Annotated in this window: 225 protein-coding genes, 2 tRNA genes, 7 pseudogenes and 1 riboswitch (2 of these 235 only partly in view); of the genes and pseudogenes, 161 read left to right on the forward strand and 73 right to left on the reverse strand. The window is 71.7% G+C overall.

Features of this window, described 5'->3' with window-relative positions; all coding sequences use genetic code 11:
- Both LJB74_RS12820 and LJB74_RS12825 read right to left on the reverse strand, forming a co-directional pair.
- On the reverse strand, positions 1-2401 hold the 5' portion of the coding sequence (locus LJB74_RS12820; protein ID WP_259308904.1) for an ABC transporter permease. The gene continues 155 nt to the left of window position 1, outside the view; 2401 of the gene's 2556 nt are visible here — the first part of the coding sequence; the start codon lies at positions 2399-2401; its stop codon lies off the left edge, out of view.
- Complete coding sequence (locus LJB74_RS12825) at positions 2401-3273, reverse strand: ABC transporter ATP-binding protein (RefSeq protein WP_259308905.1); 873 nt, start codon at positions 3271-3273, stop codon at positions 2401-2403. The genes LJB74_RS12820 and LJB74_RS12825 overlap by 1 nt, the downstream gene beginning before the upstream one ends.
- Positions 3274-3552: 279 nt before the next feature.
- Here LJB74_RS12825 and LJB74_RS12830 point away from each other — a divergent pair, with 279 nt between their 5' ends.
- Both LJB74_RS12830 and LJB74_RS12835 read left to right on the forward strand, forming a co-directional pair.
- Positions 3553-3744, forward strand: a complete 192-nt coding sequence (locus LJB74_RS12830; protein ID WP_259308906.1) for a hypothetical protein — start codon at positions 3553-3555, stop codon at positions 3742-3744.
- A gap of 181 nt (positions 3745-3925) precedes the next feature.
- Positions 3926-4129 (forward strand): cold-shock protein, encoded by a 204-nt coding sequence (locus tag LJB74_RS12835; protein WP_259308907.1) that lies wholly within the window; start codon positions 3926-3928, stop codon positions 4127-4129.
- 173 nt (positions 4130-4302) lie between these two features.
- On the opposite strand, the gene LJB74_RS12840 is transcribed toward LJB74_RS12835, so the two are convergent.
- Complete coding sequence (locus LJB74_RS12840; RefSeq protein ID WP_259308908.1) at positions 4303-4536, reverse strand: hypothetical protein; 234 nt, start codon at positions 4534-4536, stop codon at positions 4303-4305.
- A 211-nt stretch (positions 4537-4747) separates the two neighbouring features.
- Between LJB74_RS12840 and LJB74_RS12845 the strand changes: the two genes are divergently transcribed.
- From LJB74_RS12845 to LJB74_RS12855, 3 genes are all read left to right on the forward strand, one after another.
- Positions 4748-5236 (forward strand): RNA polymerase sigma factor, encoded by a 489-nt coding sequence (locus LJB74_RS12845; RefSeq protein WP_259308909.1) that lies wholly within the window; start codon positions 4748-4750, stop codon positions 5234-5236.
- Positions 5237-5520: 284 nt separating this feature from the next.
- Positions 5521-7068, forward strand: coding sequence for a hypothetical protein (locus LJB74_RS12850; RefSeq protein ID WP_259308910.1), 1548 nt, complete (start codon positions 5521-5523; stop codon positions 7066-7068).
- A 227-nt stretch (positions 7069-7295) separates the two neighbouring features.
- Positions 7296-7706 carry an ATP-binding protein gene (locus LJB74_RS12855; protein WP_259308911.1) on the forward strand — a complete coding sequence of 137 codons (411 nt, stop codon included), beginning with the start codon at positions 7296-7298 and terminating at the stop codon, positions 7704-7706.
- Positions 7707-7718: 12 nt separating this feature from the next.
- Here the strand turns inward: LJB74_RS12855 and LJB74_RS12860 are convergent, their stop codons facing one another.
- On the reverse strand, positions 7719-9767 hold the full coding sequence (locus LJB74_RS12860) for a beta-galactosidase (protein WP_259308912.1): 2049 nt from the start codon (positions 9765-9767) through the stop codon (positions 7719-7721).
- A 234-nt stretch (positions 9768-10001) separates the two neighbouring features.
- Here LJB74_RS12860 and LJB74_RS12865 point away from each other — a divergent pair, with 234 nt between their 5' ends.
- The 4 genes from LJB74_RS12865 to LJB74_RS12880 all read left to right on the forward strand — a co-directional run bounded on the left by LJB74_RS12865 (position 10002) and on the right by LJB74_RS12880 (position 14306).
- Positions 10002-11327, forward strand: coding sequence for an ABC transporter substrate-binding protein (locus LJB74_RS12865; protein WP_259308913.1), 1326 nt, complete (start codon positions 10002-10004; stop codon positions 11325-11327).
- A 75-nt stretch (positions 11328-11402) separates the two neighbouring features.
- Positions 11403-12341 carry a carbohydrate ABC transporter permease gene (locus LJB74_RS12870; RefSeq protein WP_259308914.1) on the forward strand — a complete coding sequence of 313 codons (939 nt, stop codon included), beginning with the start codon at positions 11403-11405 and terminating at the stop codon, positions 12339-12341.
- Positions 12342-12343: 2 nt separating this feature from the next.
- Complete coding sequence (locus LJB74_RS12875) at positions 12344-13270, forward strand: carbohydrate ABC transporter permease (RefSeq protein ID WP_259308915.1); 927 nt, start codon at positions 12344-12346, stop codon at positions 13268-13270.
- A 1-nt stretch (position 13271) separates the two neighbouring features.
- Positions 13272-14306, forward strand: coding sequence for a LacI family DNA-binding transcriptional regulator (locus LJB74_RS12880; protein ID WP_259308916.1), 1035 nt, complete (start codon positions 13272-13274; stop codon positions 14304-14306).
- A 51-nt stretch (positions 14307-14357) separates the two neighbouring features.
- Here the strand turns inward: LJB74_RS12880 and LJB74_RS12885 are convergent, their stop codons facing one another.
- Entirely contained in the window at positions 14358-15413 is a 1056-nt protein-coding gene (locus tag LJB74_RS12885) for a zinc-dependent alcohol dehydrogenase family protein (RefSeq protein ID WP_259308917.1), read from the reverse strand.
- A 166-nt stretch (positions 15414-15579) separates the two neighbouring features.
- Positions 15580-16074, reverse strand: a complete 495-nt coding sequence (locus tag LJB74_RS12890; protein ID WP_259308918.1) for a ribonuclease H — start codon at positions 16072-16074, stop codon at positions 15580-15582.
- A gap of 90 nt (positions 16075-16164) precedes the next feature.
- Between LJB74_RS12890 and LJB74_RS12895 the strand changes: the two genes are divergently transcribed.
- The 5 genes from LJB74_RS12895 to LJB74_RS12915 all read left to right on the forward strand — a co-directional run bounded on the left by LJB74_RS12895 (position 16165) and on the right by LJB74_RS12915 (position 22854).
- Positions 16165-17361 carry an AAA family ATPase gene (locus tag LJB74_RS12895; RefSeq protein ID WP_259308919.1) on the forward strand — a complete coding sequence of 399 codons (1197 nt, stop codon included), beginning with the start codon at positions 16165-16167 and terminating at the stop codon, positions 17359-17361.
- A gap of 137 nt (positions 17362-17498) precedes the next feature.
- A complete protein-coding gene (locus LJB74_RS12900; protein ID WP_259308920.1) occupies positions 17499-17936 on the forward strand; it encodes an OsmC family peroxiredoxin in 438 nt (145 codons plus the stop codon).
- Positions 17937-18034: 98 nt separating this feature from the next.
- Positions 18035-20989: an FAD-binding and (Fe-S)-binding domain-containing protein gene (locus LJB74_RS12905; protein WP_396125166.1), complete on the forward strand. Its 2955-nt coding sequence runs from the start codon at positions 18035-18037 to the stop codon at positions 20987-20989.
- A 33-nt stretch (positions 20990-21022) separates the two neighbouring features.
- Positions 21023-21319, forward strand: coding sequence for a thiamine-binding protein (locus LJB74_RS12910; RefSeq protein WP_259308921.1), 297 nt, complete (start codon positions 21023-21025; stop codon positions 21317-21319).
- Positions 21320-21555: 236 nt separating this feature from the next.
- Positions 21556-22854 (forward strand): hypothetical protein, encoded by a 1299-nt coding sequence (locus tag LJB74_RS12915; protein ID WP_259308922.1) that lies wholly within the window; start codon positions 21556-21558, stop codon positions 22852-22854.
- 4 nt (positions 22855-22858) lie between these two features.
- Here LJB74_RS12915 and LJB74_RS12920 read toward each other — a convergent pair whose 3' ends face one another.
- From LJB74_RS12920 to LJB74_RS12940, 5 genes are all read right to left on the reverse strand, one after another.
- On the reverse strand, positions 22859-23827 hold the full coding sequence (locus LJB74_RS12920; protein WP_259308923.1) for an alpha/beta hydrolase: 969 nt from the start codon (positions 23825-23827) through the stop codon (positions 22859-22861).
- Positions 23828-23912: 85 nt separating this feature from the next.
- Complete coding sequence (locus LJB74_RS12925) at positions 23913-24872, reverse strand: zinc-binding dehydrogenase (protein WP_259308924.1); 960 nt, start codon at positions 24870-24872, stop codon at positions 23913-23915.
- A 71-nt stretch (positions 24873-24943) separates the two neighbouring features.
- Entirely contained in the window at positions 24944-25645 is a 702-nt protein-coding gene (locus LJB74_RS12930) for a maleylpyruvate isomerase N-terminal domain-containing protein (RefSeq protein WP_259308925.1), read from the reverse strand.
- A 50-nt stretch (positions 25646-25695) separates the two neighbouring features.
- Entirely contained in the window at positions 25696-26946 is a 1251-nt protein-coding gene (locus LJB74_RS12935) for a homoserine O-acetyltransferase (RefSeq protein WP_396125167.1), read from the reverse strand.
- A 111-nt stretch (positions 26947-27057) separates the two neighbouring features.
- Positions 27058-28374, reverse strand: coding sequence for a bifunctional o-acetylhomoserine/o-acetylserine sulfhydrylase (locus LJB74_RS12940; RefSeq protein WP_259308927.1), 1317 nt, complete (start codon positions 28372-28374; stop codon positions 27058-27060).
- A 582-nt stretch (positions 28375-28956) separates the two neighbouring features.
- On the opposite strand from LJB74_RS12940, the gene LJB74_RS12945 reads away from it, so the two are divergent.
- On the forward strand, positions 28957-30360 hold the full coding sequence (locus LJB74_RS12945; RefSeq protein WP_259308928.1) for an NlpC/P60 family protein: 1404 nt from the start codon (positions 28957-28959) through the stop codon (positions 30358-30360).
- A 70-nt stretch (positions 30361-30430) separates the two neighbouring features.
- Here the strand turns inward: LJB74_RS12945 and LJB74_RS12950 are convergent, their stop codons facing one another.
- Complete coding sequence (locus LJB74_RS12950) at positions 30431-30931, reverse strand: inorganic diphosphatase (RefSeq protein WP_259308929.1); 501 nt, start codon at positions 30929-30931, stop codon at positions 30431-30433.
- 185 nt (positions 30932-31116) lie between these two features.
- Here LJB74_RS12950 and dacB point away from each other — a divergent pair, with 185 nt between their 5' ends.
- The 19 genes and pseudogenes from dacB to LJB74_RS13045 all read left to right on the forward strand — a co-directional run bounded on the left by dacB (position 31117) and on the right by LJB74_RS13045 (position 50274).
- Positions 31117-32529: a D-alanyl-D-alanine carboxypeptidase/D-alanyl-D-alanine-endopeptidase gene (gene dacB, locus LJB74_RS12955; protein ID WP_310650847.1), complete on the forward strand. Its 1413-nt coding sequence runs from the start codon at positions 31117-31119 to the stop codon at positions 32527-32529.
- Positions 32530-32621: 92 nt separating this feature from the next.
- The gene (locus LJB74_RS12960) at positions 32622-33737 is read left to right on the forward strand and encodes a zinc-dependent metalloprotease (protein ID WP_259308931.1); all 1116 of its coding nucleotides are present in this window, start codon (positions 32622-32624) and stop codon (positions 33735-33737) included.
- Positions 33738-33764: 27 nt separating this feature from the next.
- Complete coding sequence (tilS, locus tag LJB74_RS12965; RefSeq protein WP_259308932.1) at positions 33765-34865, forward strand: tRNA lysidine(34) synthetase TilS; 1101 nt, start codon at positions 33765-33767, stop codon at positions 34863-34865.
- 2 nt (positions 34866-34867) lie between these two features.
- A complete protein-coding gene (gene hpt / locus LJB74_RS12970) occupies positions 34868-35422 on the forward strand; it encodes a hypoxanthine phosphoribosyltransferase (RefSeq protein ID WP_259308933.1) in 555 nt (184 codons plus the stop codon).
- Positions 35423-35549: 127 nt separating this feature from the next.
- Complete coding sequence (gene ftsH, locus LJB74_RS12975) at positions 35550-37514, forward strand: ATP-dependent zinc metalloprotease FtsH (protein ID WP_259308934.1); 1965 nt, start codon at positions 35550-35552, stop codon at positions 37512-37514.
- Complete coding sequence (gene folE / locus LJB74_RS12980) at positions 37511-38101, forward strand: GTP cyclohydrolase I FolE (protein WP_396125230.1); 591 nt, start codon at positions 37511-37513, stop codon at positions 38099-38101. The genes ftsH and folE overlap by 4 nt, the downstream gene beginning before the upstream one ends.
- A 99-nt stretch (positions 38102-38200) precedes the next feature.
- A complete protein-coding gene (gene folP / locus LJB74_RS12985; protein WP_259310356.1) occupies positions 38201-39010 on the forward strand; it encodes a dihydropteroate synthase in 810 nt (269 codons plus the stop codon).
- 28 nt (positions 39011-39038) lie between these two features.
- On the forward strand, positions 39039-40412 hold the full coding sequence (gene folK, locus LJB74_RS12990; RefSeq protein ID WP_259308936.1) for a 2-amino-4-hydroxy-6-hydroxymethyldihydropteridine diphosphokinase: 1374 nt from the start codon (positions 39039-39041) through the stop codon (positions 40410-40412).
- A complete protein-coding gene (locus LJB74_RS12995) occupies positions 40412-40894 on the forward strand; it encodes a DUF3180 domain-containing protein (protein WP_259308937.1) in 483 nt (160 codons plus the stop codon). Before folK ends, LJB74_RS12995 begins: the two co-directional genes overlap by 1 nt.
- Positions 40895-40914: 20 nt before the next feature.
- Entirely contained in the window at positions 40915-41412 is a 498-nt protein-coding gene (locus LJB74_RS13000) for a PH domain-containing protein (protein ID WP_259308938.1), read from the forward strand.
- Positions 41409-42884 (forward strand): PH domain-containing protein, encoded by a 1476-nt coding sequence (locus LJB74_RS13005; RefSeq protein WP_259308939.1) that lies wholly within the window; start codon positions 41409-41411, stop codon positions 42882-42884. The genes LJB74_RS13000 and LJB74_RS13005 overlap by 4 nt, the downstream gene beginning before the upstream one ends.
- Positions 42877-43831 (forward strand): annotated as a pseudogene (locus LJB74_RS13010) (Rossmann-like and DUF2520 domain-containing protein). The gene LJB74_RS13005 and the pseudogene LJB74_RS13010 overlap by 8 nt, the downstream one beginning before the upstream one ends.
- The gene (gene panC / locus LJB74_RS13015; RefSeq protein WP_259308940.1) at positions 43828-44724 is read left to right on the forward strand and encodes a pantoate--beta-alanine ligase; all 897 of its coding nucleotides are present in this window, start codon (positions 43828-43830) and stop codon (positions 44722-44724) included. The pseudogene LJB74_RS13010 and the gene panC overlap by 4 nt, the downstream one beginning before the upstream one ends.
- A 70-nt stretch (positions 44725-44794) precedes the next feature.
- Positions 44795-45235 (forward strand): aspartate 1-decarboxylase, encoded by a 441-nt coding sequence (gene panD, locus LJB74_RS13020; protein WP_259308941.1) that lies wholly within the window; start codon positions 44795-44797, stop codon positions 45233-45235.
- Positions 45236-45303: 68 nt separating this feature from the next.
- The gene (locus tag LJB74_RS13025) at positions 45304-47019 is read left to right on the forward strand and encodes an L-aspartate oxidase (protein ID WP_259310357.1); all 1716 of its coding nucleotides are present in this window, start codon (positions 45304-45306) and stop codon (positions 47017-47019) included.
- 78 nt (positions 47020-47097) lie between these two features.
- Positions 47098-48081 carry a carboxylating nicotinate-nucleotide diphosphorylase gene (gene nadC, locus LJB74_RS13030; protein WP_259308942.1) on the forward strand — a complete coding sequence of 328 codons (984 nt, stop codon included), beginning with the start codon at positions 47098-47100 and terminating at the stop codon, positions 48079-48081.
- A 57-nt stretch (positions 48082-48138) separates the two neighbouring features.
- Positions 48139-49599, forward strand: a complete 1461-nt coding sequence (lysS, locus tag LJB74_RS13035) for a lysine--tRNA ligase (RefSeq protein ID WP_259310358.1) — start codon at positions 48139-48141, stop codon at positions 49597-49599.
- Between the two features lie 29 nt (positions 49600-49628).
- A complete protein-coding gene (locus LJB74_RS13040) occupies positions 49629-49808 on the forward strand; it encodes a hypothetical protein (protein WP_259308943.1) in 180 nt (59 codons plus the stop codon).
- Positions 49809-49935: 127 nt separating this feature from the next.
- Positions 49936-50274, forward strand: a complete 339-nt coding sequence (locus LJB74_RS13045) for an Lsr2 family protein (RefSeq protein ID WP_259308944.1) — start codon at positions 49936-49938, stop codon at positions 50272-50274.
- A 164-nt stretch (positions 50275-50438) separates the two neighbouring features.
- On the opposite strand, the gene xylB is transcribed toward LJB74_RS13045, so the two are convergent.
- Together xylB and xylA are read right to left on the reverse strand one after the other, a co-directional pair.
- Positions 50439-51872: a xylulokinase gene (xylB, locus tag LJB74_RS13050; RefSeq protein ID WP_259308945.1), complete on the reverse strand. Its 1434-nt coding sequence runs from the start codon at positions 51870-51872 to the stop codon at positions 50439-50441.
- A 121-nt stretch (positions 51873-51993) separates the two neighbouring features.
- Positions 51994-53181: a xylose isomerase gene (xylA, locus tag LJB74_RS13055; RefSeq protein ID WP_259308946.1), complete on the reverse strand. Its 1188-nt coding sequence runs from the start codon at positions 53179-53181 to the stop codon at positions 51994-51996.
- A 68-nt stretch (positions 53182-53249) separates the two neighbouring features.
- Between xylA and LJB74_RS13060 the strand changes: the two genes are divergently transcribed.
- From LJB74_RS13060 to LJB74_RS13095, 8 genes are all read left to right on the forward strand, one after another.
- A complete protein-coding gene (locus LJB74_RS13060; RefSeq protein ID WP_259308947.1) occupies positions 53250-54389 on the forward strand; it encodes an ROK family transcriptional regulator in 1140 nt (379 codons plus the stop codon).
- Positions 54386-54619: a hypothetical protein gene (locus LJB74_RS13065; protein WP_259308948.1), complete on the forward strand. Its 234-nt coding sequence runs from the start codon at positions 54386-54388 to the stop codon at positions 54617-54619. Before LJB74_RS13060 ends, LJB74_RS13065 begins: the two co-directional genes overlap by 4 nt.
- 213 nt (positions 54620-54832) lie before the next feature.
- A complete protein-coding gene (chvE, locus tag LJB74_RS13070) occupies positions 54833-55963 on the forward strand; it encodes a multiple monosaccharide ABC transporter substrate-binding protein (RefSeq protein WP_259308949.1) in 1131 nt (376 codons plus the stop codon).
- Positions 55964-56072: 109 nt separating this feature from the next.
- A complete protein-coding gene (mmsA, locus tag LJB74_RS13075; protein WP_259308950.1) occupies positions 56073-57623 on the forward strand; it encodes a multiple monosaccharide ABC transporter ATP-binding protein in 1551 nt (516 codons plus the stop codon).
- Positions 57620-58789, forward strand: a complete 1170-nt coding sequence (gene mmsB / locus LJB74_RS13080) for a multiple monosaccharide ABC transporter permease (protein WP_259308951.1) — start codon at positions 57620-57622, stop codon at positions 58787-58789. The genes mmsA and mmsB overlap by 4 nt, the downstream gene beginning before the upstream one ends.
- A gap of 74 nt (positions 58790-58863) precedes the next feature.
- Complete coding sequence (locus tag LJB74_RS13085) at positions 58864-60120, forward strand: lactonase family protein (protein WP_259308952.1); 1257 nt, start codon at positions 58864-58866, stop codon at positions 60118-60120.
- Between the two features lie 40 nt (positions 60121-60160).
- Positions 60161-61462, forward strand: coding sequence for a D-inositol-3-phosphate glycosyltransferase (gene mshA, locus LJB74_RS13090; RefSeq protein ID WP_259310359.1), 1302 nt, complete (start codon positions 60161-60163; stop codon positions 61460-61462).
- A 147-nt stretch (positions 61463-61609) separates the two neighbouring features.
- On the forward strand, positions 61610-62350 hold the full coding sequence (locus tag LJB74_RS13095; RefSeq protein WP_259308953.1) for a phosphoglyceromutase: 741 nt from the start codon (positions 61610-61612) through the stop codon (positions 62348-62350).
- Between the two features lie 96 nt (positions 62351-62446).
- Here the strand turns inward: LJB74_RS13095 and phoU are convergent, their stop codons facing one another.
- Positions 62447-63112: a phosphate signaling complex protein PhoU gene (phoU, locus tag LJB74_RS13100; RefSeq protein ID WP_259308954.1), complete on the reverse strand. Its 666-nt coding sequence runs from the start codon at positions 63110-63112 to the stop codon at positions 62447-62449.
- A 146-nt stretch (positions 63113-63258) separates the two neighbouring features.
- Here phoU and LJB74_RS13105 point away from each other — a divergent pair, with 146 nt between their 5' ends.
- From LJB74_RS13105 to pstB, 6 genes are all read left to right on the forward strand, one after another.
- On the forward strand, positions 63259-64503 hold the full coding sequence (locus LJB74_RS13105; RefSeq protein WP_259308955.1) for a cell wall metabolism sensor histidine kinase WalK: 1245 nt from the start codon (positions 63259-63261) through the stop codon (positions 64501-64503).
- Positions 64500-65237: a response regulator transcription factor gene (locus LJB74_RS13110; RefSeq protein ID WP_259308956.1), complete on the forward strand. Its 738-nt coding sequence runs from the start codon at positions 64500-64502 to the stop codon at positions 65235-65237. The genes LJB74_RS13105 and LJB74_RS13110 overlap by 4 nt, the downstream gene beginning before the upstream one ends.
- 230 nt (positions 65238-65467) lie before the next feature.
- Positions 65468-66607 (forward strand): phosphate ABC transporter substrate-binding protein PstS, encoded by a 1140-nt coding sequence (gene pstS, locus LJB74_RS13115; protein WP_259308957.1) that lies wholly within the window; start codon positions 65468-65470, stop codon positions 66605-66607.
- A 99-nt stretch (positions 66608-66706) separates the two neighbouring features.
- The gene (gene pstC, locus LJB74_RS13120; protein WP_259308958.1) at positions 66707-67654 is read left to right on the forward strand and encodes a phosphate ABC transporter permease subunit PstC; all 948 of its coding nucleotides are present in this window, start codon (positions 66707-66709) and stop codon (positions 67652-67654) included.
- Positions 67655-67658: 4 nt separating this feature from the next.
- Entirely contained in the window at positions 67659-68591 is a 933-nt protein-coding gene (gene pstA, locus LJB74_RS13125) for a phosphate ABC transporter permease PstA (protein ID WP_259308959.1), read from the forward strand.
- A 70-nt stretch (positions 68592-68661) separates the two neighbouring features.
- Positions 68662-69438 carry a phosphate ABC transporter ATP-binding protein PstB gene (gene pstB, locus LJB74_RS13130; RefSeq protein WP_259308960.1) on the forward strand — a complete coding sequence of 259 codons (777 nt, stop codon included), beginning with the start codon at positions 68662-68664 and terminating at the stop codon, positions 69436-69438.
- Positions 69439-69520: 82 nt separating this feature from the next.
- Here pstB and LJB74_RS13135 read toward each other — a convergent pair whose 3' ends face one another.
- The gene (locus LJB74_RS13135; protein ID WP_259308961.1) at positions 69521-70051 is read right to left on the reverse strand and encodes a hypothetical protein; all 531 of its coding nucleotides are present in this window, start codon (positions 70049-70051) and stop codon (positions 69521-69523) included.
- A gap of 283 nt (positions 70052-70334) precedes the next feature.
- Here LJB74_RS13135 and LJB74_RS13140 point away from each other — a divergent pair, with 283 nt between their 5' ends.
- From LJB74_RS13140 to ispF, 3 genes are read left to right on the forward strand one after another with little or no spacing between them, the layout of a single operon-like run.
- Positions 70335-70817 (forward strand): CarD family transcriptional regulator, encoded by a 483-nt coding sequence (locus LJB74_RS13140; RefSeq protein WP_055916922.1) that lies wholly within the window; start codon positions 70335-70337, stop codon positions 70815-70817.
- 28 nt (positions 70818-70845) lie between these two features.
- Positions 70846-71727: a 2-C-methyl-D-erythritol 4-phosphate cytidylyltransferase gene (ispD, locus tag LJB74_RS13145; RefSeq protein WP_310650848.1), complete on the forward strand. Its 882-nt coding sequence runs from the start codon at positions 70846-70848 to the stop codon at positions 71725-71727.
- Positions 71724-72209, forward strand: coding sequence for a 2-C-methyl-D-erythritol 2,4-cyclodiphosphate synthase (ispF, locus tag LJB74_RS13150; protein WP_259308962.1), 486 nt, complete (start codon positions 71724-71726; stop codon positions 72207-72209). Before ispD ends, ispF begins: the two co-directional genes overlap by 4 nt.
- Here the strand turns inward: ispF and LJB74_RS13155 are convergent.
- Positions 72112-73095: an EamA family transporter gene (locus LJB74_RS13155; protein ID WP_259308963.1), complete on the reverse strand. Its 984-nt coding sequence runs from the start codon at positions 73093-73095 to the stop codon at positions 72112-72114. The two genes, ispF and LJB74_RS13155, sit on opposite strands and share 98 nt — an antisense overlap.
- Positions 73096-73166: 71 nt before the next feature.
- On the opposite strand from LJB74_RS13155, the gene LJB74_RS13160 reads away from it, so the two are divergent.
- Positions 73167-74081, forward strand: coding sequence for a LysR family transcriptional regulator (locus tag LJB74_RS13160; protein ID WP_259308964.1), 915 nt, complete (start codon positions 73167-73169; stop codon positions 74079-74081).
- 48 nt (positions 74082-74129) lie between these two features.
- On the opposite strand, the gene LJB74_RS13165 is transcribed toward LJB74_RS13160, so the two are convergent.
- On the reverse strand, positions 74130-75086 hold the full coding sequence (locus tag LJB74_RS13165; RefSeq protein ID WP_259308965.1) for an NADP-dependent oxidoreductase: 957 nt from the start codon (positions 75084-75086) through the stop codon (positions 74130-74132).
- A 50-nt stretch (positions 75087-75136) separates the two neighbouring features.
- A complete protein-coding gene (locus LJB74_RS13170) occupies positions 75137-76480 on the reverse strand; it encodes a D-arabinono-1,4-lactone oxidase (protein WP_259308966.1) in 1344 nt (447 codons plus the stop codon).
- Between the two features lie 138 nt (positions 76481-76618).
- On the opposite strand from LJB74_RS13170, the gene LJB74_RS13175 reads away from it, so the two are divergent.
- From LJB74_RS13175 to rlmB, 5 genes are all read left to right on the forward strand, one after another.
- Positions 76619-77215 (forward strand): TetR/AcrR family transcriptional regulator, encoded by a 597-nt coding sequence (locus tag LJB74_RS13175; RefSeq protein ID WP_259308967.1) that lies wholly within the window; start codon positions 76619-76621, stop codon positions 77213-77215.
- Positions 77212-78438, forward strand: coding sequence for an MFS transporter (locus LJB74_RS13180; RefSeq protein ID WP_259308968.1), 1227 nt, complete (start codon positions 77212-77214; stop codon positions 78436-78438). The genes LJB74_RS13175 and LJB74_RS13180 overlap by 4 nt, the downstream gene beginning before the upstream one ends.
- Positions 78435-79634, forward strand: a complete 1200-nt coding sequence (locus LJB74_RS13185) for an amino acid deaminase/aldolase (RefSeq protein ID WP_259308969.1) — start codon at positions 78435-78437, stop codon at positions 79632-79634. The genes LJB74_RS13180 and LJB74_RS13185 overlap by 4 nt, the downstream gene beginning before the upstream one ends.
- A 67-nt stretch (positions 79635-79701) precedes the next feature.
- The gene (gene cysS, locus LJB74_RS13190; protein ID WP_259308970.1) at positions 79702-81165 is read left to right on the forward strand and encodes a cysteine--tRNA ligase; all 1464 of its coding nucleotides are present in this window, start codon (positions 79702-79704) and stop codon (positions 81163-81165) included.
- The gene (gene rlmB / locus LJB74_RS13195) at positions 81165-82223 is read left to right on the forward strand and encodes a 23S rRNA (guanosine(2251)-2'-O)-methyltransferase RlmB (protein ID WP_259308971.1); all 1059 of its coding nucleotides are present in this window, start codon (positions 81165-81167) and stop codon (positions 82221-82223) included. Before cysS ends, rlmB begins: the two co-directional genes overlap by 1 nt.
- 113 nt (positions 82224-82336) lie before the next feature.
- Here the strand turns inward: rlmB and LJB74_RS13200 are convergent, their stop codons facing one another.
- The 3 genes from LJB74_RS13200 to otsB all read right to left on the reverse strand — a co-directional run bounded on the left by LJB74_RS13200 (position 82337) and on the right by otsB (position 87251).
- Positions 82337-83581, reverse strand: a complete 1245-nt coding sequence (locus LJB74_RS13200; protein WP_259308972.1) for a DUF4032 domain-containing protein — start codon at positions 83579-83581, stop codon at positions 82337-82339.
- A 126-nt stretch (positions 83582-83707) separates the two neighbouring features.
- Entirely contained in the window at positions 83708-84841 is a 1134-nt protein-coding gene (locus tag LJB74_RS13205; RefSeq protein WP_259308973.1) for an ABC transporter ATP-binding protein, read from the reverse strand.
- A 166-nt stretch (positions 84842-85007) separates the two neighbouring features.
- A complete protein-coding gene (otsB, locus tag LJB74_RS13210; RefSeq protein ID WP_396125231.1) occupies positions 85008-87251 on the reverse strand; it encodes a trehalose-phosphatase in 2244 nt (747 codons plus the stop codon).
- A gap of 140 nt (positions 87252-87391) precedes the next feature.
- Between otsB and LJB74_RS13215 the strand changes: the two genes are divergently transcribed.
- On the forward strand, positions 87392-89161 hold the full coding sequence (locus LJB74_RS13215) for a serine/threonine-protein kinase (RefSeq protein WP_259308975.1): 1770 nt from the start codon (positions 87392-87394) through the stop codon (positions 89159-89161).
- A 58-nt stretch (positions 89162-89219) separates the two neighbouring features.
- The gene (locus tag LJB74_RS13220) at positions 89220-89723 is read left to right on the forward strand and encodes a hypothetical protein (protein ID WP_259308976.1); all 504 of its coding nucleotides are present in this window, start codon (positions 89220-89222) and stop codon (positions 89721-89723) included.
- Positions 89724-89735: 12 nt separating this feature from the next.
- On the opposite strand, the gene LJB74_RS13225 is transcribed toward LJB74_RS13220, so the two are convergent.
- Entirely contained in the window at positions 89736-90191 is a 456-nt protein-coding gene (locus LJB74_RS13225; RefSeq protein ID WP_259308977.1) for a hypothetical protein, read from the reverse strand.
- Here LJB74_RS13225 and LJB74_RS20880 point away from each other — a divergent pair.
- Both LJB74_RS20880 and LJB74_RS13230 read left to right on the forward strand, forming a co-directional pair.
- A pseudogene (locus LJB74_RS20880) lies at positions 90081-90419 on the forward strand (DsbA family protein); the annotation flags it as partial. The gene LJB74_RS13225 and the pseudogene LJB74_RS20880 sit on opposite strands and share 111 nt — an antisense overlap.
- Positions 90420-90660: 241 nt before the next feature.
- Positions 90661-90732: transfer RNA gene (locus tag LJB74_RS13230), tRNA-Thr, on the forward strand.
- A gap of 17 nt (positions 90733-90749) precedes the next feature.
- Here the strand turns inward: LJB74_RS13230 and LJB74_RS13235 are convergent.
- Both LJB74_RS13235 and LJB74_RS13240 read right to left on the reverse strand, forming a co-directional pair.
- Entirely contained in the window at positions 90750-91619 is an 870-nt protein-coding gene (locus LJB74_RS13235) for an SGNH/GDSL hydrolase family protein (RefSeq protein WP_259308978.1), read from the reverse strand.
- A gap of 31 nt (positions 91620-91650) precedes the next feature.
- The gene (locus LJB74_RS13240) at positions 91651-92301 is read right to left on the reverse strand and encodes a uracil-DNA glycosylase (RefSeq protein WP_396125232.1); all 651 of its coding nucleotides are present in this window, start codon (positions 92299-92301) and stop codon (positions 91651-91653) included.
- A gap of 228 nt (positions 92302-92529) precedes the next feature.
- Here LJB74_RS13240 and LJB74_RS13245 point away from each other — a divergent pair, with 228 nt between their 5' ends.
- The 6 genes from LJB74_RS13245 to groL all read left to right on the forward strand — a co-directional run bounded on the left by LJB74_RS13245 (position 92530) and on the right by groL (position 97177).
- Entirely contained in the window at positions 92530-92826 is a 297-nt protein-coding gene (locus LJB74_RS13245; RefSeq protein WP_259308979.1) for a DUF3263 domain-containing protein, read from the forward strand.
- A gap of 23 nt (positions 92827-92849) precedes the next feature.
- Positions 92850-93167 (forward strand): hypothetical protein, encoded by a 318-nt coding sequence (locus LJB74_RS13250; protein ID WP_259308980.1) that lies wholly within the window; start codon positions 92850-92852, stop codon positions 93165-93167.
- Between the two features lie 13 nt (positions 93168-93180).
- Positions 93181-93444: a LytR C-terminal domain-containing protein gene (locus LJB74_RS13255; protein WP_259308981.1), complete on the forward strand. Its 264-nt coding sequence runs from the start codon at positions 93181-93183 to the stop codon at positions 93442-93444.
- Between the two features lie 147 nt (positions 93445-93591).
- Complete coding sequence (locus LJB74_RS13260) at positions 93592-93795, forward strand: cold-shock protein (protein WP_259308982.1); 204 nt, start codon at positions 93592-93594, stop codon at positions 93793-93795.
- Between the two features lie 11 nt (positions 93796-93806).
- Positions 93807-95270, forward strand: a complete 1464-nt coding sequence (locus LJB74_RS13265; protein WP_259308983.1) for an NAD(P)/FAD-dependent oxidoreductase — start codon at positions 93807-93809, stop codon at positions 95268-95270.
- 281 nt (positions 95271-95551) lie between these two features.
- Positions 95552-97177 (forward strand): chaperonin GroEL, encoded by a 1626-nt coding sequence (gene groL / locus LJB74_RS13270; protein ID WP_259308984.1) that lies wholly within the window; start codon positions 95552-95554, stop codon positions 97175-97177.
- A gap of 153 nt (positions 97178-97330) precedes the next feature.
- Here the strand turns inward: groL and LJB74_RS13275 are convergent, their stop codons facing one another.
- The 7 genes from LJB74_RS13275 to LJB74_RS20645 all read right to left on the reverse strand — a co-directional run bounded on the left by LJB74_RS13275 (position 97331) and on the right by LJB74_RS20645 (position 104210).
- On the reverse strand, positions 97331-97594 hold the full coding sequence (locus tag LJB74_RS13275; RefSeq protein WP_259308985.1) for a DUF4031 domain-containing protein: 264 nt from the start codon (positions 97592-97594) through the stop codon (positions 97331-97333).
- Positions 97595-97635: 41 nt separating this feature from the next.
- Positions 97636-97926, reverse strand: a complete 291-nt coding sequence (locus tag LJB74_RS13280; RefSeq protein WP_259308986.1) for a WXG100 family type VII secretion target — start codon at positions 97924-97926, stop codon at positions 97636-97638.
- A gap of 80 nt (positions 97927-98006) precedes the next feature.
- Positions 98007-98843, reverse strand: coding sequence for a hypothetical protein (locus LJB74_RS13285; RefSeq protein ID WP_259308987.1), 837 nt, complete (start codon positions 98841-98843; stop codon positions 98007-98009).
- A 114-nt stretch (positions 98844-98957) separates the two neighbouring features.
- Positions 98958-100466 carry an ATP-binding protein gene (locus LJB74_RS13290; protein WP_259308988.1) on the reverse strand — a complete coding sequence of 503 codons (1509 nt, stop codon included), beginning with the start codon at positions 100464-100466 and terminating at the stop codon, positions 98958-98960.
- Positions 100463-101179 (reverse strand): response regulator transcription factor, encoded by a 717-nt coding sequence (locus LJB74_RS13295; RefSeq protein WP_259308989.1) that lies wholly within the window; start codon positions 101177-101179, stop codon positions 100463-100465. The genes LJB74_RS13290 and LJB74_RS13295 overlap by 4 nt, the downstream gene beginning before the upstream one ends.
- Positions 101180-101290: 111 nt before the next feature.
- Entirely contained in the window at positions 101291-102010 is a 720-nt protein-coding gene (locus LJB74_RS13300; protein ID WP_259308990.1) for a PspA/IM30 family protein, read from the reverse strand.
- 109 nt (positions 102011-102119) lie between these two features.
- A complete protein-coding gene (locus LJB74_RS20645) occupies positions 102120-104210 on the reverse strand; it encodes a TPM domain-containing protein (RefSeq protein ID WP_310650849.1) in 2091 nt (696 codons plus the stop codon).
- Between the two features lie 91 nt (positions 104211-104301).
- Between LJB74_RS20645 and LJB74_RS13310 the strand changes: the two genes are divergently transcribed.
- Positions 104302-105093 (forward strand): type 1 glutamine amidotransferase, encoded by a 792-nt coding sequence (locus LJB74_RS13310; protein WP_259308991.1) that lies wholly within the window; start codon positions 104302-104304, stop codon positions 105091-105093.
- A 102-nt stretch (positions 105094-105195) separates the two neighbouring features.
- Here LJB74_RS13310 and LJB74_RS20885 read toward each other — a convergent pair whose 3' ends face one another.
- The 4 genes and pseudogenes from LJB74_RS20885 to LJB74_RS13325 form a co-directional block, all read right to left on the reverse strand.
- On the reverse strand, positions 105196-105714 hold the full coding sequence (locus LJB74_RS20885) for a helicase-related protein (protein WP_396125169.1): 519 nt from the start codon (positions 105712-105714) through the stop codon (positions 105196-105198).
- Between the two features lie 205 nt (positions 105715-105919).
- Positions 105920-106859, reverse strand: a pseudogene (locus tag LJB74_RS20890) (helicase-associated domain-containing protein); the annotation flags it as partial.
- A 91-nt stretch (positions 106860-106950) separates the two neighbouring features.
- Positions 106951-108657, reverse strand: coding sequence for a helicase-associated domain-containing protein (locus tag LJB74_RS13320; RefSeq protein WP_259308992.1), 1707 nt, complete (start codon positions 108655-108657; stop codon positions 106951-106953).
- A gap of 10 nt (positions 108658-108667) precedes the next feature.
- Positions 108668-109378, reverse strand: coding sequence for a hypothetical protein (locus LJB74_RS13325; protein WP_259308993.1), 711 nt, complete (start codon positions 109376-109378; stop codon positions 108668-108670).
- Between the two features lie 174 nt (positions 109379-109552).
- Between LJB74_RS13325 and LJB74_RS13330 the strand changes: the two genes are divergently transcribed.
- The 5 genes from LJB74_RS13330 to LJB74_RS13350 are packed head-to-tail and all read left to right on the forward strand — an operon-like array spanning position 109553 to position 115428.
- Positions 109553-109936 (forward strand): cold-shock protein, encoded by a 384-nt coding sequence (locus LJB74_RS13330; RefSeq protein ID WP_259308994.1) that lies wholly within the window; start codon positions 109553-109555, stop codon positions 109934-109936.
- A gap of 3 nt (positions 109937-109939) precedes the next feature.
- The gene (locus tag LJB74_RS13335) at positions 109940-111013 is read left to right on the forward strand and encodes a DUF3027 domain-containing protein (protein ID WP_259308995.1); all 1074 of its coding nucleotides are present in this window, start codon (positions 109940-109942) and stop codon (positions 111011-111013) included.
- Positions 111010-114171 (forward strand): sacsin N-terminal ATP-binding-like domain-containing protein, encoded by a 3162-nt coding sequence (locus tag LJB74_RS13340; protein WP_259308996.1) that lies wholly within the window; start codon positions 111010-111012, stop codon positions 114169-114171. Before LJB74_RS13335 ends, LJB74_RS13340 begins: the two co-directional genes overlap by 4 nt.
- Positions 114158-115024, forward strand: a complete 867-nt coding sequence (locus LJB74_RS13345; RefSeq protein ID WP_259308997.1) for an MFS transporter — start codon at positions 114158-114160, stop codon at positions 115022-115024. Before LJB74_RS13340 ends, LJB74_RS13345 begins: the two co-directional genes overlap by 14 nt.
- Positions 114919-115428: an MFS transporter gene (locus LJB74_RS13350; RefSeq protein WP_259310361.1), complete on the forward strand. Its 510-nt coding sequence runs from the start codon at positions 114919-114921 to the stop codon at positions 115426-115428. Before LJB74_RS13345 ends, LJB74_RS13350 begins: the two co-directional genes overlap by 106 nt.
- Positions 115429-115522: 94 nt before the next feature.
- On the opposite strand, the gene LJB74_RS13355 is transcribed toward LJB74_RS13350, so the two are convergent.
- From LJB74_RS13355 to LJB74_RS13385, 8 genes and pseudogenes are all read right to left on the reverse strand, one after another.
- Positions 115523-116122, reverse strand: coding sequence for a DedA family protein (locus tag LJB74_RS13355; RefSeq protein WP_259308998.1), 600 nt, complete (start codon positions 116120-116122; stop codon positions 115523-115525).
- A 10-nt stretch (positions 116123-116132) separates the two neighbouring features.
- Positions 116133-116390: a DUF2530 domain-containing protein gene (locus tag LJB74_RS13360; RefSeq protein ID WP_259308999.1), complete on the reverse strand. Its 258-nt coding sequence runs from the start codon at positions 116388-116390 to the stop codon at positions 116133-116135.
- Positions 116391-116476: 86 nt separating this feature from the next.
- Positions 116477-117754, reverse strand: a complete 1278-nt coding sequence (locus LJB74_RS13365) for an EAL and HDOD domain-containing protein (protein WP_259309000.1) — start codon at positions 117752-117754, stop codon at positions 116477-116479.
- A gap of 67 nt (positions 117755-117821) precedes the next feature.
- The gene (locus LJB74_RS13370) at positions 117822-118244 is read right to left on the reverse strand and encodes a flagellar assembly protein FliW (protein ID WP_259309001.1); all 423 of its coding nucleotides are present in this window, start codon (positions 118242-118244) and stop codon (positions 117822-117824) included.
- Positions 118241-119203: a flagellar hook-associated protein FlgL gene (flgL, locus tag LJB74_RS13375; protein WP_259310362.1), complete on the reverse strand. Its 963-nt coding sequence runs from the start codon at positions 119201-119203 to the stop codon at positions 118241-118243. Before flgL ends, LJB74_RS13370 begins: the two co-directional genes overlap by 4 nt.
- A gap of 2 nt (positions 119204-119205) precedes the next feature.
- The gene (locus LJB74_RS13380) at positions 119206-120204 is read right to left on the reverse strand and encodes a flagellar hook-associated protein FlgK (protein WP_259309002.1); all 999 of its coding nucleotides are present in this window, start codon (positions 120202-120204) and stop codon (positions 119206-119208) included.
- 373 nt (positions 120205-120577) lie between these two features.
- Positions 120578-120646 (reverse strand): annotated as a pseudogene (locus LJB74_RS20895) (hypothetical protein); the annotation flags it as partial.
- Between the two features lie 16 nt (positions 120647-120662).
- The gene (locus LJB74_RS13385) at positions 120663-121136 is read right to left on the reverse strand and encodes a flagellar protein FlgN (RefSeq protein WP_259309003.1); all 474 of its coding nucleotides are present in this window, start codon (positions 121134-121136) and stop codon (positions 120663-120665) included.
- A gap of 306 nt (positions 121137-121442) precedes the next feature.
- On the opposite strand from LJB74_RS13385, the gene LJB74_RS13390 reads away from it, so the two are divergent.
- From LJB74_RS13390 to LJB74_RS13625, 48 genes and pseudogenes are all read left to right on the forward strand, one after another.
- Complete coding sequence (locus LJB74_RS13390) at positions 121443-122396, forward strand: sigma-70 family RNA polymerase sigma factor (RefSeq protein WP_259309004.1); 954 nt, start codon at positions 121443-121445, stop codon at positions 122394-122396.
- A 196-nt stretch (positions 122397-122592) separates the two neighbouring features.
- Positions 122593-123768 (forward strand): flagellin, encoded by a 1176-nt coding sequence (locus LJB74_RS13395; protein ID WP_259309005.1) that lies wholly within the window; start codon positions 122593-122595, stop codon positions 123766-123768.
- A gap of 160 nt (positions 123769-123928) precedes the next feature.
- The gene (gene fliD / locus LJB74_RS13400; protein WP_259309006.1) at positions 123929-125371 is read left to right on the forward strand and encodes a flagellar filament capping protein FliD; all 1443 of its coding nucleotides are present in this window, start codon (positions 123929-123931) and stop codon (positions 125369-125371) included.
- Positions 125372-125388: 17 nt separating this feature from the next.
- On the forward strand, positions 125389-125805 hold the full coding sequence (gene fliS, locus LJB74_RS13405; protein WP_259309007.1) for a flagellar export chaperone FliS: 417 nt from the start codon (positions 125389-125391) through the stop codon (positions 125803-125805).
- Positions 125795-126148 (forward strand): hypothetical protein, encoded by a 354-nt coding sequence (locus LJB74_RS13410; RefSeq protein ID WP_259309008.1) that lies wholly within the window; start codon positions 125795-125797, stop codon positions 126146-126148. The genes fliS and LJB74_RS13410 overlap by 11 nt, the downstream gene beginning before the upstream one ends.
- 212 nt (positions 126149-126360) lie before the next feature.
- Positions 126361-126705, forward strand: a complete 345-nt coding sequence (locus LJB74_RS13415; protein WP_259309009.1) for a flagellar basal body protein — start codon at positions 126361-126363, stop codon at positions 126703-126705.
- On the forward strand, positions 126702-127112 hold the full coding sequence (locus LJB74_RS13420) for a flagellar basal body rod protein FlgC (protein ID WP_259309010.1): 411 nt from the start codon (positions 126702-126704) through the stop codon (positions 127110-127112). The genes LJB74_RS13415 and LJB74_RS13420 overlap by 4 nt, the downstream gene beginning before the upstream one ends.
- Positions 127109-127432 (forward strand): flagellar hook-basal body complex protein FliE, encoded by a 324-nt coding sequence (gene fliE, locus LJB74_RS13425; protein WP_259309011.1) that lies wholly within the window; start codon positions 127109-127111, stop codon positions 127430-127432. Before LJB74_RS13420 ends, fliE begins: the two co-directional genes overlap by 4 nt.
- Positions 127383-129035 (forward strand): flagellar basal-body MS-ring/collar protein FliF, encoded by a 1653-nt coding sequence (gene fliF / locus LJB74_RS13430; protein ID WP_259309012.1) that lies wholly within the window; start codon positions 127383-127385, stop codon positions 129033-129035. The genes fliE and fliF overlap by 50 nt, the downstream gene beginning before the upstream one ends.
- Complete coding sequence (fliG, locus tag LJB74_RS13435; RefSeq protein WP_259309013.1) at positions 129035-130045, forward strand: flagellar motor switch protein FliG; 1011 nt, start codon at positions 129035-129037, stop codon at positions 130043-130045. Before fliF ends, fliG begins: the two co-directional genes overlap by 1 nt.
- Entirely contained in the window at positions 130035-130655 is a 621-nt protein-coding gene (locus tag LJB74_RS13440; RefSeq protein WP_259309014.1) for a FliH/SctL family protein, read from the forward strand. Before fliG ends, LJB74_RS13440 begins: the two co-directional genes overlap by 11 nt.
- Before the next feature lie 98 nt (positions 130656-130753).
- Entirely contained in the window at positions 130754-132034 is a 1281-nt protein-coding gene (locus LJB74_RS13445; protein ID WP_259310363.1) for a FliI/YscN family ATPase, read from the forward strand.
- Positions 132034-132510, forward strand: coding sequence for a flagellar FliJ family protein (locus LJB74_RS13450; RefSeq protein WP_259309015.1), 477 nt, complete (start codon positions 132034-132036; stop codon positions 132508-132510). Before LJB74_RS13445 ends, LJB74_RS13450 begins: the two co-directional genes overlap by 1 nt.
- Entirely contained in the window at positions 132507-133322 is an 816-nt protein-coding gene (locus tag LJB74_RS13455) for a C40 family peptidase (RefSeq protein ID WP_259309016.1), read from the forward strand. Before LJB74_RS13450 ends, LJB74_RS13455 begins: the two co-directional genes overlap by 4 nt.
- A complete protein-coding gene (locus tag LJB74_RS13460; protein WP_259309017.1) occupies positions 133319-134890 on the forward strand; it encodes a flagellar hook-length control protein FliK in 1572 nt (523 codons plus the stop codon). Before LJB74_RS13455 ends, LJB74_RS13460 begins: the two co-directional genes overlap by 4 nt.
- Positions 134891-134904: 14 nt before the next feature.
- A complete protein-coding gene (locus LJB74_RS13465; RefSeq protein WP_259309018.1) occupies positions 134905-135363 on the forward strand; it encodes a flagellar hook assembly protein FlgD in 459 nt (152 codons plus the stop codon).
- A gap of 39 nt (positions 135364-135402) precedes the next feature.
- A complete protein-coding gene (locus LJB74_RS13470; RefSeq protein WP_259309019.1) occupies positions 135403-136581 on the forward strand; it encodes a flagellar hook protein FlgE in 1179 nt (392 codons plus the stop codon).
- Between the two features lie 121 nt (positions 136582-136702).
- Positions 136703-137017 carry a flagellar FlbD family protein gene (locus tag LJB74_RS13475; RefSeq protein ID WP_259309020.1) on the forward strand — a complete coding sequence of 105 codons (315 nt, stop codon included), beginning with the start codon at positions 136703-136705 and terminating at the stop codon, positions 137015-137017.
- Complete coding sequence (locus LJB74_RS13480) at positions 137017-137790, forward strand: motility protein A (protein ID WP_259309021.1); 774 nt, start codon at positions 137017-137019, stop codon at positions 137788-137790. The genes LJB74_RS13475 and LJB74_RS13480 overlap by 1 nt, the downstream gene beginning before the upstream one ends.
- Entirely contained in the window at positions 137787-138704 is a 918-nt protein-coding gene (locus LJB74_RS13485) for a flagellar motor protein MotB (RefSeq protein ID WP_259309022.1), read from the forward strand. Before LJB74_RS13480 ends, LJB74_RS13485 begins: the two co-directional genes overlap by 4 nt.
- Before the next feature lie 4 nt (positions 138705-138708).
- Positions 138709-139227, forward strand: coding sequence for a flagellar basal body-associated protein FliL (gene fliL / locus LJB74_RS13490; RefSeq protein ID WP_259309023.1), 519 nt, complete (start codon positions 138709-138711; stop codon positions 139225-139227).
- A 173-nt stretch (positions 139228-139400) separates the two neighbouring features.
- The gene (locus LJB74_RS13495; protein ID WP_259309024.1) at positions 139401-140351 is read left to right on the forward strand and encodes a flagellar motor switch protein FliM; all 951 of its coding nucleotides are present in this window, start codon (positions 139401-139403) and stop codon (positions 140349-140351) included.
- On the forward strand, positions 140351-141055 hold the full coding sequence (fliN, locus tag LJB74_RS13500; RefSeq protein WP_259309025.1) for a flagellar motor switch protein FliN: 705 nt from the start codon (positions 140351-140353) through the stop codon (positions 141053-141055). Before LJB74_RS13495 ends, fliN begins: the two co-directional genes overlap by 1 nt.
- The gene (locus LJB74_RS13505) at positions 141055-141714 is read left to right on the forward strand and encodes a flagellar biosynthetic protein FliO (protein WP_259309026.1); all 660 of its coding nucleotides are present in this window, start codon (positions 141055-141057) and stop codon (positions 141712-141714) included. Before fliN ends, LJB74_RS13505 begins: the two co-directional genes overlap by 1 nt.
- Complete coding sequence (gene fliP / locus LJB74_RS13510; protein ID WP_259309027.1) at positions 141711-142592, forward strand: flagellar type III secretion system pore protein FliP; 882 nt, start codon at positions 141711-141713, stop codon at positions 142590-142592. Before LJB74_RS13505 ends, fliP begins: the two co-directional genes overlap by 4 nt.
- Before the next feature lie 7 nt (positions 142593-142599).
- Positions 142600-142875, forward strand: coding sequence for a flagellar biosynthesis protein FliQ (gene fliQ, locus LJB74_RS13515; protein WP_259309028.1), 276 nt, complete (start codon positions 142600-142602; stop codon positions 142873-142875).
- Positions 142876-142878: 3 nt separating this feature from the next.
- On the forward strand, positions 142879-143646 hold the full coding sequence (locus LJB74_RS13520; RefSeq protein ID WP_259309029.1) for a flagellar biosynthetic protein FliR: 768 nt from the start codon (positions 142879-142881) through the stop codon (positions 143644-143646).
- Positions 143643-144743 carry a flagellar biosynthesis protein FlhB gene (locus tag LJB74_RS13525; protein WP_259309030.1) on the forward strand — a complete coding sequence of 367 codons (1101 nt, stop codon included), beginning with the start codon at positions 143643-143645 and terminating at the stop codon, positions 144741-144743. Before LJB74_RS13520 ends, LJB74_RS13525 begins: the two co-directional genes overlap by 4 nt.
- 88 nt (positions 144744-144831) lie before the next feature.
- Positions 144832-146886: a flagellar biosynthesis protein FlhA gene (locus LJB74_RS13530; RefSeq protein WP_259309031.1), complete on the forward strand. Its 2055-nt coding sequence runs from the start codon at positions 144832-144834 to the stop codon at positions 146884-146886.
- Complete coding sequence (locus tag LJB74_RS13535) at positions 146864-148099, forward strand: hypothetical protein (protein ID WP_259309032.1); 1236 nt, start codon at positions 146864-146866, stop codon at positions 148097-148099. Before LJB74_RS13530 ends, LJB74_RS13535 begins: the two co-directional genes overlap by 23 nt.
- A gap of 47 nt (positions 148100-148146) precedes the next feature.
- Entirely contained in the window at positions 148147-148413 is a 267-nt protein-coding gene (csrA, locus tag LJB74_RS13540; protein ID WP_259309033.1) for a carbon storage regulator CsrA, read from the forward strand.
- Positions 148414-148508: 95 nt separating this feature from the next.
- On the forward strand, positions 148509-151121 hold the full coding sequence (locus LJB74_RS13545) for a chemotaxis protein CheA (protein WP_259309034.1): 2613 nt from the start codon (positions 148509-148511) through the stop codon (positions 151119-151121).
- Position 151122: 1 nt separating this feature from the next.
- Positions 151123-151539 (forward strand): chemotaxis protein CheW, encoded by a 417-nt coding sequence (locus tag LJB74_RS13550; RefSeq protein WP_259309035.1) that lies wholly within the window; start codon positions 151123-151125, stop codon positions 151537-151539.
- A 69-nt stretch (positions 151540-151608) separates the two neighbouring features.
- Positions 151609-153243, forward strand: coding sequence for a methyl-accepting chemotaxis protein (locus LJB74_RS13555; RefSeq protein WP_310650850.1), 1635 nt, complete (start codon positions 151609-151611; stop codon positions 153241-153243).
- Positions 153244-153443: 200 nt separating this feature from the next.
- The gene (locus LJB74_RS13560) at positions 153444-155330 is read left to right on the forward strand and encodes a methyl-accepting chemotaxis protein (protein WP_259309037.1); all 1887 of its coding nucleotides are present in this window, start codon (positions 153444-153446) and stop codon (positions 155328-155330) included.
- Positions 155331-155517: 187 nt separating this feature from the next.
- The gene (locus LJB74_RS13565; protein WP_259310364.1) at positions 155518-157128 is read left to right on the forward strand and encodes a methyl-accepting chemotaxis protein; all 1611 of its coding nucleotides are present in this window, start codon (positions 155518-155520) and stop codon (positions 157126-157128) included.
- A 100-nt stretch (positions 157129-157228) separates the two neighbouring features.
- The gene (locus LJB74_RS13570) at positions 157229-158857 is read left to right on the forward strand and encodes a methyl-accepting chemotaxis protein (RefSeq protein WP_259309038.1); all 1629 of its coding nucleotides are present in this window, start codon (positions 157229-157231) and stop codon (positions 158855-158857) included.
- A gap of 98 nt (positions 158858-158955) precedes the next feature.
- Positions 158956-159261: pseudogene (locus tag LJB74_RS13575) on the forward strand (response regulator); the annotation flags it as partial.
- Between the two features lie 46 nt (positions 159262-159307).
- Positions 159308-160216: a chemotaxis protein CheB gene (locus LJB74_RS13580; RefSeq protein WP_259309039.1), complete on the forward strand. Its 909-nt coding sequence runs from the start codon at positions 159308-159310 to the stop codon at positions 160214-160216.
- Entirely contained in the window at positions 160207-161034 is an 828-nt protein-coding gene (locus LJB74_RS13585) for a protein-glutamate O-methyltransferase CheR (protein ID WP_259309040.1), read from the forward strand. Before LJB74_RS13580 ends, LJB74_RS13585 begins: the two co-directional genes overlap by 10 nt.
- Complete coding sequence (locus LJB74_RS13590) at positions 161034-161417, forward strand: response regulator (protein ID WP_259309041.1); 384 nt, start codon at positions 161034-161036, stop codon at positions 161415-161417. The genes LJB74_RS13585 and LJB74_RS13590 overlap by 1 nt, the downstream gene beginning before the upstream one ends.
- Complete coding sequence (locus LJB74_RS13595; RefSeq protein WP_259309042.1) at positions 161414-161866, forward strand: chemotaxis protein CheX; 453 nt, start codon at positions 161414-161416, stop codon at positions 161864-161866. Before LJB74_RS13590 ends, LJB74_RS13595 begins: the two co-directional genes overlap by 4 nt.
- Before the next feature lie 86 nt (positions 161867-161952).
- Entirely contained in the window at positions 161953-162315 is a 363-nt protein-coding gene (locus LJB74_RS13600; protein ID WP_259309043.1) for a response regulator, read from the forward strand.
- Positions 162312-162797, forward strand: coding sequence for a hypothetical protein (locus LJB74_RS13605; protein ID WP_259309044.1), 486 nt, complete (start codon positions 162312-162314; stop codon positions 162795-162797). Before LJB74_RS13600 ends, LJB74_RS13605 begins: the two co-directional genes overlap by 4 nt.
- Positions 162798-162910: 113 nt before the next feature.
- A complete protein-coding gene (locus tag LJB74_RS13610) occupies positions 162911-164389 on the forward strand; it encodes an NCS2 family permease (RefSeq protein WP_259309045.1) in 1479 nt (492 codons plus the stop codon).
- Positions 164390-164528: 139 nt separating this feature from the next.
- Positions 164529-165836, forward strand: coding sequence for a UDP-glucose/GDP-mannose dehydrogenase family protein (locus LJB74_RS13615; RefSeq protein ID WP_259309046.1), 1308 nt, complete (start codon positions 164529-164531; stop codon positions 165834-165836).
- Between the two features lie 115 nt (positions 165837-165951).
- Positions 165952-166443, forward strand: coding sequence for a MarR family winged helix-turn-helix transcriptional regulator (locus LJB74_RS13620; protein WP_259309047.1), 492 nt, complete (start codon positions 165952-165954; stop codon positions 166441-166443).
- A gap of 68 nt (positions 166444-166511) precedes the next feature.
- Entirely contained in the window at positions 166512-167933 is a 1422-nt protein-coding gene (locus LJB74_RS13625) for an MFS transporter (RefSeq protein WP_259309048.1), read from the forward strand.
- Between the two features lie 95 nt (positions 167934-168028).
- Here LJB74_RS13625 and LJB74_RS13630 read toward each other — a convergent pair whose 3' ends face one another.
- Positions 168029-169267, reverse strand: a complete 1239-nt coding sequence (locus LJB74_RS13630) for a sugar MFS transporter (RefSeq protein ID WP_259309049.1) — start codon at positions 169265-169267, stop codon at positions 168029-168031.
- Positions 169260-170393, reverse strand: a complete 1134-nt coding sequence (gene serC, locus LJB74_RS13635; protein ID WP_259309050.1) for a phosphoserine transaminase — start codon at positions 170391-170393, stop codon at positions 169260-169262. The genes LJB74_RS13630 and serC overlap by 8 nt, the downstream gene beginning before the upstream one ends.
- Positions 170394-170573: 180 nt before the next feature.
- Between serC and LJB74_RS13640 the strand changes: the two genes are divergently transcribed.
- The 4 genes from LJB74_RS13640 to LJB74_RS13655 all read left to right on the forward strand — a co-directional run bounded on the left by LJB74_RS13640 (position 170574) and on the right by LJB74_RS13655 (position 174273).
- The gene (locus tag LJB74_RS13640; protein WP_259309051.1) at positions 170574-171302 is read left to right on the forward strand and encodes a metal-dependent transcriptional regulator; all 729 of its coding nucleotides are present in this window, start codon (positions 170574-170576) and stop codon (positions 171300-171302) included.
- A gap of 183 nt (positions 171303-171485) precedes the next feature.
- Positions 171486-171670: riboswitch (cyclic di-AMP (ydaO/yuaA leader) on the forward strand.
- 2 nt (positions 171671-171672) lie between these two features.
- Positions 171673-172407, forward strand: a complete 735-nt coding sequence (locus tag LJB74_RS13645) for a C40 family peptidase (protein WP_259309052.1) — start codon at positions 171673-171675, stop codon at positions 172405-172407.
- A 156-nt stretch (positions 172408-172563) separates the two neighbouring features.
- Positions 172564-173070: an HNH endonuclease gene (locus tag LJB74_RS13650; RefSeq protein ID WP_259310365.1), complete on the forward strand. Its 507-nt coding sequence runs from the start codon at positions 172564-172566 to the stop codon at positions 173068-173070.
- A gap of 174 nt (positions 173071-173244) precedes the next feature.
- A complete protein-coding gene (locus tag LJB74_RS13655) occupies positions 173245-174273 on the forward strand; it encodes a universal stress protein (RefSeq protein ID WP_259309053.1) in 1029 nt (342 codons plus the stop codon).
- A 61-nt stretch (positions 174274-174334) separates the two neighbouring features.
- Here the strand turns inward: LJB74_RS13655 and rocD are convergent, their stop codons facing one another.
- On the reverse strand, positions 174335-175549 hold the full coding sequence (gene rocD, locus LJB74_RS13660; RefSeq protein ID WP_259309054.1) for an ornithine--oxo-acid transaminase: 1215 nt from the start codon (positions 175547-175549) through the stop codon (positions 174335-174337).
- Positions 175546-176448, reverse strand: coding sequence for a dimethylargininase (ddaH, locus tag LJB74_RS13665; protein ID WP_396125172.1), 903 nt, complete (start codon positions 176446-176448; stop codon positions 175546-175548). Before ddaH ends, rocD begins: the two co-directional genes overlap by 4 nt.
- Before the next feature lie 55 nt (positions 176449-176503).
- Between ddaH and LJB74_RS13670 the strand changes: the two genes are divergently transcribed.
- Positions 176504-177502 (forward strand): aldo/keto reductase, encoded by a 999-nt coding sequence (locus LJB74_RS13670; protein ID WP_259309055.1) that lies wholly within the window; start codon positions 176504-176506, stop codon positions 177500-177502.
- A 79-nt stretch (positions 177503-177581) separates the two neighbouring features.
- Here LJB74_RS13670 and LJB74_RS13675 read toward each other — a convergent pair whose 3' ends face one another.
- On the reverse strand, positions 177582-178394 hold the full coding sequence (locus tag LJB74_RS13675) for a hypothetical protein (RefSeq protein WP_259309056.1): 813 nt from the start codon (positions 178392-178394) through the stop codon (positions 177582-177584).
- A 2-nt stretch (positions 178395-178396) separates the two neighbouring features.
- A complete protein-coding gene (locus LJB74_RS13680) occupies positions 178397-178888 on the reverse strand; it encodes an OsmC family protein (protein ID WP_259309057.1) in 492 nt (163 codons plus the stop codon).
- A 119-nt stretch (positions 178889-179007) separates the two neighbouring features.
- On the opposite strand from LJB74_RS13680, the gene LJB74_RS13685 reads away from it, so the two are divergent.
- Together LJB74_RS13685 and LJB74_RS13690 are read left to right on the forward strand one after the other, a co-directional pair.
- Entirely contained in the window at positions 179008-179910 is a 903-nt protein-coding gene (locus LJB74_RS13685) for a Gfo/Idh/MocA family protein (protein WP_259309058.1), read from the forward strand.
- Between the two features lie 95 nt (positions 179911-180005).
- A complete protein-coding gene (locus LJB74_RS13690) occupies positions 180006-180266 on the forward strand; it encodes an HPr family phosphocarrier protein (protein ID WP_259309059.1) in 261 nt (86 codons plus the stop codon).
- A gap of 124 nt (positions 180267-180390) precedes the next feature.
- On the opposite strand, the gene ptsP is transcribed toward LJB74_RS13690, so the two are convergent.
- Complete coding sequence (gene ptsP / locus LJB74_RS13695) at positions 180391-182085, reverse strand: phosphoenolpyruvate--protein phosphotransferase (protein WP_259309060.1); 1695 nt, start codon at positions 182083-182085, stop codon at positions 180391-180393.
- A 136-nt stretch (positions 182086-182221) separates the two neighbouring features.
- Positions 182222-183532 carry a PTS transporter subunit EIIC gene (locus tag LJB74_RS13700; RefSeq protein WP_259309061.1) on the reverse strand — a complete coding sequence of 437 codons (1311 nt, stop codon included), beginning with the start codon at positions 183530-183532 and terminating at the stop codon, positions 182222-182224.
- 197 nt (positions 183533-183729) lie between these two features.
- Here LJB74_RS13700 and LJB74_RS13705 point away from each other — a divergent pair, with 197 nt between their 5' ends.
- The 8 genes from LJB74_RS13705 to nagB all read left to right on the forward strand — a co-directional run bounded on the left by LJB74_RS13705 (position 183730) and on the right by nagB (position 189309).
- Entirely contained in the window at positions 183730-184506 is a 777-nt protein-coding gene (locus LJB74_RS13705) for a GntR family transcriptional regulator (protein WP_259309062.1), read from the forward strand.
- Positions 184503-184757 carry a PTS glucose/sucrose transporter subunit IIB gene (locus LJB74_RS13710; RefSeq protein ID WP_259309063.1) on the forward strand — a complete coding sequence of 85 codons (255 nt, stop codon included), beginning with the start codon at positions 184503-184505 and terminating at the stop codon, positions 184755-184757. The genes LJB74_RS13705 and LJB74_RS13710 overlap by 4 nt, the downstream gene beginning before the upstream one ends.
- A 52-nt stretch (positions 184758-184809) precedes the next feature.
- Positions 184810-185040: a PTS glucose/sucrose transporter subunit IIB gene (locus LJB74_RS13715; protein ID WP_259309064.1), complete on the forward strand. Its 231-nt coding sequence runs from the start codon at positions 184810-184812 to the stop codon at positions 185038-185040.
- Entirely contained in the window at positions 185040-185504 is a 465-nt protein-coding gene (locus LJB74_RS13720) for a PTS glucose transporter subunit IIA (RefSeq protein WP_259309065.1), read from the forward strand. Before LJB74_RS13715 ends, LJB74_RS13720 begins: the two co-directional genes overlap by 1 nt.
- Positions 185495-186196, forward strand: coding sequence for an HAD family phosphatase (locus LJB74_RS13725; protein WP_259309066.1), 702 nt, complete (start codon positions 185495-185497; stop codon positions 186194-186196). Before LJB74_RS13720 ends, LJB74_RS13725 begins: the two co-directional genes overlap by 10 nt.
- Positions 186193-187092 (forward strand): D-hexose-6-phosphate mutarotase, encoded by a 900-nt coding sequence (locus LJB74_RS13730; protein ID WP_259309067.1) that lies wholly within the window; start codon positions 186193-186195, stop codon positions 187090-187092. The genes LJB74_RS13725 and LJB74_RS13730 overlap by 4 nt, the downstream gene beginning before the upstream one ends.
- 116 nt (positions 187093-187208) lie before the next feature.
- Positions 187209-188429, forward strand: a complete 1221-nt coding sequence (locus tag LJB74_RS13735; protein WP_259309068.1) for an N-acetylglucosamine-6-phosphate deacetylase — start codon at positions 187209-187211, stop codon at positions 188427-188429.
- Between the two features lie 97 nt (positions 188430-188526).
- Positions 188527-189309, forward strand: a complete 783-nt coding sequence (gene nagB, locus LJB74_RS13740; protein WP_259309069.1) for a glucosamine-6-phosphate deaminase — start codon at positions 188527-188529, stop codon at positions 189307-189309.
- A gap of 80 nt (positions 189310-189389) precedes the next feature.
- Here the strand turns inward: nagB and LJB74_RS13745 are convergent, their stop codons facing one another.
- Complete coding sequence (locus tag LJB74_RS13745; RefSeq protein WP_259309070.1) at positions 189390-190826, reverse strand: cell wall metabolism sensor histidine kinase WalK; 1437 nt, start codon at positions 190824-190826, stop codon at positions 189390-189392.
- Between the two features lie 77 nt (positions 190827-190903).
- The gene (locus LJB74_RS13750) at positions 190904-191602 is read right to left on the reverse strand and encodes a response regulator transcription factor (protein ID WP_310650894.1); all 699 of its coding nucleotides are present in this window, start codon (positions 191600-191602) and stop codon (positions 190904-190906) included.
- A 144-nt stretch (positions 191603-191746) separates the two neighbouring features.
- On the opposite strand from LJB74_RS13750, the gene LJB74_RS13755 reads away from it, so the two are divergent.
- The 4 genes from LJB74_RS13755 to LJB74_RS13770 all read left to right on the forward strand — a co-directional run bounded on the left by LJB74_RS13755 (position 191747) and on the right by LJB74_RS13770 (position 195431).
- A complete protein-coding gene (locus LJB74_RS13755; RefSeq protein ID WP_259309072.1) occupies positions 191747-192340 on the forward strand; it encodes a hypothetical protein in 594 nt (197 codons plus the stop codon).
- Between the two features lie 51 nt (positions 192341-192391).
- On the forward strand, positions 192392-193432 hold the full coding sequence (locus LJB74_RS13760) for a peptidoglycan-binding domain-containing protein (protein WP_259309073.1): 1041 nt from the start codon (positions 192392-192394) through the stop codon (positions 193430-193432).
- The gene (locus LJB74_RS13765; RefSeq protein ID WP_259309074.1) at positions 193429-194148 is read left to right on the forward strand and encodes an ABC transporter ATP-binding protein; all 720 of its coding nucleotides are present in this window, start codon (positions 193429-193431) and stop codon (positions 194146-194148) included. Before LJB74_RS13760 ends, LJB74_RS13765 begins: the two co-directional genes overlap by 4 nt.
- Before the next feature lie 77 nt (positions 194149-194225).
- Positions 194226-195431: an ABC transporter permease gene (locus tag LJB74_RS13770; protein ID WP_259309075.1), complete on the forward strand. Its 1206-nt coding sequence runs from the start codon at positions 194226-194228 to the stop codon at positions 195429-195431.
- Between the two features lie 224 nt (positions 195432-195655).
- Here the strand turns inward: LJB74_RS13770 and LJB74_RS13775 are convergent, their stop codons facing one another.
- The gene (locus LJB74_RS13775; RefSeq protein ID WP_259309076.1) at positions 195656-196165 is read right to left on the reverse strand and encodes a hypothetical protein; all 510 of its coding nucleotides are present in this window, start codon (positions 196163-196165) and stop codon (positions 195656-195658) included.
- Between LJB74_RS13775 and LJB74_RS13780 the strand changes: the two genes are divergently transcribed.
- Complete coding sequence (locus LJB74_RS13780; RefSeq protein WP_259309077.1) at positions 196149-197012, forward strand: peptidoglycan-binding protein; 864 nt, start codon at positions 196149-196151, stop codon at positions 197010-197012. The genes LJB74_RS13775 and LJB74_RS13780 overlap by 17 nt on opposite strands.
- On the opposite strand, the gene LJB74_RS13785 is transcribed toward LJB74_RS13780, so the two are convergent.
- The 6 genes from LJB74_RS13785 to LJB74_RS13810 all read right to left on the reverse strand — a co-directional run bounded on the left by LJB74_RS13785 (position 197001) and on the right by LJB74_RS13810 (position 200696).
- Positions 197001-197384: a hypothetical protein gene (locus tag LJB74_RS13785; protein WP_259309078.1), complete on the reverse strand. Its 384-nt coding sequence runs from the start codon at positions 197382-197384 to the stop codon at positions 197001-197003. The two genes, LJB74_RS13780 and LJB74_RS13785, sit on opposite strands and share 12 nt — an antisense overlap.
- A 77-nt stretch (positions 197385-197461) precedes the next feature.
- The gene (locus LJB74_RS13790) at positions 197462-198250 is read right to left on the reverse strand and encodes an ABC transporter permease (protein WP_259309079.1); all 789 of its coding nucleotides are present in this window, start codon (positions 198248-198250) and stop codon (positions 197462-197464) included.
- Complete coding sequence (locus LJB74_RS13795) at positions 198240-199145, reverse strand: ABC transporter ATP-binding protein (protein ID WP_259309080.1); 906 nt, start codon at positions 199143-199145, stop codon at positions 198240-198242. The genes LJB74_RS13790 and LJB74_RS13795 overlap by 11 nt, the downstream gene beginning before the upstream one ends.
- A 14-nt stretch (positions 199146-199159) precedes the next feature.
- The gene (locus LJB74_RS13800) at positions 199160-199636 is read right to left on the reverse strand and encodes a hypothetical protein (RefSeq protein ID WP_259309081.1); all 477 of its coding nucleotides are present in this window, start codon (positions 199634-199636) and stop codon (positions 199160-199162) included.
- Entirely contained in the window at positions 199566-199904 is a 339-nt protein-coding gene (locus tag LJB74_RS13805; protein ID WP_259309082.1) for a helix-turn-helix domain-containing protein, read from the reverse strand. Before LJB74_RS13805 ends, LJB74_RS13800 begins: the two co-directional genes overlap by 71 nt.
- 69 nt (positions 199905-199973) lie before the next feature.
- Positions 199974-200696, reverse strand: coding sequence for an alpha/beta fold hydrolase (locus tag LJB74_RS13810; protein WP_259309083.1), 723 nt, complete (start codon positions 200694-200696; stop codon positions 199974-199976).
- Positions 200697-200769: 73 nt separating this feature from the next.
- Here LJB74_RS13810 and LJB74_RS13815 point away from each other — a divergent pair, with 73 nt between their 5' ends.
- The 3 genes from LJB74_RS13815 (at position 200770) to LJB74_RS13825 (ending at position 202154) form a co-directional block, all read left to right on the forward strand.
- The gene (locus tag LJB74_RS13815) at positions 200770-201468 is read left to right on the forward strand and encodes a YafY family protein (RefSeq protein ID WP_259309084.1); all 699 of its coding nucleotides are present in this window, start codon (positions 200770-200772) and stop codon (positions 201466-201468) included.
- 212 nt (positions 201469-201680) lie between these two features.
- Positions 201681-201753 (forward strand) — tRNA-Arg (locus tag LJB74_RS13820).
- A gap of 155 nt (positions 201754-201908) precedes the next feature.
- On the forward strand, positions 201909-202154 hold the full coding sequence (locus tag LJB74_RS13825) for a hypothetical protein (protein WP_259309085.1): 246 nt from the start codon (positions 201909-201911) through the stop codon (positions 202152-202154).
- A gap of 92 nt (positions 202155-202246) precedes the next feature.
- Here the strand turns inward: LJB74_RS13825 and LJB74_RS13830 are convergent, their stop codons facing one another.
- Positions 202247-202690 (reverse strand): hypothetical protein, encoded by a 444-nt coding sequence (locus tag LJB74_RS13830; protein ID WP_259309086.1) that lies wholly within the window; start codon positions 202688-202690, stop codon positions 202247-202249.
- 222 nt (positions 202691-202912) lie between these two features.
- Between LJB74_RS13830 and LJB74_RS13835 the strand changes: the two genes are divergently transcribed.
- Entirely contained in the window at positions 202913-203341 is a 429-nt protein-coding gene (locus LJB74_RS13835) for a hypothetical protein (RefSeq protein WP_259309087.1), read from the forward strand.
- Positions 203342-203555: 214 nt separating this feature from the next.
- Here LJB74_RS13835 and LJB74_RS13840 read toward each other — a convergent pair whose 3' ends face one another.
- Positions 203556-204017 carry a hypothetical protein gene (locus LJB74_RS13840; RefSeq protein WP_259309088.1) on the reverse strand — a complete coding sequence of 154 codons (462 nt, stop codon included), beginning with the start codon at positions 204015-204017 and terminating at the stop codon, positions 203556-203558.
- 299 nt (positions 204018-204316) lie between these two features.
- Here LJB74_RS13840 and istA point away from each other — a divergent pair, with 299 nt between their 5' ends.
- The 4 genes from istA (at position 204317) to LJB74_RS13860 (ending at position 208224) form a co-directional block, all read left to right on the forward strand.
- On the forward strand, positions 204317-205546 hold the full coding sequence (istA, locus tag LJB74_RS13845; protein WP_259306778.1) for an IS21 family transposase: 1230 nt from the start codon (positions 204317-204319) through the stop codon (positions 205544-205546).
- Entirely contained in the window at positions 205543-206325 is a 783-nt protein-coding gene (gene istB / locus LJB74_RS13850) for an IS21-like element helper ATPase IstB (RefSeq protein ID WP_259306779.1), read from the forward strand. Before istA ends, istB begins: the two co-directional genes overlap by 4 nt.
- A 285-nt stretch (positions 206326-206610) precedes the next feature.
- Positions 206611-207216 carry a hypothetical protein gene (locus tag LJB74_RS13855; protein WP_259309089.1) on the forward strand — a complete coding sequence of 202 codons (606 nt, stop codon included), beginning with the start codon at positions 206611-206613 and terminating at the stop codon, positions 207214-207216.
- 45 nt (positions 207217-207261) lie between these two features.
- The gene (locus tag LJB74_RS13860; RefSeq protein WP_259309090.1) at positions 207262-208224 is read left to right on the forward strand and encodes a thymidylate synthase; all 963 of its coding nucleotides are present in this window, start codon (positions 207262-207264) and stop codon (positions 208222-208224) included.
- Between the two features lie 10 nt (positions 208225-208234).
- Here LJB74_RS13860 and LJB74_RS13865 read toward each other — a convergent pair whose 3' ends face one another.
- On the reverse strand, positions 208235-209296 hold the full coding sequence (locus LJB74_RS13865; protein WP_259309091.1) for a nucleotide kinase domain-containing protein: 1062 nt from the start codon (positions 209294-209296) through the stop codon (positions 208235-208237).
- A 430-nt stretch (positions 209297-209726) separates the two neighbouring features.
- On the opposite strand from LJB74_RS13865, the gene LJB74_RS13870 reads away from it, so the two are divergent.
- The 5 genes from LJB74_RS13870 (at position 209727) to LJB74_RS13880 (ending at position 212931) form a co-directional block, all read left to right on the forward strand.
- Positions 209727-210020, forward strand: a complete 294-nt coding sequence (locus LJB74_RS13870; RefSeq protein WP_259309092.1) for a hypothetical protein — start codon at positions 209727-209729, stop codon at positions 210018-210020.
- The gene (locus tag LJB74_RS13875; protein WP_259309093.1) at positions 210017-210889 is read left to right on the forward strand and encodes a hypothetical protein; all 873 of its coding nucleotides are present in this window, start codon (positions 210017-210019) and stop codon (positions 210887-210889) included. The genes LJB74_RS13870 and LJB74_RS13875 overlap by 4 nt, the downstream gene beginning before the upstream one ends.
- 144 nt (positions 210890-211033) lie before the next feature.
- Entirely contained in the window at positions 211034-211327 is a 294-nt protein-coding gene (locus tag LJB74_RS20900) for a holo-ACP synthase (protein ID WP_396125233.1), read from the forward strand.
- Positions 211328-211380: 53 nt separating this feature from the next.
- Positions 211381-211800: a helix-turn-helix domain-containing protein gene (locus LJB74_RS20905; protein ID WP_396125173.1), complete on the forward strand. Its 420-nt coding sequence runs from the start codon at positions 211381-211383 to the stop codon at positions 211798-211800.
- A 36-nt stretch (positions 211801-211836) separates the two neighbouring features.
- Positions 211837-212931, forward strand: coding sequence for a protease inhibitor I42 family protein (locus LJB74_RS13880; protein WP_259309094.1), 1095 nt, complete (start codon positions 211837-211839; stop codon positions 212929-212931).
- An 840-nt stretch (positions 212932-213771) separates the two neighbouring features.
- Here the strand turns inward: LJB74_RS13880 and LJB74_RS13885 are convergent.
- Complete coding sequence (locus tag LJB74_RS13885; protein ID WP_259309095.1) at positions 213772-215082, reverse strand: ISL3 family transposase; 1311 nt, start codon at positions 215080-215082, stop codon at positions 213772-213774.
- Positions 215083-215542: 460 nt separating this feature from the next.
- A complete protein-coding gene (locus tag LJB74_RS13890) occupies positions 215543-216142 on the reverse strand; it encodes a TetR/AcrR family transcriptional regulator (protein WP_259309096.1) in 600 nt (199 codons plus the stop codon).
- Between the two features lie 83 nt (positions 216143-216225).
- Here LJB74_RS13890 and LJB74_RS13895 point away from each other — a divergent pair, with 83 nt between their 5' ends.
- The gene (locus LJB74_RS13895) at positions 216226-217695 is read left to right on the forward strand and encodes an MDR family MFS transporter (RefSeq protein ID WP_259309097.1); all 1470 of its coding nucleotides are present in this window, start codon (positions 216226-216228) and stop codon (positions 217693-217695) included.
- 63 nt (positions 217696-217758) lie between these two features.
- Here LJB74_RS13895 and yidC read toward each other — a convergent pair whose 3' ends face one another.
- Together yidC and LJB74_RS13905 are read right to left on the reverse strand one after the other, a co-directional pair.
- Complete coding sequence (gene yidC, locus LJB74_RS13900; RefSeq protein ID WP_259309098.1) at positions 217759-218706, reverse strand: membrane protein insertase YidC; 948 nt, start codon at positions 218704-218706, stop codon at positions 217759-217761.
- Positions 218707-219395: 689 nt separating this feature from the next.
- On the reverse strand, positions 219396-219977 hold the full coding sequence (locus tag LJB74_RS13905; protein ID WP_259309099.1) for a TetR/AcrR family transcriptional regulator: 582 nt from the start codon (positions 219975-219977) through the stop codon (positions 219396-219398).
- 62 nt (positions 219978-220039) lie between these two features.
- On the opposite strand from LJB74_RS13905, the gene LJB74_RS13910 reads away from it, so the two are divergent.
- Positions 220040-220711 carry an SDR family NAD(P)-dependent oxidoreductase gene (locus LJB74_RS13910; RefSeq protein WP_259309100.1) on the forward strand — a complete coding sequence of 224 codons (672 nt, stop codon included), beginning with the start codon at positions 220040-220042 and terminating at the stop codon, positions 220709-220711.
- Positions 220663-221010: a hypothetical protein gene (locus tag LJB74_RS13915; RefSeq protein WP_259310438.1), complete on the forward strand. Its 348-nt coding sequence runs from the start codon at positions 220663-220665 to the stop codon at positions 221008-221010. The genes LJB74_RS13910 and LJB74_RS13915 overlap by 49 nt, the downstream gene beginning before the upstream one ends.
- 143 nt (positions 221011-221153) lie before the next feature.
- Here the strand turns inward: LJB74_RS13915 and LJB74_RS13920 are convergent.
- Positions 221154-221960 (reverse strand): annotated as a pseudogene (locus tag LJB74_RS13920) (IS5 family transposase); the annotation flags it as partial.
- Positions 221961-222072: 112 nt separating this feature from the next.
- On the opposite strand from LJB74_RS13920, the pseudogene LJB74_RS13925 reads away from it, so the two are divergent.
- A pseudogene (locus LJB74_RS13925) lies at positions 222073-222606 on the forward strand (transposase); the annotation flags it as partial.
- A 173-nt stretch (positions 222607-222779) separates the two neighbouring features.
- On the opposite strand, the gene LJB74_RS13930 reads toward LJB74_RS13925, so the two are convergent.
- Positions 222780-223181, reverse strand: coding sequence for a nitroreductase/quinone reductase family protein (locus LJB74_RS13930; protein ID WP_259309101.1), 402 nt, complete (start codon positions 223179-223181; stop codon positions 222780-222782).
- A gap of 301 nt (positions 223182-223482) precedes the next feature.
- Here LJB74_RS13930 and LJB74_RS13935 point away from each other — a divergent pair, with 301 nt between their 5' ends.
- Positions 223483-223872, forward strand: a complete 390-nt coding sequence (locus tag LJB74_RS13935) for a tautomerase family protein (RefSeq protein WP_259309102.1) — start codon at positions 223483-223485, stop codon at positions 223870-223872.
- Positions 223873-224049: 177 nt separating this feature from the next.
- The gene (locus LJB74_RS13940; RefSeq protein WP_259309103.1) at positions 224050-224670 is read left to right on the forward strand and encodes an FMN-binding negative transcriptional regulator; all 621 of its coding nucleotides are present in this window, start codon (positions 224050-224052) and stop codon (positions 224668-224670) included.
- A 294-nt stretch (positions 224671-224964) separates the two neighbouring features.
- Here LJB74_RS13940 and LJB74_RS13945 read toward each other — a convergent pair whose 3' ends face one another.
- From LJB74_RS13945 to LJB74_RS13955, 3 genes are all read right to left on the reverse strand, one after another.
- Positions 224965-225843: a phosphotransferase gene (locus tag LJB74_RS13945; RefSeq protein ID WP_259309104.1), complete on the reverse strand. Its 879-nt coding sequence runs from the start codon at positions 225841-225843 to the stop codon at positions 224965-224967.
- Between the two features lie 207 nt (positions 225844-226050).
- Positions 226051-226566 carry a hypothetical protein gene (locus LJB74_RS13950; protein WP_259309105.1) on the reverse strand — a complete coding sequence of 172 codons (516 nt, stop codon included), beginning with the start codon at positions 226564-226566 and terminating at the stop codon, positions 226051-226053.
- A 414-nt stretch (positions 226567-226980) separates the two neighbouring features.
- Positions 226981-227148 (reverse strand): hypothetical protein, encoded by a 168-nt coding sequence (locus tag LJB74_RS13955; RefSeq protein WP_259309106.1) that lies wholly within the window; start codon positions 227146-227148, stop codon positions 226981-226983.
- 55 nt (positions 227149-227203) lie between these two features.
- Here LJB74_RS13955 and LJB74_RS13960 point away from each other — a divergent pair, with 55 nt between their 5' ends.
- Positions 227204-228032, forward strand: partial view of an alpha-amylase family glycosyl hydrolase gene (locus tag LJB74_RS13960; RefSeq protein WP_259309107.1) — the 5' portion only. 95 nt of this gene lie beyond the right edge of the window; only the first 829 of its 924 coding nucleotides appear in the window; its start codon is at positions 227204-227206; its stop codon lies beyond the right edge, outside the window.

The following is a 228032-nucleotide window of genomic DNA, read 5'->3' on the forward strand; positions in this document are numbered from 1 at the left end:
CGGTCGGGAGCGCCGCGGCCAGAACGACGCCGATCGTCACGCCGATCGACGTCCCGAACAGCGCGGTCAGCACCGACTCGATCGTGACGACGCCCGCGAGCTGGAGCCGGCCGAGGCCGACCGCCCGCATGAGCCCGATCTCCCGCGTGCGTTCGATCACCGACAGGGCGAGCGTGTTGACGATCCCGAGGATCGCGATCACGACCGACAGTCCCAGCAGCGCGTAGAGGATCACGAGCACCTGGTTGACCTGGTCGGCGAGCTGCGACGCGAAGTCCTTCTGGTCGAGCACGGACAGGACGACGTAGGGCTTGGCGACCTCGACCAGATCGGCCCGGAGCCGGTCCGCCGTGACCCCGGCAGCCGGGGTGACGAAGACCGTGTTGATCTGCTGCTTCGCCGTCGGGACGAGCGTGGCCGAGAGCGAGTCCGGCACGACCACCTCGACGCCGAGAGCCTTCGAGTCGATCACCGCACCGACCGTGGCGGTCGTGGCACCGGTGTCCGTCGTGAACGTCAACGTGTCGCCGACGGCCCAGCCGTGGTCCTTCGCCGCGGTCTTCTGGACGGCGACCTCACCGGCCGCCAGCGAGTCGAGCGACCCGTCGACGGTCGTGACGTCGAGAGACCGACCGAACGCCGCGGCCGGTGCACCGACGAACATCGTGGCGTCCTTCTCGGACGGCGTCGCCCCACCCGTGGTGACCAGGGCGGACGCGAACGACAGCGCATCCGCGTGGGAGACCGAGGGGAGCCGGTCGATCGCGGCGACCGCACCGGACGGGATCGCCCCGGTCGCCGACTGGACCAGGAGGTCCGCCCGCATCTCGTTCGCGACGACCGCGCGGGTCGACTCCTGGGTCGAGGCCGCGAGGGTCGACGCCGCCCCCACGAGGGCCATGCCGATCATGAGGGCGCCGGCCGTGTTGGCGGTGCGTCGGGGGTTGCGCGTGACGTTGCCGCGCGCGAGCCGGCCGAGCGGCTTCACGGTCACGACGAACACCGCCGCGAGCACCCCGAGCACGCTGCGCGCGATCACCGGGGACAGCAGCAGCATCCCGAGCACGAGGCCGACGGCCGCGTACCCGACGAGCGCACCACCGTTCGCGTCGGCGACGGTCACCGACGCCGCGAGTGCGGCGAGCCCCCCGATGACGAGGACACCCCCGACGAGGGCCCGGACGCGGAGCGAGCGCTCGTGGACGACGACGTCGTCACGCATGGCCTCGACCGGAGGTGTGAGTGCCGCGCGACGAGCCGGCAGGGCTGCGGCGGCGACGCTGACGAGGGTCCCGACCGCGAGCGAGATCAGGACGGTCGAGCGGTCGAGCGGGATCGACCCCGACAGGTCCATCCCCATGCTCTCGAACAGGATCCGGAGCAGCGAGACGAGCCCGAGCCCCGCACCGACGCCCAGGACCGAGCCGAGCACGCCGACGACGGCCGCCTGCGTGAGGATCGAGCTGAACACCTGCAGCGGGGACGCGCCCACCGCGCGCAGCAGCGCGAACTCGCGCATCCGCTGCCGCACCGACATCGAGAACGTGTTGGCGATGATGAAGGCGCCGACGAACAACGAGATCGCAGCGAAGATCATGAGGAACGTCGTGACGAAGCCGAGCATCGTCTCGATGCTCGCCCGCGACTCCGCGCGCATCGCGTCGCCGGTCACCGCCTCGGCCGTCGGGCCGATCACCGGGGCGATCCGGTCGACCAGCGTGCGCTCCGGGATGCCGGGGTCGCCGAGCACGGTGATCGTCGAGACCTGCCCGTCGGGTGCGTAGGCGGCGGTCGCGGTCGGGACGTCGACGAACGTGATCGTGGCGCCGGCCATCGGTGCCCCCATCGAGATCTCGCCGACCACGGTGACCTCGCGCAGCTCTCCGCCGATGACGACGCTCGTGCGGTCGCCGACGTGCAGCCCGGACGCGGCCAGGGTGGCGGACTCGATCGCGATCTCGTCGGGCCCGTGAGGTGCGCGACCGTCGGTGATCGCGAGGGTGTCGTCCTGGGGGTACAGCGCGGTCGCGAAGCTCGGGGCCTGGGTGCTGGTCACCGCGGTCCCGTCGGCGCCGACCAGGACGATCGGGCCGCTGATGTCGGGCAGTGCCATGCGGACGCCAGGGACGGCGTCGATCGCCGACGCGAGGTCCATCGGGACCCTGGTGCGGACCTCGCCGACCTGGGTGCCGGTGGCCGTGTCGGCGGATGCCGGCTGGCTCCCGCGGACGTAGGCGTCACCGACCATGGCCGAGTCGATGATCCCGCTGAACGTCGACGAGAGCATCGTCCGCAGCGAGAACGTGCCCGCCACGAAGGCCACCCCGAGCGTCACGGCGAGGACGGAGAGCAGGAACCGGACCAGGTGGGCCCGGATCCCGCGTAGCGCGACCCGGCCCATCAGACGTCCGTCCCGGTCGTCCCGACGCCGAGCACCTCGGCGTCGGCGCTGTGGTGGAGGGCCGCCCGGTGGTCTCCGCGGACGTCGTCGGCCCCGAGCGAGCGGAGCGCGCTCAGGACGGAGTCGGGCGTCGGGTCGGTGATCTCGCCGACGAGTCGTCCGTCGGCCAGGAACAGGACCCGGTGGGCGTACGACGCCGCTGTCGGGTCGTGGGTCACCATGACGACGGTCTGCCCGAGCTCGTCCACCGAGCGGCGGAGGAACCCGAGGACCTCGTGCGCCGACCTCGAGTCGAGGTTCCCGGTCGGCTCGTCGGCGAACACGACCGCGGGCCGTGACACCAGGGCGCGGGCGCAGGCCACGCGCTGCTGCTGGCCGCCGGACAGCTCACTCGGACGGTGGCCGAGCCGGTTGCGGAGCCCGACGGCGTCGACGACCGCGTCGAACTGCGCGCGGTCGACCGGTCGTCGCGCGATGTCGAGCGGGAGGGTGATGTTCTCGGCGGCCGTGAGCGTCGGCACGAGGTTGAACGCCTGGAAGATGAACCCGAGCCGGGTGCGGCGCAGCCTGGTGAGCTGGCGCTGGTTCATGCGGCCGACGTCCTCGCCGTCGACGACGACGGTCCCGGCGGTCGGTGTGTCCAGGCCGGCCATGCAGTGCATCAGCGTCGACTTGCCGGAGCCGGACGGCCCCATGATCGCGGTGAGCTCTCCTCGGGTGAAGTCGACGTCGATCCCGGCGAGCGCGTGCACCGCGGTGTCGCCCGACCCGTAGGTCTTGACGAGGTCGCGTGCCGTCGCCACGGCGCGAGCCGTGTGCGCGGGGTCGAGCAGGGAGGTCGCGGCGGTGAGGTCCGGTGTACGCGTGGGCATGACGCTCTTCTCGCTGTGATGGAGGGGTGGCGCGGGTACAGGGACGATGCTTCCGAGCCGCGGCGCCCGTGGCGATCCGGGAGCGCCCTGAGTCGTCCCTGAGAGCACCCTGAGCGTGTGCCGACGGCGATCGGGGTCGTCACTCCTCGCCGAGGGTCGAACGACCAGGCCAGGCCCTCTGCCGGGGCCGCGCACGGCGTGCGGCCGCGGACGCCGCCGGGCGGGTGAATACGTGGTCCGGGTGTGGACGCCCGCGCCGCGGGCCGCGAGGATGAGGCCATGCACGAGGAGCGGGAGCTGCGGGTCGAGGTGTCGGACGCCGACATCCACCTGGCCAAGGCCGACTGGTTGGCGGCCCGCGACGGGGGTTTCCCCGAGATCGTCGTGGCCGACGCCTTCGAGGTGTACCGGCGTCTGATCTCCGCTCAGGCGCAGCAGCTTGCGGATGAGTTCCGACGACTTCGGTCGTAGTCTTGTGCTCTTTGGCACTTGGTGGGTTAGGGTGATACCTGAAGTTGCTGTGCCTCGCACGTCATGATCGCTCTCGACCTCGGTCGGGGCGCAGAGTTCCTTACCCGGAGCGGACGACGAACACCGTGACGAGCGTTTCCGACAGTCGGATCCGCACGAACGCTCCAGGAGGAGAATCATCATGACAACAGGAACCGTGAAGTGGTTCAACGCGGAAAAGGGCTTCGGCTTCATCGCTCCCGACGACGGTGGTGCTGACGTCTTCGCGCACTACTCCGCCATCGCGACGAGCGGCTACCGCTCGCTCGACGAGAACCAGAAGGTCGAGTTCGACGTCACGCAGGGCCCCAAGGGCCCGCAGGCCGAGAACATCCGTCCCCTCTGAGGACGCTCTGAGGCCCTGCGCCTCACGTACCACCACGAATGCCCCGGCCTCGGCCGGGGCATTCGTGCGTCCTGGGGCGACAGCCGGGCGGATGACTCGCAGCCGGGTGAGGTGGTGACGGCCTCGCGGGAGCCGTGGGCGGCGCAACCGTGAGGGGTGTACCCCGGCGGAGGTCAGCTCCAGACGGAGGAACCCTCGGGCAGGTCGACGGGCGGGTGGAAGGCCCGGATGGCCGGGAGGTCGTCGACGGAGACCGTCGGCGGAGCGAACTCCGGGGCCGGACCGCCGAAGAAGCAGCGGCACGTGCCGTCGAAGTGCATGAGCCCGGAGTGCGGATGTGCGGCGCACGGGGCAGGCTGCGGGCTCCTGCGTCCACCTGCCCGGGTGCTCTCGTCGACCATGACCATGAGGAGATGATCGACCGATTCGACCGGAAGATCAGGTACGTCGCGGGTGAATCGCCGCATATGAAGGAATGTGCACACGTTCGGGCGAGCAACCGTGCTCGTGAGCGCGCGATGACCGCGGCGTGCCTCGACTGTGCAAGAACGGTCCGTCACGCGACAGTGGTCAGGTGAGGGGCATCGCCCCACGACCACCTGAGGCTCTGGAGACACCGTGACGAACCGTGACGACGCGTGGTTCGCCGAGCTCGTCCGTGCCCACGCCGGTCCGGTCTTCCGGTACGTCGTCCGGCGTGCCGCGCGTGACGACGCGGAGGACCTCACGGCGGACGTGCTCACCGTTGCGTGGCGGCGGCGCGACGACATCCCGGCGGGTGCTGAGCTCCCGTGGCTCTACCGCACCGCCGGGTTCGTGATCGCGAACCACCGGCGCAAGGGCCGGCCCATCCCCGTCGGCGACCTCCCTGACGAGGTCGAGGCCGCGGACCCGGAGAGCATCGTGATCGCGGACGAGGAGGTGCGTGACGCGCTCGCGGCGTTGAGCCCCCGGGACCGGCGCATCCTCCTGCTGAACGCGTGGGAGGGGCTCGACGGCAACGAGCTCGCCGCGGTGCTCGGCCTCTCGCGCGGCGGCGCGGATGCGGCACTCTCGCGGGCGAGGTCCCGGCTGCGAGAGGCGTGGTCTGAGCGGCTGAGCGGCTGAGCGGCTGAGCGGCTGAGCGGCTGAGCGGCTGAGCGGCTGAGCGGCTGAGCGGCTGAGCGGCTGAGCGTCGGGCAACCGTCTGCCCGGTGCAGGCGACCGGCGTGCTGCGCGGGTCGGGTCGTCGGCGGCCCGGTGCAAGATGCGGACGACGCGCGACACATACGAGACAGCAGCACACCGAGCGGCAGCACATCAGCGAGTCGGGACGTCGTTCTCGGACGGCTCGCCACGAGGTTCACCCCGGTCGGCCCGCCGCGGCCGGTCACCATGTCCTGGAGGTCGTCGTGAACACCCAGCTCCCCCCCGACGGTGGTATCCACGAGGACCCCGTCGAGCGCCTGCGCGCCGCTGACCCCGCTGCGGGGATCGAGGTGGACGTGGCGGCGATCGAGGCGGCCGTCCACGCCAGGATCGCCGACGGCGGTGCTGCCGACCGCGAGGGCGACACCGACGGCGGGCGCAGTGCCGACGCGACGCACAGTGCGGACCACGACGACAGTGCAGACCACGGCGACAGTGCGGACCACGACGGGCGCGACACCGACGCGACGGTGACCGAGCTCGATCCGACGCGGCGCCAGCGGCGGCCGGCGCGCTGGCTCCAGATCGCCGCGACGGTGGCCGGTGTCGCACTGGTCGGCTCCGGGGCGTTCGCGCTCGGACGCCAGACCGGGACACCGTCCTCGACGTCGAAGGCGGCGCCGGCGATCTCCCTGGTGGGCCCGGAGGTCGCGGCGGGCTCGGCCCAGCGTGACACGGTCGGCTCAGCGATGTCGTCGCCGTCATTCGCCCCCTACGGGGTGGCCCGGACGGTCTTCAGCTCCGACGGGCTCTCGGCCGCGGCCGGCACCGCTCAGGCGTGGACCTACGACTCCGCGGCCGCTTTCACCCGGGACAAGGCCGCGGCGGTGGCCAAGGCCCTCGGCCTGGCCGGGACCCCGACGCTCGTGTCCGGCGCCTGGATCGTCGGCGCGACGGACGGCACTGGTCCGCGCCTCCAGCTGCAGCCGGACGCGACCGTGGACGTGTCGTACTACGACCCGACCAACGATCCGTACGCATGCGTGGACGGCAGCGTGAAGGGTGCGACCAGCGGATCTGGCGCGGCCGGCATGCCGGTCGCCCCGACACCTGCCGACGATCCGGAGCGGTGCGCCGGATCGTCGGCCGGGCCGGCGCCGTCCGCCGCCGAGGCGACCGCGCGGACCCGGGACCTGATCGCTGCGGCCGGGCTCGACCCGTCGGCATTCGAGTACGAGGCGAGCGCGACGGGCAGCTCGACGATCGCGGCGGTCACCGCGTGGGCGGTCGTCGACGGGCAGCGGACGGGGCAGGCCTGGAACCTGAGCCTGACGGCGCGTGGGGTGCAGAGCCTGTGGGGTCAGCTCGCACCGGTGGTCCCGCTCGGGTCGTACCCCGTCGTGAGCCCGCAGGAGGCGGTCACCCGGCTCGGTGACGCACGGTTCGGCGGCGGTCAGACCGGGGTCTACACGGCGATCGGCCTCGAGGGCACCGCGACGGATCGTGCGTCGTCGGGGTCGGCCGTCGGAGGTGCTGCGGCGACGGCGCCGCAACCGTTGGTGACCGCACCTGGTGACACCGGGACCGGCGTGACGCCGACGCTCCCACCGGTCCCCGCAGCAGGGGCGCCCGTGTCGTGGCCCGTCCAGCACGTGACCCTCACGCAGGCGCGCCTCGGGCTGTCCGCGGTCCAGCAGCCCGACGGCTCGGTCGTGCTGGCGCCGGCCTACGAGCTGTCCGACGGGTCGGGCCGGACCTGGTCCGTGATCGCCGTCGCCGAGAGCGCCCTGGACCTGACACCCGCTGGATGACCGTCATGCGCGTGTGGGTCGGGGTGTGCGCGGGCCACGGTGGTGGCCGGACGGGCGCGCGAGGGGCAACCCGGAATTGGTCGCGCGAGTTCGCGTCATCGTCGCCGGGGTGAACGCTCTCATCGAGTGTGACCGTCCGCCCGCGCGTCGGCGTGTGCGAGGCGGCTCCGCACTGGATGATCGTCGACCATGAGGTCAGGCGTGTACTCGGAAGAGGTGGCAGGGTGATGTCGCTGCGACTGACAGCACACCCGTCCTCGGTGCCGACCGGCCGGAGCTGGGTCATGTCGGTCTTCGAGCAGCGCTCCGAGAGCCCGGCCGACCTCGTCGACGAGGACGCCTCACGGCGGGTCGTCGAGCTCCTGACGTCCGAGCTCCTGACCAACGCGGTCACGCACGGACCCGAGGACGGCACCGTCGAGATCCGGGCGACCCGGACCGCGCGCGCACTGCGGGTCGAGGTCCGTGACGAGAGCATGGAGCTGCCGGTCGTCCAGGACATCGACGTCGACGCCACCGGCGGCCGGGGTGTCGGGTTCGTCGACATGCTGTCGTCCGAGTGGGGCGTGATCGTCGACGACTCCGGCAAGACCGTCTGGTTCGCGGTCGACCTCGACGACCCGAGCCCGCTCTACTGAGCCCCGCTGCGGTCAGGCCGATCGCACGACGCGGACCGCCCCTGCGGCGAGCGTGAACGACGACGTGCTGGTCTCGCCGGTGAGCAGGTCGGTCCCGGTCAGCGGGACGTCAGCGGCCTCGTCGGTGTGGTTGATCGCCACGACGTAGGAGTGCGTCGTGCCGTGCCGGGTCACGATCTCGAGGTCCTGGGGCAGGTCGACCACCGGGCTCAGGCCCGCGTCGGCGTACACCGGGGCGAGCAGGGCGGCGAGGGCGTCGACGTCGAGGCGTGTCGAGACGTACCAGCCGGTGCCGGCACCGTGCTCGTGGCGGGTCACCGCGGGCCCGCCGGCGGCAGGTCCGTCGGCGAAGACCGCGACCGGCGTCGCGCCGGCGAGCGCCAGGTCCTCGCACCAGACGTCGGCGGTGATGGCGTCGAGAGCACGCGCGACCGGTCCCGAGGCGGCGAGGTGCACCTGGTCGCCCTGCCGCAGCGGGAGGAGCTCGTCGACCTCCACGCCGAGCGCGGTGCGGAGCGGGGCGAGGTAGCCGCCCTCGGGCACGGCGTCGTTCTCGTCGACGGTCGCGGAGAAGCAGGACACGAGCAGCGTGCCGCCCGCCTCGACGTAGCGGGTGAGGTTCGCCGCGCCCTGGCTCGTCAGGAGGTAGGAGGCCGGGGCGACCACGAGGCGGTAGCCGGACAGGTCGTGCTCGGGGTGGGCGAAGTCGACCGTGAGCTTGTCCCGCCAGAGCCGGTCGTAGAACGCGTCGATCCGCTCGCGGTGGCCGAGGTCGACGCTCGGGCGCCACTCGAGGTCCTGGGCCCAGAACGACTGCCAGTCCCAGAGGATCGCGACGTCGGCGTGGACGGTCGAGCCGCGGACCTCGGTGAGGGCGGCGAGGTCGTGGCCCAGGGCACAGACCTCGGTCCAGACCCGGCTCCGGGTGCCGGCGTGGGGGAGCATCGCCGAGTGGAACTTCTCGGCGCCCGATCGGGAGGCACGCCACTGGAAGAACAGGATGCCGTCGGCACCACGGCCGAGGTGGGCGAGCGAGTTGCGGGCCATCTCGCCCGGCCGCTTCGCGACGTTCCGGGGCTGCCAGTTGACCGCGGACGTCGAGTGCTCCATGAGGAGCCACGGCCGTCCGCCGGCGAGTGACCGGGTGAGGTCCGCCGACAGGGCGAGGCCGACCTGGTTGCGGTCGTCCGCAGCGGTCAGGTAGTGGTCGTTCGAGACGATGTCGACCTCGCGCGCCCAGGCCCAGAGGTCGACGCTCTGGCACGAGCCGGCCATGAAGTTCGTGGTGACCGGGATGCCGGGCGCCTCCGCGTGGATCACGTCGCGCTCGGCCACGAAGCACTCGAGGAGCGCGTCCGACGTGAAGCGGGCGAAGTCGAGACGTTGTGCCGGGTTGACGACGCTCGGCGCGATCGAGGGCGGCGAGACGTGCGCCCACTCGGCGTAGTGCTGGCCCCAGAAGGCCGTGCCCCAGGCCTCGTTGAGGGCGTCGAGGCTGCCGTACCGTCGCTGCACCCAGGCGCGGAACGCGCGGGCGCTGTGCTCGGAGTAGCACTCCGAGACAGGGGTCCCGTACTCGTTGTGCACGTGCCACAGCACGACGGCAGGGTGCGACCCGTACCGTCGGGCGAGCTCGCGGGTGATCCGCACGCTCGCGCGGCGGTAGTCGGGTGAGCTCGGGCTCGCCATGCCGCGTGAGCCGAACCCGAGCGTGGTGCCGTCCCGCGTGACGACGCGTGCATCGGGGTGGGCGTGGAAGAACCACGCCGGCGGTGATGCGGTGGGTGTTCCCAGGTCCACCTGGATCCCGGCCTCGTGCAGGAGGTCGAGCACCCGGTCGAGCCAGCCGAAGTCGAACTCGCCCTCGCGCGGCTCGAGCAGACCCCAGGAGAAGATCCCGACGCTCACGAGGGTGACGCCGGCCTCACGCATGAGCGCGACGTCGCGGGCCCACACCTCCTCCGGCCACTGCTCGGGGTTGTAGTCGCCCCCGTAGCAGAGGGTCTCGACACCGGGGAGCCAGACGGGCAGGCCGGTCGGAGGGGTGGTGCTCGGGCTCATGGGGCTCCTCGTCCAGGGCCGGGGTGCTCTCCCAGGCCGATCGCAGGGCGACAGAACTGTGCGCGCTCCCAGGAGGAGCTGCCCTTCGCTGCACAGGTAACACCAGGAGATGCCCTGTTGACAAGCGACCGTGGTGTGCACGTACTGTGACCGCGCACAGGTTCACCGCGGCGTCTGGCGTCACGGTGCACCTCCCCACCGCGACGGAGCGGTGGACCACGACGAGGAGGAACCATGCGCCTGACCACAGGCACCCGGATCGCGGCAGTCGCCGCAGCCGTCGCGCTGCTCGCGAGCGCGTGCTCGAGCACGGGAGGATCGACCGGGACGACCGCAGCGTCCACCGGTGGTGAGACCGTCAACCTGAACTTCTGGACCTGGGCCCCGAACATGGACAAGGTCGTCGCCATCTGGAACGCGTCGCACCCGAAGATCCAGGTGACGGTCAACAAGCAGGACGGCGGCGACCCCGCCGTCACCAAGCTGCTGACCGCGATCAAGGCCGGCAGCGGCGCGCCGGACATCATGCAGGCCGAGTACCAGAAGATCCCGACACTGGTCTCCGCGGACGCGCTCGCGGACATCTCCGCGGACCTGCCCGCGGGCATCGCCAGCCAGTTCCCCGCCGGGGTGTGGAACTCGGTCACCCTCGGCAGCAAGGCCGTGTACGCCGTCCCGCAGGACTCCGGACCGATGGAGTTCTACTACCGGGCGGACATCTTCGACAAGCTCGGGCTCAAGGTCCCGACCACCTGGGCGGAGTACGCCGACGTCGCCGCCGCGCTGCACAAGGCCGACCCGACCAAGTACCTCGGCACGTTCTCCGCGACCGACGCCGGCTGGTTCACCGGTCTCGCGCAGCAGGCCGGGGCCTCGTGGTGGGGCGTCGACGGGAGCTCGTGGACGGTCTCGATCGACGACGCCGCCACCCTCAAGGTCGCGAAGTACTGGGGCGACCTGGTGCAGTCCGGCGTGATCGACAACAAGCCGATGTACACGCCGGAGTGGAACGCCGCGCTCAACGACGGCACGCAGGTCGGGTGGCTCTCCGCGATCTGGGCGCCGGGCGTCCTCGCCGGTAACGCACCCGACACCGCGGGCAAGTGGAAGATGGCGCCGATGCCGCAGTGGGACAGTGCGAAGCCGGCCACCGGCAACTGGGGCGGCTCCGCGATGGCCGTCACCACCCAGTCGAAGCACGCCAAGGAGGCTGCGGAGTTCGTCACCTGGCTCAACACCGACCAGAAGGCCGTCGACGCCCTGGTCAGCATCAGCGGCCTCTACCCCGCGGACATCCCCGCGCAGAAGGAGGCCCTCGCCTCGCCGCCGAAGTTCTTCTCCAACCAGCCGGACTTCTACACGCTCGCCGGTGACATCGCGAAGACGGCCGGCAGCTTCACGTTCGGCCCGAACGTGAACGTCGCCTACTCGTCGTACAACGACGAGTTCGGCAAGGCGACCGAGGCCAAGAGCGCGTCCGCGTTCGTCGACGCCGTCAAGGCCATGCAGACCACGACGCTCGCGGACCTCAAGAACTCCGGGTTCTCGGTCAAGGGCTGACGCCGCCACCGGGGTGGCCGTCCACACGGCCACCCCGGTCACCCGACCGCCGACCCGCACCCCCGGAGGACCCCCATGACCGCCCTCGGCCGAACCGCCCCCGTCCGCGCGCGCGCGCGTCGGCGAACCCTCGCTCCGTACCTGTTCCTCACACCGGCGATCACGCTGTTCGTCGCGTTCCTCGCGCTGCCGATCGGCTACTCGCTCTACCTCAGCCTGCGCACCGTCAAGGTCAGCGGGCTCGGCCTCGGCGCGGGTGCCCGGACCGAGGTCTGGGCCGGGCTCGAGAACTACGTACGATCGCTGTCCGACCCGGAGTTCGCCGCGAGCGTCGGCCGCGTCGCGCTGTACGGGCTGCTCCTGGTCCCGACGATGATCGCGCTCGCGCTGGTCTTCGCGCTCATGCTCGACTCGCGGCGGACCCGTGCCCGCAGCGTGTCGCGGGTCTCGATCTTCCTCCCGTACGCCGTCCCGGCCGTGATCTCGTCCCTGTTGTGGGGGTTCCTCTACCTCCCGGCGGTCAGCCCGTTCTACTTCGTCTTCCACGCGCTCGGTTGGCAGGTGCCGACCGTCCTGTCCAGCCGGCTCGTGATGTTCGCCGTCGCGAACATCGCCCTCTGGGGTGGCGTGGGGTTCAACATGATCGTCATCTACACGGCGCTCAAGGCGATCCCCAGCGAGCTCTACGAGGCCGCCCGGATCGACGGCTGCACCGAGGTCGCCGTCGCCTGGCGCATCAAGGTCCCGATCGTGCTGCCGTCGCTGATCATGACGTTCGTCTTCTCGATGATCGCGACCCTCCAGGTCTTCGCCGAGCCGATGACCCTGCGACCGCTCACCAACACGATCTCGAGCACGTGGACGCCGCTGATGAAGGTCTACCGCGACGCGTTCACCCGCAACGACATCTACTCGGCCGCCGCCACCTCCGTGGTCATCGCAGCCGCCACGTTCGTCCTCTCGTTCGGGTTCCTGCGCCTCCTGCAGAACCGTGCCTTCAGCCAGGAGAAGTGACCATGGCCACGACCCTTCCGGTCCCCTCCCCGGGTGCCGCTCCCGACGTCGCGGGGGCCGGTCGTCGGACGGCGCCGCCGCAGCTGCGCCAGGTCCGGCGCGAGCGCCCGAGCTACACGAGCACCACGATCCTGCTGCTCGGGGCCGCCTACTGCCTCCTGCCGGTCGTGTGGGTGCTCGTGGCGTCGAGCAAGAGCGCGGGCGAGCTGTTCTCGACCTTCACGTTCGCGCCGTCGTCGCACCTGATCGACAACATCAGGACCCTCTCGGCCTATCGTGACGGCGTGTACTGGCGGTGGATGGCCAACACGGCGCTCTACGCCGGTGTCGGCGGGCTGCTCTCGGTGATCGTCTCGGCGGCAGCGGGCTACGGGCTCGCGATGTACTCGTTCGTCGGGAAGAGGTCGATCTTCAACGCCCTCCTGGCCGGTGTGCTCGTTCCCGGCGTCGTCCTCGCTATCCCGCAGTACCTCCTGCTCGCCAAGGTCGGGCTCACGAACACGTACTGGTCGGTGCTGCTCCCGAGCATCATCAGCCCCTACGGCATCTACCTCGCCCGCATCTACGCCGCCGCGTCGGTGCCGACGGACGTCGTCGAGGCCGCGCGGACCGACGGCGCGCGCGAGCTCACGATCTTCCGGAAGATCGCCGTCCCGATGATGATGCCGGGCCTGGTGACGGTGTTCCTGTTCCAGTTCGTCGCGATCTGGAACAACTTCATGCTGCCGTACATCATGCTCGGCAGCGATCAGCTCTTCCCGATCACGGTCGGGCTCTCCGGCCTCCTCAACCAGGGTGCGTCGGTGCCGGCGATGTACACGTCGGTCCTCACCGGCGCGCTGCTGTCGATCATCCCGCTCATCGCGCTGTTCCTCACGCTGCAGCGCTACTGGCAGGTCGACCTCGCGGCAGGCGCGGTCAAGAGCTGACATGGCCCTAGAGTCACGAACTGTGGACAGACCCGCAGCCAAGAGGCGACCGACGATCCGCGACGTGGCGGCGGTGGCCGGCGTCTCGCGCGGGACGGTCTCGCGCGTCATCAACGGAGGCCACTGGGTGTCGCCCGAGGCCCTGGCCGCGGTCAACGAGGCGATCAGGACCACCGGCTACGCGGCCAACCAGCATGCGCGCAGCCTCGCGACCGGGCGGTCCAACTCGATCGCCTTCCTGCTCACCGAGCCCCAGCACCTGCTCTTCGAGGACCCGAACTTCTCGATCCTGCTGCGAGGCGCGGCCGAGGCGCTCGCGCGACGCGAGCTGCCGCTCCTGCTGATGGTGGCGAGCACCCCCGAGGAGCGGCGCCGGATCACCGCGTACGTCAGTGCAGGGCACGTCGACGGGGTGCTGCTGATCTCGTCGCACGCCGGGAACCCCATCGTGGCCTCGCTGCTGCGCCGCGAGATCCCGCTGATCGCGTGCGGCGTCCCGCTCGGCTTCGAGCAGCAGGTGGGTTACGTGACCGCGGACGACGCGGCCGGCGCGCGCACCATGACCAGGCACCTCGTCGACCGGGGCTGTCGCCGGATCGCGACCGTCACCGGCCCCCTGGACACCCCGGGCGGCACGATGAGGCTCGCCGGCTTCACGGCGGAGCTCGGCGACGCGTTCGACGAACGCCTCGTGGCGCACGGCGACTACACACGCGCGGGGGGTGAGCGCGCGATGCGCGAGCTGCTCGAGCGTGCCCCCGACCTCGACGGGGTCTTCGTCGCCTCGGACCTCATGGCGGCCGGGGCGCTGACGGTGCTGCGCGAGGCCGGTCGACGGGTTCCCGAGGACGTCGCCGTCGGCGGTTTCGACGACTCGGGCCTCGCCGCGACCCTCGTGCCACCGCTCACGACGATCCGGCAGCCGCTCGAACGGATCAGCGAGGAGATGGTGCGGCTCCTGCTCGAGGTGATCGACGGTCAGGAGCCTGCGGCCATCACGCTGCCGACGACCCTCGTGGTGCGCGAGTCGGCCTGAGCGTGCGGGTGTCCCCGCCCCGCGACCGGCGGAGCGGGGACACCTGACCGATCACCGGCTGATCAGGACCTTCAGGGCCTTGGTCTGCGCGGCGTTCCCGAACGTCTCGTACGCCGACATCATGTCGGCGAGCCCGAAGCGGTGCGTGACGAACGTGGCGACCGGCAGCTTGCCCTGGGCGACGAGCTTCAGCAGCATGCCGAGCGTCGTCGTGTTCACCAGGCCCATGCTGATCGTGATGTTCTGGATCCACAGCCGGTCCAGCTCGAGCTCGACCGACCGGCCGTGCACCCCGACGTTCGCGATCGAGCCACCCGGCCGGACCAGCCGTGTGCACATGTCGAACGTGGCCGGGACCCCGACGGCCTCGATGGCGACGTCCACCCCGTACCCGTCGGTCAGGGCGCGCACCTGCTCCGCCCAGTCCGCCTCACCCGAGTTGACCACGTGCGTGGCGCCGACCTGCCGCGCCAGCTCGAGGCGGCTCGGGTCCAGGTCGATCGAGATGATCCGGGCGGCGCCGTAGAGACCGGCGGTGGCGATGACCGCGAGCCCCACCGGGCCGGCGCCGACGACGGCCACCGTGTCACCGGGCTTGACCCGCCCGTACTGGACGCCGATCTCGAAGCCCGTCGGGAGGATGTCCGAGAGGAGGATCGCCGCGTCGTCGGGGACGCCGTCGGGCAGGGCGTAGAGCGAGGTGTCCGCGAACGGGATGCGGACCTTCTCGGCCTGCGTGCCGTCGATCAGATGGCCCAGGATCCACCCGATCCCGGACGCGCCCTCGTCGGAGAGGCAGTGCGACGGGTTCCCGCTACGGCAGTAGGTGCACGTGCCGCACGCACTGATGCAGGACACGATCACCCGGTCGCCGACGGACACCTGGGTGACCGACTCGCCGACCTCGAGCACCGTGCCGACGGCCTCGTGCCCGAGGATCCTGCCGGGGGTGACGGCAGGGACGTCGCCCTTGAGGATGTGCAGGTCGGTCCCGCAGATCGTGGTGGTGTCGACCTGGACGATCGCATCGGTCGGATGGATCAGGACCGGGTCCGGTACCTCGTCCCAGCTCTTGTTTCCCGGACCGTGGTAGACGAGCGCCTTCATGGGTCCTCCCGGATCTCTCAGCCGGGCGAACGGCGGTGTTCGCCCGCACTCCCAGGTCTACGCCGTGCGGACCGGGGCGCAACAGGGGAGACCCCTGGGGGTTCGCCGACGGACGGGCACACCCTCAGAACGGCCAGGCACGCCCTCAGAACGGCCAGGCACGCCCTCAGAACAGGGTGTCGGACACCGGCGCGAAGCGGTCTCCCACGGCCATCGCGGGCTCCGCGGTCGCATGCGACACAGCGTGCGCCGCCGCCCCGGCGAGGAGATCGGCCTGCTCGTTGTAGTAGTTGCCCACGTGGCCGCGGACCCAGACGAACCGGACCGGCCCGCTTCGCGTCGTGATGGCTCGCTCGATGCCCTGCACGAGGGCGAGGTTCTGCACGGGCGAGCCGCTCGCGGTGCGCCACCCCTTGCGTTTCCAGCCGACCACCCACTCGGAGGCGCACTTGATCGCGTACTGGGAGTCGGACTCGATCACGAGCGGCTCGTCACCCGGGTGCGCCTCGATCGCGCGGAGGACCGCGGTGAGCTCGGCGACCTGGTTGGTCCCGGAGGGGATCCCTCCGGAGCCCGTGGGGCCCTGGTGGTTCACCCAGGCCCACCCGCTGGGACCACCGGGGTTGCGCAGGCAGGAACCGTCCGTGCTGACCGTGATCACGGCGGTCAGCCTCCCACATCGACGCGTGCACGCTGGTGAGGAGACCACGCGGCGCGGCGTCCGGTGGCCCGTGCGCTCTACGATCAGCACATGGACGCTGAGAGCGGTGGGGTCGACCGCTCGGGTCTGATCGGTCGCTCGGTCGAGCTCGAGGAGCTCGAGGCGCGGCTCGCCGCCGTGGTCGGGGGCGCCGGGAGCGTCGTGCTCATCGAGGGCGAGGCCGGGATCGGCAAGTCGGCCCTGGCGAACGAGGTCGCCGCGATCGCGGCCAGACGCGGACTGCGCGTCTTCGCCGCCGGGACGGCGACCGACCGGGGACCGGTCCAGCCGTTCACGCTCCTGGTCCGGACGCTGCTGTCGCTCGGCCCTCCTGCGACGGACGTCGAACGTGAGCTCGCGGGCCTGATCGGCAAGTACCGCGAGGACTGGGCCTTGTGGTCGAGCCCGGACCAGACGGACGAGCGCACGCAGATCGAGGAGCTCTTCGCCGACCTGCTGATCGAGCGCGCGGCAGGCGGGCCGTCGGTGGTGCTGCTCGAGGACCTCCACCTGGTCGACGACGCGTCGCTGCGTGTGCTCGAGCGTCTGGCGGCAGGTGGCGCGGTCCCGTCGACGATGCTCGTCGCGACGACGCGCACCGTGCCGCGGCGCCCCGAGCTGGTCACGGCCGTCGCGGCGTGGACGCGGGCGGGTGCCGCACCTCTGGAGGTGCCCGCGCTGACCCCGCAGGCGGCGATCGAGCTCGGCGAGCGGCTCCTCGGGCACCGGGCCGGGCCGGTGCTCCGTGCGCGGCTGTCCGCCGCGGGCGGCAACCCGCAGTTCATCGTGGACCTGGTCACCGCGGTGCAGGAGTCCGACGCCCTCGTGGACGGCGCCGACGGTGTCGTCGAGCTGGCCGGCAACGTCGTCCTGCGTGACCTCAACCAGCAGCTGTCCGCACGGGTCGCTCACGTCGGGAACGAGGCGCTGGCCCTTCTCTCGGTCGCGGCGGTGCTCGGCAGCTCGTTCATGGAGGCCGACCTCGCCGCTGTCGCGGAGATGCCCGAGGAGGAGACGTGGCGGGTCCTGCGGCACTGCTCGGCCGCCGGCCTCGTGCAGGCGCGCGGCGGGCGGCTCACCTTCCGGCACGACCTGGTCCGCGACGCCCTCTACGCGGGACTGACCCTGGCGGTGCGTCGCGACCTGCACCGCAGGGCGTCGCTGGTCCTGTTCGAGGCGGGTGCGCCGGCCGCGGTCGTGCAGGAGCACCTCGCCCGCGCGGAGGACCCCCACGGGGACCGCGAGTGAGCTGACGTCGCGCAGGATGGGTACGGTCGTCCTACCGTGGACCTGCCCGGGCGACATGACCCGGTGCCGCGGCCGCCGCGACACCGACGCCTCTCCCGGCTGACCATGCCCTGTCACCGCACGATCGAAGGAGCACCATGCCCACTCGTACCGCACGCACGGCCTGGAACGGCGGACTCAACGACGGGAGCGGCCAGGTCGAGCTCTCCAGCTCGGGCGTGGGGACGTTCGACGTCTCGTTCCCCAAGCGGGCTGCGGAGGACGCGGGCGGCACCACGAGCCCCGAGGAGCTGATCGCCGCCGCGCACACCTCGTGCTACGCGATGCAGCTCTCCGCACTTGTCGCCGAGGCGGGCGGCACGCCGATCGCCCTGCAGGTCAGTGCCGACGTGACGCTCGCGCCGGACCCGGCCGGGGGCTTCCACCTGACCGGGATCCTGCTGACCGTGCGGGGTGAGGTCGCCGGCCTCGACGCCGCCGGGTTCGCCGCTGCCGCCGAGGCGGCGAAGGAGACGTGCCCGATCAGCAAGGCCCTGACCGGGGTGCCGATCACCCTGGACGCGGCACTCGACTGACAGGTCAGGACCGACGGCAGGTTCGGCCGCCGGCCCGGGCGCGTCCGTAGGGCGGTGGTCCCCGCGGCGGGGCTGCACGGAGGTGGGACACTGCCCCCGTGCCGACCGTGACCACGACCTCCGACTGGGCCGAACCCGCCGAGCCTGCCGAACCTGACGGGTCCGCCGGACGCGCCGCTGCCGCCGACCTGCTCGCGGCGCTCAGCGCGCGCGTCCGCGGTTCCGTCGACGCGTCGACGCGGCGGCGCGCGGAGTACTCGACCGACGCGTCGAACTACCGGGTCGTGCCCGAGGTCGTCGTGTTCCCCCTCGACGTCGACGACGCGGTGGCCGCGCTCGACGCGGCCCGTGAGGCGGGCGCCCCGGTGACCGCGCGCGGAGGCGGCACGTCCGTCGCGGGCAACGCCGTCGGCCCGGGTGTCGTGATCGACTTCTCGCGGCACGTCAACCGGGTGCTCGCCATCGACGCGGACGCGCGCACGGCCCGGGTCGAGCCGGGGGTGATCCTGGCGGACCTGCAGCGGCAGGCCGCCCCGCTCGGGCTGCGGTTCGGCCCGGACCCGTCGACGCAGGCGCGCGCGACGCTCGGCGGGATGATCGGCAACAACGCGTGCGGCCCACGCGCCGTGGCGTACGGGCGCACCGCCGACAACGTCGTGGAGCTCGACGTCGTCGACGGCACCGGGCGGCGCTTCGTCGCCGGACGCGGCCTGGACCCCGTGCCCGGGCTCGACGCCCTGGTGCGCGCGAACCTCGACATGATCCGCACCGAGCTCGGGAGGTTCGGACGCCAGGTCTCCGGCTATTCCCTGGAGCACCTGCTGCCGGAGAACGGCGCCGATCTCGCCAAGGCCCTGGTCGGGACCGAGGGCACGGTGACGACGCTGCTCGGCGCCACCGTGACGCTCGTCCCGGTGTCCGCCGCACCGGTGCTCGTGGTGCTGGGCTACCCCGACATGGCGACCGCCGCCGACGCGGTGCCGGCGCTGCTCGCGCACCACCCGCTCGCGATCGAGGGCATGGACGCCCGTCTGATCGACGTCGTGCGGCGCGTCAAGGGCGCCGGAGCGGTGCCAGACCTGCCCCCCGGCGCCGGCTGGATGATGGTCGAGGTCGGCGGTGCGGACCTCGACGAGGCGATGACCCGGGCGCATGCGCTCGCGGCGGATGCGGGTACGACGGCCGTCGGCATCTTCCCTCCCGGCCCGGAGGCCGCCGCGATGTGGCGCATCCGTGAGGACGGCGCCGGCCTCGGCGGCCGCACGCCGTCGCGCGAGCAGGCGTGGCCCGGCTTCGAGGACTCGGCGGTGCCACCGGAGCGGCTCGGCGCGTACCTGCGTGAGCTCGAGGCCCTGATGGCGCAGCACCGGGTCGACGGTCTGGCCTACGGCCACTTCGGGGACGGGTGCGTGCACCTGAGGCTCGACATCCCGCTCGAGCGCTCCGGCGACCCGCTGCGTGCCTTCATGACCGACGCCGCGCACCTGGTGGCCGCGCACGGCGGGTCGCTCTCCGGCGAGCACGGGGACGGACGCGCCCGGAGCGAGCTCCTCCCCGTGATGTACTCCCCGACGGCGATCGCCGCGTTCGAGGCGTTCAAGGACCTCCTCGACCCGCGGGACCTGCTCAACCCCGGGGTGCTGGTCCGTCCGCGTCCGCTCGACGCGGACCTGCGCCGCCCGCACGCGCGTCCGCTCCCGGCCGTGCCGACCGGCTTCGCGTTCCCGCACGACGCCGGTGACCTCACGACCGCGGTGCACCGGTGCGTCGGCGTCGGCAAGTGTCGCGCGGACACGTCGGCCGCAGGCGGCTTCATGTGCCCGTCCTACCTGGCCACGCACGACGAGAAGGACTCCACCCGGGGCCGTGCGCGCGTGCTCCAGGAGATGGCCAACGGCACGCTGGTCACGCGCGGCTGGTCCTCGCCGGAGGTGGCGGAGGCCCTCGACCTGTGCCTCGGCTGCAAGGCGTGCTCGAGCGACTGCCCGGCCGGCGTCGACATGGCGCAGTACAAGTCCGAGGTGCTCCACCGGCGGTACGGCGGGCGGCTGCGGCCCGTCGGCCACTACGTGCTCGGCTGGTTGCCGCGGTGGATCCGCCTGGTCACGAGCGTCCCGGGCCTCGCGCGGGTGGCCAACGCGGCGCTCCGGGTCCGGCCGCTCGCCCGGCTCGTGCTCGCGGCGGGCGGCATGGACACCCGCCGGAAGATGGTCACGTTCGCCGAGACGCCGTTCCGCACCTGGTGGGCGCGTGAGGGTGCGGCCTCGGCTCGCGCCGGGGCAGCACCGGCCACCTCGGGTGCGGGCGCCGGCACCCGCCCCCGGGTCCTGCTGTGGACCGACTCGTTCAGCGACTCGCTCGCACCGTCGGTCCCGCGGGCGGCGGTCGCGGTGCTCCGGGACGCCGGGTACGAGGTCCTCGTCCCGGACGAGCAGGCCTGCTGCGGCCTGACCTGGATCACGACCGGGCAGCTCGACGGCGCTCGGCACCGGCTCTCCGACCTGCTCGAGGTGCTCGGTCCGTTCGCGGTGAACGGGATCCCGATCGTCGGTCTCGAGCCGTCGTGCACCGCGGTGCTGCGCTCGGACCTGCTCGACCTGTTCCCCGAGGACCCGCGCGCCGTCGCCGTCGCCGGAGCCACCCGCACCCTGGCGGAGCTCCTGACGTCCCCCGCCCCGGTCGGGCCCGTGGACTGGACGCCCCCGGACCTGACCGGCGTGACCGCGGTCGTTCAGCCGCACTGCCACCAGCACGCGGTCATGGGCTTCACCCCCGACCAGGCTCTGCTGCGACAGGCGGGGGCCGAGTTCTCGACGCTGGCGGGGTGCTGCGGGCTCGCGGGGAACTTCGGCATGGAGAAGGGGCACTACGAGGTCTCGGTCGCGGTCGCGGAGCACGCGCTGCTGCCGGCCCTGCGGGAGGCGGCGCCTGGAGACGTGTACCTGGCCGACGGGTTCTCGTGCCGCACCCAGGCCGAGCAGCTCGCCGGCGTGCACGGGGTGCACCTCGCCGAGCTCCTCGCGTCCCGGCTGCCGCGCGGCGGGCACGCCTGACGTGCCGCGCCGCGACCTGGCAGGATCGGGACCATGCTGATCGCCTTCTCCGTCGCGCCCTCGGGCATCGGCGACTCCGTGACCGCGGCCGTGGCCGACGCCGTCCGGGTCGTCCGTGAGTCCGGCCTGCCGAACCACACCGATGCGATGTTCACCACGATCGAGGGGTCGTGGGACGAGTGCATGGACGTCGTCAGGCGGGCGACCGAGGCCGTCGGACGCCACGGCACCCGCGTGAGCCTGGTCCTGAAGGCCGACATCCGGCCGGGGCACGTCGGTGAGCTCACGGGCAAGGTCGAGCGGCTCGAGGCGCGCCTCGCCGAGGGGTGACGCCAAGCGCGCCCGTGCACCGGGTGCAGGGGGTCACCCAGGTGGCCCGCGCTCGTTCGTGGCACCACCGGCACGGTCCCTGGGAATCCTCAGCGGTCCGTGGCACAGTGTCCCGAGACGCAGCGGGGCGGTGGGTCACCGCCGATCGCCGCACGCAGGTCGCGGGGCGTCGTCGGCTGCGACAACCTGCGACAACCTGTGACGACTGTGACGACTGTGACGACACAGGAGAGACGATGCCCATCTTCGAGCTCGACGCTGGACGCCCTGTCCTCGTCCAGCCGATGCAACCGGCCGCCGGCGCGTTCGAGGCGGAGACCCAGGCGCTCGTCAGCGACCACCTGAGCGCCCTGCTCAACGAGCACGTGTTCCCGGTCGTCCGCAGTCACGGGGCGCCCGGTGAGCCGCAGGTGCTCGCTCTCGACGCGCACGGTCAGCCGGTCGTCGCCGAGGTCGTTCGGGTGCTCGACGGCGAGAGCCTCGTGCGGGCCCTCCAGCACGCGGGTGCGACGTCGCGGCTCAGCACGGACGACCTCGCGCGGGCGTACACGGGGGGCGCCCACGCGTTCGCGGACGACCTCGTCGCGTTCCGGGAGTCGCTGCCGATCGCGGTGCGGAACGCGCCGAGCCGGTCCTCCGGGGCGCGGGTCGTCGTGTTCTGCGCCGAGGTCGCGGAGAGCGTGCACGACGCGGTCGAGTTCCTCCGTCAGTCAGGTCGGCAGGTCGAGGTCCTCGTCGTCGGTGTGGTGCGCGGTCACGACGGTCGTCGCCTGCTCGAGGTGTCGCCGCTCGGCGCACCCGCGCTGGTGCGACGCCCGACCGAGCCCGCCTCGCGGTGGGTAGGCCCCGGCGACGCGTTCACCGACGCGATCGCGTACGACCCGGCACGTGCGGGTGCCCGCGAGCGTCGGCTCCCGCGCCCGCGTCCGGACATCGTCTCGACCGGTCCCTACCTCGGCGACTACCAGGGGGCCGGGGTCCCGACAGGTCAGCACCTCATCGTCACGGGCCAGCACCCCCTGGTCCCCGACGCCGCGTCCACCGGTGGGCCGCCGGTGGCCGAGCCGCCGGGTGCACCGTTCGTCCTGCCGCAGCCGATGCCGGGCGGAGCGCCGGTCCGGGTGCCGGCGGCCGAGCGCGTGCCGACAGCCGAGCGCGTACCTGTGGCCGAGCGCGTGCCGACAGCCGAGCGGATGGCCTCGACCGGTGCGCACCGTGAGCGGGCGGGCGACGACCGGGGTGCCGCACGTGAGCGGCCTCCCCGGGCGGACGTCCCGGGCTCTCCGCTGAGCGCGATCGCGCGCGAGCTCGGTGGTGCGACGCTCGTCTGGGTCCGGGAGCGCCGCGGCGAGCGGTTCGAGGCTCACCTGCGCTCCGACGGGACGCTGCAGCTCGCGGACGGGAAGATCTACCTCGACCCCGATGCTGCGGCGCGCGCCGCGATCGGCGTCGAGCGCGACGTCGACGGCTGGCGCACGTGGCGCGTCGGTGAGCACGGTCCCACGCTCGCCGAGGCTGCTGCCGCCGCTGGCTGAGGCCTCACGCCCAGCCGTACGCGGCGGTCCACCTGCTGATCTCGAGGAAGTACTGGGTGCGCGCCGATGCGTGCGAGAGCGAGAGGTCGTGGAGCCCGCCGGCGATCCGGACGACGGTCACGACCGGCCCGAGCTGCACCGCCCGCCGCACGATGAGCTCGACGTCCAGGACGACGTCGGCCTGGCGCATGTCTTCGTGCCACCGCGGGCTGATGATGGTCCGCGCCGAGGCGAGCACCAGCACAGGTGAGGTCACGCGCAGGCCGCGGGCGACCTGGGCGTGACCGTCGAGGATCGCGCGGAGCCAGCCCGCGCGCACCGGGAACGACGGCGTCGGTCGCCACGTCCGGTCGTACTCCCACTCGCCGCCCTCGTCGGCCCGCACCGTCCGGGCGTTGTACCCGGGATCGATGTTCGGCATCGGGGAGCGTGGCTGGTACCGCGCGAGCTGGCGGACCGCCGGGGCGCTGACGTGGCGGGCGACGGCCGAGCCCTGCAGCTCGAGCCACGGGCTGTTGAGGATCAGCCCGGAGGCCTCGCCCGGGTGCCGGTCCGCCCAGAGCGACAGGATCAGGCCGCCCGTGGAGTGCCCCATGAGCATCACGCGCGACCGGGCACCGTGCTCGGTGCGGATCACGTCGAGGGCGGCCTCGAGCTCCTCGTCGTAGGTCCGCAGGTCCTCGACGTAGCCCGGTGTCTGGTGCGGACGCAGGCTCCGCCCGTACTTGCGCAGGTCCAGCGCGTAGAAGGCGACGCCGCGGCTGTGCCAGTACTCGGCGGTGCCGGTCTGGAAGAAGTAGTCGGACCATCCGTGCACGTAGAGGACGACGAGCGTCGCACGCTGCGGCTCGGGTGCGGGCGGGGCGTGACGCACGAGCGTGGCGACGACGTCGCCCTCGTCGTCCGGCTCGAGCGGGAGGGTCAGCGCGCGGTAGTCGGGTCCGAGCACGTCCTCGACCCACTCGGGGCTCATCGCGGGCTCCTTCGTCTCTGGCGTCGGGACGGTGCTGGCGTCGGGACGGTGCTGTCGTCGTGCGGGGGCCCGGCCTGACCTCCGGTCAGGGGCGGAGCACGACCTTGCCGAGCTGACCGCCGGAGGCCAGCCGAGCCATCCCCCGCGCGGCGTCGGCGAGGGGCAGCTCGGTGTCGATCAGGGGTCGCAGCCCGGTGCGGGCCATGAGGGAGAGGACGCCCTCGAGGTCGGACCGGGTGCCCATCGTCGCACCGACCACGGAGAGCTCGAGGAAGAAGATCCGCTGGAGCTCGGCCGGGTTCGCGTCGCCGGTCGTGGCCCCTGCGACCACGATCGTGCCGCCGGGCCGCAGCGACCGCACCGAGTGGGACCACGTGGCCGCGCCGACCGTCTCGATCACGGCGTCGACGCGGTGCGGGAGGCGGGCGCCCGGCTCGACGGCGGCCGTCGCGCCGAGGGCGAGCGCGCGGCCGCGCTTGGCGGCGTCCCGGCTCGTCGCGAACACCTCGAGACCGGTGGCCGCGGCGAGGGCGATGGCTGCCGAGGCGACCCCGCCGCCGACGCCCTGGACCAGGACGCTGTCGCCGGGGGCCACGTGCGCGCTCGTGAACAGCATCCGGTAGGCCGTCAACCACGCGGTCGGCACGCAGGCCGCCTCGGCGAACGTGAGGGCGGGCGGCTTGTCGACGAGGTTCCAGGTGGGGACGGCGACCTGCTCGGCGAGCGTCCCCGGGTACCGCTCCGAGAGGATCGTCCGGCCTTCCGTCGGGCCGACGCCGTGGCCCGTCGCCCCGATGACCGCGTGGACGACGACCTCGCGCCCGTCGGCGGTGACCCCGGCGGCGTCGGTGCCGAGGATCATCGGGAGCTGGTCCGCGCGCAGCCCGACGCCGCGCAGCGACCAGAGGTCGTGGTGGTTCAGCGATGCGGCCCGGACGTCGATCGTCGACCACCCGTCGCGCGGCTCGGGTGACGGGAGGTCCCCGACCTCGAGCCCGGTCAGCGGGTCCTCGGGGTCGAACCGGGCGGCGTACGCGGCGAGCATGGGACCAACCTATGCCGCAGTCGCTCCGGGGTGAGCCGGCTCGCGTCGATCGTCGCCCGGTCGGGTGCGTCCTACAGGACCGGGAGCACGCGCCCGAGGTCGGGGACCCCGTCGGACGTGTAGGCGGGGCGCAGGGCGCGGGAGAGCACGTCGACGTCGTACGGGGTCCGTCCGGCGGCCAGACGCAGCCACAGGCGCGGGTCGGCCACCTCGAGGTCCCACCCGCCTCGCGCGACGACGATGTCGAGCAGGGTCTGGGCGACGAGGTCGAGGGCGCCCCGGTCGACCGGCTGGGCGACGACGTGCGGGAGGGAGCGGGCGAGGTCGTCGGCGTGCACCACGAGCTCGATCACCCGTGAGACGACCATGTCGACGAGCCGGACGGGGCCGCGGCGGGCCTGCACGACCTGGTCCACGCCGAGCTCGTCGAGCCGGCGGAAGGCCTTCTCGGCACGTCTGTCGACCTCGCCGAGCGGGTCGTGGGAGATCTCGACGGCGAGCTGCTGGGTGACCTCGCTGATCTCCGCCGCGCGGCCCGCGTACGTGCCGAGGTACTCCGCGAGGGTGAGCGGGACGGTGCCCGCCGGTGCGACCTCGACGACGGCGAGCGTCTCCATGGCGCGGCCGAGGTGCGCGACGAGCTCGGCGACGTTCCAGCCGCCCAGCACCGAGTCGCGGTCACCGACGTCGGGGTCGAGATCCTCGATCCATCCGCGCAGCAGGTCCCACTGGCGGTGCAGGGCGTCGGTCGCGGTGCTCAGGTCCGTCGGCATCGCCCCATCATGGCAAACGGGTCCGGCGCTGATCGGATCTGAGGCGCGGGTCAGGACCCGATCGACCCCGTGCCGGTTCCGGTTCCGGTGCCACCGGTGGTGTCGAGGGCCAGGAAGTCGGCGACGAGCGGGCCGACCTGGTCCTCCTCGATGAGGAAGCCGTCGTGGCCGAAGTCCGAGTGGACCATGCGCACCGGGCCGGCACCCGGGATGCCCCGGGCGATCCGTTCCGACTGGGCCGGCGGGAACAGGCGGTCCGAGTCGACAGCGACGACGAGCGTGCGTGCGGTGATCGTCTCGAGCGCGGCCTCGACCCCACCGCGGTCGCGGCCGAGGTCGTGCGTGAGCATCGACCGCGTGAGCACCAGGTACGTGTTGGCGTCGAACCGCCGCGCGAGCTTGTCGCCGTGGTGGTCGAGGTACGACTGGACCGCGAACCGTCCTCCGGTCATCGGGTCCTCGGCGCCCTGCGGGATGCGGCCGAACCGCTCGTCGAGCTCGCGGGCGCTGCGGTACGTGGCGTGGGCGATCTGGCGGGCGAGGCCGAGACCGAGGTGCGGACCGAGCCCGTCCGGGGCGTCGTAGTAGTCGCCGCCGTTGAAGTTCGGGTCGGCGGTGATCGCCGCGAGCTGGGTGTGGAACGACGCGATCTGGTCGCCGGAGATCTGGGCGGCGGTCGCGATCGGGGCGATCGCCCGGACCCGCTCGGGCGCCGAGACGGCCCACTCGAGCACGCGCAGCCCGCCCATCGACGCCCCGATCACGAGTGCCCAGCTGGACACGCCGAGGCGGTCGGTGAGGGCGAGCTCGGCGGCGACCTGGTCGCGCACCGTCACGTGCGGGAACCGGCTGCCCCACGGCTGGCCGTCGGGAGCGATCGAGGACGGACCGGTCGTGCCCTGACAACCGCCGAGCACGTTCGGTGCGACGACGAACCACCGGTCGGTGTCGATCGGTGCCCCGGGACCGACGAGTGACGACCACCAGCCGGGGGTGGGCTGCCCGGGGCCTGCGTCGCCGGTGACGTGCGCGTCGCCGGTCAGGGCGTGCAGGACGAGCACCGCGTTGTCGCCGGCCGCGTTGAGCGTGCCCCAGGTCTCGTAGGCGACCCGGACCTGCGGCAGCCGACCGCCGGCCTCGAGCTCGAGGGGACCGAGGTCCGCGAACTGCCGACCGGCCACGGGGTCTCCTTCGTGCCAGGCGGCGCTGGCAGGCGGGGGCGAGCTCAGGACACGTCGTGCGTGCCGCCGGCGCGGGGGGAGGTCGTTGCCCGTGCTCCGGTCGTGCGGGTGCGGTGACATGGTGTCCCCATCTGCAGCGGCAGGGCCGGCCGCGCCGGGGGAGCCGGCCACCGTGGCGGTCGGTTCCCCCGGCACCGGACCGGGTCCTGCGGGTCGCGGAGTCATGCGGGTTCAGGCGCCCTTGGCGGCGCGGAAGCCGGCCTCGAGGTCGGCCAGGATGTCCGTGATGTTCTCGATGCCGACGCTGAGGCGGACGAGACCGGGGGTGATGCCGGACTTGAGCTGGTCCTCGGGGGTGAGCTGGGCGTGCGTCGTCGAGGCGGGGTGGATCACGAGCGAGCGGACGTCGCCGATGTTGGCGACGTTCGAGTGCAGCTCGAGGGCCGAGACGAAGGCCTGGCCGGCCTCGGCGCCGCCGACCACCTCGAACGCGACGATGGCCCCGGCGCCGCGCGGCGCGTACTTCAGGGCGTTCGCGTGCCAGGGGCTCGACTCGAGCCCGGCGTAGTGGACGGTGGTGACGTCGTCGCGGGCCTCGAGCCACGCGGCGACCTTCTCGGCGTTCTCGACGTGACGCTCGACCCGGAGCGACAGCGTCTCGATGCCCTGCGCGATGAGGAACGCGTTGAACGGGGAGATCGCGGAGCCGAGGTCGCGCAGCAGCTGGACGCGCGCCTTGAGGATGAACGCGAGGTTGGCGCCGAGGATGCCGTTGACGCCGAGGTCGCGGGCGTAGACGAGGCCGTTGTAGCTCGGGTCGGGCGTGTTGTAGTTCGGGAAGCGTGCCGGGTCCTGCGCGAAGTCGAAGTTGCCGGAGTCCACGATCACCCCGCCGATCGCCGACCCGTGACCGCCGAGGTACTTGGTCGCCGAGTGCAGGACGATGTCGGCACCGAACTCGATCGGGCGGATCAGGTAGGGCGTCGCGACGGTGTTGTCGACGATCAGGGGGACGCCGACCTCGTGCGCGATGCCGGCGACGGTCTCGATGTCGAGGATGTCGGCCTGCGGGTTGGGGATCGTCTCGCCGAAGAACAGCTTGGTGTTCGGCTGCACGGCGTCGCGCCAGGCCTGCGGGTCGTGCGGGTCGGTCACGAAGGTCGTCGTGACCCCCAGCTTGGCGAGCGAGTACTGGAGCAGGTTGTAGGTGCCGCCGTAGAGGCTCGGGCTCGCGACGACGTGGTCGCCGGCCTCGGCGATGTTGAGGATCGCGAAGGTCGTCGCCGCCTGGCCCGAGGACAGCAGCAGGGCCCCGACGCCGCCCTCGAGGCTCGCGATGCGGTTCTCGACGACCTCCTGCGTGGGGTTGCCGATGCGGGTGTAGATCGGGCCGAGGTCCTTGAGCGCGAACCTGTCGGCGGCGACGCCGGCGTCCGGGAACACGAAGGACGTGGTCTGGTAGATGGGCAGCGCGCGGGCGCCCGTGGTCGGGTCGGGCGTCTGACCGGCATGGATCTGTCGGGTCTCGAAGGACCAGGCGTTGTTCATGGGGTGCCTCTCGGTTCAGGTCGCGGGGACGGTGGCCGACGTGGCGGTCCATCCGCCCCGATGCGGGGTGGGTGGGTGGCGCACGTGGTCGTCGTGCCGAGACTGGTGGAACCTGGCGGGGCGGTAAGAGCGGTCGAACGACGCCAGATCACCGGTACGAGGGCACAGCCGAAGGTGCGCGGTCAGCGACACATTCGGCGGGACATGAGGTGACAGTACGAGGTGTCGTGGCCCCTGCGGAACAGGTGTCTCATGATGTGGGATGGGTGTCCAGATGGCGGCACGCCTCTGTCCCGACGCTCCACCGGGGCCGTCGGGATGTCCGCCGGGGCGCTCTCGCGTCCCGATGATCCTGGAATGCCCGGATTCACAGCGATGTGACTCGTGTGACTGGTGTGACTGGTGTTCACTTCCGTGATCCAGAGGGCTAGCGTTCACCACGCGGTGAGGTGATCGTCCTGGTCACCTCGACGTCGCGGCCCGACGGACGGCCACCCGGCCGGACGACGGGCGACGGCGCACCACGGTGCGACGTCGCCGCGGTCCGCCGGCACAGCACGGGTCGACATCGGTGAGGAACACGTGGCACGCGAGACACGCACGACCGGACGCGGCCGATCGCGCGCACTGAACGCCGCGCTCGCGCTTGCCATCGGGGTCGCCGTCGGACTGGCGCCGGTGTCCACCGCCGTCGCGGACCCGACCAACCCCTCCGCGCAGGACGTCCAGGCCGCCCAGCAGGCCGTCACCGCCAAGGCCGCCGAGATCGCGCAGATCGAGCTCCGACTCGCCGAGGTCTCGGCGGTGAGCGACACGGCGTGGCAGAAGGTCCAGATCGCCGGCGAGGCGTACACGCAGGCGCTCGTCGACCGTGACGCAGCGGCCGCCACGGCGGCCGAGACCACGGCCCGGCTCGCCGAGGCCAACGCCGCGATGGACAAGGCCCGGAAGCTCCTCGTCGGGATAGCCCTGCAGTCGGCCCGCAACGGCGGGTCCTTCGACATGGCCGAGGCGGTCCTCGTCGCCGGTGGGTTCCAGGAGGTCGTCGCGCGGACCACCGCGCTCCAGCGTCTCGGCACCAAGGCGGACGACGCCGCACAGAGCTTCCAGGCCGCCAAGATCGTGGCGGACACGCTCAAGCAGCGTGCCGCCGCGGCCCTGGCGACCAAGGACGCGACCGCGACCGCGGCCAAGCAGGCGCTCGCGGCGGCGCAGCAGGCGCAGTCCGACGCCGAGGCCGCCGTCGCTGCGGCCGCGACCCAGCGCGACACGCTCATCGCCCAGCTCGCCGTGGTGCAGCAGACGAGCGTCGCGATCGAGAAGGCACGGCAGGACCAGCTCGACGCGGAACGAGCCGCCCGCGCGGAGGCCGCGGCCAAGGCCGCTCGCCTCGCGCCGCCGACCGCCACGCCGGTGTCCACGGCCCCGGTCGCGACGACGCCGCCCACGGCGACCCCGCCGCCGACGACCACGCAGCCGCCGACGACCACGCAGCCGCCGACCACCACCGTGACGCCGCCGCCCACCACCGTGACGCCGCCGCCCGTGACGACGCCGGTGACGACGCCGGTGTCGTCCGACCCGTACGGGCTCGGCACCGGCGTGAGCCGTGGCAGCGCCGCTGCCGGGGAGGCAGCGGTGGCCTGGGCCAAGACCCAGCTCGGGCTGCCGTACGGCTGGGGCGCGACCGGGCCGGGCGCCTACGACTGCTCAGGGCTCGTGATGCGTGCCTGGCAGAACGCGGGCGTCTCGCTCAACCGGACGACGATGGATCAGTACCGGCAGGTCAAGAAGATCAGCTACGACTCCCTGCGCGTCGGCGATCTCATCTTCTGGGGCTGGGATGCGAACAACCCCGACTCGGTCACGCACGTCGCCCTGTGGCTCGGCAACGGCCAGATCCTCGAAGCGCCACGGACCGGCCTCGACGTGCGCATCACGAGCATGCGGTGGTCAGGCACGATGCCGTTCGCCGGTCGTCCCTGAGCCGGAGCGAGCCCGCACGGACGACGACGCCGGCACGGAGGGAGCCCTCCGTACCGGCGTCGTCGTGGTCTCAGTGACCGGTCGTGTAGCCCGCGTCGATCGCGCGCTGGCGTGACCGGTCGATCTCGGCCTCCGCCTCGGCCTTGCCGGTCCAGTGCGCGCCCTCGACCGACTTGCCGGGCTCGAGGTCCTTGTAGACCTCGAAGAAGTGCTGGATCTCCAAGCGGTGGAAGTCGGAGACGTCGTCGATGTCCTGGCGCCACGCCGCGCGCTGGTCACCGGTCGGGACGCACAGCACCTTGTCGTCGCCGCCCGCCTCGTCGCGCATGCGGAACATGCCGAGGGCGCGGCAGCGGATCAGGCAGCCGGGGAACGTGGGCTCCTCGAGCAGCACGAGAGCGTCGAGCGGGTCGCCGTCCTCACCCAGGGTGCCCTCGATGAAGCCGTAGTCGTCCGGGTAGCGCGTCGAGGTGAAGAGCATCCGATCCAGGCGGATCCGCCCGGTGGCGTGGTCCACCTCGTACTTGTTGCGCTGGCCCTTCGGGATCTCGATCGTGACGTCGAACTCCACAGCTCTCCTTCGCAGGCACGTCAGGCCCCGCCGGGTGGGCGTGGGCGCTCGCAGCACAGGATCGTCGACGTGCCGCAGCGCCGCACGCCGACTCCTGGGAACTAGTGTGACGCACCGAGGCGCCTCCGCGCGCAGCCGGGTGCGCGCAGCAGCACCCAGGAGACCCACGGGGAAGGGAGGTGGCCGTGCGACGATCGCGAGTGCTCGGCGTGTCCGTCCTGGTCGTCATGGCGGTCGTCGGCGCCTACGTCACAGCGGACGCGTACGACGTCGTCCCCGGTCTCGTCACCCTCGCGCCCGCCCCCGCCCCCGCCCGGCCGTTCCCGACCGCGCCGGGTGCGGTCGCCCCGGCGCCGGTCGCCGCACCGCTCGCCGCCCTCCCGGCCGCTGCTCCCGTGCCGTCGGACGCACGCCTCGGCGCGTTGGCGCAGGCGCTCGCCGCCGACCCCCGCACCGGCGGCTCGGTCGGCGTGCTCGTGGCGGACCAGCTCACCGGTGCGGTCGAGGCGGCGATCGAGCCGGACGTCGCGCGCACCGCGGCCTCGACCACCAAGCTCCTCACCGCGACGGCCGCCCTGGGGCGTCTCGACCATGCGCGCACGCTCGAGACGCGAGTCGTCCGGGAGAGCGCCGACCAGATCGTCCTGGTCGGTGGCGGGGACATGATGCTTGCCGCGGGCGCGGGGCGACCGGACGCCGTCAACGGCCGTGCCGGGCTCGGCGACCTGGCGCAGCAGGTCGCCCGCGCGCTCACCCTGGCCGGGACCACGACGGTGCGGCTCGCGTACGACGACCACCTGTTCACCGGGAACGCCGTGAACCCGGGGTGGGCGAGCAGCGACGTGACGAACGGCTACGTCGCACCCGTCACCGGCCTCGCGGTGGACATCGGCAGGACGCGCGACGCCGAGGACGCCCCGAGGTCGACCACGCCGTCCCTCGATGCTGCCCGCACGCTGGCGAAGGAGCTCGAGGCCGACGGCATCACGGTCACCGGCACGCCTGCGCGGGTCGTCGCGACGAGCGGGGCGACGACGCTCGGGACGGTGCGGTCCGCGTCGATCGCCGAGATCGTCGACTACGTCCTGCACGAGTCCGACAACACGATCACCGAGGTCCTCGGTCGTCTGGTCGCCCTCGACGAGGGGCTGCCGGCGAGCTTCGGCGGCGCGGCGGCAGCGGTGCTCGAGGCGCTGCGCGAGGACGGGCTCGACATCACCGGGACCCACCTGGACGGCGCGAGCGGGCTGTCCCACGGCACCCACGTGGCGCCGGCGCTGCTCGTCGCAACCCTGCGGCTCGTCACGGACCCGTCGCACCCCCGGCTGCGCGGCGTCGCCGTCGACCTGCCGATCTCGGGGCTGAGCGGCACCCTCGCCGACCGGTTCACGACGTCCTCGGCACGCGGTTTCGTCCGCGCGAAGACCGGCAGCCTGACGTCCGTGACCTCGCTCGCCGGGACCGTCCAGGACGCTGACGGACGCCTGCTCGTCTTCGCGGTGATCGCCGACCACGTGCCCGTGACGGGCGAGGACGCCGCACGGCAGGCCGTCGACGAGTTCGTCACCCAGCTCACCGGTTGCGGCTGCCGCGACTGACCGCCCCCTGGCGGTTCCGGCGCGAGGGGAGCGGCGGACCGCTCGACCGAGCGGTGGGCGGGTCCGGTCCCGTGGGCGGCTACGGTGGCGTGATGGAGCACGACGAGGGGCACGCCCCGGCGGTCGACTGGGACGTCGCGGCCGACGTCGCCGCACGGTTCGTGCGGCCGGGGCCACCGGCCACCCGGTCAGAGCTCGCCGAGCTGGTCGCCGGCCTCAGGGCTGCCGCGACCGACGCCGTCGCGCACGTCGAACGGATCACCGAGCTCGGTCCGGTGGGGGAGCCACCCACCGCTCGGTCGAGCGGTCCGGCGCGCACCCCGGACGTGCGGCCACCGCTCTCGCGCACGCTCGTCGTCGACCGGGCCTCCTGGGCGCGGGCGAACGCACGGATGCTCGCGGTGATGACCTCGGGCGTGCGTACCGGCGGACGTGACCGGCCGACCGCGCGGTGGTCCGGAGGTGCGCAGGTCGGCACGGTCCTGTCCGTCGTCTCGAGCCGGGTCCTGGGGCAGTTCGACCCGTTCACGGCCTCGCTGGACCCGCGCACGGGTCGGCCCGGTCCGGGCACGCTGCTCCTGGTCGCCCCGAACGTGCTCCGCATGGAGCGCACGCTCGACGTCGTGCCCGGCGACTTCCGTCTCTGGGTGGCGCTGCACGAGCAGACCCACGCACGGCAGTTCGCGGCGGCCCCGTGGCTCGCGGCGCACCTGCGCGACCGTGCGACGGCGCTGCTCACCGATCTCGTCGGGGACGACGGCGCACCCGGCGAACCCGGCGCACGTGCCGTGCTCGCACGAGTGGTCGGAGCGATCACCGGCCGTGCGTCGGACGGCGTCGAGGCGGTCCTCTCGCCGCGTCAGCGCGAGGCGTTCGACGAGCTCGGCGCCGTCATGGCGCTCCTCGAAGGGCACGCGGACGTGATGATGGACGCGGTCGGGCCGGACGTCGTCCCGACGGTCCGCGTGATCCGGGAGCGGTTCGACGCACGCCGCCAGGGCACCGGGCGCTGGGACGCGGTCGTCCGCAGCCTGCTCGGCGTCGACCAGAAGCTGGCGCAGTACCGGGACGGCGCGGTCTTCGTCCGCTCGGTGACCTCCGCGGTCGGCACGTCCGGGCTGAACGCCGTCTGGTCCGAGCCGGGCACGCTGCCGAGCGCCCGCGAGATCGCCGACCCGCGCGCGTGGGTGCGCCGTGTGCACGGCTGACCGGAACCGTTCCGCGGCGGCCCCACGATGAGCGGGCCGGCTCCCGCAGTCGCACGTGCGCGGCTCGCGGTCCGCGCCGACCTCGCCGACCTCCCGGTCGGCAGTCTCGTGCTCGTCGCGTGCTCGGGGGGACCCGACTCGCTCGCGCTCGCGGCCGCGACGGCCTTCGTCGCGCCGCGGGCCGGTGTGCGTGCGGGTGCCGTCGTCGTCGACCACGGGCTGCAGCCGGGCAGTGACGCGGTGGCCGCGGAGGCCGCCCGCGCGTGCCGGGAGCTCGGGCTCGCGCCGGTCGTCGTCGTCCGCGTGGACGTCGGCCGGTCGAGCGGTCCGGAGGCCGACGCTCGCGAGGCGCGCCACGCGGCGTTCGACGCGACGGCCGCCGAGCTCGGGGCGCAGGCGGTCCTGCTCGGCCACACGCTCGACGACCAGGCGGAGCAGGTGCTGCTCGGCCTCGCCCGGGGGTCGGGCGCGCGCTCGCTGTCGGGGATGCCCGCCCGCCGGGGGCTCCTCCGCCGCCCCCTGCTCGGGCTGCCGCGGGAGGACACGGTCGCGGTCTGCGCCGCGTCCGGTCTCGTCCCGTGGGACGACCCGACCAACGCCGTCCCGTGGGACGACCCGACCAACGCCGTCCCGTGGGACGACCCGACCAACGCCGTCCCGTGGGACGACCGGGCGAGTGCCGTCCCGCTCCGCTCGCGGGTGCGTCACCAGGTGCTCCCCGTGCTCGAGCAGGTCCTCGGCCCGGGTGTCGTGGGCGCCCTGGCGCGTACGGCCGACCAGCTCCGGGAGGACGTGGACACGCTCGAGCTCCTCGGGGCGGAGCTGTTCGCCGCCGCGCGCGTCGAGGGGGCACCCACGATCGCGCTCGACGTCGCGGTGGTTGCTGCCGCGCCGCTCGCGGTCCGCCGGCGTGCGCTGCGTGCGGCCCTGGTGGCGGCCGGCTGTCCGTCCGGTTCGGTGAGCCGGACGCACGTCCTCGCGGTGGACCGCCTGCTGACGGACTGGCACGGTCAGGGGCCCGTCGCGCTCCCGGGCCGGGTCGTCGCCCGTCGACGATGTGGCAGGCTTGAGGTCGAGCCGGACGCTCCGATCGAGGCACCGGCTGCCCCGACCCGAGGAGAGCTGTAGCGGTGGACCCTGTTGACATGGGCGACGACCTCGCCGGCGTGCTGCTGACCGAGGCGCAGATCGCCGCGCGGCTCGACGAGCTCGCGGCGCAGATCGACCAGGACTACGCCGACAAGGCGGTCCTGGTCGTCGGTGTCCTCAAGGGTGCGGTCATGGTCATGGCCGACCTGGTGCGGAGGCTGCACACCCCGGTCCAGATGGACTGGATGGCCGTGTCGTCGTACGGCTCCGGGACCAAGTCGTCGGGCGTCGTGCGGATCCTCAAGGACCTGGACACGGACCTGACCGGTCGGCACGTGCTGATCGTCGAGGACATCATCGACTCCGGCCTCACCCTGTCGTGGTTGCTGGCGAACCTCCGGAGCCGTGGCCCGGAGAGCGTCGAGATCGCCACGATGCTCCGCAAGCCCGATGCGGCGAAGGTCGAGGTCGACGTGCGGTACGTCGGTTTCGACATCCCCAACGAGTTCGTCGTCGGCTACGGGCTGGACTACGCGGAGAAGTACCGGAACCTGCCGTTCGTCGGGACCCTGGCCCCGCACGTCTACAGCCACTGACGGGCCTGCGGTGCCGTCGCCGATCCTGCCCTGGGCGAACACGCACAGGTTCTGACAGACCCAGCGTGTACGTTCGAGCCGTTCTGCCATGCCGACCGGAGGGATGAGGGGACATTCCCCGTCGCCGATGAATGTCAAGCGCCTGACCCGAGGGCCCATCCTGTGGATCGTCCTCGCCGTCGTGATCCTCTGGACCGCCGCCAGCATGCTCGTGGGGACGGGGGTGCAGCGCATCGACACCTCCGACGGCCTCAAGCTGCTGTCCGAGGGCAAGGTCGAGCAGGCGCAGCTCGTCGACATCGAGCAGCGGGTGTCCCTCACGCTCACCTCGGACTTCACGTCGAACGGCGTCGACAAGGGCAAGAACGTCGAGTTCTACTACATCGCCCCGCAGGGCCCGGACGTGGTCGCCGCCGTCACGAACGCCAACCTGCCGAAGGGCTTCAACTCGACGGTCCCGACCACCCCGTGGTGGAGCAGCCTGTTCGGGATCGTCTTCCCGATGCTGCTCATCCTCGGGCTGTTCTGGTTCCTGATGTCGAACATGCAGGGCGGCGGCTCGCGGGTCATGAGCTTCGGCAAGTCCAAGGCGAAGCTCGTCAACAAGGAGTCCCCGCAGGTCACGTTCGCCGACGTCGCCGGTGTCGACGAGGCCGTGGAGGAGCTCCGCGAGATCAAGGACTTCCTCGCCGAGCCGGCGAAGTTCCAGGCCGTGGGGGCCAAGATCCCCAAGGGTGTGCTGCTCTACGGCCAGCCGGGTACCGGCAAGACGCTGCTGGCCCGGGCGGTCGCCGGTGAGGCCGGGGTGCCGTTCTACTCGATCTCCGGGTCGGACTTCGTCGAGATGTTCGTCGGTGTCGGTGCGTCCCGCGTGCGGGACCTGTTCGACCAGGCCAAGCAGAACGCCCCGGCGATCATCTTCATCGACGAGATCGACGCGGTCGGGCGTCACCGCGGTGCGGGCATGGGGGGTGGCCACGACGAGCGCGAGCAGACCCTCAACCAGATGCTGGTCGAGATGGACGGGTTCGATGTCAACGCGAACGTCATCCTGATCGCCGCGACCAACCGTCCGGACATCCTGGACCCCGCGCTCCTGCGCCCGGGCCGTTTCGACCGCCAGGTGGCCGTCGACCCGCCGGACCTCAAGGGACGGCACCGGATCCTGACCGTGCACGCCAAGGGCAAGCCGATGGCCGACCACGTGGACCTCGAGGCGGTCGCCCGCCGTACCCCCGGGTTCACCGGCGCGGACCTGGCCAACGTGCTCAACGAGGCTGCGCTGCTGACCGCGCGGCTCGGCAAGCAGCAGATCGACGACGTCGCCCTCGACGAGGCGATCGACCGCGTCGTGGCCGGTCCGCAGAAGCGGACCCGGATCATGAAGGTCTCGGAGCAGAAGATCACCGCGTACCACGAGGGTGGCCACGCGCTGGTGGCGACCGCGCTCCGGTACACCGACCCGGTGACGAAGGTGACGATCCTGCCGCGGGGTCGTGCGCTCGGCTACACGATGGTCATGCCGCTCGAGGACAAGTACTCCACGACGCGCAACGAGCTCCTCGACACGCTCGCGTACGCGATGGGGGGCCGGGTCGCCGAGGAGCTCGTGTTCCACGACCCGACCACCGGGGCGTCGAACGACATCGAGAAGGCCACCGCGACCGCACGCAAGATGGTCACGCAGTACGGCATGAGCGAGAAGATCGGTGCCGTGAAGCTCGGGCAGGACTCGGGCGAGGTCTTCATGGGCCGCGACATGGGCCACGGTCGCGACTACTCGGAGACCGTGGCGGCGATGGTCGACGTCGAGGTGCGTCGCCTCGTGGACGCCGCGCACGACGAGGCGTGGGAGATCCTGGTCCAGTACCGGGACGTCCTCGACGCCCTGGTGCTCGAGCTGCTCGACAAGGAGACGCTCAACCAGGCGCAGCTCGCCGAGATCTTCGCCCCGGTCGTGAAGCGACCCGCACGCGAGGTCTGGCTGTCGAGCGACGACCGCGCCGTCTCGGAGCGCCCGCCGGTGCTGACCCCCGACGAGAACGCCGCCGCTGCTGCGGCGTCCGCGCCGACCACGGACCCGGAGGGCTGATCGTGGCGCCCGACGCCCCGGCGGGGTACGACGCCGCGCGCGTCGAGGCCGCGGTCCGCGAGCTGTTGGTGGCGGTCGGTGAGGACCCGGACCGAGAGGGCCTGCGCGACACCCCCGCTCGGGTCGCGCGCGCCTACGCGGAGACCTTCGCCGGTCTGCGGCAGGACCCGGCCGACGTGCTCAGCACGGTGTTCGACATCGGCCATCAGGAGATGGTCCTCGTCAAGGACATCGAGGTGTACTCGACGTGCGAGCACCACCTGGTGCCGTTCCACGGGGTCGCGCACGTCGGGTACATCCCGTCGTCCGACGGGCGCATCACCGGGCTCAGCAAGCTCGCACGACTGGTGGACGTCTTCGCGCGTCGCCCGCAGGTGCAGGAGCGGCTGACGAGCCAGGTCGCCGACGCGCTCGTCGAGCACCTCAACCCGCGGGGGGTGATCGTCGTGATCGAGTGCGAGCACCTGTGCATGTCGATGCGCGGGGTCCGCAAGCCCGGTTCCCGCACCGTGACCTCGGCCGTGCGCGGACAGATGCGTGACGGGACGACGCGGGCCGAGGCGATGAGCCTCATCCTCAGTCGGTGAGCCTGCGCCCCTAGGCTGGCTCACGTGACCGCAGGACGACTCCTCCTCTCGCCGCACCCGTTGCCGGCTCCGCTGGCGAACCTGCAGCGGTCCCTCGTGATGGGCATCGTGAACGTCACCCCGGACTCGTTCTCGGACGGCGGCCGGTGGCTGAACCCCGACGCGGCGGTACGGCACGGGATCGACCTGATCGCCGACGGCGCCGACCTCCTCGACGTCGGCGGCGAGTCGACACGTCCCGGGGCGGTGCGCGTCAGCGTCGAGGAGGAGCTGGCCCGGGTCCTCCCTGTGGTGCGTGCGCTCGCGTCCGAGGGCGTCGCCGTGAGCATCGACACGACACGCTCCGAGGTCGCCGAGCGCGCCGTGGACGCCGGTGCCGTGATCGTCAACGACGTCTCCGGCGGTCTCGCCGACCCGAGGATCAGAACCGTGGTCGCCGAGACCGGTGTCGTGTACGTCGCGATGCACTGGCGTGGTCACTCCGACGTCATGCAGGACCTCACCCACTACGACGACGTCGTCGCCGACGTGCGGGCCGAGCTCGCGCAGCGGCTCGTCGAGCTCCGGGACGCCGGCGTGCGGGACGAGCAGGTCGTCGTCGACCCCGGACTGGGGTTCGCGAAGGAGCCGGCGGACAACTGGCCGCTCCTCGCGCACCTGGACGCGCTGGCGTCGCTGGGTCGGCCGGTGCTCGTCGGTGCGTCACGCAAGCGGTTCCTCGGTGCGCTCCTCACCGGTCCGGACGGCCGACCGGTCCCGCCGGACCGGCGCGACGAGGCGACCACAGCGGTCTCCGCGCTGGCGGCCGCGAACGGTGCATGGTGCGTTCGGGTCCACGAGGTGGGAGGCTCGGCGGACGCCGTCCGTGTGGCCGCCGCCTGGCGGGAGGCGTCGGAGCAGTGGGCATGACGTCAGGTATGGCACGAGAGGCACACGCATGAACGCGGCGTCGGCAGGACACACGGGATCAGCGCTCGACAGCGCCGGTCGTCAGCTCGACCAGATCCGCCTCGTCGGGATCTCCGCAGTCGGCCACCACGGGGTGTTCGAGCACGAGCGTCGCGAGGGGCAGGTCTTCCGGGCCGACGTGGTCGCCCACCTCGACACCCGGCGCGCCGCGGCGACCGACGACCTCGCGCACACCCTGCACTACGGCGTGCTGGCCGAGCAGATCGCGGGCGTCCTCTCGGGAGAGCCTGCCGACCTGATCGAGACGGTCGCCGAGCGGATCGCCGCGACCGTGCTCGCGCACACCCAGGTCGTGGCGGTGGACGTCGCGGTGCACAAGCCGCAGGCGCCGTTGACCGTCCCGTTCGACGACGTCGTGGTGAGCATCCGGCGTGATCGCAGCAAGCTCCCGGCCGCGGAGCCGTGGGCCCCGGCGCCGATCACCACCGGCTCGACCGCACGCGTCTCGACCGCACCGACGCCGACCGCGGTGCTCCCGGTCGTCGAGGCCGCGTCCGAGCGGGTGGCGGCCGCGCCGGTCGTCGTGGCCGCCCAGGCTCTCGGCACGGTGCCGTTCGCGGAGGTCCCGACCTCGGCGTCGACGCCGGAACCGACCCGGGAGCCGAACCCGGAACCGATGCCGGTGCCGACCCCGGAACCTGCTCCGGAACCGGCCACGCACGTGTCGGTCGCCGACGTCCTCGACGAGCTCCCGGCGGCCCCGACGGAGGTCGTCCTCGCCCTCGGCTCCAACCTCGGGACGCCGCAGGAGACCCTGCGGCAGGCGGTCGCGGCGCTCGCGGAGGTCCCCGGTCTCGAGGTGGTCAAGGTGTCGCCGCTCGCGCGCTCGGCGCCGGTCGGTGGCCCCGAGCAGCCGGACTTCCTCAACGCGGTCGTGATCGCGCGGACGACCCTCGCCCCTCGGGCGCTGCTGCGGGCCACGCAGGCCATCGAGGCGGCCCACGACCGGCGACGGGACGAGCACTGGGGCCCGCGGACCCTCGACATCGACCTCATCGTGTACGGGTCGATCCTCGCCGTGACGGACGACCTCGAGCTCCCGCACCCGCGCGCCCACGAGCGTGCGTTCGTGCTCCAGCCGTGGGCGCAGATCGCGCCCGACGCCGTGCTCCCCGGTCTCGGCGGCGGACCGGTCGCCGCGCTGGCGGCCACCGCGCCGGACCTCAGCGGCATCCGATGGCTCGCACTCGACTGGCTCGTCCCGCCGGCCGAGCACCCGGCTCCCGAGGCGCAGGAGCCCGAGCCGCCCGCAGAGAGCCGCCCGGGGCCCCCGGCACCGGTGTGGGTCCCGCGAACGCCCCCGACGTCGAACGGCGGCTCGCCGACGTCCTGGATCCCGTGATGCAGCGCACGCGTTGGCAGACGCTGCTGACCGTCGCGGCGACCACGGCGGCGCTGGGCTGGCTGGTGCTCAGGCTGCTGGACCGGGTGGCGGTCGAGCCCCCGCCTGTCCCCTGGCTCGTGTGCCTCGTCATGCTCGTGATCGCCGGTGTGGTGTTCACGATGGGCTGGCAGGTGCGGCAGTTCCTCGGCGGCAAGCGACCGCAGCTGAACCCGATCCGTGCCGCACGGACGGCCGTCCTGGCGAAGGCCTCCTGCTACACGGGCGCGCTGCTCGCCGGCTGGTACCTCTCGCAGGTGCTCGCGGTGCTCGGAGACCTCTCGATCACCTCGCAGCGTGAGCGTGCCCAGGCGGCCGGTCTCGCTGCTCTGACGGCGATCCTGATGGCGGTCGTCGGGCTCGTCGTGGAGTGGTTCTGCCGGGTCCCGCCGCCCGAGGAGCCCGAGAAGGAGCCACCCGGACCGGAGCAGGCGGCCCGTTGAGCGATGGGAGACTAGGGGACATGTCCCTCCCGCCACGTGGCCCGTTCGACCCCGACGACGTCGTCTGGAACCCGGTCTCGACCAGGCTCGCGTCGGCGCGGCTCGTGGTCGCCTGGATCATCGTGCTCGTGGCGCTCGTCCCGACGATCGTGCTGGGGTTCGCGGTCGGTGCCGTGTGGTCGTGGATCCCGGCGGTCGTCGTGCTCCTGGCCGCCGTCTGGGTCACGCTCCTCATCCCGCGTCAGGTCCGGGCGATCGGTTACGCGGAACGGGCCGACGACCTCCTCGTGCGTCGCGGGATCATGCTGCGCCGGCTCGTCGTCGTGCCCTACGGGCGGATGCAGTACGTGGACGTGCAGGCCGGCCCGATCGCCCGCCGGTTCGGGGTGGCGTCCGTGCAGCTGCACACCGCGTCGGTCGCGACCGAGGCCTCGATCCCGGGCCTGCGACCCGACGAGGCGGACCGGCTTCGCGACCAGCTCGCGTCGCGCGGCGAGGCGAGGCTGGCCGGGCTGTGACCCCTGCACCCCGCTCCCCGGGCGCCGGGGCGGTGTCATCGGACCAGGCCGACGTCGTCGCGCCGACGGATGAGGCCGTCTGGCGTCGGATGCACCCGATCACGCCCGTGCTCAAGGGCTGGCAGGTCATCGCGGTCCTCCTGGTGATCGGGACCAACCAGGTCGGTGACAACGTCGTGAACGCCCAGCGCTTCCTCACCGACGGGGGATGGCGGTGGGCCCTGCTGGTGCTTGCGGCGACGGCCGTGGTCGGTGGGGCATGGGCGTCGCTCGCGTGGCGGATGACCAGCTACGCGGTCGACGACCGGGCGGTCCACCTGCGCACCGGGATCCTCGTGCGTCAGCGGCGCCAGGCGCGTCTCGACCGCCTGCAGGCCGTCGACGTGGTCAAGCCGTTCCTCGGCAGGATCTTCGGTCTGGCGAAGCTGACCCTCGAGGTCGCCGGTGGAGCCGGGTCGGCCGTCGAGCTCGCCTTCCTCAAGGAGAGCGAGGCCGAGGCCCTGCGGGCCGAGCTGCTGGCCCGGGCCGCGGGCCTGCACCAGGAGGTGGGGGACGACCCGGCCCCGGTCGCGCCGGAGCAGCAGGTGTTCGAGCTCGCGCCGACCCGGCTCATCGGGTCGCTGCTGCTGTCGGGCACGACGTTCGTGCTGGTGCCGGCGCTGATCGGGCTGACGATCTGGGCAGCGAGCGTCCACGAGGTCGGGCCGGTGGTCGCGATGCTCCCGGCCGTCCTCGGCGTGGGCTCGGCCCTGTGGTCGCGCTTCGCCCGCGAGTTCGGTTTTCGCGCCGCGATCTCCCCGGACGGCATCCGGCTGCGTCACGGGCTGCTCGAGCAGCGCGCCCAGACGGTCCCGCCGGGGCGGGTGCAGGCTGTCCGCGTCACGCAGGGGCCGTTGTGGCGGACGCGGGACTGGTGGCGGGTGCAGATCAACGTCGCGGGCTACGGGATCGGCCAGGGGGCGGAGAACGCGAACGTGCTGCTTCCGGTCGGGAGCCGGTCCGAGGCGTTGCATGCGATCTGGCTCGTGCTGCCGGACCTCGGGGTGCCCGACCCGCGGGAGACGCTGGACGCCGGGCTCTCCGGCTCGGGGACGGACCGCGGCTTCCTCACGATGCCGCGTCGCTCGCGGTGGCTCGACCCGTGGGGCTGGCGGCGTCGTGGTGTCCTGGTGACGGACCGCGCCCTGCTGATCAGGTCGGGGTGGTTCGTGCGTCACCTGGTGCTCGTCCCGCACGAGCGGACGCAGTCGCTGGCACTCCAGCAGGGGCCGTGGCAACGTGCGCTCGGGGTCTCCTCGCTGACCGTCCACTCGACGCCGGGCCCGGTCACGCCGGTGATCGCCCACCTGGACGCGGCCGACGCGACGCGCCTGCTCACCGAGCAGGCGGACCGCGCGCGGGCCGCCCGGGCGACCGCCGGTCCCGAGCAGTGGATGTCCCGGCCGACGGGCGGGGCGGTCGAGCATGGCTGAACCGGCACGTGCACCGTCGCGGCCCGGTCGGCTCGACGTCGGGGTGGTCGGCGCGGGGCGCGTGGGTGCGGTGATCGGCAACGCCCTTCGGGGCGCCGGCCACGTCGTCGTCGGGGCGAGCGGCATCTCGGCGAGCTCCCGTGAACGGATCGACACGCTGCTGCCCGGTGTCCCGGCCCTCGAGGTGCCTGACGTCGTGGCGCGCGCGGACCTGGTGCTGCTCGCGGTCCCCGACGACGCGCTGGCCCCCCCTCGTCGCGGGCCTCGCGGAGGTCGGGGCCTGGCAGGCGGGGCAGATCGTCGTGCACACGTCGGGCCGCTACGGCACGGACGTCCTCGAGCCGGCTCGGCGATCGGGGGCGATCCCGCTCGCGATCCACCCGGCGATGACCTTCACCGGGACCTCGCTCGACCTCGCCCGGCTGGTCGGGTGCACCTTCGCGGTGACCGGGCCGGCACCGGTGCTGCCGATCGGGCAGGCGCTGGTCGTCGAGATCGGCGGTGAGCCCGTCGTGGTGGCCGAGCAGCATCGACCGCTGTACCACGCGGCCCTCGCACACGGTGCGAACCACCTGGTCGTGCTCGTGTCGCAGGCCGCCCAGGCTCTCGCCGCCGCGGGCATCGACGAGCCCGGGCGGGTCCTCGCACCGCTGCTGACCGCGGCGCTCGACGGAGCGCTCCGCTCCGGTGACCAGGCGGTGCGGACGATGACCGGTCCGGTCCCTCGCGGTGACGCCGGCACCGTCCGCGACCACGTCCGCGTGCTCACGGAGTTCGGGGTGCACGAGGGTGCCCTCGACGTCGTGGAGACGTACCGGGTCCTGGCCCGGTCCGGGACGCGGCGCGTGCTCGCAGCGGGCCTGCTCGGACCCGAGGCCGCCGTTGCCCTGCTCGACGCCGTGTCGGGCGTCGCAGATCCGCACGACACGAAGGACGACGACTCATGACGCAGACCGGACGCACCGGTCGACCGGTGCTCGCCACGACCCGTGACGAGCTCGCCGCAGCTCTCACCCCCGCCACGGCGACTCCTGCCTCCGGCGGGCTCGTGCCCGCCGGTCCGAGGCGCGCGGTGGTCATGACGATGGGCGCGTTGCACGCGGGCCACCTCGCCCTGGTGAACCGTGCACGGGAGCTCGCCGACCAGGTCGTCGTGACGATCTTCGTGAACCCCCTGCAGTTCGGGCCGACCGAGGACCTGGACCGCTACCCGCGCGACCTCGACGGAGACCTCGAGCTGCTCGCGGCGGCCGGGGTCGACGTGGTGTTCGCCCCGACGGTCGACGTCATGTACCCGGACGGTGACCCGCTGGTCACGGTGGGGGCCGGGATCTTCGGCGAGGTCCTCGAGGGTGCGGCGCGCCCGGGCCACCTCGACGGTGTCCTGACCGTCGTGCTGAAGCTGCTGCACCTGGTCCGTCCGGACGTCGCGCTGTTCGGCCAGAAGGACGCCCAGCAGCTCATGGCCGTCCGGCGCATGGTGCACGACCTCGACGTCCCGGTGCGGATCGAGGCCGTGCCCACGGTGCGTGACACCGACGGGCTGGCGCTCTCGTCGCGGAACGCGTTCCTCAGCCCCGAGGACAGACGGCGGGCGTGCGGCCTGTCCGCCGCGCTGTTCGCCGGGGCGGCCCGCGCGGGGAACGGTGCCGGCGCGGTGCGGGACGCCGCTGCCGACGTCCTCCGGGAGCGCGGTCTGGAGGTCGAGTACCTGGCCCTCGTCGACCCCGAGACGGTGGCCGAGGTGGGTGACCACCACACGGGCGCAGCGGTGCTCGCACTGGCGGCGCGAGTAGGGTCCACCAGGTTGATCGACAACGTGCCGTTGACCCTCGGATGACGGGGCCGCGCACGAGGCGGCCGGAGAGGCCACGAGGCGGCCGGAGCGGCCGGGGAGCGAGGGACACCGGATGACCACGCTGCAACGTCCGATGATGATCGGCAAGATCCACCGGGCCACGGTGACCCGGTCGGACCTGCACTACGTCGGCTCCGTGACGGTCGACGCCGACCTCCTCGACGCGGCGGACCTGCTGCCGGGGCAGCAGGTCGACATCGTCGACGTCACCAACGGTGCCCGGCTGACGACCTACGCGATCGCGGGCGAGCGCGGTGCAGGGCAGATCTGCGTGAACGGCGCCGCGGCGCACCTCGTCCACCCGGGCGACGTCGTGATCCTCATCGCGTACGGGCTCCTCGCCGACGCCGAGGCGCGCACCTACGAGCCGCGGGTGGTCTTCGTCGATCGCGCCAACCGGATCGTGGACGTCTCCGCCGAGGCCGGACAGGTCCCGGACGCGGCCGAGGGACTCCTGCCCAGCGGTCTCCCGCTCGCGGCGTCGCGCGCGTGACCGGCATCGCGGGGATGCCGGCCGCCCGCACGGTCGATGCGGCGATCGACGCGGCCTGGGGCGGGACCATGTCGCCGCCGCCGCCGCCGTCGGCCCCACGGCTCCACCTCGCGACCCGCCTCGCGGCGCCCGAGCCGGGCTGGACGGTGGAGGCGGACGTCGTGGTCGTCGGGTCGGGTGTCGCGGGCCTGACGGCCGCCCTCGAGCTGCGGACCCGCGTCCCACGGGTGCTCCTCGTGACCAAGGGCGAGCTGTCGTCCGGGTCGACGGTCTGGGCCCAGGGGGGGATCGCCGCGGCGCTGGACCCGTCGGACTCGCCCGCCGCGCACCTCGCCGACACGCTCGTGGCCGGCGCCGGCCTGTGCGACCCGCGCGCGGTCGAGGTCCTCGTCACGGAGGGGCCGGCCCGCGTGCGCGAGCTCGTGGCACGTGGGGCGAACTTCGACCTGGACGTGGAGGGCGAGATCGCCCTGACCCGCGAGGGCGGTCACCACGCCGACCGGATCGCCCACGCGGGCGGCGACGCGACCGGTGCGGAGATCTCCCGGGCGCTGGTCGCCCAGCTCGAGGCGGTCCGCAACGACCCGGGGATCGAGATCATCGAGCACGCCCTCGTGCTCGACATCCTCACGTCCGCGCCCGACGAGGACGGCCGACCGGGTGCCGCCTGCGGCGTGACGCTGCACGTCATCGGAGCGGGATCGCGCGACGGGGTCGGCGCGGCGCTCGGACGAGCGGTCGTGCTCGCGACGGGGGGCATCGGGCAGGTCTTCCGCTCGTCGACCAACCCCGTCCAGGCGACCGGTGACGGGATCGCGGCTGCGCTCCGCGCCGGGGCGACGGTGGCGGACCTCGAGTTCGTGCAGTTCCACCCGACGGTGCTGTGGCTCGGGTCCGGGGTGCGGGGCCAGCTGACGCTGGTCTCCGAGGCGGTGCGGGGCGAGGGCGCGTACCTCCTGGACACCGACGGCGCCAGGTTCATGCCGGCCGTGCACCCGATGGCGGAGCTCGCCCCCCGGGACGTCGTCGCGCATGCGATCGTCCGGCAGATGGCACGGACGGGTTCGGACCACGTCTGGCTCGATGCCCGTCACCTGGGTGCGGACTTCCTGCGTCGACGGTTCCCGACGATCACCGAGAGGCTCGCGGACAACGGCATCGACTGGACCACGGACCTGGTCCCGGTCGCACCGGCGCAGCACTACCACTCCGGGGGAGTCGTCACCGACCTGGCAGGCCGGTCGAGCCTGCGAGGTCTGTACGCCGCGGGAGAGGTCGCCTGCACCGGGGTGCACGGCGCCAACCGGCTGGCGTCGAACTCTCTCGTCGAAGGTCTGGTCTTCGCGCACCGGGCTGCACGCGACATCGTGGCGAGGGTCGCCTCCGGCGAGCTCGTGAGCCGGGATGCGGTGACGCGCCCGGGGCCGAGCGCGTTGGTGGCTGCGGCGTCGCGTTCACGGGTGCAGCGGATCGCGTCGGAGGGACCCGGCGTGATCCGGTCCGCGGAAGGTCTGACGGCGGCTGCGGAGAAGCTCGCCGCGGTGCGTACCGATGCCGACCTGGCGCTCGACGTCGTCGCGGTCCCGCAGACGGCGGAGTGGGAGACCACCAACGTCCACCAGGTCGCCTCGGTCCTCACGCAGGCCGCTCTCGCGCGGGAGGAGAGCCGCGGGGGCCACTTCCGTGTCGACTTCCCCGAGCCCGACGAGGCGTGGCGGCTCCGGCTGAACGTGCGGCTCGATCCCGACGGGCGGCTCGAGGTCGTTCCGGCTCCGCTCGACTGAGGGCACGGTGCGTCGTCGGTCGCACCCGGTCGGGTGCGGAAGGTGAGCGGCGACCGTCGGGCGACGTACGGTGCTGGGGTGACCGAGCACCTCGCGGACCCCACCGATCCGTCCACCGCCGCCGATCCGTCCTCCTCAGCGGCACCCGGAGCCGTCGCCGACGGGCTCGACCCGGCCTGGCTCGCCCGGGTCGTCGCCGTCGCGCTCGACGAGGACCTCGGCCCGGCGCCCGGTCGTGACGTGACGACGCAGGCGACCGTGAGCCCGCACGAGCCCGGTACCGCCCACCTGGTCGCGCGTGCGGGGGGCGTCGTCGCCGGGCTGGTCGTGGTGCAGGAGGTCGTCGACCAGGTGGCGCGCCGGTTCCATCTCGATCCGGTGACGGTGGACCTCCTGGTGCCCGATGGTGCGGCGGTGAGCGCCGGCCAGGTGCTGGCCGTGCTGAGAGGCCCGGTCCAGGTGCTCCTGATCGCGGAGCGCACGGTGCTGAACCTTGCCTCGCGGGCGTCGGGCGTCGCGACCCACACGCGTCGGTGGGCGGATGCTCTCGACGGGACCGGGGCGCAGGTGCTCGACACCCGGAAGACCACTCCCGGGCTGCGCGCGCTGGAGAAGTACGCGGTGCGGTGCGGCGGTGGCACGAACAAGCGCATGGGTCTGTACGACGTCGCGATGGTCAAGGACAACCACGTGGTGGCCGCGGGCTCGGTCTCGGCCGCCGTGGCGGCGGTGCGGTCCCGCTTCCCCGAGGTCGCCATCCAGGTCGAGGCCGACACCCGGGACCAGGCCGTGGAGGCGCTGGACGCCGGCGCGCGGTTCCTGCTGCTCGACAACATGCCGACCACGGTGCTCGCGGACGTCGTCGCGGCGGTGCGCTCCCGCGAGCCGGAGATCGGGCGGGTCGAGCTCGAGGCGACCGGCAACCTCACCCTGGACCGCGCGCGCGAGGTCGCGGCGACGGGGGTCGACTACCTCTCCGTCGGCGGGCTCACGCACTCGTCGCCGATCCTGGACCTCGCGCTCGACCTGGTCGCGCGAGGCCGAGGTGCGGGCCGCCGGTAGGATCGCGGGGTGACCGAGACGGACATCCCCCAGCCCGATGACGACCTTCCGGAGCAGATGCGGGTCCGTCGCGAGAAGCGTGAACGGATCCTGTCGCGGGGCGAGGACGCCTATCCGGTGTCCGTCCCGCGCACCCACACCGTCGCCGAGGTCCGGGACGGCTGGTCGCACCTGCAGGCGGGCGAGGAGAGCAGCGACGTCGTCGGCGTCGCCGCTCGGGTGGTCTACCTGAGGAACACCGGCAAGCTCTGCTTCGCCACCGTCCAGGACGGCGAGGGCAACCGTCTGCAGGTCATGCTCAGCCAGGCCGTCGTCGGTGAGGAGTCGCTGTCGCGGTTCAAGGCCGACGTCGATCTCGGTGACCACCTGTTCGCGCACGGCGCGGTCATCAGCTCGCGCCGGGGTGAGCTCTCGGTGTTCGCGGACGACTGGCAGATCGCCGCCAAGGCGCTGCGGCCGCTCCCGGTGCTGCACAAGGAGCTCTCGGAGGAAGCGCGCGTCCGTCAGCGCTACGTCGACCTGATTGCGCGACCGGCCGCACGGGACATGGTGCGGGTGCGCGCAGGCGCCGTCCGCTCGTTGCGCGAGAACTTCCACCGGCGCGGATTCCTGGAGATCGAGACACCGATGCTCCAGACGATCCACGGCGGCGCCGCGGCTCGGCCGTTCACCACGCACATGAATGCGTTCGACATCGATCTCTTCCTCCGGATCGCACCGGAGCTATTCCTGAAGCGTGCCGTGGTGGGTGGCGTCGAGCGAGTCTTCGAGATCAACAGGAACTTCCGCAACGAGGGTGCGGACTCCACGCACTCCCCGGAGTTCGCGATGCTCGAGGCGTATGAGGCGTACGGCGACTACGACACCATGGCGACATTGACCCAGGACCTCGTGCAGACAGCGGCGATGGATGTGCTGGGAACGACCGTGGTCACGCTTCCGGACGGCGAGGAGTACGAGCTGGGGGGTCAGTGGACACAGCTGTCGCTGTACGACTCGCTCTCCGAGGCCATCGGCGAGCAGATCACGCACGACACCCCGGACTCGCGGCTGCTCGAGCTCGTCGAGAAGTTCGACCTGCAGATCGACACGCGCCGCTCGAACCACGGGAAGCTCGTCGAGGAGCTGTGGGAGCACCACGTCGGTGACCACCTGTACGCCCCGACGTTCGTCCGTGACTTCCCGGTCGAGACCAGCCCGCTCACCCGCGACCACCGCACCGCGCGCGGACTGGTGGAGAAGTGGGACCTGTACGTGCGCGGCTTCGAGCTGGCGACGGCGTACTCGGAGCTCGTCGACCCCGTCATCCAGCGTCAACGGTTCGAGGCGCAGGCGCTTCTCGCAGCGGCCGGCGACGACGAGGCGATGGTGCTCGACGAGGACTTCCTCGCAGCGATGGAGTTCGCGATGCCGCCGGCCGGAGGCATGGGGATGGGTATCGACCGGCTGCTGATGGCGCTGACGGGTCTGGGCATTCGCGAGACGATCACGTTCCCGCTCGTGAAACCTCAGGCGTGACGCGCGGCCGCGCGTCGTAGACTCGTCCGGTGAACGCCTTTCTGCTGGCCCTCGCGGCTCTCCTCCCGTCGATCGGTGTCGGCTTCCTGTTCTACCTCGCCATTCGCGCGTTGGTGAATGCCGATCGGACGGAGCGCGCTGCGCTCGCGAAGCTGGACGCAGAAGAGCGTGCATCAGCCATGCAATCGGAGGATCAGGCCGCGTCCTGAACCCCGTTTTGTCGTCTGATTTGGTGAAGGTGACCGGGTTCGGGCGCGTTTCGCTTTGACGGTGCAATCCACGGGTGCAATCCTTTACGCACCACCCGGGTACCATCGAGCAGCATGAGGTAACGAAATGGCACAGAAGGTACAGGTCCTGCTCGTCGACGACGTCGACGGCAGCACCGCAGACGAGACCGTCACATTCGCCCTGGACGGCGTTTCCTACGAGATTGACCTCACGACCGCGCACGCGGCAGAGCTGCGCGACGCATTCGGCTCGTGGGTCGGTCACGCACGCAAGGTCGGCGGTCGCGCCACGGCCCGCTCCGCGGCTCGTGGCCGTCGGGCGTCGGGCGGTGCGAGCGGCGAGGCGACGGCGATCCGCGAGTGGGCACGGGCCAACGGGCACGAGGTGTCCGAGCGCGGGCGCATCTCCGCCGAGGTGCGTGCGGCCTACGCCGCGGCGCACTGAGGTCGCGTCCCGCTCGCATCACCCGCGGCGCGTCTTCGGCGCGCTGACTCCCGGGGGCGGAGTCATGCGAACGGGTCAGTGAGGTTGGCGAACGACGACAGCGCCCGCCCGGTCCAGGGGTTCTCCCGCCGGACGGCGGGCGCTGTCGTCGTGACGACCGGGCGTCAGCGGTTGGTCGTGAGCTCGCGAACAGCCGCGTACTGCTCGCGGACGGCCGGCACGAGGTCGCCGGTGTAGACCGAGACCGCGGAGGTCGTCCACACGGGCGGGCGTGCGCCGCCGCTCAGCACCCATGCCGCCTGCCGGGCTGCGCCGTCCGCGACGTACTCGCCCGGCGCGGGAACGGTGATGTCGAGCCCCAGGACGCTCGGGGCGATCCGCCGGACCGCCTCCGACTGGGCACCGCCGCCGATCAGCGAGATGCGCCCGACGGGGACGCCCTGGGCGCGTAGCGCGTCGAGGCCGTCGGCGAGGGCGCAGAGCATGCCTTCGACCGCGGCACGTGCCAGATGGGCTGCCGTGGTGTTCTGCAGCCGCAGTCCGTGCAGGGCGCCGGTGGCGTCGGGCTTGTTCGGGGTTCGTTCGCCCTCGAGGTACGGGACCATGACGAGCCCGTCGGAGCCGGCCGGTGCGGAGAGCGCCAGGCGGCTGAGCTCGGCGTGATCGACCCCGAGCATCCGGCAGGCGGCGTCGAGGACCCGGGAGGCGTTGAGCGTGCAGGCGAGCGGCAGGAAGGCGCCGGTGGCATCGGCGAAGCCGCTCACGAGCCCGCTGGCGTCCGCGGTGGGTCGTGCCGAGACCGCCGAGACGACGCCGGAGGTGCCGATCGAGATCGCGACGTCCCCTTCGGCGAGGCCGAGGCCCAGAGCCGCGGCGGCGTTGTCGCCTGCGCCCGGTCCGAGCACAAGCCCGGACCCGAGGAGGCTGTTCGCGGTCCCGGCCTGCTCCGACGGCCCGGCGACGCGGGGGAGGACAGCGTCGTGGCCGAGGGCGAGCTCGAGCAGGTCGCGGCGGTAGGCACCCGTGGACGGGTCCCAGTAGCCGGTGCCCGAGGCGTCGGAACGATCGGTGACGAGGTGGGCGAGACCGTCGGGGGTGCCCGGTCCGTGGCCGGCGAGGCGCCAGGTCAGCCAGTCGTGCGGGAGGGCGACGGCGGCGGTGCGGGCGGCGTTGGCCGGCTCGACGCGCGCGAGCCAGCGCAGCTTCGTGACGGTGTAGGACGCCACCGGGACGGACCCGGTCGCGCGGGCCCACGCCTCGCTGCCGGTCTCCGGCCCGCCGAGGTCGTCGATGAGGTCGAGCGCCGCCTGGGCGGAGCGGGTGTCGTTCCAGAGCAGGGCGTCGCGGACGACGGCGCCGTCGGCGTCGAGGGCCACCATGCCGTGCTGCTGCCCGCCGACGGACAGGGCTGCGACGTCGTCGAGCCCTCCGGCATCGGCGACGGCGGTCTGGAGGGCGTCCCACCAGGCGTCGGGGGAGACCTCGGTCCCGTCAGGATGGCTGGCACGGCCGCTCCGCACGAGTGCGCCGGTCTCGGCGTCGCGGATGACGACCTTGCAGGACTGGGTGGACGAGTCCACCCCGGCGACCAGCGTCATCGCTCGGTCCTTCCGTGTGTCGGTCCCCCGACGCACGGGGGCTGGTCGACTGGAGCGTTCTGCGCGCGACACGCGGGCGTGTCGCGGCAGAACGCTCCAGTCGACCGGGGGTGGGGTGGGATCAGCGGGCGCCGAGCGCGTGCTCGAGGGCCAGCTGGTTGAGCCGCACGAAGGCGTACCCGCGGGCGGCGACGGCCTCGATGTCGAGCTCCTCGAAGGCCGCGGGGTTGGCGAGCAGGTCTGCCAGGGTCTCGCCCTCGGCGAGCGTGGGCTCGGCGAGCTCGTAGACGCCTGCGGCCTGGAGCGCCTCCTGCACCTCGGGGTCGGCGCGGAACGCCTGTGCCCGCTCCTTCAGGAGGATGTAGGTGCTCATGTTGGCGGCGGCCGAGGCCCACACGCCCTCGAAGTCCTCGGTACGCGAGGGCTTGTAGTCGAAGTGGACCGGTCCGTCGTAGCGCGGGCCGCCGCTGGGGAAGCCGTTCACGAGCAGGTCGACCGTGCCGAAGGCCGAGAACAGGTCACCGTGGCCGAACACCAGGTCCTGGTCGTACTTGATGGACTTCTGGCCGTTGAGGTCGATGTGGAACAGCTTCTCGGCCCACAGCGCCTGGGCGAGGCCACCGGTGTAGTTGAGGCCGGCCATCTGCTCGTGACCCGTCTCCGGGTTCAGGCCGACGATGTCGCCGTTCTCGAGCTGGGCGATGAAGGCCAGGGCGTGGCCGACGGTCGGCAGGAGGATGTCGCCGCGGGGCTCGTTCGGCTTGGGCTCGATGGCGATCTTCAGCCCGTAGCCCTTCTCCTTGATGTACCCCGCGACGGTGTCGATGCCCTCGCGGTAGCGGTCATGAGCGGCCTTGAGGTCCTTGGCCGAGTCGTACTCGGCGCCCTCGCGACCGCCCCACATGACGAACGTCTCGGCACCGAGCTCGGCCGCGAGGTCGACGTTGCGCACGACCTTGCGCAGGCCGTAGCGACGCACCGTGCGGTCGTTCGACGTGAAGGCGCCGTCCTTGAAGATCGGGTGGCTGAACGTGTTGGTCGTGACCATCTCGACCTTGATGCCGGTCTCGTCCAGGGCGCCCTTGAAGCGGGCGAGGATCGAGTCGCGGGTTGCGGCGTCCGAGCCGAACGGCACGACGTCGTCGTCGTGGAACGTGACGTACGAGGCGCCGAGCTCTGCGAGCTTGTGCACCGACTCGACCGGGTCGAGCCAGGCGCGCGACGCGCTGCCGAACTGGTCCTGGGCGTTCCATCCGACGGTCCACAGACCGAACGAGAACTTGTCCTGCGGGGTGGGCTTGCGCACCATCGTGAGCTCTCCTCGTCGAGATTAGTTGGTTGAATGAACTTATCCACGAACGGCGCTATGGTCAAGCCATGACGGACGACGACGCCCAGCAGGAGAGCGGGAGCGCGACGCCCCTGACGTCCCACACGCCTGCCGGTGGACGGTCCGGGAGGCGCGCCGGCCCGGCGCGCCAGGGCACGTTGCGGGAGCACAACCTCCGGCTCGTCCTCGGGCACGTCCTCGACGCGATCGAGCCGCCGTCGCGCGCCGACATCGCGGCGTCGACCCACCTCACGCGCGGGACGGTGTCCGCCCTGGTGGACCAGCTCGTGCAGTCCGGCCTGGTCGAGGAGCTCGCGCCGGTGGCCGCCCGACGTGCCGGCCGACCCGCGGTCCCGCTCGCGCCCGCACGGCGCACGCTCGCGGCGATCGGTGCCGAGGTCAACCTGGACTACATGGGGTACCGGGTCCTCGACCTCGCGGGTGACGTCCTCGCGGAACGCATCGAGCGCGGCGACTTCCGGGGGAGCGACCCCGAGCAGGCACTGCGCCGTCTGGGTGACATGCTCGCGGAGGTGACCCTCCGGCTCGGGCGGGAGAGGGTGCCGATCGTCGGGTGCTGCCTGGCCCTGCCGGGGCTCGTCGACCGGGTGACGGGCCCGCTGCGGGTCGCCCCGAACCTCGGGTGGCGGGACGTCGACGTGCTCGGTCTGCTCGCCGACCACCCGGCGCTGACCGGCGCGAGCCTGCTGCTCGGGAACGACGCGAATCTCGCTGCCCGAGCGGAGTCCCGGGCCCAGGGGGTCGCCGGGAACTTCCTCCTGATCGTCGGTGAGGTCGGTATCGGCGGTGCGATCGTGCTGGACGGCGAGGTCTTCGCGGGGCGCCACGGCTGGAGCGGTGAGATCGGGCACACGACCGTCGACATGAGTGGCCCGCCGTGCTCGTGCGGTGCGTCCGGATGTCTCGAGCAGTACGCCGGCAAGGACTCGTTGATGCGTGCTGCGGGCCTCGATCTCGATCTCCCGATCGAGGCGTTGCGCGACGCGGCCGACGCGGGAGACCCCGCGGCGCTCGCCAGTCTCGACCGGGGCGGCAACGCGCTCGGGGTCGCGATCGCGAGCTTCGTGAACCTGATCGACGTCGAGCAGGTCGTGCTCGGGGGACGTACGCGCTGCTCGGCGACCACCTGCTGTCCCGGGTCCGCGAGAAGGTCCGCGCCCGGGTGATCTCGGCGCCGTGGGGGCACGTCGACGTGCGGCTGACGGCGTCCGACGAGCACGCGACGCTGACCGGGGCGGCGCTCGCGGTGCTGCACCGGCTCACGTCGGACCCCTCGGCCTGGGTCTCCGCCGAGCTCGAGCTCGGCGAGGTGGCCGACGCGGCGAGCCCGCGGACGCGAGGTCATGCGGTCGGTGGACCGGTCGCAGCCACCGAGGTCGTCACGGTCACGGCCTAGTTGCAGACGCGTTAGCAAATCGTTACGTTCAGGACTTGAACACAGGGCCTTCGGCGCAATAAGTTCACTCGCACAACAAAACGTGAGGCCTCGGTGGCCGATCGGGACAGGTCCAGAGTGGGACCTGCGACGAGGAGTACCGGGGGGCGCGAGGCTGCGCCAGCGCGAGTTCCGGGCGGTCCGGGCCGTGCAACCACAGGAGGGTCGACGAAGATGTCTCTCAAGAAGACCAAGCTTGTCGCGGCGATCGCAGGTGCCGCGCTGCTCGTAGGTGGCCTTGCCGCCTGCAGCTCGACGAAGACGGAGACACCCGCAGCGACGGGATCTGCCGCTTCCGCTGGGGGCCTGATCGGCATCGCGATGCCGACCAAGAGCCTGCAGCGTTGGAACAACGACGGCGCGCACCTCGACGAGCTGCTCAAGGCCGCCGGGTACACGACGAGCCTGCAGTACGCCGACAACAAGGTCGACCAGCAGATCACGCAGATCCAGAACATGATCAACCAGGACCCCAAGGTCCTGATCATCGCGTCGATCGACGGCACCGCGCTCGGCCCGGTACTGGCCCAGGCCAAGGCCAAGAAGATCTCGGTCATCGCCTATGACCGTCTGATCAACGGCACGAACGACGTCGACTACTACGCGACGTTCGACAACTACAAGGTCGGCCAGCTCCAGGGCGAGTACATCGTCGACACGCTGGGCCTCAAGGACGGCAAGGGCCCGTTCAACCTCGAGCCCTTCGCCGGTTCGCCCGACGACAACAACGCGAAGTTCTTCTTCGCCGGTGCGTGGGACGTCCTGAAGCCGTACGTCGACAGCGGCAAGCTCGTCGTCCCCTCGGGCAAGGCCCCGGCCTCGGATGACGCCTGGACCTCGATCGGCATCCAGGGCTGGAAGTCGGAGACGGCCCAGTCCGAGATGGACAACCGCCTGAACTCGTACTACACGGGCGGCAAGAAGGTCGACGTCGTGCTCTCCCCGAACGACTCGCTGGCGCTGGGCATCGAGCAGTCGCTCGACTCCCACGGCTACAAGGTGGGTTCGGACTGGCCGCTCGTGACCGGTCAGGACGCCGACCAGGCGAACGTCAAGAACATGCTCGCGGGCATGCAGGCGATGACGGTCTGGAAGGACACCCGCACGCTGGGTGACCAGGTCGCCAAGATGGTCGACCAGATCGTCAAGGGCGAGAAGGTCACGGTCAACGACGAGAAGACCTACAACAACGGCAAGAAGATCGTCCCGTCCTTCCTGCTCCCGCCGCAGGTCGTGACCAAGGCGGACGTGAAGACCGCTCTCGTGGACTCGGGCTTCTACACGGCCAGCGACCTCGGTCTCTGACCCGCCCTCCCGCGTGACGACGCCGGGGCCGGTTCTGCAGGGTGACCACCCTGCAGAACCGGCCCCGGCCGGGACGCGCCCCTCCCGATCGAGCAGACAGCAGGCAGAAATGTCGACCGACAACATCATTCTCGAGATGCGCGGGATCACGAAGACCTTCCCGGGCGTCAAGGCACTCCAGGACGTCACCCTCAACGTCACGCGCGGTGAGGTGCACGGCATCTGCGGCGAGAACGGCGCGGGCAAGTCCACCCTCATGAACGTGCTCTCGGGTGTGTACCCGCACGGGACCTACGAGGGCGATATCGTCTTCGAGTCCGAGACGTGCGAGTTCAAGGGCATCCGCGACAGCGAGCACCGTGGCATCGTCATCATCCACCAGGAGCTCGCGCTCAGCCCGTACCTCTCCATCGCGGAGAACATCTTCCTCGGGAACGAGCAGGCCACCCGTGGCGTGATCGACTGGACCAAGACCAACGCGGAGGCAGCCAAGCTGCTGGCGCGCGTGGGTCTCTCCGAGTCCCCGGACACCAAGATCATGGACATCGGCGTCGGCAAGCAGCAGCTGGTCGAGATCGCCAAGGCACTGTCCAAGCGCGTCAAGCTGCTGATCCTCGACGAGCCCACCGCCGCACTCAACGACGAGGACAGTGCCCACCTGCTCGACCTGGTGCGCAGCCTCAAGGGCCAGGGCATCACCTCGATCATCATCTCGCACAAGCTCAACGAGATCGCCGCGATCTCGGACTCCACCACGGTCATCCGTGACGGCAAGACCATCGAGACCCTGGACATGCATGGCGCCGAGCCGGTCTCGGAAGAGCGCATCATCCGCGGCATGGTCGGCCGGTCGCTCGACAACCGGTATCCGGAGCGCACCCCGCAGATCGGCGGCGAGGTGCTGCGGATCGAGGACTGGACCGTGCACCACCCGATCGATCAGAGCCGCAAGGTCGTCGACGGCGCGAGCCTCATGGTCCGCAAGGGTGAAGTGGTGGGTCTCGCCGGGCTCATGGGAGCCGGGCGCACCGAGCTCGCGATGAGCGTGTTCGGGCGGACCTACGGCACCAACATCTCCGGCCGGATCTTCAAGAACGGCGAGGAGATCCACACCCGGACCGTCGGCGAGGCGATCAGGCACGGGATCGCGTACGCGACCGAGGACCGCAAGCGGTACGGCCTCAACCTGATCGAGGACATCAAGCGCAACATCACGTCCTCGGCACTCGGCAAGCTGTCACGCTACGGCGTGGTGGACCGCGAGGAGGAGACGCTCATCGCGGAGCGGTACCGCAAGGACATGAACATCAAGACGCCGTCGGTCGATGCGATCGTCGGGAAGCTGTCCGGTGGGAACCAGCAGAAGGTCGTGCTGAGCAAGTGGATCTACGCCGATCCGGACGTGCTGATCCTCGACGAGCCGACGCGCGGTATCGACGTCGGTGCCAAGTACGAGATCTACACGATCATCAATGCCCTCGCCGATGCCGGCAAGGCCGTCATCGTCATCTCGTCCGAGCTGCCGGAGCTGCTCGGGGTCTGTGACCGCATCTACACGCTGAGCCAGGGTCGAGTGACCGGCCAGCTCCCACGTGCCGAAGCGACCCAAGAGTCGCTGATGGCCCTGATGACCCAGGAAAAGGAAGTGACGTCGCGATGACCGCCGTCAGGGAATACCTCGGCCGCAACTTGCGCCAGTACGGGATCATGGGCGCGCTCGTCTTGATCGTCCTTCTCTTCGAGTGGCTGACCGGCGGTCGGCTGCTGATGCCGAACAACGTCGCAGCGCTGGTCCAGCAGAACGCCTACGTCATGATCCTGGCCATCGGCATGGTCATGGTGATCGTCGCCGGGCACATCGACCTGTCGGTCGGTTCGGTGGTCGCGTTCGTCGGCGCCATCGTGGGTATCGCGATGGGCAAGTGGGATCTCCCCTGGCTCCTCGCGGTGCTCCTCGGCGTCGTCGCCGGCGCCCTCGTCGGCGTCTGGCAGGGCTACTGGGTCGCCTACGTGGGCATCCCCGCCTTCATCGTCACCCTCGCCGGGATGCTGATCTTCCGCGGGCTCGCCATCGTGCTCGTGGGTACCACGATCGCCGGCCTGCCGAGCGGCTTCGTCGCCATCAGCAACGGGTACCTGCCGAACTTCCTCGGGTACACCGCGAACAGAGACGCGCTCACGCTCGCCATCGGCGTCGTGGCCGTCGCCGGTCTTGTGCTCGCACAGATGCGGTCGCGTGCCACGCTGAAGAAGCACGAGCTCGAGGTCGAGCCGATGGTCGCCTTCGTCGGCAAGATCGTCCTGATGGCCGTGCTGTTCGGCGTGATCACCTGGATCCTGGCCGGCAGCACCGGCATGCCGATCGTGCTGATCATCGTGGGCGTGCTCATCCTGGCGTACACGTTCGTCCTCGGGCGGACCGTCTTCGGGCGCCACATCTACGCGATCGGTGGCAACCTCAACGCGGCGATCCTGTCCGGCGTCAACACGCACCGGGTGAACTTCGGGATCTTCGTGAACATCGGCGCGCTGGCCGGCGTGGCCGCGATCGTGACGACCTCGCGTGCCGGTGCGGCGGTGGCCGCAGCGGGTGACAGCTTCGAGCTCGATGCGATCGCCGCGTGCTTCATCGGTGGTACCGCGGTGACCGGTGGTGTCGGCAAGGTCTCCGGCGCCATGATCGGTGCCCTCATCATGGGCGTCCTCAACATGGGCCTGTCGATCATGAACGTCGACCCGTCCTGGCAGAAGGCGATCAAGGGCCTCGTGCTCCTCGCAGCCGTCGCCTTCGACCTCATCAACAAGCGGCGCGCGTCCGGTCGCTGACCGACACGCCTCGACACCATCGACGACGCCGGGTCCCGTACGGGGCCCGGCGTCGTCGTGCCTAGGATCTGGTCGTGACCAGCACGCACCTCGACCTCTGGATCGGCACCTACCCGGTGGCCGGTGCCGGCAGCCCTGCGGGCCTCGGCGAAGGGATCTGGCGCGCCCGGGTCGACCCTGCGACGGGCACGTGGCACGGTGCTCGTCAGGTGGCCGAGCTGCCGGCCCCGTCGTTCCTGGTCGCCCACCCGTCAGGGAGCGTCGTCTACGCGGTCGGGGAGACGGCCGACGGCACCGTGACCGCCCTCGGCGCGGACGGTGTCGACCTGGACGACGGCCTGCTGCGCCCGCTCGGCACCGTGCGGTCCGGCGGGGAAGACCCGTGCCACCTCCTGCTGGCACCGGGTGCGACTGCGCTGTACGTGACGAACTACTCGTCCGGCACCGTCGGGGTGCTCCCCCTGGCGGCGGACGGCACCTGGAGCGAAGGGGTGCTCGCCGCCGGGGGACCGGTCCAGGTGTTCACGGCGGCCGACTCCATGACGTCGGGTCCCGGCCCGGAGGTTGACCGCCAGGACGGACCGCACGCCCACGCGGCCCTGGTCGCGCCCGGCGGCCGCCACCTGCTCGTGACCGACCTGGGGACGGACGAACTCCGTCGGTACCGGATCCGGGGCGACGGGTTGCTGGAGGCGGGCGGCATCGCGGCACGGCTGCCGGCGGGCACCGGACCTCGCCACCTCGCCGCAGGCCCCGGAGGGCACGTGTACGTCGTCGGCGAGTTGGACAGCACGGTCCACGTCCTGCGCTGGGCGCCGGACACCGCCACGGCCGTGCTCGTGCAGACGGTGCCGGCGTGCAGCACGGCGCCACGACCTGACGGTCGCGGTCGCCGCAACCTCGCCGCACACCTCGACGTCGTGGACCGGCGGGTCCTGGTCAGCGTCCGCGGCGCCGACGTCCTGACGTCGTTCGCGGTGAGCCCAGGAGGTTCCGAGCTCACCCCTCTCGGCGAGTGGCCGACCGGGGGGACCTGGCCGCGGCACTTCGCCGTGGTCGACGGGGCGGTGGTCGCCGCGAACCAGATCTCGTCGACCGTGGCCGTCGGCACCGTCGGCACCGACCGACCCGTCGGCACCGTCGGCTCCGACCGACCCGTCGGCACCGTCGGCTCCGACCGACCCGTCGGCACCGTCGGCTCCGACCGACCCGTCGGCACCGTCGGCACCGACCGACCCGTCACTCCCACCGAGGACGGCGCCGCTGCCGAAGCCGTCCGTCACCTGCTCGACCTTCCCGCGCCCGCCTGCGTCGTCCCGGTCGGGGTGTGACGCGGTGCTCCACGGGACCCACCGCCAGCTCCGGATCGCGATGCTGTCGGTCCACACGTCTCCGCTCGACCAGCCCGGCATCGGTGACGCCGGTGGGATGAACGTCTACGTCTCGGAGCTGTCGCAGGCGCTCGCCCGGCGCGGAGCACGGGTCGAGATCTTCACGCGGGCGACGTCGTCGGCCCTCCCGGAGACGGTGATCCTTCCCGGCACCGATGCCGACGGCAGGCTCCTCGACCGGGAGCAGGCGCGTGCGATCCTGCTCGGCGACGAGGTCGACGTGGGAGTGGTGCCCCCCGTCCTGGTGCACCACGTGCCGGCAGGTCCGTTCGAGGGCCTCGACAAGAGCGACCTGCCGGGACAGCTGTGCGCGATGACGGCGGGGGTCCTGCGGTCCGAGGCGGCGCGCGCGGCGGGGTGGTACGACGTCGTGCACTCCCACTACTGGTTGTCCGGTCAGGTGGGGTGGCTCGCGGCCGACCGGTGGGACGTGCCGCTCGTGCACACGATGCACACGATGGCGCGCGTCAAGAACGCTGCGCTCGCGCCGGGGGACACGCCGGAGCCGCACGGCAGGATGATCGGCGAGGAGCAGGTGGTCGCGGAGGCCGACGCCCTGATCGCGAGCACCGACGAGGAGGCGCGGGACCTCGTGGAGCTGTACGGGGCGGCCCCGGATCGCGTGCGGACGGTCGCCCCGGGTGTCGACCTCGACCTGTTCACGCCGGGTGACCGTGCGGCGGCGCGCGCCAGGCTCGGGCTCGACGCGACCGGTCCGCTCGTGCTGTTCGCCGGTCGCGTGCAGCCGCTCAAGGGTCCGGACGTCCTGGTCCAGGCCCTGGCGGTGCTCCGGGCGAGCGGGCGCCCGGTGCCGACGCTCGTGGTGCTCGGTGGTCCGAGCGGACGTCCGACGGCGGTCCGTGAGCTCGCGGCCCTCGCGGCGGCCTCCGGGGTGTCCGACCACGTGATCGTCCGCCCGCCGGTGCCCCGGTCGGTGCTGGTCGACTGGTACCGCGCCGCCGACCTGGTCGCGATGCCGTCGCGCAGCGAGTCGTTCGGTCTGGTCGCGGCCGAGGCGCAGGCGAGCGGGACACCGGTCCTCGCCGCAGGTGTCGGAGGTCTCCGGTCGGTCGTGGCCGACGGCACGTCGGGTCGGCTGGTGGCCGGGCACGACCCCGAGACCTGGGCGGCGGCGATCGGCGAGCTGCTCGCCGACGACGCGGCCCGGGTCGTGCTGGGTCAGGGCGCCCGCGCGCACGCGCTGCAGTTCGGCTGGGATGCCTCGGCGGACAAGGTGCTGCGCGTGTACGACGAGGCTCGACGGCGCCGCTCGGAGCGGTGAGGCGACGCACGCCGCAGTGCTGACACCGGTGCGTGATGCGGTGCCCGCGACGGTGCGCACGGTGGTGGGGCGGGCACAGTCGGACCCCGTGCCCACAGGCCGGAAGTCCTCCGGGCGGGTCTCCGGCGATGGGGCAGGATAGGAGCCATGACCTATACCCTCGTGCTGCTCCGCCACGGCGAGAGCGAGTGGAACGCCAAGAACCTGTTCACCGGCTGGGTGGACGTCGCCCTGTCCGAGAAGGGCATCGCTGAGGCCGTGCGCGGTGGCAAGCTGCTCACCGACGCGGGTGTCCTGCCGGACGTCGTGCACACGTCGCTCCTGCGCCGCGCCATCACGACCGCCAACCTCGCCCTCGACGCGGCGGACCGTCACTGGATCCCCGTCAAGCGGAGCTGGCGGCTGAACGAGCGCCACTACGGCGCGCTGCAGGGCAAGGACAAGAAGCAGACGCTGGCGACGTACGGCGAGGAGCAGTTCATGCTCTGGCGCCGTTCCTACGACGTCCCGCCGCCGGACATCGAGCTCGGCTCGGAGTTCTCGCAGGACGCCGACCCGCGGTACGCGGACGCGCCGGTCGTGCAGGCCGAGTGCCTGAAGGACGTCCTGGACCGGGCGCTGCCGTACTGGTCGAGCGACATCGTCCCGGACCTGCGTGCCGGCAAGACGGTGCTGGTCGCGGCGCACGGCAACTCGATCCGGGCGATCGTGAAGTTCCTCGACGACATCGACGACGAGACGATCGCCGGGATCAACATCCCGACCGGCATCCCGCTGCAGTACGAGCTGGACGAGGAGTCGCTCAAGCCCGTCGTCAAGGGCGGGACGTACCTCGACCCCGACGCCGCGGCCGAGGCCATCAAGGCAGTGGCGAACCAGGGTCGCTGACCGGGTCGCCCGACGTACGACGAGGGGGAGGAGCCAGCAGGCTCCTCCCCCTCGTCGTACGTCGCCGGTGTCGTGCTCCGGGCGACCGGTGAGGTCTCAGTGCGAGATGGCCGACTCCTCGGCGCCGAAGTCGCCGGTGACCAGGTACGTCACGCGGCGGGCGATCGAGACGCCGTGGTCGCCGAACCGCTCGTAGTACCGCCCGAGGAGCGTGACGTCGACGGTCTCCTGCGGGGTGCCCGTCCAGCCGCCACCGAGCAGCGCCGTGAAGGTGTCCTCGTGCAGCGCGTCGAGCAGGTCGTCGTCGCGCTCGATGTCCTCGGCGACGGCGAGGTCGTGGGTCTTGAGCAGCGTCGTGGTGCGTCGAGCGACCCGGCACGCCGCGTCGTGCATCTCGGCGAAGGTGCCGGACAACGACGGCGGGATGGCCTCGTGCGGGTACCGGCCGCGGGCGACCTGCGCGACGTGGCGGGCGAGGTCACCCATGCGCTCCAGGGTCGCGCTCATCCGCAGCGCCGAGACCACGACGCGAAGGTCCGTCGCGACGGGCTGCTGCTGGGCGAGGAGGTGGATGCACCGCTCGTCGAGGTCGCGCTCGAGCGAGTCGATCGCCAGGTCGTCGGTGATCACCGACTCGGCGACCTGCAGATCGGCGTTCAGCAGCGCGTTGCCGGCGCTCGTGATCGCTCTCTCGACCCGCTCGCTCATGGTCGCCAGGTCCTCACCGAGCTGACGCAGCTCGGCTTCGAAGATCTCCCGCATGTCATCCCTCTCGTCGTGCTGCTGCGGCGAATCGTGCCAGCAGGAGGTGAACAGGTCGGACCGCCCAGGTGAACATCCGACGTCGCATGCCCGTGGGGCGCAGTGGGCGCCATCGTAGCCGCCGGCGGTGACCGTACGCTGGCGGTGTGGACGGAATCACGATCGTACTCGCCGGCCTTCTCGGGCTGGTGACCGGAGTCGGGGCGACCCTGGCGTTCCGGTTCAGCGAGCGCACCCAGCGGACCATCCCCGACGCCGAGCCGCGTGAGCTCGACGAGGGGCTCGTCCGCGTGCTCGCGGTGCTCCGGTCGGCGGCCGTCGTCGTCGACGACACCGACCGGGTCGTGCGTGCGAGCCCGCCCGCGTACTCGCTGGGGATCGTCCGGGACGGCCGGCTGGTGCACGCCGCGATCCAGGACCTGATCGAGGACGTGCGGACCACCGGTGAGATCCGCGACGAGGAGCTCGAGCTGCCGCGGGGACCCGTCGGTCGCGGGATGGTGATGCTGCAGGTCCGGGTCGCGTACGTCGGGCCCGGTCTCCTCCTGGTGCTCGCGGAGGACCGCACCGAGGCGCGTCGGCTCGAGGCGATCCGGCGGGACTTCGTCGTCAACGTGTCCCACGAGCTCAAGACTCCCGTCGGTGCTCTCGCCCTGCTGGCCGAGACGGTGGAGTCCGCCGCCGACGACCCCGACACGGTGCGACGGTTCGCCGGTCGGATGCAGCAGGAGGCCATCCGGCTCTCGGCCCTCGTGCACGAGATCATCGAGCTGAGCAGGTTGCAGGTGGCCGGGGCTCTCGAGGAGGCCGCGCTGGTCCAGGTGGACGACGTCATCGCCGAGGCGGTCGACCGTGCGCGGACGTCGGCGTCGGCGAAGCAGATGCGGCTCGAGGTCGGCGGGGAGCGCGGTGTGGTCGTGTTCGGCGACCACGGGCTCCTCGTCACCGCGGTCCGCAACCTGCTGGACAACGCCGTCGCGTACTCGGGGGCCGGGACCCGGGTCGGGGTCGGGGTGCGCACCGACGCCGGCATCGTCGAGATCGCGGTCGTCGACGAGGGGATCGGCATCGAGGAGCGTGAGCAGGAGCGGGTGTTCGAGCGGTTCTACCGGGTCGACCCGGCGCGGTCGCGTGACACCGGGGGCACCGGCCTCGGGCTCAGCATCGTCAAGCACGTCGCAGCGGACCACGGTGGCGAGGTGACGATCTGGTCGCGGCCCGGCCGCGGGTCCACCTTCACGCTCCGGCTCCCGGCGGGTGACGCCGCCCATCGGCACGACGGGCCGGGCGGAGCCGACCTCGACACGCACGCACTGCCCCCCGTCGTCCCCCCACGGGCGGTGCAGCAACCGGCTGCCCCGACCCCGCTCACCAAGGAGGTGGATGCGTGACCCGCATCCTGCTCGTCGAGGACGAAGAGTCCTACCGCGACCCGTTGACCTATCAGCTCACCCGTGAGGGGTACGACGTGATCGCGGTCGGCAACGGCCTCGACGCGCTCGAGTCGTTCGACGCGGACGGCGCCGACCTCGTCCTGCTGGACCTGATGCTGCCGGGACTCTCCGGCACGGAGGTGTGCCGACGGCTGCGGGCCCGGAGCAACGTCCCGGTCATCATGCTCACCGCGAAGGACAGCGAGATCGACAAGGTCGTGGGTCTCGAGATCGGCGCCGACGACTACGTCACCAAGCCGTACTCGTTCCGCGAGCTCCTGGCGCGGGTGCGCGCCGTGCTCCGGCGGCAGCAGGCGCCGGCCGAGGACGACGCCGGTGAGGGGGTCCTCGAGGTCGGTCCGGTCCGGCTCGACGTCGAGCGGCACACGGTGACGGTGGCGGACCAGTCGGTGTCGTTCCCGCTCAAGGAGTTCGAGCTGCTCGAGTTCCTCATGCGGAACGCCGGGCGGGTGCTCACGCGGGGACAGCTCATCGACCGGGTCTGGGGCTCGAACTACGTCGGCGACACCAAGACCCTCGACGTCCACGTGAAGCGCGTGCGCGCCAAGATCGAGGAGGACCCGGCGGTACCGCTGCTGCTGCTGACCGTCCGAGGGCTGGGGTACAAGCTCGTGGACGACGCAACGGGGCGCGGCGGCAACGACGGGGCGGTGGCGTCCGGGCGGCAGTAGCGGCGCACGGGCAACGGCGCGGCAGCGGCTGCGCCGGTGGTGGCGCGTCGGTGCGCCGCCGGGGCGTCCGATCGGGTGACCCACCGTTCCGTGAAGGTCAACCGTCGCGCACCGTTCACCCTGCGTTCACCTTGGTCGGGCGAACCGGACACCTCTGTTCCTTAGCGTTCGACGCGGACCGGGTTCCTGAGCCCGGTATGTGAGGCGAAGGAAACCAGAGAGGGAACACCGTGAAGGTTCAGAAGGCCGCGCGCCTGGCAGGCTTGTCCAGCGCCGTGCTCATCAGTGCGATCGCGCTCACCGGCTGCGGGTCGGACTCGAACACCGGGGCTGCGTCGACCGGCAACAGCACCGCGACCTCGGCCACGAGCGCCGCGAAGGTCGACTGCGGCACCGGCGGCACGCTCAACGCGGAAGGCTCCTCGGCGCAGAAGAACGCGATCGAGCAGGCCATCTCGTCGTTCGGCTCCGTGTGCCCCGACATCACCGTGAACTACAACCCGACCGGCTCAGGCTCGGGCATCAAGAACTTCAACGCCGGCCTCGTGCAGTTCGCCGGGTCGGACTCCGCGCTCAGCGCGGAGAAGGGCGAGGTCGACGCGGCGAAGGCCCGTTGCACCGGGAACGACGCGTGGAACCTCCCGATGGTGACCGGCCCGATCGCCGTGGCGTACAACGTCTCCGGCGTCAGCACGCTGGTCCTCGACGGCCCGACGGTCGCGAAGATCTTCAAGGGTGACATCAAGACCTGGGACGACGCGGCGATCAAGACGCTGAACCCGTCGGTCACGCTCCCGAGCGAGCCGATCCACGTGTTCTTCCGGTCGGACGAGTCCGGGACGACGGACAACTTCACCAAGTACCTCGGTGCAGCCTCGAAGGGCGTCTGGACCGAGGCGCACGCGAAGTCGTGGCCGGCCACGGGTGCGGGCGAGGGCCGTGAGAAGTCGTCCGGTGTCTCCGAGGGCGTCAAGACCACCGAGGGTGGCATCACCTACACCGAGTGGTCCTACGCGAAGGACAACAAGCTGGGCGTCGCCCAGATCGACAACGGCTCGGGCGCCGTCGAGCTCACCCCCGAGACCGTCGGCACCGCCGTCGCCTCGGCGAAGCGTGACGGCACCGGGAACGACCTGCGTCTCTCGCTCGACTACGGGACGAGCGTCAAGGGTGCGTACCCGATCCTCCTGGTGACGTACGAGATCGTCTGCTCCACGGGCCTGAACGCGAACGACACCGCGATGGAGAAGGCGTTCCTGACGCACTTCGCCTCGAACGAGGTGCAGACCGGCCTCGTCGACCTCGGCTACGCTCCGTTGCCGGACTCGATCTCGGCCGAGCTCAAGACGGCGATCGCCGCGATCTCCTGATCGCACGACCCGCGTCGCGTCGCGCCCCGTCCAGCCCCTGGTGGCCGGACGGGGCGCGGCTGCGGCACCATCTGTAGGACACCGGAACGAAGGACGCTGATGGCGAGCACGACGACGACCGAGCTGACGGGCAGGCGACGTCACGGCGCTGACAGCCTGTTCCGCCTGGCGACCTCCGCGTCCGGCCTGATCGTGGTCGCCCTCGTCCTGGGGGTCGCCGCGTTCCTGCTCGCTCGGGCGATCCCGTCTCTCGCCGCCGACGGGGCCAGCTTCCTGACGTCACGCGAGTGGAACGTCTCCGACCCGGCCAACCTCCGCTTCGGCATCGCCCAGCTGCTCTGGGTCACGGTCATCGCCTCGCTGGTCGCGATGGTGATCGCCGTGCCGATCGCGATCGGCGTGGCGCTGTACCTCACGCTGTACGCGCCGAAGCGGCTCGCGAAGCCCGCCGGCTACCTCGTCGACCTGCTCGCCGCCGTCCCGTCGATCATCTTCGGCCTGTGGGGGGCGCGGATCCTGCTCTCCTACGTCCGCCCGGTGCAGGACTTCCTCACCTCGGCGTTCGGCTGGATCCCGCTGTTCGGCGCGACGACCGTCCAGTCGGGGACGATCTTCCTGGCGGCGGTCGTGCTGTCGATCATGATCCTGCCGATCGTCACGGCCCTCTCGCGCGAGGTGTTCGCGCAGACCCCGAAGGAGCACATGGAGGCCGCGCTGGCCCTCGGTGCGACCCGCTGGGAGATGATCCGCCTCGCGGTGCTGCCGTTCGGGCGACCGGGTGTGGTCTCCGCGGCGATGCTCGGCCTGGGGCGGGCCCTCGGCGAGACGATCGCCGTGACGATCATCCTGTCGACGACGAACGGCGCCTTCAGCTTCTCGCTCTTCTCGGGCGGTGAGACGTTCGCGTCGAAGATCGCGAACGCGGCCGCCGAGTTCGACTCCCCGGCCAAGACCGGCGCCTACATCTCCGCCGGGCTGGTGCTGTTCCTGCTGACGTTCCTCGTGAACGCGATCGCCCGGCTCGTCATCGGACGACGGAAGGCCTGACCTCATGAGCACCGTCACCACCCCGCCCTCGGCGGCCGGCGCGGCGTCCGCCGCGATCCTCGGCACCGATCACCTCGACGGCTCGGCGGGCCGTTCCCGCGTGGTGCGGGACCGGGTCGTCACCGGGGCCGTTCACGTGGCGTTCGCCCTCGCGGTGATCCCGCTCGTCTGGATCCTCTGGACGGTCGTGTCGCGCGGGTACAGCCTGCTGCTCACCTCGAGCTGGTGGACGCACTCGCAGCGCGGCATCACGGTGCGCGACACCGGCGGCGGCGCGTACCACGCGATCATGGGGACGCTCCTGCAGGCCGGCGTGACGGCGCTGATCTCCGTGCCGATCGGGATCCTCACCGCGATCTACCTCGTCGAGTACGGTCGGGGCCGGCTGGCCCGGACCGTGAGCTTCATGGTCGACATCCTCACGGGCATCCCGTCGATCGTCGCGGCGCTGACCGTGTACGCGCTGTGGATCACGACGATGGGTCTCAACCGGGTCGCGTTCGCGGTGAGCCTCTCGCTCGTCCTGCTGATGATCCCGGTCATCGTGCGCTCGACCGAGGAGATGCTGCGCCTCGTGCCGAACGAGCTCCGAGAGGCGTCCTACGCGCTCGGCGTGCCGAAGTGGAAGACGATCCTGCGGATCGTGCTTCCCACAGCACTGTCAGGCATCATCACGGGTGTGCTGCTGGGTCTTGCGCGGGTCATGGGGGAGACCGCCCCGTTGCTGATCCTCGGTCCGTACACCAAGTCGATCAACACCGATCTCTTCAACGGCCCGATGGCCGCACTGCCGACCATGATCAATCAGGACCGCACCGAGTTCCTCGAGGCCGCCGTGACGCGCACCTGGGCGGCAGCCCTCACCCTCATCCTGCTCGTGATGGCGCTCAACCTCACCGGCCGGCTCATCGCCCGGTTCGGGGCTGTCAAGGCCTGACCCCACCGGCCCGGCCGGCAGCGACCGGGCCCCACTACCGACGGACGTCCCAAGGAAAGGATCGCAGGCCGTGGCCAAGCGCATCGACGTCAAGGACCTCAACGTCTACTACGGCCAGTTCCGGGCCGTGGAGGGCGTCACGATGAGCATCGAGGCACGCTCGGTGACGGCGTTCATCGGGCCGTCCGGCTGCGGCAAGTCGACGTTCCTCCGGACGCTCAACCGGATGCACGAGGTGCTGCCCGGCACCCGGGTCGAGGGCGAGGTGAACCTCGACGGTCTCGACCTCTACGGCAAGGACGTCGACCCGGTCGCGGTCCGCCGCACGGTCGGCATGGTCTTCCAGCGGCCGAACCCGTTCCCGACCATGTCGGTGTTCGACAACGTCGCCGCGGGGCTGCGCCTGAACGGCGTCAAGAACAAGGCCGAGCTGAGCGAGGCCGTCGAGCGGTCGCTCGTCGGTGCCAACCTCTGGAACGAGGTCAAGGACCGGCTCCAGAAGCCCGGGGCGAGCCTGTCCGGCGGTCAGCAGCAGCGCCTGTGCATCGCGCGCGCGATCGCGGTGCGGCCGCAGGTGCTGCTCATGGACGAGCCCTGCTCGGCCCTCGACCCGATCTCGACGCTGGCGATCGAGGACCTCATCCACGACCTCAAGAACGACTACACGATCGTGATCGTGACGCACAACATGCAGCAGGCTGCGCGGGTCTCGGAGCGCACCGCGTTCTTCAACATCGCGGGCACCGGGTCGCCGGGGCGACTCATCGAGATGGACTCGACGGCCACCATGTTCTCGTCGCCGTCGCAGCAGGCCACCGAGGACTACATCTCGGGCCGCTTCGGGTGATCGTGCCCGGCGTCCGGTCCGACCGGCGCCTGGGTGCTGCACTCCTGCAGCGCGCGCCGCTCAGATGGGCTGCGGCGCGCGCTCAGCCCTGCGTCGGGACGAGAGCCTTGTACGCGGGCAGGGACCCGTCGAGGACGGGCACGGACACCGTGTGGGCGCCGCCGATGCCGGACACGAGCTCGACGGAGGCGATGGCGCCCGGGGGGACCGTGACGGCGGCGATCGGGACGGGCGTCCTGGTGATGCCGACCTCGGTGATCGTGGCCGCCTGAGGGGTGAGGAGAACCGTCTCGCCGGCACCGACGTGGACGGTGACGGGGGTGGCGCCGTCGGGGGTGAGCGTGACGGTGTCGGCGACCTTGCCGCGGTTGGTGAGCGCGCCGAGGAGGGTGCCGGGCGCACCCTTCTGCGCCGTGAGGATCATGAGGTTCTCGGCCGTGAGGCCGGCGGCGAGGTCGACCCGCACGCCGTCGGACGCGCTGTATGGCTTCTCGGTCGTGATCGGGTTCGTCGCCGAGCAGCCTGCGAGGAGGAGGGCTCCGAGAGCAACCGCCGGGACCAGCGCCATCCGGATTCCGTGGCGGGCAGGCGGGGTCGGTCGCAAGGCGGTCACGGTGGCTCCTCGTGAGGGTCGGGCCGGTGGACGGTTGGCCGGGCGGGGCGACAGGACCGCATGGTCCTGGGCGGACGCCTGATCGCTTAGGTCAACCACGCGCATCATAGTGTGCCGACGTGTCTGCCCGTGATCTCGGGTCCCTCGCCGGGGGGACAACCACGGCCGGCTCGTACGCTGAGCCGCTGACCTGCGACAACACCCCTCGAAACGGTCATGGAAGGGTAAAGGGCCTCGTCATCGGCGTGGTAAGATCGAGTTCCGCGAAAGGGGAAATCTCCACATGACTTTCACAGTAGGCGAGACCGTTGTCTACCCGCACCACGGTGCCGCGCTGATCGAGGAGATCAAGACCAGGACCATCCGCGGAGAGGACAAGCTCTACCTCAAGCTGAAGGTTGCTCAGGGAGATCTGACGATCGAGGTCCCTGCCGAGAACGTCGACCTCGTCGGCGTGCGTGACGTCGTCGGCCAGGAAGGCCTCGACAAGGTGTTCGAGGTGCTGCGCGCTCCGTACACCGAAGAGCCCACCAACTGGTCGCGGCGGTACAAGGCGAACCTGGAGAAGCTGGCGTCGGGTGACGTCATCAAGGTCGCCGAGGTCGTCCGTGACCTCTCGCGCCGGGACGCCGACCGCGGGCTCTCCGCCGGTGAGAAGCGCATGCTCGCCAAGGCGCGTCAGATCCTCGTGTCCGAGCTCGCGCTCGCCGAGCACACCGAGGAGGAGAAGGCGGAAGCCATCCTCGACGAGGTCCTCGCCTCCTGAGCGTCTCGGACGCCCACCAGGGGGACTCGTGACCACCGCTGCCGTCCTCACCGCCGCCGGCTCGGGCTCTCGGCTCGGCCGTGACGACCCGAAGGCGCTCGTCGAGCTCCGTGGCCGGCCTCTGGTGGTCCACGCCGCGCGTCGGCTCGTCGCCTCCGGCGTCGTCGACGTGCTGGTCGTGACCGCACCCGAGGAGAGGGTCGACGACGTGACGCGGCTGCTCGTCGCCGAGGACCTCCCGGTCCCGGTCTCGGTCGTCGCGGGCGGCACCAATCGGCAGGCCTCGGTCGCGGCAGGGCTCGCGCTGCTTCCGCGCGAGGTCGACGTCGTCCTGATCCACGACGCCGCGCGTGCGCTCCTTCCCCCGGCTCTCGTCGTCCGTGTGGCCGACGCGGTGCGTGCCGGGCACCGTGCCGTCATTCCTGGGGTGCCGGTGCACGACACGATCAAGCAGGTCGGTCAGGTGTCGGCCGGCGGTGCGCCCGTGCTGGCGACGGTCAGTCGGGACCGGCTCCGGGCCGTGCAGACGCCTCAGGGGTTCTCCCGTGAGCTGATCGATCGCGCGCACATCGCCGGTCTCGTCCGGGCCGCGACCGAGGCGACGGCAGCGACCGACGACGCCGCGCTGGTCGAGGCGATCGGGGTGGCGGTGTGGCAGGTCGACGGCGCCGAGGACGCGTTCAAGATCACGACGCCACGGGACCTGTCGGTCGCGGAGCTGTTGCTGGCCGAGACCGACGGTGCGGACGAGGACGCTCGGGTGGACGTCGCGCTCGACGCCCTCAGGCGCAGGGAACCGGTGCAGGCGTCTGATCATGACGCCCCCGGAGCCGCCGAAGCGCCGACGACCGAGGGTGGAGCCGATCCGGCCGACGGCGGTGCCGTGTCGCTCGACGAGGCGGCGTCGTGACGCTGCCACGGGTCGGCACGGGCATCGACGTGCACGCGTACGCACCGGAGGACTCGCCCCGCGTGCTTCACCTCGCAGGCCTCGAGTGGCCGGGGGAGCGGGCCCTCGAGGGGCACTCCGACGCGGACGTCGCTGCGCACGCGGCAGCGGACGCGCTGCTCTCGGCAGCCGGGATCGGTGACCTCGGGTCGAACTTCGGGACGGCCGAGCCCGAGTGGGCCGGAGCCGCCGGTGCCGTCCTGCTCGCCGAGGCGGCGCGTCGGGTCCGCGCCGCGGGCTACGTGATCGGGAACGTCGCGATCCAGGTCGTGGGGACCAGGCCGAGGATCGGTGCACGACGCTCCGAGGCGGAGGCGGTCCTCAGTGCCGCGGTCGGCGCACCGGTCACGGTGTCGGCGACGACGACGGACGGGCTGGGGCTGACGGGACGCGGCGAAGGGGTCGCAGCCCTCGCCACGGCGCTGGTCGCAGCAGCGGACTGACGCCGGCGCGCCGTCGCGGGGCCGCGCCGGCCAGCATCACCCCGCCGAGCACCAGCACGCCGAGGAGCAGCTCGACCGGTGACGGCTTCTCCTGCAGGACGAGCCAGGACGCCGCGATCCCGACCACGGGGACGAGCATCGAGAACGGCGCCACGGTGCCCGACGGGTGCCGCGCCATGAGCGCGGTCCAGATGCCGGACCCGGCGAGGGTCGCGACGAGCACCGTGTAGAGCAGCCCACCGATCGCCGGGATGGCCGCGGGGGTGTCGAGCGTCGAGAGCGAGCGGCCGATCGCGGCCGGACCGTCCACGACGAACGACAGGGCGAGCATCGGCAGGGGCGGGATGACCGCCATCCAGAGCATCAGACGCCAGGGGCTGTCGGCAGCGGCCTTCCGGTTGCTGAGGTTGCCGATGGCCCAGCCGAGCCCGCCTAGAAGGGTCAGCAGGACCGGCACGAGCATCGCGCGCCCGCCGGTGTCCGCACGGTGGAGCGCGATGCCCGCGAGTCCGACCATCGCGACGCCGATGCCGGCCAGGCGGCGCGCCGTCAGCCGCTCGCCCAGCAGCGCCGCGCCGAGGAGCACCGTGAACGGGGCCGAGGACTGCAGCACGAGGGACGCGAGCCCGGTGGGCATGCCGACATCCATCGCCAGGTACAGGAACGTGAACTGGAGCACGCCGAAGCCGATGCCGTACCCCAGCAGCCAGCGCCACTGCACGACCGGTCGAGGCACGAGCAGCACGACCGGGATCGCGATGAGGGAGAAGCGCACGGCGACGAGGAAGAACGGCGGGAACTGGGCGAGCGACAGGTGGATCGCCGGGAAGTTCAGTCCCCACAGCACGGCGACGAGCACGGCGAGCAGGCGGTCACGGAGGGGCATGGACCGATCTTCGACCGCAGGACGATTCAGGACAATCGAATTGTCCTGAAGCATCTCAGTAGCATTGCTACATGGATGTGCACCAGCTCGAGACACTCCGGGTCGTCGGGGACCGCGGCAGCGTCGCGTCCGCGGCCGCCGCGCTGCACTGCACGCCCTCCGCGGTCTCCCAGCAGCTCAAGGCACTGCAGCGGACCGTCGGCGTGCGGCTCACCGAGCGGGTCGGGCGCGGGCTCCGGCTGACCCCCGCTGGTGAGGCCCTCGCGCGTGAGGCCGTCGGGGTGGCGATCGCGCTCGAGCGCGCCGGTGCCGCCGTCGGCGCGTTCCTCGACCAGCCGACGGGCACCGTCCGGGTGGCGGCGTTCCAGAGCGCAGCGCAGATGCTCCTGCCGGGGCTGCTGACGCGGCTCTCCGACCAGCCGGGGATCGTCGTCGAGTGCAGCGACGAGGACGTCGCGCAGGACGAGTTCGTCCACCTGACGAGCGAGTTCGACATCGTCGTCGCGCACCGGGCCGACCGCGGGCAGGTGTGGGCGGGCGCGGACGACGGCCGGGTCAGCGTCGTCCCGCTGCTCCGCGAGCCGCTCGACGTGGCCCTCCCGCCCGCTCACCGGCTCGCCGACCGCACGTCGCTGACACCGCTGGACCTGGCCGACGAGGAGTGGATCACGGTGCGCGCGGGCTTCCCGGTGGCCGCGGTGCTCGAGGCGGTCACTGCGGGGTCCGGGGCGCCGCCACGGGTGCGGCACCGCATCAACGACTTCCACGTGGTCGAGGCCCTGGTGGCCGCCGGTCACGGCATCTCCCTGCTGCCGCGGTTCACGGCGGACCACCGTGACGGCACCCGGTTCCGGCTCGTGCCGCTCGTCGGGGTCCGGGCCGGTCGGCAGATCGACGCGCTCGTCCGGCCCGACCGGGCGGAGCGTGTCGTCGTGGGCGTCGTCCTCGAGGCGCTCCGTCGGCATGCGCGCGACATCGCCGCCTGACCACCTCCCCCGACGCTGACGGGACCGGCGTTCAGCCCGGCGGGCTGCTCAGGGGATCAGCACGATCTTGCCGTGGGTGTGCCCGGCCATCCCGGCGCGGTGCGCGTCTGCGACCGACGCCAGCGGGTAGGTCGCCGCCACGGTGATCGTGAGCCGACCGGCGGCGGCGAGGGCGATGAGCTCGGCGCGCGCGGACCGCCTGACCTCGGTCCCGGGGTCCGCTCCCGGACCGCTGCCGAGCAGCCGGATCCCGAGCTCGCCGCCGCGGGCGAAGCCGGCGATCGACACGATGCGCGCGCGGTCGGCGACGAGCTCGACCGAGGTGTCCAGGGCCTCGTCGGTCCCGACGGTGTCGATCGCCGCGGTCACGACCTCGCCGTCGCCCAGCAGGGCGCGCACCCGGTCCGCCAGCCCCGGACCGTAGACGACCGGCTCGGCGCCGGCGGCCGAGACGTCGTCGTGACGGGCAGCGCTCGCGGTCCCGATCACGCGGGCGCCGCGCAGGGCCGCGAGCTGGGTCACGAAGCCGCCGACCCCACCGGCGGCGCCGTGCACCAGGACGGTGTCACCGGGCCCGACCTGCGCCGCCACGACCGTGTGCCACGCCGTGGTCCCGGCGAGCAGCAGGCCGGCGGCCTGCTCCCAGGAGAGGGCCGAGGGCTTCGGGAGCACCGCGCCCACCGGGGCGACGACCTGCTCGGCATAGGCGCCCTGGGCGGGCTGGACGATCACCTCGTCCCCAGGCGTCACGCCGTCGACTCCGGGGCCGACGGCGAGGACGACCCCGGACGCCTCGAAGCCGAGGCGACGGGGAAGTCGTGCCGGATCGGTGCCGAAGGCTCCGGTGTACAGCTTCCAGTCCGCCGGGTTCACCCCGGCGGCGCGGACCTCGACGAGCACCTGGCCCTCACCGGGGTCGCTCGCCGGGAGCTCGACCACCTCGAGCACCTCCGGGCCGCCGTAGGCGGCGGCGATGACGGCACGGTACGGCGAGGTCGCAGTCATACGCGGGTCAACAGGGGGTGGGGGCGGAGTGTTCCCGTCAGGCCTGCGGATCAGCCCCGCGGACCGAACACCCGATCGGTGTACGGGTTCGCGAAGCGGCCCTCCGGGTCCTGCGCGGACCGGACCGCGAGGAAGTCGGTGAACCGCGGGTACAGCGCCGCGAGGCGCTCGGCCTCGAGCCAGTGGAGCTTGCCCCAGTGCGGCCGGCCGTCGACCTCCGCCATGATGCGCTCGACGGCCGAGAAGTAGCGTCGGTACGGCAGGCGGAGGTACTGGTGCACGGCGACGTAGGCGGACTCGCGTGCGTAGGCGGTCGACAGCCAGACGTCGTCCGGTGCGGCGAAGCGCACCTCGACCGGGAACGGCACGTGCTCGCGCGTGCGCTCGATCCAGCGGTCGATCTCCGCCAGGACGTCGACCAGCGCGGCACGCGGGATCGCGTACTCCATCTCCCGGAACCGGACCCGGCGGGGCGTCACGAACACCTCGTACGACGGCGCGGTGAAGCGACGAGCGGACAGCGCGCGCGCCGCGACCTGGTTGACCACCGGGGTCAGGCCCCGTGCCGCCGCGGTGAGCCGGTTCGTGGCCTCGAACACGGTGTTGGAGAGCAGCTCGTCGTCGACCCAGCCGCGGACCCGGCCCAGCGGGGGTGCGACGCCCGGGTCCCGCGGGTCGACGCGGTTGTTGCGCTTCGTCAGCGTGCGCCGCGTGTGCGGGAACCAGTAGAACTCGACGTGGTCGTTCGACTCGACCAGTCCGTCGGGGCCGTCGAGGGCATCGAGGACCCGGTCGAGCGGCCATGGTTCCTCCACGGCCTCGAGCGAGAACGCCGGCACCACCTCGAGGGTCACCGCCGCGATCAGCCCGACGGCGCCGAGTCCCAGGCGCGCGGCCTGGAAGAGGTCGCCGTGACGGTCGGCGTCCACGTCGACCACCTCGCCCGCGGCGGTCACCAGCCGCAGGCCGACGACCTGGGTCGCGAGACCGCCGAGCCGCGCACCCGTGCCGTGCGTGCCCGTCGAGATCGCGCCGGCGATCGACTGCCGGTCGATGTCGCCGAGGTTGCGCATCGCGAGACCGCGCGCGGCCAGTGCGCGGTTGAGCGCCCCGAGGCGGATCCCCGCGCCGACGGTGACGTGCGCCGTCCCGTCCGGACGTGGCTCGACGTGCTGGACGTCCGCGATCGCATCCAGGCTCACGAGGACCCCGTCGGTGGCCGCGGCGCCGGTGAACGAGTGGCCCGCGCCGACGACGCGCACCGGGGACGCTCCCGCCCCCGTCACGACCCGGACCAGGGACTCCACGTCCGGTGGCCGCTCGAACCGCTCCGGCGAGGTGCGCTCCGTGCGCGACCAGTTGGTCCACTCCAGGGTCGCTTGCGGCCGACTCACGCACGCGATCCTTCTGGGCACAGGCGGGCTGCGTCAAGGAAGTGCCACTTGACGTGGGGGGACGCACCGGTTGGGATGGTCGACGAGCACGCTCGGGGACGTGGTGGCGACCCAGTGCTCCTGTCCGGGGGGAACGTCATGAATCGCATGTCCGTCGCCGAGCGGCGACACCAGCTGGTGGGGGCTGCTCTCACCGTCGCGCGCGCTCGCGGCATCGACGCCGCGACCGTGCGCGCGGTGGCCACGCAGGCCGGTGTCTCGCTGGGCGTGGTGCACTACTGCTTCGAGGACAAGTCGGAGCTGCTGCGCGCGGTCGCCGCGGAGGTGCCGGGCGAGACCGCGGCCAGCGTGATCGACGCGCTGCCGGAGCAGGCGACCATCCGGGACGCGCTCGCCGTCGCCGTCGAGACGCTGTGGCACGCGATGCGCGAGAACCGCGACATGCGCCTCCTGAGCCACGAGCTGACCGTGGCCGGGCTGCGCGACGAGGCCCTCGCCGAGGTGGTCCAGGACCAGTACGCGCAGAGCCGGGTGACGGCCGAGCTGTTCCTCCGGCGGATCGCGGAGGTGACCCGGGTCGAGTGGGTCGTGCCGCTCGGGCCGCTCTGCCGCAGCATGATCGCGGTGGTCGACGGCTACTCGATCGCGTGGCTCGTCGACGGGGACGACGAGGCCGCGCGAGGCGGGCTGTACGGGTACGTGAGCTACCTCGCCACGCTGACGAGGCCGGTGTGACCGAACCCCGCCTCCGCGTCGCCACGGCCGGTGGCCTGGGGCGGGCGCGCCTCGCCGTCAGCGTGGCGTTCGCGGCCCAGGGGTTCGGCTTCGCAGCGATGCTCACGAGCGAGCCCGGGTTCAAGGAACGCTTCGGGATCGACGACCTGGCCATCACCCTGGTCATCCTCGGGGTCTGCGTGCTCGCCGGGGTCGGCAGCGCGACGGCGGAGGCCGTCGCCCGTCGGTGGGGGAGCGGACGCGCCCTCGTCCTCGGTCTGGTCGTTGCCGCGATCGGGATCGGGACCGCCGCGCTCGCTCCGGACCGGGTGCTGTTCTACGTCGGTTTCGGTGTGTACGGCTGGGCGCTCGGCCAGGTCGACGCGGGCACCAACATGCAGGCGGTCACCCTCCAGCACCGCTACGGGCGGAGCATCCTCACGTCGTTCTACGCCGCGTGGTCGGCCGGGGGGATCCTCGGCGCGCTGGCGGTCTCCGCGTACGTCGCCGCGCACGTCCCGCAGCGCGACGCCCTCCCGGCCGTGTCGGTCGTGGCGCTCGTCGCCGCGGTCGTCGTGCACCGACGGGCCTGGCGCGACGGCGCCGAGGACGAGGCCGCCCCGAGCGACGGCGGTGAGGCCGATCCGCGGCCCTTCGTGATCCCGTGGTCGGGGATCCTCGTCCTCGGGCTGGCGATCGTCGGCTACTACGTCGCCGACACGGCCGTGTCGACGTGGAGCTCGATCTACCTCCGGGACACGCTCACGGCCGCGCGGGCGGTCGCGCCGCTCGGCTACGCCGCCTACCTCGGGAGCACCCTGGTCTCGCGTCTCGCCGGGGACGTCGTCGTCCGAAAGTACGGGAGGGTCGCGGTCGTCCGGGCCAGTGGTGCGCTCGGTGCCGTGGGGTTGCTCGCCGTCGTGCTGACGGGATCACCGGCGGTGGCGATCGCCGGTCTGGCCGTCGCCGGCCTCGGGCTCGGCGTCGTCGCGCCGCTGTGCTTCGCCGCCGCGGGCGCGCTCGCACCGGGACAGGCCGACGCGGTGATCGCCCGGCTCAACATCTTCAACTACGTCGGGGCGGTGGTCGGCGGGGTGTTCGTCGGGGCCATCGGAACCGGCAGCTCGCTGCGGGTCGGGTTCCTGCTCCCCGTCCTGCTCGCGGTGGTCGTCGTGGTCGTCGCGCGGGGCTTCGGCGACAGGACGCCCGTCGCGGACGGTGCACCGGTGGTCGAGGCCGCATGACTGCCAAGGACCAGGGCCGGACTCTCGGCGAGCGGCTCGACGCGGCGACCCGCCACCTGCCGGCACCGTTGGCCGTCGTCGACCTCGACGCGCTCGAGGCCAACGCGTCCGACCTGGTGCGCCGCGCCGGCGGCGTGCCCGTGCGGGTCGCGAGCAAGTCCGTGCGGGTGCGGGCGGTGCTTGAGAAGGTCCTCTCCCGGCCCGGGTTCCACGGTGTCATGGCCTACTCGGTCCGTGAGGCGTCGTGGCTCGTCGCCCACGGTGTCGACGACGTCCTGGTGGGGTACCCGAGCGTCGACGTGGCGGCGCTCCAGGAGCTCGCCGCGGACCCTCGCGCCGCGCAGGCGGTGACCGTCATGGTCGACGACGTCGCGCACGTCGACCTGGTGGCGCGTGCCGCCGCCGAGGCCGGCCGGTCGCTGCACGTGTGCGTGGACGTCGACGCGTCGCTCCGTCCGGGCATCGGGCCGTTCCGGGCGCACCTCGGCACCCGGCGGTCACCGGTCCACACACCGGCCGACGCGGCCGCCCTCGCCCGCGTCGTGGCGACCCGCGCCGGCGTCGAGCTCCGGGGTCTCATGTTCTACGAGGCCCAGGTCGCGGGGCTGCCGGACACGAGCCCCGCGGTGCGCCTCGTGAAGCGTGCCTCGGTGGCCGACCTCGCCCGGCGCCGGACCGCCGTGCTCCGCGCGGTCGAGGACGCCGTGGGGCACGAGGTGCCGCTCGTCAACTCCGGCGGGTCGGGGTCGATCGAGGTCTCGGCGCGTGACCGGGCGGTGACCGAGGTGACCGCCGGCTCGGGGTTGTTCGTCCCGACGCTGTTCGACCACTACCGGTCCTTCACCCCGCGCCCGGCAGCGTTCTTCGGGCTCGACGTCGTGCGTCGACCGGCGCCCGGCTTCGCAACCGTGCACGGCGGGGGCTACGTCGCCTCCGGTCCGGCGACCCGCTCGCGGCTCCCGCGCCCGGTGGCGCCGGACGGCCTGCGGCTCACGTCGCGGGAGGGGGCCGGTGAGGTCCAGACCCCGCTGCAGGGACCAGGCGCGCGTGGTCTCGAGATCGGCGACCGGGTCTGGTTCCGCCACGCCAAGGCGGGTGAGGTGATGGAGCGGTTCGACGCCGTGCACCTGGTCCGGGGCGACATGGTGGTCACGACCGTTCCGACGTACCGTGGCGAGCAGCGCGCGTTCGGCTGACGCACCCGTCCGGGCGGTACCGGGCGACCCTGTCGGTTCCGGGGACGCACCCCGGTAGCCTTGCTGCGTGAGCCTGCGCCTGTACGACACCGCCGCACGTGAGGTCCGGGACTTCGTCCCGCTCGTCCCGGGCGAGGTGGGCGTCTACGTCTGCGGTGCGACGGTCCAGTCCTCGCCGCACGTCGGTCACCTGCGCCCTGCCGTCGCGTTCGACGTCCTGTCCCGCTGGCTGGCCCGCAGCGGGTATCGCGTGACCCTCGTGCGGAACGTCACGGACATCGACGACAAGGTGCTCGCGAAGTCCGCCGCCGCCGGCCAGCCGTGGTGGGCCTGGGCGCTGCGGCACGAGCGGGAGTTCGAGGCGGCCTACGCCGCCGTGGGTGTGCTCCCGTCGACCTACGCGCCGCGTGCGACCGGGCACGTCACCGACATGGTCGAGCTCGTCGAGAAGCTGCTGGCCGCCGGCCACGCCTACGTCGCGGGCGAGGGCAACGTCTACTTCGACGTGCGCTCGTACCCCGCCTACGGTGCACTGACCAACCAGCGCCTCGAGGACCTCGCCCCTGCGCACGACGGCGTCAACGAGGACGGCACCGGTGTCGACAAGCGCGACCCGCGGGACTTCGCCCTGTGGAAGGCGCCGAAGCCCGGGGAACCGGCCACCGCCGCGTGGCCGACCCCGTTCGGTCGGGGGCGTCCCGGCTGGCACCTCGAGTGCTCGGCGATGGCGCAGCGGTACCTCGGTGACACGTTCGACATCCACGGCGGCGGGCTCGACCTGAGGTTCCCGCACCACGAGAACGAGCAGGCGCAGTCGCGGGCCGCCGGTGTCGACTTCGCGCGCTACTGGCTGCACAGCGCCTGGGTCACGCAGGGCGGCACCAAGATGAGCAAGTCGCTCGGCAACGGTCTGCTGGTCGCCGAGGTGCTCGCACGCACGCGGGCCGCCGCACTGCGCTACGTGCTGGCGTCGGTGCACTACCGGTCGATGGTCGAGTGGTCCGACGACACCCTGACCGAGGCCGAGGCCATCTGGGACCGTCTCGCCGGGTTCGTCGAGCGGGCGACCGAGCGCCTGGGTGACGTCGCCGAGGCCGAGATCGCCGAGGTGCCCCTGCCGGCCGAGTTCACGGCGGCGATGGACGACGACCTCAACGTCTCCGTGGCCCTGGCCGTCGTCCACGAGCACCTGCGCGCCGGCAACTCCGCGCTCGCCGACGGCGAGCTGACCGACGCACGTCGCCACCTCGTCGTCCTGCGTGCCATGCTCGACGTGCTCGGGCTCGACCCGGGGAGCGCGCAGTGGGCGACCCGCGGGGACGATCTGCGCTACGCCGAGGCGCTCGGAGCCGTGGTCGCGGCCGAGCTCGCGGCCCGCGCCGAGGCCAGGGCCGCACGTGACTTCGCGACCTCGGACGCGATCCGCGACCGCTTGGCCGCAGCAGGCATCCTCGTGGAGGACTCGCCCACAGGCGCACGATGGTCGCTCGCAGCCGTGGCTGCACCGACCCAGACGAAGGACGAGGACTGATGGCAGGCAACTCCCAGCGTCGCGGGGCGACCCGCAAGCCCGGGTCGAAGAAGGGCGCCAAGGTCGGGTCCGGCGGCCAGGGCCGGCAGGCCCTCGAGGGTCGCGGGCCCACCCCGAAGGCCACCGAGCGCCCGTACCACCCGGCCGCCAAGCGCCAGGCCGCGGTCGAGCGCGCCGCGCAGACCGGCACGGCACGGACCGGACCGGCACGAGCAGGTGCCGCACGGGCCGCCTCCACGGGCGGACCGCGGACGGTGCCCGGGCGGGCGTCACGCGGCGCCGGCGGGTCGAAGAACGGCAAGGGCGTCAGCGCGACCCACGAGATCGTCACCGGGCGCAACTCGGTCGTCGAGGCGCTCCGGGCCGGCATCCCGGTCGCCACGGTGTACCTGGCCAGCCGGCTCGAGTCGGACGACCGCACGCGCGAGATCCTCGCCGCCGTCACCGAGCGCGGGTACCCGCTGCTCGAGATGACCAAGCCCGAGCTCGACCGCCTCACGGACGGCGCGGTCCACCAGGGCGTCGCGATCCAGGTGCCGCCCTACGCGTACGCCGACTCCGAGGACCTCCTCGACCTGGCCGAGGCGTCCGGGACGGCCCCGCTGGTGGTGGCGCTCGACGGCGTGACCGACCCGCGCAACCTCGGTGCCGTGCTGCGGTCCGCCGGGGCGTTCGGTGCGCACGGCGTGATCGTGCCCGAGCGTCGTGCCGCCGGGGTGACCGCGGCGGCGTGGAAGGTCTCGGCCGGTGCCGCGGCGCGCGTCCCGGTCGCCCGGGTCACGAACCTCGTGCGGACCCTCGACGCGTACCGGTCGGCCGGGTGCTACGTCGTCGGCCTGGACGGTGGCGGTGACGTGCCGATCGGGGAGCTGCCGTTCGCGACCGATCCGCTCGTGCTCGTCGTGGGCTCGGAGGGCAAGGGGCTGTCCCGGCTGGTCCGGGAGCACTGCGACGCGATCGCGTCGATCCCGATCGCCTCCGCCGTCGAGTCGCTCAACGCCGGTGTCGCGGCCGGTATCGCGTTGTACGAGGTGGCACGGCGCCGGCGCCAGGCCTGAGCCCGGCAGCCTTCGGGAGGATGGCGCCGTCACTGCGGGACGACGGCGCCATCACCCCCCAGGCCGATGCCGTCACCCAGGGGTGACGCAGCCGACCACCGGGGGCAGCGCCGTCACTCCAGGAGGACGGGGAACGCCTCGGTGTCGACCCCGAGCACGGCGCGCTCGTCGGGCCGCCCGGGGAGGATCGTGGCGACGTAGCTCGCGGCCGCCTCGGACATCGGGACGTCCCGACCCTGCTGCTCCGAGAGGTACCAGCGGTGGTCGAGGAGCTCGTGGAACACCTGCGCGGGCTCGAGCTTGCCACGGAACTCGCGGGGCACGGCGCGCACCGCGGGCTCGAACACCGTGGTGAGCCAGTCGTGGGCCACGAACTCCTCGTCCTCGCCCTGGCGGTCCTGGTCGGCCGCGTACGTGTCGAGGTCGTTGAGCAGGCGCCGCGCCTGGTTCTCCTGCACGTCGAGGCCGGTCAGGCGCATGAGCCGGCGGGAGTGGTGGCCCGCGTCGACGACCTTGGGCTGGATGCGCAGCGAAGTGCCGTCCACGTCCGTCGTGATGTCGAGCTCGCCGACGTCGAAGCCGAGGTTGTTCAGCCGTTCGATGCGCGCGGCGACCCGCCAACGGTCGTGGGCGTCGAACATCTCGACGTCGGTCAGCGCGGTCCACAGGTCGCAGTAGCGCTCGACGAGCATCTCGCCGATCGCGACCGCGTCCGCCGACTCCTCGAGGAACTCGCCCGCCTGGAGGTCCATGAGCTCGCCGATGATGTTCACCCGGGCGATCTCGAGGTCGTAGTTGCGCTGCCCTGCCGAGAGTCGCTGGTGCAGGTCCCCGGTCTCGGCGTCGACGAGGTACGCCGCGAACGTCTCGGCGTCGCGCCGGAACAGGGTGTTCGAGAGCGAGACGTCACCCCAGTAGAAGCCGACCAGGTGGAGCCGGACGAGCAGGACCGCCAGGGCGTCGATGAGTCGGGTGGCGGTGTCGGCCCGCAGGGCCTGGCTGAACAGGGCGCGGTACGGGAGCGAGAACTGCAGGTGCTCGGTGATCAGGCAGGCCTCGAGCGGCTCACCCTCGCTGTCCGTCCGCCCGGTGACGACACCGACGGGGACGACGCTCGGGACGTCGATCCGCCCGAGCTGACGCAGGAGCTCGTACTCCCGGTAGGCGACCGACTCGCCGATCTCCTTGACCGCGATCACCCGGCCGGAGAGCTTGACGAACCGGACGATGTGCCGGGAGATGCCGCGAGGCAGCGCGGCGAGGACCTCGGCGGGCCACTCCTCGAGAGGGTGGTCCCACGGGAGGTCGAGGAGAGCGGGGTCGAGCGACGCCGCGGTGATCTGGAGGCTCTGGGCCATCCCGGTCCTTCCTGGTGACACACGGGTGCGCCGGCGCCCGTCGGGTCCTGCCGGGCCCCTGGACACCGCGAGGGGCGGGTTCGGCTCGCAGCCGTCCCCGCCCCTCGTCGAGCGTACGCGATGGTGTCAGACGGTCGCGATGCGCTCGCCGGTGCCCGCGCGGAACAGGTGCTCCTCGGCCGGGCGGATCCGGACGTGGATCGTGGAGCCCATCTTCGGCACCTGGCGGGGGTCGACGCGCACGATGATCTGTGCGTCACCGGCACCCGAGCTGATGTTCTGCGACGGCTTGCCGTTCTGGTCGAGCAGCGAGCCGTAGACGAACGCGTCCGAGCCGAGCTCCTCGACGATGTTGACCTCGACGGGGAGCGAGTCGGCGGTCGGGCTCGCGACGAGGTCCAGCGACTCGGGCCGGAAGCCGAGGGTGATGCTGTTCTTGTCCTCGGGCTTGAAGCCGGCGATCACGTCGCGCGGGACGGCGATCTTCGCCGAGCCGACCTGGGCCAGGCCGTCGAGCACCGGGAAGGTCCCGAGGTTCATGGCCGGGGAGCCGATGAAGCCGGCGACGAACACGTTCGCCGGGGTGTCGTACATGTCGCGCGGCGTCCCGACCTGCTGGAGGAGACCGTCCTTCAGGACGGCGATCCGGTCGCCCATGGTCAGGGCCTCGGTCTGGTCGTGCGTCACGTACACCGTGGTGACGCCCAGCCGACGGGTCAGCGAGGCGATCTGCGAGCGGGTCTGCACGCGGAGCTTGGCGTCGAGGTTCGACAGCGGCTCGTCCATGAGGAACACCTGGGGGTTCCGCACGATCGCACGACCCATGGCGACACGCTGACGCTGGCCACCCGAGAGGGCCTTCGGCTTGCGGTCGAGGTACTCGGTGAGGTCGAGGATCTTGGCGGCGTCCTCGACGCGGGTCCGGATCTCGGCCTTCGGCATGCCCGCGATCTTCAGGGCGAAGCCCATGTTGTCCGCGACGGTCATGTGCGGGTACAGGGCGTAGTTCTGGAAGACCATCGCGATGTCGCGGTCCTTGGGCTGCACGTCGGTGACGTCGCGGTCGCCGATCAGGATGCGGCCGGCGTTGACGTCCTCCAGTCCGGCCAGCATGCGCAGGGAGGTGGACTTGCCGCACCCGGAGGGCCCGACGAGGACGAGGAACTCACCGTCCTCGATGTGCAGGTCCAGCGCGTCGACCGCGGGGCGCTCGGTCCCCGGGTAGATCCGGGTGGCCTTGTCGAAAGTCACAGTTGCCATGGCAGGTAGATCCCTTCACCGGCAGGTACGTGCCGGACGATCCGTCGTGAATGGGAGTGTCAGGTGTCGACCTCGACACCGACACGGGCGACCCGTCCCGGGAGGTCGGGGGCGTCCGTGCGACGGGTCCATGGTGCCACACCGGTGCCGATCGCGGTGAGGATCGTCACATCGGGCCGTCGACGAGGAGGTCCGCCAGCCTCAGCAGCACCGCCGCGAGCCCGTCGGGATCGTCGACCCTGAACCGTGCCGCGGTGTCGCCGGGACCCACCCGCACCGTGACGTCCTCCGGGCGGAGCGTGCGGAAGGCGCGCTCGTCGGTGACGTCGTCACCCGCGTAGAACAGGGCACGGGCGCCCAGGTCGTGCCTCAGGCCGGCGAGGGCGTCGCCCTTCGTGACGGTGAGGACCGCGAGCTCGACGACGTCCTTCCCGTGCATCGCGTCGACCCCGGGGCGGTCTCCGAGCGCGAGCGCCGCGGCGGTGAGCCGCGCGGCCACGTCCGGGTCGCAGCCGCGGGTGTGCAGGACGGCCGAGGCCGGCTTGCTCTCGACGCGTGCGGTGGTGCCGGCGACCAGCGCGGTCAGCCCCGCACGCAGCTCCTCGAGCAGGGCCGCCGCCGCAGGCTCGAGGACCAGGTCCTCGCGGTGCAGCGTCCCGTCCTCCCAGCGCGCACGCTCGGCGCCGTGGCTCCCGACCAGCACCGTGCCGTCGGGCACCTCCGCCTTGTCGGCGAGGTCGGCGACCCCGCGACCGGAGACGAGGGCGAGCCGGACGCCCGGATGGGCGCCCAGGCGTGCGAGGGCCGTCACGGCCTCAGGAAGCGCGCGGCTGCCCTCCGGGTCGTCACGCAGGGGGGCGAGGGCGCCGTCGAAGTCGAGCGCCACGAGCACGGGGCCGCCGTCGTGGGCCGTCTGCGCGAACCCCGTCAGGGCGGCGTCGAGCGGCGACGCCGGTGCGGCCGGGCCTGCGGGCACGGCGACCCGCGCCGGCACGGCCGTCAGGACCGCGAGGAACTCGGAGGACCACATCGCGACGTCGTGCTCGAGGACGTTGCGGCGCAGCCGACGCATGCGCTTGCGGGACTCCCGCGGGTCCAGGTGCGCGGCGTAGGTGATCGCGTCCTTGAGCCCGTCGATGTCGTGCGGGTTCACGAGGATCGCCCCGGCGAGCTGGTCGGCCGCGCCGGTGAACTCGCTCAGGACGAGAGCACCGCGCTCGTCCGACCGCGCGGCGACGTACTCCTTCGCGACCAGGTTCATGCCGTCGCGCAACGCGGTCACGAGCATGACGTCCGCCGCGAGGTAGAGCGCCGCCATCTCCTCCATCGGGTAGGAGTGGTGCATGTAGTGGATCGCGGCGTGCCCGAGCGCCCCGAACTCGCCATTGACCCGGCCGACGAGCAGCTCGACGTCCTCGCGGAGCTGCTGGTACGCGCTGACGTTCTCGCGGCTCGGGCTGGCGACCTGGACGAGGGTGGCCTCGGGCACCTGCAGCCGATCGTCCCGCAGGAGCTCGCCGAACGCCTTCATCCGGTGGCGGATGCCCTTGGTGTAGTCGAGGCGGTCCACGCCGAGGAGCAGGACGGTGGGGTCGCCCAGCTCGCGGCGGATCTCGCGGGCCCGCTGCTGGACCTCCGCCGTGCGGGCGAGGGCGTCGAAGCGCGCCGAGTCGATCGAGATGGGGAACGCGGCGGCCCGGACGTGGCGGGTCGCGGGGCGTGCGGCTGTCGTCCCGTGGTGCGGTGCCTGGTGCGCCGCGGCGGCGTCGTCGTGATCGTCGGTCGGCACGGTGATGACCTGACCGCGCGTCGACAGGTCCGTCAGCCGACGGACCGAGCGGACGAAGTTCGCGGCGTCGCCGACCCGCTGGAACCCGATGAGGTCGGCCCCGAGCAGACCGTCGACGACCTGCTTGCGCCACGGCAGCTGGCTGAAGATCTCGACGGCGGGGAACGGGACGTGGAGGAAGAACCCGATCCGGAGGTCCGGCCGTGCCGCGCGGAGCATCGCCGGGACGAGCTGGAGCTGGTAGTCGTGGACCCAGACCACGGCCCCCTCGGCGGCGTGGGAGGCGGCGGCGTCGGCGAAGCGCTGGTTGACCCTGCGGTACGCGTCCCACCACTGCCGGTGGAACGTCGGCGGTGTGATGACGTCGTGGTACAGCGGCCAGAGGGTGTCATTCGAGAACCCCTCGTAGTAGTCCTCGAGGTCGGCGGTGCTCAGCTCGACCGGGACGAGCCGCATGCCGTCGGAGTCGAACGGCGCGAGCTCGACGTCGGTGGCACCCGACCATCCGACCCACGCACCCGACGACTCCTGCATGACGGGCCAGAGAGCGGTCACGAGGCCACCTGGCGACCGGCTCCAGGTGTGTGAACCGTCCTCCGCGATCGTGAGGTCCATGGGCATTCGGTTCGCTACGACGAGGAAGTCATCACCGTCAACGGGCACCAGGCATCAGCTCCTTGGGGTTTTCTTGAGGCTACCGTGCCCGTCTGCTGACCGCGCGGTTGCGGCTGTTCCCGAGGCCGGGCGGCTAGCGTGAGGCCATGGAGCGCATCGGTCTGGCGCCCGGTTCCGAGGTCGGGGGATACCGCATCCTGGCCCCGCTCGGGTCGGGCGGCATGGGGACCGTCTACCGAGCGGTCGACGGCGGCGGGACCACGGTCGCGCTCAAGCTCCTGCACCCGCACATCGGTGCGGACCCGGTCGCGCGGGACCGCCTGCGACGTGAGGCGGCGGCCCTGCAGCGGTTGCGGCACCCGGCCGTCGCGGCGGTCCTCGACGCCGAGGCCGACTCGACCGAGGCCTTCATCGTCACCGAGCTCGTCGACGGCGACACCCTCGAGGACCGGGTGCGGCTCACCGGGCCGCTGGCCCCGGACGCGCTCGCCGATCTCGCGGACGGGCTCGCGGACGCCCTCGTCGCGGTGCACGCGGCCGGCGTCGTGCACCGGGACCTGAAGCCGAGCAACATCATGCTGACGGCGGACGGGCCGGTGCTGATCGACTTCGGGATCGCGCAGGCGGCCGACGACGCGCGCGTGACGAGCGTCGGGCTGGTCGCCGGCACGCCGGGGTACCTGCCGCCCGAGCTGCTCGACGGCGCGGACCCGACAGCGACGAGCGACTGGTGGGGCTGGGCCGCGGTGCTCGCGTTCGCGGCCACCGGGCGCGCGCCTTTCGGGGTGCGGCCCGTCGAGGTCGTGCTCGCCCGGGCGCGCTCCGGGGAGCCGGACCTCGACGGCCTCGGACCGGTCACCGCCGGCGCCCTGCGGTCCGCGCTCGCACCGCAGGTCGCGGCACGTCGCCCACCCCGTGAGGTGGTCAGCGCGCTCCGGCGCGCCGCCGAGGACCCCGAGGAGGACCTCCCGACGCAGCAGCTCGGCCCGTCGGACGTGGCGGGAGGCCCGGCGTGGGCGGTGCCCGCGTCGTCGGCGGGGCCTGAGCACGACGGTCGTACCCGGGTGCTCGGGCCCGGCGACGCGACGGCGGTGCTCGGCGGCGCGACGGTGGCGCCGACGGCGGCGACGGTTCCGGTGGCACCAGGCGGGACGTGGCCCGGCCCGGCGGCCGGTCGACCGGCGCCCTGGGGTGGGACCGTGCGCGACGAGGGCGACCGCTGGGACGGCGACGCCGTGGACGGCCAGACCTTCGGGGGTGACGACGGCGCGAGGTTCGACGGCGAGGACGCCCCGCGCGCCCCGGACCGTCGCCGCGGGTCGGTGCTCGCCCTCGGTCTCCTCGCCGTGGCGGGCTCCATGCGCTACCCCGGGGTGACGCTGATCGCGCTGGTGGCCGCGCTGGTGCTCGCCCGTACGGTCGGGACGGCCGCGGAGGCCTGGCACGCGCGACGGGAGCGGCTCGGCGCACGGAGGTCCGACGGGGCGCGGGCGGTGCTCCTGGCTCCGTGGCACACCGTGCGCGCGATCGTCGGTCTCGTGCCGTCGGTGCTGGTCGGCGCCAGCGTCATGGTGCTCCTGGCCGGGCTGCTGCGCTGGTGGGCGACAGGGCCGACGTCGCCCGGTCGCGGCTGGACGCTGACGGTCGGCTCCGGGACGGGGACCGACGTGACGCTCGCGGTGACCCTGGCGATCGGCATGATCGGTGGTCTCCTGACGACCTGGTGGGGACCTGGCTCGGGGACCACGCGGATCGGTGCACGCTGGGCGCTCGCCGCCGTCGCGCCCGGGCGGGGCGGCGCGGCGGTGCTCACGCTCCTGGCGCTCGCGGGAGCGCTGCTGGTCGTCGTCGCGGTCCTCGTCGGGTCCCCGGTCGACTGGTGGCCGTTGCCGGTGGGGACCCTCCCCGGGGTGTGAGCCGCCGTGCCACGAGCTCGCACGGCCGGGTTCCAGACCTACCCCGTACGCTGGCGTCATGCGCGCTCCTGCGACCTGGACCGCGGCGCACGGTGTCCGCCGGGCGGCCGGTGCCGCCGTGCTGCTGACGGCAGTTGTGGGACTGACCGCGCGCGCGCTCGGCTGGGGGCAGGTCGTGCTCGACTCGTGCGTCCCGGTCAGCGGTCCGGTGGGCTTCCTCGGCGTGCACCTGGCGCTGCTGCGGGACTCGGCCGGGTGCCCGGAGGGAACCTTCGCGGTGACGCCGGGCGGCGGTGTGGTCGCGAGCATCGCCCTCGGCACCCTGCTGGTCGACCTGGTGCTGCTCGGTGGGGGAGCGACGCTCGCCGGTCTCGTCGCCCGGGCCGTGCGGGCTGCCCGGCGCGCCGCCGCGGCGGTGCTCGCGGGTCGGCCCGTCGAGCGCACCGCGGTCCTCCCGCCGGTTCGGTCGTGCCCGGTCGCCGGACCGCTCCGCTCCTGGGTCCCGGTGCGCCGCACTCACGGCGCGCACCGGCACCGAGGTCCGCCCGTCGCCCTGGCGTGAGACGCACCCCCATCACCCTGAGCACTCCATGACGGAACGAGGAACCCCATGCCGAACGACCCGCGCCCGACCAAGGCGCAGCGCCGAGACGAGGCGCGCATCAAGGCCCAGCAGCTGCGAGCGGAGCAGAAGAAGAGGGAACGGCGCAACCGCATCCTCGCGATCAGCGGGCTCGGTGCCGCGCTGCTCGTGCTCGTGGTGGTCGTCGTCTACATCCTCGGGCAGGGCAACAAGCCGCTGCTCGCGGACGTCGCGCGCCCTGCGGGGACGACGATCAGCGGCGGCATCCCGATCACGAAGGGGGAGCCGGCCCCCCTGTCCGGCGACACGATCAAGACGACCACCGGGGTCCCGGTCGTGTCGGTCTACGCCGACTTCATCTGCCCGAACTGCGGGAACTTCGAGAAGGTCAACCACGCCGACCTCGACGCGCTGCAGGCCGCCGGCAAGATCGTGCTCGACTACCACCCGATCGCGATCCTGGACGCGTCCTCCACGACCAACTACTCGACGCGGGCGGCGCAGAGCGTCGCTGCGGTCGCGAACGGTGATCCCGCGCACTTCGTGGCCTACTGGGACGCGCTCTTCACCGACCAGCCCGCCGAGGGAAGTGCGGGCCTCAGCGACGCCGAGCTCGCCACGCGTGCGAAGGCGGCCGGGGTGAGCCAGTCCGTGATCGACAGCTTCTCGAAGGGGACCTACACCGACTGGGTCACCAAGGCGACCGAGCAGGCCACCACGAAGGACGGGGTCAAGGGGGACGCCGACCGTCTACATCGACGGCAAGGAGTGGTCCGGCAACTGGACCAGCGCCGGTGTGCTGAAGGCGGACATCGAGGCTGCCGCCAAGGGCTGACCCGCCCGACGACGGGACGCACGGGCACGGCGGCGACCTCGGTACTCTGTACCGGGGTCGCCGCACGTCGTGCGACCCCGCGCCGCCGTAGCTCAGTGGTAGAGCACCCGCCTTGTAAGCGGACGGTCGTCAGTTCAATCCTGACCGGCGGCTCCCCTCGCGCACCGGGCTCACTCGGCCGTCGGTGCGTCCACCAGGGGAAGGTCCAGCGCCGGTGCGAGCTCGGGGCGCTTCGCGACCCGGGTGTCCCCGGAGGACCGGCCCTGGAGCCGCCGCGTCATCCAGGGGACGACGTGCTCGCGCACCCACTCGGCGTCCTCGCGGAGCTGCTGCGACCGGGGCGGTGCGGGGACCGGCGCGAGCGGCTCGTCCCAGCGAGGGTCGTCCGGGCTCAGCCCGAGGGCGACGAGAGCGGCCTGGGCGACCCGACGGTGCCCCTCGGTGGTCAGGTGGATGCGGTCGTCGCTCCACATCCGCCAGTCCCGGAGCGACCTCATGCCCCACAGGTCGACGACGACCGCGCCGTGCCGTCGGGCGATCGACCACACGTGAGCGTTGAGCACCGCGACCCTGCTCCGGGTCCGGCGCACCAGAGGACTCTCCGCGGTGTCGACACCCGTCGCCAGGATCACGTCCGCGCCTGCGGCCCGGAACCGCGCGACCGCGGCCTCGAGGTCCCGGGCGAGGCGGTCCGGGTCCGCGGCGGGGCGCAGCATGTCGTTCCCGCCGCCGACGAGGCTCACGAGGTCGGGCTCGAGGGACAGCGCGGCGGGCACCTGCTCGCGCAGGATCGGCCGGAGCAGTCGGCCCCGCACGGCGAGGTTCGCGTAGGCGAGCGGCGGTGCACCGGCGGCGTCCTGGCGGGCGGCGAGGTGGCCTGCGAGCAGGTCGGCCCACCCGCGGCAGAGGGCGCCGTCGGACGGGACGTCCCACAGCCCCTCGGTGAACGAGTCGCCGAGCGCGACGTAGCGGGTCCACGTCGGCGGTGGCGTGGTGGCGGATGGCGTGGCAGCGGATGGGAGGGCGTCGTGCGTGGTCACGGGTCCAGTCTGCGCCGACAGTGCCCGGGTGTCAGGGCAGTCGCCAGTCGACCGGTGCGCCACCCTGCTCCGTGAGCAGGGCGTTGACACGCGAGAACGGCCGTGAGCCGAAGAACCCGCGGTGCGCGGACAACGGGCTCGGGTGGACGCTCGAGACGAACGGCACGGAGCCGAGCGCGGGGACGAGGGACTGGGCGTCCCGTCCCCAGAGGATCGCCGCGAGCGGGCCGCCGCGTGCGACGAGCGCGTCGACCGCACGGAGCGTGACCGGTTCCCACCCCTTGCCGCGGTGCGAGGCGGGCGCGCCGGGTGCGACCGTCAGCACCCTGTTGAGCAGCATCACCCCCTGGTCGGCCCAGGCGCTCAGGTCGCCCGACGTCGGCGGTGCCACCCCGAGGTCGGCCCCGAGCTCGGTGACGATGTTCGCGAGCGACCGGGGGAGCGGGCGTACGTCGGCCTGGACCGAGAACGACAACCCCATGGGGTGCCCGGGGGTCGGGTACGGGTCCTGACCGACGATCAGCACGCGGACCTCGGAGAGCGGTCGGCGGAACGCGCGGAAGACGTCCGGGCCGGCCGGCAGGTACCCTCGTCCGGCGGCGATCTCGGCCCGGAGGAACGTGCCCATCGCGCGCACCTGCGGGGCGACCGGCAGCATCGCGGACGCCCAGTCGGGCGCCATCAGGCCGGCCAGGTACGCGAGGTCGGCGGCGGTCGGTTCAGGGCCCGCCGTCGTCGGGTCGGGGTGGCGGTGAGGGCTGTCCACCCGGTGAGAGTAGCCGTCGGCGGCGGCGACGGACGGGATCGGGACGGGTCGGACGAAGGAATGACAGCCATGTCATTCGGTCCTACGATGAGGGGCGTCGGTGCAGGGGTTCCGCACCACGCACGGCTGCGAGCAGGAGGTTCCATGGACGCCACGGTGCAGGCGGTCCGCGAGGGCGCCCATGAGATCGGCGACCTCTCGGAGCGCGACCAGCAGGTCCTCGCGTTCGAGCGCCAGTGGTGGAAGTACGCCGGTGCCAAGGAACAGGCGATCCGTGAGCTGTTCGACATGTCGGCGACCCGCTACTACCAGGTGCTGAACGCGCTCATCGACTCGCCGGCCGCGCTCGAGCACGACCCGATGCTCGTCAAGCGGCTGCGTCGGATGCGTTCGACGCGGCAGCGCGCCAGGACCGCTCGACGTCTGGGCGTCGATGCGTAGTCGCGTCCGTTAGCCTGTCGGGCGTGAGCAAGGCGAGATACCCGTACCCAGCCGACGAGTTCGACGCCGTCGACGCGCATGCCGGTCCGCGCGGCGTCCACCGACGGGCGCGATCCGTCTGGACGCGTGTGTGGCCGTTCCTCCTGGTGATCGTGCTCTTCCCGGCGATCGCGTGGGGGGGTCGTGACGCTCCTCACGGGCACCGGGGGCGATACCGGCCTGGCTGCCGGCTCGACCCTCCCGTCGGTGGCGACGAGCGACACGCCGACAGCGCCATCGACGACGGCCACGAGCACCACGCCGGCCACGACGCCATCGGCCACGACGCCCGCCGCGCCTGACCTGCACACCGCGGTGTCGGTCCTCAACGCGACCAAGACGAGCGGGCTCGCGGCCAAGGGTGAAGCTGCGCTCAAGACCGCCGGGTTCACGTCGATCACGACCGGCAACTACACGGGCACGGCACCGACGACGTCCACCGTCTTCTATGCGACCGCGAAGCTCGAGGCCACGGCGCGTGCCGCGGCCACGGCGCTGAAGATCTCCACCGTGACGCTGGACCCGGCCAAGGCGGGCACGACGATCTCGATCGTCCTGACGAAGGACTACACCCCCTGACCCGGTCGCGCCGATCGACCGGCGCGACCACCCGGGCGGTCTCCCGCGCGCGCCGGGGGACCCATTAGGCTCACCCGACAACGCCGCCGTCCCGGTGCCGTGAGGCATCGGGCGGACGCGGCGTGAAGTCGACTCGAGGAGCGTGACATGGCCCAGGGCACCGTCAAGTGGTTCAACGCGGAGAAGGGCTACGGGTTCATCACCCCGGCCAGCGGAGGGAACGACCTCTTCGTGCACTACAGCGCGATCCAGACGGACGGGTTCCGCACCCTCGACGAGGGCCAGGACGTGGAGTTCGAGCTCGGTCAGGGCAGCAAGGGACCGCAGGCCGAGCAGGTCCGACCGCTCTGAGCCCTGACGTCGTGGTCGTCGGCAGCGGGCCCAACGGGCTCGCAGCCGCGGTCACGTGCGCACGAGCCGGGTTGTCGGTGCTCGTGGTCGAGGCACAGCCGGAACCTGGCGGCGGTGCGCGGACCCTCGACCTCGGTCTGGCACCAGGGATGGTGCACGACCTCTGCTCGGCCGTGCACCCGCTGGCGGCGGCCTCACCGTTCCTGCGGGAGTTCGACCTCGCGGCCCGCGGGGTCGAGCTCCTCCACCCGGATGCGGCGTACGCGCACCCGCTCGACGGCGGTCGTGCCGGGGTTGCCTACCGGTCGCTCGAGCGGACCGCCGAGGGACTCGGCGTCGACGGCCGCGCCTGGCGCCGGCTGCTGCGACCGTTCGTCGACCGTGCCGAGGCACTCATGGAGGTCGTCCTCGGGGACCGGGCCCGAGGTGCCGACGGTCCGCTCGCGCACGGTCCGACGGCGCTGCGTCTCATGGCGGCCGTCGTCGAGCAGGTCGCCGTGGGCACGAGGTTCGACTCCGACGTCGCACCGGCACTCCTGGCCGGCGTCGGCGCCCACGCCAGCACCCGGCAGCCGTCGGCCGCAGCGGCCGGCACCGGGCTGCTGCTGGCGACCCTCGCACACGTGGGCGGGTGGCCCGTCCCGCGCGGCGGGAGCCGGGCGATCACCGACGCGCTGGTCGCCGACCTGCGCGCGCACGGCGGCGAGCTGATCACCGGGGTCACCGTCGACGACCTCGACGAGCTGCCGCGGGCCCGCGCGTACCTCCTCGACACGACCCCGCGCACCGCGGTCCGGGTGCTCGGCCGGCGCCTTCCGCCCGGACGGGCGCGAGCCCTCACACGGTTCCCCTACGGGAACGGGGTCGCCAAGGTCGACCTGGTGCTCTCGGGCCCGGTCCCGTGGGCGAATCCCGAGGTCGGGCGCGCCGGGACGGTGCACCTCGGCGGGAGTCGTGCGCAGCTCGCGCAGGCCGAGCGTGACGTCGCCGCCGGACGGCACGCGCGGCACCCCGTCGTGCTCGTGAGCGACCCCACCGTGGCTGATCGCTCGCGGCTCGGCCCGACAGGCCTGCGACCGTTGTGGACCTACGCGCACGTGCCGGCCGGCTCGACCCTCGACGTGACCGAGGCGGTCGTCTCGCAGGTCGAGCGGTTCGCACCGGGCTTCCGTGACGTCGTCGTCGCCTCGCGTGCCGTCCCCGCCGCGCGGATGAGCGAGCACGACGCCAACTACCCGGGCGGTGACATCGGGTCCGGGGCGGTGACGGCGTACCGGCTGCTCGCCCGGCCCCGCCTCGCCGTCGACCCGTACCGGCTCGGGATCCCGGGCGTGCTCCTCTGCTCGGCGTCGACGCCGCCAGGACCCGGGGTGCACGGCATGGCCGGCTGGCACGCTGCGCGTCGGGTGCTGCGGTCCCGGTTCGGCCTCACCCGGATGCCGGACCTCGCCCCGGAGCCGGTTGCGGGCACCTGAGGCCAGCAGCGGCCAGCTGCAGGCAGCTGCGGGCAGCTGAGAGCACTGCGCCTGCCCTGGTCGGCGCGGTTCGGAGCGTGTTCGCCGGCGGCGGAGGCAGGTTGCACTCTCCGGTGCCGAGTGCTAACCATGGACTTAGCACTCTCAGGTAGAGAGTGACAGAATCACCCTGGTCGTCAGGTGAGGTTCGGGCAGTGACGGGACATGACCGTCGCGGTGCGGGCCGTCCGTCGCGGGCACCTACTGACCACCCGATTGCCACAGTGGAGGATCACAGCCCCATGGCCAAGATCATTGCCTTCAACGAGGAGGCCCGTCGCGGTATCGAGCGAGGGCTCAACATCCTCGCCGACACCGTCAAGGTCACGCTCGGCCCGAAGGGCCGCAACGTCGTCCTGGACAAGAAGTGGGGTGCGCCCACCATCACGAACGACGGTGTGAGCATCGCCAAGGAGATCGAGCTCGAGGAGCCGTTCGAGAAGATCGGCGCCGAGCTCGTCAAGGAGGTCGCCAAGAAGACGGACGACGTCGCGGGCGACGGGACCACCACGGCGACCGTGCTCGCCCAGGCGCTCGTGCGCGAGGGCCTGCGGAACGTCGCTGCCGGCGCCAACCCGATCGCCCTCAAGAAGGGCATCGAGAAGGCCGTCGAGGCTGTCACGGCCGAGCTGCTGAAGCAGGCCGTCGAGGTCGAGACCAAGGAGCAGATCGCGGCCACGGCCTCGATCTCCGCCGGTGACACGGCGATCGGTGCGCTCATCGCCGAGGCCCTCGACAAGGTCGGCAAGGAGGGCGTGATCACGGTCGAGGAGTCCAGCGCCCTGGGCCTGGAGCTCGAGCTGACCGAGGGCATGCGCTTCGACAAGGGCTTCCTGTCGGCGTACTTCGTCACGGACCAGGAGCGTCAGGAGGCCGTCCTCGAGGACGCGTACGTCCTGCTCGTCGAGTCCAAGATCTCGAACGTCAAGGACCTGCTGCCGCTGCTGGAGAAGGTCATCCAGGCCGGCAAGCCGCTGTTCATCGTCTCCGAGGACGTCGAGGGTGAGGCTCTCGCCACGCTCGTCGTCAACAAGATCCGTGGCACGTTCAAGTCCGTCGCCGTCAAGGCTCCGGGCTTCGGCGACCGCCGCAAGGCGATGCTGCAGGACATGGCCATCCTCACGGGCGGCCAGGTCGTCTCGGAGACCGTCGGTCTCAAGCTCGACACGGTGGGCCTCGAGGTCCTCGGCACGGCGCGCAAGATCGTCGTGACGAAGGACGAGACGACCATCGTCGAGGGCTCGGGCGACGCGGCTCAGATCGCGGGTCGGGTCGCGCAGATCCGCGCCGAGATCGAGAACTCGGACTCGGACTACGACCGCGAGAAGCTCCAGGAGCGCCTCGCCAAGCTGGCCGGTGGCGTCGCCGTCATCAAGGCCGGCGCGGCCACCGAGGTCGAGCTCAAGGAGCGCAAGCACCGCATCGAGGACGCCGTCCGCAACGCGAAGGCTGCCGTCGAGGAGGGCATCGTCGCCGGTGGTGGCGTCGCGCTCATCCAGGCCGGCAAGACGGCCTTCGCCGACCTCGTCCTCGAGGGCGACGAGGCGACCGGTGCGAACATCGTGCGCGTCGCGCTCGATGCTCCGCTCAAGCAGATCGCGATCAACGCCGGCCTCGAGGGTGGCGTCGTGGCGGAGAAGGTCCGCAACCTGCCGATCGGTCACGGTCTGAACGCCGCGACCAACGTCTACGAGGACCTGCTCGCCGCGGGGATCAACGACCCGGTCAAGGTCACCCGGTCCGCGCTGCAGAACGCTGCGTCCATCGCGGCGCTGTTCCTCACCACCGAGGCCGTCGTGGCCGACAAGCCGGAGAAGGCCGCACCGGCCGGCCCCGGTGGCGGCGAGGACTTCGGCGGCGGGTTCTGATCGACTGATCACGGATCGGGCCTGAGCTGACGCCAGGTCGGATCTCGCACGAACAACGGCGGGTGTCCCGGTCAACCGGGGCACCCGCCGTCGTCGTACCGGGGCGGCGCTGCCGTGGCGATCGACGGGTCGACAGATCGGTGCGTCGGCAGGTCAGCGGTCGCGGGCTCGCACGCGCAGCCCTGAGGCGCGCAGGCGCCGGATGAGCTCGTGCGGCGTGACAGGGACCGCCCCGAGGTCGACCAGCGTGCCGTGGAGCTCGTCGGGCACGTCGTAGTGGTCGAGGTCGAACCCGCGCCGCGGGAGACCGGCGAGTGCGGCGAACGCGTGCAGCTCGTCGAGGGACGTGTCGCTGACCAGGTGCCCCCACAAGCGCCCGTGACGGGGCCAGCGGGCAGGATCGATCAGAACCGTCACACCACCGGATCCTACGAGGCGCGCCGGGTGCGGTCCCGCCGTCAGGACGAGAAGAGGCGCGAGGCCTGCTGCTCGGCGTCGGCGTACGTCTGCGCCGCGGCGTGCAGGGCTGCCGTGATCTGGTCGAGCGCCTGCTCGACCCGGACCTGCGTGGCGGACCACTCGGTCATGATCGCGGCGAACCCGGTCGCCGCGGTCCCGCGCCAGCTCGACTGCAGATCGGTCAGGTGCCGTTGCATCAGGGCGACCTCCGCCCGCACGGCGGCGGCGGACCGCTGGACGGCTGCCCCCGCCTGGGTCATCTGTGCGCTGTCGACCTCGTACCTGCTCATGTGTCCTCCTGGGGTTGGGAGGTCACGACGGTACGGATCCCGCGCCGGGCCCCGCGGGCGGGGCCGTCGGAGGCTGCGCCTCAGTGCTCGACGGGCGCGGCTGTGGTCGGGTCGTCAGGTGTCGTGGAACCCGCCGTGACGGCCCCCGCCGTCGGGTCGACCGTCGTCGGATCGCCCGTCGTCGCGTCGACGGCAGCCGCCCCGCCCTCGGCGGCGGGATGTGCCTCGGAGAGCCGTGCGAGCTCCTTCTCGAGCCGGTGCAGCTCGGCGGTGATGTTCTGCCGAGCCGGCTCCTCCCACGCGGTGCCGAGCGGGCTGACGAACAGGGCCTCCCGTGCCAGGAGCTTGTGGAGGATCCTGACCCGCGCGCCGACGTAGTCCTCGAGAGGCAGGTGCGCGTACTCCTCGCGGACCTCCTGCAGGTAGGCCTTGTACCGCTGGGGCTCGGCCGCGAGCATCGCGAGGTCCGCGTCGCACAGGACCGCGCAGTCGAAGTCGCCGGCCACGGGGGCGTGCCGGGTCAGGGCGATCACGAGGTTGCTCACCCGGTCGGCCGCGCGCTCCGGTACTCCGAGGCTCTCGAGCTGGATCCGCGCGAGCGCGGCGCTGGCGACCTCGTCCTCGCCGCCGCGCTTGGCGTACGACGCCCGTTCCGCGGCATCGAAGACCGCCCCGTGGTACCAGGCGGCGAGCCGCACGAGCTCGGGCTCATGGGTCTCCTCGGCGAGCTCGTCCACGCGCGCCAGGACGTCGGTGAGGTGCTTCAGCGTGTGGAAGTGGCGACCCGGGCCGCACCACCGCTCGATCAGATCCTCGCCCACCGCCCGGATCTCCTCCGGAGAAGCGGTCGCGCCCGCCCCGTGGACGCTGCGGACGAACGACGGAAGGAGCCACTGCGGTGCGTGCACGACGCCCATTGATCAGCCTCACGGAGGGGGTACTTCTTCAGGACGCGCCATGGTAGCCCCCTCGTGCGGCCCGGTTCATCCCGTCCGCCGGGTTCGCGGTGGACAGCCAGGTGACGTCCCCCGTCAGGTGACGTCGACCTCGTCCAGGGTCGTGACCTCCACCTCGCCGGTCGTGGCCGGGCGGGGTGCCGGTGGCTTGCGCGGCAACGTGACCCGGACGGTGGTTCCTCCGCCGGGCGTGGTGAGGAGCTCGACGTGCCCCCGGTGGCTCGTGACGATCGCCTCGACGATGGCCATCCCGAGGCCCGCGCCGCCGGAGTCCCGGGTCCGCGACGCATCGACCCGGTAGAACCGCTCGAAGACCCTGGCCGCGTGCTCCGGCGAGATGCCGGGCCCGTGGTCGCGGACCTCGACGACGGCGGTGTCGTCGTCGAGGAGGCCGAGCCCGATCTCCACCGGTGTCCCCGGCGGTGTGTGCTGGACGACGTTCCCGATGAGGTTCGCGAGCACCTGCCGGAGGCGCGCCTCGTCGCCGACGACCAGTGTCGGTCCGATCGTCCCGCCCTCCTGTGCGGGGACCAGCCGGACCGGCCGGTCGCGGTCTAGCGCGTGCAGGTCGCCGACGGCGTCGCCGGCGAGCACTGCGAGGTCGACGTGGTCGGTGCGCATCGGGCGTCCCTCGTCCATGCGCGCGAGGGCGAGCAGGTCCTCGACGAGGCTGCCCATGCGGGTGGCGGACCCCTCGATCCGACGCATCGTGTCGCTGAGCTGCTCGTCCTCGGTCAGTGCGCCCATCCGGAACAGCTCGCCGTACCCGCGGATCGTCGCGAGCGGGGTCCGCAGCTCGTGCGACGCGTCGGCGATGAACCGGCGCATCCGGGCCTCCGAGGCGGTCCGCGCGTCGAAGGCGCTCTCGATCTGGGTCAGCATGCCGTTGAGCGCGACGCCCAGCCGGCCGACCTCGGTGGACTCCGGTGCGGTGGGGATGCGTCGGCCGAGGTCGCCGTCCGCGATCGCCGCCGCGGTGGTCTCGATCTCCTGGAGCGGACGGAGCGAGCGCCGGACCGCGACGTAGCCGGTGACCCCGCCGATCGCGACGACACCGAGGCTGATGCCCAGCAGGGCCATCTGCATCTCTTCCATCGTCGCCGTCGCCGAGTGCAGCGACAGGGCGACGAACACGCTGCCGGACCCGTCCGTGAACGTCCCGGCGATCACCCGCCAGCTGCTCTTGCCGTCGACGGAGCGCACCGTGAACGGCGAGACGAGGTTCTTGACCTCGGAGTAGGTCATCGCCGGGATCACCGGGAACTGGCCTGCCGACGTGCTCGTCCGGTTGAAGACCGTCTGCACGGGGGTGCCGTCCACCGCCTCGAACTGCACGTAGTAGTCGCTCGGTGCGCCGGTGCTCGGGTCACCGGTGAGGCCTTGCGCGCTCCGCGTGGCCTGCTCGACGACCTCTCGTGCCGCGGACGTCAGCTGGTCGTCGACCTGCTGGACGAGGGAGCGGTGGAGCAGCGTCAGAGCGGTGGCACCGACCACGGCGAGCCCGATCAGCAGCAGGGTCGTGGTGATCGCGACGAACCGCAGCCGGAGCGGCAGTCCGTGGAGCAGAGCGCGGACTCGGGTCACGACTGCTGGCGCAGCATGTACCCGACACCACGCTTGGTGTGGATCAGCGGGGTGACGGGAGAGCCGTCGGGAGCGTTGACGTTGTCGACCTTGCGCCGCAGGTAGGAGATGTACGACTCGACGATGTTCGCGTCGCCACCCCACTCGTACTGCCAGACGTGGTCGAGGATCTGCGTCTTGGACAGCACGCGGCCCGGGTTCAGCATCAGGTAGCGCAGCAGCTTGAACTCGGTCGGCGAGAGCTCGACGACGCGGCCCCCGCGGGTCACCTCGTGGCTGTCCTCGTCGAGCTCGAGGTCGGCGTACGCGAGCACGCTCGACGAGAGGTCCGCATCCGGCTGAGTGCGGCGGAGCACCGCGCGGATCCGTGCGACGACCTCCTCGAGGCTGAACGGCTTCGTCACGTAGTCGTCGCCACCGACGGTCAACCCGGTGACCTTGTCCTGGGTGTCGTCGCGCGCCGTGAGGAACACGACGGGGACGTGCTGCCCCTTCTCGCGCAGGCGCCGCGTGACGGCGAACCCGTCCATGTCGGGAAGCATCACGTCGAGGACGACGAGATCGAGCTCGACCTGGCGTGCGACGCGGAGCGCTGCGGCCCCGTCGGCGGCGGTGTGCACCTCGAAGCCGGCGAAACGCAGCGAGGTGGCCAGAAGCTCGCGGATGTTCGGCTCGTCGTCGACGACGAGCAGACGCGCCTCAGGTGTAGTCATGCCAGCAGTGTCGCGCGCATTTCTGAGAACCACCTGGGAGTGGTCTGGGCGACGAGGGCAGGCATCCGGCGAGGTTCCCTCATGGATGCCGACCGCCCGTCGCCCGTCGGCTCAGACCTTCGGGTTCTTGAGGGCGGCGAGGCGTGCCTCGACCTCCACGGCGGCGCTGGACACCTCGAGCTCCTCGAACTGCGCGTCGAGCGAGGACGCCGCGACCTCGGCCTGACCGGCGGCCTTGGCCTCCTCGCGCCGCACCTTGTCCTCGAAGCGGGAGATCTCGCTCGTCGGGTCCAGCACGTTGATCGCCGACAGTGCGCCCTGGACCTTGGACTGGGCCTCGGCGCTCTTCTGCCGGGCGACCAGCGAGTCACGGCGGGTCTTGAGGTCGGCGAGCTTGTCCTTCATCGCGGCGAGCCCGGACTTGAGCTTCTCGACGACCTCGGTCTGCGAGGCGATCATCGGCTCGGCCGTGGTGGCCTCCTGCTCCGCGGCGATCTGCTTGCCGATGGCGACCTTGGCGAGGTTGTCGAACTTGTCGGCGTCCGCCGTGCTGCCCGCTGCGCGGAGCTCGTCGGCGCGGTTCGACGCCGCGAGCGCCTTGCGCCCCCAGTCCGCCGCCGCCGCGACGTCTGCCGCGTGGTCCTGCTCGGCCAGCCGCAGGTTGCCGATGGTCTGGGCGACGGCGTCCTCGGCCTCGGCGATGTTGTTCGTGTAGTCACGGATGAGCTGGTCGATCATCTTGCCCGGGTCCTCGGCGCGGTCCAGCAGCGAGTTGATGTTCGCCTTCGCGAGCTGGGTGATGCGACCGAGCACCGTCTGCTTCTCTGCCATCGTCGTTCCTCTCGTCGTCCTGCCAGGTGTCGAGCTGCTGCGTCATGCGCCGGGCCGTGGTCCGGGCCGAACCTGCGGGGTCGGTGTCCTCTCTCGTCGGTGTCCACTCTCAGAAGCGCCCGCCCCCGCCCCGGCCGCCCCGGCCGCCGCCTCCGCCGAACCCGCCGCCACCGCCGCGTCCGCCCCGGCCGCCGCCGCCGAACCCGCCGCCGAAGCCGCCTCCGCCGAACCCGCCGCCGAAGCCCCCGCCCCGGCCACCGCCGCGGAGGAGCTGGTCGATCAGGATCCCGCCGAGGATCAGCCCTGCCGTCCCGCCAGGCGTGCCGCCGGGGCCGGAGCTCCGCCGCTGCTGCTCCTCGAACGCCGCGACGTCCCGCTGGGCGAGCTGCTGCGCGGCCTGGACGAGCTGGTCGGCCTGAGTCGCCTCGGTGAGCGCCGTCACCGGGTCGCTGGTCGCGACGGACTGGGCCTGCTGCGCGTGCCGCGCGGCCTCGGAGAGGCGGGTGCGTGCCTCCGGGCCGACCGCGCCGCGCCGCGACTCGATGTAGGCGGCCAGCGCGCTGATCTGCGCGGTCACCCGCCCGAGCAGGTCCGTGAGCCGGGCACGCGCCCGGTCGGCCTGCTCGGCGCGCTCGCGGTAGGGGGCGAGCGCCGCGTCGAGCGCCGCCTCGGCCTGCGTCAGGTCGCGCAGGGCCGCGAGCGGGTCGCCGCCGGAGCGGGCCTGCTGTGCCGCGTCGACGGCACGGCGGGCGTCGGCGACCGGGGTTCCGAGGGTCGCGTCGGTGGGGGCGAGCCGGGCTGCGTCCGCGAGGTCGCTGCTCAGGGACGCGATCCCCGCATCGAGGCTCTGGCCGGCCGAGGCGAGCTGGGTACCGGCCTGGTCGACGGCGTCGAGCAGCCCGACCGCCTGGGCGAGCGCCGCCTGGGCGGCGCGGGCAGCCGCCACGGCAGCACCGCGGTCCTCGGCGGTGAGCGATGCGCGGCCGCTCGCCACGGTCTCGGTGATGCCGGCGGCGAGGCGCTCGACCTGGTCCGGGTTGGCGCTGACGGAGGCGAGCGCCTCCGGCGGGTACCGGGTCGCCAGCCCGGCGAGCGTCGTACGTGCGGCCGGGACGCGCGCGACCACCTCGGCCGATCGCGTCTCGGCGTCGTCGAGCAGCTCGGGGGCACGGGCCTGCAGGTCCCGGAGCTTGTCGAACTCGTCCGCGTGAGCGTCGAGCGCGGCGCCGACCTCGTCGCACGTCCGGATGATCTGCGTCATCATCTCGCGCGCCTGCGGCTCGGTCTCCGGCACGGTGTCGTCGAGCTGCTGACGGAGCGTGAAGACCTCCGCGACGGCGCGCTTCGCGTCGACGAGGGCGGCCGAGAACGCGGCGGTCGCCTCGAGCCCGAACTGGGCCTGGGCGAACCCGAGCTCCTGCTCGGAGGCCTTGATCGCGTCGTCGATCGCGACCAGGGCAGCGCTCGCCCGGGTGCTGAGCTCGGCGGTCGGGAGCGCGGCGAGGGCGTCGCCGGGCGTGCCACCGGTGCCGGGGCGGCTCGTGGCGGCCCGTCGGTTCGCCGACCGGATCACGAGCGCGACCCCGCCGACCAGGACGACGAGCACGAGGACCAGCACCACGAGCAGCGAACCGCTGCCGGACGACGCGGTGCCCGTCGTCGAACCGGCACCAGAGCCGGTACCCGAGCCCGTGTCCGCGGCGGCGCGGAAGCCGTCCGCGGCAGCGATCGCTGCACCGGCCCAGTCCGACGACGAGAGCACGGGTTCGACGAGGTCGGCCCGCACGTGGGCGATCTGCGCGTCGGTCACGCTGGCGGCGGTGTCCAAGGAGAACGCGTACGCGCGATCGCCCGTCGCGACCGCGAGCAGGATGTCGTCGACACCGAGCTGGGACACGGTGGCGGTGTCGTCCGCCCAGGTCTGGGGGTTCGCGCCGTCGAACGTGTCGACGAACACGACCCACAGGTCGAAGCGAGTGTCGGCGCTGAGCCGGTCCAGGTGGCTGCGAACCTCGGCGGTGCGACCGCCGAGGGCCCCCACCTGGTCGGTGATCCGGTCGGCGACCCGGAACGGTGCGACCGCATGGGCGGCGGTGGCGTCGACCGTCGTGGACACCAGTGCCCCACCGACGCCGAGGACCCCCACCAGGGCGGCGACGCAGAGAGAGGTCAGGATCCGGGCCGTGCGACGTCCGATCACGTGGCGATCCTTTCCCGTGCGCGACCTGTGCGCAACGTGTGCCATGCAGCGGGATTCGATCGTCGACCCCTCGCACGAGTACCGTCGTCCGGTGACTTTCGATCAGCACCCCGCCACGACGCCCGACCGCTCGGCGCCGTCGGCGCCGCAGGGCGTCATCACGGTGGTCCAGCACGCGGACGACATCCCTCTCGACCGGTTCGCCGACTGGTTCGGCGACGGCGTCCAGGTCCGCGTCGTCCGGCCCGACCTCGGCGAGGACGTGCCCGCCTCGGCCGCGGAGGTCGGCGACGGGCTCGTGGTCCTCGGCGGCGAGCGGTCCGCGTACGACGACGACGCCTGGCCGTGGCTGCCGGCGACCCGCGCCCTGCTCGCCTCGGCGGCCCGTTCCGGCGTCCCGACGCTCGCGATCTGCCTCGGCGCCCAGCTCCTGGCGGTCGCGGGTGGCGGGCGCGTCCAGGTCGCCGCACCTCCCGGTGTCGAGGCGGGAGCGGTGCAGGTGCGGTGGCGCCCGGAGGCCGCGACCGATGCGATCGTCGGCGGGCTCGTCGCGGCGTCGTCGGGCAGCACCGTGCTGCCGACCCTGCACGGCGACTCGGTCGTCGAGCTCCCGGCGGGGGCGGTGTGGCTCGGGTCGTCGAGCATGTACCCGTTCCAGGCGTTCCGCTGGGGCTCCGCGTGGGGGCTGCAGTTCCACCCCGAGGCGTCGCCGGCGACCGTCGCGCACTGGGCGCGTCAGACCCCCGGGGCCGACGCGGAGGCCGTCGAGTCCGCCCTCGTCGCGGTCGACGACCAGGTGCGCGAGTCGGGTCGGCTGATCGCGGAGGCGTTCGTCGCCGTCGTGCTGACCGGCGAGCTGGCGGGGGTCCGCACCGCTCCGTGACGGTGCGCGTGGCCAGGTCGCGTGGCCGCCTGGTCGCGCGCGGTCACCGGGTCGTGTGGTCGGCCGTGGACGGGACCGGGTCGCTGCGGTGCGGCCACCGCGTCAGTCGGTGACGAGGTCCTCCGCGTCGACGATCGTGTACGCGTAGCCCTGCTCGGCGAGGAACCGCTGCCGGTGCGCCGCGAACTCCTGGTCCACGGTGTCGCGCGCGACGACCGCGTAGAAGTGTGCGGTACGGCCGTCCTCCTTGGGTCGCAGGATGCGCCCGAGCCGCTGGGCCTCCTCCTGCCGTGAGCCGAACGAGCCGGAGACCTGGATCGCGACCGACGCCTCGGGCAGGTCGATCGAGAAGTTCGCGACCTTGCTCACGACGAGCGTGGTGAGCTCGCCCGTGCGGAACGCCTGGTACAGCCGCTGCCGCTCGGTGACGGTGGTCGAGCCGGTGATGATCTCCGCGCCGAGGTGCTCCGCGAGCTCCTCGAGCTGGTCGATGTACTGGCCGATCACGAGGGTGGGCTCGCCCGCGTGCTTGGCCACGAGCTGCTCGACGACGCGGTTCTTGCCCGGGGCGGACGCCGCGAGCCGGTACTTGTCCTCGGGCTCGGCGGTCGCGTAGAGCATCCGCTCGCGGTCGGGGGAGGGTGAGGCGCACCTCGATGCAGGAGGCCGGGGCGATGTAGCCCTGGTTCTCGATGTCCTTCCACGGTGCGTCGTAGCGCTTGGGTCCGATCAGGCTGAAGACCTCGTCCTCGCGGCCGTCCTCACGCACGAGCGTCGCGGTCAGCCCGAGCCGGCGCCGGGCCTGGAGGTCGGCCGTCATCCGGAAGATCGGGGCGGGCAGCAGGTGGACCTCGTCGTAGATCACCAGGCCCCAGTCACGGGCGTCGAGCAGCTCGAGGTGCGAGTAGACGCCCTTCCGCCTGGTCGTGAGCACCTGGTAGGTCGCGATCGTGACGGGGCGTACCTCCTTGCGGGCCCCCGAGTACTCGCCGATCTCGTCCTCGGTGAGCGTGGTGCGCCGCAGGAGCTCGTCCCGCCACTGCCGCGCGGACACGGTGTTCGTCACGAGGATCAGCGTGGTGGTCTTCGACGTCGCCATCGCGCCGGCGCCGACGAGCGTCTTGCCGGCGCCGCACGGCAGCACGACGACGCCCGACCCGCCGTGCCAGAACCCGTCGACCGCCTGCTGCTGGTACGGGCGGAGCGACCAGGGGGCGGCGCCGTCGGACCCGTCGGTGACGAGGTCGATCGGGTGCGCCTCGCCGTCGACGTACCCGGCGAGGTCCTCGGCGGGCCAGCCCAGCTTGAGCAGGACCTGCTTGAGGTGCCCGCGCTCGCTCGGGTGGACGACGACGGACTCCGCGTCGATGCGCTCGCCGACGAGGCCGGCGGTGCGCCGGGACTTGAGGACCTCGGCGAGCACCGCACGGTCCAGCGCCTGGAGCACGAGGCCGTGCACCGGGTGCTGGATGAGCTGCAGCCGGCCGTAGCGGGACATCGTCTCGGCGATGTCGACCAGCAGCGCGTGCGGGACCGGGTACCGCGAGTAGTCGAGCAGCACGTTGACGACCTGCTCGGCGTCGTGGCCGGCCGCGCGGGCGTTCCACAGACCGAGGGGGGGTCAGGCGGTACGTGTGCACGTGCTCCGGCGCGCGCTCGAGCTCGGCGAACGGTGCGATCGCGCGGCGGCACTCCTCGGCCTGGTCGTGGTCGACCTCGAGGAGGAGCGACTTGTCGCTCTGCACGATCAACGGGCCGTCGGTCATCCGTGGGCTGCCTTTCGCCGGGGCGAGAACAAGAAGAACAGGAAGGAGTCGCGTGCGGTCCGGTGGGTCACGGGGTCACGGGTTCGCTCAGTCACTCGGTCGCGGGGTCCTCGGGCTCGATCAGGGTGACGGCCGCGATCCGGTGCACCGCGATCGTCAGCTCGGACTCCCGCTCGACGTCGATCGCCCGGACACGGCCGCCCTCGACGGTGACGGGACGGACCCGGCGTCGTGCCGGGGTCCCTGCCGGTCCGACGATCTCGATCCACACCTCGTGCTTGCCGGCTGCTGCCTCACGCAACGTGCCCAACGCGACGGCGGGGTCCTGTGTTCCCCCGTCGTCGACCGCGGCCGCGGCGGCCGCCGCAGCGCGTGTCTGCAGGGACCTGTCCGCCTGGGCCGCGCGCTCGGCGCCGCGGAGCCGGGGGATCAGGGCGGTCAACCGTGCGGTGCGCGCGCCCGGCGCCTCGCGCACCACCTCGGCGACGACGTCCGACCCGGTCCCGGGCCGGCGCCGGTCGCCACGAACGCGTCGCACCGTGGGGCGTCCGAGCACCACCTGCCCGTCGGGTCCTTCGGCCGACGGTGAGAGCCCGTGCACGCGCAGGGCCTCGAGCACCGTGGACGGGTCGGCGTGGCACGCGAGCACGGTCGGGGCGAGGCGGACCAGGCCGAGCCGGGCGAACACCGGGTTCTGGGCCACGCCCGCGAGGAGCAACGGGTCCTCCGCGCGGATGTAGCTGGTGGCGACGCCGACGCGCAGCCGTCCGTGGGTGCGGGCCGCGTCGCGGACGAGGTAGTCGAGCGCCTGCGGGACCGGGGTGCGCGAGTGGTTCGCGAGGTCGGCGAGGACCTCGTCCGCACCGCGACCGTCGTCGAGCGCGCGGCGGACGGTGTCGGCCGTGAAGCGGACCGTCAGGGCTGCCCCGCGTGACTCGACCTGGGCGAGGCAGTCGAGCAGGTGGGCGAGTGCCGGGGTCGGGCGGCCCGGGACGACGCCGGTGAGGTCGCCCTGGAGCAGGAGCTCGTCGACGGGCGGCGCGAGCAGGTCCGCGAGCGCCGCGTCGGCAGGACGCGCAGCGCCGAGACCAGCGGTGCCGAGACCTGCACGGTCGGGTGTGGCGGGCCACGGCGTGGACCCGTCGACGCCCGACGCGGTGTCGGCGTGCAGCTCGGCGAGGAGTGCGAGCCCGGGGTCGCCGATCGCACCCGCCCCGGTCACGCCGATGAGGGCGGCCTCGGCGAGCACGGCCGCGACGGCGTCGGTCGACGGGATCGCCCGTGGCGCGCGCCAGGCGAGGACGTCGATCACCCCGGTGGTGTCGAGCGCGCGGACGTCGTCGCCGTGGGAGGCCTCCGCCAGGACCTCGAGCACGACGCGTCGCAGCCGCGCCGCCCACGGACGGTGCAGCTCGGGGTCGAGCGCGGAGGGCTGGCTGCCTCGGGTGCCTCGGGCGGCTTCGACCCAGGCCGCGCGGTCGCTGCGCACCCAGGTGCGAGCGAGCAGGGCCCACTGCTCGGGGAGCTCCGCCGCGAGCCAGTCGTCGACCGCGGCGGTCGGCGCGAATGCCGGGACGACGTCGGCGTCGTCCACCACCAGACCGGCGCCCTGCGCGAGCTCCGCGACGTGGACGGCGGTCGCGTCGTCGACCTCGAGCTGCTGGGCGAGGCGCCGCAGCTCGCGGACGCCCAGACCGCCGGAGCGCAGGACCGGCGGGGGAGTGCGCTCCCACGTCCGGATCAGCACGGTGACGAGGCGCACGATCTCCTCGGCGGCCCGCGCGGACTCCGCGTTCACGACGTGGGCGTCACGGGGGGGGACCGTCGGGACGTGGTGGCTCGACGAGGGCGACCCGGTGCGTGCGACCACCACGCAGCGCGAGCCCGACGTGCCGGGGCAGGACGACGGTGTGCGCGTCCTGGGCGATCAGGAGCCCGCGCTCGACCAGCCAGGAGGCGGCCCGTGCCGAGGTGCTCGTGCGGTCGGCCGGGGTGTGACCCACGGGCGGTCCCCAGGTCAGTGCGGCGAGGACCTCGCGTGCACCGGTCGGCGCCTCGGCGAGCAGGCGGGAGAGCCACACCGTGTCGTCGGGGTCCGCGGGGACGTCCGCCGGCACGACCGGCCCGAGCCCGCCGGGGTACGGACCGAGGGCGTCGGCGAGCCCGGGCGCCGGGCGCAGGTCGGGGGCGCCGGCACGCGGGTGCCAGAGCAGGGCGAGGTCGGTGACGACGACGAGCACGCGCACGACGTCGGGGACGGGGGCGTCGAGGGCGGCTGCCACGGACTCGGCAGTCACCGGCCTCCCGAGACCGTCCATGGCCACCGCGGCCTCGAGGACCTGGATCGCGAACGCGTCGAGGTGCGAGAGCGCGCGCTCCGTGCTGGCGCGGCTCGTGGCGCGGGCAGCGAGAGAGGCGAGCGTGGTCGGCGTCGGGTTGGCCAGGTCCGGTCGGCGCAGCATCAGGGTGACGAGCGTCTCGTCAGAGCGGTCACGCAGGTGCTCGCTGAAAGTGGACATCCCTGCAACGATACGGCGTCAAGTGCGACGGCCCGTCCGCGGCCCTGCCGCTCCTCGCCCTCGTCGAGGAGAATCGTGCGGCGCCGGGACCGCACGCCAGGTAGCCTTGGTGCGCATGCGTGCAGCGGTCTGCGCGCACTGTTCCCCGTCACAGACTCAGACACAGAGGTTCCAGTGCCCACCGGCAAGGTCAAGTGGTTCGACACCGAGCGCGGCTTCGGCTTCATCGCCAGCGACGAGGGCGATGAAGTGTTCCTGCACGCCTCCGCACTGCCGGCGGGCGTCGCGTCGCCGAAGCCCGGGACCCGGCTCGAGTTCGGCGTCGCCGACGGGCGTCGCGGTCCGCAGGCGCTCTCGGTGAAGATCCTCGACCCGGTCCCGTCCATCGCGAAGGCGCAGCGCAAGCCGGCCGACGACATGGCCGTGATCGTCGAGGACCTCATCAAGGTGCTCGACAAGGTCGGCAACGACCTCCGCCGCGGTCGCTACCCCGAGAAGGCCACCGGCGAGAAGTACGCCGCGCTGCTGCGCGCGGTCGCCGACAGTCTCGAGGGCTGAGCCGTGGTCACCAAGAAGTCGGCCAAGGACGCGGTCCTCGAGGGGGCTGTCGACCTGGCGCGCCTTGCGGCCGAGGAGATCGCCGAGCACCCGACCGACGTCGGTGAGCACCTGGGGACGGTCGTCGAGGGCGAGCGCCTGGTCTCGCACCTGTTCGCGTGCGCGGCACCGGGCTACCGGGGCTGGCGCTGGACCGTGACGCTCGCGCGGGTTCCGCGGGGCCGCGTGGCGACGGTCTGCGAGGTCGAGCTCCTCCCGGGCGACGACGCGATCCTCGCGTCGGCCTGGCTGCCGTGGTCCGAGCGGCTCCGGCCCGGGGACCTCGGACCGGGGGACGTCCTCCCGCTGATCGCGGACGACGACCGCCTCGACCAGGGGTACGAGGCGACCGGTGACGCGGACGCCGACGCGATGGCCGTGTTCGAGCTCGGGCTGGGTCGCGAACGCGTGCTCTCGCCGCACGGGCGCGCGGCCGCTGCCGAACGCTGGTACATGGGATCGCACGGACCCACGACGCCGGGCGCCGTCTCGGCGAGCGCACCGTGCTCGACCTGCGGGTTCCTGATCCTGCTCGCGGGTTCGCTGAGGACCGAGTTCGGGGTCTGCGCGAACGAGTGGTCCGACGACGACGGACGCGTCGTGAGCATGGACCACGGCTGCGGTGCCCACTCGCAGACGGACGTCGAGCCGCAGGGCAGCGACTGGCCCGCGCCCGGGACCCTCGCCGACGACCTCGACATCGAGCTCGTCAACCTGATCGCCGAGCACCACGAGGCGACGCGCGACGCATCGGCCGACGCGTTCCCGGTGGTCGAGGACCCGACGCCGCCGGACACCCGCGCCGCCGTCGTCCCTGTCGAGGCCGCGCCGTACATCGAGGTCGTCACCTCGGAGGCGACGGCAGCCGTCCCCGAGGACGTCGTGCCCGCCGACGATGTGCTCGAGGACGCCGTGCCCGCCGACGTGACGACAGAGGTCGAGACCGCGGCTCTCCCGGAGGACGTCGACGAGGACGCCGCGGGGCCCGTCGCCCAGGCCGACACCGTCGACACGTCTGTGATCGACCCCGAGCAGTGACGTCCGACGTCTTCGGGACCACCGCACTACGCGACGCGGTCCTGGGGGCGTGGCAGGCCTCGCCTGCGCGGTTGCGCGAGGACGCCAACCACGAGGAGGACCACGCACGCGGCTACTACCGCGATCGTGTGGTGATCGAGCTCGCCCAGAACGCGGCAGACGCGGCGACCCGTGCCGGGGTGCCCGGCCGACTGCTCCTCCGCCTGACCACCGGGCCGCACGCGGTCCTGGTCGCGGCGAACACCGGGACGCCGCTCGACGCGGCCGGTGTCGCGTCGCTCGCCTCGCTGCGGGCGTCCGCCAAGCGGGGGTCATCGGCAGCGAGCGGCGTGGTCGGGCGGTTCGGCGTCGGATTCGCCGCCGTCCGCGCGGTGGCCGACGAGATCGCCGTGGTGTCGACGTCCGGGGCGGTGCAGTTCTCGCTCGCGCGCTCGCTCGCCGAGCTGGCACGCCTGACCTCGGCGGACGTCCCCCCGGGCGCGAGCACCGCCCGACGCGACGCGCTCGCGCAGGAGGTCGCGCACCGCGACGGCTCGCTGCCGGTGCTGCGCCTGCCGTTCGCGCACACCGGGCACCCGCCGGAGGGGTACACGACCGCAGTCGTCCTGTCCCTGCGGGACCACGCCGCCGTGCAGCACGTCACGGCGCAGCTGCTGTCCGTCGGCGACGCGCTGCTGCTCGCTCTGCCGGGCCTCACCGAGGTGCTCGTCGAGATCGACGACGCCCCGGTGCGACGGATCGCCGACGTCGAGGACCGGTGGCGGGTGGTGCGCGGCGCCGGGGAGGTCCCGCTCGCCCTCGTCGCGGACCGACCCGTCGAGGAGCGCAGCCAGCGACGCTGGGAGGTCACCTGGGCGTTGCCGCTCGACGGCGACGAGCCACCGTCCTGGTCGCACGTGGTGCACGCGCCGACGCCGAGCGACGAGCCGTGCACGCTCCCCGCCCTGCTCGTCGCGACCCTGCCGCTGGACCCGACCCGGCGGCACGTGGCCATGGGAGCCCTCGCGGAGGCGGTGATCGCCCGCGCGGCGGAGGTCTACGGCACGCTCGCCGCCGAGGTCGCGGCGGACGAGCGTGGCGACCCGCTCGCGCTCGTCCCGACCGGGCTCGCGTCGGGCGCGGTGGACGGTGCCCTGCGCGACGAGATCGTCGAGGTGCTGCGCCGCACACCGATGCTGCGCCCGGCATCCGGCGGGGAGCTCCTCGAGCCCGATCGCGCGGTCGCGGTCGCCGGACCGGTCGGCCAGGACCCGCGGGCGGTCGCGGCGCTCGCGACATGGGGCACGGGCCTCGTCGTCCTGCCTCCCGGGCGCGAGGCGGCGGCGCGGACCGTGGCCGTCGAGCTGCACGACCTCGCGGAGGTCGTCGAGGGCCTCCCGCTCGGCGGGGATCCGGCGCACTGGCGCGAGCTGTACGCGGCGCTCGAGCCCTCCGCCACGGACGCCGAGGTGCGCGAACAGCTCGCAGCGCTGCCGGTGCTGCTCTCCGACGGGCGCACGGTGCGCGGCGCGCGCGGTCTCGTCGCCTGGGACGCGAGCGCCGGACCGGCGGGCAGCGAGGTCCTCGCCGGTGTCGACGTCCTGAGCAGGTGGGGGCTGCGCGTCGTCGACCCGGGTGCGATGCACCCGCTCCTCGAGCGACTGGGGGTCCAGGTGAGCGACGCCGGGTCGCTCCTCGCCTCCGACCAGGTACGTCAGGCGGTGCTGGACTGCGCGGACGACGACGACCTCGAGGTCGTCGACGCGGTGACCGAGGCGGTGCTCGGGCTGCTCGGCGCGGCCCTGGCGGACGGCCGGGTGCCGGCATCGGCGCGGAGCTGGCTCGGCCTGCTGACGTTGCGTGCGGACGACGGCGAGCCTGCACCGGCGCACGGTCTCGTGGTGGCCGGTTCTCCGGCCGCCGAGGTGCTCGACGACCGGGTGCTCGCGGCGGTCGACCCCGCGCTCGTCCGACGCTGGGGGAGCGAGGTCCTGGCCGCGGCCGGTGTGCGCCTCGACCTGGCGGTGACGATCGTGCCCGACGTCGTCGCCGACCCCGACGCGGTCGACCTCAGCGGTGGTGACCTCGAAGGGGGAAGCGACGACCCCGGCGTGCTCGCCGCCCAGCTCCTCGACGGGTGGGAGGAGTACCTCGAGCTGCTGGTCGAGGTGCTCGGCGCGGGGACCTACGTGGGTGAGGTACCGGCCGTCGCGGATCTCGACGCGGTGCGCGACGACGCATGGCCGCAGGTGCTCGCGCGGCTGACCGACGAGCCCGAGCTCCGCCGTGCCCTGCTCGCCCCGCCGGCCGGGGTCGCGTCGTACACGGCGTGGTGGCTGCGCACCAGGTCCGGGCTCGGCCTCGATCGACCGTTCGGCTGCTCCGACGCGGACCCGGTCGTGAGGCTCCTGCTCCCGCCGGCGCCGGCCGTGCTCGCCGGCGCGGACGACGACGTGCAGCGCGCGCTCGGGGGGCTTCTCCGGCTCGGGGACCTGGACGCCCACGGCTGGGAGAGCGTGCTCGACCGGCTCGGCGAGATCGACCGGACTGACGGGATCGACCGGGCTGCCGACGCCGACGGGTCCGGTGCCGTCGCGCCGGAGGTGGCCGTCGCCGTCTGGCAGGGGCTGGCCGCGGCGGCGCGTGCAGGGGTCGACCTCGCGGATGCCGTCACGTCGCTGCCGTGCCTGCGGCCGGCCGACGACGGGCTCGCGGTCCGGATGACTCCGGTCGAGGACGCCGCGGTGCTCGCCAGCCCGATGTGGGCGCAGCGCACCGACGTCGCGGGGCTGGTGCCGTGCCCGCCGGCGGTGGCCGAGGTGCTCGCGCAGGCGCTCGACCTGCCGCTCGTCGACGAGCTTGCCGAGGGAGCCGTCGGGGCGTCCGACGAGGCCCGTCGGGGCCCGGTGCCGGACGGCGTGCGCGACCTGCTGGGGCGGTGCCCCGAGACCTGGTACGAGCACGACGACCTGACCGTCGACGGCGTGGCGGTCGCGTGGTGGGTCGAGGGCGACGGACCGGACGCCGTGATCCATGCCGGTCACCTGGCGGGACTGGCACGCGGGCTCGCGCAGGCGTCCGGCCGGTGGGACCTGCGGCACGCCGTGGACGTGCTGCTCGCCGCGCCCGAGCGGCGGACCGAGCTCGTGCTGGAGCAGGCAACCGATGACCTCGCGTGACTTCTCGCTCACCAGCCTGATCCCCGGGGTGTTCCTACCGACGATCGTCTTCGAGATCGGCATCGGCGCCGTCCTGCCGGTGATCGCCCTGACCGGACGCAACCTCGGCGGCAGCATCGCGGTGGCCGGCCTGCTCGTGTCGATGCTGGCGATCGGGCAGATCCTCGGCGACGTCCCGGCCGGTGCGCTCGCGGCGAGGATCGGCGACCGTCGGGCGATGGTGCTGGCGGCGTCGGTGACGATCGTGACCCTCGGCGCGAGTGCGCTCGCGCGGTCGGTCTGGGTGCTCGGCGCCGGCGTGCTCGCGACCGGCGCGGCCAACGCCGTGTTCATGCTCGCGCGGCAGTCCTACCTGACCGAGGCGAGTCCCGTCCTGCGGCGGGCCCGCGCGCTGTCGACGCTGGCCGGGGTGCAGCGCATCGGGACGTTCATCGGACCGTTCGCCGGTGCGCTCGTCATCCACCTGGCCGGGGTCGGCGCGGTGTACTGGCTGGCCGTCGGCACGTCGGCGGTCGCGGCGGTGATCGTGGCCGTCGTGCCCGATGTCGCGGACACCGCCGAGACCGCCGCCGCGAAGCTGCGGGCGGCGACGGTCGTGCCGATGCGGCGGATCGTCGCCGACCACCGCCAGGTGTTCCTCACGCTCGGGTTCGCGGTGCTCGCCGTCGGCGCCGTCCGGGGGCGCGCCAGACGATCCTGCCGTTGTGGACCGAGCACCTCGGGATGTCCGCGACCACGACGAGCCTGGTGTTCGGGCTGTCCGGGGCGGTCGACATGCTGCTCTTCTACCCGTCGGGGAAGGTCATGGACCGGATGGGGCGCCTGTGGGTGGCGATCCCGTCGATGCTCGTGATGGCGGTCGCGATGATCGCCCTGCCGTTCTCGCACACCGTGGCGGCGGTCAGCATCGTCGCGATGATCCTCGGCTTCGGCAACGGGATCGGGTCCGGGATCCTCATGACCCTGGGAGCCGACGTCGCACCGGCCGACCGGCGTGCGCAGTTCCTGGGCGTCTGGCGCGTGATCCAGGACACCGGCAACGCCGGGGGACCGCTCCTGGTCGCCGCCGGCGCCGCGCTCGGCAGCCTCGGCGCCGGGATCCTGGCGACCGGGACGACGGCGCTGCTCGCGGCAGGAGCGCTCGCGCGGTGGGTGCCGCGGTGGTCCGTGCACGCGAACCGGGGCACGCGGCGTCGAGCCGCCGAGCAGGCCGCCGCGGCGTCGGCCGACGTCGCGGTCGAGCCGGGCGCGCGCTGAGCCGGGCGCGCGCTGAGCCGGGCGCGCGCTGAGCCGGGCGCGCGCTGAGCCGGGCGCGCGCTGAGCAGAGCACGGGCCGAGCAGAGCGCGTCGGTCAGGACCGGTGCGCCCGGACCCGCCAGACCACGAACGCGACCAGGGCGATGACGAGGGCGATCAGTGCGGCGTCCCGGCCGATCGTCCGCTCCACGGCGGCGTAGGACGCACCTGCCAGGTAGCCCGCGGTCACGACGACGCTGCCCCAGATGATCCCGCCGGTCGCGTTGAACGCGAGGAACACCGGATAGCGCATCCGCGCGGTACCGGCGAGCGCCGGCATGACCGCCCGGAAGAACGCGACCCCGCGCCCCAGCAGGACGGCCCAGCCGCCGCGTCGCTGGAGGAACCGCTGCGCCTGCTCGAGGCGGTCCCGATGGCGGGCCAGCGCCTTCAGCTCGAGCACCCGGCCGCCGTAGTGGCGACCGACCTCGTAGCCGACGGTGTCGCCGACGATCGCCGCGGCGATCACGACCGCGAGGATCGCCTGGAACGCGACCTGACCCCGGTTGGCGGCCACGCCGCCGAGGATCGCGGCGGTCTCACCGGGGAGCACGAAGCCGACGAACAAGGCGTCCTCGGCGAAGACGACGAGGCCGACGACGGTCAGCACGACCCAGGCCGGGGCACCGAGGATGTTCTCGAGGATGCCGCTCATCCGCGCGGCGCTACTCCGCAGCCGAGGCGGCGCCCCGGTGACGGCGGTCCCACCGCAGGCCGAGGAGGCCGAGCGCCAGTCCGGCCACGCAGGTCGCGGGGACGGTCCAGGGTGCGTCGGCCAGCCACCACAGCAGGCCGCCGACGACCGTCGCGACCGCCCAGACGGCCATGCCGACGAGGCTCACGGCGCGCAGGTCGACGTCGAGGGGCGGCGGTGAGGCGCGGCGGCGGTCGGGACGCAACGCCATCGACAGGACGGAGGGCACGGGGTGAGACTACCCGTCGCCGCGCCAGCTGGTCAGGGCTGGTCAGGGTCGGTCCGGACCGCCCGGTCAGAGCCGATCAGTGCTGGTCAGGACCGGTCGTGGGACGACCGTGTCCCTGCGAGGGACGTCGCGGTGCCGAACGCGGCGGCGACGGCGGCGAGGTACACGGTCGCCACGTCGGACGGGACGAACCCGGTCGCCTGCACCGCGGCGATGTCGTTCTCCTCGTGCGCGAGCACGGCGGCGAGCGCGGCACCGTACGGGCCGGTGTTGTCGCGCAAGGCGTTCGCGACGTCGGCCGAGACCCCTGTCCGGTTCGCGAGCTCGCTCGGTGCCGCGCTCTGGTGCGAGGCGATCGCCGAGAGCAGCCCGACGGTGTAGGCGGCGTCGGAGCCGGCGAGCGTCCGGCAGGCGGTGGCGCGGGCGAGGATGAACCACAGCGAGCCGAGGGAGCTGGGGCGAGCATCCATGAGCGAGGCCATCGCCAGGGCGCCGAGCTGCTGCGGCCCGACGAGGACGACCGCCTGCCGCACCGAGTCGACCTGACGACGCAGGGCGACGGCGCTCGAGTTGACGAGGCGCAGCACCCGCACCGCGAGCTCGGGGTCCGCGCTGACGACACGCACCACCGCGACGTGGTCGATCTCCTCGGCGCTGAGCAGCTGCATGAGCTCGAGGCACTGGAGCTCGCCGGCGCTGAAGCTGGTCGTCGGCATCGGGGCGTCGCGGCTGAAGATCGGGCCCTGGAGCAGGTCGACGCCGAGTGCCATGCCGAGCTGGGTCCGCGGGTCCGAGTCGGCCCGCTCACCGATCACGGCGACGCCGTCCTGGTGCGCGCGTTCGACGAGGTCACGCAGGACGTCGACGTCGGAGCTGAGGTCGACCTTGACGAAGTGCGCCGAGGGCAGCAGGGCGTCCTGGGCCGGCGTGCCCGTGTAGTCGGCCAGGGCGATGCGGATCTGCCGGTCGCTCAGCGCGTCGACGGCGTCGGCGGCGTCGAGGCGCTCGGCGAAGGTCGCAGGGACCTCGAGCACGAGTCCGCCGACGGGGGTCGGCACCGAGGCCGTCCCGCGCAGCATCCCCGGTGTGGCCCGGAGGAACAGTGCGCAGTCGCCGGCGAGCGTCGCCATGTGGAGCTGGGCGTACTGGTTCTCGACCGTGATCTCCGACGGTTCCCGCGTGAGCGGACCCCAGCCCGGGGTGTGCAGGCTGACCTGCACCGCGTAGCCGTAGACGCTGCGGTCGGAGCGGATCACCGGCTGACGGTGCACCGCGACCTGCGTCGGGGCCACCGCCGCCGCGTTCTCGTCGGGTGGGTTCCCCGGCAGGTGCGGGTCCACAGGAATGTTGCTCATCTCGTCCATCTGATCGTCCGTCGCACCGGTTGCGTGAGGAGTCGTGTGGCGTGACCGTGGTCACGCCGACGTCACCTCAACCGAGGGGGGCGCGCAGCGGCCACCCGGAGTCGTCGAGCACCGTCTGGACGGCCCTGCCGGTCCGCGCGTTGATGACGATCGGGGCGAGCAGGTTCGCGGTCGCCGGCTCGTCGCCCTGCGGAGGGCTGACCACCGTCAGCAGGACGGTGTCGTCCTCGGTCAGGTCGAGGGACTCGCGGACCGCGGCCGGGATCACCGGGGTGTAGGTCGCGAAGAACTCGCGCGGCGGCACGACGAAGAGGCGCACCGGGGGCTCGTCATGGCTCCGGAGGGCGAAGAGCACGCCGATCTCGTCGAGCGGTGTCAACGAGTAGCGCACGTGTCCCGGGAGCCCGGGCAGCGGCGTCGTCAGCTCGAGGGTGTCCGGGATGTCCACGTGGGCGCCGGGCAGGCCGACCGAGACGAGCACGGCGGTCACTTGAGGTAGTCCATGAGCGAGGGCTGCAGGGACTTGCCCGCGGCGGCGAGAGCGCCCTGGTACGTGACGGACTGCTGCTGGATCTTCAAGATCATCTCCGCGAGGTCGACATCCTGGACCGACGACACCTGCGCGCTCAACGCGACCTGCTTCGAGCCGAGGATGGTCTGGGCACTGGTGATCTGGTTCTGCTGGGCGCCGATCGCCGACTGCTGGGCGGAGATCGTGCTGAGGCGCGCATCGATCGCGGTGAGGTCAACGGTCGCGCTCACGCCGCTGCGGATCTCGGCGGACATCTTGTCGAGGAGCGCGAAGACCGACGGGTTCGCCGGGTCGACGACGCCTCCGGTGTCGTTGCCGAACACTGCCGAGGCGGAGGCGTCGACGCGGACGGTCGTGTCGGCCGAGACGCGGCGCTGCACGGACGCGCCGGGGACGTCATTGGCCGTGTAGGTGGCCGGGGTCGCCGGGGTGGGCGGCGGGCCGGGGGTCGCGGGGGTCCCGGGCGTCACGGTGATCGCCGTCGCGGTGTTCGACGTGCCTGCGAACACGTTGCGCCCCAGGAGCTTGGTGTTGGCGAGGCTGAGGAGCTCCTTCTTCAGGCTGTCGATCTCCGTCGCGAGGGCCTCGCGACCGGTCGCGCTCATGGAGGCGGTGTTGCCGCTCTGGACCGCGAGGTCCCGGGCGCGCTGCAGGGTCGCGACCGACGAGCTCAGGGTGCTGTCGATCGTGCTGAGCCACGCGGTGCCGTCGTTCGCGTTCCGCTGGTACTGGGTCGCGGCCCGCTGGTCGGCCTTGAGCCGCAGCAGAGCCGACGTGCCGCTCGGGTCGTCGGACGGCTTGCTGATCTTGGTGCCGCTGGACATCTCGTTCTGCAGCGCCGCTGCTGCGGCGAGGTTCATCTGCACGTTGGCGAGCGTCGACCGCTGGATCGTCTGCTGGGTCACCCGGCTGATCATGGTCACCGCCCCACCATGCCGGTGCGGTTGATCAGCGTGTCGAGCATCTGGTCGATCGCGGTGAGCACACGCGCGGACCCCTCGTACGCACGCTGGTACGTCAGCATGTTCGTCGCCTCCTCGTCGGTGCTCACGCTCGTCTGCGCCATCTGGAGTCCTTCCGCACTCGAACGGGCCGCCTCGGCGACGGTCGCCCTGCTCGTCGCGCTCTTCGCGTCGACGCCGAGCTTCACCACGAACGCCGACCAGGTCGTGTCCGGGCTGCCCGAGGCCGAGGCGAGCTGGCTGATGGAGTCGGCGAGCGAACCGTCGACGAGGCCGCCGGTGGTCGTCGCCGCCGCGATCTTCGTGGTGTCCGTGATCGCGACCGACAGGCCAAGGGCTGCGGGCTGCGTCGGGTCGAGGGCGAAGAAGTCCCCTGCGGGGTTCCCGCTCTGGTCCTGCCCGGTCGAGTGCACCGCGTTCACGGTGGTCGCGAGCGCGGTCGCGACCGCGTTGTACGACGCCGCTGCCTCGGTCAGCATGCCGCCGGTGCCGGAGGCGTCGGGGGGAGCGAGCACCGAGAGCGTCCCGGCGAGCTTCCCGCCCGACAGCGGGACCTGGACGGCCGGGTTCGCGGCCCACACGATCTGCACGGTGTTCGCGGGCGGAGCCGACGTGGTCGCGTTCGTGAAGGTCGCCGCGCCGGTGACCGCGATGGCGTTCGCGCGGGCGCCGTCGACCAGGGCGTTGCCGCCCACCAGGACGTCGACCGTGCCGTTGTCCTTGATTCGCGCCGTCGCCCCGGTGAGGCTCGAGAGCTGGGTGATGAGCTGGTCGCGCTTGTCCATGAGCTCGTTCGCCGAGCCGCCGGCATTGGTGATCGACAGGATCTTGGCGTTCAGGTCGGCGACCGAGGAGGCCGTCGTGTTCACGTCGCTGACCATGCTCGTCAGGTCGCTGCGGCTCTGCGACCACTCGGTCGAGGCTGACGCGTAGAGCGTCTTGAGTCGGTCGACCACCGCCTGGGAGTCCTGCAGGACGACGGACCGGGTGGCTGCCGAGTCGGGGGGTGTTCGCGAGGTCGGACCATGCCGACCACATCGTGCTCAGCTGGTTGGACAGCCCGGTGGTGCTCGGCTCCCCGACCGTCGTCTCGAGGTTCGCGTACGACGTCGCCTGGACCGCGAGCTGCGCCGAGGTCCCGGTCGCGGTCCGCAGCCGCGCGTCGAGGAACGCGTCGCCGAGCCGCGAGATGCTCGTCACGGTCGCCCCGTTCCCGGAGGTCGGGACGCTCGAGTACATCGACGGCGTCGACAGGCCGGCGATCGACGAGATGTCGGCACGCTGCCGGGTGTACCCGACGGTGCTGGCGTTCGCGATGTTCTGGCCGGCCACGTCCAGCGCCTGGCGCTGGGCCATGAGGGAGCTCAGCGCGGTGCTGATCCCGGAGAAGGTGCTCATCGTCCGCGCGCTCCTCTCAGAAGGACTGGTCGAGCAGCTGCGAGCCGCCCGAGGTCGCGGCGGTCATGCCCTGGCCGTCGTACGTCTCCACGGTCTCCTGGAGGGACATCAACGTCTCCTGCGCGGCCCGGTGCGAGATCGCGAGGAGCTCGCGGTTCCCGTTGGCGAGCTCGACGATCTCGGAGGTCAGGCTCACGAACGCCTCCCGGTGCGCGTGCAGCAGCTCACCCCACGGCGCGGGTGCCTGCTGGGCGAGCTGCAGGAGGCTGATCCCGGGCTCGAGGCCGAGCTCGACGGCCGCGGCCTCGGACTCGACCGTGCGGCCCAGCTCGGAGTCACGGATCTGGTCCAGCACCGTCTCGACCTCGCGCGTGGCGTGACCGAGCCAGCGCGTGCGACCGCTGGTGAGGATCATCTGCTCCTCCTCCAGCTTGAACAGCAGGAGCTCGAGCAGATGACGTTCCTGCCACAGAACGTCTGACAGCTGCATCAGGCCCATCGTGACCGTCGACCTCTCTGTTGCGCCCCCGGGTTCGGGACCGTAGACACTCGCCTCTACCTGCTTCATCGACCGTGTGGCGCCGGATGTAACGGTTTCGGGTGAACTTGTCCGGTACCGGGTGGCGGACCTGCTCGCCCCGAGGGGCGGTCCGCGCGCGGAAGTACACGTTCACGGTAGCCAGGGGGTGGGACCGACGCGCGGGAAGCTGGGCGGCGAGCCATCCGGGCATACCGCGACGGAGCCGGTCATCTCTCCGGTGATGTGGGCGTTTGGTCCTAGTCCCTTGGGGTGAACGTGAGAACTTTCTCCTTCAAATTCCTCAAGCCCTGCCACCTCGTCGTCGAGAACCGTCCGGTGCCGGAGATGACAGAGCAGCAGATGAGCGACCTGGTGGTCGCACACCTCCCCCTGGTGGGCTACCACGTCAACGAGGTGCTGATGCGGGTCCCGTCGTCGGTCTCCCGTGACGACCTCGCCTCGGCGGGCAGCCTCGCGCTGGTCCTGGCCTCCCGCGCGTACGACCCGAGCACCGGTGTGCCGTTCGGCCGGTACGCCGCCCTGCGGATCCGCGGCGCCCTGCTCGACGAGCTCCGCTCGATGGACTGGGCCAGCCGTGGCGCGCGGCAGCGGGCCCGCGAGCTCTCGGCGACGAGCGACCGACTCACGTCGTCGCTGGGCCGGGCACCGTCGCGCGAGGAGCTCGCCGCTGCGATCGGCACGGACGTCGCCGGGGTCGATGCGGCACGCCACGACAGCGAGCGTCGCGTCCTGAGCATCGACGCGTCGGTCAACCCCCTCGCGGACGTCCTCAGCGACGGGGCGCCGGGGCCGGAGGAGCTGCTCCTGACGAACGAACGCCTCACCTACCTGAAGGCTGCGGTGCAGACGCTGCCCGAGCGGCTCCGGTACGTCGTCGAGCAGCTGTTCTTCCATGACCGGCCGGTGATCGAGCTCGCCGACGAGCTCGACGTCACGCAGTCGCGGGTCAGTCAGCTTCGCTCGGAGGCGCTCGCCCTCCTCCGGGACGGCATGAACGCGAGCCTCGACCCGGAGCTCGTCGCCGCGGCCGAGCGGCCCGACGGGGTCGCCGAGCGCCGGCGGCAGGCGTACTTCGCGTCGGTCGCGGCGCGTGCGGCCGAGAGCGCCAAGGTGTCCGGCATCCTCGCGACACCGGCGCCGCAGGGCGTGGTCCCGCTGCCGCACGAGGAGTCGTCCGCGATCGTCGACCTGACGGCGGTGGCCGGGTGACCGGCGGTCGGTCGATCGTGACCCCGACGCGACGGGCGCTCCTGCGGGGGTGCCCGTTCGCCGTTCGTGGTGCCATCTGCGGCCATGGCGAAATCTCCCGCGCAAACTTCTCAACACCCCGAGGCCGGTCCCGATAGGACCGGTGTAGCCCACGGATGGGCTTCGGCTTCGACCCGAATCAAGGAGGAGTTCCACCATGGGTCTCTCAGTTCAGACGAACCTCGCCGCTCTCAACGCGGCGAACAACCTCACCAACACGCAGAACCAGCTGACCAGCTCGCTGCAGAAGCTGTCGTCGGGCTTCCGCATCAACACCGCGGCCGACGACGCTGCCGGCCTGGCCATCTCCGAGGGCATGCGCTCGCAGATGGGTGGCATCACCGTCGGTATCCGCAACGCGCAGGACGGCATCTCCGTCGTGCAGACCGCTGAAGGTGCGCTGAACGAGACCACCTCGATCCTGCAGCGCATGCGTGACCTGTCGGTCCAGGGTGCCAACTCCGGTGCACTGACCACCGACGCCAGCGCGAACATCCAGACCGAGATCTCGAAGCTCAAGACGACGCTGGACAGCATCGCCACGAGCACGCAGTTCAACGGCAAGACGCTTCTCGACGGCAACTACAAGTCCGACTTCCAGGTCGGCGCGAACGTCGGGCAGACCGTCGGTGTCACGATCGGCACGGACGCGAGCTCGGCCGGTCTGGGCGTCTCCGGTGTGGACGTCACGCTGACTGTGGCGGCCAACGCTGCGACCGGTACGACGACGACAGCCGCTGCCGCGAGCACGGCCGGTGTCGAGACGATCAACGCCACGAAGGACTTCACGCTGTCGGAGAGCTTCGACACGCTCAACGGCACGGTCACCGTCGGTGGCAAGAGCCTCGACCTGTCCACCGTGAAGTACGCCTCGGGGAGCACCGCTGGCCAGCGGCTCACCGCCCTCAACGCGGCGCTGACCAGTGCGGGAGTTGCCGCGACGGCGACCGCATCGGCAACCGGCCTCGTCCTGACCGGTGCTGTTCCGGCTGGTGGCGCGGGCGCGACGACTCAGCAGATCGCTGACGCCGCGGTCAACTTCACCCAGGCGAGCGGCGCGACCGCGGCGATCACCGCGATCGACGCGGCGATCAACAAGGTCTCGACCGAGCGTGCCAACCTCGGTGCCACGCAGAACCAGTTCGACCACATCATCAACAACCAGAACGTGGCGCTGCAGAACGTGACCGCGTCGGAGAGCCGCATCCGCGACACCGACATGGCCGCGACGATGGTCGACTTCACGAAGTCGCAGATCCTGTCCCAGGCCGGCACGGCGATGCTCGCGCAGGCCAAGTCCCTCCCGCAGGACGTGCTCAAGCTCCTGCAGTGATCGACGGCATGACCTGATCCACCGCACGACCAGCTGAACCGCACGACCCGGCGGTGGGCGGACCTCGACCGTCCGCCCACCGCCGGCGCATCTCTGCCACCACCGGGTCACCCCGGCGGTGGCGCATCGGACGGACACACGACGAGCTCAGGAGGCAACGGTGTCGACAGCGGCGATCGACGGCCTGATCAGCGGCCTGAACACCACCAGCCTCATCAACCAGTTCATGCAGATCGAGGCGGCCCCGCAGACGCTGCTCAAGCAGCAGGCCAGTGCGAACGACTCCCTCGTCCAGGCGCTGCAGTCCCTCAACGTCAAGGTCGCCTCTCTCGCGTCGAACGCGACGTCGGTCGCCTCCGCGAGCACCTGGCAGGCGGTCAGCGCGACCTCGTCCTCCTCGGCGGCCTCGGCCACCACGACCAGCGGTGCCGTGCCGTCCTCCCTCAGCTTCACCGTCGACGCGCTCGCCACCGCGCAGACCTCGGCGACCGGCATCGTCGCGGATGCGGCCGGGGTGTTCGGCGGGACGATGCCGACCTCGGCGACGATCGTCACCGGTTCGGGATCGACCGCGACGGCGACGACCATCGACCTCCAGGGGATCACGACGCTCGCCGGTCTCGCGACCGCGATCAACGGCGCGAACACCGGCGTCTCCGCGAGCGTCGTGACGATCTCCCCGACCCAGTCACGGCTGCAGCTCACCGGAGCGACCGGTGCGAGCTCGGCCTTCGACCTCTACGCCGGCACGGTGACCACCGCGGACCTCGCAAGCGCGACACCGCCCACCGCCGTGGTCGACCGCAGCGCGGCCACGACCGCCGCCGCCGACGCCCAGATCACGCTGTGGCCAGGCACCGGCAGCGCGCAGGCCGTGACGTCGGCCACGAACACCTTTGGCAACCTGCTCACCGGGGTCAACGTGACCGTCAGCGCGGTGACCGCCAGCGGCGCCACCCCGGTGACCGTCACCATGTCGCGCGACACCTCCGGGGTGCCGACCACGGCGTCGAACCTCGTGACGAACATCTCGACCGTGCTCTCCGAGATCTCCAGCCAGACCGCCCCGACCACGACGACAGGGAGCGACGGCCGCACCGTCGTCTCCGGCGGTGTGCTCTCGGGGCAGAGCAGCGTGCGACGGCTCGCGGACGCGGTGCGCACGGCTGCGTCGACGCCCGTGAACGGTGTCTCGCCCTCGACGATCGGCATCGTCCTGAACCAGGACGGCACCGTCACCTACGACGCGAGCCTGTTCTCCGCGGCACTCGCCGCCGACCCGGCAAAGGTCCAGGCCGTGCTGACGGGTGTCGCCACGGCCCTCCAGAACGTCGCGACGCAGGCCTCCGACCCGACCACGGGGACGTTGTCCGCGAGCATCAAGAGCCAGCAGAGCGTCAGCGACCAGCTCGACAAGCAGATCTCCGACTGGGACACGACGCTCGCGCTGCGTCGAACCGCGCTGGAGAAGACGTACTCGGACCTCGAGGTGTCGTTGAGCAACCTCAACGCGCAGTCCGCGTACCTCACCAGCCAGCTGAACAACCTGACGTCCTCGTCCTCGTCGTCGAGCTCGTCGTCGACCAGCGCGGTCAAGTTCTGAGCCGGACGAAGGACACCATGAACCTCTACGACATCCGGGCCCGGTACCTCGCCGACGCCGTCGCGACCGCCGGCCCGACCCGCCTCCTGACGATGCTCTACGACCGGCTCCTCCTGGACGTCGACCGCGGCGAGCGCGCCCTGCGCACGGGGGAGCGCGGCGAGGCCACCGGTCACCTCAGCCACGCGCAGGAGATCGTCACCGAGCTCATGTGCTCGCTCGACGTCGACCTGTGGGACGGCGCCCAGAACCTGCTCGCGATCTACACGTTCCTGCTGCGCGAGCTCGTCGAGTCCTCGCTCTCGGGCGATCCGGAGCGGGTGGCCGCCTGCCGGGCTCTGATCGAACCGCTGCACGAGGCCTGGACCGAGGCCGGTCAGTCGCTCACCCCGGTCGCCGCGATGGCCCGCACGGGTGAGCTCGGTGTCGGCTGACCTCGCGGTGGCCGGCGGCCCCGGGACACCGGGTGACGCCTGGGTGCAGGCCTGGAGCGTGGCGCTCGGCGAGCTCGAGGTCGCCGTCGAGGAGGCCGCGGCGATGCTGCACCACCTCCCGCTGCCGAGCGAGGTGAACGTCCAGCGGTGGGCGCCCCCGTCCGGTCTGGGCCCGTTGCCCGCGTCGCTGGAGACCCGCGCACGGGCCCTGCTCGACCGGCACGTCGAGGTCACCCGGCAGACGGCCGAGGCGATCGTCCAGACCAAGCGGCACCTGCACGCGGTCGCCTCGATGCGCGAGTCCGCCCCGCACAGCCCGGTGTACGTCGACACCTGCGCCTGACCTGACCCGCCCCACGGGAGCGCGCGAACCAACCGACATGGCGTCTGACGTGCAGGTCTGCATGCGCCCATCTGGGTGAATCTTCCTCGACCTCGGCAGAAACCCTCACACGCACCACCCCCGGACCGATGGGCAGCGTGAGCACGGAGCGCTCACGCAGGAGGCCACGGATCGGCCGTCCCGATGCTGGTCTGACGGGTGGGTGTGTCGTCGTGTTCGACTCCGTGAGCATCACAGCGCTCAACAGCGCCCTGGATGGTCTGGCCTTGCGCCAGCGTGTGATCGCGAACAACATCGCGAACATCCAGACGCCCGGCTTCCACGCCGGGAAGGTGTCCTTCGAGAGTGCGCTGGCCGACGCCGTCGCCTCCGGCAGCGGTGCGGCGACCGCGACCGTCGCGCAGTCCCTCGAGCCGACGCGCACCGACGGCAACAACGTCAACCTCGACGAGGAGACGCTGAGCAACGTCGACACGAACCTGCGGTACCAGCTCGCGACGCAGGCGATGGACAACAAGTTCACGATCCTCGCCGCTGCGATGAAGAGCTCGCTGTGACGACGTTCGGGGCGATCGGGATCGCCAGCACCGGGCTGACCGTCTACCGCAAGTGGCTCGACGCGATCAGCGACAACCTCGCCAACCTCGACACCGTCAAGCCGACGTCGGAGGCCGCCTACCAGGCCAAGTACGTCGAGGTCTCCTCGATGACGGCACCCGACGGCTCGGGCAGCGGGACGCAGGTGACGGGCATCGCGCTCGGCAGCGCGACCGGCAAGCTCGTCTACGAGCCGACGAACCCCCTCGCCGACAAGGAGGGGTACGTGCGCTACCCCGACATCGACATGGCGAGCCAGATGACCCAGCTGATCATGGCGCAGCGCGGCTACCAGGCGAACGCCGCCGTGGTCGACCGTGCGAAGGACGCCTACACCGCCGCACTCCAGATCGGACGCACCGCATGAGCATCCCGGCCATCTCCGCCCTCTCCGGGCTCAGCGCGGCGAGCACGCTCGGCTCGACCAACCAGGTCACCGGGACGACCGGCACGACCGGCACCTCGGGGACCTCGTTCGCGAGCACCCTCGGCTCCTCGATCGACACCCTGCAGGGGATGCAGTCCACCGCCGACCAGCTCGCGGTGCAGGCCGTCACCGGGAACCTCAGCGACGTGCACCAGTACACGATCGCCGCTACCGAGGCGAAGCTCGCCGTCCAGCTGACCGCTGCGATCCGTGACAAGGCCGTCGGGGCGTTCACCGAGATCATGCGGATGCAGGCCTGATGCCCCCCAGATCACCGCCCTCGGCGGACGCGTCCAGACCACGCTGCGCAAGTTCTCCCTCGCGCAGAAGACCCTCGTCGTGATCGGCGTCGCGGTGCTCGTGCTCGGCACCGTCGCCCTGTCGAGCTGGCTGATGAAGCCGACGATGAGCCCGCTGTTCTCGAACGTGAGCGCGACCGACGCGAGCGCGATCGTCGACCAGCTCACCTCGCAGGGCGTCGCGTACCAGCTCACCGACGGTGGCACCACGATCCTCGTGCCCGCCGGCCAGGTGTACCCGATGCGGCTGAAGATGGCCTCGGCGGGGCTGCCGGCCACCTCGGACGGCGGCTACTCGCTGCTCGACAAGATGAGCGCGACGTCGTCGGACTTCACGCAGCAGGTCACGTACCAGCGGGCGATGGAGGGCGAGCTCGCCAAGACGGTCTCGGCGATCAACGGGGTCACCGCCGCGACCGTCAAGCTCGCCATCCCGAAGGACACGGTGTTCGTGGCCACCAAGTCGGACCCGACCGCGTCGGTGTTCGTCAAGACCGCGCCCGGGATGACGCTCAGCGTGGACCAGGTCCAGGCGATCGTCCACCTGGTCTCCGCCTCGATCCAGGGGATGAAGCCGTCGGACGTGTCGGTCGTCGACGCCGACGGGAAGGTGCTCTCCGCGGTGGGCACGAGCGTCGCGAGCGGCATCTCCGGTCAGCAGACGAGCGACTACGAGGCCCGCGTGCAGGCCTCGATCCAGTCGATGCTCGACCGCGTCGTCGGCCCCGGCAAGGGGGCTGTGACGGTCAACGCCGACCTCGACTACGACCAGACGCACCGGACGAGCGAGTCGTACAGCGTGCCGACGCCGAGCCCGCTCCCGCCGCTGTCCTCGGCCACGACCTCCGAGGTCTACTCGGGCAACGGCACCGCGTCGAGCGGCGTCCTCGGCCCGGACAACATCGCCGTGCCCAGCGGCACGGCGACCGCAGGCAGCGGCGCGTACTCGAAGAAGAGCGAGACGCTCAACAACACGCTCGACAAGGTCACCGAGGACACGATCACCGCGCCGGGCACCGTGCGGCGGATGTCCGTCGCCGTGGTGCTCGACGACAAGGCCGCGGCCTCGCTCGACATGACGCAGGTGACCGCGATGATCAGCGCCGCCGCCGGCATCGACACGGCGCGGGGCGACACCGTGTCGGTCTCCAAGATGGCGTTCGACACGACGTCGGCCCAGGCGGCCAAGACGGCCCTCGCCCAGGCCGAGGCCGCCACCCAGGCCGCCCAGAAGACCGCGCTCATCAAGCAGGGAGCGATCGCCGGAGCCGTGCTGCTCCTCGTGATCTTCCTCGTGATCATGTCGCTGCGGCAGCGCGGCAAGGCGCGCCGCGAGGCGCTCGACCTCGGTGAGCTGCGCATGGTCCACGAGGACGACGACCCGTTGGGGCTGGGCGTCGGCCCGGGCCACGACGGCTACCCGGCCATTCCCGCGGCGCCCCCGGTGCCCGAGAAGCCGAGCGACATCGCGGTCAAGCGTGCCGAGATCGGGGCGTTCGCCGAGGAGCAGCCGGCTGAGGTCGCCGAGCTGCTGCGCGGCTGGCTCGTCGGGGGCAAGCGCTGATGGCGATGGCACTGACCGGGACGCAGAAGGCGGCCCTCGTCCTCATGCAGATCGGGCGCGAGCGCGCGTCGGCCGTGCTGTCGAAGCTCGACGAGGCCGAGATCGAGGAGCTCAGCGCGGAGATCGTGCGGCTCGAACGGATCGACCAGGCGTCCGCCGAGGCCGCGCTCGAGGAGTTCCACGCGGTGTCGCTCTCCGGCCCGCAGATGATCACCCAGGGCGGTCTCGGCTACGCGCAGACGCTGCTCGAGCAGTCCCTCGGGGTCGAGCGGGCAGCCGGGGTGATGGGACGGCTCGCGACGAGCCTCGCCGGCCAGCCGTTCGAGTTCCTGCAGCACGCCGACGCCCGCCAGGTCCTCTCGCTCCTCACCGGCGAGCACTCGCAGACCATCGCGCTCGTCCTCGCCCACCTGCGCCCGGACCACGCGTCGGCGATCCTCGCGGGCCTGCCCGGGGAGCAGCAGGCCGAGGTCGCGCACCGGATCGCGCTGATGGAGCGGGCCTCGCCCGACGTCGTCGCGGTGGTCGCCGAGTCGCTGCAGCGCAAGGCCTCGGCCGTGCTGGTCCCGGCCGAGACGGCGGCGATCGGTGGCGTGCAGCCACTCGTCGAGATCATCAACCGCGCCGACCCGACCACCGAGAAGGCGATCCTCGAAGGGCTCAAGGCGCGTGACGAGGCCCTGGCGGAGGAGGTGCGCAGCCGGATGTTCGTCTTCGCGGACATCACGCTGCTCGAGGACCGCGCGGTGCAGCTCGTGCTGCGCCAGGTCGAGTCCGGCGACCTCGCGGTCGCGCTCAAGGGCGCAGCCGAGGAGGTGCGGGAGAAGATCCTCACCAACCTCTCGGAGCGTGCCCGCGAGAACCTCGTCGAGGAGGTCGAGCTGCTCGGGCCCGTCCGGCTCTCGCAGGTCGAGGACGCGCGTGCCGGCATCGTCCAGTCGATCCGCCGGCTCGAGGAGAGCGGGCAGATCGTGATCCGCCGTGAGGGGGAGGACGAGTATGTCTCCTGAGGTGGCAGCCTTCGAACCCTCACCGCTCTCCGCGCCGCGCACGGCGACGGTCGACGACCACCGGACGCGGGCCGCCGGGTACGCGGCGGGGTGGGCTGCGGGTGCCCGCGCCGCGGCGGAGCAGGCCACGGCGCTGCGCCGTCGGCTCGAGGAGGAGCAGGCCGAGGCCGAGGCCGTCCGGGCCGCCGAGCACGCCGCGCTCGTCGCGGCGCTCGAGCGCGCCTGCGCGGCCGCTGCCGCGCGCACCGCACCGGTCCTCGTGGATGCCCAGCGCCGTCTGCAGGCCGCAGCCCTCGAGCTCGCCGAGACCCTGATCGGTGCCGAGCTGTCCGACGGAGAGCGGTCGGCACGTGTCGCCCTCGACCGGGCGCTCGCGGTGCCGCCGGAGCTCGGCCTGCACACGATCCGGCTGAACCCCGCGGACGCGCACCGGATCCAGGTCGCGGTCGACGAGGGCGGTGCCACCCTCCCCGAGGGGGTGATGGTGCTCGCCGACCCGTCGCTCGCCCCGGGGGACGCGATCTCGGTCCACGAGACCGGGTACCTCGACGCACGCCTCGGCGCGGCCGTCGCACGGGTCCGGGAGATCGTGGCAGGGCAGGGCCTGTGAGCATCCTCGACTCCCTGACCGACGCCGACCTCGACGAGGACGGCGTCGGTGTCGCGCCCACCTGGGAGACCGAGGACGCCGCGTCGGAGTGGCGCCGGGTGCTCGGTGCGGCGGAGCCCGAGCCCGTCGGGTCCGTCCGGTCGGTGGTCGGCCTGTCGATCGAGGTCGTCGGTGTGGACTGCGCCGTCGGCGACCTCGTCACGCTCGGTGACGACCATGTGCCCGCCGAGGTCGTCGCCGCCGAGCGGACCGTGCTCCGGTGCATGCCGCTCGCCCACGTCCAGGGACTGCGCACCGGCATGACGGTGCGGACGCTGGGACGACCGCTCACCGTCCCGGTCGGCCACGGGCTGCTCGGCCGGGTGCTCGACGGCCTCGGCCGGCCGATCGACGGTCGCGGTCCGCTCGACGTGGCCCGTCACGTGCCCGTGACCGGCTCGGCGCCGAACGCCCTCGACCGCAGCCGGGTCGACACGCCCCTCGAGCTCGGGGTGCGTGCGATGGACACGCTGGTCCCCGTCGGGCGTGGACAGCGACTGGGTCTCTTCGCCGGTTCCGGCGTCGGCAAGTCGAGCCTGCTCTCGATGATCGCGCGGGGCACCGAGGCGCAGGTGTCGGTGATCGCCCTGGTGGGGGAGCGCGGCCGTGAGGTCCGCGAGTTCCTCGAGGACGACCTCGGGCCCGAGGGTCTCGCCCGCAGCGTCGTGGTCGTGGCGACGTCCGACGAGCCGCCGCTCGTGCGCCTGCGGTCCGCGTTCGTCGCGACGCGGATCGCCGAGCACTTCCGCAGCGAGGGGGCCGACGTGGTCCTCATGATGGACTCGCTCACGCGCGTCGCGATGGCGCAGCGGGAGATCGGGCTCTCGGTCGGTGAGCCGCCTGCGACGCGCGGCTACCCGCCGTCCACGTTCTCCCTGCTCGCCCAGCTCCTCGAACGTGCCGGCACCGCAGCCCGCGGATCGGTCACCGGTATCTACACCGTGCTGGTCGACGGCGACGACCACAACGAGCCCATCGCGGACGCCGCACGCTCGATCCTCGACGGGCACGTCGTGCTCGACCGGCGGCTCGCGGTCTCCGGTCACTTCCCGAGCATCGACACGCTCGCGTCGGTGTCCCGGGTCGCGAACCGTGTCACGACCCGCGAGCAGCGTGACCTCGCGGTCCGGCTCCGGCGCGTCATGGCGGCGCGCCGCGACGCGCAGGACCTCGTCGACGTCGGCGCGTACGTCTCCGGCAGCAACCCGCTCGTCGACGCGGCCCTGACCCACGCGAGGGCGATCGACGCGTTCCTGCAGCAGGGGATCGGCGAGCCCGCACCGTCGGCCACCTCCTGGCAGCACCTGCAGTCCCTGGTCCACGCGATGGGAGACCTGTGATGGCCGAGTTCCGGCTGGCGTCGCTGCTCCGCGTGCGTCGCCTCGAGGAGGACCGCGCCGCGAGCGTGCTCGCCGCGGCGAACGCACGGCGCGCCGAGACCGCGGAGCGTCACCGGCAGGACACGGAAGCGCTCGCGACGAGCGAGCTCCCGCGCCGGACCGACGAGCTCCACTGGCATGCGGCGGTGGCGTGCCGCGCGGCGCTCAGCGGGATCCTCGTCGAGAGCACGGCTGTCGCCCAGCTCACCGCCCAGCACGCCGCGACGGCCGAGCAGGCCTGGAGCGCCGCGCGCACCCGCGCCGTCGTGCTGGAGAAGCTCGAGGACCGCCACCGGCAGGCGCTGGAGGTCGAGGAGCTGCGCGTCGAGCAGCTGCACCTCGACGAGGTCGCGGCCCGCGCCGCACAGCTCCAGGCGCGTGCGGCGACCGGTCGCGAGGACACCGACGGCGCGCAGCGCCCGGGAGGGCTCTCGTGAGCGGCCTCGAGGCGGTGCAGAGCCGCCTCGCGGAGATCCGCGGACTGATCGACACCTGGTCGGGGGTGCAGCCGACCGTCGGTGCCACGACCGCCACCGGTACGACGAGCTCGTCGTCGACCTTCGACGCGACCCTCGCGGCGGCCGACTCGACGTTGTCGGGCGCCGGTGTCGCCGGGCTCTCCGGCACGGCCACCACGGCGACCGGGCAGGTGACCGGGGCCGGGCTCGTCCAGGCTGCGAAGGCGTACCTCGGCGTGCCGTACGTGTGGGGCGGCGAGAGCAGGTCGGGCATGGACTGCTCCGGCCTGGTCCAGCGGGCGATGGCCGATCTTGGCGTCAGCGTCCCGCGGACCTCGCAGCAGCAGGCGACCATCGGGACCGCCGTCCCGTCGATGAGCCAGGCCCTGCCGGGCGACCTGCTGGTCTTCGACGGCGGCGCGCACATCGGGATCTATGCCGGGAACGGCACGATGGTTGTTGCGCCGCACGCCGGCGAGGACGTCCAGGTGCAGAAGGTCTACCAGACGCCGACCACGATCCGCCGGGTGCTTCCCGAGCAGTCGACGACGACGGCCGCCGCCACCGATCCCGGTCTCGCGGCGCAGCTCGTGACGGCGGCGACCCAGCGGGCCGCGCTCGCGATGATGACCACCGGGACCACCGGGACCACCGGGGCCTCGAGCTCGACCACCGGCTCCGGGACCACGCTCGACGCCCTCGTCGCCGCCGCCGGAGGGTCGTCCACCGGGACGTCCCTCTCCTCCAGCCAGTACTCGGCCCTCCTGGCCTCGATGGGAGTGTCCGCATGACCACCTCACCCACGGTGACCACGAGCCCCGTGCCGACGTCCACCGGGTCCACGCGTCGCCCGTCCACCGCGGCGCGTGGCGGCTCGGCGAGCTTCGACGACGTGCTGCGCGCGCAGGAGCGCGACGACCGGGCCGCGACCCGGTACCGGACCGCGAGCCCCGCGGACCGTCCGGCACCTGCGGGGCCCGGCGCGGCGGCCGGCAGGCGGAGCGAGCGTGCGGCGGACGCCACCGACCGGACCGCTCCGGCCGACGGGGCACGGCAGCAGCCCACCGAGGCGTCGGCCACCAGGACCACGGCTCACCCGCGGACGAAGGACAAGGACAAGGACAAGGACCGTTCCGCGGAGGCGACCTCCGACACGGCGTCGCACGGCACGGGGTCGACCACCACCCGTACGAGCAGCACCGGTACGAGCGGCACGAGCACGACCGCCACCAGCACGAGCGGCACCGCACCGACGGGTGGCGAGGCGGCCGGCGCGTCGTCCGCCGGATCCGTCGGCGAGGCTGCGGGCGGCACCGCAGCGGGCGCGGCGCTCCCGGGCACGACGCCGATCGACGCGGCCGCAGCCGCTGCCGCTCTCGGTGCGGCAGCCGCCGGCCCGACGGCGACGGTGGCGGCGCACGCAGGAGCAGCGGGGGAGGCGGTCACCGGCCCGACAGCGCTCACGGCGGTCGGGTCGGCCGGTGCGCGACGCGCCGGAGCGGCCGGCGCGTCGACCGTGGCGGGTGCGGTAGCTGCGAAGCAAACGGGTGCTCTCGGGCAGGCCGGTGCCGCGGGGCAGACCCGTGCACCAGTAGGGATCGGCACCGCCGGGACGGCGACGGGGTCCACGACGCCGGGTGCGCCCGTGGCCGGTGCGGTGCCCGTCACGACCGCCGGGCACCCGACCACGACCACGCCTGCGCACGGTGGCGGGAACCCCACCACCGTCGCGCCTGTGGCACTGGCCGGGGCACCGGGCACCGCGGCGTCGGCGGGTGCAGCCCAGGCCGATGCCGGGCGGGCGGGTGCTGCCCACATCGACACCGCCCGCGTCGACACCTCGACGTCGGTCGCATCGGCCGCCGTCGGCACCCCGGCGACCGTGACGGCACCCGCCCCGGCGACCGGCACGGCACCCGCGCCCCAGGTCGCCTCGCCGCCGCTCGCCCAGCAGCTCGCCCCGTCGCTGCAGTCGTTGCGCGCGCTCGGCAACGGTCAGCACGTGATGACGATCGACGTCACCCCGGACCACCTCGGCCCGGTGCGCGTCACCGCGCACATCTCCGCCGAGGGGGTGCGGATCGACCTGGTCGGTGCGACGCCGGAGTCGCGCGACGCGCTGCGCCAGTCGATGGCGGACCTCAAGCGCGACCTCGCCGGCGCCGGGCTGCAGGCGGACCTGTCGCTCGGGTCGGACGCCGCCGGGTCGGACGGGTCGTCGGCGGCGTGGTCACGGGACCAGGCCGGCGCCTCCGGCGGACGGCCCGCGTCGGCCCCCACCGGGTCGGTCGCCGCCGAGGCCCCCGCACGCCCCCTCACCCCGATCGCCCACACGGGCGCCCTCGACCTGTCCCTGTGACGAAGGAGAACACCATGAGCGTCGACGCGAGCGCCGCAGCGACCGGTTCGACCGGCATCTACACCACGCCGGCCACCACCACGGCCGCGCCCAAGCAGACCCTCGACAGCCAGGCGTTCCTCAAGCTCCTGGTCACGCAGCTCACCAACCAGGACCCGAGCTCGCCGATGGACACCAACCAGATGATGACCCAGACCACGCAGCTCTCCAGCATGGAGCAGCTGACGGCGATCTCGGCGACCTCGCGGGAGTCGTTCGCGCTCCAGATGCGCAGCTCGGCGGCTGCGCTCGTGGGGCAGAAGGTCAGCTACATGAACGCGAAGGGCGTCGACGTCACCGGTATCGCGACGTCGGTCTCGTTCGCCGGCTCGACCCCCACCGTCACGGTCGGGACGGACGTCGTCCCGCTCGACTCCGTCTCTGCCGTCACCTCCAGCACCGCCTCCGCCAGCTCCGCGTCGACATCCGCCTGACGCTCACGACCTGCTCGACGACCCGAAGGGAACACCCTCATGCTCCGCTCGCTCTTCTCCGGCATCAGCGGTCTGCGCGCCCACCAGACCATGCTCGACGTCACCGGCAACAACATCGCCAACGTCAACACCGTCGGCTTCAAGTCGTCGTCCACGCAGTTCCAGGACACGCTCAGCCAGGTTCTCTCCAACGCGGGTGCCCCGCAGGCCGGCGTCGGGGGGACGAACCCGGCGCAGGTCGGGCTCGGCGTCCGGGTCGCGGGCGTCACGACCAACTTCGCGCAGGGCGCCGCCCAGCTCACGAACAACAGCACCGACATGATGATCTCCGGTGACGGGTTCTTCACCGTGAGCAAGGGCGGTCAGGAGTACTACACGCGGGCCGGCGCGTTCTCTCGCGACGCGACGGGACAGCTCGTCACCGCGGACGGTGCGCTCGTGCAGGGCTGGTCGGCGGTGAACGGCGTGATCGACACCAACGCGCCGTTGACGGACCTGCGGGTGACCAACGCCGCGACGATGGCGGCGAAGGCCACCACGACCGCGAGCTTCGAGGGCAACCTGCCGTCCGACGCGACCGCGGGCACGACCCTCGACAAGCAGATCACCGTGTACGACTCCCTCGGCAACGCACGCCAGCTCGACCTGACGTTCACCAAGGGTGCCGCGGGCTGGTCGGTGGCCGGCAGCGACGGGACGAACACCCTCGCGAGCACCCCGCTCACGTTCGACGCGAGTGGAGTCCTGACGTCTCCGGCGGCCCCGGTCGCGCTCGGTCCGGTCGCCGTCGACCTCTCGACGATCACCGGGATGGCGGGCCTCGACACGGTCCAGTCCAAGGCCCAGGACGGTCAGCAGGCCGGGACGCTGCAGTCCTTCACCCTGAACGCCGACGGCACCCTGCAGGGCGCCTTCAGCAACGGCATGAAGCAGATCATCGGCCAGATCGCGCTCGCGACGTTCAACAACCCGGTCGGCCTCGAGAAGGCAGGCGGCTCGATGTACCGCACGACCGTGAACTCGGGCGCCGCGCAGGTCGGCACGGCCGGCTCGGGCGGGCGGGGCACGCTGGTCGGCGGCTCGCTCGAGATGTCGAACGTGGACCTCTCGGCCGAGTTCACGAACCTGATCGTCGCGCAGCGCGGCTTCCAGGCCAACGCGCGCGTGATCACGACGTCGGACCAGGTGCTGCAGGAGCTCGTCGACCTCAAGCGCTGATCTCGCAACATCCGTCGGGCCCGGCCCGGTGTGAACTCCTCACACCGGGACCGGGCCCGCCGATCTAGCACGTGCAGGGCCCACGGAAGGGCCCGAGTGACAGCCCAGGGATGGACGCGCCGTGATCGTGGTGACCCGACTCAACGGACCGCAGTTCGCGGTCAACCCCGACCTGCTCCAACGCATCGAGAGCGCGCCGGACACCATCCTCACGCTCATCGACGGCACCAAGTACATCGTCGAGGAGTCGGTCGACGAGGTCATCGTCCTCATCCAGGCGTACCGCGCCCAGGTGATCGCGCAGGCGCAGCAGCTTCAGGCGCACGACGCAGTCCGGCGGCTCGAACCCGTGCACGACGCCGCCGACGAGGTCCGCGTCGACGAGCGCGCCGGCCCGATGGCACCGCCCGTCCAGCTCCACCCCAGGAGGCTGTGATGGATCCGGCCACCCTGATCGGCCTCGGCCTCGCCTTCGGCGGCGTCTTCTCGATGATGATCATCGAGGGCGCCAACCCGATGTCCGTCGTGCTCCCCGGCCCCCTCGTGCTGGTGATCTTCGGCACGCTCGGTGCCGGGCTGGCGGGGAGCACGCTCAAGGACGCGATCCGCGCGTTCTCCGCGATCCCCAAGGCCATGCTCGCCAAGCTGCCCGACCCCGGTCCCACGATCGAGACCGTCGTCGGGCTCGCCGACCGGGCCCGGCGCGAGGGACTGCTCGCGCTCGAGGACGCCGCACGGGACATCGACGACCCGTTCCTGCGCTCCGGTCTGCAGGCCGCGATCGACGGCACCGACCCGGACGACCTCCGCACGATCCTCGAGGACCGCGTCGCGACCAAGCGCGCCTCCGACCGGGTCAGCGCGAAGTACTTCACCGACATGGGTGGGTACGCGCCGACCGTCGGCATCATCGGCACGGTCGTCTCGCTCGTGCACGTGCTCGAGAACCTCGCCGACCCGTCGTCTCTCGGTGAGGCGATCGCGGCGGCCTTCGTGGCGACCCTCTGGGGGATCCTCTCCGCGAACCTCATCTGGCTGCCGTTCGGCAGCCGCATCAAGCGCGTCTCCGACCTCGAGTGCGCGCGCATGGAGCTGACCGTCGAGGGCCTCCTGGCGGTCCAGGCGGGCGCGAACCCGCGTCTGGTCGGCGAGCGCCTGCGCAGCCTGGTGCCCGCGGAGGAGCCCAAGGCCGAGAAGAAGGTCGCATGAGCAGCGGCGGCCACGGTCAGGGTCGGCGCCGGCCGCGCGGCGGTGGGCACGAGGAGGAGCACGAGAACACCGAACGCTGGCTCGTGAGCTACTCCGACATGATCACGGTCCTCATGGCGCTGTTCATCGTGCTGTTCGCGATCAGCCAGGTCGACCAGACGAAGTACATCGCGCTGCGTGACTCGCTCTCCGCCGGGTTCGGGTCACCGATCACGACCGTGGTCTCCGGTGGGCAGGGTGCGATGACCGGCGGGACGAACGCGAAGCCGGACTCGGTGAACCTGGCGGCCGACGCTGGCCTGACCCCGACGACCGCCGGCCAGTCCAAGACCGACACGGCGACGGGTGCCACGTCCAGCGGGGTCGACCCGAAGACGCTCGCGGCGGCGAAGGCCGAGGCGAACCACCTCGAGGCGATCGAGGCGGAGATCAAGGCGAAGCTCGACGCCCTCGGCCTGGCCGACCGCGTCCGGTTCACCATCAACAAGCGTGGGCTGATCATCGGGCTGGTCGCCGACGACGTCTTCTTCGCGAACGGGAGCGCGGACCTCACGGACACCGCACGGCAGGTGCTCGACGGCGCCGGCCCGGCCCTCGCGTCACTGACCGAGCAGATCTCGGTCGAGGGCCACGCGAACATCCTGCCCGTCTCCGGCCGCTACCCGACCAACTGGGAGCTGTCCGCGGACCGCGCCACGCAGGTGCTGCGCCGGCTCGTGGAGGCCGACCACGTCGCCCCGGACCGCATCATGGCGGTCGGGTTCGGCGACGCCCGACCGCTCGTCGCGGGGACCAGCCCGGAGGCGCTCACCATCAACCGGCGCGTCGACCTCGTGGTCCTCAGCAGCGCCCCCGAGCAGGTGCGCGCGCTCGTGCCCACGCTCATCCCGGCACAGACCAACGCAGGAGGGTAGGACCATGGCCACAGTCGAGAAGCGGGTCATCGCCTCGTCGGTGCGCGCGCAGCGCCCCGGCGGTGGCGGCGCGGCGCCCGCGGCCGAGCCCGGCAAGGACGACGCGAAGAAGAAGAAGCCCAAGAAGAAGCTGCTGATCATCGCGGTCGCGCTGGTCCTCGTCGTGGGTGGCGCGGCGTACTACTTCCTCGTGATGAGCAAGGCGTCGGGCGCCGCAGCGGCCCCGCCGCCCCCCGTCCCCGGCTCCGTCGCGAAGGTGTCGTCGGTGAGCCTCAACCTCGCGAGCGGTCACTACCTGCGGCTCGGCCTCGGGCTCCAGCTGACCTCGACCGCCGATGCCAAGACCTTCGACACCTCGAAGGCCCTCGACCTCGCGATCTCGCTCTACTCCGAGCGGACCGTCGACGAGGTCACGATCGCCTCGAGCCGCGACGCCCTCAAGGCGCAGCTGCTCGCCGCGATCGAGAAGGCGTACCCGGAGGAGGTGATGGGCCTCTACTTCACGGACTACGTGACCCAGTGACCGGCAGGATGCCGGTGAGTCGAGGCGCCACGGAGGGCGCCGCACCGCCCCGCACGACGCGGGGAACGGGGCTCGTACCCGCTCGCGGGTAGGCCTCAGAGTCGCTCGGACGCGACGCCGTCCTGACGTGCGTGGATTCCGCCGTCACGATGTTCCTCACATCGTCGCGCCCGATGCCGATCAGGTGGACCGTGACGGTCCAGGACCCCCAGCGCACCTCCGCGCGACGCAAGCGTTCGACGACCCCGGAGGTCTACGACTTCCGGCGGCCGATGACGCTCGCGCGCGACCACGCGCGCGCGCTGGAGATGGCCTTCGAGACGTTCAGCCGACAGTGGGGTACCCAGCTGACCTCCCGGCTGCGCGCGGTCAGCACCGTCACCCTCGACGGCGTCTCGATGGTGTCGTACGACGAGTACGTCCGGTCGCTCCCGGAGATGACGACGGTGCTGCTGTGCACCGTCGAGCAGACCCGGTCCACCGCGATCCTCGAGCTCCCGATCCCCATGGTGATGACCTGGGTCGACTACCTGCTCGGCGGGCCCGGCCGCGTCGACGAGTCGGCGCTGCGCGAGCTGACCGAGATCGAGATGACGCTCGTCCGTGACCTGCTGCACCACGTGCTCGCGAACCTCACGTACGCGTTCGCCGCCGTGATGCCGATCGACGTGACGATCCGGTCCGCGCAGTACAACCCGCAGTTCGTGCAGGCCGCCCCGGCGTCCGAGCCGGTGATCGTGGCGACGTTCGCGATCCTGGCGGGCGAGTCGGAGTCGTCGGCGACGCTCATGATCCCGGCCGAGATCCTGCTCGCCGGGCTGCGCGCCGGCGAGGACCTCGACGCGCGGTCCGACGAGGAGCGCGCCGCCCAGCGGAACGCCCAGGCGATGCTCGCCCGCGCGATCCGCGACGTGCCCGTCGACGTGTCCGTGCGCTTCTCGTCCCGCACGGTGCACCCGCGCGACGTCGTCTCGCTCGCCGTGGGTGACGTCGTCCCGCTGTCCCACCGCACGTCGACCCCGCTGGACGTCGTGGTCGACGGTGTCGTCATGGCCCGCGCCGCAGCGGGCACCAACGGCAACCGGCTCGCCTGCATGGTCGTCACCGTCGAGGAGAATCACTGATGAAGCCCACAGACAACGCCGCCGCGGACCTCGCAGGCGAGGTGGCCCGGCAGGTCGCCCGGCTGCTGCCGTCGACCGTGCCGCTCGAGGTGTCGACGCTGCCCGGCGCGCCGATGCCGACCGCCACGGACATCGCCGTCGTCGCGTCGTTCATCGGGGCGGTGAGCGCGGACCTCGTGGTCGTGGCCGACCGCGCGGTCCAGGAGGCGCTCACGAGCGGCGCCGGCCCCGACCTCCCGCTCGAGGACGCGCTCCGGCCCGCGCTGGAGGCCGCGGCTGACGTGCTCGGCACCGGTGTGCTGGACACGGCCAGGACCGTCCCCGCCCCGCAGGCGCTGACCGGCGAGGGCATGACGGTGTTCCCGCTGGCCGCCGAGGGTGAGGTCCGGGCCTGGGTCGGGGTGCGGCTGCGGACCCCGAGCACCCCGGCTGCGGCCGGTGGGGCCGGGCAGGGGGCGAGCCTGCGGCTGCTGTACGACGTCGACATGACGCTGACGGCCGAGCTCGGACGCACCAAGCTCCCGATCCGTGAGGTCCTCGAGCTGGTCCCCGGGACCGTCCTCGAGCTGGACCGCGCCGCAGGCAGCCCGGCGGACCTCATGGTCAACGGCCGGCTGATCGCCCGCGGCGAGATCGTCGTGATCGACGAGGACTACGGGATCCGCATCACCGAGATCGTCGCCGAGGAGGCGCAGGTCCGATGATGAGCACGCTGGTGCTGGCGGGACGGGTGGTGCTCTCGCTCGCGTGCGTGCTGGGGCTCATCTGGTACGCCCAGCGCCGGCTCACCGGACCGTTGGGGCGCCGTCGGCCCGTCGGCCCGCAGCTCTCGGTGGTCGGTCGCCACACCCTCGGTCGCCACGCCAGCGTCGCCGTGCTCGCCGCCGGCGATCGTCGCCTCCTGATCGGGGTCACCGAGCACGGGATCACGCTGCTCACCGAGCTCGACAGGGTCGAGGAGACCGAGGCCGAGGCGTCGGACGAGGCCGTCGGCTCGACTCTCCCGGCACGGACCCCCGGATCGATCGCGACACGCGGCGTCGCTGCGGTGCGCGCGGTTCCCGCGTCCACAGCGTCCGCCCGGGTGCCGTCCGCCAACGCCCCGGCTCCCTCCGCGTACGCCGTGGCGAGCACCGCGGCGACGGCTGCCGCGCTCGCGGCCTCGGCTCCGGCCCCGACCTCGGCCGCCGCACGGCTGCTCGCACGGCTTCCCGTCCAGCGTGAGGAGATCGACGTCAGCACGCTCCTGACCGGCGGCGTCGACGACGTCCCGATGGCGGTCGGCCAGACCGGCGGGCTGCTCGACGGGTCGATCCTCGCGCCGTCGACGTGGCGCCGCGCGGCCCGGGCAGTGCGCCGGTGATCCCGTCCGCCCCCGCACCCCGGACGTCGCTCCGACGCCTGGTCGCCGGCCTCCTCGTGCTGCTCGGCTTCCTCCTGCTGGGCGCGACCGTGGGGGCGTCGGGCGCCAGCGCCGCGCCCCGGCCCGCCGCGGTGTCGACGGACGTCGCTCTCGCGGTGCCGGCTGCCCCCACCGCCCCGGTCGCCCCCACGGACCCGGCCACGCCGGGTGGTCCGGGCACGATCACGATCGGCATCAACGGCGTCGACGGGACACCGAGCAGCTCGATCGTCGTCCTGCTCGGCATCACGCTGCTGTCGGTCGCGCCGTCGCTGCTCCTGATGATGACGAGCTTCACGAAGATCTTCGTGGTGCTCGCCCTGACCCGGAACGCGATGGGTCTGCAGGGGGTGCCGCCGAACCAGGTGATCGCGGGGCTGTCGCTGTTCCTCAGCCTGTTCATCATGGGGCCGGTGCTCAGCCAGGTGAACGACACCGGGGTGCAGCCCTACCTGCACGGCGACGTCACCTTCTCGCAGGCGGTCGAGACCGGTCAGCAGCCGTTGCGGACGTTCATGCTCAAGCAGACCCGTCAGGAGGACCTGGCGCTGATGACGCGCTCGGCCAAGCTCCCGAACCCGAAGGACGAGGCGGCGGTCCCGATGACCACGCTGATCCCGGCGTTCATGCTGTCCGAGCTCCGCTCGGCGTTCGTCATCGGGTTCGTCATCTTCGTGCCGTTCCTCGTCATCGACCTCGTGGTGTCGTCGGCCCTGATGTCGATGGGCATGATGATGCTGCCGCCTGTCATGGTGTCGTTGCCGTTCAAGATCCTGCTGTTCGTCCTGGTGGACGGCTGGGGCCTGATCGTCACGGCGCTCGTCGGAAGCTACGGGTGAGCGCGCGATGAACACGAACGCCGTCCTCGACATCGCGATGTCCGCGATCGTCATCGCCGCCAAGCTCGCTGCGCCGATCCTCGTCACCGCCCTGGTCGTCGGGTTCACGGTCTCCCTGGTGCAGTCGGTGACGCAGATCCAGGAGGTCACGCTCAGCTTCGTCCCGAAGGCGATCGCAGTGGCGCTCGCCCTCGTGATCGCCGGCCACTGGATGATCTCCGAGATGGTGACGTTCACCCAGCAGCTGTTCGACCGGATCCCCACGCTGCTCGGTGGGGGCTGACCCGTGGCGCTCACGTTCTCCCTCGCCGCCGTCCAGCTGGTCATGCTCGCGGGCGTCCGGATCGTCGCGTTCCTCGTGATCGCACCACCGTTCTCGCACGGGGCGATCCCCGGGTCGATCAAGGCGGCCCTCTCGCTCGGCATCGCCCTGGCGGTCGCCCCGCGTCTGCCGCAGGGGGACCTCGGCCAGAGCCTGAGCACCGGCGGGTTCGCGGCCGACCTCGTGCTCCAGGCCGTCGTCGGCCTCGCGCTCGGGTTCCTCGTCTCGCTCGCGTTCGCCGCGATCCAGACCGCCGGCAACCTGATCGACCTCTTCGGCGGCTTCCAGATCGCTCAGGCCTTCGACCCGATGAGCCAGACCAACGGGGCGCAGTTCTCCCGGCTGTACCAGCTCCTGGCGATCGTCCTGCTCTTCGCGTCGAACGGCTACCAGCTCGTCCTCGGTGGCCTGGTGCGGACCTTCGACGCCCTCCCGATCGGCGCGGCCCTCGACCTCGGGACGTACTCGAGCCTCGCGACGTCGGGCCTCACGCAGATGTTCGTCGCCGCGCTGCAGATCGCCGGCCCGCTGATCGTCGTGCTGTTCCTCGCCGATGTCGGCCTCGGGCTGCTGACCCGCGTGGCGCCGGCGCTCAACGCGTTCGCCCTCGGCTTCCCCCTCAAGATCCTGCTGACCCTGAGCTTCGGCTCGCTCGCGCTCCTCGCTCTGCCGCGCATCGTGGCGAGCCTGGCCGACTCGTCCGTGTCGAGCCTGCTGGGAGGTGCCCGATGAGCGCGGAAGGCCAGGAGAAGTCCGAGAAGGCCACCCCGGAACGGATGAAGAAGGTCCGCGACGAGGGCTCGCTCACGAAGTCGCAGGACCTCAGCTCGTGGCTCGGGATCGGCGCCGCCGCGATCACCCTGCCGATGGTGATCGGCCGCGCCGCCGACGCCGCCCGCACACAGCTCGCCGAGGTCGCGCAGATCGTCGCGCACCCGGACCCGACCCGCGCCGTCACGCTGCTGGGCGACGGTCTGGCGACGGTGCTGTCGACGGTCTCGCCGATGATGGTCGCCGTCGTCCTCGCCGCCGTCGTGGCGACCGCGATCCAGGGCGGCATCCACCCGTCGATGAAGCGGCTCAAGCCGACGTTCAAGCAGTTCAACCCGACGTCCGGGCTCAAACGGCTGTTCGGCGCCCAGGCCTGGTGGCAGGGGGCGAAGTCCCTGCTCAAGACGGCCGTGGTCGGACTCGTGCTGCTCGTCGTGGTCAAGGGGCTGACGCCGGCGCTGATGGCCGCGGGCGGGCTGCCGATCCGGTCGCTGCTCGACGAGGCGGGCGGCGGGGCGATGTCCCTGCTGCGCACCGCCGTGGCCGCGGGGCTCCTGCTGGCTGCGGCCGACGTGATCGTCGTGATCCGGCGCAACCGGAAGAAGACGCGCATGTCCAAGCAGGAGATCAAGGACGAGAGCAAGCGCTCCGACGGCGACCCGCTGCTCAAGGGGGCGATCCGCTCGAAGCAGCTCGCGATGAGCCGCAACCGGATGATGGCGGCCGTCCCCACCGCGGACGTCGTGCTGGTCAACCCGACGCACGTCGCCGTCGCCCTGCGGTACGAGCCCGGAAGCGGTGCACCACGTGTGGTCGCCAAGGGCCAGGGCCACGTCGCGACGCGGATCCGCGAGCGCGCCACCGAGCACCACGTGCCGATGGTCGCCGACGTCCCGCTCGCTCGCGCCCTGCACGGGGCGTGCGAGATCGGCGACGAGATCCCCGAGTACCTGTACACCGCGGTGGCCCGGGTCCTCGCGTTCGTCATGGCGCTGCGCCGCCGCGGTGCGGCGACCGGTCTGCACCGGATTCCGGAGCGGGCGGGGACGGCCGCATGAGACGCCTGCGCCGCCCCGGGCCGCCGTTCACCCCGCTGCTCGTCCCCGCCCCCCACGTCTCGTCCGGCAGCACCAGGAAGGACCTCCGATGAGGAAGACATCGATCGGCCAGCTGGCCGTCCCGGCCGGTGTCGTCGGCATCGTGCTGCTGCTCGTGATCCCGCTGCCGGCCGCGATGCTGGACTTCCTGATCGCGCTGAACATCACCGCGTCGCTGGTGATCCTGCTGACGAGCATGTACGTCAAGCGCCCGCTCGACTTCTCGGTGTTCCCGTCGTTGCTGCTGGTCTTCACGCTGTTCCGACTCGGGCTCAACGTCGCGTCGACGCGGCTCGTGCTCAGCGACGGGTACGCGGGGCAGGTCATCAACGCGTTCGGGCACTTCGTGATCAGCGGCTCGCTGGTCATCGGCCTGGTGATCTTCCTGATCCTCGTGGTCATCCAGTTCGCGGTCATCACGAACGGTGCCGGTCGCGTCGCGGAGGTCGGGGCCCGGTTCACCCTCGACGCGATGCCCGGCAAGCAGATGGCGATCGACGCCGACCTCAACGCCGGGCTGATCAACGAGGACCAGGCACGCAAGCGACGGGCCGACGTCGCGGCCGAGGCGGACTTCTACGGTGCGATGGACGGTGGCTCGAAGTTCGTCAAGGGCGACGCCATGGCGGGCATCATCATCACGATCATCAACCTGGTCGGTGGGTTCGTCATCGGCATGGTGCAGATGGGCATGTCCGCCGGTGACTCGCTGCAGCGGTTCAGCCTGCTGACCATCGGTGACGGCCTCGTCACCCAGATCCCTGCCCTGCTCATGTCGGTCTCGACGGGCCTCATCGTGACCCGGTCGACCGCCGAGAGCGACATGGGGACCGCCGCGTCCAAGCAGCTCACGCAGAGCCGCTCGGCCCTGCAGATCGCCGGAGTCGCCGCGATCGGCCTGTCGGTGATCCCGGCGATGCCGAAGCTCCCGTTCATCCTCATCGGCGCGGGGCTGCTGTACGCCTCCCAGCGCATCAAGACCCGTGAGGCCGGGGAGGCCGCCGCAGCGCGCGTCGCCTCGTCCCCGACGGCGCCTGCCTCGACGGACACCCCGGAGCAGCTCATCGAGCAGATGCGCGTGCACGCGCTCGAGATCCTCCTGGCGCCGGACCTCGTCGACCTGGTCGGCACGGGCACGGACCAGGAGCTGCTCGCGCGGGTCCGTGCGCTGCGCCGGAAGATCGCCCTCGACCTGGGCATCGTGGTGCCCCCGGTACGGACCCGCGACCTCGTCGACCTGCCCCGGTCGACGTACGTCGTTCGCATCTCCGGCGTGGAGGTCGGTCGTGGCCAGACCCCGGGCGGACGTGTGCTCGCGCTCGGCGAGGACCTCCAGTCGTTGCCCGGGCAGAGCGTCGTCGAACCGGTCTTCGGGCTGCCGGGCAAGTGGGTCGCGACCGAGCTGCGGCACGCCGCCGAGATGTCCGGTGCGACCGTCGTGGACCGCGTCTCGGTGCTGATCACCCACCTCGGCGCGATCATCGCCCAGAACGCGCCGCGCCTGCTGGGACGCGAGGACGTCCGGGTGCTCACCGAAGGGGTCAAGCAGGTCAACCCGTCCGTGGTCGACGAGCTGATCCCGAACCTGCTCACGCTCGGTGAGGTCCAGCGTGTGCTGCAGGGGCTCCTCGCGGAGGAGATCTCGATCCGGGACCTGGGCCGGATCTACGAGGCGCTCACCCTGCGGGCCAAGGTGAGCACCGACGTCGAGGGTCTCGTCGAGGCGGCCCGGGCGGCGATCGCGCCGGCGCTGACCGCCCAGCACGCGCACGAGGGCACGCTGCGGGTCATCACGCTGGCGCCCGCCCTCGAGCAGCACCTCCTGGAGGCGCTGCGGCCCACCGACCAGGGCACCCAGCTGCTGCTGGACCCGGAGACCACCGAGGGCCTGCTCGGTTCGGTCCACCGCTGCAGCACGGACGCCGAGGCCGGTGGCCGGACCGCCGTCCTGGTGTGTGCGCCGGCAATCCGTCCCGCCGTGCGCAGGCTGGTGGCACACTCGATGCCGCGACTGGCCGTGCTGTCCTACTCCGAGGTCACCGGTGCCGGTCTGCAGATCGAGCAGGTCGGGACGGTGACGGATGTCCACGCGATTGCTGCTTGAGGGTGATGACCTCGAGCTGCTGCTGACGCGTGTCCGGGCGGAGTACGGCCCGGACGCGACGGTCGTGCGTGCCGAGCGGGTCCGTACCGGGGGGATCGCCGGGTTCTTCGCCCGGGAACGGTTCGAGCTCACGATCGAGGTGCCGGAGCGAGGACCCCTCGGCGGGTGGGCGCGGTCGGGACGCGGTGCGCTCGGCGGGCCCCGGGCGCGTGCGGGCGCGGTCGGCATCGACGCCCTCCTCGATGCGGCGGACGCCGCCGAGCAGGACGGGCCGCCGGGCCCGCAGGTGCCGCAGCTGCCGGAGGCTCCGGAGCCGGACGGCCCGCAGCTCTCGACCGGTCGTGACACGTTCGCCTCGGTCCTCGACCAGGTCCGGTCGATGACGGGCGCGGTCCCGCTCGACGGGGTCGTCGAGCCGGCGGCGCCCCCGGCGGCACCTGCGGCGGCAGAGACGCCGGCTGACGTGCCCACCGGTGCTGCGGCGCCCGGCGGTGCCTTCGCCCCCATCGCCGCCCCTGCCGTCCCGGTCTCGTCGCCGAGCGTGGTGCTGCGTCCGCCGGGAGCGGGCAGGGCCGACCTCACCGCGCTGGGCGTACCGGCACGTCTTCTCGCGGACGTCGGCCCGGGCCCCGTCCCGCTCTCGGACCTCCTGCGGGATGTGCCGAACCCGCCGCTGCTCGCTCGCGTCCCCGGGTCGCTCGTCGCCGTCGTCGGTGACGTCGCCACCGTGATGGCCACGGCGCGGCAGATGGCGACCCGGCTGGGGCTCGAGGAGACCGACGTGGTGCTCGCCGGGGACCTCGAGGCCATCCCGGGCTTCGGCCGGCGCGTGCAGACGGCCGCGGCGGCACGGCGGTTCCGCGACCGTGCGTCGGCCGACGACGGCGTGCTGGTCGTGGCGGTCGGCGTCGGTCCCGAGCCGGCGGACGTCGCCCGGGGTGCCGAGGTGCTCGAGGCCCTCGCCCCGGACCAGGTCTGGGCGGTCGTCGACGCCCGCAGCAAGCCGCGCGACTGCGTCCGGTGGCTGGCCGACGTCGGGCGCGGTCGACGCATCGACGCGCTGGCCGTCGCCAACGTCTTCGGGACGGAGCAGCCCGGGACGGTCCTCGACCTGGGTGTGCCGGTCGGCTGGGTGGACGGCCTGCCCGCGACGCGGGTGACCTGGGCCGCGGTGCTCAGCAGGCGGCTCGGCGACGACGCACGGTGGGACTGACCGGGGGGTCGCGTGGGCTTGCGGGTGAGAGCGACTAGTCTCGGCCCATGCTCGTGCTCAGTCGTCGCGTCGGCGAACGCCTCCTGATCGGTGATGACATCGTCATCACCGTCATCGAGGTGCGCAGCGACGGGGTGCGCATCGGCATCGACGCGCCCCGCGAGATCAGCGTCAACCGCGCGGAGGTCATCGAGGCGGTCACGGCCGCGAACGTCGAGGCCACGACGGCGGACGAAGGTGCGGTCGACGCGCTCCGCCGGCTCCGTTCCCCCGGGAAGCCGCCCGCCGCGCCGCGCCCGCCCACCGCGTCCTGAGGCCCGTTCCCGCCGTCTTCCTCACTCCTCGCCCCACCCTGCCGATCAGAAGGCAGGTGCCGCCTGTGCATCGCACACGGGAACAGGAGACTGCTGTGGAAGATCTGGACGACATCGTCCGTGAGTTCCTGGTCGAGAGCTACGAGAACCTCGACCAGCTGGACCGGGATCTTGTCGCGCTCGAGGGAGCACCGGGTTCGCGTGACCTGCTCAGCAGCGTGTTCCGCACGATCCACACGATCAAGGGGACCAGCGGGTTCCTGGCGTTTGGGCGGCTCGAGAAGGTCACGCATGCCGGCGAGAACCTGCTCGTCGAGCTGCGCGACGGTCGCCGGTCGATGGACGGCGCGATGGCCGACGTGCTGCTGCGGCTCGTCGACACGGTGCGGGAGATCCTCGCGAGCATCGACCGGGACGGCGCCGAGGGCGACGTCGAGATCGACGGGGTCATCGGTCAGATCCGCCAGGTCCAGGAGGCAGGTTCCGCCGCCGCGCCCGTGGCAGCGGCCGAGCCCGCGGCAGCTGCCGCACCGGTCGCCGCACCTGAGCCGGAAGCGCCTGCCGAGCCCGTCTCACAGGCTGAGCCCGATTCGCAGGCTGAGCCCGATTCACAGGCTGAGCCCGCTGCTGCCAGCGCCCGACCGCGGACCGTCGTGAAGCGGGTCAGGGTCGCCGCCGCACGCGCGACCACCTCGGTCCCGCAGAGCACGGCCGAGGTCCCCGCACCGCACACCCCGCTAGGGACGGAGAGCATCGTGAGCGACGACGACGCGTGGGCGCCGGTCGGCATGGAACCTGTCGCGATCGCCCAGCTGGACGCCGACGACGTCGCCGCAGTCGCACGCGCCGGGGTGTCCGCCCTCGAGAACGACGTCGTCCGCACGGGTCCCGCCGCCGGTGGGCCGAGTGAGCCGACGGCCGAGTCACCCGCTGCCACGCCGGCCACGCCGGCCACGCCCGCCGCGGCCACCCCCGCCGCGGGCGACCCGGCCCCGGAGGAGCAGGGCATGGCCCGCGGGCCGGTCGAGACGTCGATCCGGGTCGACATCGAGCTGCTCGAAGGCCTGATGCGTCAGGTCAGCGAGCTCGTGCTGACCCGCAACCAGATCAGCCGACTCGCGCAGGACACCTCCGACGTCGACCTGCTGCGCTCGTCCCAGCGTCTGAGCCTGATCGCCTCCGAGCTGCAGGAGGGGGTCATGAAGACCCGGATGCAGCCGATCGACCACGTGTGGAACAAGATGCCCCGGGTCGTGCGCGACCTCGCGGCGACGTGCAAGCGGCAGGTGCACCTCGAGCTCGTCGGCGGTGACACCGAGCTCGACCGCAGCCTCCTCGAGGCGGTCAAGGACCCGCTGACGCACCTGGTCCGGAACGCGGTGGACCACGGCATCGAGTCGCCGGAGGAGCGCCTCGCCGCGAACAAGCCGGCCAAGGGGACCCTGACGCTGCGCGCCTACCACGCCGGTGGCCAGGTGCTCGTCGAGGTCACCGACGACGGCCGCGGCATCGACGCCGGCCAGGTCGCCGCGAAGGCGGTCGAGCGTGGTCTGCGGACTCCTGACGAGATCACGAAGATGTCGACGGCGGAGATCTTCGAGCTGCTGTTCCTGCCGGGGTTCTCGACAGCGCAGGCGGTGACGAACGTGTCCGGCCGTGGCGTCGGGATGGACGTCGTCCGCACCAAGATCGAGGCGATCGGTGGGACGGTCGACATCGAGTCGGAGGTCGGGCGCGGCACCACCTGGCGGCTGCGGATCCCGCTGACGCTCGCGATCATGCCGGCGCTCACGGTCGAGCACCTCGGTGAGCTGTTCGCCGTGCCCCAGGTCAACCTGCTCGAGCTCGTCGCGCTCGACGCGCAGAAGACCGCGACGGCGATCGAGTACGTCGGCAGCGCACCGGTCTACCGCCTCCGCGGTCAGCTCTTGCCGCTGGTGTCCCTCGGCGAGGTGCTCGGCGTCTCGTCCGACGAGGTCTCCGCGTTGCGGGCCGGTGACGCCCGCGGCGGGGTGATCGCCGTCCTGCAGGCCGACGAGCAGCGCTTCGGGCTGCTGGTGGACCGGGTGATGAACACCGAGGAGATCGTGGTCAAGCCGGTCGCCGGGCGCATCAAGTCGCTCGGGATCTACACCGGGGCGACCCTGCTCGGCGACGGTCGCGTCGCCCTGATCCTCGACGTCCAGGCGATCGCCCGGCGCAGCGTGCGCGGCGAGGCGATCGAGTTCGGGCGGGCTCACGGCGTGGTCGACGACCACGTCGCACGGCAGGTCGTGCAGATGCTCGTCGCGGGCATCGGCGGCGGGCGCCGGGTGGCGCTCCCGCTGTCGGCGGTGACCCGGCTCGAGCACATCGCTCGCGACCGTGTCGAGCTCGTCGGAGGCCGTGAGGTCATCCAGTACCGCGAGGACATCCTCCCGCTGGTCCGGCTCGACCGGCTGCTCGGTGCGAGCTCGACGCTCGAGAGCGACGAGCTGCTCGTGGTCGTCTACACGCGCGGGCACCGCAGCGTCGCGATGGTCGTCGAGGAGATCGTCGACATCATGGACGACGACGGAGCCCGCCACAGCGGGATCGACGACCTGGGGCTGACCGGTTCCACGGTGCTCAAGGACCGGGTGACCGAGCTCCTCGACGTCGCCGCGGCGGTTCGCGCGGCGGACCCGCACTTCTTCGACGACGCCGACCTCGAACTGGCAGGTGTGTGACATGGCCACGCAGTACGTGACGTTCACCCTCGACGGCGCCCACTACGGTGTCGACGTCGCCAAGGTCCAGGAGGTGCTGCGCGCTCAGCGCCGCACCCCGGTCCCGCTCGCCGACGCCGACGTCGCGGGACTCGTCAACCTGCGCGGCCAGGTGGTCATGACGATCGACCTCCGCACCCGGCTGGGGCTGCCGGCGATCCCCGACGGCCAGGAGCCGATGATGGTCGTCGCGCAGGTGGCCGGTGAGACGGTCAGCCTGCTCGTCGACGAGATCGGAGACGTCGTCGAGGTGGACACCGACCAGTTCGAGCGCCCGCCGGAGACGCTCGTCGGGCCGATGCGTGACCTCATCATCGGTGCCTACAAGCTCGAGACCGGGCTGCTGCTCGCTCTCGACGTGGAGCTCGCCACCGCGTGACGCGCTGACGAGCACCGACCCACCCACTCACGGACGAGTGGTGCATCTCATGGACGAGAGGACGCAATGATGACGGCGACGACGGGGCCTGCGCGCAGCGGTCGGGGTGTGCTGGGCTGGATGGGTGACCGGGGGATCCGGACGAAGATCCTCGGTCTCCTCGGGCTGCTGGCGGTGGTCGCCCTCGGTACCGGGGCCCTCGCCGTCTCGTCGCTGCGGACCCTCGCTGCCAACGCCGCAGAGCTGGACCGGGTCCAGACCCAGGTCTTCGCCCCGCTGAGCGTGGTGCACCAGGAGGAGATCAAGGCGCGGATGCTCGTCGCGCAGGCCGGTGCCTCGCTCACGGCGACCTCGATCCAGCGTCAGGAGTTCACCGGGCAGATCGCGACCACCGACGGTGACCTGGTGCGCGCACAGCGTGCCTTCGAGGCCGGGTTCGCCGGGCACGTCCCGGCGGACTGGGCGCAGTTCACGACGAGCTGGAACGCGTGGAAGGCCATTCGTGACGACCAGCTGATCCCCGCGGCGTTCAACAACGACCAGGCGGCGTTCGGCCGGGTGACCGACGGCATCGCGCAGGCGCCCCTCGACAAGGCCATCGCGAGCCTGGAGACCACGGAGAAGGTCGTCACGCAGTACATCGCCGACCTGGCCGCGCGATCGAGCACGCAGTCGGCGTCGGCGATGCGGACGCTGGTGATCTCCCTCGGCATCGGGCTCGCGGTCGCGATCGCGCTCGGGTACTGGGTGGCGAACCTCATCCGGTCGCAGGTGAGCGACGTGCAGCGGGCGCTCGAAGCCCTCGCCGAGGGCGACCTCACGGTGACGACGACCGTCACGGGACGTGACGAGGTGGGGCGGATGGCGTCGGCGTTGGGGCGTGCGCAGGTGTCGTTGCGGGGTGTGGTGTCGGGGGTGGTGGAGACGGCGGGGACGGTGGCGTCGGCGGCGGAGGAGTTGTCGGCGAGTTCGTCTCAGGTGTCGGCGGGGTCGGTGGAGACCAGTGTGCAGGCGGGGGTGGTGGCGGCTGCGGCGGAGCAGGTGAGTAGGAATGTGCAGGCGGTGGCGGCGGGGGCGGAGCAGATGGGGGCCTCGATCCGGGAGATTGCGCAGAATGCGAATGAGGCGGCGCGGGTGGCGGGTCAGGCCACGGGGGTGGCGGCTGCGACCAATGAGACGGTGGTGAAGTTGGGGGTGAGTTCGCAGGAGATCGGGAACGTGGTGAAGGTGATCACGAGCATTGCGGAGCAGACGAATCTGTTGGCGCTGAATGCGACGATCGAGGCGGCTCGTGCGGGTGAGGCGGGTAAGGGGTTTGCGGTGGTGGCTGGTGAGGTCAAGGAGTTGGCGCAGGAGACGGCGCGGGCTACGGAGGACATTGCGCGTCGGGTGGCGGCGATCCAGTCCGATACGGCCGGTGCGGTGCGGGCGATCGGGGAGATCAGTTCGATCATCGCGAGCATCAATGACTTCCAGCTGACGATCGCGAGCGCGGTGGAGGAGCAGACGGCCACGACGAACGAGATGAGTCGTGGGGTGGCGGAGGCGGCGGCGGGGTCGGGGGAGATCGCGGTGAACATCACCGGGGTGGCCTCGGCTGCCGATTCCAGTGCGCAGGTGCTGGGGCAGATGGGTGACGCGGTGACCGAGCTGGCCCGGTTGTCCACCGACCTACGCACCCGCATGAGTGCCTTCACCTACTGACCCCCCACCCCCTGACCCCCCACCCCACCGACCCGCACCCCCACCCCACCGACCCCGCACCCCCACCCCACCGACCCCGCACCCACCACCCCCGACCCCGAGCCGCACCACCCGACCCACACCCCCGTCCTGCACCACGGGCCACGGGTCGCGTCACCCTGACGGTGCCCCTCGCGCCGCGCTGACGAGAAGTACCCGACATGGACGAGCTGAGGACGACGATGGCAAGGACGCCGACAACGAGGGACGACACGACCGCCCAGGACGTGGCGGACGAGCAGGATGCGACGACCGCCCACGACGTGACGGACACGCAGGTCACGTCGATGGCACGGGTGCGACCGGTCGTGCGAGCGGTGACGGGGCTGCGGGCGCTCACGGACGGGCGCGGCCTGCGGGTGCGGCGCCGGGTGGGCTCGCCGTGGCGGCGACGCCCGGGCGGGACGGGTCGGTCGCGGCATCCGCGTCGCGACCGCGGGGGACTGCTCCGTCTGACGATCGGACGGCGCCTCGCTGTCGCCTTCGGCCTGCTCTGCGCGCTCCTCGTCGGTGTCGCCGGGGTCGGCCTCTACGCGAACGAGGCGCAGTCCTCCGTCAACGCGACCGTGCTGGCCCTCGACACGGTGAGCAACGAGGTCATGACCATCCGTCTGCTCGTCGAGTCCGCGGGCGCCGCCCACGGTCGCATCTACGCCGAGGCGACGGTCTCCGGTCCGGCGAGGGCGATCGACCCGTCGAACGCCTCGGTGGTGGAGATCGCGACCGACCGGTCACGCGTCGATGCGCTCCTCGCGGGGTTGGACATGTCGCTCCTCAGCCCGAAGGAGATCGCTGCGGTGTCGGAGGTGCGCACTGGGTGGACCGTGTACGCGGCGTCGTCCGACGGGATGTTCGCGGCGCTCAAGTCAGGCGGCGACACGGCGGTCCGGCGCGCCTTCATGGTGCTCACGGCGGACTTCGCGAGCTCGGAGCTGCGGGTGGCGGTCGCGGCGTCCAACCTGCAGGACTCGATCGACGCGCGGCGGACCGCGTTGGCGGTGAAGTCGGCTGACGCCGTGGCCCGGGTCCGCCTCGAGATCGTCGTAGTCGGTGGCCTGGCGATCCTGCTGGCGATCGGGCTCGGCATCACGCTGACGCGGTCGCTGCGGCGACCGGTGCTCGAGGTGAAGCGGTCGCTCGAGGCGATGGCCGGGGGCGACTTCACGGTTCCCGTGACCCCGCGCTCGCACGACGAGGTCGGCAGGATGGCCGTGGCGCTCACGGCAGCGCAGAGGAGCGTCCGCGCCACCTTGCGCGGGGTGGTGGAGACGGCGGGGACGGTGGCGTCGGCGGCGGAGGAGTTGTCGGCGAGTTCGTCTCAGGTGTCGGCGGGGTCGGTGGAGACGAGTGTGCAGGCGGGGGTGGTGGCGGCTGCTGCGGAGCAGGTGAGTAGGAATGTGCAGGCGGTGGCGGCGGGGGCGGAGCAGATGGGGGCGTCGATCCGGGAGATTGCGCAGAATGCGAATGAGGCGGCGCGGGTGGCGGGTCAGGCCACGGGGGTGGCTGCTGCGACGAATGAGACGGTGGTGAAGTTGGGGGTGAGTTCGCAGGAGATCGGCAACGTGGTGAAGGTGATCACGAGCATTGCGGAGCAGACGAATCTGTTGGCGCTCAATGCGACGATCGAGGCGGCTCGTGCGGGTGAGGCGGGTAAGGGGTTTGCGGTGGTGGCTGGTGAGGTCAAGGAGTTGGCGCAGGAGACGGCGCGGGCCACGGAGGACATTGCGCGGCGGGTGGCGGCGATCCAGTCCGATACGGCCGGTGCGGTGCGGGCGATCGGGGAGATCAGTTCGATCATCGCGAGCATCAATGACTTCCAGCTGACGATCGCGAGCGCGGTGGAGGAGCAGACCGCGACGACGAACGAGATGTCGCGTGGTGTGCAGGAGGCGGCGGCGGGGTCGGGGGAGATCGCGGTGAACATCACCGGGGTCGCCACGGCCGCTGATGAGAGCTCGTCCCTGCTCGCCACGATGGGGACGTCGGTCACCGAGCTGGCCCGCCTGAGTGCGGAGCTGCGGCTCCGCGTCGAGGAGTTCACCTACTGAGGGTGGGCCGCCCCCGACCGTGCGACCCCGCCTGACGTGGCGGGCGTCACAGGTGCGGCGGCGTCTTCGGCGGTCCGATCGGCTCATGTGTGCACCTCGGTTGCCGATCCCAGGTCCGCGCGTCCGGATCGACCGGGTCGTGCCGAAGGAGAGCACCGTGCCCACGACCCGTCCGGTCCGTCCGACCATGCCGTTCCGAGTGCCGCGGGTGCGCGCTCGATGGTTCTGGGACCGCCCGGTCGGGCTCAAGATCGCGGCCGTGCTGGTCGTTCTCGGCGGGGTGTTCGGCCTGGTGGGTGGTGCCGGCGCGATCGCGTTGTACCGAGCCGGCACGCACCTGCAGTCGATGTCGGACCTCACCAGCGGGCTTCAGTCGGACATGGCGTCCCTGGAGACGGAGCAGGTGACCAGTCACCTGCTCGTGCAGCGGGCGGCGGCGGCGACCGACTCGTCCGCGCGCGACCAGCTCCTCACCCTGCAGTCGTCGAACGACGCCGAGGTGACCCGCCTGATCGGCGTCGTCTCCGGCTACCCGGAGATGGACAACCCGCGGTGGCACGACTTCGTCACCCGGTGGAAGAGCTGGGTCGCCTTCCGGGACTCGACGCTCGCGCCCCTGATCAGCGCAGGTGACGTGCCCGGCGTCACCGCGGCGATGAGCGCGTCGACCGCGGCCGACCCTGATGCGGCGGCTCGCCCGTTGAGCCTCGCCACGGGTCAGGTCGATGCGGACATCTCCGCGATCCGGGAGTCCGGCATCACCGAGGTGAACCGGGTCATCGTCGTGCTCGCGATCGGGTTCGTCGTCGGTGCCGCGATCGCGGTGACCCTGGCCGTGCTCGTGACCCGGCGGATCACGGCCAGCATCCGCACGGTCCAGGTCTCGCTCGACGCAATGGCGACCGGTGACCTCACCGTCGGTGCGGTGGTGCGCCAGCGTGACGAGGTGGGGCGGATGGCGTCGGCGTTGGGGCGTGCGCAGGTGTCGTTGCGGGGTGTGGTGTCGGGGGTGGTGGAGACGGCGGGGACGGTGGCGTCGGCGGCGGAGGAGTTGTCGGTGAGTTCGTCTCAGGTGTCGGCGGGGTCGGTGGAGACGAGTGTGCAGGCGGGGGTGGTGGCGGCTGCGGCGGAGCAGGTGAGTAGGAATGTGCAGGCGGTGGCGGCGGGGGCGGAGCAGATGGGGGCCTCGATCCGGGAGATTGCGCAGAATGCGAATGAGGCGGCGCGGGTGGCGGGTCAGGCCACGGGGGTGGCGGCTGCGACCAATGAGACGGTGGTGAAGCTGGGGGTGAGTTCGCAGGAGATCGGCAACGTGGTCAAGGTGATCACGAGCATTGCGGAGCAGACGAATCTGTTGGCGCTCAATGCGACGATCGAGGCGGCTCGTGCGGGTGAGGCGGGTAAGGGGTTTGCGGTGGTGGCTGGTGAGGTCAAGGAGTTGGCGCAGGAGACGGCGCGGGCCACGGAGGACATTGCGCGGCGGGTGGCGGCGATCCAGTCTGATACGGCCGGTGCGGTGCGGGCGATCGGGGAGATCAGTTCGATCATCGCGAGCATCAATGACTTCCAGCTGACGATCGCGAGCGCGGTGGAGGAGCAGACGGCCACGACGAACGAGATGAGTCGTGGGGTTGCGGAGGCGGCGGCGGGGTCGGGGGAGATCGCGGTGAACATCACCGGGGTGGCCTCGGCTGCCGATTCCAGTGCGCAGGTGCTGGGGCAGATGGGTGACGCGGTGACCGAGCTGGCCCGGTTGTCCACCGACCTACGCACCCGCATGAGTGCCTTCACCTACTGAGGTGTGATCTGCATCACATGACATGGACAACCGTCCAAAAGGTCTGTGCGCGGCCGATGAGAGGGGTGAGAATTCCCCCTTCTCTCATACGGAGCCTGGCATGTCGACCACCGTTTCCCCCGTCCCGTCCCGCAGGTACTCGCTGATCGGGCGGCTCTCCGTCCGTGCCAAGGTCATGGCGCTCACCGGGTTCTTCGCCCTCGTGGCGATCGGCCTGGGCGCGACCGCCGTGAGCCAGATGAACGTCCTCAAGTCCGACTCCGACGCCATCGCCTCGGCACAGACGACGGTGGGCAAGGCGCTCGCCACGCTCAAGGACGCCCTGTGGACGGTTCGTGTCGACATCTACGTCGTCGACGCCGTCGGACCGGCGGACAAGCAGAAGCAGCTCGACGCCCTGAATGCCGCCTACGCGAGCCTGGACACCGCCTCAGCGGCATTCGCCCAGGCCTACACCTCCGCGGTCGGTCCGTTGCCGGCGGAGTGGACCACGTTCACGTCCTCCTGGACGGTCTACAAGACCGCGGTGGACAGCGAGCTCGTTCCGGCAGCGATGGCGAACGACCACGAGTCGTTCGCAACGATCCGCAACGGCGGCGTCGCGGACAAGGGCGTCGCCCTGGTGGGCAACCTGACGGCGGTCGACCAGACGGTCGCCGACGCGATGGCGGCGATCGCGACCAAGGCGGACAAGGCCGCTACGACGGCCACCGTGCTGACCGTCGTGATCCTGGTCCTCGGCGTCGCCCTGGCCTCTCTCCTGGGACTGGTGATCGCGAACGGCATCCGGCGCTCGGTGGTGTCGGTGAAGCGGTCGGTGGAGGGGTTGGCGCGGGGTGATCTGACGGTGCGTCCGGTGGTGTTCTCGGGTGATGAGCTGGGGCAGATGGCTCAGGCGTTGGTGGTGGCGCAGGATGCGTTGCGGGGTGTGGTGTCGGGGGTGGTGGAGACGGCGGGGACGGTGGCGTCGGCGGCGGAGGAGTTGTCGGCGAGTTCGTCTCAGGTGTCGGCGGGGTCGGTGGAGACCAGTGTGCAGGCGGGGGTGGTGGCGGCTGCTGCGGAGCAGGTGAGTAGGAATGTGCAGGCGGTGGCGGCGGGGGCGGAGCAGATGGGGGCCTCGATCCGGGAGATTGCGCAGAATGCGAATGAGGCGGCGCGGGTGGCGGGTCAGGCCACGGGGGTGGCGGCTGCGACCAATGAGACGGTGGTGAAGTTGGGGGTGAGTTCGCAGGAGATCGGGAACGTGGTGAAGGTGATCACGAGCATTGCGGAGCAGACGAATCTGTTGGCGCTGAATGCGACGATCGAGGCGGCTCGTGCGGGTGAGGCGGGTAAGGGGTTTGCGGTGGTGGCTGGTGAGGTCAAGGAGTTGGCGCAGGAGACGGCGCGGGCCACGGAGGACATTGCGCGGCGGGTGGCGGCGATCCAGTCCGATACGGCCGGTGCGGTGCGGGCGATCGGGGAGATCAGTTCGATCATCGCGAGCATCAATGACTTCCAGCTGACGATCGCGAGCGCGGTGGAGGAGCAGACGGCCACGACGAACGAGATGAGTCGTGGGGTGGCGGAGGCGGCGGCGGGGTCGGGGGAGATCGCGGTGAACATCACCGGGGTGGCCTCGGCTGCCGATTCCAGTGCGCAGGTGCTGGGGCAGATGGGTGACGCGGTGACCGAGCTGGCCCGGTTGTCCACCGACCTACGCACCCGCATGGCCACCTTCACCTACTGACCCCCACCCCACCGACCCCGCACCCCGCACGCGCCACCCCACGGCCACGACGCACCATGACCTGCACCCTCGCCATCCCGAGCCGGGCGACGGCTCACATGCCGCCGTCACGCGTCGATGAGAGCGAAGAGACCCGGCCGCGTCGCCACCTCGGACACGCAGCACCGACACACCCTGGAGGACGAGTGGCACGGATCAGAGTGCTCGTGGTCGACGACTCCGTCGTCGTCCGTCGGCTCGTCACCGACGCGCTCTCCGGTGCACCGGACGTCGAGGTGGTCGGCTCCGCCGCGAACGGGCGCATCGCCCTCACCAAGGTGGACCAGCTCGCGCCCGACGTGATCACGATGGACATCGAGATGCCGGAGATGGACGGCGTCGAGGCCGTCCGCGCGCTGCGGGCGGCAGGTCGCCGGCTCCCGATCATCATGTTCTCGACGTTGACCGAGCGTGGTGCCGTCGCGACGCTCGACGCCCTCGGCGCGGGGGGCGAGCGACTACGTCACCAAGCCGGCCAACGTCGGCAGCGTCCAGGAGTCGCTTGCACGGGTCGCCGACCAGCTGCTGCCGAAGATCCGCGCCCTCGTGCCGGTCCCCGGCCTGACCGTGACCGCGGGGCGCGCCCGCCCGAGCCTGGGTGCGTCCGCACCGCGTCCCGCGCCCGCGGCGAGCACACCGGTCAGCACCCGCGAGGAGCCTTCTGCGCGGGTCGTACGCGCCGTCGTGATCGGCTCCTCGACCGGCGGACCGGAGGCGCTCTCCCGGGTGCTGACCGGGTTGGCGGCGCCGCTCCCCGTCCCGGTGCTCGTCGTCCAGCACATGCCGCCGCTGTTCACCCGCCAGCTCGCCGCCCGGCTCGACCGCCAAGGGCCGTCGACCGTCGTCGAGGTCGTCGGAGGCGAGGAGCTCGTCGCCGGGACGGTCTACATCGCCCCGGGTGACTTCCACCTCGAGGTCCGTCGCTCGGCGCGTGGCGCGAGCACGGTCCTCACCCAGTCGCCGCCGGTGAACTTCTGCCGACCGTCCGTCGACGTCATGTTCCGCTCGGCGGAGCGCGCGTTCGGCGGTGACCTGCTCGCGGTCGTCCTGACGGGGATGGGGTCGGACGGCCGAGCCGGCTGCGGCGACATCGTGGAGGCCGGTGGGACGGTCGTCGTCCAGGACGAGGCGACGAGCGTCGTGTGGGGCATGCCCGGTGCGGTCGCAACCGCAGGGCTCGCGCACCGGGTGCTCCCGCTCGACCGGGTGGCGACCACCATCACCGACATCGTCCGCGCGAGCTCGCCATCGGCGGGGGCGCGGGCGGCAGCAGCCGCAGCAGGCCGACCGATCTCGACAGGAGGCCCGCGATGGCCCTGACCTCGGAGACGTTCACGTACGTGGCGACCCTCGTCCGGCAACGCAGCGCGATCATGCTCGAGCCGGGCAAGGAGTACCTCGTCGAGAGCCGACTTCTCCCGCTCGCGCGCGAGGCCGGTGTCGCCGGTGTCGACGACTACGTGCGATCGGTGCGGCGCACCTCTCGGCCGCAGGACCTCGAGCTCATGGTGGAGGCCCTGACGACCAACGAGACCTCGTGGTTCCGCGACTCGGCACCGTTCACGGCGCTGACGGCGGACATCGTCCCGGAGCTCATCGCCTCGCGCGGTGCCCTGCTCCGGCTGCGGGTGTGGAGCGCGGCCTGCTCGACGGGCCAGGAGCCCTACAGCATCGCGATGACGCTCGCCGAGGACGTCCGTTGCCGCGGGACGCAGCTCGAGATCGTGGCGACGGACCTCTCCGACCAGGTGCTCGGCCGGGCCAAGGAGGGGCTCTACAGCCAGCTCGAGGTCAACCGTGGGCTGCCCGCCCCGATGCTCGTGCGGCACTTCGCGCGAGAGGGCGCCGGCTGGCGCGTGAGCCGTGAGCTGCGCGCGAAGATCTCGTTCCAGCGGCACAACCTCCTGCACCCGCCACCGGCCGGACCGAGGTTCGACCTCGTGTTCCTGCGGAACGTCCTCATCTACTTCGACCAGCCGACGAAGCAGGCGATCCTGCGTCGCGTCCAGCAGAGCATGGCCCCGGACGGGTTCCTCGTCCTGGGTGCGGCTGAGACGACCGTCGGTCTCGACGACACCTGGGAGCGGGTCGCGATCAGCCGCGGCTCGGTCTACCGACCACGGCAAGGAGCGCGCTGATGAGGGCACTGGTGATCGACGACTCCCGGGCGATGCGACGCATCGTCGGCGGGATCCTGCGTGGCTTCGGCTACGAGACCATCGATGCGGGCAACGGGCAGGAGGCGCTCGACGCGCTCGACGAGCACGGCCCCGTCGACCTCGCGTGCATCGACTGGAACATGCCCGTCATGGACGGGCTCACCTTCGTCAACCGGGTCCGCGAGCAGCCGGATCTTCGGGGGATCACGCTGATGATGGTGACCACCGAGAGCGAGCACGGGCACATCGTGCGCGCCCTCGCGGCGGGGGCCCACGAGTACGTGATCAAGCCGTTCACCGCGGACGCCATCCGCGACAAGCTCGACCTGCTGGGACTGCTGCCGATGGAGGAGACGGTATGACTGCGACCCTGCTGACCTCGGACCTCGTGTTCTCGGTCGCCGAGGAGGTGTTCGCCGCGCTCGTCGACGGCGAGGAGGGCAAGCTCTCGCCGTGGATCGGCGACCCGGTGCCGTTCTCCGAGCCGGTCGTCGCGTGGGTCGACCTGACAGGGGAGTGGTCCGGCCGCGCGGTGCTGCTGACGGAGCGCTCGACCGCGGACGACCTCGCGCGTGCGCTGCTCTGCCTGGACCCGTCGGAGGTCCTCGGCGACGAGGACCTCGTCGATGCGTTCGGCGAGATCGCGAACGTCGTCGGCGGCAACATCAAGTCGATCGTCGCGACGAACGGGGACCTCGGGCTCCCGCACGTCACGCTGACGATCCCCGACCCGTCCGGGACGGTCGTCGAGGAGCTCCTGCTCTCGTGGCGAGGGCGGCTGATGATCGTGCGCGTCTTGCACCTGCCCTGAGGACGGGACCCCGGAGAACCGGGCTCCCCGAAGAACCTGGTCGCACCGCGACCTGCCAGCTGGAACATGATGAAGGAGGTGCCGCGATGAGAGTACTGATCGCGGATGACAGCAGGGTGATGAGGCAGATCGTCATCCGCACCCTGCGCCAGGCCGGCTACGACTGGTGGGAGATCACCGAGGCGGCCGACGGTGCTGCCGCTCTCGGCGTCGTCCGGACGGACCCGCCGGACCTCGTGCTCTCGGACTGGAACATGCCGGAGATGACGGGGATCGAGCTGCTACGGGCGATCAACTCGGAGGGGCACGACGTGCCGCTCGGGTTCGTCACGTCCGAGGGGTCGCCGGAGATGCGGGCGCTGGCCGACAACGAGGGGGCGCTCTTCCTGATCTCCAAGCCGTTCACCGCGGAGTCGTTCCGCGACGCGATCGAGCCGGTGCTCGCATGATCCAGTCCCCGCTCCCCGCCGCGATGGAGGTCCGCGAGCTCCTCGAGGGCATGCTCGGACGTGACGTGGACATCGAGACCGGTGCCGACGCCGTCGACCCGACGAAGTTCCCGGGTGCCGTCACAGGCGTGTACGTCGACGACCAGCTCCGCCTCAGCGCGCTCGTGGTGGTCGACGAACCGCTCGCAGCGTGCCTGGGGGCGGCGATCGCCCTCGTGCCGGCGCAGACGGCGCAGACGGCCATCGACGACGGGTTCCTCCCGCCGGCCCTGTTCGACAACGCCGCCGAGATCCTCAACGTGATGGCGTCGTTGTTCAACGCCGAGGGTGCCCCGCACCTGCGGCTCTACGCGACCTACGCACCGGGTGAGACCCTGCCGGCCGACGTCGCCAAGTGGGTGCCCGCCTACGTCAGGCGCGACAACCTGGCGGCCACGGTCAAGGGCTACGGGCGCGGGCTCATCTCGGTCCTCGTGATCTGACGCGCCGGATCGACGGGACTGCTCGTCGATCCGGCGCGGCTGCCGGTGCGCGGCGCCGTCTCAGGGGCCTGGACGCGGTGATCCTCCTGTGAAGGTTCTGCCAGTATTTGCGCATGGCAACCACCACACCCCCGAAGCCGGCGACCGCGCTCAGCGGGCTCGACCGCTACTTCAAGATCACCGAACGAGGATCGACCGTCGGTGCCGAGGTCCGCGGCGGCCTCGTGACCTTCTTCACGATGAGCTACATCATCGTGCTCAACCCGCTCATCGTCGGCACCGTCAAGGACGGGACCGGTCACTACCTCGGCGGCGGGACGTCGCCGAACCTCGCGATGGTCGCCGCCGCGACCGCGCTGGTCGCCGGTGTGATGTCGATCGCGATGGGTGTCGGCGCGAACTTCCCGCTCGCGATCGCGACGGGGCTGGGCCTCAACGCGTTCGTCGCGTACTCGATCGCGTCCCTGCCGGGGATGTCGTGGCAGGACGCGATGGGCCTGGTGGTGATCGAGGGCATCGTGATCCTCGCGCTGGTGCTCTCCGGGTTCCGGGAGGCCGTCTTCAAGGCGGTGCCGCACGAGATGAAGATCGCGATCAGCGTCGGCATCGGTCTGTTCATCGCCTTCATCGGCGTCGTCGACTCCGGGTTCGTCCGGATCCCCGCGAGCCACGCGACCCCCGTCGAGCTCGGCATCGGCGGCTCGCTCTCCTCGTGGCCGATCCTCGTGTTCGCCGTCGGGCTGGTGCTCGCGATCATCCTCATGGTGCGCAAGGTGAAGGGCGCGATCCTCATCGCGATCCTCGGGTCGACCGTCCTGGCCGTGATCCTTCAGGCGGTCGCCAAGATCGGTGCCCAGACCCCGGACGGCAAGAACCCGACGGGCTGGGAGCTGAACGTCCCCGCGGTTCCGCACTCGTTGGTGTCGCTGCCGGACTTCGGCCTGCTCGGCAAGTTCTCGCTCTTCGGGTCGGTCGGCAAGGTCGGGATCACGGCGGTCGCGCTGTTCGTGTTCTCGCTCGTCCTGACGGACTTCTTCGACACGATGGGCACGATGGTCGCGATCGGCAGCGAGGCGGGGTTGCTCGACGAGAAGGGCAACCCGATCAACACCAAGCAGATCCTGGTGGTCGACGCCGTTGCCGCGGCCGCGGGTGGCCTGGGCAGCGTCTCGTCGAACACCGGGTTCATCGAGTCCGCCGCGGGCGTCGGCGACGGCGCGCGGACGGGCCTGGCGTCGGTGGTCACCGGCGCGGCGTTCCTGCTGGCGACGTTCCTGTCCCCGATCGTCGGGATGGTCCCGTCGGAGGCCGCGACCCCGGCGCTCGTCGTGGTCGGGTTCCTCATGGTGATGCAGGTCTCGGGGATCGACTGGAAGAACATCGAGCTCGCGATCCCGGCGTTCCTCACGCTGATCGTCATGCCGTTCACCTACTCGATCACGTCGGGGATCGGCGCGGGCTTCATCAGCTACGTCGTCATCAAGCTCGCGGTGCGCAAGGCTCGCGACGTCCACCCGCTCATGTGGGGCGCGAGCATCCTGTTCGTGGTCTACTTCACGCTCGGTCCGATCAAGGCCGCGCTCGGCATCTGACCCGACCGCACCGGCGACCGTGCGTCGCCGGTGCGGGGTCGATGGTCGTCCGGTCGGGGTGGGGGCCTCGACCGGACGGCCTCGGCGCCTCGTCCGCCGCCGGCCACCCGCGGACCCCACCGGAGGGAAGGTTCCCGACATGCGCATCTCGGTCATTGGCTGTGGCTATCTCGGAGCGGTGCACGCGGCGGCGATGACCGCGCTCGGTCACGAGGTCGTCGGGGTCGACGTCGACGCGGCGAGGATCGCCGCGCTGTCGGACGGCCGTGCGCCGTTCTACGAGCCCGGGCTCCCGGAGCTCCTCGCGGAGACGTCGGCGACCGGACGGCTGCGCTTCACGACGGACCTCAGCCAGATCGCCGGCTGCGCGGTCCACTTCGTGTGCGTCGGGACCCCGCAGAAGCACAACGAGTTCGCTGCGGACCTGACGTACGTCGACACGGCGTTCGAGGGGATCGCCGCCTACCTCGCACCGGGTGACGTCGTCGTCGGCAAGTCGACCGTGCCGGTCGGCACCGCCGAGAGGCTGGCCCGGGGGCTCGAGGAGGTCGGGGCCACGCTGGTGTGGAACCCCGAGTTCCTCCGGGAGGGCTTCGCGGTCCAGGACACGCTGCACCCCGACCGGCTGGTGTACGGCCTGCCGGAGGGAGAAGCCGGCGAGCGTGGGCGAGCCGTGCTGGACGCCGTCTACGCGACACCGCTGGCCGAGGGCGTCCCGCTCGTGGTGACCGACTACGCGACCGCGCAGCTGGTCAAGGTGGCGGCGAACTCGTTCCTGGCGACGAAGATCTCGTTCATCAACGCGATGGCCGAGCTGTGCGAGGCGACCGGGGCCGACGTCACGGCCCTGGCGGACGCGATCGGTCACGACGCGCGCATCGGGCGGAAGTTCCTCAACGCGGGGCTCGGGTTCGGGGGCGGGTGCCTGCCCAAGGACATCCGGGCGTTCATGGCCCGTGCCGGTGAGCTCGGTGTCGACCAGGCGTTGTCGTTCCTGCGGGAGGTCGACTCGATCAACATGCGGCGCCGGGTGCGCATGGTGGACCTCGCCCGTGAGGTGTGCGCCGGGTCGATCGTGGGTCGGCGCGTCGCAGTGCTGGGGGCGGCGTTCAAGCCCGACAGCGACGACGTGCGGGACTCCCCGGCGCTGTCGGTCGCCGCGCAGATGCAGCTCCAGGGCGCCCACGTGATCGTGACCGACCCGCAGGCGATCGAGAACGCCCGACGGGCCTGGCCGGACCTGGTGTTCGCCGAGACGGCCGAGGCCGCGGCGCAGGACGCCGACGTGGTGATCCTGGCGACCGAGTGGCGCGAGTACCGGGCGCTGGACCCGGTGCGGCTCGCCGGGCTGGTGCGGTCCAAGGCGATCGTCGACGGGCGGAACGTGCTCGACCCGGCGGCGTGGCGCGCCGCCGGCTGGACGTACCGCGCGCTCGGGCGACCGTAGCCCGTCGTCCGCGCCCGTCGGAGGGCGCGGACCGTTGTGCACGACCATGGCTGATCACCGGGGCGGCCGAGCCCCGGACTGGTCATTACCTAAGGTAATGACGTAGACTCACGGTATGCGATCCTCCCGCCCGCCGACGCCCGACTCCGCCGCCACGGCGGAGCTCTCGACGCCGACGGTGTCGAGCTGCCGCCCCGGCACGCTCAGTGCCGAGCTCCGGATCTCGGTGAGCCGGCTGCACCGGCAGCTGCGGAGCCAGCGCGGCGAGGCCGACCTCTCCGACGGCCAGTACGCGGTCCTGTCGGTCCTCGACAAGCTCGGGCCGATGTCGCCCGGCGCGCTCGCGGACCACGAGCGGATGCGCCCGCCGTCGATGACCCGGACCGTCAACGCGCTCGACGAGCTCGGGCTCGTCCGCAAGTACGAGCACCCGACCGACGGCCGTCAGGTGCTGGTCGCCGTGACCGAGGCCGGCGTGGCCGAGCTCCGCGAGACCCGCCGCCGTCGCGATGCGTGGCTGACGCGCCGGCTCAGCGCCCTCACGGCGGAGGAGCGAGCCCTGCTGGCCACGTCGAGCGAGCTCCTGCGCAGGATCGCGGCCGGATGACCACGACGCACCGGGCCGACCACGGCCTCCCGACGACCACGACACCACCCTGCCGGAAGTGGACCTGAGTGAACCCGACCTTCGCCTCCCTGCGGTTCCACAACTACCGCCTGTGGTTCGCGAGCGCCCTGGTCTCGAACATCGGGACCTGGATGCAGCGCGTCGCCCAGGACTGGCTCGTGCTCACCGTCCTCTCGGCGAACTCCGGGGTCGCAGTGGGCATCGTGACCGCGCTGCAGTTCGCGCCGGTCCTGGCGCTCTCGGCATGGGCCGGGGTGCTCGCGGACCGGGTGGACCGCCGGAAGCTCCTGGTGGCCACGCAGGGTGGTCTCGGCATCCTCGGGCTCGGGCTCGGCGCCCTGGTCCTCAGCGGGCACGCCCAGCTCTGGCACGTGTACGTCTTCGCGGCGCTGCTCGGCTGCGTCGCGGCCGTCGACGGGCCGGTCCGGCAGACCTTCGTCGCCGAGCTCGTCCCGCCGGACAAGCTCTCGAACGCCGTCGGGCTCAACAGCGCGTCGTTCAACGCCGCTCGGCTGATCGGACCCGGTCTCGCCGGGCTGCTGATCGCCTGGGTCGGCACGGGCTGGGTCTTCATGATCAACGGCGTGACCTTCGGCGCGACGATCCTCGCGCTGCTCGTCATGAAGGTCGACCAGCTCCGGCGCCTGCCGAGCACGACCCGCGCCCGCGGTCAGATCCGGGAGGGGCTGCGGTACGTCCGCGGTCGCAGCGACATCGTCGTGATCATGGTGGTCGTCGGCGTGGTCTCCACCTTCGGCCTCAACTTCCAGCTCACGAGCGCGATGATGGCGCGCACGGTCTTCGGCAAGGGGGCCGGCGAGTACGGCATCCTCGGCTCGGTGCTCGCGATCGGCTCGCTGTCGGGTGCGCTGCTCGCCGCGCGCCGTGAGCGTCCGCGTGTGCGGCTGGTCGTCGGCGCCGCGTTCGCGTTCGGGATCGCGAGCGGGGTCATGGCCCTGATGCCGACCTACGTCTCCTACGCGGTCGCCAGCATCCCGGTCGGTCTTGCCTCACTGACGATGATGACCGCCGCGAACTCGGCGATCCAGATGAGCACCCCACCCGCAGTACGAGGGAGGGTGATGGCGTTGTACATGATGGTCTTCCTCGGGGCGACGCCCATCGGTTCGCCGATCGTCGGCTGGATCGGCGAGCAGTTCGGTGCACGCTGGTCGATCGGGATCGGCTCGATCACCGCGCTGCTCGTGGCCGGTGGCGCGGCGCTGTGGACGCGTCGACGCTGGAACCTGCAGGTGCAGTACCAGGTGCTCCACCGTCCGCACGTCCAGGTCGTGCACGCCGACGACGAGCTCGTCGTCGGCGGCGGGCTCGTGGTGGGCGGGGTCGTCGTCGACGGGCTCGTCGGGGACGGGAGCGACGGCGACGTCACGGAGCGCGAGCTCGACGTCACGGAGCGCGAGCACGGGGTCGCGGCGCGGGACGCCTCGGGCGCGACCACGGCCGCCTGAGCGCCTCACGACCACGACAGCACGGGTGGTCGTCCGGTCCGCGGAGCGACGGCACCCCCGACGGGTGGTGCACCGCAGCCTGAGGGCCGCCGACGTCAGGCGGTGACGGGAGCCACGCGCGTGAGTGCCCGGCGGCCGGCCGCGACGGCGACCCCGCCGAGCACCAGCAGCACCGGGATCAGCAGGAACGCGGTGTGGGTGCCGACGGCGTCCGCGACCGCACCGAGGAGGAACGGGGCGACGGCGAGCGCGCCGCCGGCGGCGAACGACGAGCGCGCCTGTGCGGCGTCGGGACGGCCGGCAGACGCGCGCAGCACGAGCACGACGCCGATCGGGTACTGGGCACCGTAACCGAGGCCGGCGACGACGAGGCCGGCCATCGCGAGAACGGGTGCCGTTGAGAGCCAGAAGATCAACCAGCCCACCCCGGCGAGCCCGAACGAGCCGATCAGGAGCGACTCCGGCGACAGGTGCAGCGAGAGCGGGCTCAACGTGAAGCGCGCGACGCACATCCCGGCGACCAGCGCGGTGACGGCGGCCGACGCCATGCCGGCACCCATCGAGGTCTGCGAGCGCAGCATGTCCGAGGCCCAGTAGGTCGTCGCGTTCTCGATCGCGACCGCCATGACCAGGGCCGCCATGAAGAGCCAGAAGGCCAGCGAGAACCCGCCGCGGTGGGGTGCGGCGACCGGGGTGGTCGCGCTCGACCCGGCGTCCGCCGGTCGGATGGCGGGCGGCGGGTCGATCGCGACGACCCGCGGGAGCCGGCTGACGAGGGCCACCGTGGTCAGGACGAGGACCGCGGTCGCCCCGACGGCCGGTCGCCAGCCGAGGCCGAGGCTCACCGCGAGCCCGAGGGCGAGCGGTGCGAGCAGGCCGACCATCGCCCCGACCCCGTTGGCCTCGGTCAGCGCGGCGCTGCTCGCCTCGTGGTGGTGCACGGCGAGGGCGGGCTGGGCCGCGGAGATCATGAGGCTGCCGCCGACGCCGATCACGAGCGTCGCGGGGAGCGTCATGGCGAGCGTGCGGCCGCTCACGAGGAGGGCGAGGCCGACGATCAGCACGACGCCGCCGAGGCGAAGGACGTTGCGGCGCCCGATGCGCGGGTTCAGGTAGCCCGTGAGGAAGCCGCTCGCGGCCGTGCCGGCGGCGAGCGCGGTCCCGTGCAGACCGGCCTCCGCCCGCGAGATGCCCTGCTCGGTGGCGATCAGCGGGATCGCCGGCGAGAAGCTGTACAGGAACCAGCCCCAGGTCGTGAAGGTCGAGTACAGCGCGACGGTCACGCGGTCGCGCTGCAGGCGCGGCGCGGGGAGGGCGGCGGTCGTGTCAGACAAGGTGGTCGACCACGTGGTCGACGCAGGCGGTCAGGGCGCGGACGTCCTCGGGCTCGACTGCGGGGAACATCGCGACGCGGAGCTGGTTGCGGCCCAGCTTCCGGTAGGGCTCGACGTCGACGACGCCGTTCTCGCGGAGCGTGCGGGCGACCTGCGTCGCGTCGATCGCCGGGTCGAGGTCGATCGTGCCCACGACGGGCGAGCGGTGGGCCGGGTCGGCGACGAACGGCGACGCCCAGTCGCGGGAGTCCGCCCAGCCGTAGAGGTGCCGGGCCGACTCGGCGGTGCGGTCGGCCGCCCACGTGAGCCCACCCTGGTCGAGCATCCACCTGAGCTGTTCCGCGAGGAGGACGAGGGTCGCGATCGCCGGGGTGTTGAGGGTCTGGTCCAGGCGCGAGTTCGTGAGCGCGGTCCGGATCGAGAGGAACTCCGGGATCCATCGGCCACTCGTCTCGACCTCCTCGAGGCGTGCGACGGCGGCGGGGGAGAGCGCGGCGAGCCAGAGGCCGCCGTCCGACGCGAAGCTCTTCTGCGGGGCGAAGTAGTACGCATCCGTCTCGGCGACGTCGACCGCCACACCACCGGCCGCCGACGTCGCGTCGATCACGGTCAGCGCGCCCTGCTCGCGTGAGCCCGGGACGCGCCGGACCGGGGCGACGACCCCCGTCGAGGTCTCGTTCTGCGGCCAGGCGTACACGTCGATGCCGTCCTCGAGGGTCGGGGACGCGAGCGTGCCCGGCTCCGCGGTGCGGACCGACGACGGGGAGAGGAACGGGGCGCGGGACGTGGCGGCGGCGAACTTCGAGCCGAACTCGCCGGACGCGCAGTGCTGGGCGCGCTCGCGCACCAGGCAGAGCGTCGCCGCGTCCCAGAACGCCGTCGAGCCGCCGTTGCCGAGGGCGATCTCGTACCCGTCGGGCAGCGCGAAGAACGCCGTGAGGCCGTCGCGGATCTCCCGGACGAGCGATCGCACGGGAGCCTGGCGGTGGGAGGTGCCGAGGAGCGACCTGCGCCGCCCCGCCAGGGCGTCGACGGCCGCGTCGCGGACCTTGCTCGGGCCGGACCCGAACCGTCCGTCCGTGGGCAGCAGGTCGGCAGGGATCACGATCCGGGGGGTGTCGGGCACGTCCCTGAGGATAGTCGGGCGAGGGGGCTCGTGCCGCAGCGGTCCAGGGCCTGTCACGGCTCCGTCGCAGGGGACCGGCCCGGTCGGCGGGGCAGGTCGGGCCGGCGATGGGCACGCGCGTCGATGGACACGCACCGTAGCCTTGGCGCAGCGACGTCGGAACATGCGGAGGCAGTCACCATGAGCGATCTGATCGATACGACAGAGATGTACCTGCGGACGATCTTCGAGATCGCCGAGGAGGGCATCACCCCGCTGCGTGCGCGGATCGCCGAGCGGCTCGGGCACTCCGGCCCGACGGTCTCGCAGACGATCGCGCGGATGGAGCGCGACGGCCTCGTGGTCGTGAGCGGTGACCGCCACCTCGAGCTCACCGACGACGGCCGCGTCAAGGCGATGCGCGTGATGCGCAAGCACCGCCTCGCCGAGCGGCTGCTGACCGACGTGATCGGCCTCGAGTGGGAGCTCGTGCACGAGGAGGCCTGTCGCTGGGAGCACGTCATGAGCGACCGTGTCGAGCGTCGCCTCGTGGCCCTGCTCGACCACCCGCACCACTCGCCGTACGGGAACCCCATCCCGGGTCTCCAGGAGCTCGGCGACGACCGTCCCGGCGAGGAGTTCCTCGACGGGGTGGTCCCCCTGCTGTCCGTCGGCACCGTCGGCACTGTCGGCACTGGCGGCACCGTCGGTGCCGGTGAGGGTGCCGTGCAGGTCGTGGTCGCGCGTCTCGGGGAACCGGTGCAGACCGACGTCGAGCTGCTGTCGCGACTCGCTGCCGCGGGCGTGCGTCCGGGCAGCGCGATCACGGTCGAGAGGTCGGACGGGCTGACAACTGTCGGTGAGCCCGGCGCGGCGACGGTGCTGGATCTCCCGGACGACGTCGCGCGTCACATCTTCGTCCTCGCCTGACGAACCACCGGGTCGGCCTGGGCTGAAGGTCCCAGGCGAGGTGCGACGACGCCGCGATCGGGCCGCGGCGCGGGCGACATGAGAAAGTTCTCCGTGACCTGAGCGTGACAATCGCACGAACCCTCAGGTACGGTCGTCCTGCTCCTCGGAACCCTCCTCCGTGGGAGCCCGTGTGCGGAACGCCGAATCCTGCCGCCGCATCCGGTTCCGTACGACCTGCCGGCAGGGGCGGGGGACCCAATTCTGGGTACTGGAAACAGTGCCCTTGGGGTGAAGCCGGGCGGACGTCGATCTTGACGGCCGGCCGGCCGGGTGTATCTCCCACCCGAACCCGACAGCTCACCCCGTAGGCGTACCGGAGAGGTACCGCGTGACTGACAGCACCACAGGAGCCCGCCATCGCGCGGCGCGCCGCCCCGTCACCCCCCTGAACGACTTCGCGGCCGCCGCCACGGGAAGCATGGCGACCGTCGGACGACGCACCGCCGTCGTCGCCGCCTCGTCTGGCCTCGTGGTCTCGATGCTGGCGTCCCCGGCTGCCGCTGCCACGTCGAGCGACGCCGCAGCCTCGGTGCCGTCGGTCGACACCGCCGCCCTCACCGGTGCGGCCCGCGCGGTCCTCGAGACGTCCCCCGTGGTCTCGGTCGCCGACTCGACCCAGTGGTCGTTCGACGTCCCGGAGGTCACCGCGGTGGCCGCCCCGGTCAAGCGGACCGTCCGGACCGTCTCGCGCTCGTCCGTCCGCGTCAACGCGCCGATCCCGCAGTCCGTGTCGGGCAACGCGGTCCTCGAGATCGCGGCCCGCTACGTCGGCGTCCCGTACCGCTACGGGGGCACCACCCCCGCGGGCTTCGACTGCTCCGGCTTCACGTCGTACGTGTACGCCCAGCTCGGCATCCACCTTCCGCGCACCGACGCCGGTCAGCACTACGCCGGGACGATCATCTCCCGCGCCGACGCCCTGCCGGGTGACCTGATCTGGTCGCCGGGCCACGTGGCGATCTACGCCGGCGGGAACATGGAGATCGACGCACCGCGGACGGGCATGTCAGTCCAGTTCCGGAGCATCTGGCAGAGCAACCCGGTCTTCATCCGACTCGGCTGACCAGCACGGGCTGGTAGGAGCCTCACGACACGGCCTCGGGACGCAGATGCGACCGAGGCCGTTGTCGTCCCGTACTCTGACACCGCTAGCACCTCCCCCAGCCGGGCCCGGTCAGCCAGACGGGCCTGCCGATCTGGCCAAGGAGTCGCCGTGCTGATGCTCGGGAGCCCACCACGCCGCACGCTGCTGCTCAACGCGAGCATGGAACCGCTGTGCGTGGTCACCCTCAGACGGGCCGTCGTGCTGGTCCTCACCGGGAAGGCGACCGTCCTGGAGAGTGACGGGCGGGTGCTGCACTCCGAGCACGACGAGGTCCCGCTGCCCCTCGTGCTCTGCCTGACGCGCTACGTGCACGTCCCGGTGCGGCGGACCGTGCCACCCACACGCCGCACGGTGATGCAACGTGACCAGGGGCGTTGCGCCTACTGTGGGGAGAGTGCGGACACCGTGGATCACGTCGTCCCCCGGTCACGGGGTGGACGGCACGAGTGGACCAACGTGGTGGCCGCCTGCCGCCGCTGCAACCACCGCAAGGCCGACCGGCTCCTCTCGGAGATCGGGTGGGAGCTGTCCGTCGAGCCGCGTGCTCCCCGGGGCGCCGCTGCGCTCGCCAGCGTCGTCGGCCGGGCCGAGCCGTCCTGGTCGGCCTACCTCGTGGCGTGAGACGCCTGCCCGGCGCAGGCCGGTCGACGTCCTCGCGTGCGGTTTGACGCCCCACGTCGGTGGGGCAAGGATCGAAGAGGCAGGACTCTTCGATGGACGTGCGTCCCGATGCTGCCGCTGGTCGCGTCGTGCCGCTCGTCCCGGAGTACCGAACGGTCGGAGAGGAGAGCGGCGATGACGCACAACGACACCGTGCTGGTGGGGGTCGACGGATCGACCGCGAGCCTGCACGCACTCGAATGGGCGGGGGCCGAGGCCAAGGCGCACGGGCGCGCGCTCTCGATCGTCTGCTCCTACTCGCTGCCCTCGTTCGCGGCGGCGTCCCTCGACGGCGGGTACGCGGCCCTCGACGACACCGCGATCCAGGAGGGCGCCCGGGTGGTCCTGGCCGAGGCGAAGAACCGTGCCGAGCGCTTCGGTGTCCCCGTCACGGCGTCGATCGCGACCGGCGACGCCGCTGGTGTCCTCGTCGAGATGTCCCGCGAGGTGAGCCTCGTGGTCGTCGGGACCCGTGGACGCGGCGGGTTCGCCGACCGTCTGCTCGGGACCGTCTCGTCGGCGCTGCCGGCCCACGCGCACTGCCCGACCGTCGTGGTGCCACTCGCGGGGGTGCGGCGTGGGCCCCAGGCCAGCGCGATCTTCGCCGCAGCGGGGCTCGAGCCCGAGACCCCCGTCGCGCCGCCGCCCGAGCCCGCGCCGTCGCGGTCGGCGCGTGACGGCGCGGCGACCGAGCACACGGTCCCGCCCGTGCGTCCGATCCGCCGGATCGTCGTCGGGGTCGACGGGTCGCCCGCCGCGGAGCTCGCTCTCGCGGCAGCGATCCACGAGGCCGAGGCCTGGGGTGCGGAGCTCTTCGCGATCGCCGGCGTGCCGATCGGCAACGGGACCGGGATGCTCGCCTGGCTGCCGGCCGCGGTCGATCACGAGCAGGTGCTCGCGGACGTGACCGAGGGCCTCAACGTCGTGATCGACCGGGCGCTCGTCGGGCACGAGGGGCTGACCGTCCGGCGGCACGTCCTCGACGGGACCGGCGCCGAGCTGCTCACCGAGTTCTCGACGGCCGTCGACCTCGTCGTGGTCGGCTCGCGGGGGCGCGGCGGTTTCGCCGGCCTCCTGCTCGGCTCGACGAGCCAGGCGGTGCTCCACCACTCCTCGTGCCCGGTGATGGTCGTGACCATGCGTTCGCTCGAGACCACCGACTGACCGGGGCTCGACCGCGGCAGCCGGTGTGCTGCACGACGGGGCGGACGGTCGGACGTACTCCTCAGCCGAGCGCGTCGGTGAGCCGGTCGAGCGCGAGGTCGAGGTCCGCCCGGGGGATCGTGAGCGGCGGAGCCAGGCGGATCGTCGACCCGTGCGTGTCCTTGGCGAGGACTCCCCGCGTGGCGAGGTCCTCGCAGAGCTGCCGGCCGCTGCCACGGCCGGGCGGGACGTCCAGACCGGCCCACAGGCCGACACCCCGTGCGGCGGCCAGCGCGCCGTCCGCGACGAGGCCACCCAGCCGCTCGTGCAGCGTGGCACCGAGATCCCGCGCACGGGCCTGGTGCGTTCCACCGCGGAGCAGCTCGATGACGGCGAGGCCGACGGCGCACGCGAGCGGGTTGCCGCCGAACGTCGACCCGTGCGTGCCGGCGGTCAGCACCCCGAGCACCTCGGCTGACCCGACCACGGCGGAGACGGGCAGGATCCCGCCCCCCAGGGCCTTGCCGAGGGTCATCAGGTCGGGACGGACGGCCCACAGCTCGCAGGCGAACGTCGTCCCGGTGCGGCCGAGCCCGGACTGGATCTCGTCGGCGACGAACAGCGCGCCGGCGGAGTCGCAGATGCGGCGGACGGCGCCGAGGTAGTCGGGCGGCGGCACGATCACGCCGGCCTCGCCCTGGATCGGCTCGAGCAGGACGGCGACGGTCGTCTCGTCCACCGCGTCATCGAGCGCCTGGGCGTCGCCGAACGGGACGATGCGGAAGCCCGGGGTGAACGGGCCGAAGTGGCGTCGGGCGTCCTCGTCCGTGGAGAACGAGACGATCGTCGTGGTGCGGCCGTGGAAGTTCCCTGCGGCGACCACGATCGTCGCCCGGTCGTGCGGGACCCCCTTGACCTCGTAGCCCCACTTGCGGGCCGCCTTCACGGCCGTCTCGACCGCCTCGGCGCCGGTGTTCATCGGGAGCACGAGTGGGTGCGGGGCGGCGAGCGCGGGCGCCGCGAGAGCCGCCAGCGCCGTGGCGAAGGGTTCGAGCAGGTCGTGGCCGAACGCGCGTGAGGTGAGGGTCAGCCGGTCGAGCTGGTCGTGCGCGGCGGCGACGAGCGCCGGATGGCGGTGGCCGAAGTTGAGGGCCGAGTAGCCCGCGAGCATGTCGATGTACTCGCGCCCGTCGGCGTCCCGCACCCGAGCGTTCTCGCCGGAGACCAGGGTCACGGGCAGGGGGTGGTAGTTCGGCGCGAGGCGCGAGAGGGCGTCCGCCGGCTGGGGCGTGGTCATGCGACGGCTCCCGGGGTCGACGTGGTGCACAGCTCGAGGGTGCAGCACTTCGCCCCACCACCGCCCTTGAGCAGCTCGCTCGTGTCGACCGGGATCGGCTCGAAGCCCCGTTCCCGCAGCTGCTCCTGGTACGTCACCGCCTGCGGGCTCACGACGACGTGCCGACCGTCGCTCACGGCGTTGAGGCCGAGCGCCGCGGCGTCCTCGGCGGTGACCGTCAGGGCGTCGGGGAACAGGCGGCGCAGGACCCGCTGCGACCCGGGGGAGAAGGCCGCCGGGTAGTAGGCGATCTCGGCGCGCTCCTCGGAGCCGTCGAGGACGGTGAGCGCGGTGTCGAGGTGGTAGAAGTGCGGATCGACCAGCGACAGGGAGATCACCGGGCGGCCGAGCACCTCCTGCACCTCCGCGTGGGCGGCGAGGGTCGTGCGGAAGCCGGTGCCGGCCAGCAGCAGTCCGCCGACCAGCAGGACGTCGCCCTGGCCCTCGTTGACCTCGGTCGCGGTGTGCGTCTCGTAGCCGCGCTCGGCGAACCAGTGCAGGTACGCGGGCCCCTCGCCGCGTCGTTCCTCGTGGTGGAAGTGCGCCGAGAGGACGACGCCGTCGAGGACGGTCGCCCCGTTCGCCGCGAAGACCATGTCCGGGAGGTCGGGGACCGGGTCGATCAGCTCGACGGTGTGACCGAGGGACACGTAGAGGTCGTGCAGCTCCTGCCACTGCGCCACCGCGAGGTCGCGGTCCGTCGGGAGGCTCGCGTCCATCCACGGGTTGATCTCGTAGCTGACCGTGAAGTGGTCGGGGCGGCACATGAGGTAGTGCCGCGGCGTCGCGGTGCGGGCCGGCGGCTCGGCGCGCCGACGTGCGCGCCGCCCGGTTGCCGCGTCCTCCTGGGACGGTGCCATCGACTGATCCTCTCCGCGGTCGGCAGCCAGCGGTCCTCACGGTAGCGTCTGGTGCGTGGAGACGAGAGAGCTGGGCCGCACGGCCCGTCAGGTGAGTGTTGTCGGGCTCGGGTGCTGGCAGCTGGGCGGTGACTGGGGCAGTGTCGGCGAGGACGACGCGTTCGCCCTGCTCGACGCGGCGGTCGAGTCGGGTGTGACGTTCCTCGACACCGCGGACGTCTACGGCGACGGCCGCAGCGAGACGTTGATCGGGCAGTTCCTCGCCGCCCGAGGCGCGGGTCACGGGCTGACCGTCGCGACGAAGCTGGGTCGGCGTGCCGACCCGCACGTCGCGGACGCCTACACGCTGGACGCGTTCCGCGCCTGGACCGACCGCTCGCGCACCAACCTCGGGGTCGACACGCTGGACCTCGTGCAGCTGCACTGCCCGCCCACGGAGGTGTTCGCGCGCGACGCGACGTACGACGCCCTGGACACGCTGGTGCAGGAGGGGCGGATCGCCGCCTACGGGGTGTCGGTCGAGACCGTCGCCGAGGCGCTGACGGCGATCGCCCGGCCGCACGTCGCGACGGTGCAGATCATCCTCAACATCTTCCGGCGCAAGCCGCTCGAGCAGGTGCTGCCGGCTGCGCGCGCCGCCGGGGTCGGCATCATCGCGCGGGTCCCGCTCGCCAGCGGCCTGCTCTCGGGGAAGTACGACGAGACGACGGTGTTCGGCGCGGACGACCACCGGACGTACAACCGCCACGGTGAGGCGTTCGACGTCGGCGAGACCTTCGCCGGGGTGCCGTTCGACGTCGGCGTCCGGGCGGCCCGTGAGGTCGCGGCACTGACGCCTGCGGGTGCGACCACGGCTCAGCTCGCGCTGCGCTGGATCCTCGACCAGGAGGGTGTGAGCACGGTCATCCCGGGGGCGCGCAACGCGGCCCAGGCCCGGGGCAACGCCGCCGCGGCCGACCCGTCGGTCATCGCCCCGCTCGACGCGGACCTGCTGGTGCGGCTCGAGCAGGTCTACGACTCGATGATCCGGGAGCACGTGCACGACCGGTGGTGAACCCGGCGCAGTGAAGCCGGCGGCCGCGCTGTCAGGCAGACGCCGTGTCAGGCAGACACGGTGTCTGCCTGACACGGTGTCAGGCAGACGCGTCGGGCGTCGTGGGATCGGGGTCCGTCTCGGTCCGTAGCACCTCGGAGGTGCCGACGGACGTCGTGAACGCCTCGGGTGCCTGGCCGAACGCGAGCCAGGCACCGTCGACGACCGTGCGACCGAGCGCACGTGCGCCGACGACGCCCACGGCGGCACCGATCCCGAACGGCACGAGCCGTCCGACGGCGAGGGCGCTCTGCAGGCCGAGCTGGCGGCGCACCAGGCGCCGGGTGAGGGTGTGGTTCACGCGGCCGACGATCGGCGTGGGGACGCGCGTGAGCAGGGCCCCCGCGAACGCGACGGGGCCGAGCCCGGCGAGGTCGCCCACGGTCGCGGCGCCCTCGTCGCCGAGGATCGTCGCGAGCAGCAGCGCGCGGCGCCGAGCGGTGTCGGTCACCTCGATCCCGTGCACGCTCGCCACCGCGAACGTGAACGCGGCCGAGGCCCCGAAGAACGCCGCGACGTCGGACACCGTCAGTGTGAGCCCGACCCCGGTGCCGATGCCCGGGGTCGCGGCGGCCGCACCGGTCACCCCGCCGGCGGTGGTGAGCACCGCGAGGTACTCCCGTTCGAGGAGGCGGACGACCTGCTCGGGCGTCGCGCCGGGGTTGCGCCGGCGCACCGCGTCCACGTGCGCGTGGATCGTCGCCGACGGGATCGCGACGGCCTTGTCGAGCGCGCGCCCGACGGTCGAGGTGCGCGGGGCCCCCACGTCGGTCCGGTCCGCCGACGCGTCCGACGAGCGGAAGCGTGACCGTGCGGGTGTCGTGCCACGCAGCGCGCGCATCGGGGACGGCATGGTCACTCCTCCGGCTCGGGGATCGGTCCCGGGTTGATCACGAGGTCGATCGGGGTGCTCCGCGCGAGGGTGCGGCCGACCGTGCAGACCTGATCCACCGCCCGCTGGATCACGGCGAGGAGCCGGGTGCGCTGCGTCTCGTCGAGGCTCGACATGTCGACGACGAGCTCCTCGGCGAGCGCCGGGTAGTACTCGTTCTCGCGGTCGGCCTGACCGCTCACGTGCACCGTCACCGGGACGTCGGCGCCCAGGCGCCGGGACAGGGCGTTGTCGGCGCTCATGCCGGTGCAGCCCGCCAGCGCGATCTTGAGCAGCTCGCCCGGGGTGAACACCGCGCCGGCCTCGGCTGGTCCGATCAGCACCTCGGCGCCGCGCGAGCTGCGCCCGGTGTACGTGCGCGTGCCGGTGCGCTCGACCCACAGCGTGGTCGGCGCCGGTTCGGGAACTGCCGGTTCGGGAACTGCCGGGCCGGTCGTGGCGGTCGTCTCCGTCATGGGCCGATCCTGCCACGACTGCCGCACGCACCCACCGCGGCGACCGCGTGCCAGGACGGTCCCGGTCGACGGGCACCCTAGGCTGGTGGCGTCGAGGACGTCGGGGACAAGGAGAGCTCATGCGGGTCGCCGTCGTCGGGCTGGGCTCGATCGCCCGCAAGGCGTACCTGCCCGTCGTGACGTCGATGCGCGACGTCACCCCGGTCCTCGTCTCCCGGACGGAATCGGCCCGTGCGTCGATCGGGGAGGCGTACCGCATCCCGGACCGGTTCGGCAGCGTCGGCGAGGCCGTCGACGCGGGCCTCGACGCCGCACTGGTCCACACCTCGTCCGAGTCGCACCCCGAGATCGTCGCCACGCTCCTGCGGGCGGGTGTCCCGGTGCTGGTCGACAAGCCGCTCGCGCTGGACCTCGCGAGCGCCCAGGAGCTCGTCGCCCTCGCGACGGCGACCGGGGTCTCGTTGGCGGTCGCGTTCAACCGTCGGTACGCACCGGCCTACCGGGCGCTCGCGGACTGGGCCGACCGCGACGTCGTGTCCCTCCAGAAGCATCGTGAGCACCCGCCGGGCGCGGTGCGCGACATGGTGTTCGACGACTTCATCCACGTGGTCGACACGCTGCGGTTCCTGGTCCCGTCCTCGCTGGAGGACCTCGTGACGACGGCGCACGTCGACGAGGCCGGGCACTGCCGCCGGCTGTCGGTCCACTTCACCGGGGGCGGGCGCCTCGCGATCGGGGTGATGAGCTGGACGGCGGGGTCCTCGCACGAGGTGCTGGACGTGATCGGCGACGGTCGCCGCCGCCAGGTGGTGGACCTCGCGGACGTCGTCGACCTCGGTGACGGCGAGCGGCTGACCCGGCGCGACGGGTGGCTGTCGGCGCCGGAGCACCGCGGGTTCGTCGCGATGGTGACCGAGTTCCTCGACGCGGTGCGGGCCGGGCGGCTCCTCGACGCGTCGGACGCCCTCGTGACGCACGAGGTGTGCGAGCGCCTGGTGACGGAGGCGCTCGGTCGTCGGTGAGGCGTCGGTCGTTGGTGAAGCGTCGGTGAGGCGTCGGTCGCTCGGTCGACACGCTATAGTGGTCTAGACCAGTCGCTGTCGCCCAGGAGGTCGTCGTGCTCGAACGCCGTGTCGTCGTCGCCATCGAGGAAGGGCTGCACGCGCGGCCCGCCGCTCTGTTCGTCAAGCTCGCGACGGAGCAGCCGGCTGCCGTGACGATCCGTAAGGCGGACGGCGCCGCGGTCCCGACCTCGAGCATCCTGAGCGTGATGACCCTCGGCGCGCGCCTCGGCGACGAGGTCGTGCTGGCGACCGACGACGACGCGGCCGGGCCCTCGCTCGACGCGCTCGCGGCCTACCTCACGACCGCGGGCTGACCGCCCGGTCGGTGTCCGACGACCGCTGCTGCAGGAGGTCGCGGTCGTCTGCCTGCGGGCGTCGCGACCCGTCCGACTGACCCTGCAGGTCCCGGTCCGGCGGAACACCCGCCCGAGGGCCGGCTCAGAGCCCGAGCTCCTCGAGGAGCGGCAGCCGTGACCGGACCGTGCGGCGTGCGTCCTCGGCCGAGTCCGCGGCGACCGCGAGCGCCGCGAGCTCCTGGCACGTCGCGAGCGTGACCGAACCGAGCACCGCGGCGACGTCGGGCAGCGCGCGTGCGGTCATCGACAGGGTTGCGACCCCGAGCCCGACGAGCACCACCGCGAGGGCCGGGTCGGCCGCGGCCTCGCCGCACACCCCGACCGGTCGGTCGTTCTGCGCACCGCCACGGCAGGTCGCCGCGACGAGCTGGAGGACAGCGGGCTGCCACGCCGTCGACAGCGTCGCGAGCTCGCCGAGCATGCGGTCGGAGGCCATCGTGTACTGGGTCAGGTCGTTGGTGCCGATGCTCGCGAAGGCGGCGTGCGCGAGGATCTGGCCGGACTGCAGCGCGGCGCTCGGGACCTCGACCATCACGCCGGCGGTGCTGAGCCCGTGCGCGCGGCAGCGCTCGACGAACGCCGCCGTCTCCGGGACCGTGGCGATCATCGGCGCCATCACCCAGACGTCGGCGGTCTCGGCCGCGGCGGCCTGCGCGATCGCCGTGAGCTGGTCCTCGAGGACCTCGGGGTTGCGCCAGGAGGTGCGGTAGCCGCGGACGCCGAGGGCCGGGTTGGGCTCGTCGGTGCTGGTGAGGAACGGCAACGGCTTGTCCGCCCCGGCGTCGAGCGTGCGGACGACGACCTTCTTGCCGGCGAACGCCGCGAGCACCTGGCGGTACTGCGCGACCTGCTCGGCGACGGACGGCGCATCGGTGCGGTCGAGGAAGCAGAACTCGGTGCGGAAGAGCCCGACCCCTTCGGCCCCGGCGTCGGCGGCGGCCTGTGCGCCCTCGGGCTTGCCCACGTTCGCGAGCAGCGGGACCCGGTGGCCGTCGCTGGTGCGACCGGTCCCGTCGAAGGTCCGCACCCGCGCGGCAAGAGCGGCGGCGTGGGCGACCTGCTCCGGCGTCGGGTCGAGCGTGACCGTTCCGGCCGTGCCGTCGACGAGGGCGACGGTGCCGTCTGGGATCGCCGTCGCCCCGGCGGTACCGACGACGGCCGGGATGCCGAGGGCGCGCGCGAGGATCGCGGTGTGGGACGTCGGGCCGCCCTCGCTCGTGACGAGCGCGAGCACGCGTGCGGGGTCGAGGGTGGCCGTGTCCGCGGGGGAGAGGTCCGTCGCGACCAGCACGAACGGGTGGTCCACGTCCGGGACGCCGGGTGGCAGCTGACCGGTGAGCGCGGCGACGATGCGGTCCCGCACGTCGGCGACGTCGCGCGTGCGCTCGGCCATGTAGCCGCCGAGGGCCGAGAGCTGCTCGATCACCGTGGCGGCCGACTGCCAGACGGCGCGGGCCGGGTCGAGCCGGTTCCCGCGCACGAGCGCCTGGGCTGCCGAGACGAGGCTCGGGTCCGCGGCCATCATCGCGGTGGTCTCGAGCACCTCCTTGCCGGCGCCGCTCGCCCGGGACGCGGCCTCGCGGAGGTCGGCCTGCGCGCGGCTCGACGCGGCGGCGATCTGCTCCGCCGCCTGCTCGGCGTCGAGACCCTCGGCCAGGGTCGCCCCGACGGGCGGTTCGGCGACGGGTGCGGGCATCGCGACGACGGGACCGGCTGCCTGTCCCGGGCTGACCCCGATGCCGGTGAGCCGCTGCTGGGGGTCGGTGTCCGTCGTCATCGCATCCTCGCGGTTCGGTTGGTCAGGCACGCGCCTGTCGTCCATTGTGCCTCTGCCGTGGTGACCCGGCCCGGCAGCGGTTCGGGGCCCGGCGGCGAGGTCCGGCCGGGGCGGGCGCCCCGGCCGGACCTGGTCGTCATGCGGTCGCGCCACCCGCGGCGGGCTCGTCGGCCGGCTGGTCCACCAGGACGTTGTTGGCATCGGCGACCTGGTCGTCGTCCTCACGACCGGGCGTCCTGAGGTTCCATCGGGTGATCACCCAGCGGAACAGGACGTAGTAGAGGACCCCGTACGCCAGGCCGATCGGGATGATCAGCAGCGGCTTCGTCGCGATCCGGAAGTTGAGCAGGTAGTCGATCACGCCGGCGGAGAACCCGAAGCCGTCGTGCACGCCGAGCCAGTTCAGCAGCGCGAGCGAGGTGCCGGTCAGCAGGGCGTGGATCACGTACAGCGGCCAGGCGAGGAACATGAAGGAGAACTCGAGCGGCTCGGTGACACCGGTCACGAACGAGACCAGGGCGGCCGATCCCATGATGCCCGCGATGACCTTGCGCTTGGCGGCCTTGGCGGTGTGGACGAACGCGAGAGCGGCACCGGGGAGAGCGAACATCATGATCGGGAAGAAGCCCGTCATGAAGGTGCCGGCGGTCGGGTCGCCGTGGAAGAACCGCGTGATGTCGCCCTGGTAGACCGTGCCGTCCGCCCCGGTGAAGTTCCCGATCTGGAACCACAGCGGGAAGTTGAGCAGGTGGTGCAGGCCGAGCGGCAGGAGGAGCCGGTTGAGGGTGCCGTAGACGAACCCGCCGAGGACGGGCGAGCCGCTGACGAACGTCGCGACCGATCCGAGGCCGGAGTTGAAGGCCGAGTAGAAGAGCGAGGCGATCAGCGCGACGACGATCGCCATGCCGGCCGTGATGATCGGCACGAACCGTCGTCCACCGAAGAACGCCAGGTAGGCGGGCAGCTTGATCCGGTAGTACCGCTGGTAGAGCAGCGCGGCGACCAGGCCCATCACGATGCCGCCGAGAACCCCGTAGTTGATGAGCTCCTGCGTGCCGCCCGCGGCCGGCTTGCCGAGGACGTACGGGGACATCGCGTCGGTGACGCCCTTGAACACCAGGTAGCCGATGAGCGCGGCCAGTCCGGTCGAGCCGTCGGACTTGCGGGCGTAGCCGACGGCCACGCCGAGGGCGAAGATCAGCGGCAGGTTGGAGAACAGGGCGTTGCCGGCCGCGCCGAGCACCGCGGCGACCGGCAGGAGCCAGTCACCCCAGGCGCCTGCGAGACCGTCCTTGCCGAGCATGTCGTCCTGTCCGAGCCGCAGCAGCAGGGCGGCGGCGGGGAGGGACGCGATCGGCAGCATGAGCGAGCGGCCGATGCGCTGGAGCTGGGCGAACCCCGGGATGCGCCGCTTCTCCCGAGCTACGGGTGCGGTGGTAGCCGTCATAGCAGGTGCACTCCTCATCGTGTGCGTGTCGTGGGCCGGTGGGCACCGGCACTCCCTCGTCCAGCTCGGAGATCGTGTGTCGACTCGGTGTACTAGATGTCTGGACCAGTTGGCGTAACCATGGTGGAATGGTGCATCCGGTGTCAAGGGCGGCATGCTTCGGCCGTTGGCACGAGTCGCGTGACGAGGGGACGAAGGTGGGGCGCTCGGTTCTGAAGTACGTGCGGGTCCGGGACTACCTGCGCTCGCTCGTCACGCACGAGCTCTCGGCAGGGGACACGATCCCGTCCGAGCGGCTGCTGTGCGAGCAGTTCGGCGTGTCGAGGATGACCGTCCGGCAGGCCGTCGACGCGCTCGTCGTCGAGGGGCTCCTGGACCGCGAGCAGGGTCGCGGCACGTTCGTCGCGCCGACCAAGGTCGACCTCGAGGTGCGGCTCGCCTCGTTCGGCGAAGAGATGCAGCGGCGCGGCATGGAGCCGTCGTCGACGGTGCTCTCGGCCGAGGTCGTCGCCGCGACCCCGGACATCGCGGACGCTCTCGACATCCTCCCCGGGGAGCGCGTCTACTACCTGCACCGCGTGCGCCTCGCCGACGGCGAGCCGATGGCCATCGAGCAGTCGTGGCTCTCGTGCCAGCTCGTGCCCGGCCTGTTCGACGGCGACCTGCCCGACAGCATCTACGGCGAGCTGCGCAGGCGCGGGCTCGAGCCCGACTGGGGGGAGGACACCGTCTCGGCGGCCGAGGTCGACGCACCGGACGCCGAGCTCCTGGGCGTCGCCCCGGGCCGCGCGGTGCTGCGCCTGGCCCGGCGGACCTTCGCCGGTGAGACCGCCTGCGTCTACTCACGGTCGACCTACCGGGCCGACCGCTACGTGCTCTGGGTCCCCCTGCGAGCGCCCAGGCGCCCGCTGACTCCCCGGCGGACCTCGGGCGACCTGATGGCAGAGCCTGCGACGACGGAGGTCGCACGATGAACGAGGGGCGGAGCGGAGTGACAGCGCAAGCGGCAGACATCCTGGCGGCACTCGGCGGGGTGGCCAACATCATCGAGATCGAGCCGTGCACCACCCGGCTCCGGTCCGAGGTCCACGACACCGCCGTCGTGGACGTGAAGGCGCTGCGAGCAGCCGGCGCCCACGGCGTGATGATCTCGGGCCACGTGGTCCAGATCGTGATGGGACCGAACGTCGACACCATCGCGTCGGACCTCGAAGAGCTGCTGTGAACAGTCGTGACGTGCGGCAATCGGGCCGCCGTCGGTCAGCAAGGAGATTCTCATGAGCAAGGCGGAGCAGATACTCGCTGCCCTCGGCGGCGACGCGAACGTCGTCGACCTGGAGCCGTGCACCACCCGGCTGCGGGTCGAGGTCGTCGACCCGTCACTGGTCGACGACGCCGCACTCAAGGCGGCCGGTGCGTACGGGGTCATGCGGTCCGGCATCGCGGTGCAGGTCGTCGTCGGTCCCGAGGCGGACACCATCGCGTCGGACATCGAGGACCTGCGCTGATGCCTGCACCTCTCACCGTGCTCGCCCCGGTCACCGGGGTCGTGCGCGCCATGGCCGACGTGCCGGACCCCGTCTTCGGCGCCGAGCTCGTCGGTCCCGGCATGGCGATCGACCCGGCACGGGACGGCGTCGTCGAGGCGATCGCCCCGATCGACGGCACGATCGTCAAGCTGCACCCGCACGCGTTCGTCGTCACGTCGGACGCCGAGCACTCGGCGCTCGTGCACCTCGGCCTGGACACCGTCCAGCTCGGCGGTGCCGGGTTCACGCTGCATGCGCACGAGGGTGACGTGGTCACGGCCGGCGACGTCGTCGTGAGCTGGGACCCCGCCGCGGTCGAGGCCGGCGGCCGGTCCCCGATCTGCCCGGTCGTCGCACTGGACGGCAAGCCCGGCTGCCTGACCCCGCTGGTCGGCGTCGGCGAGGCGGTCCGCACGGGTGAGGCCCTGTTCGAGTGGAGCTGAACCTCGCCGCCGTCCGGCTCGCCCGGCCGGGTGCCGGTCTCCTGGTCGACCTGGACGGCACGCTCGTCCGCAGCGAGGCTGCGAACCAGAGCGCGTTCCGGCAGTACTTCGCCGCGCGCGGGTGGGACGTGCCGGACGACGTCGTGCGCGGTTTCGCCGGTCGCCGTGCCCATGAGGTCTTCGCGAGCGTCCCGGGGCCGTGGGGGGACGAGGACCCGTACGCCCTCATGCAGGGTGTCGTGGACGTCCTGCGGGCGATGGACGTACGACCGGCGGCGGTCCCCGGTGCGGTCCGGCTGCTCGCGGCGTGCGTGCAGACCGGTCTCCCGGTCGCGGTCGTGACGTCCGCGGGTCTCGAGTGGGCCCTCGCGGCGCTCCGCTCGCTGGACGTGACGGACGGTGCGATCGGCATGATCACCGCCGAGGACTGCACGCACGGCAAGCCCGACCCCGAGCCGTTCCGGCGTGGGGCCGAGCTGCTCGGGCTCGAGCCGCGGGCGCTCGTGGCCCTCGAGGACGCCCCGGCCGGCATCGCGTCGGCCCGTGCCGCCGGTGTCGGCCACGTCGTCGGCATCACGACGGGGCACCCGGCGCACGTCCTGGTCTCCGCCGGTGCGGCCGAGACCACCACCGACCTGGTCGCCCTCGCCGAGACCGTCGACGCCCGGCGCCCGGGGAGGTCGGACGCATGAGCGGGCTGCCCGGCTCGGTCCGGCTGGTCGCCGGCGCCGGTGACCTCCCGATGCTGCGCGTCGACGGCCCCGAGGGCTGGGCCGAGCTCTACCTGCACGGCGCGCACGTGACCGCGTGGGGGCCGACCGGCAGCGAGTCCGTGCTGTGGCTGAGCCGGTCGAGCCGGTTCGACGCACGCACGGCCATCCGTGGTGGCATCCCCGTGTGCTTCCCGTGGTTCGGTCCGCTGGACGGCCGGCCCGACGCGCCCCGCCACGGGTTCGCCCGGACGGCGTCCTGGACCGTCGACGGCGCGCACGACGACGGCCACGACGTCACGGTCCGGCTGCGGCTCCAGGACTCCGCCGACACGCGCGGGTCGGCCTGGCCGCACCGGTTCACGGCGGTGTGCAGCGTCGTCGTCGGGGCGCGGCTGTCCGTCTCGCTCGAGGTCACCAGCACCGGCGACGAGGACGTCACGTTCGAGGAGGCCCTGCACACCTATCTGGCCGTCGCCGACGTCACCGCCGCCGAGGTCACCGGTCTGGAGGGCGTCGGGTTCGTCGACAAGACGGCGCACGGGGCGGCCGTCGCCGGGGACCGCGCGCCGTTGCGGGTGACCGGCGAGGTCGACCGCATCTACGCCGGTGCCCCCGAGACGGTCACGGTGCGCGACGTCGCGGGCGGCCGCGACCTCCGCGTCGGCACGACGGGCTCCGGGAGCACCGTCGTGTGGAACCCGTGGCGCGAGGGCGCCCGCGCGACCGCCGACCTCGACGACGACGGCTGGACCACGATGCTGTGCGTCGAGGCGGGCAACGTCGGCCCGGCCGCCGTCCGCCTCGGACCCGGTGAGCGGCACACGATGGCGACCACGATCGAGGTGGTCCCGGTCGGGGGAAGGATGGTGGGGTGACCGGCACCGTGCCGGCCGCCGACCAGCCCAGAGAGCAGACCACCGAGCAGCCCAGCGGGCCGAGCCGTTCCGACCGACCCTGACGCACCACCCACCCGAAAGGTCCGAGACCGAGCATGAGCGAGCAGATCGCACCGGAGTTCCTCCGCGGACGTGTCGTCACCCCGACGGCGGTGATCGCCGACGGCGTCGTCGTGCTGCGCGGCGCGACGATCGCGTGGGTGGGTGAGGCGGCGCAGGCCGCCGCGGCCGGGTGGTCCGGTCTGCCGGACACCGTCGCGTCACCGGTCACGGTGCTGCCGGGGCTGGTGGACATCCACACGCACGGCGGCGGCGGCGCGAGCTACCCCGACGCGACGACGCCGGAGGAGGCCCTCGTCGCGGTCCACGAGCACCGGGCGCACGGGACCACGACCCTCGTCGCCTCGCTCGTGACCGCCGCGCCGGACACGTTGCGTCAGCGGGTCGGCGTGCTGACTGCGCTCGCGGAGGCCGGGGAGATCGCCGGGATCCACCTCGAAGGGCCGTTCGTGTCGACCGTGCGGTGCGGTGCGCAGGACCCGGAGCTGATCCAGGTTCCCGACGCGGACCTGACGCGTGAGCTCGCGACGCAGGCCCGTGGGTTCCTCGTGACGATGACGATCGCCCCGGAGCTGTCCGGCGTCGCCGGTGACGGCGGGGTCGTGGACGCCCTGATCGATGCCGGTGCGCTGCCGAGCTTCGGGCACACCGACGCGAGCTGGCAGCAGACGACCGCCGCCCTGGACGACGCCCGTCGCCGCCTCGAGACGACGCCGGGCCGCAGGTCGGGCCGGTCCACCGTGACGCACCTGTTCAACGGCATGCGGCCGATGACGCACCGCGACCCGGGACCGATCCCGGTGTTCCTCGCGGCGGGCGCACGCGGGGAGGTCGTCGTCGAGCTGATCGGGGACGGGACGCACGTGGCCCCGGAGATGGTGTCCAGCGTGTTCAGCCTCGTCGGTGCGGACAACATCGCGCTCGTGACCGACGCGATGGCGGCGGCCGGCATGCCCGACGGCGCGTACCGGCTCGGCTCGCAGGACGTCACGGTCGCGGACGGGGTGGCGCGGCTGACGCACGGCGGGGCGATCGCCGGCGGCACGGCGCACCTGCTGGACATCGTGCGGACCACGGTCGCGGGCGGGGTGCCGCTCGTGGACGTCGTGCGTGCCGCGGCGACCACCCCGGCTACCGTGCTCGGGGACGTGACCGTCGGCGCGCTCGAGGTGGGTCGCCGTGCGGACGTGCTGGTGGTCGACGACGACTTCCGGGTGCTGAGCGTGCGGCGCGCGGGCGTGGTGGTCGCGCCGTGACGTCCCGACGACGTGACGACACGGCGCACACGGCGCACACGGAGCACACGGGCCGGGCGCACCGCCGGTCCCCAGGCAGAGCAGAGAGGACGTTGAGATGGAGGTCGTGATCGCGGCACCCGAGGAGCTTGCGGCCCTGGCCGCAGGCGCGATCGAGCAGCTGCTGACCGCGAAGCCGGCGGCGGTGCTCGGCCTCGCGACCGGGTCGAGCCCGCTCGGCATCTACGACGAGCTCGCCCGCCGCCACGCCGAGGGTCGCGTCACGTTCGCGCAGGCGCGGGCCTTCATGCTCGACGAGTACGTCGGGCTCGCCGCCGACCACCCCGAGCGCTACCGCAACGTGATCGAGAGGGAGATCGCCTCGCGCGTCGACTTCGCGCCGGGAGCGGTGCAGGGTCCGGACGGGCTCGCGGATGACGTCGTCGCGGCGTGCGCGCGGTACGAGGCGGCGATCGCCGAGGTCGGCGGGGTGGACCTGCAGATCCTCGGCATCGGCTCCGACGGCCACGTGGGCTTCAACGAGCCCGGGTCGTCGCTCGCCTCGCGGACCCGCATCAAGACGCTCACCGATCAGACGCGCACGGACAACGCTCGGTTCTTCGGCGGAGACGTGAACCTGGTGCCGCACCACTGCCTGACGCAGGGGCTCGCGACGATCATGGGCGCCCGGCACATCGTGCTGATCGCGACGGGTCGGGCCAAGGCCGAGGCGATCCACCACCTCGTCGAGGGTCCGGTCAGCGCGATGTGGCCGGCGACGATCCTGCAGCACCACCCGCACGTGAGCGTGCTCGTCGACGCCGCCGCAGCGAGCCGGCTGCAGCTCGCGGACTACTTCCGCAGCACGTACGCCGCGAAGCCGGCGTGGCAGGGGTTGTGAGCGGGAACGTCGTCTGAGCGGCCGGCTCATCTGACCGGGTAGCGCCGCTGATCGGGCAGCGCCCGTGATCGTGCGCCGCCTCAGACGCGCGAGTCCGGTCGCTCGGCGGGCCGTCGGCCCGGGAGGGTGAACGTGAGGAGCGCTCCGCCCTCCGGCGCGGTCGACGCGGAGACCGTGCCGCCGTGCCGCGCGGCCGTGTCGGCGACGATCGCCAGGCCGAGCCCGCTGCCGGGCATCCCGCGGGCGCGCTCCGAGCGCCAGAACCGGTCGAAGACGCGTGACTGGTCCTCGTCCGCGATGCCCGGCCCGGAGTCCTCGACGGTCAGCGTCCCGTCGGCGAGCCGCAGGCGCACGGTCGAGCCGGCAGGGGAGAACTTGACCGCGTTGTCGAGCAGGTTGAGGACCGCACGCTCCAGCGCGCCCGGGTCGCCGTCGAGCTCCCAGGGTTCGAGGTCGGCCAGCAGCTCGTGGTCGCCGCGCCGTGAGGCACGCTCGACCGCACGCCGGACGACGTCGTCGAGCCGCACGGTCTCGTGGGCGCGCTGCGGTTCGTCGTGCGAGAGGACGGTGAGCTCGGTGACCAGGTCGCCGAGCTCGACGAGCTGGGCGGTGACGCTCTGCAGCAGCGCCCGGCGGTCCTCGGGCGGCAGCGGGCGCCCGGCCGCCTCGCTGCGCGCGAGGAGCTCGATGTTGGTCCGCAGGCTGGTCAGCGGGGTGCGGAGCTCGTGACCGGCGTCGGCGACGAGCTGCTGCTGGCGGGCGCGCGCCACGGCCAGGGCGGTGGTCATCGCGTTGAAGGCGGTGGCGAGCCGGGCGACCTCGTCGTCGCCCCGCACCGGGATCGGGATGCCGAGATCCTGGGTGGCGGCGATGCTCTCGGCGGTGCGGGTGAGGTCGTCGATCGGGCGCAGGCCGGTGCGCGCGACGAGCAGGCCGGCGACGGTCGCGAGCAGGGCGCCGGCACCGGTCGCCAGCGCGAGCACGAGGGCGAGCTGGCGGAGCGTCGCGTCGACGTCGGTGAGGTCCCGGGCGACGAGCAGCGCGTAGCCGGAGCTCAGTGCCGTGGTCCGGACGCGCACGTGGGTGCCGCCCTGCGTGACGTCGTCGCGCGGGGACGTCGCCGCGCCACCGTTCGCGACGGCGACGTCCGCCGCGGTGGGGGTGACCTCGTCGGCCGGGTCCCGGGTGCATGTCGTCCCGTCGGCGCGCACCACCTGCACCGTGCCGATGACCATCTGGAACCGGGTCGCGACGTCGGCGGTGCCGCTGCACAGGGACTCGGGGTCGAGCCGGCCCGCGACGCGTCCCTCGGTCGTCGACCCCTGGGGGAACGTGCCGGTGACCGTCAGCGGGTTCGTCAGCAGCGCGCGGTCGACCTGGTTGCGCAGCGCCTCGGACATCGTGAAGTAGGCGAGGGCGCTCGCGCTCGCGATCGCCACGACGACGGCGAGGGCGCTGAGCAGGGCGAGCCGCCGGCGGAGGCTCGGGCGGGCGAGCCGCGCGAAGGACCGGCGCACTCTGCTCGGAGCCTGGCCCGGAATCTGGCCAGGAGCTCGGCTTGGAGCCCGGTCCGGTGCCCCGCCCGATCGTCTGCTCATGCGCCGCGGGCGGAGGTCGTCGGTTCCCGCAGGACGTAGCCGACGCCGCGGACGTTGTGCAGCAGCCGCCCGCCCCCGGACGCCTCGAGCTTGTGGCGCAGGTAGCCCACGTACACCTCGAGGGTGTTGGAGCCGTTGTCGTACTCGTACCCCCACACGTCGCGCAGGATCTGCGTGCGGGACAGCACCTGGCGCGGGTGCAGCAGGAGCAGCTCGAGCAGGGAGTGCTCGGTGCGGGTCAGGGTGAGCGGGACGCCGGCCCGGGTCACCTCGCGCGTGTCGGTGTCCATGACGAGGTCCGCGAACCGCAGCACGTGGGACGTCGCCGCCCGGGCGCCGCTCCGCCGTAGCAGCGCGCGGAGCCGGGCGAGCAGCTCCTCGAGGGCGAACGGCTTGGGTAGGTAGTCGTCCGCGCCGACGTCCAGGCCGGTGACGCGGTCACGGGTGCCGTCGCGTGCCGTCAGCATGAGGACCGGGACGTCGTGACCGCCCGCGCGCAGGCGGCGGCACATCTCCAGGCCGTCCATGCGGGGCATCTGCAGGTCCAGGACGACGACGTCCGGCGCGTGCGCCTCGACGGCAGCGAGCGCGTCGACCCCGTCCACCGCGGTGCGCACGTCGTAGCCCTCGAACGACAGGCTGCGGCGCAGGCTGTCGCGCACCGCCTCGTCGTCGTCGACCACCAGTATCTGCACGTCGCCCATTCTGGCCTCCCCGGACCCCATGCTCGGCGCTCCGGGTAAGGAAGCGGTAAGAGTGGTGCGTCGCGGCGGAAATCTCACCCAACCCTTAGTCGCCGGGTCGTGGTGCTCTTACCCGGGGACGGGAACGTCGTCTCCATGACCAGACGACCTCGGGCATGGGCCCTCCTCGCAGTTGCGGCAGGTCTGACCCTGACCGCATGCAGCACCTCCACCGACGGAACCCAGGTGGCCTCCCTCCAGGGTGCCGGCACCTCCACGACCGACTCCGCCGGCACCTCCGCGAGCACCGAGGCGGAGCTCCTCGCGTACGTCCAGTGCATCCGTGACCAGGGGGTCGACATCGCCGACCCGACGGTCGACGCGGACGGCAACCTCACGCTCGGCGGTGGCGGCCCGGGCAGCGGCGGCGGCACCGGGACCCCGACGATCGACCACGACGCGCTCCTCGCCGCCCAGGACGTCTGCGGCGAGGTGCCGACCGGCGCGTTCGGCTCCGCGATCCGGGACACGACGGAGTTCCAGGACGCCGCGCTGGCGTTCGTGCAGTGCATGCGCGACGAGGGCATCGACGTCGCCGACCCGGACTTCTCGACGACCTCCGGCCCCGGCGGTGGCGGCATGCTCGGTGACGTCGACCGGACCGACCCGGCCGTGATCGCCGCGCTCGAGACCTGCCAGAGCGACTTCGCCGCGGCCCGCGACGCGATCGCCGCCGGCACGGGGGCGTAGATGTCACGCGACCGGAGCCGTCGACCACGCCGCCGGGTCGTGGTGGCCGTCGTGTCCGTCGCCGCGGTGGCCGCGGCCGCGGGCGGGGTGGCGGCGATGACCGCCGGCCGGTCCGCCGCGCAGGACGGCACGGTCGCGGCACGCACGCTGCCGACGGAACCCATCGAACGGCGCGACCTCGTCGTCACCGAGACCTTCACCGGTGAGCTCGCCTACGCCGGGCTGCGGACGCTCACGACCGGCCGGGCCGGCACCGTCACCACGGTGGCCCCGGTCGGATCCGTCGTGACCGTCGGCACGGCGCTCTACTCGATCGACCTCGAGCCGGCCGTCCTGCTCGTCGGGGCCATCCCCGCGTTCCGGGCGCTCGACGTCGACGTGAGCGACGGGCCGGACGTCCGGCAGCTCGAGCAGGCGCTCGCGGACCTCGGCTACGGGGCGGACCTGACGGTCGACGACCACTTCAGCTCCGTGACCGCGGCTGCGGTGACGCGATGGGAGACGGACCTCGGGCGTGCCGATCCCGACGGGGTCGTCGGGCTCGGGGACGTCGTGTTCTCGACCGGCGACGTGCGGGTCTCCGAGGTGGTCGCCGCCGTCGGGGCCCGGGTGCAGCAGGGGAGCGGCGTGCTCGCGGCGACCTCGACCGGCACCCTCGTGACCCTGGACCTCGAGGTGGACCGTGCCGACGACGTCGAGACCGGGACGGCGGTCGCCCTGACCCTGCCCGGCGGTGTCGCGAGCACCGGGACGATCACGAGCATCGGCACCCAGCCGGAGGTCGCCCCGAACGACCCGACCGCGACCGCGACGGTCCCGGTCGAGATCACGCTCGACGACCCGGCAGCGGCCGGGGAGTTCGACAGCGGGTCGGTGGACGTGGCGCTCGAACGCTCACGCGAGGACCGCGTGCTCGCGGTGCCCGTCACGGCGCTGCTCGCCCTCGCCGAGGGTGGCTACGCCCTCGAGGTGTCCGACGGTGCGGGTGCGACGCACCTGATCGGCGTGAAGATCGGGACGATCGCCGACGGCTACGTGGCCGTCTCCGGTGACGGCGTCGCTGCGGGCGTGTCCGTGGTGGTGCCGTCATGAGCGCCGCGCCGGACGTCGTCCTCGAGCTGAGCGACGTCGTCAAGGAGTACCTCACCGACCCGCCCACGCGCGTGCTGCACGGGATCGACCTGGTCGTCGAGCGCGGCGAGCTCGTGGCGATCGTCGGGCCGTCCGGGTCGGGGAAGTCCACGCTGCTCAACATCATCGGCACGCTGGACCTCCCGACCAGCGGCACGGTGCGCGTCGCCGGCCACGACGTGTCGATGCTCTCCGACGAGGACCTCTCCGCACTGCGGTCGACGCAGATCGGGTTCGTGTTCCAGCAGTTCTTCCTGCTGTCGGGGATGACGTCGATCGACAACGTCGCCGACGGGCTGCTCTACCGCGGGGTGCCGCGACGGCTGCGACGCGCCCGTGCGGCGGAGGCCCTCGAACGTGTGGGGCTGACGCACCGCATGCACCACAACCCGGAGAAGCTGTCCGGCGGTGAGCGGCAGCGCGTCGCGATCGCCCGGGCGCTCGTCGGGGAACCGGCCCTCGTCCTCGCCGACGAGCCGACGGGCAACCTCGACTCCGCGTCGAGCGCGTCGATCATGGCGCTGCTCCACGAGCTGCACGGCGGTGGGTCGACGATCCTCGTCATCACGCACGACCACGAGATCGCGGCGAGCCTGCCACGCCAGGTCGCGGTGCGGGACGGCCGGATCGAGCACGACTCCGCCCGTGGGGTCCTCACCTCGGGGGCGGTCCGATGACCGGGGCGACGTCCGTGCCGTCGACTGCGCGGCGGTCGGGAACGCAGCCGTCGGGATCGCCTCTTCCGGGTGCGGCGATGTCGCATCCCACCACGCTGCGGCGGAGCTCTCTGCACGCCGCGGACGTGCTGCGCGTCGGCTCGGTCGGGCTGCTGAGCCGGCGGCTCCGTGCGGCGCTCTCGGCACTCGGGATCGCGATCGGTATCGCGGCGATGGTCGGGGTCCTCGGGATCTCGCAGTCGTCGAGCGCCGCGCTGTTGTCCTCTCTCGACCGGCTCGGCACCAACCTCCTCACGGTCCAGGCCGGCACCGGCATCGGGGCCGGCGACGCGACCCTCCCGACCACGAGCGAGCTCATGCTCCGGCGGATCGGCCCGGTGCAGACCGTCAGCTCGGTGACGTCCGTGGACGCGACCGTGCGCCGGACGGACCTGGTCCCGGAGACGCGGACGCAGGGCCTCACCGTCAAGGCGGCCGACCTCGACCTCGTCGAGTCCCTCGCCGGGTCCGTCGCGAACGGCCGGTGGCTCGACGCGGCCAGCGCCCAGCTCCCGGTGGTCGTGCTCGGTTCGGTCGCGGCGGAACGTCTCGGCATCGACGACGTCGCGATCGCCCCGATGGTGTGGATCGGCGACCAGTGGTTCGCGGTGATCGGGATACTCGACTCGTTCGAGCTCGCGCAGGACATCGACCGCTCGGTGCTGATCGGCCGCCCGTACGCCACCGGGTCGATGGACGCCGCCGAGGCGCCGGAGACCATCTACCTGCGCACCGACCCGGCCGCACTGGACACCGTGCGGGCCGTGGTCCCCGCGACCGCGAACCCGGAGAACCCGGACCAGGTCGAGGTGTCGCGCCCGTCCGACGCGATCGCCGCGAAGGCCGCCGCGAGCAGCGCCTTCACCGGGCTGTTCCTCGGCCTGGGCGCGGTGGCGCTGCTCGTCGGCGGTGTCGGCATCGCGAACGTCATGGTCATCTCGGTGCTCGAGCGTCGGTCGGAGATCGGTCTGCGCCGGGCCCTGGGGGCCACCCGCCGGCACGTGAGCCTGCAGTTCCTCATGGAGTCGCTGCTGCTCTCCGCAGTCGGTGGCCTCGTCGGCGTCCTGCTCGGGGCCGCCGTCACCGCCGGGTACGACGTCCTGCGCGGCTGGCAGGTCGTCGTGCCGCTCGTCGGTGTGGCCGGCGGGTTCGTCGCCGCTCTCGCCATCGGCGCGGTGGCCGGGCTCTACCCGGCGATGCGCGCCGCCCGACTCCCTCCCACCGAAGCGCTGAGGACCGTCTGACATGTCACGCCGTGCTCTCGTCCTGGACACCCATCGTCGCGTCGTCGCGCTGACCTCCGCCACGGTCGTCGTCGTGGTCTCCCTCGGGCTCCTCGGCGCCCGAGGGAGTCGCGCCGACGCGGCCGACCCCGCTGCCGCCGTCCCGACCGCGACCGTCACGACCCGCACGATGGCCGTGACGAGCACCGTCGACGGCACGGTGCAGCGCGCCGCGCGGTACGCCGTCACGTTCGGGGACACCCGGGTGGCGGCGCTGGCCGCGGTCCCGGAGGGGTCGACCGGGGGTCGGGTGGCGGGGCGACGAGCGCCTCGGCGGTTGGGGTCGCGAGCACCGCTACGGCGACTTCGACGACCGGTGCGGCCCTCGGGTCGATCGAGCTCGTCTCGTACGTCACGGCCCTGCCGGCCGACGTGGCCGTCGTGCCGACGGTGGACCCGACCGTCGCACCGACGGACACCCCAACGACAGTGCCGACCGACGTGCCGACGACCGTGCCGACGACGGACCCGACCCCGATCCCGACGATCTCACCGACGCCAATCCCCACGACCACACCGGCCCCGACGACCACACCCGCCCCCACGACCAAGCCCGGCACCACGCCGGGGACGGGCACATCGCCGACCTCATCCGTCCCGTCGGACCCGAGCACGTCCTCGCGGACGGGTGCCGTCCCGACGAGCGGCGTGTCGACCGGCGCGCTCCCGTCGACCAGCGTGCTGCCGCAGAGCACCGGGCAGACGTCCACCGGGGCGGCGTCGAGCACACCGACGGCGACGCTCACCGCGCTCGCGGCCCTCGGGACCGCGGTCACGACGGGGACGGTCCTGTACGCCGCGGACGGTGAACCGGTCGTCGCGATCTGGACGGACGTCGCGTTCTGGCGCGACCTGGAGCTCGGCGTCGACGACGGCGCGGACGTCCGGGCCCTCGAGGAGCTGCTGACCGCGCTCGGCTACGGCGACGGCCTGACGGTCGACGACGCGTTCACGTCGGTCACCGCCGCTGCGGTCGAACGCTGGGAGGCGGACCTCGGGCGACTGGAGCCGGACGGCGTCGTCGCGCTCGGGGACCTCGTCGTGGTGCCGGACGCGAGCGAGGTCACCGCCCGGTTGCTGCAGCCAGGGGACGCCGTGCGGAGCGGCGCTGCGGTGCTGACCATCGCGAGTTCCGCGCAGGTCGTCGGCGCCGAGGTCGACGCCGAGGACGTCGCCGACTGGCCGGCGGGAGCGGCTGTGACGGTCGCATGGTCGGACGGCGCGACGACTGCGGCGCATGTCGTCGCGACCGGTCGGGACGTCGTCGACGGACGGGTCACCCTCAGCGTCGGGTTCGACGTCGAGGAGCCCGGACGGGCGACGGGGACACCGGTGACCGTCGTCCGGGCCGCGGACCAGCGGGACGGCGTCCTCACGGTGCCGGTCGCCGCGATCGTGGCGGACGCGACCGGTAGCCCGAGCGTCGTCCTGGACGGTGAGGTGCGTCGTCAGGTGCCGGTGGCCGTGGGCGTCGTGGCCGACGGATGGGTCGAGGTGTCCGGTGAGCTCGTGCCGGGGGACCGGGTGGTGCTACCGGGCTGACGGGGCGGGTCCGTCGCGGTCGGGCGGGGGAGCCACCGGGCGGAGGTCTCCGGGGTCCGGCTCCGGCCGGTCGACGACCTCCGTCGTCCCGGTCGGCCCGTCCCACCCGTAGTGCACCGGGCCGACATCGGGCCGTGCGAGGTAGATGCTCTGGGCCGCGTCGAACCCGTCCATCGCTGGTGAGGCCGCGGACCGCGTCCGCCGACCTGTTGCGGACGGCCGCACCGCGCGAACGATCATCCCGATGACGACGACCCCGTACCCGGCGCCGATCGCCCACGGTACGACGGTGGTGCCGGCGAGCTCGGACCACGCGAGGGCGATGCCCGGAAGAATGAACGCGAGCGGAACCCACCACCGTTCACCGCGCACCGCCACCACCCCCCCGGAGATCAGTCCTACCTCACGGGGGAGGCGGCGGCAACGGAGTCCGTCGTCCGATCAGCGCGTCAGCGGATGTCGAGCCGTTCGATCAGCACGACGATCGCGAGGTGCAGGGCGACGCCGACGAGCACCAGGACCGCCCAGGCCGAGAGCGACGGTCCGGCGGTGAGCTGGTCGCCGCCGACGGCCCAGTAGAACAAGGACGCCGGTCGCAGGGTGTGCGCCCAGCTCAGCACCGGAGCCAGCGAGCTGACCAGGTAGGACGCCGCCGCGAGGGCCGAGGTCAGGCCGAGGGCGAGCCCGCGGCTGCCGGAGAGCACCCCGATGAGCATCGCGACCAGTCCGAAGTCCACGCCCATGACGAGGATCGCCACCGTCGAGCCGATGACCGCGCCGGTCGGCAGGGTCAGCTGGTAGTGACGCCCGAGCAGGATGAACGCCATCGTCAGGACGGCGATCGGGACCGCGAGCAGCGCCAGGACGAGCGACTTCTCGCGGACGAGCCGGCGTCGGCTGATCGGCAGCGTCGCGACGAGGCCGAGTGAGCCGTCCTCGGACTGTCCGGCGATCGACGAGGCCCCGTACCCGATGGTGAGCAGCAGGATCATGAGCGGCAGGAAGTTCGCGTACAGGTTGCCGTTGACCCAGCCGGTCGGCGCCGTCAGCGAGCCGTTCACCCCGAGCATCGCGGCGACGGTCGGGTTGTTCGCGGTGAGGTCGCCGAGCGACGCGTCGGACTTGACCGACGGGTACATCGCGACGAGCAGGAAGGCGTACGCCGCAAGGCCGACGGCGAACCAGATGATCGAGCGGCGACGCAGCCGGAGGTCGATCTGGGCGATCTCAGTGCGCACGGGTGGCCTCCGGAAGGTCGGTGGAACGGTAGTAGTCGAGGAACAGCTCGTCGAGGTCGGCCGGCCGTGCGAGGAGGTCGATCGGGTCGAGCGGTGCGATCGCGCGGAGCACCGGCGCGACGGGTCCGGTGATGGTGAGCAGCACGCGGCGCGGGTCCGTCCCGGTGACCTGGACGCCGTCGAGCTGCGTGAGCGTGGTGGTGTCGACGTCGCGATCGAAGGTCAGCTCGATCGTCCGCGGGGCGTGCTTGCGCAGCCCGTCGACGGTGTCGGCCACGACGATCCGCCCCTCGCGGATGATCGCGAGCCGGTGCACGACGCGCTGCACCTCGTCGAGGTCGTGCGACGAGAGGAAGACGGTGCGACCGTCGGCCGCGGTCTCCCGCAGGAGGGAGATGAACTCCTGCTGCAGGAGCGGGTCGAGGCCCGACGTCGCCTCGTCGAGCACGAGCAGCTCGGGCCGGTGCATGAACGCCAGGACGATCCCTAGCTTCTGCTTGTTGCCCTTCGACAGCGTCTGCGTGGGGCGGTCGACCTCGGCGCCGAAGCGCTCGATCAGCTCGTCCCGGTAGCGCGTGTCCCGCAGGCCGCGGGCCGAGCGGAACCGCTCGAGGATCTCGCGTCCGGTCATGCGCGGGTACAGGGCGAGCTCGCCGGGCAGGTAACCGGTGCGCCGGTGCAGCTCGACGGAGTCCCGGCGCGGGTCGAGCCCGAGCACCTGTGCGGTGCCCGACGACGCGTGGTAGAGCCCCATGAGGATGCGGATGGTCGTCGACTTGCCGGCACCGTTGGGGCCGAGGAAGCCGAAGATCTGACCCGGCTCGACCTCGAGGTCGACGTCGATGATCCCGCGGTGGGGGCCGAACGACCTGGTCAGGCTGTGTGTCTCGATCACGGGTGACGCCATGCTCAGCGGTCCTCTCTGTCGGTGGACGGACGGGTGGCGTCCGGGGGTGTGGCGGACTCGGGTGTGGTGGACGGGGGTGCGGTCGACGGAGCGGCGGCAGGTGGGGGCGCGCTCGTCCCCGAAGGTGGCGGCGCGGCATAGGGCGGCGGCCCGCTCGCGTAGATGCCGCCCGTGTAGACCTCCATGACGACCGCTCCCCACTGCGCCATGCCGGCCGGGCTGAACGGGTCCAGCCCGGTCGCCTGCTCGACGAGGTCGCGCAGGATGATCGCGCCGAGGTCGTTGACGATCAGGAACACGGCGCGGGCACGCGCGTCGACCGACGGTCGGACGATCCCGGCGGCCTCCTGGGCGCCGAGCTCGTTCACGGTGGCCTCGACGAGACCGTGGAACAGTCCGCTCGCGGCCTCACCGCCGTCGATGAGCATGCGACGCATGTAGCGCATGAGCTCCGGCTCGCCGCGGAGGAGCTCGGCCATCGATCCGGCCATCTCGCTGAAATCCGCCCCCCGCGTCCGTGGGCACGTCCGCGGGCATCGAGGTGAGCGCAGAGATCAGCCGGGCGTCGGTGGCCTCCTTGAGCTGCGCCTTCGTCTTGAAGTGGTGGACGACGAGCGAGGAGGACACGCCGGCCTCGGCGGCGACGTCGCGGATCGACGTGGCGTCGAACCCGCGCTCGGCGAACAGGCGCATCGCTGCGGCGCGGATCCGGGCGGAGGCGGTGAGGTCATCGGGGGCTGCACGCATGTGTTGTTTATAGCACAACTGTGCAGCCGTCTGGCTGGGTGCCTGGCCCCCTGTGCGCCCGCTGGCGGTTCAGCCCACCCGGGATGTTGCTGCGGCGGCGAGGACCTGGGCGAGGTCCTGCGGGCGACTCCACATGGGCCAGTGGCCGGTCGGCAGGTCGACGAGGTCGAGGTGCTGGAGGTTCGCGACCTCGGCGAACATCGGATGGCCGGCGTCGGCCAGCTCCCTCACCTGGGCGCTCGGGATCGAGCAGCACACCAGCGTGGTCGGGACCTGCAGGCGTGCGTCGTTGCTGAGCTCCACCGGCTGGCGAAGCACGGGACCGGGCTCCGGGACGGCCCGGGCCCGGAATCGCTCGAGATCGTGGGTGCTCAAGCCGTCGAGGCTGGCCTGCTCCGCAAGCGCCTCGAAGGGTGGCAGGGGCAGCTCGTCCGCGCGGTCGGGAGCGAAGACGCTTCCGGGCGCGGCCGGTCCGCTGTCGACCCAGACCACACGTCGGACGAGCTCGGGGTGATGGTCGAGCACCAGGCTCACCGGGGCGTTGGCGCCGCTGTGCGCCACGATGACCACCGGGTGCTCCTCGGAGGCTGCGACCTGCTCGATCGCCGCCGCCTGGTCGTCGAGCGTCCGGGAGGCTCGCTCGGGGTCTGTCGCGTCCAGGCCGGGGAGGGTCATCGGAATGGCTCGCCGGCCGGCAGCGGTCAGGTGCTCCACCACCTCGTCCCACGCCCACGCGCCGAGCCAGTGGCCGGCGATCAGGATGATGGTCGGGTTGTTCGTGTTCGTCGTCATACGGCGATGCTCGCAAGCCCGGTGGACAACGGTGTGTCACCATTTCTGGCATGGTTTTGGCGGAGGCGCGGACATGAAGCGGGTGGAACGGCTCCACGCCCTGGTCGAGATGTTGCGCCGCAACGGTTCCCGCGGATGCACGGCCGAGCGACTCGCGGCGGAGTTCGGGGTCTCGGTGCGGACGGTCAAGCGCGACCTCGCCGCCCTCGAGCACAGCGGAGCCCCGATCTGGTCGCGCCCGGGCCCCGGCGGCGGCTACGGTCTGGCCGCCAGGGCGAACCTCCCGCCGGTCAGCCTGACGCCCGCGCAGGCTGTGGCGCTCCTCGCGGCCGTCTCGGCTGCCTCCGACGCCCCCTATGCCGACCTGGCCTCGGCCGGTGTGAAGAAGATCCTCGACGTCCTCGACCCGCGGACCCGGACAAGGGCCGACGAGCTCGCGAGTCGCATCTGGGTGGACCGGCGGTCACCTCCGGTTCGCGCGGTCAGATCGGCACTCGACGAAGCGATGGCCGAGCAACGCGTCGTGCGCATCCGCTACGTCGCGCGTGACGGCAGCACGACGACCCGCGACGTCGAGCCGGTCATGTTCGGATCCACGAACGGCCGCTGGTACCTGATCGGATGGTGCCGGTTGCGCAGTGCCATCCGGTGGTTCCTCGTGACGCGGATCGAGCACGCCAGCGTGACCACGATCCCGTGTGGGGATCACGGAGTTCAGGAAGTCGGTGATCCGCCGGCGACGGCTCGGTCTGTGCAGAGCGGAGGTGGGTGATGATCCCGGACGTCCGGTGCTGCTCGGTCGCCGACCTGGTCCGAGTAGGCGAGCGTTGCCGTCGGCGCCTTCACCGCCACCCACGGTAGGCTCAGCACCGCCGCGCGGGTTGTGTCTCAGGCCCGGCGGTGCAACGGGACGATCCAGATGCCCTGCGCAGGCCCCGCGCGAGAACCGCGAGGGAGGCTGACCGGGTACCTGGCGCGGCCCGTGCGCCTGTAGCTCAGGGGATAGAGCACCGCTCTCCTAAAGCGGGTGTCGGCAGTTCGAATCTGCCCAGGCGCACGGGTGTTTGTGCAGTTCAGAGGTGGTTTCGGTGACTGGGGCGCAGGGGGTGCGAGGTCGGTTTCGGGCTCGTGGTCAGCGTATGGTCAGCGGGTTGTCTCAGGACGTGGATGGTCTGTCTGGGACGTGGACGGACGTCGGGGGACGGCGCGGGCATGGCCGGCTCCAACTATCGCGGCCTCGAGAAGCGGGGGCGGTCATCCGGCTACGCCGCCCACAGGACCCCCGAGATCAAGGACTGGCTCGCGGCGAACCCGCCGGTCACCGTGCACTTCACACCGACCCGGGCGTCCTCGATGAGCCTGGTTGAAGTCTGGGTCTCCGTCATCGAGCGCCAAGCCATCCACCGCGGCATTTACACGTCGGTCAAAGACCTCAAGCACCTTCATCGACGGCTGTAACGACCGCGTCCACCCCTTCGTCAGGACCGAAGCCGCCGACGACGTCCTCGAGAACGCCAACCACAAGAGAACCTCAGAGTCGCGGCATTGGGTCAAAGCGACGGTTCCTCGCCGGAGACGGGGTACTCCCCGCCAACAGTGCCGATCACGCGGATGAAGATGCGGAGCTTCTTGAGCTCTGCAGCGATGTCGTTGGCCTCTGCTTCGTAGCCTCGATCGAACCCAGCTCCAAACAGTTCGAACGCTTCGCTGTACTCGTCCGCGGTCCCGCTCGTGACGTGATCGGCGCTGGACAAGGTATATCGTCTCAGTCTCCACTTGACGTCGTTGATCGACGCGTTCGGTACTTCGATGTTCCAGCGATCTCCATTCATCGACAGATAGAGCTGAACGCCGTGGATCGACACGAGCGACCGCAGCCACGCCAAGATCGCGTGCCGCGAGGGCCAAAAGAGTGCGCTCAATGTGAAGATCGCCGCCGCACTCAGGAGATTGACAAGCAGATCAGGCACGAAAGTACTGAAGTCCATACGCACCTCGGGATGGTATCTCAGTTGGCTCGGACTGCGTCCTCGGGGCCTGCGGCCGGATCCGTGTTGCGCAGGATTAGCGGAGACGGGGCCGCCGTGAAAGGCGCTGTTGCTTGGGAGTCCTGGCCGTTGGGTCATGCAGGGCTGCGACCGGCAAGTCGCAGCATGACGCGGGAGCTGCTTCGCGAACGACCCTCAACGGCGCCGCGGTCATGCGAGCATCAAGCTGTGCGCGAGCTGGCGTCGCTGTGGTCGCGGGAGCCCGCTGGGGTGATCGAGCTGGTCGACGCAACCTGGCAGGACAACAAGATCGAGTGGCGGCCCGGTGACACGTGGACCGCGTGCTGGAGTCCGTCACTGGTCGCCGACCTGCCGCTATCTCCGGGCTTCGCGGTTCGCACCATCGACTCCCGGACCGTGCTCCGCACGGCACTGCAAGTCAAAGTGAAGTACCACGCCCCCGAGAGTCCTCTGCACCGGGCTACCACCACCGTGCTCCGCATCGGCCCCGCGGGCACCTACCGAAGCGTCGATGCCACCAGTTTCGAGGTCCCACTCACAGGCGGTGACTGCGACGCCGAGACTTGGCTCGCCGCCGCCGAACCTCGGCTCGTCTCAGATCTCGCGATCTGGCTACGCGCGCGGACGGCGAAGTAGCGACCAGCACGGCGTCCCGAACCGCTTGCGCATAGAGGCCCACAATGTGACGTTCACGTCGGTGTGATCGTTGATCCCGTGGCAAGCGCTCCGTGTACGGCACGTCCGCTTGGCGCCCTCGCGTGCGGTTGTGCTCGGGCGGGTGGACGAAATCGGGGGTACCTGAACTCTTCACTCACGGCGCACGGGAAGAAGCGCTCGGCGCGTATCGGTTCTAGCGTGAGAATCCAAAAGCAGCGCCAAACGCGAACAGCATGAACGCGACCCCTGCCAGCGCCCGGATTATCGAAGTGTACGAAGAGGCGCGATGGGTTGGCTTCTTCATCAGTGCAACCATGTCCAGATCGGCGATACCGCTTGCGCGGCCGATTTTTGCTTCGAGCTCCTCGAGCGGCTTCTCGGCGACCCGAATCAATTCTCGCGTCCGAACGTCAAGACGCCAAAACAGGACCGACAATATGCAGCCGCCCGTGGCCACCGCCCCGGCCACCTGTGGGCGGCTCGAATTCAGCGTGGCGCCATAGCCAGCAGTTATGAACCCCGCGGATAGGAGGAAGTAGTTTAGAAGCTGCATTCTCTGTCCGGCATGAAGAGCGAACCACTGCCACGAGTGATCAAGGGCGAGCTTCAGTTCGTTGGATTCGTCCGAGCGGCTCGCGTGCCCGTCGTTGGTCATTTCGCCTCCAAGCGAGTAGAGAGATTCGACCCGGCGCTGTCCGGGAACGTGTCGCGCCGAGCCAGCTCATCGGTCCCCAGCACCTTAAGGGTTCAACGTGTACACGCCGTGGCGCCGACGAGAGTCCTGATTGCCGAAACGATCGTTGGCGAGTCTCGAGCTTGGACCTAAGAGAATCGTCTGTCGCCGGGGCCCCGTAGCGCAGCGCGAGCTCGGGTAGCTTCAAGGTGTCGACGTCGGCTGAAGACTGACCCCCTGGCGTCGTTTGAAAGTGAACCCCCTGCACGACGCTGTGGAGGGTGATGAGCGTGGAGGACTGGGCGGAGATCCGTCGGTTGCACCGGGTCGAGGGGATGGCGATCAAGGCGATCGCGCGTCGGCTGGGTGTCTCGAGGAACGCGGTGCGCCGGGCGTTGGCCCATGACGCCCCGCCGAAGTATGTCCGAGAGCCCAGGGGCTCGATCGTCGACGCGGTCGAGCCCAAGGTTCGCGAGCTGCTGCGGGCGGTCCCGGACATGCCGGCGACGGTGATCGCCGAGCGGATCGGGTGGGACCGGTCGATCACGGTCCTCAAGGACCGGATCCGTGAGCTGCGTCCGTACTACCTGCCCCCGGACCCGGCGACGCGGACCTCCTACGACCCGGGTCAGCGGGTCCAGTGCGACCTGTGGTTCCCGCCGGCGCCGATCCCGGTCGGGTTCGGGCACGTCGCCTGTCCGCCGGTGCTGGTGATGGTCGCGGGCTACTCGCGGATGATCTTCGCGGTCATGGTCCCGACCCGTCAGGCCGAGGACCTGATCGCCGGGCACTGGTCGGTGCTGCAGGCGATGGGCGGGGTTCCGGCTCAGCTGGTCTGGGACAACGAGCCCGCGGTGGGGGCCTGGCGGGCCGGCAAGCCCAAGCTCGCCGATCAGTTCGAGGCGTTCCGCGGGACGTTGGGCATCTCGGTGCACCAGTGCCGCCCGCGGGACCCGGAGGCCAAGGGTCTGGTCGAGCGGGTCAACGGCTACTTCGAGACCTCGTTCCTGCCCGGGCGGACCTTCACCGGCCCGGGTGACTTCAACACCCAGCTGACCGACTGGCTGGTGCAGGCGAACGGGCGCCATCACCGGTCGCTGGGTGCTCGTCCGGCTGACCGGTGGGCCGCCGACGCCGCCGCGATGCTCGCCTTGCCGCCCGTGGCCCCGCAGCTCGGCTGGTCGGCGACCGTCCGCCTGCCCCGGGACCACTACGTCCGGTTGGACTCCAACGACTACTCCGTGGACCCGGTCGCGGTCGGCCGCAAGGTCGTGGTGACCGCTGACCTGGCCACCGTGACCGTCCGCCTGGGCACCAAGGTCGTCGCGGCCCATGAGCGGTGCTGGGCCCGTCAGCAGACCATCACCGATCCCGCCCACCGGGCCGCTGCCCTGGCGTTGTCGTTCGCGGCGGCCCACCGGCCGGCGGCCCCACGGATGCAAGAGGTCGAGCAACGGAACCTGGGCGACTACGACCAGGTGTTCGGGCTGGCCGAGGTGATGGCCCGATGAGCGCGACCCAGACCCGCGACGTCACCGCCGAGCTCGCGTTCTTGACCCGCGCGTTGAAGGCGCCCACGTTGCGTGACGCGGTCGACCGCCTCGCCGAACGGGCCCGCGCGGAGTCCTGGACCCACGAGGAGTTCCTCGCGGCGTGTCTGGGCCGCGAGGTCGCCGCCCGTGAGACCCACGGCGGGGAAGGGCGCATCCGCGCCGCCCGGTTCCCCGGACGCAAGTCCCTGGAGGACTTCGACTTCGACCACGCCCGCGGCCTCAAACGCGACCTGATCGCCCACCTGGGGACCTTGGACTTCGTCGCCGCCCGGGAGAACGTCGTGTTCCTCGGCCCGCCCGGGACCGGCAAGACCCACCTGGCCACCGGCATCGCGATCCGCGCCTGCCAAGCCGGCCACCGCGTCCTGTTCGCGACCGCCTCGGAATGGGTCGACCGCCTCGCGACCGCCCACCACGACGGGCGCCTGCAAGACGAGCTCCGCCGCCTGGGCCGCTACCCCCTGCTGGTCATCGACGAGGTCGGCTACATCCCCTTCGAACCCGAAGCCGCGAACCTGTTCTTCCAGCTCGTCTCAGCCCGCTACGAACGAGCCTCCCTGATCGTCACGTCCAACAAGCCCTTCGGCCGCTGGGGCGAGGTCTTCGGCGACGACACCGTCGCCGCCGCCATGATCGACCGCCTCGTCCACCACGCCGAAGTCATCGCCCTCAAAGGCGACTCCTACCGCCTGAAGAACCGCGACCTCGGCCGGGCACCAGGCCCGACCGACGACTGAGCACGACCACCGCAGAGGGGTTCACTTTCAACCGACGACACGGGGTTCACTTTCGGGCGACGTTGACACAAGGTCCGTTGCGCACATGCCGATGACTCCTGTGCCGACGCGCCCGAGAGTGCTCGGCCAGGCGGGAGCAGCAAGATGTCATTGACGAGGTCTCGTGCGCTGGCCACCGGCTACCAGCGCAGTCGGCAGAGTCGCCGCGTCACCAGTGGGGTCACGCCGCGGCAGTCGCTCGGAGAGCGATGCAGTCGCCGACGGATGACGGACAGGGAGAACTAGATGACCGGCCGAATCCTCAAGCCCGGGACGCTTATCGTCCTCGAAGGTCTCGACAAGACAGGGAAGAGTACCCAGGCAGCAGTGCTGGAGCGAGAGCTCGACCCGGCGACCACCGAGCACGTGCACATGCCGCGCGGGTTCAGTCACTTCACCGCGGCGACGTACGCGATGTTGGAGGACGACGCCTGTCGGCCCGCATCTGGCGTGGCCAAGCAGTTCGCACATCTCGCGTGCCACGCAGAGAGCATGCCGCGGATTGTGGATCTCCTGCACGACAAGGCAGTACTTCTGGACCGCTGGTGGTGGTCGACGGTCGCATACGGCTGGTACAGCGGCGACATCCCCAAGAGTGGAATTACGCGAGAAGCGTTCATGAACGTCATCCAGGGCATCTGGTCACCGCTCACCGCGTCGGTGATTTTCGTGTTCGATCAGCCCTATGAGGCCGACAGCAACAACTCCGGTCCGATCTCCAACGGGTACCAGGACTTGGCTAGGGGCGCTGATGATACGGTGGTTCGAGTTCCGACTGCTGGAGTGGCCGAAGTCACGGCATTCATACTTGCCGAGCTTCGACGTCGTGACCTAACAACTGCGGCAAGTTGAAGCGGGTGCGGTGTGGCGAACTTTAGGAACGTCAACTCGGCGTTTATGGGCATGTTGTCGGATCTGATTGACGTGGGAACGGAGATCGACAGTCGAAATGGACCCACTATCGAACTGGCCGCACAAACGGTCGCGATCGAGCTGCCCCTCGAGCGGTTCGTATTTGCCCCTGGCAGGAACAACAACCCATTCGCTGCAATCGCTGAGAGCATGTGGGTCATAGCGGGCCGCAACGACTTGGCCTACCTCACCCCGTACTTGAGACGTGCCCGTGACTTCTCTGACGACGGTGGCGTGACGTGGCGTGCCGGCTACGGCCCGCGTCTCCGCGATTGGGGCGGAGTCGACCAACTTGCCGCGGTGCGCGGTGAGCTGGATCGCTCCCCGATGTCACGCCGGGCGGCCATCTCATTGTTCGATCCCTCGCAGGACTTCCAAGACAGCAGGGACATCCCATGCAACAACTGGTTGCATTTCCTCTCCAGGAACGGCCAACTGGACCTGAACGTCGCGGCGCGCAGTACCGACATCTGGTGGGGCTTCTCCGGCATCAACGCCTTCGAGTGGAGTGTCCTGCTGGAGATGATGGCACGATGGCTCAACTTGGAGCCTGGGGTGCTGACATTCTTCACGTCGTCGCTGCACCTGTACGAGGAGCACCTGCCGCGCGCCCGAAACGTGCTGGCGACCGCGCCGCCCACCGTCGCTGGCTACGTTGGAGAGTCCACGCTGCGCTACGAAACGGAGTGGATGGCCGCGGGGGTTGCACTAGCCCAGTGGATGGACCTTGAGGAGCAGCTGCGCACCGGGGCGAACCTCGAGGACCTGACGATCCCATTCGACGACCCGATGCTGAAGGGGTACATCCGCGCTCTGGACGTGTTTTGGGCCTTCAAGCGCGGTGCCATGCCTGCTGATCTCGAGCCGCGTCTCAGCTCGCTTGGCAACACGGATCTCGCAGCCGTCGCACGTGAGTACATCAATCGTCCCAACGCGCGCGACCACTGATGTCGAAGAGCTACCTAAGGTGCGCGCCGACGGGCTCCCTCAATCCCGGCACATTATGGAAAAGGTCGTCCGCACTCGCAACGCTGTGATCGGCAAGGGCTGCGATCGCGCTCTCGTTGATCCCCCACTTCGGCGGAAAGAAGGGTGCATGTATCGCCGAATGCGGTGTGAACCTCTGCTTTATCCGAGTGCGCTGTCCGATCCCGGCCGTCTCTGGGTGTGCGACGCGTGCGTACTTGTCGGTCTCGCAAAACAGATTCTGGCAGTCGATCAGCGTTAGCCTTCGACCAAACAAGTCCTCGAAGTCGAGCCCGTAATGCGCGAACTCTTCCTCCTGGTGGTCGACGGCCCAGCGGATAATGTCCCCGTGTGAAGCGCCGGCAGTGTCAACAAAGCACTTGGCGATGCCGCTGCGTGCGCCCGGGCCAGCCACGACGAACTGGTTTTCGTCGAAGTTGATGATCGTCGAGTAGTTCAAGTCGATCGTCAACTGAAAGGCAAGGAACGGTCCCAGAGACGGGTACGACGAGATCGTATCGAACACGTCCCGCAAACTTCCTGCGCTGACGATCGCTTGGGTCGCCCCCGACGCGAGAATGTGCTCAGCCAGGAGCAGATGGTTCAGGTGCTTGCGGCGGGCGCCGAATGGGGGCGGTGGAATGATGTAGGCCGGGGAGTAGATCCGTTGTCCACGGGCCATCAGCCGCTCTAGGTGGCGGTTTATCCGGGCCACATCGAACGTCTCCAACGACACTGTCCCAACGGCGTCTTCTATCGCTTGCCACGTCGAGGGCTTGTTGAAGAACCGATAGAGCAAGGTTCTAAGCAGCAGTTCGTCAGGCGCCTGGGGGCCCGCGTACTGAACGTGGATGAGGTCTTGCGACACTCGGTCTGCGGCGCGGTATGCGTTGGTGAACCGATAGTTCGACAAGATCGCGTCAGTCGTCCAAGGCGCGGGGGCGGCGCGAAGCCGTTGGTGGTAGACGCGCTGCCGTTCGGCGGCGACGAACCAGTAGCTGCGAAGGACGTCTGTCGCGACCACCGTGCGGCCGCCGATGCGGATCGTCCTCATCGCTCTCCTCGCAGGTGGACGCCGACGGGAAGTTGCTCGGCACGTCAAGTGCTGCACGCACCGAGCTCACCACGACGTGATGGTCCTCGGAGCACTCGGACACTGCGTCACTACTAGTTGCTGCAGACGCCCGCGACATCATGAGGGTATGCCCTGCCGGAGGCAGGCGCCCTCGGGCGCCGGCGTCTGCGCGGGCGTGTCTTGCGGCGGCTCACGAGGCCGTACCGCTTGTCACGAGTTGTCACGAGCCACACACCATTAGTGCAGGAGGGACTGCGCATCGGTCTGCAGTGCCCAAACATCGGTGTTCGCCCGCGGACTCGAGTCCCAGGTCGTCTCATGACGCTGATCCAGCGACGCGCGGGTGCTTGATTATCTGACACGCAGGCCGTAGCGTGACGGTATTGCGGTCGTCGAGAGGGGGTATCAGATGGTGGCCACGAGCAGATCTGACATCCGCGAGGCAATCCTGGATGAGCTCGCCGACGTCGAGGGCGTGGATCGAGGCGAAATCGACGGTGCGATCGGAACGGTTGGTGGCGACGAGATGTACGAACTGGAGAGCAAGACCGCCGAGGCGGTACTCGCGGGGCTGTCGGCCCGGTTCGGGGTCGCCCTGCCCGGACCCGCTGACCTCGAACCCGAGCAATTCACCACCGTCGACGCCCTCGTGGCTCTTGTCGCGGCGAAGCTCGTCACGGACTCGGCGGGCGATGCCGCGTGAGCACTCATGTCGACGCCGACGACATCGGTGGCGCCTGGCTCGGCGCCTACCGTGCGCTGGCGAACCCGGGAGAGCTTGTGAACCTGACAGTTACCATCGCCAACCCACTCCACGAAGACGTCGGTGTTCGCCGCACTATCGAGGCGCGTCTCGCCGAAGAGCGTCTACTCAAGAGCAATTTCAAAGCTCAGACCATGCACACGGTGGCGAATACGATATTTCCAATCGGGCTCTATCGGCCCGAAATGCCTGGCGCTGTGGATCGCTTCTACCAACGTGTGGAGTCAATCGAGGGTGCGCGCAGGCATTCGCGGAAGACGGGATGGGGAACCTATATCGGGCGATTGGTTAGTTACCCGAGCCCGGACGGAGAACCGACCAACCAGCTTGCGCAGGTCCTCCAGGTGCTCCGCGCCGAACGAAACTACAAGAATCGGTACGAGATGCCGATCATTGCTCCCGACCGGGATTCGCCGGTCGGCGTCGGCGAAGCCTCAGCCGTGCTACAAGGGGGTAGGGGTACGGTTACTCCAGCGCGCGGCGGACCGTGCCTCGCGCATATTAGCCTCTCGAGCTTTCGAGGCGTCGTTTCGATGGTCGCGCTGTATCGCAATCACACCTACGAGGACCGTGCCTATGGCAACTTCCTTGGCTTGGCGCGCCTCCTGTCGTTCCTAGCCACCGAGTCGGGCCAAACCGTCGGTGAACTAATGGTCGTTGCGAGTCATGCAGACGCGGTCCTTCCGCAACGCAAAGAACTGCTGCATGCTGCATCGGCGGCGGCCGGCGAGACCCGGCCTATCGAGCTCTCTGCCCGACCGCTCGGCGCATCCATGAGCGACCTCTCGATGCCGGACTTGACGACATGAGCGAGTTGAGTCTGTCTGCCCAGGATGTGCTCGGCGCGGTCGATCGACTCGGCTTGAAGTCTGGGCAACGGCTTCGCATTGGATGGGACGTCGTGAGCATCCGTGAGTACGCTCGGCTGGTCGAGCGTCGCGGGGGGGGACAGAATGATCGAGCGGTGTTTCACCGCCGACGAGCGGCGCTATGCGGTCGGGCGTCCTGATCGATTGGCGGCCCGTTGGGCGGCCAAGGAAGCTGTGGTCAAGGCGCTTGGAACGGGGTTTCGAGGCATCGCCGCCCATCAAATCGAGATCGTGCACAACGCCCGAGGTGAACCGTCAGTTGCTGCCGTCGGCACCATGCCGTGGCCCCACGGTGGGGACGGGTGGACTTGGGGGCTCACCATCAGCCACGAGGGCGACGCCGCCGCGGCACTTGCGGTCGCGTTAGCTCCCGAGTAGCAGCTCGATCGAATCTTCCAGTGCCTACGACCCCCGACAGGAGGGAGACGCAAATGACCGATCAGCACGAAGACTCGAAGACGCCTGCACCTCGGGATAGCGCCACCTCGAGCGTCGATCCAGTTGACGATGAGCAGGCGCTTGCTGAACGTATCCGGACGGACCGCCTGTATGTCGGCCTCAGCCAGGCAGATGTGGCGGAAGTGCTAGGCATCTCGCGCGCTGCGGTGAGTGCAATCGAGAACGGTCACCGTCGAGTCACTGGGATCGAACTCAAGCGACTTGCAGAGCTATTCGGAACCTCTGGGGATCGCCTACTTGGCAGGACTGCTCCGGATGACGCTGCGACGACTGCGCTCTTTCGCGCCACTAAGTCGCTTTCGGAGTCTGACAAGCAACAGGTGTTGCGATTCGCGGAGTTTCTCCGGGGTGCCGGCCAAGCGCCACCAGTTGGTTCAAACACAGTCGACTAGCCGACCTACGAGGGCTCGCCACAGGAGCACATAGCGATGCGAATCAACCCCGCACTCGGTCGCGCGTCAATGGAGGCACAGCGACTCCTCGCCAAACGGGTGATCTCGTGGGACGAGCCGATCGATGTCTTCAAGATCGTCCAGGATGAAGGAATCTGGCTAGTAAGCAAGCCGCTCGGTGCGGGCCTCTACGGCTTCTACCTCCGCGAGGGTGATGCGACCGGTATCGTGGTCAACGCCAACCACCCAGAGAGTCTTCAGCGCTATACGGCTGCACACGAGTTGGGGCACCATGTGTTGGGTCACGAATCCCATCTCGACGGCCCCGACGACGTGAGGGGCCCAATCGAGAAGGCGCGCGCGAACGAGCTCGCAGCCCAGGTGTTTGCCGGCAACTTGCTGATGCCTCTCCAGGCGGTAAACCGCGCTTTGCGCCGCCAGGGAGTAGCTCGACAGGCGAGTCCAACTGCTGCGCAGGCTTACATGCTCGCTAGGGACCTCGATGTGAGTTTCAGCGCCGCTGTGTGGCAACTGGTCAACCTGAGGAGGCTCAACCATCAGGCAGCGGACAACTACGTCCGCGCTGGAGCGGCGGCCGTCAAGCGCGCACTGCGATCCGGAGACCATCCCGAGGGCAACAACCGCGCCGATCTTCTCCTGCTTGATCAGCGCTCCAACGGCTTGGCCGCGGTCTGCAGGATCGGCGATGAGCTCCGAGTGCGGCTGCCCGAGAATCCATCGACCGGGTACCAATGGCGACTCCGTGAACCACCGGCGGCCGCGCTAGGTGCGCGCGGGGCGGTTTGGGATGGCGGGCGGTTGCTCACAAGTGAGACCGCCGTCTCGGCGGCCCTCGCCGCGTCATCTGAACTTCGCGTGGTCCTCGATACGTTCCTGACGTCAGGAAGCAGTGAGACCGTTGGTGGGGGAGGAGTGCGGGAACTCGTGATGCTGGCGGACGAGGCGGGTTCGGCTCGCATCCAGGCAGTCCTCGCACGTCCCTGGCAGCCCGATGGCGTGGTCGAGGAGTTTGGAGTCTCAGTAAGGGTCGCGCCCTCTCATTCGCTGGAGGGGTTTGCCTACGGGCAAATTGTGGCCCACCAGTTTCGCGTCGCCCGGCGGATCGCATGATCGACTGGATCGTCGACAATCGTTCGCCATTTCCGACTGTCGCTGATCAGGGCCACCGTGGCACGTGCCTCTCGATGGCGATCACCGCGGTCCACGCCTTCCAGTCGCAGGTCGCACACAGCGCGGAGTATCTGCACTGGGCGAGCGGCAAATACCCGAGAGGCCGTGGGGACGTGGGTTCAGCCGGATCAGCCCTGCTCGGCGACGGCCAGCCCCCCGAGGCGCAGTGGCCCTACGACGAGCATGCCGACGAGGCGGACCCATCGTATGGGCCGCCTCCGGCGGCGATCGGGCCGTACGTTCGGGCGCACGTAGTCCCGGGTACCGGCATCCAAGAGATCCGGCCGGCACTAGAGTCCGGACGATGGCCGGTTCTGCTCCTCCGCGTAACCGGCTCCTTCCTTGCGGGAACGGGCGTTGTCTTGCCTGATGGGCCGGGCACTGCGCGGCACGCCGTGGCCGCGGTGGGGATTGCCCGAGCCTCTGGTCCGGGTCTGCCCACGGGGCTGGTGGACGGAGAGCTCCTTGTCTGCGTGAGAAACAGCTGGGGCGAGTCGTGGGGATCTAGCGGGCACGCCCTGGTGAGCGAGACGGCGCTTGGGCAGTGTCTCGAAGGTGTTTTGACCATCGAGCCTGCCTAATGACTCAAACAGACGCGTCCGTGGTCAGCGCGTAGTCAGCGCCCAGCCCAGAACGGTGTCATTCCACGAACTACCAGCGCATATTTCCGCAGGTCAGCGCGTTATCCACATCCCCAGATCGAACTCCTGAAGCGGGTGTCAGCAGTTCGGATCTACCCAGGCGCGCTGTGTTAGCCCTGGTCAGGGCGGGGTTGATGGCTCATCGCGAATGAGAGTGTAGGAGTGGTCTGAATCCGCCGGTCTCGAGCAGGCTGCGGGCGATGTGGTTGGTGAGGTTTCGGAAGCCGAGGGCGGAGCCGCGCAGGTGCTCGAGGCGGCCATTGATCGCCTCCGTGGGGCCGTTGCTCGTGCCGGGCAGGTCGAAGTAGGCCAGGACGTCGCTGACGCGGCGAGCCAGGGTGCGCCCGAGGCGTCGCAGCTCTGTGAGTGCAGCCGGCACGCCTCGGCGCAGGGAGTCGATCACGGCGCGTAACTGGCGTGCTCCGGCGGCTCGGTCGGGGTCGCGGTAGGCGGCGACGATGCGCTGGTAGACCGCCCAGGTGACTTCGACCTGCACATGCTCATCGGTCGTGAACACCGCCTCGATGCGGGCGCGCTGGCGGTCGGTGAGCAACTCTTGGCCGGTGTGCAAGACGCGGCGGATCCCGAACAGCGGATCACCGGCGTGGCGGCGGTGGCCGCGGGTGGCTTGCTGGACGCGTTGGCGACACCGGTCCAGAGCGTCCCCGGCGAGCTGGACGACGTGGAACGGGTCCATCACCTGCGTTGCGTCCGGCAGCGCTTCGACGGCCGCGGTCTTGAAGCCGGTGAACCCGTCCATCGCGACCACCTCGACCCCGTGCCGGAAGGACTCCGACTGCTGGTCGAGCCAGGTCTTGAACACCTGCTTGGGACGGCCCTCGACCATGTCCAGCAGCCGGGCCGGACCCGTGCCGTCGCGCACCGGGGTCAGGTCGATGACCACGGTCACATACCTGTCGCCGAGCCTCGTGTGTCGCCAGGCGTGCTCATCGACACCGATCACCGCGACGTCATCGAACCGGGCCGGGTCGCTGATCAGCACCCGGTGGCCCTCGGCCAGGACCGCGTCGTTCGCCGTGTGCCAACCCACTCCCAGCCCTTCGGCAATCCGCGCGACGGTCAGGTGCTGGACGACCAGGCCGACCAGCGCCCACGCCAACCCGCCGCGGGACAGCTTCGACCTGGGCTCGGCCGCCCTGGTCATGTCCTGCCGCCACACCCGCCGGCACGACCCGCACCGGTAGCGGCGCACCCGCACCAGCAACGTCGTGGGCCGATGCCCGAACGGTGCATGCGCGAGTCGCCGGGTCACCGTCTCACGCGCCAGCCCCGCCGCCCCGCAACCCCGGCAGAAGTCATCCGGCTCCACGATCCGGCACTCCAGCACGGCGCGCTGCGCGGTCACGTGCTGCCCGGTGACCTCCAGCCCGAGCTCGTCGAGCCGGCAGAACACCGTCAGATCAGGAGGCGCGAAGGTAGCGTGAAGCACGTCGAGGTCTTCCGTCGAGCAGGCGTAGGAACCTCCATCCTCGGAAGACCTCGACCCCTACCCGACCACCGACGCGCCGAACCCACCTACACCCTCGTTCGCGAAGAGCCGGGTTGTCGCTCCGCGACCGCCGGTTGTTGGCCGTCTTGAGGGGTGCAAGTGGGGTGAAGGTGACGCCCGCTCCACTGGTGCGGGTGTCGCCGCGCCCAGCGAGTGACCTCGAGAGCGGAACCGCCAGTTCCATGGGGGACGTCGGTGCCCGAACTCGAAGGTGGTCGGGTCCGTGTCTGCTCGCCTTCACCACGCCGCCGCGGAGTCCAGCTGTGCGGACAGCGCTGCCGGTTCGACGGCAGGATCGTCGATGAGACCAATGCTCCCCATTGCAGGCGTCGTCGCCAGTCGCCACAGCCGCGTTCCGCACGGAAAGCCCGACGCTCTCTGGCCGTCGCGCCCAGCGAATCTATCCCCGTGACGTTCGTCGTGGATCCGTAGCGAGGGGGAGGAACACGTTGTCGACGATGTCGACGATCGTCTCGTCAGGTACGCGACTGAGGGTCATGATCAGCTCGTGGCGCAGCAGGTCGGAGGGCAGTCTGACGATCTGCGGCGGAAGGCCCTCCGGAGACAGGTCGCCGCGGCTGACGGCGTGCTGGACGACCTGAGTCAGGGCGCGACTCTGGTCGCCGAAGAGCTGGGTGCGCAGCTGTGCCGGGGTGAGCGTGATCTCGTTGTCGAAGTAGGCGCTGAGGATGGAGCTGAACAGGGCGGCGGCGTGTTCGCCGCGCCTGTTGGCCGACCGCATCAGCGTGAGCACGTCCTCGCGTAACGAGCCGGTGTCGGGGATCTCGGCCGAGGGTGCGAAACCCTGGTGGGCGAGCACGGCCAGCAGTAGGGCTTCCTTGTCCGGCCAGCGCCGGTAGAGGGCCGCCTTGCCCGTCTTGGCGCGCTCGGCGATGGCCTCGAAGGTGAAGCCCGGGTAGCCCTTGTCGATCAGCTGCACCCACCCCGCGTCGAGGATCGCGTCCTCGAGCGTCGCGCCGCGCCGTCTGGTCCCCGTCATGCCCCTCCTCATTGTGCTCGCTTGCGTTCCTTATTCTACTCGCCTAACGTAAGGAACGCATACGTTCCCTATTGGAGGTCGTGGTGACAGACGCACACCCGCAGGCGGCGCCGTCGACACAGTCGACCGGCCGGCTGCTCACAGCACTTGTCGTAGGCGGGATCACGGCGATCCTGGACACGACGATCGTGGCGATCGGGCTGCACACGCTCACCGTGCAGCTCCACGCCCCGATATCGACGATCCAGTGGGTCAGCACCGGCTACCTGCTCGCCCTGGCGACCGCGATTCCGTTCGTGGGCTGGGCACAGGCCCGTTTCGGTGGCCGACGGCTGTGGCTGTTCGCCCTGGGGCTGTTCGTGCTCGGGTCGGTTCTCAGCGCATGCGCGTGGAACGTCGAGTCGTTGATCGCCTTCCGCATCCTCCAAGGACTCGCCGGCGGAATCATGTTTCCGCTCATGCAGACCCTTGCCATGCAGCACGTCGCCCCGGAGGCGAGGACACGGACGATGGCGAGCGTGAGCCTGCCCGCCGCACTCGGCCCGGTTCTCGGTCCGGTGCTCGGCGGGCTGGTGCTGAACTGGCTCACCTGGCGGTGGTTGTTCCTCATCAACGTCCCCGTCGGCGTCGTCGGCCTCATCCTCGCCGTCCTGTTCATCACCGACGACCGCCCCAGCCGGGAAGCCCCTCGCCCGCGGCTCGACGTCGTCGGCGCCGTGCTCCTCGCCCCAGGCCTGGCGGGACTCCTCTACGGCCTGTCCAACACGCACGCCGAGGGCGCCTTCACCCGGACCGACGTGCTCATCCCCGGCATCGGCGGCGCGATCCTGCTGGCAGGCTTCATCATCTGGGCTACCCGGCTCGCCGGCGCGGCCCTCGTCGACGTGCGACTGCTCGCGGTGCGCTCGGTGCGAGTCTCCTCGATCGCGCTCACGTTCGTCGGCACAGCGCTCTTCGCCGGCAACCTCTTGCTGCCGCTGTACTTTCAGGCCCTGCGCGGCTACAGCGTCCTCGATGCCGCGCTGCTGCTCATCCCCCAGGGGATCGGCACCCTGCTCGCCCGGTCGGTCGTCGGGAGACTGGTCTCCACGTTCGGCCCCCGCATCGTCGCCGTCGTCGGGTTCCTCGGCGTCGCCGCCGCAACCGTGCCGTTCGCCCTCGCAGGCACCCACACCGACCTCTGGCTCCTCTGCACCGTCCTGTTCGTTCGCGGACTGGGCCTGGGCGTCGTCCTCATCCCGATCATGACTGCCGCGTACGTCGACATCCGCAAGGACCAGATGCCCCAGGCGTCCGCCATCACCCGCATCGTCCTGCAGCTCGGTGGGGCCTTCGGCACCGCCCTCGTCGCGGTCGTCCTCACCGCGGCCGCGACCGTGGCTCACCCCGAGGCCGGATTCGACGCCGCCTTCTGGTGGACCACCGTCATCACCCTTGCCGCCGCGGCCGTCGCCCTCCTTCTGCCCGCACAGGATCAGGGCAAGGCTCGCGTCACCGACGTGTCCGACGCACCGAGTGTTCCGGTCCGAGCACGAGAAGAGGCGACTCGATGAGCCCCATCGACGCGAGAGGTCTCACGACGCGCTTCGGCCGCGTCACGGCAGGGTCTGGCCGGCTCATGCCCGGTTCTTGCGGACCGGTTGCGTGCGCTGTCCCTTCCGTGCTCTGGTCTCCGCGACATCGGTGTTCTCGACGGGTCCCGTTGTGGCGTCGTCCACGATTCCCCTGCGTGCGTTCCGCTCGCGTTCTGCCCGAGAACCGGGCGTCGGCATCCGGCGGATCGTGTAGAACTGCTGCCCCATCGACCAGATGTTCGTCGTGGTCCAGTACAGCAGGACGCCGATCGGCAGGCCGACCCCGGAGAAGCCCATGACCAGCGGCATGACGTAGAGCATGACCTTCTGTGTCTGGGCTGCCTGGCCTTCGAGCGCTGCCGCCGGCATGTTCTTCATCGTCAGCTGACGTTGGGTCAGGAACAGTGTCGCGGCCATCGCCACGATCAGCACGATCGTCACGATGCGGGTGCTGGTCGCAAGGCCAGGATCGACACCCGCGCTCGCGAAGGTGGCCGACAGGGGTGCTCCGAAGATCTGCGACGTCTCAGCCTGATGGGCGACCTCCCGACCGATCGGTCCGATCGGGCCCAGGGCGCCTGAGGCGATCTGGGTGAGTCCTCTGAGCACCTGGAACAGGGCGAGGAAGACGGGCGACTGGACGAGCAACGGCAGGCACGACGCGAGTGGGTTCGTCCCGTGCTTCTTGTACAGCGCCATCGTCTCGCGGTTCTGGGCCTCGCGGGAGGCCGGGTCACTCTTGCCCTTGTACTTCTTCTGGATGGCCTGCAGCTCGGGGGTGAGCTGCTGCATTCCGCGCTGCGCGTGGATCTGCTTGAAGAACAGTGGAATGAGGATGATCCGGATGACGACGACGAGGACGACGACCGACAGGCCCCAGGTTGCACCGGATGCCGGGTTCAGACCGATCCAGGTGAGCGCGGAGTGGGCCAGGTACATGATCCATGCCACTACCCACTCGATCGGGTAGAGAAGTTTGTAGAAGTCCATGGGAGAAGTCCCTCGGGAGAGGCGGGCGGTACGTGCGCCCGCAAAGGCTCGTGTTCGTGCAGGGGTGGGCGCGTGTTGATCGGCCATGTCGCTCGCCGTGACCTCATTGACCAGGTCAGCGCTGTGTGGCGTCGCCAACTGCGGCGTTTCGACACCAATCCAGCGCGGCAACGGCGCGCTCTGCGAAGGCATCCACCTCGTCGGTGGCACACGCTTCGGATCTCACAACGGAGCGGGGATCGCTACACCCGCATCCAGGGGACGTCAGGCCCGGGGTGGGGACACGCCACGCGGCGAGAGCGGCGTGATCGGCAGGATGGCAAACCCAGAGGCGAATGGCCTCACCCGGGCGCTGAGGACTGACCAGTCCCGCCCAACCGCCTCGTCAACCGGACGTCCGCTCGTCGACACCACGACAAGCGCAATCCCGAGAACGATCAAGAGCCACGCGGAATGGGAGGACGCGCCCTGCAAGATCCCCAGGATTCCCGTCGCCACGGCAAAGCCACCAGTGGCAAGAAGCAGGCGCGTGACTCTCCACATGAGGAGGGCAGCGCGGCGTTCCATGTGCTTACTGTACGTGGGGCCCGCTCTTCTGGGCGTCCCGATGTCAGGGGGCAATCGCCCGGGGCCGACGGCCAACGATGGCCGGTGATGCGTGCAGTCAACCGCCCCGATGGGGCGCACCGTCAGAGCACGAGGACATCGATCGCGACCTGGAGTCGTTGCCGGTAGGACTCTCGGTCCTCGACCTGGTGCTTGATGCCGATCGACGCACTGATCAGGGTCTGCGCTGCCGCTGCGGCCCTCGATCGGCCGATCCCGGTGGTGTCCGCGGTCATGGCGTCGGTGATCAGCTCGGTGAAGCGCTGCGGCGCAGTCTGGACGATTGGTCCGAGGAGCCCGGGGTTGTCCTCGATCACCGTCGTGATGTCACGTGCGATCGGCCCGACGTATCGCCCGGCCCACTGGTCGAAGGCTTCCAGGATCCGGACGGGCAGTGGCCGCGCGTCGTCCTTCAGGATCCTGTCGATGGCGAGCAGGTCCGCGTCGAGAGCGTGGGTCACGGCGGCGCGGAACAGCTCTTCCTTCGAGCTGAACAGGAAGTACAGACCAGGGCGCGAGATGTCCGCCGTCTGCGCGACCGTCTCCATCGACGTCTTGCGGTACCCGAAGCGCGCGAACGTCAGGAGCGCGGACTCGAGGACCGCCTCACGTCGATCCGTGCGGATCGCCGATGGAACGTCGAGCAGGACCTCGTCGTTGCTCATGGCCCGAGCATACGAGGCTGTACCGACTATACGCAAACGGTCTCGCATGTATAGTCCATGTCATGACAGCGCCTGACCTCCTCACTACCCGGTTCACCTCATCGAGCACCGCCGAGGAGGTGCTCCGTGACGTCGACCTGGACGGTGTGCGCGCCGTCGTCACCGGCGCCTCTTCCGGCCTCGGGGTCGAGACGGCACGCGCACTCGCCGCGGCCGGCGCGGACGTCACGCTTGCCGTCAGGAACGCCGCCGCGGGCCAGGCGGTCGCCGACGAGATCGAGCGATCTGGTGTCTCGATCAGGCCCCGGGTCGTGTGGCTGGACCTGGCGGACCAAGGCTCGGTATCCGGCTTCGTCGAGGCCTGGGACGGCCCGCTGCACCTGCTGATCAACAACGCCGGGGTCGTCACGGGCGGTCTCGAGCGCACCGCCGAGGGGTGGGAGCTGCAGTTCGCCACGAACCACCTCGGCCACTTCGCGCTCGCCGTCGGTCTCCACGACGCGCTCGCCCGAGGCGCAGCGGAGCGTGACGGAGCGCGGATCGTGTCCCTCAGCTCCACGGCCCACATGCGCTCGGGCATCGACTTCGACGACCTCCACTTCGAGCGTCGCAGCTACGACCCCCAGATCGCGTACGCCCAGTCGAAGACGGCGAACTCCCTGTTCGCCGTTGAAGCGACCACGCGGTGGGCGTCCGACGGGATCGTCGCGAACGCGGCCAATCCCGGGGGATAGCGACCGGGCTGCAGCGCAACTTCACGACGCAGCAGAGGGAGTCCCTCGACGCGGCGGCCGCGTCGGGAGTCTTCACCTACAAGACCGTCCAACAGGGGGCCGCCACCACGATCGTCGCCGCGACCTCCCCCGAGTTCGCGCACACCGGCGGTCACTACCTCGACGACGCCCAAGAGGCCTACACCGTGGCGAACGACGCCGACCTTGCCGAGCACCCCCACGGCGTGAAGTGGTGGGCGCTCGACCCAGCCCTCGCCGAGCGCCTGTGGGTGGTGTCCACCGAGCTGCTCGCCGGCTGACCAGAACGGTTCAGCTCGCCGACCGCGCGTTCAGCTCGCCGGCGCCCGGCGCGGATGTCCGAACGCCTCCCGCGCATGCGACGGGGGGAGTGTCCGGCCTCCGACGTGCAGCCGACACCAGCGGCTCCCTCGTCCATGGAGGACCCGACGCGGCCCTCGACGACGTTGCGGTCGCGGTAGGCGGCGGTGTCGAGTCCGGGTGGGCGCCCGCCGCGGGACCCGCGGCGTTTGCGGGCGGCGATCTGGTCGGACTTCTCGCGGGGATGACGACCTTGATCCCGCGGGCGTGCAGGGCGCGACGGTAGACCCCGGCGGAGTACGCCTTGTCCGCGAGGACCGTGTCGGGTCGCGTGCGCGGGCGACCTGCGCCCAGGCGGGGGACGCGGATGTCGGCCAGGACCGCGTCGAGCAGGGCGCCGTCGTTGCGGTGCGCGCCGGTGACCACTGCGGCCAGCGGGCGCCCGTGCTCGTCGACCGCGGCGTGGATCTTGGTGGTCAGCCCGCCCCGTGAGCGTCCGATGCCGTGACCTGCAGGTTCACACTCGCTGATCGGCAGATTCCTGTGATTCGACCTTGCCCCCTGTGTCCTGGTCGGGGCGGGTCGTGTTCGTGCCGTGCTGGTGGGCGCGGGCGATCGTCGCGTCGACCGAGACCGTCCAGTCCACCTCGCCGGCCGCGTCCGCCTCGGCCAGCAACCGGGCCAACACCCGGTCCCAGGTCCCGTCCGCGGCATACCGGCGGTGGCGCTTCCATGCCGTCTGCCACGGCCCGAAGACCTCCCGCGGCAGGTCGCGCCACGGGATGCCGGTCCGATACCGGTAGGCGATCGCCTCGACCACCCGACGGTCGTCACCGAACGGATGACCGCGCCGACCCGCGTTCGACGGCAACGACGGCGCCACCCGAGCCCACTGCGCGTCGGTGAAGACCTGATACCGAGAAGACGTCACCCGCCCAGACTGCCGCGAGCCTCACCCCAGATATGGGAGACACGCTAGCCGGTCCACTCCGGGCGCCGGACCGCAAGCACCACGTCGATGGCCACGCCCCACAACAACGCCGAAGACCGCGATCGCCTCGGTGCTGCTCGGATCCTCCTGGCAACGCCGCCGGGTCCACAACGCCGGCAACGTGCTCGACACCGTCTCCAAGACCAACGCCGAGATGGTCGCCGCCGCGATCCGCACGATCTTCGCCCAACCCGACGCTGACCACGTGGTCGAGCAGTTCGAGGTCATCGCCACGATGCTGACCCGCTCCCACCCCAAGGTCGGGCACATGCTCACCGGCGCCCGCGAGGACCTGCTCGCGTTCACCGGGTTCCCCGCCGCGCACTGGAAGAAGATCTGGTCGACCAACCCCCTGGAACGACTGGACACGGAGGTCAAACGCCGCACCGACGTCGTGGGCGTCTTCCCCAATCCCGCCGCGCTGCTGCGACTGGCCGGCGCCGTCCTGGGCGAGGCCCACGACGAATGGGCCGCCACCGACCGCCGCTACCTCTCCGAACACTCCATGGTCCAGCTCGCCGCCATGACCACCCTGACCACCGTTGCCGAACAGGAGGTGGATGCCCCCGAACTCCTCACGGCATGATCTGAGCACCGACCCGCACGGTGTCGAGAAGCTCCACCACTCAGCGGGACGTCACCCCGCAGCACCGGCAGCTGCGACCACAGCACCACCATCCGCTGATGGTCAGACCCACGGTGCGCGGCTATGAGAGTGCGTACGGCGCCGGCGCGAAGGTGGCGGCGAAGGGCACGACGTCAACCGTCGTCAGGTGGTGTCCGATCCTGGCTCCTTCCTGCACGCGTGGACGTCAGTACGACCATGGGTGAGTTCGCGACCCAGTCCTCGATGGAGAACGGCTGCTCGGCATACCAGGGCTGAAGTCGCCACGCCTCCTGGGCGACACGGCGCCGCTTGCCGCGATCGGTCACTTCCTCCGCCTTGACTGCCAGGTCGCGGTCAGGAGCGCGCAGCTGCAGGACAGCGTCGGCGTGTTCTCGCAGGTTGGCGAGCCAGTGTCTGGCGCCGGGGGTTCCAGTCAGGACGATCTGCTCGTCGACGATCACGTACCAGACCTCGACGCGGCGCGGCTCGCCGCTGCGACGCCCGACGGTACTCAGGTAGCACGTACCGGTGGGCGGCATCTCGTCCACACCCATCCGTGAAGGCTAGTTGAGCTCGGTGGCCCACACCTTCTCGATCGGGGTTGGACGCGCATCGCTGCGACGGCCCGTGGCAGATCCGGGCGAGAGTAGTCGCCCTCACGTCGTCTGCACTCCGTGCGCCGGGATATCCGGAGAACACGGTTGACGCACGATCACCGCGCTCGCTGCGGCATGTGCGGATGCTCGAGTGGTGCAGCTCAGTGGACCAGGGGTCCGTTGGCGCCACCTGAAGAGTTCTTTCGGCGGAACGGTCCCTGGACCCGGCCCAGTGAGTCCGACCCGGAGAGGTGCCCCGATGTCCCAGTTCGTCGTCTACGGCCGCCGTGAGGTGCTTGCACCGTTGCGCGCAGAGTTCTCTGTCCTCCTCCAGGACGTCGCCGTCGCCGTCCTCGGGCTGCCGCCGGACAAGCGGTTCCACCGTTTCGTCCTGATGGATGCTGAGGACTTTCCCACGCCCCCTCACCGGTCCGAGCGCTACACGATCGTCGAGGTGATGATGTTCTCGGGACGCACGGTCGCGACGAAGAAGGCCTTCTATGCCGAGCTCTTCGCGGGGGTGGAGGCTCGGCTCGGCATCGCACCGAACGACCTGGAGATCCACATCCTCGAGACGCCTCGCCACGACTGGAGTATCCGCGGCACGGCCGGTGACGACCTGGCCCTGGCGTACGAGATCGAGCGCTGATCCACGACGATGTCGGCGGACGCTGAACCGGATCCGTCGAGGCGCTGGCCGTCCCCGCTGCTCAGGTAGCCGCACTCAACGTGGCACCCGGAGGCGCGGCCACGGTGTCGGCGTCGGGTCCATGGTGGACCTGGCAGGGTTGCTTCGCTGAGGGCCGGCGAACGGATACTGGCATCCATGTACACCCCTGCGCACTTCGGCGCCGATAGCGACGCATCGGCTCGTTTCCTGGCCGAGGTGGTCGCCGGTGACCTCGTGACCTCGACCGACGGCGGGCTTGTGGCGACGTTTCTGCCCGTGCTGCTCGATGCCGGTCCCGGTTCGCGCGGCTCGTTGATGGGGCATCTCGCGCGCAACAACGACCAGTGGCGACGGCCTGTGCGCGGGGAGGCGCTGTTCATCGCGCACGGGCCGGACGCCTACATCTCACCGTCCTGGTATGCGAGCAAGGTCGAGCACGGGCGCGTCGTGCCGACCTGGAACTACGCGACGGCGCATGTGTACGGAGAGCTCGTCATCCATGACGACGCGGCGTGGGTCGGCGCGCTGGTGCGCAGACTCACCGACCGGCACGAGGCGCACCGTGAGCACCCATGGAGCGTGGACGACGCACCGGCGAGGTTCACAACCGGACAGTTGCGGGCCATCGTCGGCGTGGAGCTGGTGATCTCCCGGGTCGAGGTGAAGGTCAAGATGAGCCAGAACCGCCCCGACCGGGACATCGAGGGAGTCGTGACCGGCCTGACGCAGGAGGGTCGACCCGATGCTGCGGCGATGGTCGATCGTTCACGGTCCTGACCTGAACAACCGCTCGGCCCGGCTCGCCCGGGGAGAACCGCCGCTTGCCGCCCACCGGTGTCCGGTTGCACGTCAGCTCCTCCGCCGAGGCGTGCGCACATCCGGAAGCGGTCCGGCGGGTGCAACCCGTCACGGTCTGCCGCCACGCCGGCCCGCGGCATGACCGGTCGCTTCGTGTTCTGCGGTCGGCATGCCGGACAGTTGCCATGACCCCGTGCAACGGTTCACTCGAAGGGTCACGCGGTGACCGCCTCCCCGTCGACGCGGCAGTCGACGTGCGCGTGGTCTCGCAGGTCAGGTGACGGCGTCGTGCAGCTCCTGGGCGTGGACCGCAAGCCATTCCTGACGCCGAAGGATGCGGTCGCCGACCCCTGCGTCCCACATGCGTCGCCAGCCACCGCCGAGGTGGTCGGCACGATGCTTCATCTGATGCCAGGTCCGGTCGGCAGCGTTCAGCATGACCGGGACGAGCAGCTGACGCTCCGGGCCCGAGAGCCCATAGGCGTCGACGAGCGTCGTGGCTCTGGCGAGGGGGTCGACGTCGCGCAGGACCGGTTCGCGGTCGCCGATCGGCATCAACGGCGCCCACCACTGAAGAACGTTGCCCACCTCCTCGGTCCGCGTGGCCGGTCTCACCAGATCGAAGTCGATCAGCGCGACGGCCACCGAGTCGCGGAACACGACGTTCTCCGGAGTCACGTCCATGTGGCCAAGAAGCTCAGCGGGCCCCGCGATCGAGGCCGGCATCCCCACCGGAGCTGCGACCCGGGTGCCAGCACAGGGAGCGGGGATCGCCAGCGTGGCCACGGCGTCATCGTAGGAACGCACCAGGCGAGCCACGCTGGCGATGCGTTGCTCGTCGGCCACCCACGCCGGCCAGGGGCGCCCCGCCACCTCCCCGGCAACGAAGGTCAGCACCTCACGGCCCTGTGCGTCGAGCCCGAGGAACCGAGGCGCCCCGGCGAAACCGACCCGGTCAAGATGGGCGAGGACCTCGTGGACGAGCCACGAGTGCGGGCCGACGGGGCGGCGGACCGTGTTCCCGACCCGCACCACCCCGTCGGTGACGTCACCACCAGGGAGCGGCACCTCCGCCTCGTCGCCCGCAGGAAGACCCTCAGCCACTACCCCGGAGGAGGGATCCGCGCCTCGTCGGTCCGGGCTCGCGGTCATCGCTTGATTCTCGCGCACGAGCCACCGCACGAGCGCCACAGGGACTCAGTCGTGTGGCGCTCCCTCAGCACTCGGTCGTGGGCGACCTCGACGGCCCGACCGCGGTGGTCACGCGGCTTCGATGTCGCTGAATTCCCCACAAGGGCCGCGCAACCGGACCTGAACGACACGTAGCCGCCGACGCGCGGGTTCACCAGCGCAGCGCGGTTACTCCCGGACGAGGGCCCGGTCACCCGTTGTCGCGGACAGAGAAAGGAGTGCGGCAGGGAGGAGCATTCCGATGCATGCCACGATGAAGGGCGCTACCAGTGCGGCTCGCTCGAGGGAGACGGCACCCGCCGCAGCGGCCGCGAAGCACCAGAGCGTGAACCTCGATCCGCCCCGACGAGAGGTCCGCACCACGAGGCCGGCGGCGACAGCAACTCCGAGGCTCTGTGCCGCGGCTGTCCACACGTCGGCGAGGGTTGGATCGTCGAGGCCCGTGCCCGTGCCGGACAGAGTGAACCCGACTCCCACTCCTCCGCCTATCGCCATGGGTACCGCGCCCCAGAGCGCAAGGTCGCGCGCCATCATGGCCCGTGCCTCGGGGGTCCGACGGGCGATCGCCCCGATCCGCATCCAGAAGATCAGGAGGGCGAAGAACGCCCACAACGCCAGCGTCGGCACGACGTACCCGACTCCATCCGGGCACATCCATTCGGCGACGCCTCCGGGCGCTGCCACGACGTCGCATCCGACATGTCGCGATCGGAGGATGCCGACGCCGATGAGAGTCGGAATCGGCGCCGTGACCGCGCCGACCATGGCGCCGCTCCGCAGTTGCCCCCGATAGTGCACGCCACGACCGTACTCGCCACGCTCTCCGCGCCGGCCCGACCGAGGTCGACGTGCTCGAGGTCCGGCAGATCAGGAACGACCACCCGGGCGACGACCCGGGCGACCGACTGCGTGTCGCGTCTCGCCTCAGTACTCCGGTCGAGGGCGGGGCGCGGAGGGGATGACGGCGCCGCAAGGCCTTCGTGGACCGGTCCTCGGGCGCGTGGAACGCGGTACCCGCTGGACCTTGACACCGTCGAATCCCCATCGCTAGGTTGTTAGTAAATCGAATAACTAACGACGTGGAGCGTCACGCTGAGATCACTCGGCGTGACCACCGCACGACGTGGCGGCATCCGACGACGAGTACCCGACCACCCTCACCGACGAGATCGAAGGGGGGCGCTCGTCGATCCGGGCCGCGGCGGGTTCGCGCTCGCCGACCTCGGCGAGTGAGCCCTTCGCGGAGTGCGCGTCCGACACGGCCACGTCACGAAGCTGCTCGGTCTCTCGGCAAGTCAGCACCCCAACGGGAAGGACAATGATGTCTCGCACCAGGAACCGCACGACTCGGCTGGGAATCTTCGCAACGATCGCCGCACTGGCGGTAGCGGGCTCGGCGGCGGTGACCGCCCCCGCCGTGGCCTACGTGGCTCCCGGCTCGCCCGGGAACCTCGCTGAGGGCGACGTGATCTACCAGGTGCTCGTGGACCGCTTCTCCAACGGGGACACGACGAACGACAACTTCGGTTACGGCGAGTACGACCCGAACAACCTGGGCATGTACCACGGTGGTGACTGGAAGGGCCTCACGAACCACCTGCAGTACATCAAGGACCTTGGCGTCACGGCGGTCTGGATCTCTCCGGTGTCGCAGCAGGAGCCGCTGAGCAGGGACGGCACAGAGGCCAGCTACCACGGCTACTTCACCCACGACTTCGCGACGCCCAACGAGCACTTCGGGTCCAAGGCGGACCTGCAGACACTGGTCAACACCGCCCACGGGTTGGGTCTGAAGATGATCCTGGACGTGGTTCCGAACCATACGGCGGACTACCTCGCGGGGACGTCGACCACCTACTCGCCCACGACGTACGCCCCGGCCGCGCCGCTGAACAACTCGTCCCTGTTCCACCACACCGGCGACTGCCTCTTCGACGGATCGATGAACCAGTCGCAGCTGGAGTCGTGTGACCTGGGCGGCTTGGACGACCTCGACCAGTCCAACAGCACGGTGGACACGTACCTGAAGACCACGTACAAGGACTGGGTCCAGGGCATCGGGTTCGACGGCGTGCGAGTTGACGCTGCGCGAAGCATCCCCCAGCCCTGGCTCAGCTCCTTCGAGCAGGCGGTCGGCGTCCCATCGTTCG

The sequence above is a fragment of the Cellulomonas sp. P24 genome, assembly GCF_024704385.1.
In the GTDB taxonomy this organism is placed as follows: Bacteria; Actinomycetota; Actinomycetes; order Actinomycetales; family Cellulomonadaceae; genus JAJDFX01.

Coding starts and splice junctions, on each gene's coding strand:
- LJB74_RS13535 (WP_259309032.1), top strand. CDS start 146,864: ATGTCCACGCGATTGCTGCTTGAGGGTGATGACCTCGAGCTGCTGCTG.
- LJB74_RS13770 (WP_259309075.1), top strand. CDS start 194,226: ATGTCGCATCCCACCACGCTGCGGCGGAGCTCTCTGCACGCCGCGGAC.
- yidC (WP_259309098.1), bottom strand. CDS start 218,706: ATGGACTTCTACAAACTTCTCTACCCGATCGAGTGGGTAGTGGCATGG.
- LJB74_RS13590 (WP_259309041.1), top strand. CDS start 161,034: ATGAGGGCACTGGTGATCGACGACTCCCGGGCGATGCGACGCATCGTC.
- LJB74_RS13200 (WP_259308972.1), bottom strand. CDS start 83,581: ATGGCCCAGAGCCTCCAGATCACCGCGGCGTCGCTCGACCCCGCTCTC.
- LJB74_RS13485 (WP_259309022.1), top strand. CDS start 137,787: ATGAGCAGCGGCGGCCACGGTCAGGGTCGGCGCCGGCCGCGCGGCGGT.
- LJB74_RS13140 (WP_055916922.1), top strand. CDS start 70,335: ATGACTTTCACAGTAGGCGAGACCGTTGTCTACCCGCACCACGGTGCC.
- LJB74_RS13610 (WP_259309045.1), top strand. CDS start 162,911: ATGGCAACCACCACACCCCCGAAGCCGGCGACCGCGCTCAGCGGGCTC.
- rlmB (WP_259308971.1), top strand. CDS start 81,165: ATGGCAGGCAACTCCCAGCGTCGCGGGGCGACCCGCAAGCCCGGGTCG.
- LJB74_RS13155 (WP_259308963.1), bottom strand. CDS start 73,095: ATGCCCCTCCGTGACCGCCTGCTCGCCGTGCTCGTCGCCGTGCTGTGG.
- LJB74_RS12840 (WP_259308908.1), bottom strand. CDS start 4,536: ATGGTCATGGTCGACGAGAGCACCCGGGCAGGTGGACGCAGGAGCCCG.
- LJB74_RS13300 (WP_259308990.1), bottom strand. CDS start 102,010: ATGGCAGAGAAGCAGACGGTGCTCGGTCGCATCACCCAGCTCGCGAAG.
- LJB74_RS13385 (WP_259309003.1), bottom strand. CDS start 121,136: ATGCAGCTGTCAGACGTTCTGTGGCAGGAACGTCATCTGCTCGAGCTC.
- LJB74_RS13550 (WP_259309035.1), top strand. CDS start 151,123: ATGGCCACGCAGTACGTGACGTTCACCCTCGACGGCGCCCACTACGGT.
- LJB74_RS12870 (WP_259308914.1), top strand. CDS start 11,403: ATGACCGCCCTCGGCCGAACCGCCCCCGTCCGCGCGCGCGCGCGTCGG.
- LJB74_RS13700 (WP_259309061.1), bottom strand. CDS start 183,532: ATGACGGCTACCACCGCACCCGTAGCTCGGGAGAAGCGGCGCATCCCG.
- otsB (WP_396125231.1), bottom strand. CDS start 87,251: ATGCCCATGGACCTCACGATCGCGGAGGACGGTTCACACACCTGGAGC.
- LJB74_RS12995 (WP_259308937.1), top strand. CDS start 40,412: ATGCAGCGCACGCGTTGGCAGACGCTGCTGACCGTCGCGGCGACCACG.
- LJB74_RS13160 (WP_259308964.1), top strand. CDS start 73,167: ATGGATGTGCACCAGCTCGAGACACTCCGGGTCGTCGGGGACCGCGGC.
- LJB74_RS13940 (WP_259309103.1), top strand. CDS start 224,050: ATGTACACCCCTGCGCACTTCGGCGCCGATAGCGACGCATCGGCTCGT.
- LJB74_RS13395 (WP_259309005.1), top strand. CDS start 122,593: ATGGGTCTCTCAGTTCAGACGAACCTCGCCGCTCTCAACGCGGCGAAC.
- fliL (WP_259309023.1), top strand. CDS start 138,709: ATGGCCACAGTCGAGAAGCGGGTCATCGCCTCGTCGGTGCGCGCGCAG.
- LJB74_RS13000 (WP_259308938.1), top strand. CDS start 40,915: ATGTCCCTCCCGCCACGTGGCCCGTTCGACCCCGACGACGTCGTCTGG.
- LJB74_RS13935 (WP_259309102.1), top strand. CDS start 223,483: ATGTCCCAGTTCGTCGTCTACGGCCGCCGTGAGGTGCTTGCACCGTTG.
- LJB74_RS12895 (WP_259308919.1), top strand. CDS start 16,165: ATGGACGCTGAGAGCGGTGGGGTCGACCGCTCGGGTCTGATCGGTCGC.
- LJB74_RS13720 (WP_259309065.1), top strand. CDS start 185,040: ATGCCTGCACCTCTCACCGTGCTCGCCCCGGTCACCGGGGTCGTGCGC.
- pstC (WP_259308958.1), top strand. CDS start 66,707: ATGGCGAGCACGACGACGACCGAGCTGACGGGCAGGCGACGTCACGGC.
- LJB74_RS13355 (WP_259308998.1), bottom strand. CDS start 116,122: ATGAGCGGCATCCTCGAGAACATCCTCGGTGCCCCGGCCTGGGTCGTG.
- pstA (WP_259308959.1), top strand. CDS start 67,659: ATGAGCACCGTCACCACCCCGCCCTCGGCGGCCGGCGCGGCGTCCGCC.
- tilS (WP_259308932.1), top strand. CDS start 33,765: ATGAGCGGGCCGGCTCCCGCAGTCGCACGTGCGCGGCTCGCGGTCCGC.
- LJB74_RS13495 (WP_259309024.1), top strand. CDS start 139,401: ATGCCGATCAGGTGGACCGTGACGGTCCAGGACCCCCAGCGCACCTCC.
- ddaH (WP_396125172.1), bottom strand. CDS start 176,448: ATGGCACCGTCCCAGGAGGACGCGGCAACCGGGCGGCGCGCACGTCGG.
- LJB74_RS12830 (WP_259308906.1), top strand. CDS start 3,553: ATGCACGAGGAGCGGGAGCTGCGGGTCGAGGTGTCGGACGCCGACATC.
- LJB74_RS13260 (WP_259308982.1), top strand. CDS start 93,592: ATGGCCCAGGGCACCGTCAAGTGGTTCAACGCGGAGAAGGGCTACGGG.
- LJB74_RS12900 (WP_259308920.1), top strand. CDS start 17,499: ATGCCCACTCGTACCGCACGCACGGCCTGGAACGGCGGACTCAACGAC.
- LJB74_RS13930 (WP_259309101.1), bottom strand. CDS start 223,181: ATGGGTGTGGACGAGATGCCGCCCACCGGTACGTGCTACCTGAGTACC.
- xylB (WP_259308945.1), bottom strand. CDS start 51,872: ATGACGCTGGTCGCCGGGGTGGACTCGTCCACCCAGTCCTGCAAGGTC.
- chvE (WP_259308949.1), top strand. CDS start 54,833: ATGTCTCTCAAGAAGACCAAGCTTGTCGCGGCGATCGCAGGTGCCGCG.
- LJB74_RS13570 (WP_259309038.1), top strand. CDS start 157,229: ATGTCGACCACCGTTTCCCCCGTCCCGTCCCGCAGGTACTCGCTGATC.
- LJB74_RS12935 (WP_396125167.1), bottom strand. CDS start 26,946: ATGTCACCGCACCCGCACGACCGGAGCACGGGCAACGACCTCCCCCCG.
- LJB74_RS13805 (WP_259309082.1), bottom strand. CDS start 199,904: ATGCGTGCAGCCCCCGATGACCTCACCGCCTCCGCCCGGATCCGCGCC.
- LJB74_RS13470 (WP_259309019.1), top strand. CDS start 135,403: ATGCTCCGCTCGCTCTTCTCCGGCATCAGCGGTCTGCGCGCCCACCAG.
- LJB74_RS13220 (WP_259308976.1), top strand. CDS start 89,220: ATGCGCGCTCCTGCGACCTGGACCGCGGCGCACGGTGTCCGCCGGGCG.
- LJB74_RS13280 (WP_259308986.1), bottom strand. CDS start 97,926: ATGAGCAGGTACGAGGTCGACAGCGCACAGATGACCCAGGCGGGGGCA.
- LJB74_RS13815 (WP_259309084.1), top strand. CDS start 200,770: ATGAAGCGGGTGGAACGGCTCCACGCCCTGGTCGAGATGTTGCGCCGC.
- LJB74_RS12960 (WP_259308931.1), top strand. CDS start 32,622: ATGGAGCACGACGAGGGGCACGCCCCGGCGGTCGACTGGGACGTCGCG.
- LJB74_RS13045 (WP_259308944.1), top strand. CDS start 49,936: ATGGCACAGAAGGTACAGGTCCTGCTCGTCGACGACGTCGACGGCAGC.
- fliE (WP_259309011.1), top strand. CDS start 127,109: ATGAGCATCCCGGCCATCTCCGCCCTCTCCGGGCTCAGCGCGGCGAGC.
- LJB74_RS13765 (WP_259309074.1), top strand. CDS start 193,429: ATGAGCGCCGCGCCGGACGTCGTCCTCGAGCTGAGCGACGTCGTCAAG.
- xylA (WP_259308946.1), bottom strand. CDS start 53,181: ATGGTGCGCAAGCCCACCCCGCAGGACAAGTTCTCGTTCGGTCTGTGG.
- LJB74_RS12885 (WP_259308917.1), bottom strand. CDS start 15,413: ATGAAGGCGCTCGTCTACCACGGTCCGGGAAACAAGAGCTGGGACGAG.
- LJB74_RS12875 (WP_259308915.1), top strand. CDS start 12,344: ATGGCCACGACCCTTCCGGTCCCCTCCCCGGGTGCCGCTCCCGACGTC.
- LJB74_RS13680 (WP_259309057.1), bottom strand. CDS start 178,888: ATGACGGAGACGACCGCCACGACCGGCCCGGCAGTTCCCGAACCGGCA.
- LJB74_RS13890 (WP_259309096.1), bottom strand. CDS start 216,142: ATGACGGGGACCAGACGGCGCGGCGCGACGCTCGAGGACGCGATCCTC.
- LJB74_RS13640 (WP_259309051.1), top strand. CDS start 170,574: ATGAGCGATCTGATCGATACGACAGAGATGTACCTGCGGACGATCTTC.
- LJB74_RS13345 (WP_259308997.1), top strand. CDS start 114,158: ATGACCTCGCGTGACTTCTCGCTCACCAGCCTGATCCCCGGGGTGTTC.
- LJB74_RS13675 (WP_259309056.1), bottom strand. CDS start 178,394: ATGCCGTCCCCGATGCGCGCGCTGCGTGGCACGACACCCGCACGGTCA.
- LJB74_RS13600 (WP_259309043.1), top strand. CDS start 161,953: ATGAGAGTACTGATCGCGGATGACAGCAGGGTGATGAGGCAGATCGTC.
- LJB74_RS12940 (WP_259308927.1), bottom strand. CDS start 28,374: ATGAACAACGCCTGGTCCTTCGAGACCCGACAGATCCATGCCGGTCAG.
- nagB (WP_259309069.1), top strand. CDS start 188,527: ATGGAGGTCGTGATCGCGGCACCCGAGGAGCTTGCGGCCCTGGCCGCA.
- LJB74_RS12930 (WP_259308925.1), bottom strand. CDS start 25,645: ATGCCGACGGACCTGAGCACCGCGACCGACGCCCTGCACCGCCAGTGG.
- LJB74_RS12835 (WP_259308907.1), top strand. CDS start 3,926: ATGACAACAGGAACCGTGAAGTGGTTCAACGCGGAAAAGGGCTTCGGC.
- csrA (WP_259309033.1), top strand. CDS start 148,147: ATGCTCGTGCTCAGTCGTCGCGTCGGCGAACGCCTCCTGATCGGTGAT.
- LJB74_RS13460 (WP_259309017.1), top strand. CDS start 133,319: ATGACCACCTCACCCACGGTGACCACGAGCCCCGTGCCGACGTCCACC.
- LJB74_RS13185 (WP_259308969.1), top strand. CDS start 78,435: ATGACTGCCAAGGACCAGGGCCGGACTCTCGGCGAGCGGCTCGACGCG.
- LJB74_RS13205 (WP_259308973.1), bottom strand. CDS start 84,841: ATGGCAACTGTGACTTTCGACAAGGCCACCCGGATCTACCCGGGGACC.
- LJB74_RS13025 (WP_259310357.1), top strand. CDS start 45,304: ATGTCGCCGCCGCCGCCGCCGTCGGCCCCACGGCTCCACCTCGCGACC.
- LJB74_RS13505 (WP_259309026.1), top strand. CDS start 141,055: ATGAGCACGCTGGTGCTGGCGGGACGGGTGGTGCTCTCGCTCGCGTGC.
- LJB74_RS13605 (WP_259309044.1), top strand. CDS start 162,312: ATGATCCAGTCCCCGCTCCCCGCCGCGATGGAGGTCCGCGAGCTCCTC.
- groL (WP_259308984.1), top strand. CDS start 95,552: ATGGCCAAGATCATTGCCTTCAACGAGGAGGCCCGTCGCGGTATCGAG.
- LJB74_RS13060 (WP_259308947.1), top strand. CDS start 53,250: ATGACGGACGACGACGCCCAGCAGGAGAGCGGGAGCGCGACGCCCCTG.
- LJB74_RS13735 (WP_259309068.1), top strand. CDS start 187,209: ATGAGCGAGCAGATCGCACCGGAGTTCCTCCGCGGACGTGTCGTCACC.
- LJB74_RS13530 (WP_259309031.1), top strand. CDS start 144,832: ATGAGGAAGACATCGATCGGCCAGCTGGCCGTCCCGGCCGGTGTCGTC.
- fliN (WP_259309025.1), top strand. CDS start 140,351: ATGAAGCCCACAGACAACGCCGCCGCGGACCTCGCAGGCGAGGTGGCC.
- LJB74_RS13240 (WP_396125232.1), bottom strand. CDS start 92,301: ATGGCGCCCGACTGGGCGTCCGCGATGCTGCCGGTCGCCCCGCAGGTG.
- LJB74_RS13165 (WP_259308965.1), bottom strand. CDS start 75,086: ATGACTGCGACCTCGCCGTACCGTGCCGTCATCGCCGCCGCCTACGGC.
- LJB74_RS13555 (WP_310650850.1), top strand. CDS start 151,609: ATGACGGCGACGACGGGGCCTGCGCGCAGCGGTCGGGGTGTGCTGGGC.
- LJB74_RS13685 (WP_259309058.1), top strand. CDS start 179,008: ATGCGGGTCGCCGTCGTCGGGCTGGGCTCGATCGCCCGCAAGGCGTAC.
- LJB74_RS13450 (WP_259309015.1), top strand. CDS start 132,034: ATGGCCGAGTTCCGGCTGGCGTCGCTGCTCCGCGTGCGTCGCCTCGAG.
- LJB74_RS13095 (WP_259308953.1), top strand. CDS start 61,610: ATGACCTATACCCTCGTGCTGCTCCGCCACGGCGAGAGCGAGTGGAAC.
- LJB74_RS13710 (WP_259309063.1), top strand. CDS start 184,503: ATGAACGAGGGGCGGAGCGGAGTGACAGCGCAAGCGGCAGACATCCTG.
- LJB74_RS13870 (WP_259309092.1), top strand. CDS start 209,727: ATGGTGGCCACGAGCAGATCTGACATCCGCGAGGCAATCCTGGATGAG.
- rocD (WP_259309054.1), bottom strand. CDS start 175,549: ATGACCACGCCCCAGCCGGCGGACGCCCTCTCGCGCCTCGCGCCGAAC.
- mmsB (WP_259308951.1), top strand. CDS start 57,620: ATGACCGCCGTCAGGGAATACCTCGGCCGCAACTTGCGCCAGTACGGG.
- LJB74_RS12865 (WP_259308913.1), top strand. CDS start 10,002: ATGCGCCTGACCACAGGCACCCGGATCGCGGCAGTCGCCGCAGCCGTC.
- LJB74_RS13325 (WP_259308993.1), bottom strand. CDS start 109,378: ATGTCCACTTTCAGCGAGCACCTGCGTGACCGCTCTGACGAGACGCTC.
- LJB74_RS13585 (WP_259309040.1), top strand. CDS start 160,207: ATGGCCCTGACCTCGGAGACGTTCACGTACGTGGCGACCCTCGTCCGG.
- LJB74_RS13810 (WP_259309083.1), bottom strand. CDS start 200,696: ATGACGACGAACACGAACAACCCGACCATCATCCTGATCGCCGGCCAC.
- LJB74_RS13215 (WP_259308975.1), top strand. CDS start 87,392: ATGGAGCGCATCGGTCTGGCGCCCGGTTCCGAGGTCGGGGGATACCGC.
- ftsH (WP_259308934.1), top strand. CDS start 35,550: ATGAATGTCAAGCGCCTGACCCGAGGGCCCATCCTGTGGATCGTCCTC.
- mmsA (WP_259308950.1), top strand. CDS start 56,073: ATGTCGACCGACAACATCATTCTCGAGATGCGCGGGATCACGAAGACC.
- LJB74_RS13840 (WP_259309088.1), bottom strand. CDS start 204,017: ATGACCAACGACGGGCACGCGAGCCGCTCGGACGAATCCAACGAACTG.
- LJB74_RS12825 (WP_259308905.1), bottom strand. CDS start 3,273: ATGCCCACGCGTACACCGGACCTCACCGCCGCGACCTCCCTGCTCGAC.
- LJB74_RS12920 (WP_259308923.1), bottom strand. CDS start 23,827: ATGAGCCCCGAGTGGGTCGAGGACGTGCTCGGACCCGACTACCGCGCG.
- LJB74_RS13245 (WP_259308979.1), top strand. CDS start 92,530: ATGGACGCCACGGTGCAGGCGGTCCGCGAGGGCGCCCATGAGATCGGC.
- LJB74_RS12915 (WP_259308922.1), top strand. CDS start 21,556: ATGCCCATCTTCGAGCTCGACGCTGGACGCCCTGTCCTCGTCCAGCCG.
- LJB74_RS13560 (WP_259309037.1), top strand. CDS start 153,444: ATGGACGAGCTGAGGACGACGATGGCAAGGACGCCGACAACGAGGGAC.
- LJB74_RS12880 (WP_259308916.1), top strand. CDS start 13,272: ATGGCCCTAGAGTCACGAACTGTGGACAGACCCGCAGCCAAGAGGCGA.
- LJB74_RS13565 (WP_259310364.1), top strand. CDS start 155,518: ATGCCGTTCCGAGTGCCGCGGGTGCGCGCTCGATGGTTCTGGGACCGC.
- fliS (WP_259309007.1), top strand. CDS start 125,389: ATGAACCTCTACGACATCCGGGCCCGGTACCTCGCCGACGCCGTCGCG.
- LJB74_RS12860 (WP_259308912.1), bottom strand. CDS start 9,767: ATGAGCCCGAGCACCACCCCTCCGACCGGCCTGCCCGTCTGGCTCCCC.
- mshA (WP_259310359.1), top strand. CDS start 60,161: ATGCTGTCGGTCCACACGTCTCCGCTCGACCAGCCCGGCATCGGTGAC.
- panD (WP_259308941.1), top strand. CDS start 44,795: ATGACCACGCTGCAACGTCCGATGATGATCGGCAAGATCCACCGGGCC.
- LJB74_RS13175 (WP_259308967.1), top strand. CDS start 76,619: ATGAATCGCATGTCCGTCGCCGAGCGGCGACACCAGCTGGTGGGGGCT.
- LJB74_RS20905 (WP_396125173.1), top strand. CDS start 211,381: ATGACCGATCAGCACGAAGACTCGAAGACGCCTGCACCTCGGGATAGC.
- folK (WP_259308936.1), top strand. CDS start 39,039: ATGAACGCGGCGTCGGCAGGACACACGGGATCAGCGCTCGACAGCGCC.
- LJB74_RS13615 (WP_259309046.1), top strand. CDS start 164,529: ATGCGCATCTCGGTCATTGGCTGTGGCTATCTCGGAGCGGTGCACGCG.
- LJB74_RS13440 (WP_259309014.1), top strand. CDS start 130,035: ATGTCTCCTGAGGTGGCAGCCTTCGAACCCTCACCGCTCTCCGCGCCG.
- phoU (WP_259308954.1), bottom strand. CDS start 63,112: ATGCGGGAGATCTTCGAAGCCGAGCTGCGTCAGCTCGGTGAGGACCTG.
- panC (WP_259308940.1), top strand. CDS start 43,828: ATGACGCAGACCGGACGCACCGGTCGACCGGTGCTCGCCACGACCCGT.
- istB (WP_259306779.1), top strand. CDS start 205,543: ATGAGCGCGACCCAGACCCGCGACGTCACCGCCGAGCTCGCGTTCTTG.
- LJB74_RS12925 (WP_259308924.1), bottom strand. CDS start 24,872: ATGCTCGCCGCGTACGCCGCCCGGTTCGACCCCGAGGACCCGCTGACC.
- LJB74_RS12855 (WP_259308911.1), top strand. CDS start 7,296: ATGTCGCTGCGACTGACAGCACACCCGTCCTCGGTGCCGACCGGCCGG.
- LJB74_RS13910 (WP_259309100.1), top strand. CDS start 220,040: ATGACAGCGCCTGACCTCCTCACTACCCGGTTCACCTCATCGAGCACC.
- LJB74_RS13285 (WP_259308987.1), bottom strand. CDS start 98,843: ATGGGCGTCGTGCACGCACCGCAGTGGCTCCTTCCGTCGTTCGTCCGC.
- LJB74_RS13655 (WP_259309053.1), top strand. CDS start 173,245: ATGACGCACAACGACACCGTGCTGGTGGGGGTCGACGGATCGACCGCG.
- LJB74_RS13905 (WP_259309099.1), bottom strand. CDS start 219,977: ATGAGCAACGACGAGGTCCTGCTCGACGTTCCATCGGCGATCCGCACG.
- LJB74_RS13365 (WP_259309000.1), bottom strand. CDS start 117,754: ATGGACGAGATGAGCAACATTCCTGTGGACCCGCACCTGCCGGGGAAC.
- LJB74_RS13880 (WP_259309094.1), top strand. CDS start 211,837: ATGCGAATCAACCCCGCACTCGGTCGCGCGTCAATGGAGGCACAGCGA.
- fliQ (WP_259309028.1), top strand. CDS start 142,600: ATGAACACGAACGCCGTCCTCGACATCGCGATGTCCGCGATCGTCATC.
- lysS (WP_259310358.1), top strand. CDS start 48,139: ATGCGGGTCCGTCGCGAGAAGCGTGAACGGATCCTGTCGCGGGGCGAG.
- LJB74_RS13860 (WP_259309090.1), top strand. CDS start 207,262: ATGGGCATGTTGTCGGATCTGATTGACGTGGGAACGGAGATCGACAGT.
- fliG (WP_259309013.1), top strand. CDS start 129,035: ATGGCGATGGCACTGACCGGGACGCAGAAGGCGGCCCTCGTCCTCATG.
- LJB74_RS12910 (WP_259308921.1), top strand. CDS start 21,023: ATGCTGATCGCCTTCTCCGTCGCGCCCTCGGGCATCGGCGACTCCGTG.
- LJB74_RS13465 (WP_259309018.1), top strand. CDS start 134,905: ATGAGCGTCGACGCGAGCGCCGCAGCGACCGGTTCGACCGGCATCTAC.
- LJB74_RS20885 (WP_396125169.1), bottom strand. CDS start 105,714: ATGCTCTACGCGACCGCCGAGCCCGAGGACAAGTACCGGCTCGCGGCG.
- LJB74_RS13295 (WP_259308989.1), bottom strand. CDS start 101,179: ATGACTACACCTGAGGCGCGTCTGCTCGTCGTCGACGACGAGCCGAAC.
- LJB74_RS13480 (WP_259309021.1), top strand. CDS start 137,017: ATGGATCCGGCCACCCTGATCGGCCTCGGCCTCGCCTTCGGCGGCGTC.
- LJB74_RS13715 (WP_259309064.1), top strand. CDS start 184,810: ATGAGCAAGGCGGAGCAGATACTCGCTGCCCTCGGCGGCGACGCGAAC.
- LJB74_RS13855 (WP_259309089.1), top strand. CDS start 206,611: ATGACCGGCCGAATCCTCAAGCCCGGGACGCTTATCGTCCTCGAAGGT.
- LJB74_RS13650 (WP_259310365.1), top strand. CDS start 172,564: ATGCTCGGGAGCCCACCACGCCGCACGCTGCTGCTCAACGCGAGCATG.
- folP (WP_259310356.1), top strand. CDS start 38,201: ATGGGCATCGTGAACGTCACCCCGGACTCGTTCTCGGACGGCGGCCGG.
- LJB74_RS13595 (WP_259309042.1), top strand. CDS start 161,414: ATGACTGCGACCCTGCTGACCTCGGACCTCGTGTTCTCGGTCGCCGAG.
- flgL (WP_259310362.1), bottom strand. CDS start 119,203: ATGATCAGCCGGGTGACCCAGCAGACGATCCAGCGGTCGACGCTCGCC.
- LJB74_RS13525 (WP_259309030.1), top strand. CDS start 143,643: ATGAGCGCGGAAGGCCAGGAGAAGTCCGAGAAGGCCACCCCGGAACGG.
- LJB74_RS13755 (WP_259309072.1), top strand. CDS start 191,747: ATGACCAGACGACCTCGGGCATGGGCCCTCCTCGCAGTTGCGGCAGGT.
- LJB74_RS13800 (WP_259309081.1), bottom strand. CDS start 199,636: ATGGCCGAGCTCCTCCGCGGCGAGCCGGAGCTCATGCGCTACATGCGT.
- LJB74_RS13730 (WP_259309067.1), top strand. CDS start 186,193: ATGAGCGGGCTGCCCGGCTCGGTCCGGCTGGTCGCCGGCGCCGGTGAC.
- LJB74_RS13945 (WP_259309104.1), bottom strand. CDS start 225,843: ATGACCGCGAGCCCGGACCGACGAGGCGCGGATCCCTCCTCCGGGGTA.
- LJB74_RS20900 (WP_396125233.1), top strand. CDS start 211,034: ATGATCGAGCGGTGTTTCACCGCCGACGAGCGGCGCTATGCGGTCGGG.
- LJB74_RS13620 (WP_259309047.1), top strand. CDS start 165,952: ATGCGATCCTCCCGCCCGCCGACGCCCGACTCCGCCGCCACGGCGGAG.
- LJB74_RS13865 (WP_259309091.1), bottom strand. CDS start 209,296: ATGAGGACGATCCGCATCGGCGGCCGCACGGTGGTCGCGACAGACGTC.
- LJB74_RS13825 (WP_259309085.1), top strand. CDS start 201,909: ATGGCCGGCTCCAACTATCGCGGCCTCGAGAAGCGGGGGCGGTCATCC.
- ptsP (WP_259309060.1), bottom strand. CDS start 182,085: ATGACGACGGACACCGACCCCCAGCAGCGGCTCACCGGCATCGGGGTC.